This window comes from Citrobacter sp. wls716 (genome assembly GCF_005280975.1).
Classification (GTDB): domain Bacteria; phylum Pseudomonadota; class Gammaproteobacteria; order Enterobacterales; family Enterobacteriaceae; genus Citrobacter; species Citrobacter youngae.
Genome location: NZ_SZWX01000021.1, coordinates 1 through 230,686, shown reverse-complemented (window position 1 = coordinate 230,686; position 230,686 = coordinate 1). Strand labels below are relative to the sequence as shown.

The following is a 230,686-nucleotide window of genomic DNA, read 5'->3' as shown; positions in this document are numbered from 1 at the left end:
AATGCGCCGCGCTCGGCACGGGGGCGGGTAACGGTCATAGTCATCTCTGAATGCTGGGATAGTTACTCGCAGTGTTGTGCAAAATGTATGGATAATCAAATCGTTTTCACACACTTATCTTTTCAGGTGTAAAATCACTTTCCTGTCGGAAGTTAATTGCATTTCCTGCTGGCGATACAAATAATTACACATTCACTTAGTAGCCGGAATTGAGGGTATCTTATGCAGCATTCTGTTTCAGTAACCTGTTGTGCGCTGTTGGTTAGCAGCATTTCATTATCCTGGGCTGCTGATGTTCCCAGCGGGACGGTACTGGCAGAAAAGCAAGAACTGGTGCGTCACATAAAAGATGAGCCAGCGTCACTCGATCCGGCAAAAGCCGTTGGGCTTCCAGAAATTCAGGTTATTCGCGATTTATTCGAAGGGCTGGTCAACCAGAATGAAAAGGGTGAGATTATTCCCGGTGTCGCCACACAGTGGAAGAGTAATGATAACCGTATCTGGACGTTTACGTTGCGCAATAATGCGCAATGGGCCGATGGCACGCCGGTAACGGCACAGGATTTTGTCTACAGTTGGCAGCGTCTGGTTGACCCGAAAACACTATCGCCGTTTGCCTGGTTTGCCGCGCTAGCAGGGATCAACAATGCCCAGGCGATCATCGATGGCAAAGCCGCGCCCGATAAGTTAGGTGTCAGCGCGGTGGATGCGCATACCTTCAAAGTGCAGTTGGACAAACCGCTACCCTGGTTTGCCAACCTGACAGCGAGCTTTGCGTTTTATCCTGTCCAAAAAACCAATGTCGAAAGCGGTAAAGAGTGGACGAAGCCAGGCAACCTTATCGGTAACGGTGCCTATGTGCTGAAAGACCGTGTGGTTAACGAGAAACTGGAAGTTGTGCCGAATACACATTATTGGGACAACGCCAAAACGGTGCTGCAAAAAGTGACTTTCCTGCCGATTAACCAGGAGTCTGCTGCGACCAAACGCTATCTTGCTGGCGATATTGATATTACTGAGTCCTTCCCGAAAAATATGTATCAGAAGCTATTGAAGGATATTCCGGGCCAGGTGTATACGCCGCCGCAGCTTGGTACTTATTACTATGCATTTAACACGCAAAAAGGGCCGACTGCCGATTCACGCGTGCGTCTGGCGCTCAGTATGACTATCGATCGTCGTCTGATGGCGGAGAAAGTATTAGGAACTGGCGAAAAACCCGCCTGGCACTTTACGCCGGATGTGACGGCAGGATTTATCCCGGAACCTTCTCCGTTTGAACAAATGAGTCAGGAAGAGCTTAACGCCCAGGCGAAAACGCTGCTGCGTGCCGCGGGATATGGTCCGCAGAAACCGCTTAAACTCACGCTGTTGTACAACACCTCTGAAAACCATCAGAAGATTGCTATCGCAGTCGCGTCGATGTGGAAGAAAAATCTTGGCGTGGATGTGAGGCTACAGAACCAGGAGTGGAAAACCTATATTGATAGTCGTAATACCGGCAACTTTGATGTTATCCGTGCCTCCTGGGTGGGCGACTACAATGAGCCTTCTACGTTCCTGTCATTATTAACATCGACCCATACGGGCAATATCTCCCGCTTTAATAATCCGGCATACGATAAAGTGTTGACCCAGGCTACTCTGGAAAATACAGAGAAAGCGCGGAATGCTGATTATAACGCTGCGGAGAAAATTCTGATGGAACAGGCACCTATTGCGCCGATTTATCAGTACACCAACGGACGTTTAATTAAACCGTGGCTGAAAGGGTATCCGATTACCAACCCAGAGGATGTGGCATACAGTCGCACTATGTATATTGTTAAGCACTAATTGCGTACGTCCTCCTGTTAACCTTCGTTAACCACTTCAAAACCAGAACTGGCGCTGACTTCAGCGCCAGCATCTCCAGATAATCAGTATCAACCTCATTAAAAATAATGATAAAAATATATCTAATGAATTATTCATACTGCAGATTTCGATTTATACCGTCATTTAAACTTAATGAAATGGTATTCTTCAATAAAGAACACTGTCGGTGCTTGTCGAAATAAGGTTTAATAATTAGAGTGGTGGTGCAAAATATGAAACGGGACTGAAAGCAACGGGGCAATAAGCTTGTGCATTGTGGATAAACAAAATATTGTCGAAACCCAACAAAGAACGTCCAGCTATATTAACCTGCATAATCTGATGTTATATTTGAAGAAAAAACAGCCGTGCAACCCTGGCGACAGTACTTAAGGACCGTTAACTGGCGAGCAAGGTATTCGAAACTGCCGGGGGGCATGGCCCTGATATGGACGATGATTGCCATAATCTCAATGAATTAATGTTTATTAATATTATGTCATGTGTTTATGTATGTGGTTAGATTTTAGTCTGATTAAGCTACTGATGGTATCTGGCCAGGTTATCAGATTGTGACTATGGTTATTTGCAGTGTAAAAACCAATATGGATTGCATGTGGCTTAGAATTAACTTTGTTGGTACTTTGCAAGAAATTCCCACTACCTACAGTGACGCCATTACCTGTTGAATCATCGGGATTTTCTCCAGATAAGCCTTATGTAATCGGCATAGTAACCTGACCAGAGCCCAGTTATCGTAACGTTAGTATCCGTGCCAGACACATACTTAAACCTGTTTCTTCTCTGCGCGGGCATCTATTTCCTGGTGTTTCAAGGGACTACTAAACAGCAGGGAAAAGCTGTATATTTCGCAGGGTTGACATGCTCTGACTTGTAAGTGCAGTTACTAGCTTATAAACAAAGGATTATGAATGTTTTTGATTACTATTTGTTACGCACTTTTCGCTTTGTGTCTTTTTGCAACATTTTATGTCTTGATGACGTACGAAAAACCGGGAAAATTGCACAACTGGGAAATTATAGTATTAATAATTATTTCTACATTCTGGCTTCCTGAGCTGATTATTCTGGTTTTCTCTTTTGCGCTTCTGGGACCAATGCTTTTGGGGATCAGGCATCTGCGCCGGCAGAGTGTTTCCGCCTGAATCATTGGTACCTTAACCTCGTACTGCACGAGGGGTTACGGCCAAATCTGGCCTGTGAACAGTGGGGACCGACCGGAAGATTGTTAGCGATGAATGTGACTCGCTACAGGGTTATTCTCATTATTGACGTCGAAATACCAACTCTGTACAAACGATTCCCGGCATCTGAACGATAAATTTGTGGCGTGCAGGAGTTTCAATTTTAATTGTCCGGGTGTCGTTTTCTGGCGCACAGCGGAGAGAACGCAGGTAGCGGTTATCTACGGTGTTGATGTTGCAACGATGTATAAAAATTACCTACAGGGTGAGCATAAACATCATAGTGAGTCATCTATATTTCTTGAACAGTGTTGAAGTATGGGCAGATACCGTCTCTCTGAATTGTTAATGATTTTGGGTTTATGTGAAAATAATGATTATTGTATTGCTGTGGATTTTTAATCAATTTGTTGGGAGTTAGTATGAAAGATATCCATAGTGATTTTCCCTTGCAGTGTTTAATCTGGGTATCTGACGCAACGTAGTTTGGCTCCCTAATTTTTACATTCTTGCCTGTACGTCTTACGCCCTGTCATATCAATTTTGTAACTGGCACGAAACCATCGTCTGCAATGTCCTCGGCTTCTTTCCCCTCCAACATCCGGCCTCATCCATTCGCGAGCGGCCTCTGGTGGCAGCACCATAGGTCACGGTGAATGAAGCTTAGTTGAATACCTTCCGCTGTTTACCTTCGTTAACAACATCAAAAAAACAAAGCTGGCGTGGATTTCTCCAACAGTATCTCCTGGCGTTCAACCTGCTGCACATCCACCGTTACTTTGCTTCAGTACGTCACTACAAAAGTTATTTATTGGATGAATACGCTATTTGTTTAACAACCATTGAAATAGACAGATACACAATATTTTTTGGCTGAGACAACTCTTCGTTGAGGCAACTCCATTTCACGTAGGGTAAAAATAAAAAATATTATGAAACAAATACTTATATTGAAAGATGAAGACTTGCTGGCACGAGGTAACGATCGCTACGTCTTCCAGCATCCACAGGATAGTAAACTGCTGGTCAAAATCGTGATTCCAGGCATTGCGAAATATAAAAGCAAGCTACGTGAGGTCTTTCGGGACATCAAAGAATGTAAGTTGAGTCACCAAACCGACGCATTTTATATGCAAAAAATTGAAGGACTTGTTGAAACAAATAAAGGAATAGGGCAACTCACGGTTAAGGAATGTGATGAGCATGGTCACATCGCGCAAACTCTTTATCAGCTTGCCCTGAACAAAGAACTTGATGCCTGCAAATTGCAGAAGTTGAATGTTTTTTTAGCGTGGTTTGTCAGTACCGGTGTCATTATTAACTCCCTGCATTGTAAAAACATCGTCTACGCCTGGGATGCCACGCGTCAGGAATATTGTTTCAAAGTCATTGATGGTTTTGGTGACAAAACGTTTTTTCAGCTCAGTAAGTTTTCAGCGGCAATACGCGATAAAAATAAAGTCAAATGTCTCAAGCGGATGCTACGGGATCTGAACCACCTGCAACATACGTAATCCGCAGAAATTGTTGACGATATGGCGTGGGAACGCGGCTACCGTAATATCGCCGTGTCAAATGCCTGTAGCGAGTGGTTATCCTGGAAAGCGGCAACCCGGCCACATGAAGACACTATAACAGAGAAGATCATACGTCCGGGGGCTGATGCTCCCGACAAATTAACATCGAATCATCCTCGCTCAACGGTTCTTTCGTTAAATTACAAAATCCCTGACCATTTACTTTTTGGTGGAACCGACAGCTCTGGCACAGACCAAATCCCGGCACATTACTGGTGCGCTGAATGCCCCGCAGAAGTTCGAAGAGTAGCTCCTTGAGTAAACCCGCGCGTTCACCCATCGCAGATTCGCCCGTCATCAAAAATGAGGGGGGAAGCAGGGCATCCAGCAAATTTTTGGCCGACTCGGTGAGCTGCAGATGAACGCTACGCTTATCCCTGGCATCCTGCGTGCGTACCACCAGTCCTTTTGATTCCAACAACTTTAGCGATTGTGACACCGTTCCTTTGGTGAGACCGAGGTAGTCCGTCACGGCGAGAGGCGTATTGGAGTAGCGGTTACAGCGTGCGAGATACATCAACGCACTGAGCTGTACTGGCTGAAGATCCGCCAGTAAAGGATGCTGGCGAAACCACATCCGCGTCAGACCAGACAGTCGGTCCAGTACGTCAAAAAGCGACATATCATGCATAACAAAATCCTCCTCGGCATATAGTATCGACTAAAAACTATATTGACAAAGCATAAAACTGGCGTAGCATAAATTGTAGTATCGATTCGATACTACAATTTAAAGGAGAGGTATCATGACCAAAGCCCGTTTTTATCATGCTGGTTGCCCGGTTTGCGTTTCCGCAGAAGAAACACTGCTACAGTATCTGTCCCCGGATGTGGAAATCGAGGTTATTCATTTGGGAGAACAACCCGATCACGTTGCAGAGGCGGAGCGAATCGGAGTGAAGTCTGTTCCCGCTCTGGTAATCGACGGTAATGTGCTGCATATCAACTTTGGCGCACCTATCGAAGCGCTGAAATAGCGTCGCATGTTCGGGAAGTCGCGTGAGCTATTTCCCGAACCGGCGTGGACATAGGGAAGGGGGGATTTATGTGTGCGGCAGAAAAGTACCATCCTGTCGATTGCGATCTGCATGACTATCTGGAGATTGCCTGTCTTTATCACTATTTGCTGCGCATTGAACTGACCACTGGGGAACACTTTGATGCCAGGGCCGTGACGACATGCACCACAGCAGACAAAGAGGAATTCTTGCTTGTGGAGTGCCATGAACACCATCATAGAATTCGCCTGGACTATCTGTCAGCCATTACCCCATTGACGGCTGGCGCCACTTTTAGCACCGTGATATTCCGTTGAATTTACACGTAAAAAGACTGCGCCACCGTTATACTGTGTAAATGCGGATGTCATGCGCCTGAAAAGCGGTGCCGTACTGTTTGCTGATGTTTTCCTCCACGACAATGACATCAATGTTACTGCTGGCGGTGACAACATAACGTGCGACGGCAGGGATCTTATCCGCCGTCAGTGCGACGATAGTTTCGTTACACTGCTTAATTACCGCTTTTTTAAACTCACAATCGGCGTAATCAAACCCGGTTAATCCGGACTCCGGTGCCATCGCACAACCACCAATAAAACCTTGATCAAATAAAATATCCTGTACCTGGGCAATGGCTGTCGGACCTACGCACCCACCGGACGATCGCTGCACTGGCCCACCTAACATGATGACCTCGAATAGCGGTTTTTTCAGCAATACGGCGGCAATATCAGGTGAATTTGTCACGACGGTTAATGCCAGCTCAGCGGGAAGGGCTTCAGCCATTGCCAGGTTGGTTGTTCCTGTGTCGATAAAAATACAGCTTCCGGATTTCACTAGCCGGGCACATCTTTGCGCGATGCTGCTCTTTTTCGCGGTATTAATATTCTTGCGTACTGTGATGTCAGTTGACTCTGGTAGTGAAATGACAGCCCCGCCATAGACTTTCTTGCAAACACCTTCTTTACACAACTCATGTAAATCGCGGCGGATCGTATGTTCTGACACCCCCAAACGGACGGCCAGTTCAGTACAGATCACTCTGCCGTTTTCCTGCAGGATCTGATAGATAAGCGCCTGGCGTTGATCCGGGAATGCAGCGTAATCGAGCATGAGAACTCCATAAAAATAAATATCGAGCAATAACGTGCATAATCCTGCATTATAATGCAGGATGTCAATATCCCTTAACGGGGGCGTACCGTTCAGAGTAAACGATAAGAGGATCGCGATGAAAATTGCACACATGGCTTTATGGACCCGGGATCTTGAACGACAAGCCCGATTCTGGGTGTCGTTTTTTGATGGTGTGATAAACGAAAAATACTGCAGCAAAACCAATCCCGGGTTTGAATCTTATTTCGTCAACATTGGTGAGGACATTGCGATTGAGTTAATGACCAAACCGGGACTGACCCACCCTGTACCTGACAATAACACTTCAGGATGGGTGCATCTGGCTCTCTCTGTTGGTGGCGCGGGGCATGTTGATGCTCTGGCTATACGCGCAAAAGAACAGGGCATCCTGGTCTCCGGACCACGAACCACCGGTGACGGGTATTACGAGGCCGTCATTCAGGACCCCGACGGTAATTTAATCGAGATTGTAGCGTAATACGTAGATCAGGCCGGATGACAAAATTGCCCGCGCAGGATCTGTAGTTCAGTAATACCTCGGGTTATTTGTTGGGTGGCCAGACCGAGTGTTGCGGCAGCCTCTCTGAACTTCAGCGTTTCGGCTGCCGTAAAAAATATCTTTCATGTGTCGAGTTTATCCAGCATATGAGTCGCTGGCCCGTGAAATTGGATGCACCGCAAGTGGATGTGACGGACAGCGCTGTACTGCCACATTGTGAATAGCGCTATTCATGACTTGTCTTCATAGGTTTGTCCTTATTTAACCCTCTAATCGTCGATACGCTGAGCCTCTATAATTTTTGCGTTTTCAGCATTCGGCGGCAGAGACTGTCGCCTCCCCGGAGAATCGAACATGTCAAATCATTTGAATGCCAGACAACTGGCAGTTGTCCCCATTGCAGCATTCACTGCCACAGGACAGCCAGATAAGCTGGAGGCAGCGCTTAATGCAGGGTTAGCTGTTGACTGGAACAGCCTGCTGGCGGGGAGCCAAACGCAAACCCAACTGGTTGGACAGCCGGTTAGCGGTCCGCTGTTTGATTTTGCCCCTGCCATTGATACCTGGCTTAAAGCACATCTGTTTGGCGATATTTTTCAGCGCGATGTGCTGGACTGGCCGACTCGTGAACTGGCAACCGTCTCTGCGTTAGCCGTACTGGGCGGCGTGAACAGCCAACTGAAAAGTCACTTCGCGATCAGCCTGAATGTTGGGTTCCGCCCTGAGCAACTTATCGCGTTTACTGCGCTACTTAAGCAGCACTGTGGTGCTGAGATTGCAGAAAATGCCCGTGCAGTTCTTGATGAATGTATTTAAGGAATTCCGTTAGCTAATACCCCAGCAGGAGTCATGATGAACGAACAATTTGATGGCAACAGCGTCTTCCCCCGGGGAGAGAAAAATGAAGCCTATGCGAAGTACTTCACCGGGACCAGCTATCTGACCATGCTTTCAATGGAAGGAGTGGTGATTGGTAACGTTGCATTTGAACCTGGCTGCCGTAATTTTTGGCACATTCATCATCAGGGCGGTCAAATTCTGCTGGTGACTGGCGGCAGAGGCTGGTACCAGGCGTGGAATCAACCTGCGCGAGAACTGAAAACGGGTGATGTGGTTCATATTCCGGCGGGAATGAAACACTGGCACGGAGCTGCACGTGATAGCTGGTTTGCCCATATTGCGGTAGAAATCCCGGTAGCAGGCGCATCGAATGAATGGCTGGAGCCGGTCGCTGACGCCGAGTACAACCTGTTGCCCTGAGCTATGCTGGTTGAGGTGCACTTTATCTCTGAGGAGATCGAAATAGCCATGAACGTGAAGGGTTATGCCGCGCTGGCGGTGAAAGAAGATCTGGTCCCGCACAGTTTTGTTCGTCGTGAAGGTGCCGGAAGGAATCGACTTACGTGGTGCTGCACCGTTGTTGTGTGCCGGTATCACCACATGGTCGCCGTTGCGTCACTGGCAGGTTGGGCAGGGGAGTAAAGTCGCTGTTGTTGGGTTGGGTGGCCTGGGACACATGGCGATCAAGAGCATTGGGGGCTGATGTTACGTTATTCACGCGGTCGCCAGGCAAAGAAGCTGATGCCAGACGCCCGGGGGCAGTGATGTTGTGCTTTCAGCAGACAGCGAACAGATGAAAGACGCGGGTATCCGCGTCTTGATTTTGGTTAGTGGGCAGAAGGTTGTGCCTCGGCGTTATCCATATACAACGTCTGACTGGGGAACGCAAAGTCAGCACCGTTTTCCTGAACTATTGTAATAATTCTCAAGTACACATCTTGTTGTACAGCAAGCCACTCCTGCCACACGGTGGTTTTCGTGAAGCAATACACCATGATATTCAGCGATGAATCGGCAAATTCATTAAAATAGACCAGCAGGGTTTGTTTTTGATCTATTCCGGGATGATTTTGCAACATTTTTCTGACCGACTCGACAACTGCGCCAATTTTATCAGCATCTTCATAACGTAACCCGATCACCGTTTTGATTCGTCGATTACTCATCCGCCCCGGGTTTTCTACACTGATGGAAGAGAAAATTGAGTTCGGCACGTATAACGGACGGTGGTCGAAGGTGTTTATTTTGGTCATTCTCCAGCCGATTTCCGTTACCGTACCTTCGATATTTCGGTCCGGAGAGCGGATCCAGTCACCGATGCTAAACGGCCTGTCGAAGTAGAGCATAATGCCAGAGAAAAAATTGCTCAGGATATCTTTACCTGCCATACCGACAGCGATACCGCCGATGCCGCCGAACGTTAACAGCCCTGACAGGCTCATGCCAAAATGCTCACCGTACAGCAAGATGATGGCGACGACGATTGTAATCTTAATGATGCGTGACATGATCCTCGCACTGGTGATATCTCTGCCCTTACTAATCTGCGTTTTTTCAAACTGGTTGATGACCAGAAAGAGTTTTATCGTCAGGATCAACGCAATCAACGAGGCACAGATAAAGTCGACCACGCTTGGGGAGATAAATTTCAGCTTATAACTATCGATGACGTTATTCGCAATAGTGCCAAACGTACCAATGATAATGGCATAAACAAAAAACTGTGCTGCGTGGAATATGAATCCTTTGCAGTGTTTTTCACTACGATGAAACCACACGCTCATCAGGACTAACGCTGCACAGCTGCTGAGAATTACCGTTAAATTAAACGCATTATTTATAAACAGTTCAGCGATCATGATTCTCCCAGGTCACTCCGTGTTAGCTAAATATCATCTGACATCCTTCATCAGCGGATATTTTACCCAGTTCAGGCTGTCAGAACATTCATCAAAAGGAGAGCGAAATAATACAATCAGCGTTATTTTCAGGCGAATAGTGCGCATGTCAAGTTTGAGTGTGGCGTATGTAGCAGACAGTGAGTTGATGTCATGGTATTGTTGCTGCAAAGTAACACGGTATTCATCTGCATAAGGACGATATTATGATCATGGCTAAGCTGAAGACAGCGAAGGGACGGAAGTTTCTGTTATGTCTGCTTGGGGTATTTATTATTGCGGCATCGGTTGTGACGCGCGCGACGATTGGTGGTGTCATTGAACAGTATGACATTCCGCTTTCCGACTGGACAGCTTCGATGTATGCCATTCAATCCGCAATGATTTGCGTCTACAGTATGGTTTTTACTATTTTGCTGGCTATTCCGCTCGGTATCTATTTCCTCGGAGGCGAGGAGCAGCACTAAGAACATGTCATGCCGGATGACATCGCCATCCGGCATTTTGCTACAGGGTTAATCGTCTTCTTCGTCGTCCAGTTCAACCGGGGTCTGGTACTGATCCGGTTTGATAACCAGCAGGTCGCAACGCAGATGGTCGATAACCTGTTCTGCGGTATTCCCCAAAAACGCAGCTGATATGCCGGTGCGCCCAACGGTGCCGAGTACCACGATACCCGCCTGTAGATGCTCAGCTAAATCCGGGATGACCTCTTCAGGCAATCCTTTTTCAACGTGTGTAACTTTTTCATCAATACTGAATTTCTGGCGTAATGCCTTCATGGCCAGCAGATGTTGTCCACGGATGGCGTCGTTGTACACGCTGGGATCAAATTCAGGTAGCTCAATCGCAATGTTGATAGGCGTTACAGGATAGGCGCCCACCAGGTGTACTTCGGTATGGTTAACCTGTTCTGCGAGCTGCAACGTTTCTTTGACCAGTTTTTCGTTGAGTGCATTGTGATATGCCTCTTCACTGGCGAGGTTCACCGCTACCAGCGCTTTACCACCTTCCGGCCACGGCTGATCTTTGACCATCCATACCGGGCTTGGACATTTACGCAACAAATGCCAGTCAGTTGGTGTGAAAATTACGGCTTCAAGGCGATCGTGTTGGTGTGCCATTTTGAGCACCAGGTCATGCTTAGCGCTGATCACTTCCTGGATGATGGCTTCAAAGGGACGGTTGTGCCAGACCACTTTAATATCAAGCGGGATCCCTGCTTCGATATAGTATTTCGCTTGTTCACGTATCCATGCAGTTCGCTGGCTGATGACCCCCTGACGCATTGCCGTACGCTCGTCCGGCGACAGCAGGGTGGTCATCTCGTAGGAAAAGTCATAGATCGGCAAAAAGGCTTTAATTTTGCCACCAATCCGTTGATGCAAATAAACAGCTCGCCGTAATGCTGGTTGATCGTCCTGGTTTGGATCGATGACTACCAGCATGTTTTGATACATAGCCATACAGGGTCTCCTTACAACTGTCACCGCAGTTTGTATTTAAAAGAGTAACCCAATAATGTGGATTGAAACAGGGGAGAACCTCTTGCCAGATCAATAAACTGGGGAAATCTCCAGCTTTTCCCCACATCCCGCTCAATTTAAACCATTTTCCGTTGTTTCTATTGTGCTTGCGCGCTACACGGAAAAAGTTTGGACGCGTGGACGTTTCAACTGCCCGGCAATCTCTTTAAGAGTTAAGAGTGCCCGGTGAAGTTGTTCGATCTCCGGCCCACCAATGCACAGTCGGATACCTGACTGCTCGGATAACGGGTTGACCTCTGTTGATACGGGTGAGGTAACTTTGATCCCTGCCGCTAAGGCTGCTTCGTAGAACGGCTGTACGCTTTCGCGAGCCAGTGGCAACCAGAGGTGAAAGCTGGGATGCCCGGAGCGATAAAGATGCTCACCTAAAATAGAAAAGGCTAATTCATAGCGGCGAACTGTTTCGTGTTCTATCGCAGAGGTTACGGTTTCCGCAGTACCATCAAGTAACCATTGCTCCATGATCGCGCAACTTATCGGGGAAACCATCATTGCCGTTGCTCTGAGCATCGATTCAGCTCGGGAATATAGCTGTTCAGGCAGCAGAAGTCCGCCGATGCGTAACGTGGGGTTCAGTATTTTAGATAAGCTATTTACATACAAAGTGATATCCGGTGCTAATCGGGCAATTTGTGGGAGTTCAATATTACGGGTGAGTCGATAGACATCATCTTCGATAATAAATAATGCGTTTGCACGGCAAACGCGTATCAGGTCTTTTCGCCGGGCAAGACTCATTATGCGCGTCGAAGGGCTTTGTAGCAGGGGAGTGACATATACCGCACTGCGTTTGTCATCGCTGGCATCCAGCATTTTCTCCAATACTGAAACATCCATCCCTTCGTCATCCATCGGGATGCCAACCAGTCTCAGTTTTAACAGCCGTGAAAGTTGGATCAGTCCGGAATACGTTTGCGCCTCCACATAAAGTGTCCCAAAAGGTTCGCATACCGTTGATAACGCCACTGAAAGCGCATGTTGCGCTCCGCTGGTAATAATGAGTTGGCGATAATCAGCGGGCATTCCCAGCCTGTTGAACCAGCGAGCCATCAGGCGACGGTGTTCGTCATGGCCGGCTGCCGGCGCGTAAGTGTTGAACATGTCCATATCCGGACGGCGAGCGATTGCCGAAAGTGTCGCGCTGAGTGAACGCGAGCTTAGCGCAGCCGGGGGGGTATTTTGCGACAAATCGATGACGGTCTGACCACGCGAATTTGCTAGTGCTACAAACATCCCGCTTCCTTTCACACTTCTGACAAGTCCACGTTTCTCAAGGATCCCATAGGCTTTCGTTACGGTGCCAAGCCCGATACCCAATGTGTCCGCTAAATTACGGTGGGCTGGTAAGCGGGCGCCATGCTGAAGCGATCCTGAGAGGATATCTTCGGCCAGGGCCTCAACTAATTGTTCTGTTGGAGATGTCGCATTGCTGGACAGTCTTGGCTGCCAGGGAGAACGCTCACGCATCGGATCACCATAAGTGTAATGTGACACTATTTATATTTACTAATAGTGTCACGCATTCTATTCTGACGCCAGTATCAAAATGGGTCAGAACAGGCATCGGGTATGAGTGTGAAAAGTATGAGTGAAAGTATAGATGGCGCAGGATCTGCAGATGATCCGACAGCTATTGATAGTATTAGAAAAGACGTTGTCCGTGGGTTGAAAGACGGTTTTCCCGTTTTACTTGGCGTGATTCCTTTTGCTCTGGTTTTGGGGGCCCAGGCCAGCCATAAAGGACTCAATGGTTTAGCTGTTCCGCTAATGACGGGATTAAATTTCGCTGGTGGATCTGAATTTGCAGCAATACAAATCTGGACTTCACCTCCCCATATTTTTCTTATTATGGCAGTTACATTCCTGGTTAATAGCAGACATATTCTGATGGGGGCAACTCTTGTTCCGCTGTTGATGCGTTTTTCTAAGCGTAAAGTTTTACCTGCACTTTTTTTTATGACTGATGAAAGTTGGGCGTTAAGTTATAGTGATGCATATAAAAGAAGCATTAATAATGTTCCTCATTTTAGTATGCCTTATTATTTAGCCGCTTCTTTTTCTTTTTATATTATGTGGGTAGGTTGTACCACGTTAGGCGCGTTAATCGGCCCTGTGCTTGGCGATGTTCATCACTACGGTTTTGATATGGCTTTTCCCGCTGTATTCCTTGTGCTTGTCAGGGGCATGTGGAGCGGTTTTCGCAAAGCGATACCGTGGTTTGCCAGCCTGATTGTTGCGGTTGCGGTTTATCATTATGTCCCCGGTGTTTGGTATGTCATGGCAGGTCCGTTGGTGGGATTAGTGGTTGCATGGTTGCAGGGGGATAAATAATGCCAGACCAGCAAACGCTGTTCGCCATCCTCCTGATGGCTCTGACCACCTATGCGACACGTATTGCGTCGTACATGATATTGCGCAACCGGGTGTTATCTCCCAGATCGATGGCCGTTCTTAAATCATCGCCAGGATGCGTCATGCTGGCATTTATCGCACCTTATTTTGCGTCCGGAAACCCTGCCGATCTTATCGCATTAGGTTTAACACTGATCGCCGCATTACGTTTTCCTATGCCTGTCACCGTTGCTATTGGTGTGCTGACCACTGCTATCCTGCGTCATTATCTCGGCTGAGAATATTGGATTATTTACAGAAGTAAATGTCTGACCATGGAATAGTTTGGTTATTAAATTGAATCACCTCAGAGGCTTTTTATGCTACCAGGCAGGAAAGAGTTTTTAACCGTAGTTATTGTGACAGCATTAATGATGGGAATATTTATATTGAGTACACTTATAGTGTTTATATTTTAATTAAATCAGAGCAGAAGAGCCTTCTGCCAAACCATTAAATTGGGGTAATTTAGCAATTTGACAGAAGGTTAACTGAGAAGGTTACGCAACGTTACGCGTGTGGCCAGCAAGGACGGCCAGCGCGTCGCTATTCTCAATAGTGATATATTTACCTTTCACCGCCAGCATACCGCTTTTCTGGAAGCGACCCAGCAGGCGGCTAATGGTTTCAACCGTCAGGCCGAGGTAATTACCGATATCGCCACGGGTCATTGTCAGACGGAATTCGCGCGGAGAGAAGCCTCGCTGGGCAAAACGGCGGGACAAATTGTAGATAAAGGCCGCCAGGCGCTCTTCAGCATTCTTCTTCGACAACAGCAGGATCATGTCCTGGTCGCCTTTGATTTCGCCACTCATCAGACGCATCATCTGTTGACGCAGGTTCGGCATTTTACCGGACAGGTCATCCAGGGTTTCGAAAGGAATTTCGCATACCATTGACGTTTCCAGCGCCTGGGCAAAGCTTGGGTGGTGACCGCTGCCAATCGCGTCAAAACCAACCAGGTCGCCCGCTAAGTGGAAACCGGTGATTTGCTCATCGCCTTGTTCGGTAATGGTATAGCTTTTTATCGTTCCGGAACGGATAGCATAGAGTGACTTAAGCTCGTCACCTGCTTTAAAGAGCGTCTGCCCCTTTTGGATAGGCTTTTTGCGCTCGATAATGTTATCGAGCTGGTCAAGCTCATGCTCGTTAAGTGTGAACGGGATGCAAAGCTGGCTGATGCTGCAATCCTGGCAATGGATAGCACAACCGCCAGACTGAATGCGCCGTATAATTCGCTTTTCCGGGATCATAGGTCTGCTCAAGCCGTAATTGATATTTGTCAATTTTAACATCTTTTTGGTGAGCACGTAAGCCTGAGCTACTCCCAATAGAGAATAATTCAGGCATAAGCGAGTTGAATGTTTGTATCTATCTGATTAACCGCACTTTATTTGGGGATGCATTGTGTGGAAGTGTGATGAATAAGGCATTAATTGCCTGGATTCTAGAGTAACAGATAGCCTTCATGGCGCAATAACCACTCTTTTCGCTGCACGCCACCCGCATAGCCAGTCATTGTGCCATTCCGTCCAATCACGCGGTGGCACGGGACGACGATGCTGACAGGATTGGAACCATTAGCCGCACCAACGGCTCTGGCGGCACCGGGGCGCCCCAGTTGTTCAGCCAGTTGTCCATAATGCATGACCTGCCCGCAGGGGATAGAACGTAACGCTTTCCAGACCTCGCGTTGGAAAGGGGTTCCCGCTGTTGCGGTTTCAAGCGTATCTATAATGCTGAGATTTCCCGCAAAATACTCTGCCAGCTTATCGCTTAGCCCTCCGGGGTTTTTGGCAGCAATACACTGATAACCCTCGGAACGATAATGAATATCGAGTAATTGCTCCATACGATCGCGATGTTGATCCCATTCAACCGCACGCAGGCGAAATTGCTCATCACAAATTACCCACAACGGGCCTAGGGGTGTTGCAATGATGTCTTCAAGTAAGTTCAGCATCCGTTTTTCTCATTACAGGCGGGGTTACACATTATCATGTCAGTGATAGTCGTTTCTATACCCCCAAAAACGGATCTTAACTTGTGGAGGTAAAGGAATGTCGAACGGTGCGTTATTGGAAATAACCGTAAACCGTTGTCGGTATAATAGTGCGCGGTTATGATAATGACCGTCGTAAAATCGCTGGAGGATGAAACATGAACCATGATGATGCATCGCTGTTTCTTGACGCCATGGGGGATGTTCAACCACTGAAGGGATGCGCCGATGTTCACTGGCAGCCAACGCGTAATCTTCGCGCTCCGGCACGTATTGATACGCTGCAGCTGGATAACTTTCTCTCGACAGGTTTTCTGGATATCGTCCCGCTGAGCGTTCCGCTGGAGTTTCGTCGTGAAGGGTTACAGCATGGCGTGACTGACAAGCTGCGCACCGGGAAATATCCGCAACAAGCAAGCCTTAATCTTGTGCGACAGCCCGTTGAAACCTGCCGCCAGATGCTATTTAGCTTTATTTTACAGGCGCAGCAGGATGGGTTGCGCAACGTCCTGGTGATTCACGGTAAGGGGCGTGATGATAACTCCCATGCCAACATCGTTCGTAGCTACGTCGCGCGTTGGTTAACGGAGTTTGATGATGTGCAGGCTTTCTGCACCGCACTGCCGCATCATGGCGGCAGCGGGGCATGTTATGTGGCGTTACGTAAAACGGCGCTGGCGAAACAGGAGAACTGGGAACGCCACGCTAAACGTAGTCGCTAGACAGGGTAGTCATCAGGCAGCCAGCACTCTGTTTCTGCCTTCATTTTTGGCTTTGTACAATGCGTCGTCCACGCGTTTAAATAACTCATCAATACTTTCATTGGCTTCGTGTCGCGCCACACCAATACTGACAGTAAAGCGGGGAAGGCCAGGGAGGCTTACCTTGGCTACCGTCGCGCGTATTACTTCAGCGAGATTAAGTGCTGCATCTAAAGACGTGCGTGGCAAAAGCAGTACAAACTCTTCTCCCCCCCAACGAAAAACCAGATCGTCTTTTCTTGCACAGGATTCCAGGGTGCGTGCCAACGCGCAAAGTACATCATCCCCTTTTAAATGCCCGAAAAGATCGTTGATGCTTTTAAACCGGTCGGTGTCGATTAGCAGCAAACTGTAATCCTGCGTTAACGATGTTGTGTGTGTCTGCGCTGGCTCAGTTATCTGATAAAAATGCCGCCGGTTGAGTAATCCGGTTAACGCGTCATGCAAGGCGGCGCGTTCCAGTTCCAGTTCCAGACGTTTTTGCTCGGTAATATCGTGAACAATGCACAGCATCAGCTTATTGCCGTAGATTTCGATAGGACCGGCATAGGTTTGTACGTGACGGGTGCTTCCATCGGCAAGTCTGTGGACAAAATGTAAGGGCTTATGGCCACCAGGAAGATGCGCAATTTTATGCATTATCGGCAATATATGGCGCCCCAGCATATTGATTTCCCAGGTATGCTTCTGACACATCACGTCATGATCATAGCCATAGAAATTCAGGGCACTGAGATTTGCATCCACAATCAATCCGTCGCGTGACGGATCAATAAGCAACATGGGTGCTGAGTTAGTCTGGAAAAAACGGGCATAGAATCCTTGTTTTTTCCGCTGATAGGTGGCAGAGCGGCTGGCTTTCAGACCTTGCGCTGTCGGTGTTTCAATGCCTTCATAGAGGATAACATCACCTATATCCTGAAGCGTCCTGATGGACAAACGACAGGCCAGCGCGATTTCCTCGCTTTCGCGGTAAACCGTGAGGATCTCCACAATGTCATGATGATTTCGCAAATCACTAAGATACATAGGTAAATCATTTTGTGCGTGCGTGGAGAATGTGCCTTTTCTGAGAGGGGGGAAACACGGGGCCTGCATCAGTTCCCGTGCAACGGTATTGGCGAACACCAGTTCTTCGGTATGTGGCGAAACGATCCAGACCGGAATGGTTAATAAATCCAGTGAATGCAGCTCGTTTATGCTCATCGATAATCCCGTTATCTTCATATGCTGTGTTGCCGGTTTATTGGCGAATTTTTTTAATTATGCAATCTCACAATGTTATTGATTGTCGGTGAGACAAGGGTTGTACCGTTGGTTTTACTTTTGTGGCGTTTTCAGTTTGTATCAAGTCATAGATTTTATGTGCTGGCAGCGGTTTCGCATACAGGAAGCCTTGCAGCACACCGCAGCCCATCTGGGTTAACAGCGTTTCCTGCTCCTGGGTCTCTATACCCTCTGCCACAACGCGCATATTCATAGAGTGCGCTATGTCTATAATAGTAGACACGATTTTTGTATTTTTGCTGTTCTCACTAATATCTTTGACAAATATTCTGTCGATTTTTAATTCTCGTGCCGGAAGTGATTTCAGCATCAATATATTTGAATAACCGGTGCCAAAATCATCAATAGAAACGGTGATCCCCAAATCGGCAAACGCGTTCAGGACTTCTACGCTGCGTTTTAAATTTTTAAGTGCCGTACTTTCAGTCAGTTCCAGCGTGAGATTTGCTGGTGAAAGCTGATATTGTGCCAGGGCGTTGCAGACTATATCGACAATATCAGGTTGTTCAAACTGGGCTGGTGACAGATTAACGGCAAGGGTCCACTCCGTGTGGCCTTGTGACTTCCATTGATATAACTGACTGCATGCCTGCTGGAGAACCCAGGTGCCGACAGGAATAATCAGGCCTGTTTCTTCAAGTGCGGGCAGGAATTCAGCCGGCAGCAGAATGCCGCGTTCAGGATGGTGCCAGCGTAACAACGCCTCAAAACCCGTCAGAGAGCGATCCCCGGCGGTGTATTTAGGTTGATACCATAATTCAAATTGATTCCGCTCAAGCGCTTGCGACAGTTCCTGCAAGAACGTTGGCGGCGTATCGGCGATAGCCTCCATCTCTGGGGTATAAATCGCCCAGCCGTTTCTGCCAGCCTGTTTGACATGATACATCGCAGTATCGGCTTTAACTTTTAGCTCATGTAACGTTGAGCCGTGTTCGGGATAAAGACTGCTTCCCGCGCTTAACGAAACGCGAATGGTATGTCCAAACAGTGTAAAAGGTTCTTTGACGGCGCTGGCAATACGGGTCATCAGCACTGAAATTGCTTCCCGGTTGCTGTTTGGCACCAGCAGGATAAATTCATCACCACCCAGCCTCGCCAGCGTCATGGTGTCCTCAAGGCAGTTGTATATGCGTTGTGTGCTGGAGATAAGCAACTGATCGCCAATGTGATGGCCCCAGGTGTCGTTTACGATTTTGAATCGATCAAGGTCGATAAAGACCAGGGCGAAGTGTTGTTGATGCAGTTTGGAATGACGCAGGCAGGTCTGTAAGCAGACGTCTATTTGCGTTCGATTGGCAAGGCCGGTCAGCGCATCGAAGTGGACCTGGTGCTCAAGCTGGCAGTTCAGTTGATGCAGATTATCGGCCAGTCTTGAGGTGCGTAGCTGAGAATCCACCATCGAAATGACCAGCATAATACCCAGAATCACCAGCGTGACGGCGCAGACCCAGATAGAGAGTTCCAGCGTGCTCAGTCCATCATGCGCAGTGTGGCCGAAATGCGTGAAGGTGGCCGCCCCCATCCCGGTGTAATGCATTGAGGCGATCGCCAGCGCCATTACCAGAGCGGCAATAAGTCGGTTTATTAATGCGCGTCGGGTATTTTGCCGCAAATGAAAAGCTAACCACAGGCCGATCCCTGACGCGATAATGGCAATGACCACGGAAAGCAAAATAAGTGAGAACTGCCAGCGGATAGCAACATGTTCAACGATAGCGACCATGCCAACGTAGTGCATGGTCACAACACCGGTGCTTAATAGGCTTGTTGCAACAATAAGCCGCCTGGTCGAAAGCGTTTGACCTGATATCGCAATATTGATGGCAAGCGTCGCGGAAATGAGTGCGATCAAAAAAGAAAATGCCGTGAGTGAAAAGTGATAATTAATTGGCATACTCATTTTCATGGCCAGCATGCCAATAAAATGCATCGACCAGATCCCCATCCCCAGCGTTGCCCCGCCAGATAAACGCCAGAAAGTCGATTCCCGACGACTAGAGATCGCCACTTTCCCTGCGCTATCGAGGGCAATAAACGAAGCAATGAATGCGACAACAAAGGAAATCCCAATCAGTACAGGGTCCCATGACACGTGCAACATCTTACTACCCATCGATAAAAAAACGTGATGATAAATCTAGCAGATTCTGTCCAGTTAACCTGGTAAAACCAGGCGCGTTCTTAGTTTCCTGTCAGCAGTATTAGTCTGAGCCGCTATAACGGTGGAGTATGTGATGTTTGCTTATGAAAACATTCACCGAGTTTATGATTTGGCGTATTTTTGTTCGCATTGTGCACTGGGTGACAATAGTCTGGCAACTGGCGTGAACGCCAGCTTATGCGGGATAAATAACCAGACTAATGTAAACTGGTGGTGTGATAGTGTGCTTTAAGTGAAAAGGCGGCATGCTCTCATTGAAAGTGGAACTTTCGGTATCGCGGAATGGCAATCTGCATTGCAGGTGCTATAAAAAATAATACTCCGCGTTATTCTTTGGCAGGCAGGATTAAAATGTTAAATAATATAAGCGTCAGGACGTTTATTACTTTATTTCTGGTATGTACCGTAGTGGCCCTCAATATCGTAGAGGTAATATTATCTGCAGGGTTTAATGTCATTATTGGCACTGATGTGGTTTGTACTATTTCACTATTATATTTATGGTGGTATATGACAAAATATCTCGTCGTGCCGATTAATACGGTAAAAGAAAGCATTGAAGAGGTGACTGCAGGGAATCTGGCAATGAGTATTCCTGAGTTCGGTAATAATTGTGCTGGCAGACTTATTCCGGGAATTAACAGTCTGGCGAGTAATATTTCCACGTTAGTCAGTGAGATCAGATCCTCTTCGCGGACCGTGATGACGCTTTCTGAACAACTCGCGGAGCGTAGCGCTGAACTGTCAGTAAAAACGGAACAGCAGTCTGGCGCGTTAATGCAAACAGCTGCGAATATGGATGAGATAGCGGTTAGTACGCGCAATAATGCAGACAATACGCACATGGCGAGCGCCCAGGCAAATATTGCGACACAATCTGCTCGCCAGGGGGGCGATTTAATGGTGCAGGTCGCCACCAATATGCGCTCGATCACCGACTGCGCTCAGCAGATGACTGAAATTATCGCGTTAATAGATGGTATTGCATTCCAGACGAATATTCTGGCATTGAATGCGGCGGTTGAGGCGGCGAGGGCTGGTGAACATGGCAAAGGTTTTTCTGTCGTTGCAGGTGAAGTGAGAATATTGGCACATCGTAGCGCAGAAGCGGCAAAAAGTATTAAACGGCTTATCGATGAAACGCATCACAATGTCCAGCAGGGTGCGGCGGTTGTACGTGAAGCCGAAAAAAACATGCAGGATATTGTGGGTGGTGCAGGGCAATTAAATCAGCTGATGGCGGAGATATTAACAACCACACGGGAACAGGAAAACGGGATCACCAGAATTACCCAGGCTCTTGCCGAACTGGAAAACGTGACGCAAAGTAATGTCAGCATGGTCGATGAGTTATCTGATTCGTCCGGTATCCTGAAAAGTCAGGTGAATGATCTTCTGTCACGTACACATAAATTTCGCTTAAGTAAAAATATATCTGTCGAAACAACCACGATCTTGCATCGAGATTCTCCTGTCTCCGGACTACATCAACGGGTTAAATGCAGTTCTTCATATTAAGATTCAACATCTGCTCGCCACAGCGCCGAACCCGTCGGCGCTTTTTATTTTCTTGAACACTTTTATGAATCATTTCAGCATAATGGGACAATGCGATATTGCTTAACATATACTGAAGACTAGACTAACGAAAAGTTTGAATGTTTATGGAGGCGCTGTGGAAGCCATTAAGGGAACCGAAGTTAATGTGCCGGATGCCGTGTTTGCCTGGCTGCTGGATGGTCGCGGTGGCGTGAAACCGCTGGAAGACAACGATGTTATCGACAGTGCGCATCCGTGCTGGCTGCATCTTAATTACACCCATTCTGATAGCGCGCAATGGCTGGCGACAACGCCTCTGCTTCCTAATAATGTGCGTGATGCACTGGCGGGAGAAAGTACTCGCCCGCGCGTAAGCCGGGTCGGGGAAGGGACGCTGATTACGTTACGCTGTATTAATGGCAGCACCGACGAACGCCCTGACCAGCTTGTCGCCATGCGCTTATATATGGATGAACGCCTGATTGTCTCAACACGTCAGCGTAAAGTGCTGGCACTGGATGATGTGGTAAGTGACTTGCAGGAAGGGACGGGACCGTCTGACTGTGGTAGCTGGCTTGTGGATGTTTGTGATGCCTTAACCGATCATGCCAGTGAGTTTATCGAACAATTGCATGACAAAATTATCGATCTGGAAGACAACCTGCTGGATCAGCAGATCCCGCCTCGCGGTTTTCTGGCATTGCTGCGCAAACAACTGATAGTCATGCGGCGCTATATGGCCCCTCAGCGCGATGTTTATGCGCGCCTGGCCAGTGAACGTTTACCGTGGATGACTGACGATCACCGACGTCGGATGCAGGATATCGCCGACAGATTGGGAAGAGGGTTGGATGAGATCGACGCATGCATCGCCCGGACCGGCATTATGGCGGATGAAATTGCTCAGGTTATGCAGGAATCTCTGGCGCGAAGAACCTATACCATGTCGTTGATGGCAATGGTTTTTCTGCCCAGCACATTTTTAACCGGACTGTTTGGCGTCAATCTCGGGGGGATTCCCGGTGGCGGCTGGCAGTTTGGTTTTTCGCTATTCTGTATACTGTTAGTTGTCCTGATTGGTGGTGTTACTTTATGGTTGCATCGTAGTAAATGGTTGTAACAACTACGTTTTTTATTGACTTTCGTGAGTGAAAACGGCGAAGTTTTTGAGCGAGGTCAATAAACCATCTACCTATTCGGGGCAATATCTCTCTCGCAGGTGAATGCAACGTCAAGCGATGGGCGTTGCGCTCCATATTGTCTTACTTCCTTTTTTGAATTACTGCATAGCACAATTGATTCGTACGACGCCGACTTAGATTAGTCGGCTTTTTTTTGCCTGTAGGAAACCAGCGTCTACCCTAAAAGGGTCAGCCTGACTCACTGGAGGGTAATATGACCTGCTTATTCGCCCCGTTGCAGTTGCAACGTCCCCATTCCGATACTGTTCCCACCGACCCGGTTCCGATTCCCGACTCCATACCTCGTCCGCAACCTATGCCGGACCCGTCACCGGATGAAGAGCCGATTAAATTGTCGCATCACGGGCGCAGATCTGCGAGGATACGCGCCTGCTGAATGTGAGTTTTTACCGCGAGATTAAATTGTGACCGCTTTTTCAACCCTGAATGTTTTGCCTGCCGCCCAACTCGAGAATCTTAATGAGCTGGGTTATCTTGAAATGACGCCTGTTCAGGCCGCTGCGTTGCCGGCAATCCTGGCAGGAAAAGATGTTCGTGTGCAGGCAAAAACCGGCAGTGGCAAAACGGCCGCGTTTGGTCTTGGCCTGTTACAACACATTGATGCTGCGCTGTTTCAGACTCAGTCGCTGGTGCTGTGCCCAACCCGCGAACTGGCTGACCAGGTCGCCGGTGAATTGCGTCGTTTGGCGCGTTTTCTGCCAAATACCAAAATTTTGACGCTGTGCGGTGGCCAGCCCTTTGGCGCACAGCGTGATTCTCTGCAACATGCCCCACATATTATTGTTGCCACGCCGGGACGTTTACTCGACCACCTGCAAAAAGGCACCGTCTCCCTTGATGCGTTGAATACGCTGGTGATGGATGAAGCCGACCGCATGCTGGATATGGGATTTAGTGATGCAATTGATGACGTAATCCGCTTTGCACCAGCGTCCCGTCAGACATTGCTGTTTTCCGCAACCTGGCCGGAAGCAATTGCCGCGATCAGTGGTCGCGTGCAAAACAATCCGTTAACGATTGAGATTGATACAGTCGATGCGTTGCCAGCGATTGAACAACAATTCTTTGAAATCTCCTCACACGGCAAAATTCCGCTGTTGCAAAAATTACTTAGCCAGCATCAGCCGGCATCATGTGTGGTTTTCTGTAACACCAAAAAAGATTGTCAGGCTGTTTGTGATGCACTGAACGCAGCCGGGCAAAGCGCATTATCGCTTCATGGCGATCTTGAGCAACGCGATCGGGACCAGACGCTCGTGCGTTTTGCCAACGGCAGTGCCCGTGTTCTGGTTGCCACCGATGTGGCGGCGCGTGGCCTGGATATTAAATCGCTCGAGCTGGTGGTTAACTTTGAACTGGCATGGGATCCGGAAGTTCATGTACACCGTATTGGACGTACTGCCCGTGCGGGTAACAGTGGCCTGGCGATTAGCTTCTGTGCGCCGGAAGAAGCGCAACGTGCCAATATTTTGTCCGAGATGCTGCAACTGAAGCTGAACTGGCTACCCGCACCGGGTAATGGTTCAATTCTGCCGCTGGAGGCTGAGATGGCGACACTGTGCATCGATGGCGGTAAAAAAGCTAAAATGCGGCCTGGTGATGTATTAGGGGCGTTGACCGGAGATATTGGTCTGGACGGGGCAGATATCGGCAAGATTGCCGTTCATCCGGCGCATGTCTACGTGGCCGTTCGCCAGTCTGTGGCACATAAAGCGTGGAAGCAACTGCAGAACGGTAAGATCAAAGGTAAGAACTGCCGGGTTCGTTTATTAAAATAAATGCCCGTAGGAATGCCTGATGGCGTTCCGCTTATCAGGCCTACTGGTACTGACGTAATACCTTGTCCAGTAGGCCGGATACGGCATCCTCTCTATTACTTCACTTCCACCACGTTCAGACGCAACTCATCTAACTGGTTTTCATCTTCTTCCGGCTGCCAGCCTGCTGGTTGCAGTGGGATCTCTTCACGATCGAATGCCAGATCACCGCCATCTACCACTTCTGAGCCGTGTTTGATGCCTTTAAAATCGAACAGATTAATATCGCTCAGGTGAGAAGGCACCACATTCTGCATCGCACTGAACATCGTTTCAATACGACCTGGATAGCGCTTGTCCCAGTCACGCAGCATATCAGCGATCACCTGACGTTGCAGGTTAGGCTGTGAACCACACAGGTTGCACGGAATAATCGGGAAACCTTTCGCTTCAGAGAAGCGCTCGATATCTTTTTCGCGGCAATAGGCCAGCGGACGGATCACAATATGCTTACCATCATCGCTCATCAGCTTCGGCGGCATGCCTTTCATTTTCCCGCCGTAGAACATATTTAAAAACAGCGTTTGCAGGATGTCGTCGCGATGGTGTCCGAGCGCAATTTTGGTGGCGCCTAATTCGGTTGCCGTGCGGTACAAAATGCCGCGGCGCAGACGAGAACAGAGAGAGCAGGTCGTTTTGCCTTCAGGAATTTTATCTTTGACGATCCCGTAGGTATTTTCTTCGACAATTTTATACTCAACACCCAGTTGTTCCAGATACTCCGGCAGGATGTGCTCCGGGAAGCCCGGTTGTTTTTGATCCAAATTTACGGCGACCAAAGAAAAACTGATTGGGGCGCTTTGCTGCAAATTCCGCAGGATTTCCAGCATGGTGTAGCTATCTTTCCCACCGGAAAGACACACCATAATGCGATCGCCGTCTTCGATCATATTGAAATCGGCAATAGCTTCACCTACGTTACGACGCAGGCGTTTCTGTAATTTGTTCAGGTTGTATTGTTCTTTCTTACTAATATCTTGATTTTGCGACATTTAATAGAGGCTCAATTCGTAGTGTGGCATCAGAAGAGTATGCATCACGCCGGATAGTCCGGCAAAAAAAGTCTGATATAAAAACTGTGGCGTGTATGGTACGGATAAGCGGGAAAAATGTCAGCACATTTAGGTCAGGAATCGCGGGGTAAAAGAGAGGAAACAAAAAAGCCCGCAACGGTGTGCGGGCCAGACAGCTTAGCGAACCACCAGAACTGAACACTCCGCGTGACGCACCACGGCTGCGGCGTTAGAGCCCAGCAGATAAGTGGTGATGTCCGGTCGGTGTGACGCAATAATGACCATGTCTGCAGGTAATTTCCTGGCTATCTCCAGGATTTTATCTTTTGGTGCACCTTCAGCAACGTGAACATGCACTCTGTCCGTTGGGATATTGAACTTCTTGATAATCTCTTCCAGTTGAGATTTTGCTTCGGCTTTCAGATCGTCCATGGCCGGTAACTCTGCCGAGTAGGCCAGTCCCAGAGAAGCGTAATAGGGCAGTGACGGAATAACGGTCAGAAAATGGACCTGCGCATCGTCAATTTTTGCCTCTGCTTCAACATGGGCAATAACGCGTTGAGTTAATTCTGAGTCTGAAATATCGATGGGTACAAGAATCGTTCTGTTCATAAAACCTCCTGTTTAAGTATCCATCTAAAGCTTACCGCGTAATGGCACTTTATGTACAATGACAAAGATCACATTTTGGCATCACTTTATTTTGATTTCAGGAAATTTCCCTTTTATAACCCCATCATAAAATCGGCCCTTAGAGACCACGCTAAGGAAATCACGAAAAATACGCGCCGGGACATGCTGATACTGCAATGTAGTGAGTTGATGAAAGCGAATTTCCAGTGTGCGAGAGGATTCGTCATAGCCGACGGATGCAATACGGGATGATTTAACGGGGTGATGATTCATTGCAGGTATCCTCTACTACAGGTATTAATGCAAGATATCATCTATCAAAGGTGTATTTTAACGCAACAGATATAATGTTTTGATCTGGATAAAACAGAATTGCGATAACAGAAAGGAAAGCCCGCTGTTGCCAGCGGGCTATCAGAGACAGATTAGAACTGGTAAACCATACCCAGTGCTACAACGTCATCGGTAGAGATGTCGTTCTGGGTGTAGAAGCTTTTATCTTCATCCAGCAGGTTGATTTTGTAATCAACATAGGTAGAGAAGTTTTTGTTGAAGTAGTAAGTAGCGCCTACGGATGCATATTTCACCAGATCCTGGTCGCCGTCAGATCCATTTACGCCCAGATCTTTACCTTTAGACATCAGGAAAGACACTTCCGGACGCAGACCGAAGTCGAACTGGTACTGTGCAGTGACTTCGAAGTTCTGAGTTTTGTTGGCAACAGTATATTTGCTACCTTTTGAGCCGCCATACGGAGTCATATTGCGGGTTTCGGAGTACATGGTTGCCAGATAGATGTTGTTCGCGTCGTATTTCAGACCGGCAGTCCACGCATCCGCTTTGTCGCCGCCAGCAGTGGATTGATTTACCTGCTCGTTGGTACGATCGGAAGAGGTATATGCTGCACCGAAGCTTACGCCCATACCCAGATCGTAGGTAGAGGAGATACCGAAGCCGTCACCGTTGGAGTTCTTCACATTACGGTCACCACTATTATTGGTGCCTTCCTGCCCGTTTTGACTTTCGTTCGCGCCCTGATACTGCAGCGCAACGTTCAGACCGTCAACCAGACCGAAGAAGTCGGTGTTACGGTAGGTCGCTACGCCGTTAGCACGACCGGTCATGAAGTTATCAGCCTTGGTATAGGAGTCGCCACCGAATTCTGGCAGCATATCGGTCCAGCCTTCTACGTCGTACAGTACACCGTAGTTACGACCGTAGTCGAATGAACCGTAGTCGCCAACTTTAATACCGGCGAAGGCCAGACGAGTCCAGGAATCACCTTTATCGCCGCTTTCAGTACCGTTAGCCTGAACCTGATATTCCCACTGGCCATAACCGGTGATCATATCGTTAACCTGAGTTTCACCTTTGAAGCCCATACGCATATAAGTCTGATCGCCATCGCTGTTGGCGTCGTCGGAGAAGTAATGCAGGCCGTCTACTTTGCCATAGAGATCTAATTTGTTGCCGTCTTTATTATAAACTTCAGCAGCGTGAGCAGCGCCTGCAGCCAGCAGGGCAGGAATTACAAGTGCCAATACTTTTCTGTTCATTGAAATAATCCTTTAGTTTTTTTATTAACCTGTGACTACCCGTGTAGGGAGTAAAAGCATGCTAAAGGAGAAGTTCCGTAAAGAGATAAATATGAATTGTTACGCCTTAAGTAAAACCTTAAATAAATAATTCTGCTGAAATGGTGATAATTATCATGAATGTTTTGTTGTGAAAATATATAAAATAAAAATTATACAAGTGAATCTCATTGCGTTATTCTGCGCGGGTTATATGCCTTTATTGTCACGACTTAATTTATTGTCGTTGGTATGTTGGCAGGAATGCTCACTACTCAGCGAATAAATTGACAAGCCCGAACAATTGTTCGGGCTTTTTTTTGACTCATGGTTAATACCTGACAGAGCGTATTAATCAGTGCTGCTCTTTTCTGCTTTTCCTGCCAATTGCGCCAGGAAATCGTAGCGTTTTTGCAAGTCAGCCGTTGCGTCTTTCCACAGTTGCTCCGCAACCTCGGGTTGTTGAGCATTCAGGCGGCGGAAGCGCTGCTCGTTCATCAATGTCTCAGCCAGCGCGTCTGACGGTGGGCGAGAGTCCAGCGCCAGTGGTAGTTTACCTTCGTCTGCACGACGCGGATCAAAGCGGTACAGTGGCCAGAACCCGGTAGCGGTGAGCTGGCGCATCTGATCGTGGCTTAGCGCAAGATCGTAACCGTGCTCCTCACATGGGCTATAGGCGATAATCAGCGACGGACCTGGATAGGCTTCCGCTTCCTGAATCGCTTTCACCGTCTGGTTTAGCTGTGCGCCCAGAGAGATCTGTGCAACATACACGTGCCCGTACATCATCATACTGACGCCAAGATCTTTACGCGCCTTGCGCTTACCGTGCTCGCCAAATTTGGTGACGGCCCCGAGCGGCGTGGCTTTCGACGCTTGTCCACCCGTGTTGGAGTAACATTGAGTATCCAGCACCAGAATATTGACGTTCTCGGTCAGGCTCAGGACGTGATCCAGGCCGCCAAAGCCAATATCGTAAGCCCAGCCGTCGCCGCCAATCAGCCAGATGGATTTTTCGACCAGCGCGTCGGCATCGGTTAACAGCTGCTGTGCGCCTTCGACATCTTTCAGGTGCTGGCGCAGCGCGGCAACTTGCTCACGACGGACTTCTGGTGTTGCCTCCGCGTGCAGGGCGTCATTCAGCTCAGCCGGGATTTTATCGGCAAACTGTTCCAGTAAACGCATGACGCGCACACGATGCTGATCCACCGTCAGACGGAAGCCCAGACCGAACTCGGCGTTATCCTCAAACAGTGAGTTCGCCCATGCAGGTCCACGGCCATTGGCATCGGTGGTATACGGCGTTGAGGGCAGGTTACCGCCATAAATTGATGAACAGCCGGTCGCATTGGCGATCAGCATACGATCGCCGTACAGCTGCGTAAGCAGTTTGATATACGGCGTTTCACCACAGCCAGAGCAGGCGCCGGAATATTCAAACAGCGGCGTTATCAACTGCGAGGTACGAATATCAATACGTTCCAGTTTAGTGCGATCAATCTCCGGCAGATTGAGGAAGAAGTCGTAGTTAACTTTTTCTTCTTCAACATGCTCAAGGCGCGACATCATATTGATGGCCTTGATCTCCGGATTTTGCCTGTCTTTCGCAGGGCACACTTCGACGCACAGATTACAACCGGTGCAATCTTCAGGTGCAACCTGCAGGACATATTTTTGACCGCGCATATCGCGTGATTTCACATCCAACGAATGCAGGCTGGCAGGCGCGTTTTCCATCGCTTCTGGTGAAACCACTTTGGCGCGGATTGCCGAGTGCGGACAGGCGGCAACGCAATGATTACACTGGGTACACAGATCTTCTTTCCAGATTGGGATCTCTTCGGCAATATTGCGTTTTTCCCAGCGCGTGGTACCCATCGGCCAGGTACCGTCCGGCGGTAACGCTGAAACGGGCAGGGCATCGCCGAGTCCGGCGAGCATCGCTGCGGTGACGGTTTTCACGAAATCAGGCGCGGCATCGGAAACTACCGGCGGACGGTTGGCGCTGTGTGGATCAACCGGTTGCAGTGCCACTTCGGCAACGGATTCACGTGCCAGCGCCAGCGCCTGCCAGTTACGTTCCACCAGATCCTGACCTTTATTGCTGTAGCTTTTCGCAATCGCACCCTGTAATTCAATCAGCGCGCTGTCACCAGGTAAGATTTGCGTCAGATGGAAGAATGCCATCTGCATCACGGTGTTAATACGCGCAGCCAGACCACACTCGCGCGCGATTTTGGCCGCATTAATCACATAGAAACGGGCTTTCTTCTGATTCAGGACCGCCTGAACTTCCTGCGGCAAACGCGCCCAGACTTCATCCACGCTGTACGGGGTATTGAGCAGGAAAATACCGCCAGGCTTCAGACGCTCGGCCATTTGATATTTATCGATAAACTGCAACTGATGGCAGCCGACAAAATCAGCCTGCGATACCAGATACGCGGAACGGACAGGCTTCTCACTGACGCGCAGGTGAGAAACGGTCAGGCCACCTGCTTTTTTCGAGTCATAGACGAAATAGCCCTGCGCGTACCACGGCGTGGAGTTACCGATAATCTTGATATTGTTTTTGGTGGCCGACACGCTACCGTCACTGCCCAGACCGTAGAACAGCGCTTCGAGCTTCGCGGTACCGGGCAGGGTGTTTTCTGGCAGAGGTAGCGACAAATTGGTGACGTCGTCATAAATACCGACCGTAAAACGTGATTTGGGCTTAGCGCTGCTCAGTTCAGTAAAGACCGCCATGACGCAGTCCGGGCCAAACTCTTTAGAAGAAAGCCCGTAACGTCCGCCAATCACGCGCGGTAGGGTTTCCCGCTCACCGCAGTTAAAGGCTTCTGCCAACGCGGTCATTACATCCAGATACAACGGTTCTGCCTGGGCGCCAGGCTCTTTGGTGCGATCCAGAACGGCAACGCTACGCGCCGTTTCTGGTAATACTTGCAGTAAATGTCTGGCGGAGAAGGGGCGGAACAGTCGAACTTTCAGGACGCCAACTTTCTCTCCACGAGCAAGTAACTCGTCGACGACTTCTTCGCAGGTACCAATCGCAGAACCCATCAAGATAATGACGCGTTCTGCCTGCGGATGACCGTAATATTCAAAGGGTTGATACTGGCGGCCCGTCGCCGCGGCGAAGTCGTTCATCGCCTGTTCGACGTTTTCGTAAACCGCGTTGTACCAGGGGTTTGTCGCTTCGCGCGACTGGAAGTAGGTATCCGGGTTCGCAGATGTACCGCGAATAACCGGATGCTCTGGATTAAGCGCGCGGGCGCGGTGAGCATCGATTTCCGCCTGCGGCATCAGTCCGAGGATCGTGTCATCGGCTAGCGGCACAATTTTATTGATTTCATGCGAAGTACGGAAACCATCAAAGAAATGAATAAAAGGCACCCGACTTTTCAGGGTGGCGATTTGTGAAATCAGTGCGAAATCCTGTGCTTCCTGGACGCTGCTGGCGCAGAGCATCGCACAACCCGTCTGGCGCACCGCCATTACGTCGGAATGGTCACCGAAGATAGACAGCGCATGAGTAGCAATCGTACGCGCGGCAACGTGCAGCACAAATGGCGTCAACTGACCGGCCAGTTTGTACAGCGTTGGGATCATTAGCAACAGGCCCTGCGATGAGGTAAACGACGTAGAGAGCGCGCCGGTCTGCAACGCGCCGTGAACGGTCGCGATCGCACCGCCTTCCGACTGCATTTCAACGACGCGAGGGGTATCCCCCCACACGTTTTTAAGCCCGTTCCCGGCCCAGGCGTCTGCCTGTTCCGCCATCGTCGAACTTGGTGTAATCGGGTAGATGGCGATAACTTCGCTGGTACGAAATGCGACCGAAGCAACCGCACCATTACCGTCAATTGTTTGCATACTGACACCCTTACATTGCGCAAAAAGAGGGATCCGCGTAACCGCGGCGAATCCTGTAGTTATATCTTTCTATTCTAGCAAAAGCGCTAAAGACAGATTTTCGCTTTTGTGTCCTGGGAATAAGCAGAATGAATGGTTTGATCAAAGGAGGAGCCAAAAAATTGCCAGAAAATGTAAACAGCACGCATAAATGCGCATTTTGCCTCTCGACGGCAGTGTTTCCGCTGCCTATTATTTATGGCTGTGTCGTTTGGTTAATATTCAGAGGGGAGTAAGATGCGCGCAGCGTTTTGGGTAGGGTGTGCCGCGTTATTATTATCGGCTTGCAGCAGTGAACCTGTTCAGCAGGCAACCGCCGCACACGTTGCACCGGGCATGAAGGCCGCAATGTCCAGCTCCGGAGAAGCCAACTGTGCCATGATTGGCGGTTCGCTATCCGTTGCCCGTCAACTGGATGGTTCTGCTATCGGGATGTGTGCATTACCTAACGGCAAACGCTGTAGTGAGCAGTCGCTTGCCGCCGGAAGCTGTGGGAATTATTGAGCCACTGCTTTTACTACATTAAATCTGCCAGTTTAAACGTCAACGTTTGTTCTGCTGTAGCCAGCGTTAACTGGTCAGCAGTCAGATCAACCTGTGCGCCTTGCTTAAACATCTCGCTGACGATACCGTCGAGCGCGTTAAGCTGTGGATCGGCGCACATCATGCGCGTCATTGCCATGTCTTTCACTTTTAATTCACCGTCGGACAGCTTGCCCTGACCGTGGAACTGATTACACATTTTTCCCGACACCGTCATATTTTCACCGAAACTTAATTCAGGTGGGGTATTGGCGACGGTTACCGGCTTGCCATTGACGCTCTGTAAAACAAAACGGTGGTGCTGTAACTGTTCGCGATTGACGGAAATTTTTCCATTGCTCACACAGCCAGCCATAAGCATGCTGAGCGCAATCAGCGTGACAATTTTCTTCATTAACTTTCTCTACGTTCGTGGCGGAATTGAATTCATGATGGTAATGATATCGCCAGATTTATCATCGAGGGTTATCTGAAAATGCTCCCCCGGAGGCGGGGGAGCGGAATGATTAGAAGAGGGCGTTCGGGCAGGTTTCGCCTTTGGCGATTTGAGCCAGATTCTGCAAGGTTGTTTCAGAAATGCTGGTCAACGCTTCGGCAGTCAGGAATGCCTGATGCCCGGTGAACAGGACGTTATGACAGGCTGACAAACGACGGAACACATCATCCTGAATCACATCATTGGACTTATCTTCAAAGAACAGGTCGCGTTCATTTTCGTACACGTCCATCCCCAGGGAACCGATCTTCTGGTTTTTCAGCGCGTCGATTGCTGCCTGAGAATCGATCAACGCCCCGCGGCTGGTGTTGATAACCATCACGCCATTTTTCATTTGCTCAAAAGCTTCGTGATTGAGCAGATGATAATTTTCTGGTGTTAACGGGCAGTGCAGGGAAATAACATCAGACTCCGCAAACAGTGTTTTAAGATCGACATATTCAACGCCTAACTCCAGCGCAGCAGCGCTTGGGTAGGGATCAAACGCCAGCAGGCGCATACCAAACCCTTTCAGGATCCGCAGTGCAGCAACACCGATTTTACCTGTACCAATCACCCCAGCCGTTTTGCCATACATGGTAAAGCCGGTCAGCCCCTCAAGAGAGAAGTTGGCGTCACGCGTACGCTGATAAGCACGATGGATACGGCGGTTCAGCGTCATCATCATACCGATTGCATGTTCGGCGACGGCTTCAGGTGAATAGGCAGGAACACGTACAACCTGCAAGCCCAACTCTTTCGCAGCGTCCAGATCGACGTTATTGAACCCGGCGCAGCGCAGCGCGATGTATTTCACACCGTGCTTTTTCAGTTCTTCCAGAACAGGGCGGCTGCCATCGTCGTTGACGAAAATGCACACGGCTTGACAACCATGGGCGGTTTTCGCTGTTTTTTCCGTCAACAGAAAGTCAAAGAATTCAAGTTCAAAACCAAAAGCCTCGTTAACCTGCTGCAGATACTTCTTGTCGTACTGTTTTGTACTATAGATGGCGAGTTTCATAAGACTTTCTCCAGTGATTTTGACGTCACATTAATTCAGTTCAAATTATTTTACAAAATCTAAAAAGTTATTGGTAGTCATAGATATAATGAATAATTCTAGAGTATCTCTTCTTAATGTGGGCACATTGCTGGATTTAAACCACTTTACTCAGCATAGGGTGATGGCGGCATCGTATAATTCGCCGACGGTCATGCCGTCCGCAAGATGTTTTTCCGTTACCGGCGAGTACTCGACCAGGTCAGGCAGGCCGTACTTAATGCGACGGTTTGAGCTGCTCTTGCCCGGCGTCAACGGGTGATAGCACCAGCGCCGCTGGTGAGATCCAGCTCGGCATAAACGCGTGCGGTGAGCTGTCTTTCTGCTTCTTTGACTTTATTCAACGTTGCCTGATGGGCTAACGTGGGCAGGCAAAATGCCGTGAGCAGAGGGATGAGGGACAGACGAAAGTGGCACAGTCATATTCTTCCTTGGGGGATGTCTTAACATAACTAGATATATAGCAAATACATAAGGTTAAATGTAGTTCGACACATGAGTGTTAGCTTTTACCTGGTCGTTCCTGGTTATGGACATTCGTACTGATAGTAGACTCTTGTCTCCAGGAGTCTACTATCGCCGAACAGGGTATACTTGTGTTATTCAGAATGTTTGAATTCATTATTTATTCATTCATTGATTTTCCAGTATTGCCCAGCTTCAATGTAGCTTAGCCCGATGCGTTGGGATGCTCGCTTGTTATCATTAATAAGATAAAAAATATCTGAAAGCACAGAACGTTCTTCGCTTGGGTAACTATGGCCTATAAAGCTAGTATCAACATTAGTTGCGTCAATCGATTCTATTCCAGGATAATAAATCAAACCAGTAGACGAATCACCCGCTCGCGGATAACGGTGTATCGTCTGGGATGCGGCTAACGCCTTATCTGTTGATGAAGCATATAAAGTAACAGGTTCTCCTTGTGCCACCAGTGCAGGGGCAATGTCTCGTTTGAAAACATCGGCATCTATGTCAGGAGCAGTTAGAATGACCTCTTTTATGCGATTTCGATAATCTGTATTTGTATTCAATACATCAATAACCGCCCGCGATAAAATTCTATTACCCATGCTGTGGGCTATCAGGTAAATATTTTTTGAATCGGATTTCTCAAGAAAATCGATAAGGAAATGTTTTAGGTTGGTTTGTGTCCACTCAGCATTTTGCTCATCGATGGTATAAGCAGAAGTTCTGGCCTGTGAAGGCCAGCTATAAAAAACAGGGACCATATCGATGTTTAATCATAGTATATTTGAGCTGTTTTTCTGGCTGCCTCGGCGAATGAGACATTATACCCATGAACGAAAATGAAGGTCTTTTTCTCTGGTATATTGCTTACTGTGGATACAAGGTAATTGAAAAAAACATTTTTAGCTAAAGGCGTTACACCAAGTAAGGCCACGTGTTTTTTGGGATCTTCTTTGAACTCAAGCTTTAAAAATGAAGGTTGTTCAGTTACTCCTATAATGTGGTGTCGAGGAATGCTAACTTCACAGAGTCCATAGGAGATTGAGGCTCGATTGATTCCATATGATTGGTTGGGTGGTGCGCCGCTGTTATAATTTCTATCGGTGGCATACAAAACCTTGACAATGGCATAATCTGGTTTTTGAGCTAATATATTTATTTCATTGCTGCTAGATGCCATACTGGTAACACCTGTGTTGGACATGCCGCAACCATTTAGTATGGCTATAAAAATACTGAACACTATGTATTTTAATATTTTCATTTTGCTTGACCTTGCTTTAAACTTGGTTAGAGTGTCTTTCCTTTATTGATTTTTTCTGAATGTTACCAACTAAAATTAATCGGGGTAATTAAGATTTACGTATTTCCGTAGGGAATGGCATTAATAAAATGGTTTTAATTTGGACTGGCAGGATAGTAATATTTTATTAGTGACTGTTTATTAGATGACGCATGTGGTTAGCCAAAGGGCATCAGACTTCTGATTGATACCGCGCTAGTAATTACTACGAACCTCCTACCGAATACTCACTGTTTCTGACTCATATTTTCAGGAAGCAACCCGCATGGTTTCTGCTATCGGTTGACCAAACGCTCTTCACCGTGAGGGAGACAATATGTTTGGACTTGAAACGCTTGATATATTAATTGGGATAATGACTGTGTATTTCATGTTTGGGATAGCATGTACCGCGATTGTTGAAGCTATTTCTGCGTGGACCCGTATTCGTAGTCAAAATCTTGACGTGGCGCTGAGCGAGTTCCTTTCAGGCGATCTGTCTCAAAATCAGCAATTTATTACTCAGTTTTTTGAACATCCGTTAATTCAGTCCCTAAGTAAAGGAAACCAGGGGCGTCCTTCCTATATTCCCCCAGACATTGTCGCGCAAGTCGTGGAGGCGTTAGTTGTCAGCAAAAGTGCGATGGCAACGCTCTCCGCTGGAGTGAATGCCATGCCGGGAAATGCCAAAAATAATCGGATCAAAGGCATCCTCGAAACAGTGGTGGCGCAGACGGGCAATAACGCGGCCACGTTTCGCAACGCGGTTGCAAAACAGTTTGATGCGGTAATGGATCGCGCCTCGGGTTGGTATAAACGAAAAATGCAGACCATCACGTTGATTGTCGCCACCGTTCTGGTTCTTGGGGGGAATATTGACACCCTCAACCTTGCGACTGTGCTGGCCTCCAATCCTGATGTTCGAGAAAAAATGGTGGCGATCGCGCAGCAGGAAGTCAATGAGGCGAAAAATCAGGCTCAGGACAAGGAGCGCATCGCGACAGCTAAAGGCAAATATAACCACGCGATTGCCGTTATGCAGTCTGCAGGCTTCGAACTGGGCTGGAAAGGATGGCCGCAAGGGGGGGCTGAATGGCTGGCAAAAGTGGTGGGCCTGCTGGTGACTATTTTCGCCGTCTCACTCGGCGGACCTTTCTGGTTCGATATTCTTCAACGGGTTATGCAGGTCCGTTCAACTGGCCCAAAACCAGCAGCACCGGGTAAATCCGACAGTCCGAAAAGTAAGTGAAGTGTAACGGTTAACTATCGACAGAGAGGGCATCATGATACTTACACCCGCACAGAAAAGTCTCTGTGAACGAGTTTTGAATGCGTTTGAAACCGGCTCGGCCGAAGGCGATTACTCGGCTATCGCGATATTCCATGATGGTCCTCACGGGATCAGGCAGATCACTTACGGTCGTTCACAAACTACGGAATACAGCAAATTGCAGGATCTGGTGACCCGCTACGTTAATGCAAATGGGCGATTCAGCGCCGATCTTGCTCCGTTTGTTGCAAAGATAGGCAATATCGCACTGGTTGACAATGAACCGTTTAAGGACTTATTACGACGAGCAGGGCGCGATGATCCGATAATGAAATCGGTACAGGATCGGTTCTTTGATGAGCGCTACTATTTGCCTGCGCTGAAATGGGCACAGGACTTTGGTTTTAAAGATGCGCTCTCATTTCTGGTCATCTATGACTCATTTGTTCATAGCGGCACTATTTTGACGTTCTTGCGCGCCCAGTTTCGTGAGGTGCCTCCAGCCAGTGGCGGTGATGAACACACCTGGATTTCCCAGTATGTTGAAGTGAGAAATTCATGGTTAGCCAACCATAGCAACCCCGAACTTCATCCTACCGTTTATCGTACAAAATGTTTGCGATTTGAAATAGATCGCGGCAACTGGGATCTTTCGCAGGTCCCCATTAACGCTAACGGTATACCCGTCGGGCCCTTACCTGATATATCAATCACTCAGACATCGATACCTCCGGTGGAACAACCCAGCGTTCCGTATTTTGGTGAGGAAGCACCCGTTTCTGGTTTTGCGGATAACGCCGCGTCGATCGCCGCTGACGAGTGGCATTTTTTTGGCGAGCAGCGCTACAACCGCAATGGTGGCCTTCTTCATTCCGGGCACAAAGAGGGTGAGGATGGCTGGTGGCAACGTGTTGGCCTGTATTGGGCAAAAATCGGGCGGGACGATCTGGACGGGCGAGATCATGACTGGCCGTGGTCGGCGGCGTTCATTTCATGGGCCATACGTCAGGCTGGCGCGGGGGAGCGTTTTTCCTACTCTGCTTCGCATGCGACGTACATCAGCAAATCGATCCGCGACAGAAATCAGGGTAATGCTAAAGCGTTGTACTGGGGATACAGGCTGAATGAGCGTAAACCGCAGGTGGGGGATTTGGTTTGTTGGGACAGAGACCCCGACAAAGTCGTTGATTACGATCATCAGCATCTGGGCAACTACAGCAGTCACACCGACTTAGTTGTTTCCGTAGGCACTAATGAGATTGAAATTATTGGCGGTAATGTTGGTAATTCGGTGACACGACGCCCGTTGGCGCTCACCGCCGACGGATTCCTTGCCAGCGATGTACAAGGAGGGGAAACGCTGTTTGCCATCATGGGGTATCGCGGAGAGTGAAAAATGAAACGATCTAATATAGTGCTTAAATACGCTGCCCCGCTAATGTTTTGCACTTTCCTTTTACTGAGTGGGTGTGCCTTATTCGTTTCACACTACGATGCAGGCGCGTACCAGAACTTCACAAATTTAAAGGCGTTCCACCTTAAATTTCTCGAAGATAATACAGCTAAACCCGGGAATACCTTTGATGAAACTAAGGTAAAGGCTACTTGCGATACCGGGGACCTCAAGTTCCGTGAGGCGACGGAATATGCTGCAGGCAAACATGATGACTCACGTGTACGGGCTATTCATTATCTCGATAATGTCTTTGAGAGTGATTGCCGAATGGCGATGAAGGATAAAAAGTTATTTAGCGTCGTCTATGCGGATGAAAAAACCGATGTAGTTAAGTTGAACTACGATCTGGCCATTCGGGGAGAAAGTTCCCGTGTGGGGTCTGTTGTAAAATAGGGGATGAAAAATGTCAGATATTGATGATGCCATGAATGCGATTAAAAATGAGGTTGCTGAATCCATTAAAGAACAACTGAAAGCGCTCTTGCTCTCGGCAGCAAAAGATACGAATGAGGTAATAAACGATACCGGTAAGAAAATTGCGTACTGGCTGCGTCTTCGTGGGCAGGGAAAACTGAGTGACAGTGAACTGGAGGCGTTGCTCTACGCCAGAGATCAACTGCTGCGACAATATAAAAACACGGTGGAAATTGCAGCAAGAGCTCAGGTTGAGAAGATTGCTATTTCGCTGGTTAATATTGTGCTCGACAAATTATTGGGCATTGCCTTTCACCAGAAATGAGGCACGGCATAGGGCTAATAGGGCGAAAAAATGGTCGGTTTTCTGCGCCACTGACGGATGTGGTATAGGGTATCTCACTGAGAGACCACTATTTTTTATTACCCACAACCTATAAATATTACATATATTTCAATGGTATCTATTCTTAAGGTGGGCATGTTTAGCTAAACATGCCACAATACTGGCCTAAACCGGCTTAAATTTTCGCTAAATCAGGATATTAACTACCCATGAAGGGTAAATATAAAGCCGTTCTGGCACTCCTCTTATTATTGATTCTCGTGCCGCTGACGTTGGTCATGACGCTTGGCCTGTGGGTTCCCACGCTGGTGGGCGTCTGGTTGCCTGTCGGCACGCGTATTGCGCTGGATGAGAGCCCACGGCTGACACGGCATGGGCTGCATATCCCGGAACTTCGCTATCTGGTCGATGATTGCCCGCTAGCGCGCATTACTCAGGCAGAGCTCTCTCACCCCAGCCGCTGGTTGCTTAATGTTGGGACAATTGAGCTCGACTCGGCTTGCCTGGCCAAATTGCCGCAGGCAGAACCCTCGCCGGTAGCGCCAAAAACGCTGGCTGAATGGCAATCAATGCTACCCAATACCTGGATTAACATCGACAACGTTATTCTCTCTCCATGGCAGGAGTGGCAGGGGAAACTGTCGCTCTCGCTAACGCCCTCTACCCAGCAGCTGCGCTACCAGGGTGAAAAAGTTAAATTTCAGGGGCGTCTGCACGGACAGAATCTGACGGTAAATGAGCTGGATGTTGCAGCATTTGAAGGGCAGCCGCCGATAAAACTGGTCGGTGAATTTACCATGCCGCTGGTTCCTGATGGACTACCAGTGAGCGGGCATGCGGTTGCTACTCTGAGCTTGCCGCAGGAGCCAACGCTGGTTGACGCCGAACTTGAGTGGCAAGAAAACAGCGGACAACTGATCGTCATGGCACGGGATGCGGCCGATCCGCTTCTCGATCTGCCATGGGAAATAACGCGTCAGCAACTGACTATCAGTGACGGTCGCTGGAACTGGCCTTATCAGGGGTTCCCGTTAAGTGGGCGTCTGGGGGTGAAAGTTGAAAACTGGCAGGCCGGTCTGGAAAATGCCGTGTTGAGTGGGCGTCTGAACATTCTGACGCAAGGCGATGCCGGTAAAGGAAACGCCGTATTAACGTTAGGGCCAGGTAGGCTCGGTGTGGATAGTAGCGATATGCCGTTACAGTTGATCGGTGAGGCGAAACAGGATGACCTGATCTTTTACGCGAAGTTACCCGCCAGACTTACCGGAAGCCTGATCGATCCGCAGCTCGCTTTCGAGCCAGGGGCATTGCTGCGTTCCCGTGGGCGAGTCATCGACTCACTCGATATTGACGAAATTCGCTGGCCATTGGCTGGCGTTAAAGTGACACAGCGCGGTGTGGATGGGCGTCTGCAGGCCATTTTACGAGCGCATGAGAACCAGATGGGTGACTTTGAGTTACACCTTGATGGTCTGGCCAATGATTTTCTTCCTGATGCCGGTCGTTGGCAGTGGCGGTATTGGGGCAAAGGCAGTTTTACACCGATGCATGCGCTTTGGGATGTCGCGGGCAAAGGGGAGTGGCACGACAACACCCTGAGACTTTTCGACCTCTCGACCGGGTTTGACCAACTGCAATATGGCACCATGAAGGTGGAAAACCCGCGTCTGGTGATGGATGCGCCGATTGTGTGGGTCCGTGATGCCGAAAAACCGACGTTTAGCGGTGCGCTTTCGCTCGATGCCGGAAATACGCTCTTTAGCGGGGGCAGCGTCTTACCTCCTTCAACGCTGAAGTTCAGTGTTGAAGGGACTGATCCGACGATTTTCCAGTTCAAAGGTCAACTTCATGCCGGAGCAATTGGTCCTGTACAGTTGAATGGGCGCTGGGATGGGATCCGCCTGCGTGGCCAGGCCTGGTGGCCAAAACAATCACTCACCGTTTTCCAGCCATTGGTACCACCGGACTGGAAAATGAATCTGCGCGAAGGTGAACTTTATGCGCAGGTGGCGTTCTCCGCCGCGCCGGAGCAGGGCTTTGAGGCGGGGGGGCACGGCGTACTGAAAGGGGGTAGTGCCTGGATGCCTGATAACCAAATTAACGGTGTCGATTTTGTGCTGCCGTTTCGTTTTAGCGAAGGCGTATGGCAACTGGGTACGCGGGGGCCGGTGTCATTACGTATTGCGGAAGTTGTGAATCAGGTTGCTGCGACAAACATCACCGCCGATCTGCAGGGCGGGTATCCCTGGAGTGAAGACAATCCGTTGCTGTTAAGCGATGTCAGCGCCGAACTACTGGGTGGCAAAGTGGTTATGCAACAACTGCGGATGCCGCAGCACGATCCGGCATTGTTACGGGTGCAGAATATCTCCTCCAGCGAACTCATCAGTGCGGTAAATCCGAAGCAGTTTGCTATGTCGGGTCCGGTCAGCGGTGCGTTACCGTTATGGCTGAATAACGAAAAGTGGATCATCAAAGACGGATGGTTGACCAACCCAGGACCAATGACGTTGCGTATTGATAAAGACACGGCGGATGCCGTTGTCAAAGATAATATGGCAGCCGGTGCGGCCATTAACTGGCTGCGTTATATGGAAATAAGTCATTCCTGGACGAAAATAAATCTGGATAACCTCGGTGTTTTAACCATGCAGGCAACGGTGACTGGCAACAGTCGGGTGGATGGCAAAGTGGGAACGGTTAATTTGAATTACACCCACGAGGAAAACGTCTTTACGCTATGGCGCAGTTTGCGTTTTGGCGACAATTTACAGGCATGGCTTGAACAAAATGCAGCGCTGCCAGAAACCCATTGCCCGGAAGGCAAGGAATGTGAGGAACAACAATGAAAACGATAGCTGCCATGCTGGGACTGCTTGCGTCATCTCTGCTGGCGGGGTGTACCCCCAGAATCGAAGTGGCTGCGCCTAAAGAGCCCATCACTATCAATATGAACGTCAAAATCGAGCACGAGATCCATATCAAAGTGGATAAAGACGTCGAGAGTTTACTGAAATCGCGCAGCGATCTGTTCTGAGGTCACGATGAAAAAACAGCTTGTAGCGATCCTGGTGGCGTTAAGTTTTTTGAGCGGCAACGTATGGGCATTGACGCTGAATGAAGCCAGAACGCAGGGACGGGTAGGTGAGACGCTTAACGGCTATCTTGTAGCGCTGAAAACGGATGCTGAAACGCAGGCGCTGGTGAATGAGATTAATAAAGCGCGCAGCGCCAGCTATCAGCAACTGGCTGAGAGTAACAACATTCCGCCAGATGAAGTGGCGAAAATGGCCGGACAAAAGCTGGTTGCTCGCGCCAAACCCGGCGAGTATGTACAGGGCATAAATGGGAAATGGTTAAGGAAATAATAATTCATTTCTGAGCAGGAGCTGACAAGTATTGCATTCACATGAATTATTCATCGATATCGCAATAGTTGCCACACTGCATGATATCGATGTTGATATAGTTCCCCTCCGGTAGCGTCCTGGGGTGAAATCATGTGGCTTTTCAAGTGGTATGTCTGGAATCGTTGGGTATTCAAGCTGTTAAGCCGGGATGTCGCGGAGCCGGAACAATTTTTACAGCATTGCTGGGAAGAGAATCTGGCGAAGTGCAGGGATTACGCAACCATCTGGCGTGATATTAATCGCATTCACGGGAAGCAGGCAAAGAAGTAAAAACCCTCCCACCGGATGGTGAGAGGGTCAATCATCAGGCAGCGACGACGCTGTCGATTGCCGCTTTTGCATCGGATTGTGCTTTAGATGCCACTTCCGGACCGTAAGCAATGCCTTCCGCGAAGACGACGTTCACGTCGGTGATACCGATAAAGCCCAGGAACACATTCAGATACGGGGTGATCAGGTCGGTCGGCGTATCTTTATGGATACCACCACGGCTGGTCAGCACGATCGCACGTTTTCCGGTTACCAGACCTTCCGGGCCTTTCTCGGTGTAACGGAAGGTCACGCCAGCACGGGCAATCAGGTCGAAGTAGTTTTTCAGTTGCGTTGGGATGTTGAAGTTATACATCGGCGCGGCGATAACAATCACATCATGCGCTTTCAGCTCAGCGATCAGTTCATCGGACAGCGCGAGCGCTTCTTGCTGGCGTGGCGTCAGCGGCGTATCGCTCGGGCGCATCGCACCCACCAGCTCGCCATCCAGCACTGGAACAGGATTTGCAGCCAGGTCACGGACGGTGATTTCATCAGCGGAGTGCTTTTCACGCCACTGTTCAACAAAATAATCAGACAACTGACCAGACTGAGAGTACCCTGCCAGAATACTGGATTTAAGAACTAATACCTTGCTCATGGGTGTTTCCTTTTATGTGTTTGAAGGGGATGTGCCCCGTTGCTTGTTGACACTTTATTCACAATCCTGCCGCAGTGATAGCGCAATATATCGAATCCTATGTTCGAAATTATTGAACAACACATGAAAAGCGCCGATGTGGTACTCTATACCTATCATCTACAAGAGATTTAACCCGGCAGAGCACTGCCCTCTAACGCTATGACAGAACAACAAAAATTAACCTTCAACATGCTGCAGCAACAGCTGGACTCACTGATGCTGCGCGACAGACAGCGTTTTGCCCGCCGCCTGCACGGCGTGAAGAAGGTTAAAAATCCTGATGCACAACAGGCCATTTACCAGGAGATGGCGAAAGAGATCGCGCAGGCAGCAGGTAAAGTCGTGCTGCGCGAAGCGGCGCGTCCGGAGATTACCTATCCGGAAAACCTGCCCGTCAGCCAGAAAAAGCAGGATATTCTGGACGCCATTCGCGACCATCAGGTGGTGATTGTGGCTGGTGAGACCGGTTCGGGGAAAACCACCCAGTTACCGAAAATCTGTATGGAGCTGGGGCGTGGGGTGAAAGGGCTGATTGGCCATACTCAACCGCGCCGTCTGGCGGCGCGCACCGTGGCGAACCGTATTGCGGAAGAGTTGCAAACCGAGCCGGGCGGCTGTATCGGTTATAAAGTGCGTTTCAGCGATCATGTCAGTGACAACACCATGGTTAAGCTGATGACTGACGGTATCCTGCTGGCGGAAATTCAGCAGGATCGGCTGCTGATGCAGTACGACACCATCATCATCGATGAAGCGCATGAACGCAGTCTGAATATCGATTTTCTGCTCGGCTATTTGAAAGAACTCCTGCCGCGTCGTCCGGATCTCAAAATTATTATCACTTCGGCGACCATCGACCCGGAGCGTTTTTCAAAGCATTTCAATAACGCGCCGATTATCGAAGTCTCCGGTCGAACTTACCCGGTGGAAGTGCGTTATCGCCCGATTGTTGAAGATGCAGATGACACCGAGCGTGACCAACTGCAGGCAATTTTTGATGCCGTAGATGAGTTAGGCCGTGAAAGTCAGGGCGACATTCTGATCTTCATGAGCGGCGAACGTGAAATTCGCGATACTGCGGATGCGCTGAATAAGCTGGATTTGCGCCATACCGAAGTGCTACCTCTCTATGCGCGTCTTTCTAACAGCGAGCAGAACCGCGTATTCCAGTCGCACAGCGGCCGCCGTATCGTGCTGGCTACCAACGTGGCGGAAACTTCGCTAACCGTGCCGGGGATCAAATATGTAATTGACCCGGGCACTGCGCGTATCAGCCGCTACAGTTACCGCACCAAAGTTCAGCGCTTGCCGATTGAACCGGTGTCACAGGCTTCTGCCAACCAGCGTAAAGGCCGCTGCGGTCGTGTTTCTGAAGGGATCTGTATTCGTCTGTATTCCGAAGACGATTTCCTGTCGCGCCCGGAGTTTACCGACCCGGAGATCCTGCGTACCAACCTGGCATCCGTTATTTTGCAGATGACTGCGTTGGGGCTGGGCGATATCGCGGCGTTCCCGTTTGTTGAAGCACCGGATAAACGCAATATTCAGGACGGGGTACGCCTGCTCGAAGAGCTGGGGGCGATAACCACCGACGAACAGGCAACCGCTTACAAGTTAACGCCGTTGGGCCGTCAGCTGTCGCAACTGCCGGTGGATCCGCGTCTGGCGCGCATGGTGCTGGAAGCGCAAAAACATGGCTGCGTACGTGAAGCGATGATCATTACCTCGGCGCTGTCCATTCAGGACCCGCGCGAGCGTCCAATGGACAAGCAACAGGCTTCTGACGAGAAACACCGCCGCTTCCACGACAAAGAGTCTGATTTCCTCGCGTTTGTGAACCTGTGGAACTATCTTGGCGAGCAGCAAAAAGCGCTGTCGTCAAACCAGTTCCGTCGCCAGTGCAAACTTGATTTTCTAAACTACCTGCGCGTGCGAGAGTGGCAGGATATCTACACGCAACTGCGCCAGGTAGTGAAAGAGTTGGGTATTCCGGTTAATAGCGAACCTGCTGAGTATCGGGAAATTCACGTTGCGCTGTTGACCGGGTTACTCTCGCATATCGGGATGAAAGATGCCGATAAACAGGAATTTACCGGCGCGCGTAACGCCCGCTTCTCGATCTTCCCCGGCTCTGGGTTGTTTAAAAAACCACCGAAATGGACGATGGTTGCTGAGCTGGTGGAAACCAGCCGCCTGTGGGGACGTATTGCCGCACGTATCGATCCCGAGTGGGTGGAGCCGGTTGCCCAGCATCTGATCAAACGTTCATACAGTGAACCGCACTGGGAACGCGCGCAGGGTGCTGTAATGGCGACAGAAAAGGTCACCGTTTACGGCTTACCGATTGTGGCCGCCCGTAAGGTGAACTACAGCCAGATCGATCCAGTCCTGTCGCGTGAACTGTTCATCCGCCATGCGTTGGTGGAAGGCGACTGGCAAACTCGCCATGCGTTTTTCCGTGACAACCTCAAGCTGCGTGCGGAAGTGGAAGAGTTGGAGCACAAATCACGCCGTCGCGACATTCTGGTCGATGATGAGACGCTGTTTGAGTTTTACGACCAGCGCATCAGCCATGATGTGGTTTCTGCCCGCCACTTTGACAGCTGGTGGAAGAAGGTTAGCCGCGAGACACCGGATCTGCTCAACTTTGAAAAGAGCATGCTCATCAAAGAGGGCGCGGAGAAAATCAGCAAGCTGGATTACCCGAACTTCTGGCATCAGGGCAATCTCAAACTGCGCCTGAGCTATCAGTTTGAACCCGGCGCTGATGCGGATGGTGTGACCGTGCATATTCCGCTGCCGCTGCTTAACCAGATCGAAGAGAGCGGTTTTGAATGGCAAATTCCGGGGCTGCGCCGTGAACTGGTGATCGCCCTGATTAAATCACTGCCAAAACCGGTACGGCGTAACTTTGTGCCGGCACCGAACTATGCGGAAGCGTTTTTAGGTCGTGTGACGCCGCTGGAACTGCCGCTGCTGGATTCGCTGGAGCGTGAACTGCGCCGCATGACCGGCGTCACCGTTGACCGTGACGACTGGCACTGGGATCAGGTGCCCGATCACCTAAAAATCACCTTCCGGGTCGTGGATGATAAGAACAGGAAGCTGCAGGAAGGGCGTTCGCTGCAGGATTTGAAAGATGCGCTGAAGGGTAAAGTTCAGGAAACGCTGTCTGCGGTGGCGGATGACGGTATTGAACAGAGCGGATTGCACATCTGGAGCTTCGGCCAGTTGCCGGAAAGTTACGAGCAAAAACGCGGCAACTATAAAGTCAAAGCGTGGCCTGCGCTGGTGGATGAGCGTGACAGCGTTGCTATCAAACTGTTTGATAATCCGCTGGAGCAACAGCAGGCGATGTGGTGCGGTTTACGCCGCCTGTTGTTGCTGAATATTCCATCACCTATCAAATATTTACACGAGAAACTGCCCAACAAAGCGAAGCTGGGGCTGTATTTTAACCCGTATGGCAAAGTGCTGGATTTGATTGACGACTGTATCTCCTGCGGTGTGGATAGACTTATCGACGCTAACGGCGGCCCGGTGTGGACGGAAGAGGGCTTTGCGGCGTTGCACGAAAAAGTGCGGGCCGAGCTGAATGACACAGTGGTCGATATTGCGAAGCAGGTCGAACAGATCCTGACGGCGGTATTTAATATCAACAAACGTCTGAAAGGGCGTGTGGATATGACCATGGCGCTGGGACTTTCGGATATCAAAGCGCAAATGAGCGGGCTGGTGTACCGTGGATTTGTCACCGGCAATGGATTCAAACGCCTGGGCGATACGTTGCGTTATTTGCAGGCCATTGAAAAACGGCTGGAGAAACTGGCGATTGATCCACATCGCGATCGGGCGCAGATGCTGAAAGTAGATAGTGTGCAGCAGGCCTGGCAGCAGTGGTTCAATAAACTGCCGCCCGCGCGGCGTGAAGATGATGATGTCAAAGAGATCCGCTGGATGATAGAAGAGCTGCGAGTCAGCTATTTTGCCCAGCAGCTTGGCACACCATATCCGATCTCCGATAAACGTATTCTGCAGGCGATGGAGCAGATTACGGGGTGACGCGATGCTGGACTGTAGGGCGGATAAGGCATAGCCGCCATCCGGCATCTGTACCCGGTAAAGAATAAACACCAGGAGTTATGAGTATGAGTCAGTTCCCGATACTTTCCGCAGCCACCCTTGCGGCGATAAATACCGTAGGGCGATGGTTGGCGCAGAATGATTTTATGGAGAACATCACCGTTCAGTCAGACTGCGTGATTCTGGCGGGCAACGCGGTTATTCCGACCATCGACGCCGCCTGTCGGATCGCGAAAGAACAACAGGTTCCCTTATTGATTAGCGGTGGCATCGGTCATTCTACGCGCTTTCTGTATGACGCGATTGCAGAGCATCCTCGCTATAACATCATCCGCACCAGCGGACGAGCAGAAGCTGCGATCCTGGCTGATATTGCGCACCAGTTCTGGCAAATTCCGGGTGAGACGATTTGGGTGGAAGACCAGTCAACAAACTGCGGTGAGAATGCACGCTTTAGCTGTGCCTTACTGAACCAGGCGACAGAAAATATTCACACGGTCATTGTGGTGCAGGACCCTACAATGCAACGCCGCACGATGGCGACGTTTCAGCGTGTAACCCGTGATTTTCTGCAGGCGCCGCGCTGGTTGAGTTTTCCCGGTTTTATCCCTGAGTTGACTCTACAGAACGGTGGTGTGGATTTCGCGCCAACTGCGGAGGGGCTGTGGTCTGTGGATCGCTATCTTTCACTGATTACCGGCGAATTGCCGAGACTGCGCGATGATGCAACCGGCTATGGCCCTCGTGGTCGTGATTTTATCGCCCATGTTGATATTCCGCAGAATGTTGAGGATGCATGGTTGCATCTGCAAAACGATACGGCGCTGACTGACCTGCTGGCGAGCCGATCGCTGTAATCTTTGCTGCCCGTTTGTCGGCATTTTGCCGCAAACGGGCATAAATCCTGCCTGTTTTTTCCCTCCGCCATGACATTACCAGATGCTTTTATGAAGCGGCTCACAGAACGACAATTCCAGCAGTAATGCGTCATGCATGATTGGTATTAATTAACAATAGTTTTACTTGTTAAAAACAAATCAATCACAGGAGAAGCGCATGTCAGTACCCGTACAACATCCTATGTATATCGATGGGCAGTTTGTGACCTGGCACGATGACGCCTGGATTGATGTCGTCAATCCGGCCACGGAAGAGATTATCTCGCGTATTCCCGATGGACGCGCTGAAGATGCGCGTAAAGCAATCGATGCCGCACAGCGTGCTCAGCCGCAATGGGAAGCCCTGCCTGCTATTGAACGGGCGAACTGGTTACGCAAAATTTCTGCGGGCATCCGTCAGCGAGCCGCTGAAATCAGTGCGTTGATTGTGGCGGAAGGTGGAAAAATACAGCAACTGGCCGAGGTCGAAGTCTCATTTACCGCCGACTATATCGATTACATGGCTGAGTGGGCGCGTCGCTATGAAGGCGAGATCCTGCAAAGCGATCGCCCGGGTGAGAATATCCTGCTGTTTAAGCGTGCACTGGGCGTGACGACGGGCATTCTGCCGTGGAACTTCCCGTTTTTCCTGATTGCCCGCAAACTGGCTCCCGCCTTGCTGACGGGGAATACCATTGTCATTAAGCCGAGTGAATTCACACCGAATAACGCCATCGCCTTTGCCAAAATTGTTGATGACATTGGTTTACCGCGCGGAGTCTTTAACCTGGTGCTTGGACGCGGTGAAACGGTCGGTCAGGAACTTGCCGGGAATCCCAAAGTGGCGATGGTGAGCATGACCGGCAGCGTTGTGGCGGGCGAGAAAATCATGGCTGCGGCAGCGAAAAATATCACTAAGGTATGTCTGGAGCTGGGCGGCAAAGCGCCGGCAATCGTCATGGACGATGCTGACCTTGAGCTGGCAGTGAAGGCTATTGTTGACTCGCGGGTGATCAATACCGGTCAGGTGTGCAACTGTGCCGAACGCGTGTATGTCCAGAAAGGTATCTATGACCAGTTTGTGAATCGTCTGGGAGAGGCAATGAAAGCCGTGCAGTTTGGCAATCCGGCCGAGCGTAATGACATCGCGATGGGGCCGCTCATTAATGCGGCTGCGCTGGCACGTGTGGAACAGAAAGTGGCGCGCGCAGTGCAGGAAGGGGCCAGAGTGGTTCTGGGCGGTAAAGCCGTTGCCGGCAAAGGTTATTACTACCCGCCGACGTTACTGTTAGACGTGCGCCAGGAGATGGCGATTATGCACGAGGAGACGTTTGGTCCGGTGCTGCCGGTGGTGGCGTTTGATACGCTGGAACAGGCGTTGACAATGGCCAATGACAGCGACTACGGTCTGACCTCATCGATCTATACGCAGAATCTGAATACGGCAATGAAGGCGATTAAGGGGCTGAAGTTTGGCGAAACCTATATTAATCGAGAAAACTTCGAGGCGATGCAGGGCTTCCACGCTGGCTGGCGTAAGTCCGGGATTGGCGGGGCTGATGGTAAACATGGTCTGAACGAATACCTGCAAACGCAGGTGGTTTATCTGCAGTCCTGATACTGATACGCCGGGTATAAGCCGGGTGTTCCTGTGAGCCACCCGGCACAATCATCACACTTTTGTGGCTATCCAGTTCATCATCATTTCCGGCCACACGGCCAGCGGTAACCCTTGAGTATCCCGAATACCGAAGCCGTGTTTGCCGCGTTCAAACAGATGCATTTCAACAGGAACCCCCTGTGCGCGAAGTGCATTAAAAAATGCCAGACTGTTTTCGACTTTCACCGCCGGATCGTCAATGGCATGCAGCAGGAATGTTGGCGGCGTCGTGTTCTCAACCCGTTCTTCAAGTGAATAGCGGTGCAGGTCCTTTTCTTCGGGGGTCGTGCCAACTAATTCAAGGCGAGAGCCTGGGTGAGCAATATTCTCACGCAGGCTAATCACCGGATAGACCAGCGCCATGAACGCGGGGCGGGCGGGTTGTTCGTCTACGCTATCGAGGGGCGTATAAACCGATTCAGCAAAACGTGTTCCCAGGCTGGCTGCCACATGACCGCCGGAGGAAAAGCCCAGTATACCGATACGATAAGGATCGATTCCCCATTCATGTGCGTTAGCCCGAATGTAGCGCATAGCGCGTTGGGCATCGGCCAACGGTGCGTTTGACGCTTCCTCGTGACCATCCCCCGGCAAGCGATAGGTCATGACAAACAGAGTATAACCGCGGGCATTAAAAAAGGGCGCCAGCGCACTACCTTCTTTGTCCAGCACTACGCGTCGATAAGAGCCGCCGGGGGTGACAAGTATTCCCACACCATTCGGTTTTGCGGGGGCGTAGACGGTGATTTCTGGGGCACGAATACCGGTTACCGCACGATCGTAATGAGAGGTTCCCGTATGTCTGGGTTCGGGGGTAAATACCGCATCGCTGTTTTTTGCTCCGGGGGCTTCACCCATTGGCCAGACTGAGACGGTGGCGGCGTGGGCAACGGCTTGCGCGATCATAGTTTCTAACGTTTCTCGACTCAGTGCTTCCATTACTGTGCTCCCTTTGTGGCAAAGGTTAGCTATAGCACACTTAATGGGTTGAAAACGGGGAGAGACTCACAACGTATTGAATTAGCGGGAAATGAAACGAGGCGGAGGCGATCCTCCGCCATAACACTAAAGCGTGATAAATTTATCCAACGTACGGATAAGTTGGGTGACAAAACCGTACTCGTTATCGTACCAGGCCACGGTTTTTACCAGTTGCAGATCGCCCACTTCGGTGATCTCGGTTTGTGTTGCATCAAATACTGAACCGAAATGTGAGCCAATGACATCTGACGAGACAATTTCTTCGTCGGTATAGCCGAATGATGCATTGTTCAGCGTTGCCTTTTTCAGCGCGTCGTTAACCTCTTCCGCAGTGACTTTTTTACCCAGAATCGACACCAGTTCCGTAACGGATCCGGTTTTTACCGGAACACGCTGGGCGTGACCTTTTAATTTCCCGCTCAGGGCCGGGATCACCAGACCAATCGCCTTCGCCGCACCGGTGGTATGAGGAATGATATTTTCTGCTGCCGCGCGTGAGGCGCGCAGATCTTTCCCGCGAGGGCCATCAACCAGTGATTGCGTTCCGGTGTAAGCATGGATAGTGGTCATGGTGCCAAGCTGAATACCGAAGCTGTCATGCAGCGCTTTTGCCATCGGCGCCAGGCAGTTGGTGGTGCACGACGCGACAGAGATAATCCGATCGCTGGCATCCATCGTGTCGTCGTTGACGTTAAAGACAATGGTTTTCATATCCCCAGCCGGGGCGGATATCAGCACTTTTTTGGCCCCGGCATCCAGGTGCGCGTTGGCTTTTTCTGTTGAGGTATAAAAACCGGTGCATTCGATGATGATCTCTGCGCCAGTCGTTTTCCACGGAATATTTTTGGCCTCTTTTTCGGCGTAAACGGCAATTTTTTTACCATCGACAATCAGTGCGTCCTCGGTAAAGTCGACGCTCCAGGGAAACGGGCCGTAGTTTGAATCGTGTTTTAACAGATAAGCGAGGATTTTCGGTGAGGTGAGGTCATTGATAGCGACGACCTCCACGCTGCTTTTGACCTCCAGTAGCCGACGCAATACCAGACGACCGATACGACCAAAACCGTTAATGCCAATTTTATTCATGGTTTTCTCCTGTCAGGATGAGACGGTACGACATATTTTCCCTACCAGGCATAGTCCAGTCAGGCATCCGCGGCAATAGCTGTTTTTGCGGTTAAACGTAACTGACTGAAAATGGGTGAACAAAACTTAATGAATTTTTAACAAAAGCCCGTTATGTTGACGCATTATTGTTTTGATTCGAGAAGTGTTATGGGGAAGAAGTATTCTGGCCTGCAAATTGGCATTCACTGGCTGGTCTTTTTGTTGGTCATTGTGGCCTACAGTGCCATGGAGTTTCGCGGATTTTTCCCGCGCAGCTATCGTCCCGGGTTCAACATGGTGCATGTTTCCTGTGGTATCACGATTTTAGCGTTGATGGTGGCGCGTCTGCTGGTCAGACTTAAGTATCCGGCACCACCGATTGAACCAAAACCGAAGCCGATGATGATTGGCATGGCGCATCTGGGGCATCTGGTTATCTATTTGCTGTTTATTGCGCTGCCGATTATTGGCCTGGTGATGATGTATAACCGGGGAAATCCGTGGGTTGCATTCGGCATTGTTATGCCACATGCGGCAGAAGCCAATTTTGAACTGGCCGATATGCTGAAATCATGGCACGAAACGCTGGCAAACCTGGGTTATTTTGTCATTGGCCTGCATGCCGCCGCGGCTCTGCTACATCACTATTTCTGGAAGGATAATACGTTGTTGCGCATGATGCCGCGAAAACGCTCCTGAGGTAATGCCCCGCAAATGTGGGGCATTTTTTTAGCCGATTATTTTTCCAGACATCATAAAAGCTTATCGACAAGATGGTTAAACAACGCTCAATTCGCCACACTTGTCACTTGATCGCTGTCCTTATTAAAACTACTGTATATAAATACAGTTAATGAGAGGCAGATTATTATGTTGTTTTTCCAGCCTGCGGAACGCCGCGAAGTTAAACACTTTCCGCTATTTAGCGATCTTGTGCCTTGCGGTTTTCCATCTCCGGCGCAGGACTACGTTGAGAAACGTATCGACCTCAATGACCTGCTGGTACGGCATCCCAGCGCAACCTATTTTGTTAAATCATCTGGCGACTCCATGAGGGGCGCGGGGATCGGCGAGGGCGATTTGCTGATTGTCGACAGCGCCAGAAAGCCTGCCCATGGAGATATCGTTATTGCCGCTATTGAGGGCGAATTCACCGTTAAACGTCTGCAATTACACCCAGTTATCATGCTGAAGCCAGAGAACAGCACCTACGCGCCGATCATGATTAGCAGCGAGGACACGCTGGATATATTTGGTGTGGTGACATTTATCGTTAAAGCCGTGGGCTGATTATGTTTGCCCTGGTGGATGTTAATTCATTTTATGCCAGCTGTGAGTCGGCATTCCGGCCCGATCTGAAGGGCAAACCCGTTGTCGTTCTTTCAAATAACGATGGCTGTGTCATTGCCTGTAGCACGGAGGCAAAAGCGCTTGGCGTTAATATGGGCGCACCGTATTTCAAACAGAAAGATCTGTTCAGGCGCTATGGCGTGTTCTGTTTTAGTTCGAACTACGAATTGTATGCGGATATGAGCAGCAGGGTGATGTCGATTCTGGAGGAGTTGTCGCCGCGCGTGGAGATGTACAGTATTGATGAAGCCTTTTGCGATTTAACGGGCGTGCGAAACTGCCGGGACCTTACGGATTTTGGTCGGGAAATCAGAGCAACCATTTTACAGAAAACACGCCTCAAGGTTGGGGTTGGTATCGCCCAGACCAAAACCCTGGCCAAGCTGGCTAACCATGCTGCCAAAAAGTGGCAGGAACAGACTGGCGGGGTGGTGGATCTCTCGAATATTGAGCGTCAGCGTAAGCTGATGACTGCGCTCCCGGTTGATGAAGTCTGGGGTGTTGGACGCCGTATCAGTAAAAAACTGGACGCTATGGGCATTAAAACGGTCTGCGACCTGGCAGATACCGATATTCGCTTTATCCGCAAACATTTCAACGTTGTGCTTGAGCGCACTGTGCGGGAATTGCGCGGTGAACCTTGCCTGGAGCTGGATGAGTTTGCGCCAGTTAAGCAGGAAATTATCTGCTCAAGATCGTTTGGTGAAAAACTCACGGATTACAACGCGATGAGAGAGGCAATTTGTACCTATGCTTCACGTGCTGCGGAAAAGCTGCGCAGAGAGCACCAGTTCTGCCGGTTTATCTCTACGTTTATCAAAACCAGCCCATTTTCCCTGAATGAACCGTATTACGGTAACAGCGCATCGATAAAACTGCTGACACCAACCCAGGATAGTCGGGAAATCATTGCAGCAGCAACGCGCAGCCTGGATGCCATCTGGCGAGCGGGGCTGCGTTATCAGAAAGCGGGCGTTATGCTGGGGGATTTTTTTAGCTCTGGCGTTGCTCAGCTGAATCTTTTTGATGACAACCGCCCACGGCGTAACAGCGATAAACTGATGGGCGTGCTGGATACGCTTAATGCTGAAAAGGGGAAAGGAACGCTCTATTTTGCCGGGCAAGGGATACAGCAACCGTGGGCGATGAAGCGAGACATGCTTTCGCCGCGTTATACCACGAGATACAGTGATTTGCTGCGCGTGGGGTAGGGGTTGTTCATTATTGAATGGAGGGCCTTTTTATTCGCTTGATAATCAGGTCTCGCAGCGCGGCAGCATATCACTTGGTAATTGAGAGAATAAGACCGCTGAATAACAGCGGTCTTATTGATTTTATTTAGACTCTAATTCTGGTGCTTTTTCTTCAGTAAGTTCAACCTCACGATACCAGCGAGGATGGTGTTTCTTCGCCCAGCGTCGACTTACTTTCCCTTCGATCATACCTTTAATTGAACCTTTTACCCAAAACGCCATGTACATATGGATCAGAATGGCGTGGATCAGCACAATGGCTGCTGTCGCGTGGATTAACAAACTCCAACGAACAATGTTAATTGAGAAATAATGGGCAAAGTAGGGCCTCCAGATAATAACGCCGGTAATCAGTAATACCAGAATCAGGCTCATGATGCTCCAGAACATCATTTTCTGTCCGGCGTTGTATTTCCCCACATCAGCGACTTTATGTTCATTCCCCTTCAGTACCTCAACGATGCCCTTAATCCAGGGAAGATCCTGTTTATCGGGAATATTGTGGTGTACAAAACGGACGAACATAAACATCAGCACGATGAAAATCATCACCCCGAAAAACGGATGTAGAATTCGCCCCATTTGCGGTGTACCGAAAGTTTCGGTGAGCCATTGCAACGTCGGGAAGAACAGCGCAATACCGGAAAGCGACACCAGGAAGAAGCTTATTACCACCGTCCAGTGACAAGCACGGTCGATGAATTTGGTGCGCAGAATCATTTTGCTTTTACTCATGACCGTTCTCCTCTTCATCATCATCCGTCTCTTTGTTTGGGCCGACTCCAACATAGTGGTAAATCAGCCCGGCAAAGGTGGCGATAAATCCGGCGGCGGAGAGTGGTTTTAAAATCCCCTTCCAGAGGTTCACTGGTGCGGCGATTTTGGGCTCATCCGGCAGATTGTGGTACAGCGATGGTTGATCCGCGTGATGAAGTACATACATCACGTGGGTGCCGCCGACCCCTTGCGGGTTGTAGATGCCCGCATTGGCATAGCCGCGTTTTTTCAACTGCGCCACGCGAGTTTCCGCTACATTGAGCATCTCTTTTTTGGTGCCAAACTGGATAGCGCCGGTCGGGCAAGTTTTCACGCAGGCTGGTTCCTGGCCTACACTCACCCGGTCAACGCACAACGTACATTTGTAGACCCGGTTATCTTCGGGATTAAGTCGCGGAATATTGAACGGGCAGCCAGCAATGCAGTAGCCACAGCCAATACAGTGCTCGGACTGAAAGTCGACAATCCCGTTGGCATACTGAATGATTGCTCCAGCGGATGGACAGGCTTTCAAACAGCCGGGATCGGCGCAGTGCATGCAGCCGTCTTTGCGGATCAGCCATTCCAGCTTGTCGTTCTGGGTGGTTTCGCTAAAGCGCATCACCGTCCAGGACTTAGCGCTGAGATCGGTCGGGTTGTCGTAGACGCCGTTGCAGTAGCCCACTTCATCGCGAATATCGTTCCACTCTGAGCAGGCGACCTGACAGCCTTTACAGCCAATACAGGTAGTGACATCAATTAATTTTGCCACTTCTGCACGGTAATCCCGCGCCTGGGGCGGCGGCGTGATGCTGTTCGTCGCCGAGCGTTTAATAATATCTTGTGATTGCATAGCCATGAGTTCCCTTCCTTACGCTCGCTCGATGTTGACCAGAAACGCTTTATACTCCGGTGTTTGCGAGTTCGCGTCACCCACCGATGGCGTTAACGTATTGGCGAGGAACCCTTTGCGTGTGGCGCCTTCAAAGCCCCAGTGACAAGGGATACCGATAGTATCGACCTGCTTACCATCGATCGTCAGCGTTTGCAGACGTTTGGTGACCACCGCCTTCGCTTTGATAAAGCCGCGTTTCGACATCACTTTCACCGTATCACCTGCCGCAATGCCTTTTTTGCTCGCCAGCGCCTCACCGATTTCGATGAATTGATCGGGTTGAGCGATGGCGTTGAGCAGCGCATGTTTGGTCCAGTGGCGGAACAGTTCGGTAATGGAGTAAGTGGTGGCGACGTACGGAAAGGCATCCGCTTTACCCATATTGGCGATATCGTCATGGTAGATACGCGCAACCGGGCTGGATACAACATCCGGGTGCAGTGGGTTGGTACCAATAGGCGACTCAATGGGTTCGTAATGTTCCGGGAATGGCCCGTCGTTCATTTTGTCGATGGAGAACAGGCGCGCTACGCCTTCCGGGTTCATGATAAACGGACCAACGTTGCTGCCCGGCGCGGCCTGGCCGTAGTCGGCTACGTCCATACCGGCCCATTTTTTGCCATCCCAATGCAGCAGGACACGTTTGGGATCCCACGGTTTTCCTGATGGGTCGGCCGAAGCGCGATTGTAGAGAATACGGCGGTTGGCAGGCCATGACCACGCCCAGCCTGGTGTGCAGCCCAGACCATACGGATCGCTGTTGTCGCGATTGGCCATCTGGTTGCCTTGTTCTGTCCAGCTTCCGCAGTAGACCCAGCAGAAACTGCTGGTCGAGCCATCATCGCGCAACTGTGCAAAACTGCTGAGCTGCTGGCCTTTTTTGGCTATAAGCTGGCCTTTGTCATCATAAAGGTCTTCAAGCGCCTGACCATTTGCTTCACGCGCAATCTCTTCTGGGTGTGGGTCGTATGGATCTTTATAATTCCAGGCAATATTCAACAAGGGTTGCGGATTCGCTCCACCTTCCTGCTGATACAGCTCGCGTAGGCGCATAAACAGGCGCCCAAGGATCTTCCCGTCATGTAAGGCTTCACCTGGTGGTTCTGCCGCAGCCCAGTGCCACTGTAACCAACGCCCGGAGTTAGCGATTGAACCATTTTCTTCAGCAAAGCAGGAAGAGGGCAGACGGAAAACTTCGGTCTGAATATCTGCCGGGTTTACATCGTTCATCTCGCCATGATTTTGCCAAAAATTGGACGACTCAGTGACCAGCGGATCGATAACCACCATATATTTCAGTTTTGAAAGCGCGCGAGTTGATTTGTTTTTATCTGGAAACGCCGCCAGCGGATTGAAGCCCTGAACGATGTAACCATTAATCTTCCCTTCGAGCATCAATTCAGCCTGGGTCATTACGTCATACAGGCGATCCCATTTAGGTAGCCAGTCGTAGCCCCAGTTATTTTCCACTGTTGCATTGTCGCCCCAGAAACTTTTCATCATGCTAACAAAGAACTTCGGCGTATTTTGCCAGTAATTGACCTCATTCACGCCTAGCGCAGGCGGCGTGATTTGCGAAATATAGGTCTGGTAGTCTGGCTGTTTTTCCGACGGCAGCGGCATATAGCCCGGCAGGTTCGTCGACAACAAGCCAAGATCGGTATAGCCCTGAATATTGGAGTGGCCACGTAAGGCGTTAACGCCACCGCCCGCCATGCCTATATTGCCCAGTAGCAACTGGAGCATAGCGGCGGCGCGGATAATCTGTGCCCCGGCGGAGTGGTGTGTCCACCCCAGCGCATACAGGATAGTGGCGGTGCGGTCCGGCACGCTGGTGCTGGCGAGAATTTCGCAGATACGATTGAAATCTGCCACTGAGGTCCCACACAACCGGTTAACCATTTCTGGCGTATAGCGGTCGACGTGGGCTTTCAGCAAATTCCACACGCAGCGTGGATGAGACAATGTCTCATCACGCAGGGCATTACCCTGTTCGTCAAGCTGATAGAACCAGCTCGATTTATCGTACTGGCGTTTTTTGTCGTCATAGCCACTGAACAAGCCGTCGTCGAACTGATAGTCATCACGTATTATAAGGCTGGCGTTAGTGTAGTGGCGCACATAGTCGTGCTGCACCTGGTTGTTTTCCAGCAGATAACGGATTACACCGAGCAGGAATGCGGTGTCGGAACCTGCGCGTATTGGCGCATACAGATCGGCGACCGCGGCGCTACGGTTAAAGCGCGGGTCGACTACCACTACGGTGGCGTCGTTTTTAGTTTGCGCTTCGACCACCCATTTAAAGCCTACCGGATGTGCCTCAGCGGCATTGCCGCCCATAATAAGCACTACGTTGGCATTTTTAATATCGACCCAGTTGTTGGTCATTGCACCGCGCCCAAAGGTCGGAGCCAGCGCTGACACGGTTGGCCCGTGACACAGGCGTGCCTGGCAGTCGATGGCCACCATCCCGAGGCTACGGGTGAATTTACCGTCCAGAATCCCGGTTTCATTGCTTGCCGCTGAGGAACATAGCATGCCCGTAGTGGACCACCGGTTGACGGTAACGCCCTGGGCATTTTTCTCAATAAAGTTGGCATCACGATCATCTTTCATGAGTCGGGCAATACGATTGATCGCATCATCCCAGCTAATGCGCTGCCATTTATCCGAACCCGGTGCACGATATTCGGGATACTGCAGACGGGTTTCACTATGAATGTAATCCAGCACGCCAGCGCCTTTAGGGCACAACGATCCACGGCTCACCGGATGATCCGGATCGCCTTCAATATGGTAGATACTTTCTTTGACGTTTTTGGCTGTATCGCCAAGGCTGTACATCAGCATGCCGCAGCCTACTGAGCAGTACGTACAGTTATTACGTGTCTCTTTTGCTTTTAAGAGTTTGTATTGACGGGTTTCCGCGTGAACGGAAAAAGATGATAAGAATCCGAGAGATGCAACAGTTGTTCCTGCCATACCGCCCGCGCAGATTCGAAAGAACTGCCTCCGGCTGAGCTCCATTTTTTTCTCCAGCTTAAACTTAAGACATGAAAAAGTATGGTTATTGTAAGGTTAAATTGTTTTATAAACCATTAACTTTTAGTGGTTATTGACGTGAGAGGGTATTAGTGCTGTAAGCTTGGGGGTATGGATTGGTAAAAATTGATCATGTCAGGTTGGTTGCCGGTACGCACGGCGAACTGAATCTTTTTGACGACAACCTCCCGCGGCATAACAGCGATAAACTGATGGAGATATCTGGATACGCTTAATGCTGAAAAGGGTAAAGGAATGCTCTACTTTGCCGGATAAGGGATACAGCAACCGTGGGCGATGAAGAGAGACATGCGTTCACCATGTTATACAACGATTTGTTGCGAGTAGTTTGATAGCCAAACCGAAAGACAAGGAGTTCATTCCACTCAACCGAACTTATCCATAGTCTATATTTTGACCTTTCCAGACGGTCAAACAAAAATTATAGATTCCTGAACATATAGGCATATAAATAACAAGGCTATAAAGGTCGTGATTTCTACAACACAGGACTTCTGGATATGATGGATAAACTATACCAATATGTTTCAACGAAAGAAAACGTGGGAATAAATCTTTGTCGCATTTCTATTGCCATTGTATTTATGTGGATAGGATTGTTGAAGTTCATTCCCTATGAAGCAGATAGCATTGTTCCTTTTGTAGCTAATAGCCCATTTATGTCTTTCTTTTATAATGATCCGAGTAATTATACTCAGTTTATGAACCATGAGGGCGAATTAATAGAGGCTAACCGCGCATGGCATCATACGAATAATACTTATGGGTACTCTACCGGACTTGGTATTGTTGAAGTCATTTTTTCATTATTAATTCTTGCTCATTATGTATCACCAAAAATCGGCTTTTGGGGGGCAACACTTGCCTTCTTAACTCCTTTTGTCACTTTGACATTCCTGATATTTACACCAGAAACATGGGTAAGTGGCCAGGATGCTCATACCGGATTTCCCTATCTTTCTGGTGCCGGGCGACTGGTTTTAAAAGACATGCTAATGATGGCTGCGGGTCTTATTGCGATGGTGCATTCGGCCAAATGTATTCTTGCACATAATCAGCATGAGAGAGATTATACCGGCAAAGTATCCGCTGGTCTTAGATAGCTTTCCAGACTATCGTTAAATTAAGGATATTGTGATGCTTCGATCTATAAAAAATATATTTATTACAGCTGCACTGTATCTGCTTATGACGGTAACCAGTCATGCTGCCAACACCGGGAATACCATGATCAAAACGTATAGTACTTATAATTACCAGCAGACCAGTGAGCATCTTATAGCTGCCATTGAGAGTAATAATCTTGTTTTGTTTGGAGAATTTGATCATGCGAAAGAGGCTAAAAATGCCGGACTAACTGCGGCAATTCAACCCTTAAAAAATCTGGAAAAATTAGTTCAGAAAGCCATTCAGTGACCTGGCGACCAGGTCTCATCTGACGAGGTCTGGTCGTCACCCCCTCATTAAATAGATGTTATTTTTTTACAATTACATAAAAATTCTGATAGTATACCCCCCTATAGTATCTGGAGGGCGTATGCCGCATTCACCTGAAGATAAGAAACGCATTCTCACCCGTGTACGCCGTATTCGCGGCCAGGTTGATGCGCTTGAGCGCGCGCTGGAGTCCGGCGAGCCGTGTCTGGCGATCCTGCAACAAATTGCCGCTGTGCGCGGCGCATCCAATGGCCTGATGGGCGAAATGGTTGAGATCCACCTGAAAGATGAACTGGTCAGCGGGGAGACTACCCCAGACCAGCGTGCTGTGCGCATGGCTGAAATCGGCCATCTTCTGCGCGCTTATCTAAAATAACACCATCACCTCGCAATAATGGGAAGAGACAAATGAAATCACGCGCAGCAGTTGCATTCGGCCCCGGTCAGCCGTTAAAAATTGTCGAGATCGACGTCGCACCGCCAAAGAAAGGTGAAGTGCTGGTTAAAATTACCCACACAGGCGTGTGCCATACTGACGCTTTTACGCTCTCTGGCGACGATCCGGAAGGAGTGTTTCCGGCGGTACTCGGCCATGAAGGCGGGGGTATCGTGGTTGAAGTGGGTGAGGGCGTCACCAGCCTGAAACCGGGCGATCATGTGATCCCGCTGTACACCGCAGAGTGCGGCGAGTGCAAGTTCTGTAAATCGGGTAAAACTAACTTGTGTCAGGCCGTGCGTGCGACACAGGGCAAAGGTCTGATGCCGGATGGCACAACGCGCTTCTCGTATAACGGCGAGCCGATTTATCACTATATGGGCACCAGTACCTTCAGTGAATACACCGTTTGCGCAGAGATCTCGCTGGCGAAGGTTAACCCGCAGGCTCCACTGGATAAAGTGTGTCTGCTGGGCTGTGGCGTAACCACCGGGATCGGAGCGGTCCATAACACCGCGAAAGTGAAAGAAGGCGATACCGTGGCCGTATTTGGTCTGGGCGGTATTGGCCTGGCGGTGATTCAGGGCGCGGTACAGGCGAAAGCCGGGCGTATTCTGGCCGTTGATACTAATCCGGAAAAATTCAAGCTGGCGGGTGAAATGGGCGCGACCGATTTCATCAACCCGAACGATTACGATAAGCCGGTGCAGGACGTGATTGTTGAGCTCACCGACGGTGGCGTGGACTTTAGCTTTGAGTGTATCGGCAACGTTAACGTGATGCGTGCGGCGCTGGAGTGTTGCCATAAAGGGTGGGGTGAAAGCATCATCATTGGCGTGGCGGGTGCTGGTCAGGAGATCAAAACACGTCCGTTCCAGTTAGTAACCGGGCGCGTGTGGCGCGGTTCCGCGTTTGGCGGTGTAAAAGGGCGCACCCAGTTGCCGGGTATGGTCGAAGAAGCAATGAGCGGAAAAATTCAGTTAGATCCGTTTATTACGCATCGCCTGCCGCTGGAGCAGATCAACGACGCGTTTGATTTAATGCATCAGGGTAAATCCATCCGTACCGTTATCCATTTTGGTGATAACTGATTCATTGGCCAGCGGATTTCACCGCTGGCACTTTCCTGAATTTCTTTGAATGATGTTGTGAAAGTGTGACGAATCCGGCGCTTTTCACGGTAAGTAAACTTCCCGGATTGCCGATGACTATCTAACGGGCGTGTTTTCACGCATAAACCCTACAAGAGAGTCGACGGTCATGGACAACACTACATCGATGCAAGCCCAGCATAAACTGGGCTTTCTGCATCAAATCCGGCTGGTTCCGCTGTTTTCCTCCATTCTCGGTGGCATCCTTCTGCTGTTCGCCTTAAGTTCCGGGCTGGCAGGTTATTTTCTTATGCAGGCCGATCGCGATCAGCGCGATGTAACCGATGAGATTCAGGTTCGGATGGGGTTATCTAACAGCTCTAACCACTTACGCACCGCGCGTATCAACATGATCCATGCTGGTGCGGCGAGCCGTATTGCTGAAATGGATGACATGAAGGCCAATATTGCCGAGGCAGAAAAACGTATTAAGCAATCGCAGGACGGTTTTAATACCTATATGGCGCGTGCGGTGAAAACCACTGACGGAGAGGCGTTAGACGCTGAACTGAGCGCCAATTTCAAAGCCTATATCGACGGCTTACAGCCTATGCTGAAGTACGCTAAAAACGGTATGTTCGAGGCGATCATCAACCATGAAAATGAACAGGCCAGACCGCTGGACTCTGCTTACAACAAGGTGTTGTTAAAGGCGATCGATATTCGTACCGCCAGGGCGAATCAGTTAAGCGAACAGGCGCACCAACGTACACAGCTTGGCATGGCCTTTATGCTGGGCGCATTCGTTCTTGCGCTGGCGCTGACCGTGATGACGTTCATTGTTTTGCGCCGTACCGTTATTCATCCTTTGTTACGTGCGGCCCAGCGTATTGAGCAAATTTCAGCGGGCGATCTGACGATGCCGGAGGAACCAACCGGGCGCAGCGAAATTGGTCGCCTGAGCCGTCATCTGCAAACAATGCAACGATCGCTTGGGAAAACGGTGGGCACGGTACGTCAGGGGGCGGAAGAAATCTACCGTGGTACCAGTGAGATTTCTGCGGGCAATACCGATCTTTCTTCACGAACTGAACAACAGGCCGCGGCGATTGAACAAACGGCGGCCAGCATGGAAGAACTGACGGCTACGGTGAAGCAAAACGCCGACAACGCACATCATGCGAGCACGCTGGCGGAAGATGCTTCCGGCAAGGCCAGCCGGGGCGGTCAGATGGTCTCTGGCGTGGTTAAAACCATGGGGAATATCTCAACAAGTTCGAAGAAAATCTCCGAAATTACCGCCGTTATAAACAGCATTGCCTTCCAGACCAATATCCTGGCGCTGAACGCAGCGGTCGAAGCGGCGCGGGCAGGCGAGCAGGGGAGAGGGTTTGCCGTCGTAGCCAGTGAGGTACGTACGTTAGCAAGCCGCAGCGCCCAGGCGGCAAAAGAGATAGAAGGGTTGATCAGCGAATCAGTCCGACTGATTGACCAGGGATCCGGAGAAGTGGTCGCGGCAGGCAATACGATGACGGATATTGTCGATGCGGTAAAACGTGTCACCGACATTATGCTGGAAATTGCGGCGGCCTCTGATGAACAAAGCCGGGGTATCGTCCAGGTAAGCCAGGCGATTTCAGAGATGGATAAGGTCACGCAGCAAAACGCCTCACTGGTTGAAGAAGCATCGGCCGCTGCGGCCTCTCTTGAAGAGCAGGCCGCACGCTTAACGGAAGCCGTCGGCACATTCCGTTTAACCGGGACAAGCGCAATTAAACGCGTTACACCTGCCGTTAATCCATCGGTTTCACTGCCAAAATCAAACACGGTAAATACGGATAACTGGGAAACATTCTGACAGGTCAGTCATCCGGTAATACGATTCTTTGTATTACCGGATTTCTTATTTATTTGTACGTCGCGCTGAGGGTGCCTACGGCGGTGAAGGCTCCGGGGGTGTAGTCGTCACAGGTACTGTTGTTGCTGGCGGAGGTACATGTGAGTAATCCGGCCATGGTGATATCTTTCGCCGTTACGATGGAACCAAAGTCGATGGACACTGAAGAATTTGTGTCATTCGCCGACAGATATTGCCGGGACGATCCCTCGTAAGAAACCGCCACTCCCCGTCCGCCCGCTGCTGAGGTGCCTGTCGTGGTATTGGCGAGAATAGACAACCCGCTATTATCATAAGCCGCTTTGGTCGACGTCAGTTTAAGGGTAACCCCTGAAGCATTAACGCAGTTGCTATTTTCCAGGGTGAAGGTTTTTCGTGGTTTGTCATTACCCACATCGCCAAAGTCGATGGTGGTGGGGGAAACGGATAGGTTACAGGTTGGCGCGGCGAATTTTACGGTGAATGAAGACGCGTTTACTGTGGCGACAATCTGTTGACTGGTTACATTTCCATCCCCTGCTTTAAACCTGCCTACTTCACCATTTATGACCGGATGCGCTTCACCATTCCCTATTGAGGAAACCACCCCACGTTGCCAAACTTCGATGTATAATCCAACAGGAAAATCTAAATCCGCAGCATTGTCGATTTCGCGTGTCCAACTCGTATTAGACGGAATATAAGCTGTATAATTAGCATTAATAGAATTGGCTATGTAAATGTTATAATATATTCCGGGTATGCTCGTTGGAAAAAAAACTCTATTGTAGCTATATTTTGTACTACCGCTGGTACTGGTATAACTATCTGATTGCGTACCGCTTGTTACTGTGGTCATTCCATAAAAATCAGAACCATCATTACCAGCATTACAGACTAAGTTACCATACTTTCCTGCACTTAATGTCCCCAATAGCACGGGTGTTGTACTGGATGGGTTATAACTATTAACGACTAACGTTCCCGCGCTCACCGTGCTGGTATTAATTGTTTCAAAATAACACTCCTTGGCCTGCACCTGATATGAATAAATTCCGCTCAGCAATAATGCCACAAAAGAAATTGATCGTGAAATCATCGTACTCATATTAACCTGCCATTTATCCATTATTTGTAGCTCACGCTGATTTGCACCTGACTTAATACTCCACCTGGAGTGACCGGTTTTGATGAATCTATTTTCTGGAAGCGGGCGCGCAGGATAGGAAGGACCTTATTGTCATCGGTACCAATATAGTTACTATCGATAATAACTTCGGAAGTATTGTCTTTATTTAAAACATTTTTTCCGTCAAAAAAAGCGACAACGCCAACATTACCTGCTGCGGTTGTTGATTTAACTCGCCCTGTTGGCCCTGCATATTCATTAGGGAAGATCTGGTTACCGGTTAGCTGCGCCTTTTGCGGTTTGATGCTCATTACCAGAGATTTGGCAACGGACCCTGAGTCGCAGCTCAGAGTAAGCATTTGCCCTGCTAAGGTTACGTTTCCCTGCGCAGTGGCAGATAAATCCGCCCATGCGCCACCCGCAGAGAATTCGCTTGCGTCCAGGTCACCTAAATCCATATCAGAAGCGGCAATATAACAGCTACCGGTAACCAGCTCCGCCTTAACCGTTAATACATTTGTATTGGTACTGATTGCGGCCCATAGCGGTGTGGATATCAGCAATAAGACTGTTGGGATAAATTTCATGGTGGCTCCTACTGATAGGTGGTAGTGAACGTCAACGAACCGTTGAAGGTGCCACTTGTCGCAGAGGTTGCATAAGACGTCGGACGCAGAGATAAGACCAGATTCAGGGCTTTATTGGTGCGCTCAGTCGAGGTCCAGTCAAGCGGAGTACTACTATTGAGAACCAACAGAGAGTTTGGGGAGCCAGAACGATACAAAACCGCTGCTGCCCCGTTATCCCCACCCTTGAGTTCGGTTGGATAACCGCTGTAGACAGATGAGGCCTTAATTCCCGTTTTCATCCAGGTCACTGTCTGGTTTGTACTGGAGCCGATCGTGCAGTTGCTGTACTGCAACGAAAAATCTTTCAGCGTGTTAGCGCCCTGAGCCTCAAGTTCTGCGCGGGTTAATACACCAAAATCGATGGTTTGGTTCACCGCTTTGCTTGAACCAACAACAATATTGACGGTGCAGGTCATAGCAAGCAAATTGGCCTTAAAGTTAACCACGACATCCGCCGCAAAGAGATGCGGGCTGCATAATAGAAAAGAAACAAGCATTACCTGGCGCATAAGCTACTTTCCGGCTCCTGGCATCTGGCAAACTAACGTCTCCAGATGAATTGATTTTCCGATCATCGCGGGCGCGTCAGGGATCTGGTAGGTCACATCGCAGTAGCTTGCCGCGTCGCTCCCCCAAATAACCTTCAGGCTGCCACGTTGTTCGATCCCGCGTAAAAAGGCGCGGCCCGCCTGACCCATTGCGCCAACGGATTTTCCCTGCTCATTGAGAATGTTCGCGCCCAATGGAATGAAACTGTTATCACTACGTCTGAGCGTGACAAACACCGATTGACCTTGCTGGGTGGCGAAGGTGACTTTCACCACGGCACCATCGCGCGGAACCACGGCGGCGGAGGTATTTTTCACTTCGACGTCCGCCTTGATGGTGCTGAGATCCAGTCCGACGGTATTCTCGGCATAAGGTGAAAGACTGGTGGCAACTGCGTATCCGGCACTGTCAATCTCACCATACCCATTGGTGGTGGTCGCGCCATCTGCACCTTGCGCTTCAATAAGGGCTATGGCGCTTTGTGCGTTGACATTACCCGGTAAGAGCGTCAATCCACCGCTGTGTAACAGCACACCGCCGTTATTGTTTAGGGAATACTGCTGGTTATGATTTTTATCGACTGTAGCGGAAACGCTGGTCGATCCATGCGCGCCGTTATAAGTGGAATATCCGCTGACGGAATAGGTGTCTTCTCCCTGGCTGGCCTGGTTAGCGGTGGTGCTGAGGCTGTAGTTCCATTTATTGTTGCTACTGTTGCCGCTGGCCGTACTGGTGAAACCGTTGTTGCCGCTAAAGTCGCTATTGGCGCTGAGGTTCAGACTGGAGAATGCTGGTTGATCGTTTTGAGCGTTGCTACCAAAAGGAATACTCAACCCAACGTACAGGCTGTCATCTTCATCGCCCCATTCGTTATAACTGCGCTGCAGCGAGATATTCCACGAGATGGAGCGGAAAGTATTGCTGTAGCCCAGCGAATACTGAGACGTTTTGTCTGAGCTACCCCAGTAACTCGTCCAGGTGCCGCTGAGATAAAATGAACCGTAATCTTCACCGTTAAGGTTGATCGGTTGATTGACGTTAGCCTGAAGCTCATTCTTGGAATGGCTGTAGCTGTTGCGATACGCATCGTTACGGTTAGTATCGTGATCGTCGCTATAACTATCGATGCTATTTTGCAAAGAGATGACGTCATTAAGCGAGAGGTAATCTTTGGTGCTGTATCGATAGGCGCTAAAGCTGAAATTGGTCTGTGTTGCGTCCAGCACATTACTGTAGCTTACACGGTAACTCTGCCCCTGCAGAGCGCCAATATCTTCAAGTGAAGCGCGAGAGTGGATAACATCGACTGCGATAGCACCAAGACGCGTATTCATCGCCAGACCCAGCATCCCCGCCAGATAGTCTTCTTCCATTGATTGTATGCCGCCATACAGCGTGAAAATATCGCTCAGTCCATAATTACCGTTAGTGGTGAGCACCCAGGGAGAATCGCTGTTGCCATCGTTGTCTAATGTCCCAACGGCAAAATCCCAGTCAACTTCACCTTTGGTCATTAACTGAGCAACAGAGGCGTACGGTACGGTGAATAACCGTTTTGACCCATCAGCTTCTTCCACGGTAACGTCAAGGTCAGCGCCGTTGATTGCCACATAATAATCTTTCAGGGCAAAAGGACCTGGGGGAACGGTGGTTTCATAGATGATGCGAGACTGCTGTCGTACGGTAATTTTGGCATTACTGTTAGCCACGCCGTTGATGACGGGAACGTAGCGACCGTCATGTGGATCCATACGTTTGTCGTTATACAGATGTATGCCTTTAATGCCGATACTATCCAGTACTTCGCTGCGAGAGGTGACCTGACCCAGTTCCATTTGTGCCCGGATAGGGGGTAAATCGCGTGCCAAATAGAGGTCGTAGTTGTCCCAGGTCGTGCTATCGTCTTTTGCCCAGTTCAGCGCGCCGCTGGAACGTAACCGCCATGCTCCCAAATTGAGACCATAGCCGAGCCCCAGATAACCACTGTCAGAAGCGCTACCGTCGTTTTCACTGTGATAGCCGCTGAAGCTCCAGTTCAGTATTGCAGCAGGAATACCGGCATCCCAACGTGCGGGGTTGACATAACCCGCAGGGTGGCTGACGAGAAACAGCTGCGGAATTGTGAGCATCAGGATCTGTGAATTAGGATCGTAACTCACGCTGGATGAGGGGTAATAATCCGCCAGTATATAGCATTGCGATTCACCTTCGTCCGCATCTGCCGTGGGGAGTTTGCTTACATCAACGTTTGCTTCATCGAGCACCTCACGAGTCAGGCAGGGAGACGCGTTCGGGGTGTGGTTGTCAATAAACTGGATCTTTGCAGTTTGCTGTTGCTCACCGTTAATCCAAACGGAGACGGTATAAATACCGGGTTTCACCGGGTTGCCGCGCGCATATTGTGACACGTCGATTGTCGATTTTTTACCTGCATTGCTGAAGATAAAGTCATCGTTGAACTCAATGTAATTATCGTCAGCAAATCCTGTCTGACAAATAGTCAGTAATACCCATACTGAGGTCGCTAACCGGTGTTTTGACATCGACATAGAGCAATCCTTGCACGTGTTCTTTATTTATCCGTTACGTCAACGTTAGCCCCGTAATCATTGACGGCTGTCCATGAAACGGATTCTAGCCGAGGAGTGGTGAGCGTTTTCACTTCATAGCTGGCGCTGGAAAAAGGGGCGACCATGTCGGGCTCAATTTTGTATTTTTTCCCTCCGGAAGTGATGTTAGCGCCAACAAGCGAAACAAAATAAGGAGAGTCATTTTTCGCCGTCGCCCAAACTTGTTTACCTTGGTTAGCAAGGCTCCATTTCAGATGTTGGATTGCGTCATCCGCCGAACCTGGAAGGGATGCCGGGCGATAAAATACTTTGATGCGGGTTTTCAGCGCGATCTGCAGTTGATTCGATTTAGCGGCATCTTTATTTTTGCCGGGGATTTCAAGTGCATTAAACCAATACACGCTTTCACGATCGGTAGGTAACGGTTGACCGTCCCAGTTTAAGCGTACGGTCAATCCCTGTTTAGGATCGACCCGACTTACCGGGGGGGAGGCGATAAAAGGGACGTTTAAGGTTTGCGGATCAACATCTTCATGACCATCGTCTAACCAGGACTGGACTAATAAAGGTTGTTGCCCCTGATTCACCATTTTAATGAGCGCCTCTTTCGCGTCGGAAGGGTAAATGACACGGGTAGCGTTAATCACTATGCTGGCGACTGACGAATAGCTAAAAGAGATAGTGGTAGAAAATATAATTATTCTGAATGTATTTTGTAGATTCATATCATTTATATCTTGGTTAAATAGCTGCAACCTTGAATTAAAAGTTGCAGCAGAGTTATTAACTATTCTTGACCTTACACAGCTTGTTAGGGGTAGGTTGTTACAAAGGTGGTATTCGCTTTCACTACACCAACGGTCGGCGTGCCAGAACCTGAATAGATATAACCGACGGTGTAATTAAATTCTGCACCGTTGGTGGTATCGTAAGTGGCTTCAGATTGCGGTGTGGCTGATGTAAAATCGATAATAGTACTGGTTGCGGTATCTTCTACCTGGAAACCCGCATCTTTATCTCCTGTTGCAGCGTTTAACAATGCTTTGCTGGTGCTGTTGTAATTACCGGTTGTTGAAAATTGGCCTTTTACTTTACCGCCTGCTGGTTCAGTGGCGCAGTTCTTAACGGTGATCTGAAATTTGGTTTTCATCGCAGGACTGCTGACAGCCGCTTGCATCGCAGAAACGGTGATGTCTGGCAGTTTGACTTCTTTGGAAGCAGAAATACCATCAATACTGACATCACAGGTTGATGATGTAATGTTTCCTGCAAAGTCAATGTTTGCAGAGTCAGAACCAGCCGCCTGGGCCTGAAAAGCAGCCCCTGCGATCAGAAGCGCTGCTGCACTTAAACAATTAACAAATTTCACGTTATTTTCCTTAATAACAAATTAAATAGCGAAGACATTATATATCCCGAGATTCTGACTGGATAGCAGGTGAAGTTGTAGTTGGTTTTTTTTAAGATTTAGATTAGGGGCAATAGCTAATTATTTAATGTAATATGGTATTAAATTAATTAGATTGATTTTTTATTCCTCATTGAATTCTAAAAGAAAATTTATAGATGTACGTTTGTGTAGAGAATTTCATCCGCCATTATTCGACAGAGATATCATCAATAATAAGCATTGCTTAATTTACTTGTAAGGAAAAATACGCTTTTAGCTGTGTTTTATGACGGTTTTACCGTCCATATATTGAACATTTACATGGGGTGGGCCTGCCGGTAATAACAGACCCAATCATCAATACGATTAAACAGGTACTGTTTTGCGTATTGCGGCGATAAGGATCTGGGCGGCCTGAGAGAGTTGCACATCGACACGAGTAAGAATACCGATGGGTTCACCCGCACCGTGGGTGGGAATTGGCAATGACACCAGCGTTGCCTGGCGCAGATCTTCTCTAACCGCGCCTGAAGGGACAAACCACACATAGTCGTAATCAACTGTCAGTTGACGGGAGAGCGATGCTGACAGCGTTTCAATACAACCCGGCGGCATTTTACAGCCCTGACTTTGCAACAATGCCTCAGCATGCTGGCGAGGGGCGGTTCCTTTCGGCGAAACCACCACTGGCCACTCAATCACCCGGCTCAGTGTGATGGTTTCCTGTAACAATGGATGGTTAGGACGCACGACCAGTTTGAGTGATTCCAGAAATAACAGTTCGTAGTTCAGACCGACCATCAATTCCGGATCGGCCATACGGCCAATACCGAGGTCGATCTCCCCGGATTTTAAACCGGCCAGTATCATGGGATTACTCATGGTGGCAACTTGCAGAGTAGTCTCCATTTGCTGCTTATGGAACGGACCGATTACCGCCGGAAGAATACCCAACGCAGCTGTTGGCAAGGCACCAATACGCACGACATCATTCTGAGATTCTTCACGATGATTTAATGCCTGCCCGGCAGTGTTGAGTGCATCAAGCACTCTTACCGCATGGGTAAGAAACTGCTCGCCGGGCAACGTTAATTGTGCACCAAGGCGACCGCGTTCAAAGAGTCGGGTTCCGGTCAGTTGCTCCAGTTCGTTCAGTGTTTTGGAGAGGGCTGGTTGACTCAGGTTAAGGGTTTCGGCCGCACGTCCCAACGTTCCCTGTTGGGCAACGGCGACAAAAGTATGAAGATGGCGCAAGCGAATGCGCTGATTGAACAGAACATTTTTTTCCATAAGCGATGTTAAAAACAGAGCCGTATTGGTGACAAGTGAAGTTGTTTGTTTTTGATAACTTGATAGCAAAATATTATTAACATTTAACGCGTTTTACTTACAACTGATTTATTTTGCTTATGTTTTGTACAGCATGACCGCGTAGTGGGATCATGGAAGGGAATGTAGCCAGTCGTTATACTCGGACAATTGTTCGCTTTTTAATCATCCATCATCACAAGGCACTGACCATGATCCATGTAATAGGGCACCTTAACCCCGATAGCGATGCCATTTGCACCGCGGCAATGACAGCTCGCTGGCTTACGTTACGCGGCCAGCAGGCGACGGCATGGCGTCTGGGCGAACCGAACCGCGAAACGCAATTTATCTTTGCGCATGCAGGACTGGACATGCCCGAACGACTCACGTTTCCGCTGACCGATCAGGATGTTTGGGTGGTAGATTTCACCGAACCGACACAGGGGCCGGAATCGCTGTCTGAGAGCAATGTCGTTGGTATCATCGACCATCATCGACTCGGCGGATTAGTGACTCGTCTTCCTCCAGAGGTCTGGGTCAAACCTGTTGGCAGCAGTGCGACGTTGTTGTGGCAACTGATGGCGGATGACGAGCGCAGTCAGCTGTCGACTGCGGAGGCTTTTTTGCTACTGGGGGCTATTTTAAGTGACACTGTCACGCTTCGCTCGCCGACTACTACACCGGATGACAGCCAGGCGGTGGGGGCTCTGGCCCAAAAAACGGGTGTGGATCTGGACGCTTTTAGCCGTGATCTGTTGTCGGCCAAAACCAGCGTCGAAGACATGAGTGCCCGTGAGCTGCTGCATAAAGACATTAAAACGTTCACCATTCATGGGCATAAAGTCTGCGTGGCGCAACTCGAGCTGTATGCATTGCGCCAGGTTGACGGTATGCTGGACGATCTCCGCGAGGAGATGACCCGTTATGCTGAGGAAAATCAGGCTGCGCTGGTGGTACTGATGCTGACGGACATCAATCTTGGCGATACCAGCCTGTGGTTCGCTGGATCTGAGTTGTCAGAGTTACCGCAACCCTGCAAGGTCGAAGGCATGCTCAGTCGTAAAAAACAGATGTTGCCATGGCTGGAACGTCAGTTAAAACCGCGTCAGTAAGCTTCAGTTCACTGCCTTTGTGGGTGGGGGGAATTTATGCGGGATCACAGTTTGTAAATTCTTCCCACCGGACTCAGCGGCGTTTTCTACACTCCAGGTAATATTCACTGGAGGCATGACATTATGGCGAACACCATCACGGCTGATGAGATTCGGGAACAATTTTCGCAGGCAATGTCAGCAATGTACCAGCAGGAAGTCCCGCAGTATGGCACGTTGCTGGAACTTGTCGCTGATGTGAATCTGGCGGTACTGGAAAATAATCCGACGCTGCATGAAAAACTGGCCAATGCGGATGAACTGGCACGGCTCAATGTTGAACGCCATGGGGCAATTCGGGTCGGTACTGCGCAGGAGTTGTCTACACTGCGGCGGATGTTTGCCATTATGGGGATGTATCCGGTTAGCTATTACGATCTCTCCCAGGCCGGCGTCCCAGTCCATTCCACGGCGTTTCGTCCCATCGACGATGCTTCGCTTTCGCGCAACCCGTTCCGGGTATTTACCTCGTTATTACGCCTCGAATTAATCGAGAACGCGGTGTTGCGCCAGCAGGCAGCGGAGATCCTTGCAAAGCGTGATATTTTCACGCGTCGTTGTCACGAACTGCTGGATGAGTTTGATGCACAGGGTAGTTTCACACCCGCACAAGCTCAGGAATTTGTGCATGAGGCACTGGAAACATTCCGTTGGCATCAACACGCCACCGTAGATGAACAAACGTATCATGCCTTGCATAACGAGCATCGACTGATTGCCGATGTGGTGTGCTTCCCTGGTTGTCATATCAACCATCTGACGCCGCGTACCTTGGATATCGATCGGGTGCAGTCGATGATGCCGGAGTGCGGTATTGCACCGAAAATTCTCATTGAAGGCCCACCACGGCGCGAGGTGCCTATCTTGCTGCGCCAGACCAGCTTTAAGGCGCTGGAAGAACCGGTGTTGTTTGCCGGCGAAATGCGTGGAACTCACACAGCTCGTTTTGGCGAAATCGAGCAACGTGGTGTGGCGCTGACGCCAAAGGGCCGGGCGTTGTATGACGAACTGTTGAGTAAAGCGGGGACGGGGAAAGATAACCTGACGCACCAGTTGCATCTTCAGGACGTGTTTAAGGCGTTCCCGGACAGCGAGTTTCTGTTGCGCCAGCAAGGGCTTGCCTGGTTCCGTTATCGCCTGACGCCGTCGGGCGAGGCGCATCGGCAGGCTATCCGTCCGGATGACGACCCGCAGCCGCTCATTGAGCGAGGGTGGCTGGTTGCGCAACCCATCACCTACGAGGATTTTTTGCCCGTGAGCGCCGCAGGGATTTTCCAGTCTAATCTGGGTAATGAAACGCAGGCGCGCAGCCACGGTAATTCCAGCCGCGATGCCTTTGAACAGGCGCTGGGCTGTGCAGTATATGATGAGTTTGCGTTGTATCAGGAGGCAGAAGAACGTAGTAAACGGCGGTGTGGTTTACTTTAACTGAATTTACACGGGATTCGGCCTGTTCTCATCGACATAAAATATTTTCGATTTTGTACAGATAATCGTCGACCAACAATTGGATTATTAATGAATTTTGTCTAGAGTGAGCGGTCAGAAATGTGCACTCTCTTGCCGCAGATTTTGACCGGCGCGGGACCATTTACACGACCAGAAGGACTCACTTTCAGGCATGAATCGCAGACGATTTATTAAAGGTTCAATGGCAGTGGCCGCCGTGTGCGGAACCAGTGGTATTGCATCACTCTTTTCCCGCGCCGCCTATGCGGCAGAGTCTGACATTGCAGACGGAAAAACCGTACGTTTTGATTTTTCCGTTCTGCAATCGATGGCCCATGATTTAGCACAGAAACCCTGGGGCGGCGCGCCGCGCGCATTGCCGGATACGCTGGCTAAACTGACGCCGCAGGCTTACAACAGTATTCAGTACGACGCAGAACAGTCACTGTGGAACAACGTTGAAAATCGTCAACTTGACGCGCAGTTCTTCCATGTGGGAATGGGCTTCCGTCGCCGCGTACGCATGTACTCGGTTGATGACAGTACGCATATGGCGCGTGAGATCCACTTCCGCCCGGAGCTTTTCAAGTACAACGATGCCGGTGTGGATACCAAACAGCTGGAAGGGCAAACCGATCTCGGTTTCGCCGGTTTCCGCGTGTTCAAAGCGCCTGAACTGGCTCGTCGCGATGTCGTGTCTTTCCTCGGTGCCAGCTATTTTCGCGCCGTAGATGACACCTATCAGTACGGTTTGTCGGCCCGCGGTCTGGCGGTTGATACGTATACCGACAGCAAAGAAGAGTTCCCGGACTTCACCGCATTCTGGTTCGAAACGGTTAAACCGGGCGCCACTTCATTTACTGTTTATGCACTGCTCGATAGCCCAAGCGTGACCGGCGCGTTTAAGTTTGTGATCCACTGTGAGAAAACGCAGGTGATCATGGATGTACAGAATCATGTCTATGCACGTAAAGACATCAAGCAACTCGGTATTGCGCCGATGACCAGCATGTTCAGCTGTGGTAACAATGAACGCCGGATGTGTGACACCATTCACCCGCAAATTCATGACTCCGACCGTCTGGCGATGTGGCGAGGCAATGGCGAGTGGATCTGCCGTCCGCTGAATAACCCGCAAAAACTGCAGTTTAATGCCTATACCGATAACAACCCGCGCGGATTTGGCCTGCTGCAGTTGGATCGTGACTTCTCCCACTATCAGGACATTATGGGTTGGTACAACAAGCGCCCCAGCCTGTGGGTCGAGCCACGTAACCAGTGGGGCAAGGGAACCATTGGCTTAATGGAGATCCCGACGACTGGTGAAACGCTGGATAACGTCGTCTGCTTCTGGCAGCCGGAGAAGAAGATCAAAGCCGGCGATGAACTGGAATTCAAATATCGCCTGTACTGGAGCGCTCAGCCGCCGGTGCGCTCTCCGCTGGCGCGCGTGATGGCGACCCGTACAGGTATGGGCGGCTTCCCGGAAGGATGGGCGCCGGGCGAGCACTACCCGGAAAAATGGGCACGACGTTTTGCCGTTGATTTCGTTGGTGGAGATTTAAAAGCCGCCGCGCCGAAAGGTATTGAACCGGTAATTACGCTTTCGAGTGGTGAAGCGAAACAGATTGAGATCCTCTACGTTGAACCTATCGACGGCTACCGCATTCAGTTTGACTGGTATCCGACTTCTGACTCAACCGATCCGGTAGATATGCGTATGTTCCTGCGTTGTCAGGGCGACGCCATCAGTGAAACCTGGCTGTATCAGTACTTCCCGCCAGCGCCGGATAAACGTCAGTACGTTGACGACCGCGAAATGCGTTGATCCTCACCGTTATGGCTCTCCTGACGGGGAGCCATGTTCGTCATTTTCTTAAAAAATTCTGTACACTATTTACTCGATCCTGCTCGCATTTTTCCCTGACTCAAACCGATAAGCTGAAGGTGTGTATTTCTTATACACGTTCTTGTCCACTAACAGGGAGAAAGTATGTTTCCAGAATACAGAGACCTTATTTCCCGACTGAAATCCGAGAATCCTCGTTTTCTGTCCTTATTCGAAAAACACAACAGCCTTGATCATGAGATTTCCAGACTGGAAGGTTCGGATGGTCGGGGATACAGTTTGGACATTGTTCGTCTTAAGAAACAGAAACTTCACCTGAAGGAAGATTTGCTCAAGATTTTGCAAAGAGAGAGTGTCAGTGAGAGCTAAATAGTACTGTGCTCACTGTGTAAAAGGGCTTCCAGCGAGAAAAGGAAGCCCTTCCTGTTTTAGGCGTTAATCGACCATCACGCGTTTGTTTGTCGCCCCCCATAGGATCGACATTTCAGTGAACAGCGCGCCGCTAATTTCTTCGACTTCTTCTGCGTTCACCTGCGCATTTCCCTGTTTACCGAATAACACCACTTCATCGCCGGAGGCAACCTGCGGTAGATCGGTCACATCAACAATCACGGTATTCATGGATGTTTTACCCAGTACAGGAACCCGCTGGCCGTGGATCAATACGTGCCCCACGTTACTGAACACGCGACGATAGCCATCAGCATAACCCGTCGGAATATTGGCAAGAACGGAATTACGTTTAAGGGTATAGGTTCTGTCATAGCCGACGGTATTTCCTTTAGGGTAATGGTTTACCGACGCGATTGCGGATTTAAACGTCATGACGCGTTTGTATTCGGTGCTGGCAATGGTATCGCCATAAAAAATACCGCCAACACGCACCATGTCGAGCCAGGATTCAGGAACGGTCAGGGTGGCGAACGTATTCGCGACATGCAGGGTGACATCTTCGCGCTTAAGCCCGGTAATTTTGAGTACCTGGGCCGATTGCGTATTGAAACGGGCCAGATCGCGTTTAACCACCGCCGCATCTTCTTCCGGGAAATGTGACATGATGCCAACAATTTTCAGACCGGGTAACGTGGAAATGGCGCGGGCCTCTTCCAGACCTGCCGCGGTGCTGACTTCCAGACCGTTTCGTGACATACCGCCAGAGTTCAGGGCCAGATGGATACGAATCGTTTTCCCTTTCTCCTGGGCAATTGCACTCAGACGTTTAGCCATATCCAGATTGCCAATCAGCTCTTCGGTATCAAAATCCGCCGCCTGGCGCATCTCTTTTTCCGTCGCGTTGCGAACGCGCATCAGCTGCGATGTATAGCCTGACTGACGAACAATGCTAATCTCCTCGTTGCTGGCGATGCCAATACACTGCACACCGTTTTGCATCATCACCGGCGTAACCAGTGAGAGATCGTGGCCATACGCATCGCCTTTAAGAATGGCGCACATCCGGGTTTTGTCTCCCAGCAGCTGCTGAACCTTATGAATGTTATATTCCAGCGCGCTACGGGAAATTTCCAGCGTGGTATTATCTACAACCGGTTGTTTGTTAACGGCAAAGGGGACAGGACCCGCTTGCGTGGTGGGGACGGGTTGGTGACAGGCGGTAATCAGTAAAAGCGGAATAAGTGCTAAACGACCCAAAGGTGCTGCCATGCTTGCTCCTTAGCAATAGAATGAAAGTGTTGTTGTCATCATTACGGCCTATCCAGGCATGGGATAACCGGACATCCAGAGTAACGGCTTCCGCGCCAGAGATTGTTTCTAAGTTATTGCTGTTACAGCATAAAAATATGACATCCACGGCGCTAAGCAGATTAATATCGGCTACTGCCAGTCAGAAATCCCCCGTTTACAATCGCCAAGGAGATAAACATGCCAGAAATTATTACCGTCAGTGACACGCTGGAACTGCGGGCAGTAGAAGAACAACACGTCACGCCTTTGCATCGACTGGTGCTCAAAAATAAAGTGTGGCTCCAGCGGTCGCTGAATTGGCCGCAGCTTGTCGAATCTGAGGACGATACGCGTAAGAATGTGCAGGGGAATATGATGTTGCACCAGCGTGGCTACGCCAAAATGTTCCTTATCTTCAAACAAGGTGAAGTGGTTGGCGTTATTTCATTTAACCAAATAGAACCGCTGAATAAAGCGGCTTACATTGGCTACTGGTTGGATGAAGTTCATCAGGGACAGGGTATTATGTCCCGGTCGCTACAGGCACTGATTCATCATTATGCTCAGCGTGGCGAGATCCGTCGGTTCATTATTAAATGCCGCGTCGATAACCTGGAAAGTAACCAGGTGGCGCTGCGCAACGGTTTTCAGCTGGAAGGGTGTTTAAAGCAGGCAGAGTTTCTCAATGATGGTTATCATGATGTGAATCTCTATGCCCGTATCATTGATAGCGTTTCAGAATAAACCGGCGAGGGGGGTGCGCGTAATACGCTGTTCGCCGTTGATCACTTTTGGCCCGCGCAGATGGATTGCATCACCATCAAAGGCTTCAACGTGGGCCTGACCGGTTATCTCAATATGATGCTCGATCAGCACTTCACCCAGAATACAGGCGTGGCCTTCAATCAGGATGTGTCCATCCAGCAAGAGTGGCCCGCCGCGTAATTTTGCATGCCCCCCGACCAGCACATGGTGTTTCAGGATACAGTTACCTTCAACCACCGCATGCTCAGCCACCTGGGAGCTATAGCGCAGGGTCGGTATCGCATCTTCATCGGTACCAGCGATGATGCGGGCGTTGCCGTATACCTTCGCACAATCGCAGATCCAAACGTTATTTTCCTCATTACCCTCGATGCGGGCACAATCAAAAACCTCGGCGCGATGTTCAATAAAAGCGTAGTCAATGGTTGCATCGCCATAGATCTGCACCTGATGCACAATGCGTGAATGGTTTACGGTTGCGCGATCATATATTTGTAGGGGCTGGTCACTTTCACGGGTTAACCCTTTGGCGGCGATGACTTCGGAGCCTCCCAGAACACGTGCATCGCCCGACAAAAAACATTCGCCACGTACAACAGAATTTTGAATGGTGACGTTGTCACGTATTTGCGCGCCATGGCTAATTTCAGCCCGATCTATCCATACGGCACCGCCAATCTGTGCGCCATCTCTGACCACGCTGGCCTGCGTAATGCGAGCATTTCCAGAAATGGTTGCCCCCGCAAATGCCATCGCGTTCTCATCGTAAATCCAGCAATCGCCACTTTGCGATAGCACGCTTTCATCATCAATCCAGCCACCGAGCGTACCGGCTTTAACATCATTAAAATCAATGAGTGCAATTATCTGGCGTAGTAATACGCTCTTTTTATTGCCATTATCCTGGTAACTAAAGGCGCGAGGTTCATCGCCCAGACGATATTTGGTCATAGCTCATTTCCATGTTGCGCACCTTAGTTAAACGTAGCAAAGTTTTCCGCACTGGCTAAATTCGTGGAAATTCCATAAAATGCATTTCAAATATACTTTAAAAAATAAACAAAATGAGTAAGAACAAGCAAAGTGAGCGAGTCCTCAATCTTCCGGCCGGTTATTTTGGCATGGTACTGGGCATCATCGGGATGGGGTTCGCGTGGCGATATGCCAGCCAGGTATGGCCTGTAAGCCACTGGATTGGCGACGGTTTAGTGATCCTTGCGATGGTCATCTGGGGATTGTTGACGCTGGCCTTTATTAGTCGTTTACTGCGTTTTCCTCATAGCGTACTGGCGGAAATTCGTCATCCGGTGATGAGCAGTTTTGTCAGTCTGTTTCCGGCCACAACGATGCTGGTCGCGATTGGTTTTGTCCCGTGGTATCGACCGCTGGCGCTTGGCTTGTTCAGCATTGGGGTCGTTATCCAACTGGCGTACGCGGCCTGGCAAACGGCAGGATTATGGCGCGGAGATCACCCAGAAGAAGCCACCACACCGGGGCTGTATTTGCCGACTGTCGCCAATAACTTTATTAGCGCAATGGCATGTGGTGCGCTGGGTTTCAACGACGCAGGACTGGTGTTTTTGGGCGCAGGGGTATTTTCCTGGCTCAGCCTCGAGCCGGTGATCCTGCAGCGTTTACGCAGTTGCGGCGAGCTGCCAACGGCATTACGTACCTCGCTTGGCATTCAGCTGGCGCCTGCGCTGGTCGCCTGCAGCGCCTGGCTTAGCGTCAACGGCGGCGAGGGCGATACGTTGGCCAAAATGCTGTTTGGCTATGGTCTGCTGCAGCTGCTGTTTATGCTACGCCTCATGCCGTGGTATCTGTCTCAGCCGTTTAATGCGTCTTTCTGGAGCTTCTCGTTCGGCGTGTCGGCCCTGGCGACAACGGGGCTGCATCTGGGACACGGCAGCGAATCAGGATTTTTTCATATGCTGTCGATCCCTCTGTTTATTTTTACCAATGTTATCATTGCATTATTACTGGTACGTACGTTTGCATTGTTGATGCAGGGGAAACTGCTCATCCGCACGGAGCGTGCTGCATTACTGAAATCTGAGGATAAATAATGACCCTTTGCGACGAAAACTACTTTACTGAGAAATACGATCTAACCCGTACGCATTCCGATGTCGTTGAAGCGGCGAAAATTGTTAAGCCAGGCAAAACGTTAGACCTGGGCTGCGGTAACGGTCGAAACAGCCTGTACCTTGCGGCAAACGGCTATGATGTGACAGCATGGGATAAAAATCCCATGAGCATCGCTAACCTTGAGCGTATCAAAGCAGCCGAAGGGTTGACTAATCTGCAGGCAAGCGTCGCGGACCTTAATGCGTTGAGTTTTGATGGTGAATACGACTTTATCCTGTCTACCGTAGTGCTGATGTTCCTCGAAGCGAAAACCATTCCGGGGCTTATCGAAAATATGCAACGTTGCACGAAACAGGGTGGATATAACTTAATCGTTGCGGCGATGGATACCGATGATTTCCCGTGCACAGTTGGCTTCCCGTTCGCGTTTAAAGCGGGGGAATTACGCAACTATTACCGCGGATGGGAGCTGCTGAAATATAACGAAGACGTGGGGGAACTGCATCGTACAGACGAAAACGGCAATCGCATTAAACTGCGTTTTGCGACTATGCTGGCCCGCAAAATCGGCTGATGGCCCACGCTCTGCGTTCAGCATTTTTTGTGCTGAGCGCAAAAATAAAATTGTGCGGCGCTTACCATTTTTCGCACATCCAAAATGATTTCCTTTTGCTATTATTTCAGATGCATATCTGCAAATACTAAGGGATCGTTCCATGCGTGCTCAAACTTTATTTAAAGTTGCAGTGCTTACGGGTTTACTGGCGTTATCAGGCTGTGCGTCAAAAATCACGCAGCCAGATAAATATTCAGGTTTTTTAAAAGATTACTCTGGCCTGAAGGAAACGAAATCGGCAACAGGACAGCCTGTGCTGCGTTGGGTTGATCCCAACTTCAATGAGTCCAAATATGACAGTATTGTGTATAACCCGATAACCTATTATCCGATTCCTAAACCAACGACTCAGGTTGGGCAACAGGTGTTGGATAAACTGTTGAGCTATACCAATACGCAAATGAAAACCGCCATTAGTAAACGTAAACCCCTGGTGACGACCCCCGGCCCGCGCAGCCTGATTTTCCGTGGCGCGATTACCGGTGTCGCAACCAGCAAGGAAGGGCTGCAGTTCTATGAAGTCGTTCCGGTTGCGTTACTCGTAGCGGGGACACAAATGGCGACAGGTCACCGCACCATGGATACTCACCTCTATTTTGAAGGTGAATTGATCGATGCGGCAACCAATAAGCCGGTGATTAAAGTGGTACGTCAGGGTGAAGGCAAGGACCTGAACAACGAAAGTACGCCGATGGCGTTCGAAACGTTGAAGAAAGTTGTTGATGACATGGCGACAGACGCCTCCATGTTTGATGTCAACAAAAAACAGTAATGCAGAGCGCACCATCTTTGGATGGTGCGCTTTTTTTATGCCGTCCGACGACGGTACAGCAGTTTCCCCACTAACGCCTCCGGGCGTGCAAACATCACCAGATTACCCAGCAAAATCAGCACTAATCCGGCAATTGCGTTAACCTGCCAGACGTATCCTTCATACAATGTTGACAGCGTCAGCGCGACCAACGGGAAAAGTAACGTACTGTAGGCGGCCTTACTCGGACCGATGCGTCCTACCAGTGTGAAATAGGCGCCGAAAGCAATCACCGAGCCAAAAATAGCCAGATATAACAGCGCGCTAAGATAGCTGAACGTCCACTGCGGCGTGAAGTTGTCCTCGCGCACCAGTGCAATGATGGCAATTAGCAAGGTACCGTACAGCATGGCCCAGCTGTTGGTAGTCATCACTTCAAGCCCTTTTTTCTGATGGCGCAGGCTGATCATATTGCCCAGGGAAAAACCAAACGTTCCCAGAGCGCTTAAACCAATACCCAACAGCAGCGTATGATTCAGGCCGCTATTGACCAAATCCTGCCAGAACAGGGTGATGATACCCGTCAACCCCAGCGCCGCGGCGAAATAAAAGCGTATCGGTGGTTTTTGACCAAAAAATACAAAACTATTCACCGCATTGAACAGCACGGCCATCGAGAAAATTACCGACTCCAGACCGGTATTAATCCACGCTGCGGCCGTGTAAAAACACCAGAAATTGAAGCAAAAAACACACCCGCCCTGTAACAGACAAAACAGGTGGTCGCGTCCGGAGAGCTTACGCAATTTGCCGCTGAACAGCAGGAGAAGGATCATCACCGAACTGGCGACCGCAAAGCGCCAAAAGATAGAGACCGGGGCAGCTACCGGACCTTGCTGCAGGTAAATGGCAATCCATGTCGTTCCCCATATCACGACTACCAGGCAGTACAACAATGCGTTCATACATCTCTCTCATTTTTGTATTTAAGCGCACACAGTGTCATGGCTGGCCGGGGCTGGCTTTCATCTGATTGCGGCAGACTTGCAAAATCTTGCGCTTTTTTTCTCGCGAAAGTGAAAAGGAGGCTGTTAACAACATGTAGCTGATATAGACTGAAAGCCTGCTAACTTATTTTGAATGTGATGGTATGTCTCAGCCCTATGGCGCCTTTGAAAACTTACGCAAACATAATGCCGTGCTGCATGAGTCGGTTGCGTTACATTCGGGGATCCAACTGGCGGCGTGGTCGAACAAGCGCGACACCATCACTCAGTATTGCGATCACCACACGCTCAGTTTATATATCGCGGATGGCTACGAAAGCTATCACAAGACGGCAGGGGGCTGGAAAAACGGCGGGGGCCCGGATCGCTTCTGCCTGATGCCGAAAGAGAGCGAATCCAGTTGGGATATTCGTGACGATCTTTCCTTTGTACATCTTTATTGTACCGACGCGCATCTGCGGGAAGTGGGTGAGAAAGTTTGGGACAAAAGCCCTTACAGCTTCACGCTGGACGAACATACGTTCGGCAGCGATCCGGGGATCACGGCGGTTTATCGCCAGTTTTTACTGGGTAATGACTGGCAGCAACCGGCTAATCATCTAACGCTCAGCGCGGCATCTTCGCTGTTGCTGACGCATCTGATTCAACATTACAGCAACGTTCAATGGCGGCCGCCGGTGGTAACCGGTGGGCTTGCGCCAGCCACATTGCGCAATGTGCTGGCCTATATTGACGCACATCTGGCCTACCCAATGACCCTCAGCGATTTGGCAGGCGAAGCGGCACTAAGCGATTTCCACTTTGCCAGAATGTTTCGCCAGTCGATGAATATGGCCCCGCATCAGTATGTTATGCAGCGTCGTATGGCGCTGGCGCAGCAACTGGTCCGTTATTCTTCACGTAGCTTGTCGGATATCGCGATGGCTTGTGGATTCAGTTCAGCAAGCCATTTTAGCAATCGGTTTAAGCAGATGACGGGCAAGACGCCAACGCAATTACGTGCGTCGTGATAATCTCAGCGTGGCATAACATATCCCTCCGGCGATTAATCCCCAGAAAGCAGAGCCAATCCCCATTAAGGTCAAACCACTGGCAGTAACCAGAAAGGTGACGATGGCAGCATCTCGTTCCGTTTCATGAAGCAATGCCTGATACAGACTACCGCTAATCGTACCGAGCAAAGCAAGGCCAGCCAGCATCTGGATCCAGCTTACGGGCAGGGCCGCCATCAGTCCTGTGACCGAACCACCAAATACACCAGCCAGAAGATAGAAAACGCCTGCCGATGCGGCGGCGAGCCAACGTCGTTTGGCATCAGGATGTGCTTCGGGACTTTGGCAAATTGCCGCGGTTATGGCGGCAATACAAATAGAGTAAACGCCAAAAGGCGAAAACAGCAGCGCTAACAGACCAGTGAAGACAATCAGCGGTGAAACGGGCAAGGAATAACCTGACGCTTTCATGGTGGCAATGCCAGGAGCATTTTGTGATGCCATGGTAACCAGGAAGAACGGCAATGCGATGCTTATACTGTGTGCAAGAGAAAAGTGGGGGGTGATGAATTCAGGCATCACCGGAGATAAATTAATGTTGTAAGTGACAATGTCAGCTTTTAGCAGTGCGATGGCGGTACCCACCAGCATGGCAGCAATGACGGCGTACCTGGGCGCGACAACTTTTAACACCAGCCACGCCAGCAGCATGCTGCCGCACAGCAGAAGCTCATTATTAAGACTATTAAATGCCTGCAAACCAAAACGCAGCAGGATCCCAGCCAGCATTGCCGACGCCAGTGAGTGTGGGATTATTTGCATCAGACGTGCAAACAACCCCGTCACACCACACAGGACTATCAGCGCGTTAGCAACAATAAAAACGCCGATAGCATCCTGAATGGTCACGCCTTGCAGACCCGTAACCAGCAGCGCAGCACCGGGCGTAGACCAGGCGGTCAGGATGGGAGCACGATACCACACTGACAATGCCAGCGTGCTCACGCCCATCGCGATTCCCAGTGCGGTCATCCAGCCCGCAATCTGCCCGGTCGTTGCGCCTGCGGCAACCGCCGCTTGCCAGATGATGGCTGCTGAACTGGCATAGCCGACCAGCACGGCAACAAAACCCGATAAAACGGTGGGCAAAGGGATTAATAATGTGCGCATAGCGACTCCGCGTGCGTTATAACGGTCATTCACTGTAGCACTGTGCGTTATAGCGTACAAGTGATAAGCTGATGGACAGAAACAGGAGATAGAGGAAGGCGACAATGGACAATTTAACCCACTATCTGGCTACCACGCTCCGGACATTACGTCACCAGCGGGAATGGAGTCTGTCGCGTCTGGCAGAAGAAACGGGTGTCTCCAAAGCCATGTTGGGGCAGATAGAACGCAATGAATCCAGCCCAACAGTGGCGACGCTATGGAAAATTGCCACCGGACTGAACGTGCCGTTTTCGACGTTTATTTCACCACCAGAGTCAGAAGGCACAGCGACTTTTGATCCCCAACAGCAGGCAATGGTAGTGACACCGCTGTTTCCATGGGACCCACAACTCTGTTTTGACCATTTTTCAATATTGCTGGCACCGGGGGCGTTGAGTGAATCTACACCGCATGAAACCGGTGTGATTGAGCACGTAGTGGTGATTAGTGGCCTGCTGGATATGTGCATTGACGGACAGTGGCGAACCATCAAATCGGGTGAGGGTGTCCGTTTTGCGGGTGATACTGCACATAGTTACCGTAACAGCAGCGAACAGACGGTTCACTTTCATTCCCTGATCCATTACCCACGCGGTTAATCGGGAAAACTATTCCGAAATGTCGCGCTTCTGACTACAATAGCCGCCATTTTTACCGCTTGTGGATGGTAACAACTGTATGCGCCAGCAACCTCATCACCTTGAATTGTTAAGCCCGGCCCGGGATACCGCCATTGCGCGTGAAGCCATTTTGCACGGTGCTGACGCCGTTTACATTGGCGGACCGGGTTTTGGCGCGCGTCATAACGCCAGTAACAGCCTGAAAGACATCGCTGAACTGGTGCCATTCGCTCATCGATATGGGGCGAAAATCTTTGTGACGTTGAACACGATTTTGCATGATGATGAGCTGGAACCTGCTCAGCGGTTAATTACCGATTTGTATCAGACTGGCGTTGATGCGCTGATTGTGCAGGATATGGGGATTCTGGAACTGGATATCCCACCGATTGAACTACATGCCAGCACCCAGTGTGATATTCGCAGCGTCGAGAAGGCGAAGTTTCTTTCTGATGTCGGATTCACGCAGATTGTACTGGCGCGCGAACTGAGTCTTGAGCAGATTCACGCGATTCATCAGGTGACGGACGCGACGATCGAGTTTTTCATCCACGGTGCGTTATGCGTTGCTTATTCAGGCCAGTGCTATATCTCTCATGCGCAAACCGGGCGCAGCGCTAACCGCGGCGACTGTTCACAAGCCTGCCGACTACCGTATACCCTGAAAGACGATCAGGGCCGGGTGGTGTCGTATGAAAAACACCTGCTGTCGATGAAAGATAACGATCAGACCGCCAACCTCGGTGCGTTGATTGATGCCGGAGTACGTTCCTTCAAAATTGAAGGGCGCTACAAAGACATGAGCTATGTGAAAAACATCACTGCACATTACCGGCAGATGCTGGATGCCATCATCGAAGAACGCGGCGATCTGGCTCGTTCATCTGCAGGTCGCACTGAGCATTTCTTCACGCCATCTACGGAGAAAACCTTCCACCGCGGTAGCACTGACTATTTTGTAAATGCCCGTAAAGGCGACATTGGTGCATTCGACTCACCTAAATTCATTGGCTTGCCAGTGGGTGAAGTCCTGAAGGTGGCGAAGGATTATCTTGATGTCGACGTGACGGAACCGCTGGCAAACGGGGATGGCCTGAACGTGTTAATCAAGCGTGAGGTCGTGGGATTTCGCGCTAATACCGTTGAAAAAACCGGGCACAATCGTTATCGGGTGTGGCCGAATGAAATGCCTGCCGATCTGCACAAAGTTCGTGCTAACCATCCGCTGAATCGCAACCTTGATCATAACTGGCAACAGGCGCTGACCAAAACCTCCAGCGAACGCCGTGTCGCGGTTGATATTGAATTGAGCGGCTGGCAGGAAGAGTTGATCCTGACACTGACCAGTGAAGACGGCGTGAGTATCACCCATACGCTGGATGGTCAGTTTGAGGAAGCGAACAATGCGGAAAAAGCGTTGAGTAACCTACAGGACGGACTGGCAAAACTTGGGCAGACGATGTACTACGCCCGCAATATTCAGGTGAATCTGCCGGGTGCGCTGTTTGTACCGAATGGTCAACTCAACCAACTGCGCCGTGAAGCCATCGACATGCTGGATGCCGCGCGTCTGGAAAACTACCAGCGTGGCAGTCGTAAACCTGTTGCCCAGCCGGCACCGGTCTATCCACAGACGCATCTGAGTTTTCTGGCTAACGTCTATAACCATAAAGCGCGTGAGTTTTACCACCGTTATGGCGTCCAGTTGATTGATGCAGCCTATGAAGCGCATGAAGAAAAGGGCGATGTTCCGGTGATGATTACCAAGCACTGCCTGCGTTTTGCATTCAATCTGTGTCCGAAACAGGCGAAAGGGAATATCAAGAGCTGGAAAGCCACGCCGATGCAATTGGTAAATGGCGATGAAGTGCTGACGCTGAAATTTGATTGCCGACCGTGCGAAATGCACGTGATCGGCAAGATGAAACATCACATACTGAAGATGCCATTGCCGGGCAGCGTAGTGGCTTCCGTCAGCCCCGAAGACCTGATGAAGACGCTGCCGAAGCGTAAAGGCTGACGGTTAACTCATATGGATATCGGGTTTGCGTGATTTCTGCCAGTGGTGGTGCTCGCGAAGATCGGCGGCGGATTCTTCCGCCGTTACTCGCAGCTCATCACTGTCGGCCGTGTGTCGTAATAGGTGATCGGCATCCTGCACCTGAAGATATTCATGTCCCTGATTAGTAGCGAAAAGCTGACCCGAAAAAAGCGCGCTAGCCAGCAATAACACCGTTAACCCTTTCTTAAACATCATGCACCCTCTGGTACGTTAGCTGCGGAATTGGCGATAATTTCGTCAGGTGACTATTCAATATTTTAATCGGGTTAATGGCAATCTCTGTTTTGCCAATTCGATGTTTTTTACATTTTTGTTTAGTCAACGTTAGGATTTGTTAAAACCGGGAAGCGCAGCGCGACCCGGTTGTTACCGGGGGGGGGGAAATCAGGACTTAAATCCCGCCGCCGTCATCAGTAAGCGAAAGAATGAACCGACGGCCGCCAGGGCCAGCACGCTGCCGCCCCAGAGAATGATCAGCCACATCAGACGTTTCCAGATTGATTGTTCCATTAATGATACCCCTCACCATGTTGAACTTTGCCGCGGAAAACGTAGTAGCTCCAGAAGGTGTACACCAGGATTATCGGGATAATCAGCAGTGCGCCCACCAACATAAAGCCCTGACTTTGCGCCGGAGCCGCCGCCTGCCAAAGGGTAATAGACGGTGGAATGATGTGTGGCCAGATACTAATCCCCAACCCGCTGAAACCGAGAAAAATTAAACCCAGCGTCAATATAAATGGCGGGGCATGGCTATGCTGCTGGCCCAGAGAACGCCACAGCCACAGGCTCATTAGCGCAACCAGCAGCGGCACCGGCATCAGGAGCCACAGATTTGGCAGGCTAAACCAACGATCGGCAATGGCACTGTGCGCCAGCGGCGTCCACAGGCTGATAATGGCAATGACAGCCAACATCGCCAGCAGCAGTTTTTTTGCCACACTGCGCATTTTATCCTGTAGCGGGTTTTCGCTTTTCATCACCAGCCATGTTGCCCCCAGCAGGGCGTAGGCCACCACCAGTCCCAGCCCGCAAAACAGCGTGAAAGGCGTTAACCAGTCAAACGGACCGCCGCTGTAGCTGCGGCCAGTGACGGAAAATCCGTTGAGGACCGCGCCCACGACCACTCCCTGGGTAAACGTGGCAAGAATTGAACCGCCCAGAAAGGCTTTATCCCAGAATGGTCGATGCGCCGGCGTGGCCTTGAAGCGAAACTCAAAGGCAACGCCACGAAAAATCAGGCCAATCAGCATCAGGGTGAGTGGGATCGTCAGTGCATCGACAATGACTGCATAGGCCAGAGGAAATGCGCCAAACAATCCTGCACCGCCCAGCACCAGCCAGGTTTCATTCCCATCCCATACCGGTGCGACGCTGTTGACCATCACGTCGCGGTCATCAGCGTCCTGAATAGCGGGAAATAAAATACCGATCCCGAGATCAAAGCCGTCCATCACGATATACATCAGCGTGGCGAACACGATAATAACGAACCAGATAACTGATAAATCAATACCCATTAGCGATGTGCCTCAGCTTGAGAATCGAGGACGGCAGCGGAAAGCGGCCGTGCGGGTGTGCCAGCTGGCGGGAGGGTCGGATCATCTTCCTGTGGTCCTTTACGGATCAGGCGAATCATGTAGCTATAACCCACACCGAAGACCGAGCTGTAAACCACAAAGAAAGCCAGCAGGCTGATGCTCATATGCAAATCACCATGTGCGGAAACCGCATCCGCTGTGCGTTGCAAACCGTAAACCACCCACGGCTGACGGCCAACTTCAGTGGTCACCCAGCCAGCAAGGATGGCAATCAGACCGGAAGGGCCCATCCACAAGGCAAAGCGCAAGAAAGCGCGCGAGGTGTATAAACGCTGCTTATAACGTAACCACAAGGCAAACGCACCCAACAGGATCATCAGCATGCCTAGCCCCGCCATAATGCGAAACGACCAGAACACCATGGTGGAGTTGGGCCTGTCTTCTTTAGGAAACTCTTTCAGGGCCGGGACCTGTTTATCCAGACTATGGGTCAGGATCAGACTGCCCAGCGCCGGAATTTCCAGCCCATAGTGGGTGCGCTCCTGCTCCATATCCGGCCAGCCGAACAGTAGCAACGGAGTCGGTTCGCCGGGCGGATTTTCCCAGTGTCCTTCAATCGCGGCAATTTTTGCCGGCTGGTGCTTCAGCGTATTCAACCCGTGCATATCGCCAATCAATGCCTGCAGCGGGGCGACGATCAGCGTCATCCACAGCGCCATCGAAAACATGGCGCGAATAGCCGGAGTGTTATTCCCGCGTAATAAATGCCATGCCCCTGACGCTGCGACAAATAGCGCACTGCTCAGGAAGGCGGCAACGGACATATGCAACAAACGATATGGGAATGACGGGTTGAAAATAACGGCGAACCAGTCGACGGGAACAACCTGTCCATTGACGATTTCATAGCCCTGTGGAGTCTGCATCCAGCTGTTGGAGGCCAGTATCCAGAAGGTAGAAATAATTGTCCCCAGCGCAACCATGCAAGTTGCAAAGAAGTGCAGGCCTGGCCCCACACGGTTCCAGCCAAACAGCATTACGCCGAGGAAGCCTGCTTCGAGGAAGAAGGCGGTTAACACTTCATAGGTCAGCAGCGGCCCGGTGATGCTCCCGGCAAACTCAGAAAAACCGCTCCAGTTAGTGCCGAACTGATAAGCCATCACCAGCCCGGACACTACGCCCATACCAAAGTTTACGGCGAAGATTTTCGACCAGAAATGATACAGCGAACGCCAGGTCGGATTTTTGGTTTTCAACCAGAGACCTTCCAGTACCGCCAGATAGCTGGCAAGACCGATAGTAATGGCCGGAAAAATGATGTGAAAGGACACCGTAAACGCGAACTGGATCCTCGCCAGGTGAAACGCGTCAAGACCGAACATGCTTAACTCCGCAGGCAAAATTGATTTGGCGCAATTCTAAGCCCCTGGCGAAATGTGGGGCAGAAACAGAACAGTTCTTTTTAACCATAACAGTTGTGCTGCCGTTATAGGTCGCACGATCTGATATGCAATCTGGTCCCGCATTTGAATTTTACTTCGACGATAATGAGTTTATCCCGTGGTCTGCGGTGATTGACGGTGCTGATGACTATGTGAACATCACCTGTTTATTCGCCTTAAAGCACACCCCGAAAATTGATGCTGTACAGATAGCTGCCCGGGCCTCAGGCAAAGAGCTTTCGCTAACGATGTTGTAAAACTGTTAACTATAACAGTTCTGAAAAAATCGTTATTTATGTAGACTGATATATACAGAGGTTGTCACCGATACCGAATATCAGGACGAAAAATGAAGAAATACCAGCGACTGGCGGAGCAAATTCGCGATCAAATCGCGTCTGGCGTATGGCAACCAGGCGATCGGTTGCCCTCTTTGCGCGAGCAGGTGGCAAGCAGCGGGATGAGTTTTATGACCGTGGGGCATGCCTACCAACTGCTGGAAAGTCAGGGGCGGATCATCGCCCGGCCCCAGTCGGGCTATTATGTTGCCGCGCGCCCCGAACGCGAAGCCGCCGTGCCGCAGGTACAGGTCATGCGCGATGAGGCCGTGGATATCAACACCTACATCTTTGACATGCTGCAGGCCAGTCGTGATGCTTCCGTGATGCCGTTTGCATCCGCTTTCCCCGATCCACGCTTATTTCCGCTTCAGCAGCTTAATCGCTCGCTGGCTCAGGTGAGTAAAACGGCTACCGCCATGAGTGTTATCGAAAACCTGCCGCCAGGAAATGATGAACTGCGTCATGCTATTGCCCGTCGATATGCGCAACAGGGAATGACCCTTTCCCCGGATGAAATTGTGATCACCACTGGCGCACTTGAAGCGCTTAACCTGAGCCTGCAGGCGGTCACTGAGCCGGGGGATTGGGTGATTGTCGAAAATCCGTGTTTTTACGGCGCATTACAGGCTCTGGAGCGATTGCGCCTGAAGGCGTTGTCCGTTGCCACCGACGTGAAGGACGGAATCGACCTTGTCGCACTGGAGCAGGCCCTACAGGAGTACCCGGTCAAAGCCTGCTGGCTGATGACCAACAGCCAAAATCCGTTGGGTTTTACACTTAGCGCACGGAAAAAAGCCCATCTGGTCGCATTACTGGAAAAATACAATGTGATGCTGATTGAAGATGATGTTTACAGCGAACTCTATTTTGGCCGGGAGAAACCACTGCCGGCTAAAGCGTGGGATCGAGGAGACAGGGTGTTGCACTGTTCATCTTTCTCGAAATGTCTGGTCCCCGGATTTCGCATCGGTTGGGTTGCTGCCGGGAAACATGCCCGTCGTATTCAGCGACTCCAGTTGATGAGCACCTTATCCACCAGTTCCCCAATGCAGCTTGCGTTGGTGGACTACCTGTCGACCCGGCGTTATGACGCGCATTTGCGACGGCTGCGTCGTCAGTTGGCGGAACGCAAACAGCAGGCCTGGCAAACGTTGCTGCGTCATCTTCCGGCAGAGGTCAAAATACACCATAACGACAGCGGCTATTTTCTGTGGCTCGAACTGCCAGAACCGCTGGATGCGGGAGAACTCAGCACCCAGGCGCTGGCGCACCACATCAGCATCGCACCAGGTAAGATGTTTTCAACCTCGGGGACATGGTCACGTTTCTTTCGTTTTAATACCGCATGGCACTGGGGTGAACGCGAAGAACAGGCGGTTAAACAGCTTGGAAAATTAATTCGCGAGATGATGAAATAAAACTGAATGTGCTATTCAATATAAAAGAATAGCGCATTCTTATTTTAGAAATAGTGAATGTTAAACCCTGATGTTATTTATATCAGGTGCCACCATACGAAATATCAATAGTTCTTCCTGGTGCCACCCTGGCACTTAACTCCTTGTCTATACTCCAGAAGATTAAATTACTTTGCTATAACCCGTGGCGTAATGAGCGTTAGCTCACAACCTGATTAAATTTCCTTGCGCCAGCAGGAACGCTTTCAACACCCCGACTATTTTTAGGAAAGGACATATATTTACGGCAAGGCTGCCGCTCAATATTTTTTCGACAGGAGTAAGACGTTATGAGCAAGCAATTTGCCCTCAGTAGCTTGTGTGCACTCAGTATGACGCTGATGACAGCCCATGCAGCCGAACCCCCAACATCATTAGATAAACCGGAAGGGCGCCTGGATATTATTGCCTGGCCAGGTTATATCGAACGCGGACAAACCGATAAACAATATGACTGGGTTTCGCAGTTTGAGAAGGAAACCGGTTGTGCCGTCAATGTTAAAACAGCGGCCACATCAGACGAAATGGTGAGCCTGATGGCGAAAGGCGGCTATGACCTGGTGACGGCTTCTGGTGATGCTTCACTGCGTCTGATTATGGGCAAACGTGTCCAGCCTATAAATCCTGCGCTTATCCCAAACTGGAAAACTATCGATCCGCGCGTGGTCAAAGGGGAATGGTTTAACGTCGGTGGGAAAGTTTACGGCACTCCTTATCAATGGGGTCCCAACTTGCTGATGTATAACACCAAAACCTTCCCAACGCCGCCAGATAGTTGGAAAGTGGTGTTCGTCGAGCAAAAACTTGAGGACGGAAAAAGCAATAAAGGACGAGTCCAGGCGTACGATGGCCCGATCTATATCGCCGATGCGGCGCTGTTCGTCAAAGCCACTCAACCGCAGTTGGGTATCACCGATCCCTATCAGCTCACCGAGAAACAGTATCAGGCGGTCATCAAAGTCCTGAGCGATCAGCACGCACTGATTCATCGCTACTGGCATGACACCACTGTGCAAATGAGTGACTTCAAAAACGAAGGTGTGGTGGCATCAAGCGCCTGGCCCTATCAGGCTAACGCCCTGAAAGCAGAAGGCCAGCCAATCGCCACGGTTTTCCCGAAAGAGGGCGTCACCGGTTGGGCTGACACCACCATGCTGCATAGCGAAGCAAAACATCCTGTTTGTGCTTACAAATGGATGAACTGGTCATTAACCCCGAAAGTTCAGGGCGACGTCGCAGCCTGGTTTGGATCTCTGCCGGTAGTCCCTGAAGGTTGTAAAGCCAGCCCGCTGCTGGGCGAAAAAGGCTGTGAAACCAACGGCTATAGCTATTTCGACAAAATTGCTTTCTGGAAAACGCCAATCGCAGAAGGTGGAAAATTCGTTCCTTACAGTCGCTGGACGCAGGATTACATCGCCATTATGGGCGGTCGTTAATTCCGCTGGGGGTTTTATGACGTACGCAGTGGAGTTTCATAATGTCTCGCGTCTGTACGGGGATGTTCGTGCAGTTGATGGGGTAAGTATTGCAATTAATGATGGTGAGTTTTTCTCTATGCTGGGGCCATCCGGCTCCGGCAAAACGACCTGTCTGCGCATGATTGCAGGGTTTGAGCAGCTTTCGGGCGGTTCAATTAAAATTTTTGGTAAGCAAGCCAGTGAATTACCGCCCTGGGAACGGGACGTCAATACGGTATTTCAGGATTACGCACTATTCCCGCATATGTCGATTCTCGACAACGTGGCTTATGGGCTGATGGTGAAAGGCATTGATAAAAAGCAGCGTCATGCCAGGGCACGCGAAGCGTTAGATAAGGTTGCGCTCGGCTTTGTCTATGAGCGCAAGCCATCACAACTCTCTGGTGGACAGCGTCAGCGTGTAGCGATTGCCCGTGCGTTGGTCAATGAGCCTCGCGTCCTGCTGTTGGATGAGCCACTTGGCGCGTTGGATCTCAAGCTACGCGAACAGATGCAACTGGAGCTGAAAAAACTCCAGCAGTCTCTCGGTATCACCTTTATTTTTGTCACCCACGATCAGGGTGAGGCGCTGTCGATGTCCGATCGTGTGGCGGTATTTAACAATGGTCGTATCGAGCAAGTGGATTCACCGCGAGAACTCTACATGCGTCCGCGCACGCCGTTTGTGGCGAGTTTTGTAGGTACGTCAAACGTCTTTGACGAAGCGATGTCGGCAAACGTCTGTGGCTTACAGGGGATGTTCTCGCTGCGCCCGGAACACATTCGGTTAAATGATATGGCGGGCGAGGTTCAGGCTCGGGGTGTCATTCAGGCGGTGCAGTACCAGGGGGCGGCGACGCGTTTTGAACTGAAACTTGCCGGTGGTGAAAAGTTGCTGGTGAGCCAGGCGAACCTGACGGGAGAAATGCTGCCGTCGGCGCTGTCGCCGGGTCAGCAGGTGATGGCATCGTGGTCACGGGATGTCATGGTTCCGCTGGTAGAGGAGAGGTGAATGGCTATGAACGTCATACATTCGCCAGCACAGTCGACAAAGCTGAACCGTATCTCGGGGTTCTTCTGGCGTAATCCAGGGCTTGGGCTGTTTTTGCTACTGCTCGGGCCGCTGATGTGGTTTGGCATCGTCTACTTTGGATCGTTGCTGACGCTGTTGTGGCAAGGTTTTTACACCTTCGACGATTTCACTATGTCGGTGACGCCAGACCTGACGCTGGCGAATCTGCAGGCGCTGTTTAACCCGGCTAATTACGACATCATTGTGCGAACGTTGACAATGGCGGTGGCGGTGACGATTGCCAGCGCCATTCTGGCGTTCCCGATGGCATGGTATATGGCGCGCTATACCAGTGGCAAAATGAAAGCCTTTTTTTACATTGCCGTCATGTTGCCGATGTGGGCGAGCTATATCGTCAAAGCCTATGCGTGGACGCTGCTGTTAGCGAAAGACGGTGTGGCGCAGTGGTTTCTAACCCATCTCGGGCTGGAGCCACTGTTGACCGCTTTCCTCACCTTGCCGGCTGTCGGCGGTAATACGCTGTCAACATCGGGATTAGGGCGCTTTTTGGTTTTTGTCTACATCTGGCTTCCCTTTATGATCCTGCCGGTTCAGGCTGCTCTGGAACGGCTTCCGCCCTCGCTTTTGCAGGCATCGGCCGATCTGGGCGCGCGTCCTCGTCAAACCTTCCGCTATGTGGTTTTCCCGCTGGCAATACCCGGTATAGCCGCCGGTTCTATCTTTACTTTTTCACTGACGCTGGGTGACTTTATTGTGCCGCAACTGGTGGGACCGCCGGGATATTTCATCGGCAACATGGTGTATTCGCAACAAGGGGCCATCGGCAATATGCCAATGGCGGCGGCATTCACTCTGGTGCCCATTGTCTTAATTGCACTGTATCTGGCGTTCGTGAAGCGTCTGGGAGCTTTCGATGCACTCTGAACGCGCACCCTGGTTACTCAAACTGGCAGCATGGGGAGGGGTTCTTTTTCTGCACTTTCCCATCCTCATCATCGGCACCTATGCTTTTAATACAGAGGAGGCTGCTTTTAGTTTTCCGCCTCAGGGACTGACATTGCGTTGGTTTAGCGTGGCGGCGCAGCGTAGCGATATTCTTGAGTCAGTGACGTTGTCACTTAAAATCGCCGCGTTGTCGACAGCAATCGCTCTGGTACTGGGTACGCTGGCGGCGGCTGCGCTGTGGCGCAGGGACTTTTTCGGTAAAAGCGCAATATCGCTGTTGCTGCTGTTGCCGATTGCGCTGCCGGGCATTATTACCGGCCTGGCACTGCTGACGGCATTTAAGACCATCAACCTGGAACCGGGTTTTCTCACGATCGTGGTGGGTCATGCGACGTTTTGCGTGGTGGTTGTCTTTAACAACGTCGTGGCGCGTTTTCGCCGTACCTCATGGAGTCTGGTTGAAGCGTCTATGGATCTTGGCGCCAACGGCTGGCAAACCTTTCGTTATGTCGTGCTGCCCAATCTGGCATCAGCACTGCTGGCGGGGGGCATGCTGGCGTTTGCCTTGTCGTTTGATGAAATCATCGTGACAACGTTCACCGCCGGACATGAAAGAACACTTCCGCTGTGGCTGCTCAATCAACTGGGTCGCCCACGAGATGTGCCTGTTACCAACGTTGTGGCATTGCTGGTAATGCTGGTAACAACACTGCCAATTTTAGGGGCCTGGTGGCTAACGCGTGAAGGCGACACCGTCGCCGGAAACGGTAAATAAACGACGATATGGGAAATTGCTATGCAACATCAATTACTGATTAACGGTGAGCTGGTCAGCGGTGAAGGTGAAAAGCAACCAGTTTATAACCCTGCCACTGGTGAACTTATTCTGGAGATTGCTGAGGCGTCATCCGCGCAGGTTGATGCCGCAGTGCGCGCGGCAGACAATGCGTTTGCCTCCTGGGGCCAAACCACGCCGAAAGTGCGTTCGGAGCTGTTGTTAAAGCTGGCGGACACCATTGCAGATAATGCACAGACCTTCGCTGAGCTGGAATCGCTTAACTGCGGTAAACCACTACATTGTGTGCTTAATGATGAAATTCCGGCCATCGTGGACGTTTTCCGTTTCTTCGCGGGGGCTGCGCGCACCCTGCAAGGACAGGCCGCCGGGGAGTATCTGGAAGGGCATACCTCCATGATTCGTCGCGATCCGCTGGGTGTGGTGGCCTCCATCGCGCCGTGGAACTACCCGCTGATGATGGCGGCATGGAAGCTGGCTCCAGCGCTGGCCGCCGGTAACTGTGTGGTGATTAAACCATCAGAAATTACCCCGCTGACGGCGCTTAAACTGGCCGAATATGCGAAAGATATTTACCCGGCTGGCGTTATCAACGTCCTGTTTGGTCGTGGTAAAACAGTGGGCGATCCGCTGACCGGCCATGAAAAAGTACGTATGGTTTCACTGACCGGCTCCATTGTGACCGGGGAACATATTATCCAGCATACTGCGCCTTCGATTAAACGCACGCATATGGAACTGGGCGGGAAAGCCCCGGTGATTATTTTTGATGATGCGGACCTTGATGCGGTGGTCAGTGGTGTACGGACCTTTGGGTATTACAACGCCGGACAGGATTGCACTGCTGCCTGTCGAATCTACGCGCAAAAAGGCATCTATGATGCGTTGGTCGAAAAGCTCGGCGCTGCAGTTGCCAGCCTGAAAATCGGCTCACCGAATGATGAAACGACAGAACTGGGACCGTTAAGCTCACAGGCGCATCTTGACAGGGTAGCTAAAGCGGTCGATGACGCGAAAGCGCTCGGACACATTAAGGTCATCACCGGCGGCAAAAAAGTGGAGGGTTCAGGCTACTATTTTGCGCCAACGTTGCTGGCGGGCGCGAAACAGGAAGATGCTATCGTGCAGCGTGAGGTCTTTGGCCCGGTGGTCAGTGTTACCGTCTTTGAAGATGAAGATCAGGTCCTGGCGTGGGCCAATGATTCGAAGTATGGACTGGCCTCGTCAGTCTGGACGCGGGATGTTGGTCGCGCGCACCGACTGAGTGCCCGCCTGCAGTATGGTTGCACCTGGGTCAATACGCACTTCACGCTGGTTAGCGAGATGCCCCACGGCGGGCAAAAACAGTCTGGGTATGGCAAGGATATGTCGGTTTACGGGCTGGAAGATTACACGATTGTTCGCCATGTCATGATCAAGCATGAGTAATATCTTAAGCGCGAGCGGTAAATGGGGCACGGATAGCTAAATATTGGTAAACGTGTGTCTATACTATTCGCGCCACTGGCCTCGTCGCCATCGGACGGCGGTAAGTTGGAAATATCCGCGAGGTCAGGCTAATTTGCACACCATCAGGCCCCGGCACAATGTCGGGGCCTGATTATTTAGGTGATTGTTCTAACGACGGCACAGGCTACATAGCCAGGCGATGAACGCACAGATAGTCAGAACCAATCCCAGTTGCTGCACGATACCCGCTAACCCTAACATCATTCCCAGTAACAGGTAGTAGCATAATCCGAACAGAGCACCTGCGGCCCCGGCCTGTTCACGATAGTGATGCAGAGCCTGACTCAACACATTGGGGATCGCGATGCCATAGGCAACAACAACCCCAACCACTGGCAACAGAATCCAGACTGAATGCTGTAGCCACCATGCCGCGAGACCAGACAGCAGAGCTAAAGCACAGGCATGGCGCACCAGATATCCCGATGACAAGCCGATCGTTAACAGCTTGCGATTCAGCAGGCTGCCTGACAGTGACGCGAGGGCAAGCAAGGATCCCGTCCAGCCAAATGCCCTGGAACTCCATCCTAACTGTCCGAAAAGAAACGGGGCCAGGCTGTAGTAGCTGAATAGCATAGTATTCAACAGAGCAACCAGCATGGCATTTTTCCACAGTGTACTGTCCCTCACCATCCGGGAGACCAGTCCCGTTAATTGTGGTCTGCGCGTAGTCTCCGGCCGTGTTTCCGGCAATAAGGCTGCGGTTAACATCAGTAGCAGTATCGCCAGCAATACCAGCGCAGTAAAAACGCCCGTATGGCCGTAAAGACTGACTAACCAACCTCCGCTCACCAGACCAAAAACCGGGCTGATTGCCAGTGCTGCGCCCATAATGGAAAAAATGCGGGACAGTGTTGTTGATTCATAACTGTCCCTCAACATAGTCTGCACCACAACAGACCCGGCGGCCGCGCCAATGGCTGATACCATACGGGCCAGCAGCAAGACGCTGAAATCAGTGGCAATAACCGCCATTACGGAACCCGCTCCGTAACAGAGAAGTCCAGCTACCATTGCCCACCGTCGTCCAATGCAGTCGCTAAGCCAGCCCCATAGCGCAACCCCCACGGCAAAGGCGACAAAATAAACGGAAAGTGTTTGAGCAGCACGTTCACTGCTTATTTGAAAAAACGTGGCGATATTTGGCAACGCCGGGCTGTAAATGGTTTCCACCAGTTGTGGAAACATAATCAGTAATGTGAGAAGCCACAAGGGCGGTCGATGGGTCATATTCATGGCAATATCCAAGAAGCAAAAAACTTGGGGGGATTATTGCTGAATAGAAAATGTCTTATTACCATTATCAGGACTTTATATATCAAATATCGGACAGATGATGAAAATTGCGCCTGATGATGTCTTCGACCCGGATGGTTTTAAGGAAACAGTAGTGGGTATTGCCTCTGATATGGGCGTACATGATTCAGGTCGGCACAGTCATCTTCGCCATCAGTTACTCTTTTCGGCGGCGGGGTGTATCACCATTGAACTGGAAAATACCCTGTGTCTGCTTCCGCCTCGCCGTGCGGTCTGGATCCCCGCGGGTACGGTTCACCGGGCCATCATGCGCGGGGTGATGGCTTATCGGTCATTATATTTTTCAACCATTCTGCCGCCGTTATCCGCATTGCCGCTACAGGTTGTCGAAGTGAACCCGCTCTTTTTTGAAGTCATAGAACGGATGGCATTCTGGCCCTGGCAAATGACAGAAACGCAGCAGGCCAGCCTCATCACTGTTTTTTGTGAGGAAATCAGGGCCGCACGCCGTGAAAACTGGACGTTGCAGTTTCCCTCTGATGTCCGCCTGAATCTGTGGCTGGAAGGGGTTCGAATGGGGACGTTACCGCCCCGACTGAATCAGTTGTCCCGCCTGGTCGGTGCCTGCGAACGGACAATCAGCCGCATCTTTATCAGGGATACAGGGATGAATTATCAGACCTGGCGGCAGCAATTCAGGCTGTTAAAAGCGATGGAGATGTTGGCGGAGGGTGACTCAATCAGCCAGGTGGCGCAACAGCTGGAATTTGTTAGCGACAGTGCTTTTATCGTGTTTTTTCGGCAGTTTACAGGTACGACACCGACCCGCTATCACGGGGAAATAATGCCGCAGAAGGATTAGGGGTGTTACATATTAAGGATAATTTACCGGGCAGTGGCGGAGTGGGAAGATCGTTTACTAATGGCAGAGAGAAGATTTTCTCTCTGCCAGCAGGCGCTGCAATTCATCAAAAAGAGTCACATCAAGCAAACCAGCCGAACCTTACGGAGATCAGGCTGAAAAGTCCTACAGCAGCAAATATATTTATCAGCACCACGGTCTTACTGGAAACATTCATTTTTGCCACCTTTCGTTTTTACCCCTTTGGGTATAGTACGGCTTATAGCTATCCGCAATAGTACGAAATCTGAACATATTGAAAGTGGGCTGTTATTTAGGCGGTTTTCTTAAATAAACGAATAAAACTTGATGTGGGTCATAAAAGAGAGCATATTGCGCGCGATTTTCTCTTCTGGCCTGGATGCCCTAAATGTCTCTATACCAAAAAATGTTGTTTTTTTATGCGGTAATGGCTGCAATTGCGGCCATTACCACCTGGTTTCTGTCACGTGATAAAAAACGTATTCGCTTTCTGAGCGCGGTATTAGTCGGGGCGACATGGCCGATGAGCTTTCCCGTCGCACTCCTGTTTTCTCTTTTCTGATGGCGTTGTCAATGCCGTTTCAGGGGCCCAGCAGAGCGACTAATCGCAGTCTGTCGTCTTTGGTTACGTCCAGGGGATGCTGGTATCCCACGTTTTCATTCGCACGGGTGTACAACGCAACCAGCCAGTCGTAAACGTGTCGGCTTGCACCGTGCTGCGGCTGCTCATCCAATTGAGTCAGGCGCGACATCGGTTGTTGTACTGGCGCACTGAAAATAGCCGCACCCTTGAGGATCCTGCTGGCAGGGCGTTGTTCCTCTGCAACGTTGGCGTAGCCGAGCCAGGTAATAAAATCACCGATATCGGCGTGTAACTGCGCCCCGCAGACATTCTCTCGCTGCATAATCTGCTGAAGGCGTTGAGGCATCTCCAGTCGATAGCTGGTAGTGATAAGAATGTCGGCTACCTGTCTAAGCGTTCGCGGATCAAGCCGCAATCGGCGCGCATTATTGTCATCACGACACCACTGACGCACATGGTTGATCCACATTTTGTGCGCCTGGTATCCGGTCTCTTTGCTTTCGGATGCATGCGACGGTTCCCGGACGTCGGCAAACAGGTCAATCTCTTCATTAAAGAGTCCACTGACTTGTTCTTCACGTGGCTGCTGGATACGCAGCAACGACTCAAAGCAGCGCATCGGTGGTAGTAACCCCTCCAGGAGTTCACCATGCTTTGCTGCCTGGGCCTGAAGCTGGCGGATCACTGTCTCGCTGGAGTCTGGCACGCTTTCGCTGTCGTTAAGCCAGCTCATCAGCGCCTCACGAACACGCTGTTGATGCTGTTCATGCAGGGACGTTAATCGCGACTGGCGTTGTTGAGCGGATGTCGCTTGCGACAGCCATTCAGCAAGGCGCAACAGGCTGTGTTTATCCAGTGCCTGCAATGTTCCCCAGCGCAACCCGGGCTTGCCCATTAATTGCTGCACGGCCTCATCAAGGTTTTGCTGTGTGCTAAAACGAGCATCTTGTGGCGTAATGGCCCACACAACCCCCGGTAATGCCGCATCGTGTACGGGTTGGGTATCGTTGGCCCAGCTCATCAGCTTACGCGTGATGGCCGGTGTCTGCGAGCGTGAAGACACTGCGTTGCAGATCAGCAGGACATCGGGTTGCAGATGCTGGCGGTAATGTTCCAACATCCAGCCTAATTTGGCCCGCCACAGCGGGTTGGGGTGGGCATCCGGTGCGAGGGGAATATCGAGCAGGTCGACGTTTTCCAACACCGAGTCTTCGACAGTCAGCACCAGTTCACGCGTCAGCAGCGCCAGCGATTCCAGCGACAGACTGACCGCGTTAAGCAACTGATGGTTTGCAACAGGATGAACCACCACATCGCTTTGCGCGTCATTCCCGGTTAATGCGACCTGGGTCAGGAAGCTTTCGGCGGGCAAGCCAAAATGATCGACCAACAAACTCAGCGGTGCGGCTAGCTCGTGCGCCTGTCCGGTTTGTTGCAAAGTATGCGCTAATGCCAGCCATTGCTGTGTTAACTCTGGTTGTTCTCCCCACAACAGCGCCCAGGCGTGAGCGCGGGTGGTTAGATCCAGCGCCGGCAGCAATGTAGCAAATTGATGCCATAGTGCATCATCAATTTGCTGCTGGTTTGCAGGAACACAAGAGCGCCAAAAACGGCCGATGGCGGCTACGTCATGTGCCGTGATGCCCTGAACCGGATGACGTTGACGCAGCGTTTGCCATTTTTCTAACCGGGCTTCAATAATCGATTTTTCAACCTGGCGGCTGTCAGGCATTGCGCAAAACTGTGTGATAAACAGCTGTACCAGTTCCGCTTCACTCAGTAGGTGCAGACGCAGGGGCCACTCGCTATCAACGGGATTGTCTTCACGCGTAAAGCGGATCGCCATATTGGTCGGCGCATGGCCCGGATTGATATGCGAAAAATAATCAAAACTGCGATCCGGTGTAGCAATATTCAATTTCCCACTGGTGTTGCTGCACAGTGCGGACAACAGATGTGCTTTTGCTGGCTGTGAATGACCGTACAGACCCACACAGCCACGCGCTGAAAACGCCGTATTCAGCGCAGACTCAGTAACCGCGGCGATGGTGAGCTGAGCGAGCAGGGAATCCGCTTCATCATCAAGACGCGCTGCGCGCTGGCGTGTGTCATTCACCCATTCGATGGCGGCTTGTGCTGTGTTAAACATCTTACTCATTTCAGGTACACACTCCCGCTATCAATCCAGTAATGGCTGCCGCTATGGCGACGATCTGCCAGTGTATTCAGTTTTAACGTTAGGGCATTGGCGGCAACGGGCGTGCCATCCTGTAGCCAGGCATCACTGAGAACGAAAAATTCCGGCCCTGTCTCTTTGCTGCCGCCGCGCAGTTGCAGCCGTACATTTAATACGCCGTCACCGGCAATCGTTTTTGCCAGCTCAGCAGAATTGATGCTCAGCGTATACAGCGGGGTGGCTGGCCAGCGGCTGTTTGCTAACTGGCGAAAGCCCAGCGTCACGTTGCCGCGCAGCGGGAAGTGCAGACGGGTATCCAGTTTTGCTCCAGGTTTATCCAGATCGATGTCGTGATACCAGATATTCTCATCGCGCAACGTATTGACCGTATTATCCAGTACGCCTAGGTAGCGGACCGTCGAGTACGCGCCGATATCCGCAGCTTTAAAATTAAAGCGCGGCAGGCGTAAATCCAGCGCCAGGCTACACAGCATCGCGCCAACGGCAGCGGTAGATTTTGGATTGCCGATACGCCCTTGCTGGCTGAACGGATACCACTCATGTACGCGATAGCTGTCCATCCAGATCATGCGGTTGACCGGAACGGGTTGCAGATGGCGGATTAGCGCCTGAACCCCCGGCAAACAGGCGGGTCTGCCAGTGACTAACAAAATATCGCAACGATAGTGGGAAATCGCTTCGCAAACGGCGTGCAGAGGGGATGTCAGGGTAAATTGCCCTGCCAGCAGCGCTTCTTGCAACTGCCTGAACTGTACCTGCAACGGAACGCTCAGCACATCAAAAGCCGGTGAACCAGACGGTAAAGCATGATCGATAGCCTGCTGGATATAGTTCATCACATTGCGTGTCGGGCGCTGAGAAAGCAGTTCGCCAAAGGTGGCGTGCAACCCCGCTACGGTATCGTTAATATCGCTTTGCTCCCAGGCACTGAGCACCGCATGACCCAGTGGCATAAAGAGTTGCAACGCGGTTTGTTGTCGCAAAATAGCCTGAGTATCGATTCTCCCGGAATCACCAAACAGTGTGGCCAGCAGCGCGGCGGCATCGGTCACGCCAGCTTGTTGTAAGCGGGTTTGCAGGGCGGGCAGTATGCAGCGTTGTATGACATCCAACAACATGTCGTCCCCGGCGACTTTGAAGCCTTCACGGAACAGCAGATGCGGGGTGATTTTGACATTCGCCCCAACGCCGTCATCCAGTTGATAATGGACCACGGCCATATCCGTCGTGCCGCCGCCAATATCGATGGAGGCGACGCGCAGTGCACGACCTTTAACTTCACCGGGTTCTGGCTGGCGGTCCGGACGGGCGAGGGCGTTAAAGAACGATTCTGTGTGCCCGTCATAGTGTGAAATCGCTTCGTTATACAGCCAAACCAACTGTCCGCAGCTGGCCTCATCCCACTCCATCTGGATCTCAGGTACGGGAACAACGCTCTTTTCTTGCTGTTTGCGGGTGGTGAAATCTTCGTCCTGCGGGTGCCAGCCCATTGCTTTCCAGACCAGCGCAATGGCTTCAAACATACGCAGACGGAAGATCTCTCGCTCCTGTTTTGGCATGGCTGACGGCAGAGTGAGGATCAGCGTGCGCAACTGGCGTGGAGAGGCCGGGAACCCGAGACGCAGCCGTGTCGCTACGCTGTTAATTTGTCCCAGCGCCTGGGCCAGAATCTCGCACAACATATGCGTCATCAGCGTGCTGCGGCTGTATTGTGGTGAGAACACCGGCAGCCGGTCATCTTGCGGCAGGCTGAACAGCGGCTGACCGTCATCGTTCATCAGATTCATCAGCGGGAAGGCGGTAGCCAGCGGCTCGCGCTGCGTTTTACTGTTCATCTGGCTAAAGCGCCAGTCGTGTAAAACGGGGGTTTCATCCCATAAGTACCGGCGTGGGCTGGAGATCCCACTACTGCCTTCCGTTCCCATACGCTGCATCGCCAGCTTACGGGCTTCATCCCCAACGCGGACAATCGACGGCCAGATAAAGGCATCATCGCGGCCACTCTCAACGGAGAAATGTTGCTTACCAAAGCGCGCCTCGGAAAACTCCAGTCGGCTGGTGAACAGGGGATCGTTGAGGAACTGTGGTTCACTTAATGAACGCACCTGCAATTCAGCCGTCTGACGCAAACCGTCATTGGCATCGCCATGATCTTCAATCAACACGCCGCAGGTATGGGTATTGCCAATATCCAGAATCAGATCGACAGGAATCGCGGGCGTGCTGAGCGTATGGGTCACCAGCTTCACTTCCGGGACGGAAAGTTGTTCGCCTAACAGGGTCAACAAATTCAGCCAGTGCGCCTGGTATTCAAAGTTGCGTAGAGCTTGTTGGATCTCCTGCTCTGAACGGTTTTCTTGCTGTGTGACGTGCTGCAAAAAGGACTCGCGTAGCCAGCCATCAATCCACGTCTGGTCGAGGAAATCTGCGATCTCATTATCGTGCCAGGCCAGCGCAAATCGCGTGCCATTCAGCAGATCGTTCTCATTGGGCGTCAATGCTGCCGGGGCTTCAGTCAACTGACTGTCCAGCGCCACCGTGACACGGTGAGTATTGCCGGCACTGTCCGGCTGTGCGAGTTTTCGCACCTGGACGCGCGCCCAGTTATCCGGGCCTTCAACAAATGTGCGGGGCGGGTTAAAACGCAGGAACGGCAGCGGCAACCAGACACCGTCAAGTACGTCCAGAGAATAATGCAGCGTCTGCGTGCTTTCCGGTTTCACTACTTCGGGTTGGCCACCGGTATTACCCGGCAGGGTATAGCGTCCCGACGCCAGATCAAAATCCAGACGCAGTAGCGGACCGTTTGCCGTTTTGCGAACAAAACGACCGTGGTGCGCAGATTCCTGTGGTGTCAGCCCAAAATCCAGAAATTGCACACCGCTATTGGCGATGAGCGTTACGCTCTGTTTGTAATCACACAGATTCACCAACATAAAATCAGGCACCTATCTTTTTGATCGTCAAAGGGATTTCCGCGTGTTCGTCATAACGTGCGGTACAAGCTGCGACGTCGTTTGTTCCTGCTTTGCAGGTGATTTCAGGCATTGGGTAACGCGAACCGTCCGTGCAACGGGCATTCCCGCGACTCTTAATCATTAATTCGCCCGATTGATGCAGACCAGAGAAAATTTCGGCGCGGCAAACGATATTGTCGCCATGCACGACGCGCGCAGTGCCCTTATTGGCCTGGATCTGATAGCGCAGCGATGGGGCTTTACCGCTGACCGGATCTTTTATATCGACCAGCACACGCCAGTTGCCGTTAAGAAAACGTGTTGTACCTGCCTTCATCTGGTTGGCATCCATTACCAGCGCATCTTTCGGGATGGCGGCTATCACCACCGGTCCTTCTACGGGCTTCTCTTTTTTCACTGGTGGAATAACGTCAGCCCGATGCAGCGGCAGCGAAGGTGTTAGTTCAGGCAGCGGTTTACTGTCTACCTTTGCAACGTCAATGGAGGCAACCGCAGGTGCGGGAGATTCCGTGTGTTGTTTCCACAATAGCGGCCCTGCAATGGCGGCAATCACTGCAGCAGCAACGGGCAGGGTCCACAGCGGCAGGCGTCGCGTAGGCTTACGCTGTACTGGCGGCGGCGCAATCTCTGGCTCACTTACAATGACAGGGGGTTGTGGTTCGGGTTCAGCGGGTTTCGGTAGCTCAATAGCTGTTGTCAGCAGCGGGGTACCGGCCTCGGCGAAAGTGATTTCCGCCGGGATTTCTTCGACTTCCGGCTCCGGTTCAGGTGCCAATACAACCGGGGGAACGTCGGTATGACGCAGGCAATCGAGTACATCGTCACGGGTGTTTTCATTCAGATTGACGAAGCCCCAGAACGTAATGACGGGCTTGCCATCAACCAGGAACACGTGGTTCTCACCTGGAAACTGGATGGCTTTGTCGAGAAGTGAACCAAACAGTTGCAGAGAAGTTTTACCCGATTGCAGGCTTTTCCGGCTCAGTGCCGCGGCATTCTCCAGCGTACTGGACAGATAGCGCAGAGCCCGAAAACGCGCATCTTCATCAGCGGCTTTCCACGCGACAGCCTTTCCTTCAACCGGGGAATACCAGTCCACCCGATCGCCACTGTCGTTAACTTGTGGTATTGCCAGACAATCCGCCATCGCCTGTTGTTTACGCAGACGAAGCGTTTCACGAATTTGTAGTGCTGAATCAAACACGGCCTGACCACCGCCACCCACGGCCTGATAGTCATCCAAATTGCCGCTGCGCAAGAGAGTTTTTGCCACGTAATTGCCCCTTAGACTTCTTCACACATCTACTTTACGGGGAATAAAAGTAAGCAAACGTTGGAAGAGAGGCAAAAAGGGGCGAATTTTCATGGCATAGAGTATTGGGAAAAATCTTGACGTTTTGAAAAAGACTTAAGGTAAATTATTTCACCTGCGATGATGAATTAATCAGCGAAACCTGCCAGATTAGAATAACCTGATAGAGATTTGTTATTAGTGCGTATTTGCCAGCTATGCTCTGATAGACGAGTAAATAATAAAAGAAGAAGGCTTATAACCATGATTGCAAGGAAAACGCTGCTCGCGCTGGCACTCAGCGCCGTCTTACCAACAGGCGCTGCATATGCCGCCAGTACTGATACCATCGTTTACTGTTCTGAAGCATCCCCGGAATCATTTAACCCCCAAATAGCCAGTTCAGGTCCGTCGTTTGTCGCCAGTTCACAGGTGTTGTACAACCGATTGATCAACTTCGATCCGGTCAAAAATACTCCGGTCCCGTCTCTGGCAACGGAGTGGACAATTTCCCCCGACGGCAAGACCTACACATTTACCCTGCGTCAGGGCGTGAAGTTCAATAGTAATAAGTTCTTTAAACCTACCCGTGATTTCAATGCTGATGACGTCGTTTTCTCAGTATTACGCCAGAAAGATGCCGATCATCCGTACCATAAGGTTTCACAGGGTAGCTATGAATATTTCAACGATGTTGGCCTGGACAAACTGATCAAAGAGGTTAAGAAGGTTGATGATTATCACGTTCAGTTTGTTCTGAACGAACCCAACGCTGCATTTCTTGCTGACTGGGGGATGGATTTTGCCTCTATTCTTTCGGCTGAATATGCCGACGAGATGCTGAAAAAAGGCACGCCGGAAAACGTCGATAACTGGCCGATTGGTACCGGGCCTTATGTCTTGCAACAGTACAAGCAGGATTCACAAATCCGCTATCTGGCCAACCCGAACTACTGGGATGGTGAAGTTCCAACGAAACATCTGATTTTCTCCATCACACCAAACGTACAGACGCGACTGGCGAAACTGCAAACCAACGAATGCCAGATTATTCCCGCGCCAGCACCGGTGCAGTTTGATGAAATCAAAAAGAACAAAGATCTGACGCTGCATTCGGTTGAAGCGCTGAACGTCGGTTATCTGGCGTTTAATACGGAGAAAAAACCGTTTGATAACGTACTTGTGCGCCAGGCGCTGAACTATGCGACAGATAAAAAAGCCATTATTAACGCGGTCTTTTTAGGTTCCGGAACGGTGGCGAAATCGCCAATCCCGCCGAATATGATGGGCTTCAATAAAGACCTGAAAGATTACGCTTACGACCCGCAGAAAGCGAAAGAGCTGCTGAGGAAAGCGGGGCTGGAAAACGGTTTTGAAGCGACACTGTGGTCTATGCCGGTGCAACGCCCCTATAACCCGAACTCTCGTCGTATTGCTGAGATGATTCAAAGCGACTGGGCAAAAGTTGGTGTGAAGGCGAAAATCGTCTCCTGGGAATGGGGGGAATATCTCTCCGGGATGCGTAAAGGCGAGCACGATACTGCGTTGTTTGGCTGGATGTCAGATAACGGTGACCCGGATAACTTTGCCGATGTTCTGCTGGGTTGTGACAGCATTAAAACCGGATCAAACGCCGCGCGCTGGTGTGATAAAGAGTATAATTCGCTGGTTCAAAAGGCGAAACTGGTGAGCAAACCGCAAGAGCGCGCCGCACTTTACCAGCAGTCGCAGGAAATTTTCTATCAGCAGGCCCCGTGGATTGCGCTGGCGAATGGCAAAACCTTCTATGCCACACGCAGCAATGTCAGCGGATACAGCGTTAGCCTGATGGGCAGTGATTTTTCAAAGGCGAAATTAAATTAATGAGTTAAGGAGGGAGTATGTCGCATCTGGATGAGGTCAGCGCACGTGTTGATGCCGCCATTGAAGAGAGCGTCATTACGCATATGAATGAATTGCTGATTGAGTTGAGCGATGATGTTGCGTTGAGCCGGGAAGATCGTTACACCCAGCAACAACGTTTGCGTACGGCAATTGCACATCATGGGCGCCAGCATAAAGAAGATATGGAAGCGCGTCGTGAGCAGTTGACCAAAGGCGGCTCTATTCTTTGATATTTCCTTGCCGGATGACGGTGTTCACACCTTATCCGGCGTTCTGTAGGCCTGATAAGCAAAGCGCCATCAGGCAATTAAAACGAACGTCTTGCCACCAGCCAGGCACCCACAACCAGCAATATCGCACCGCATACCGGACCCACCAGCGCGCGAAGCGGTACACCCTGGCTACGCAGAATATCCAGCACCAGACCGCCAATAAGCTGGCTGGCGACCAGCACCGCGATGGTGGTGGCAGCGCCTACGTTTTGGTATCCGCTGATACTGGCAAAAACAAAGAACGATCCCAGTAAACCCGGGATTAATGTCCACCAGCGCACGCTGGAAACCAGTTCGCCAAATCCCGCCGCACCTTGTTTAAACCACAGTATGCTGACAAACAAGACGATCCCGACCAGTGAGTTAAGCAACATAGCAATAAGGATTGTCGAGGACATCTGGGTAATGCGTACCATCAAAGTGTTTTGCACCACCAGACCAATACCTGCGGCAATCAGAAAGGAGAGGGTCAGCGTCTGGTTCATCCACGCGCATCCGGTTCGCTGCGGTCGTCTAACTGTAGCTGCATAAAAGTCAGATCCAGCCAACGACCAAATTTAGTCCCGACCTGGGGCATCTGCGCGGTAATATTGAAACCCAGCGTGCTATGCAGGTGGAGCGATGCCTGATTGTGCGACTCAATTCCTGCCACCATGACATGCTTGCCACACGCGCGCGCTTCTTCAATGAGTCTGCTGAGCAGCCTGCGCCCCAGTCCTTTTCCCTGATGTTCCGGGTGCACGTACACTGAATGTTCGACGGTATGACGGAAACCGTCAAAGTTGCGCCAGTCGCCAAAAGAGGCGTACCCCGTGACGACGCCATTCTCTTCACTTACCAGTACCGGATACCCCATCAGTTGGCGAGCCTCATACCAGGAGATGCGGTTTTCGGCATCGACCGTTTGATCGTTCCAGATAGCGGCCGTATGCAGTACGGCGTGATTGTAGATTTCTGCGATGGCGGCGCAGTCGTCTTTGCTGGCAAATCGAATTGACATGTTGAACCTCAGGGGTTGTTCACTATAGTATTACAATATGAATACTATTGAAGACAGCATAAATCAACGGATCAGTGCAAGAATTCGCATTGAGCGGGAATCTCGCGGCTGGTCGCTGACGGAACTTGCCGAACGAGCAGGGGTCTCGCGGGCGATGATCCATAAAATAGAACGTGGAGAGAGCAGTCCAACGGCGACGCTACTGGGACGGCTTTCCGGTGCGTTTGGTATCAGCATGTCGACGCTGATTGCCCGAGCCGAAATGCAGGAGGGTAAACTGCTGCGTTTCGCCGACCAGCCGGTCTGGCACGATCCGCAAAGCCACTATTTGCGCCGTCACGTATCTCCGCGCAGCGATCTGCCTATCGATCTGGTGCAAATCGAATTACCGGCCGGCAGTGATATCCCGATGCCCGCCTCTTCCTACGTGCAGGCCCGACAGCTTCTCTGGTTGCAGCAGGGCGAATTGGTGTTTGTGGAAGGTGATACACGCCATGAAATGAAAGCCGGGGACTGCCTGGAGCTGGGGCCGCCAAATGACTGTCGGTTTATCAATGAAACCGCGCAGTCCTGCGTTTATCTGGTTGTGCGGTTAAACCACGCTGGCAATTAATGTGAAAGCATCACAGAGAAAGCGCGTCTACTATTGATGGATTCATGCCAAAAGCTGAGGAGAACATCAATGGGTCAACAAATGCAACGCAATCGTCGCTGGGTTCTGGCGTCACGCCCGCATGGCGCACCGGTGCCCGGTAACTTCCGTCTGGAAGAAGAGGCCATCACCCCCCCCGGTGACGGAGAGGTGTTACTGCGTAACGTCTACCTCTCACTCGATCCCTATATGCGTGGGCGTATGAGTGACGAACCGTCTTATTCGCCCCCGGTTGAGATTGGCGCAGTGATGGTGGGCGGCACGGTCAGTCGGGTCGAGGCATCGAATCATTCGGATTTTAAACCCGGTGAATGGGTGTTGAGCTATAGCGGCTGGCAGGACTTCGCCATCTCAAAGGGTTCTGATTTGGTAAAGTTAGGCGATCATCCTGAGCATCCTTCCTGGGCGCTTGGTCTGCTGGGTATGCCGGGCTTTACGGCGTATATGGGGCTGCTGGATATTGGCCAGCCCAAAGCCGGTGAGACACTGGTTGTTGCTGCGGCAACCGGACCTGTTGGCGCAACCGTGGGCCAGATCGGTAAACTGAAGGGCTGTCGGGTCGTTGGGGTAGCTGGTGGGGCAGAGAAATGTCGCCATGCTACTGACGTGTTGGGCTTTGATATTTGCCTCGATCATCATGCCCCCGATTTCGCACTCCAACTGGCACAAGCCTGTCCGCAGGGTATCGATATCTATTATGAAAACGTCGGCGGTAAAGTTTTTGATGCCGTTTTGCCGTTACTCAACACCTCCGCGCGTATTCCGCTGTGTGGTCTGGTGAGTGGTTATAACGCCACATCACTGCCGACGGGCCCAGACCGTTTACCGCTGCTTATGGCCACGTTACTGAAAAAACGTATTCGCTTGCAGGGCTTTATCATTGGTCAGGATTATGGTCACCGCATTCATGAATTTCAGCGAGAAATGGGGCGCTGGGTCCAGGAAGGCAAGATCCACTATCGCGAGCAGGTCACTGAGGGGCTGGAAAATGCACCGGAGACGTTTATCGGTCTGCTGACCGGTAAAAACTTTGGCAAGGTCGTAATTCGGCTTGCTGAAGAGTGATTCGGAGGGGTTAAAGACGGTAACAGCCGGATGGCGTCAACGCCGCCATCCGGCAAGCGTTGTAGAGCCAATCTGTCTGAATATTGATTTCGCCGCAAGCGAGTATTCATGGAGAAAATAAGCAGGTTTTCACCGAATGTGAATAAACACTCCACTTTGCGATAAATAATGATTACTATTCTCATTCTTAAAAAGGCAAAACCATGATTTTGCTCATTGAAGCTATGTGAAGCAGTAACAACTGAATTTATCAAAGGGAGTCGTCATGTCTTTACGTCATCTGTTTTCACCGCGCCTGCGTGGTTCTTTACTGTTAGGTTCACTGCTGGTTGCATCATCATTTAGCACGCAGGCTGCGGAAGAACTGCTGCGCAAAGGCGTAGGTAAAGGCGCCTACGAAATGGCGTACAGCCAGCAGGAAAACGCACTGTGGCTGGCCACCTCGCAGAGTCGTAAGCTGGATAAAGGTGGGATAGTTTACCGTCTTGATCCGGTGACGCTTGAAGTGACTCAGGTTATTCATAACGATCTCAAACCGTTTGGCGCGACCATCAATAACGCGACGCAAACGCTGTGGTTTGGTAATACCGTGAATAGCGCGGTGACGGCGATTGATGCGAAAACCGGTGAGGTGAAAGGGCGTCTGGTACTGGATGCGCGTAAACGTTCTGAAGATGTCCGTCCGCTGCAGCCTCGTGAACTGGTCGCCGATGATGCCACCAACAAGGTATACATCAGCGGAATTGGTAAGGAGAGCGTGATTTGGGTGGTGGACGGTGAGACTGTCAAACTTCAGGACACGATTCAAAATACCGGTAAAATGAGCACTGCACTGGCCGTCGACAGCAAGGCTAAACGCCTGTATACCGCCAATGCCGATGGCGAATTCATTACCATCGATACCGCCTCCAACAAAATTCTCAGCCGCAAAAAACTGCTGGACGATGGCAAAGAGCACTTCTTCATTAACCTGAGCCTGGATACGGCAGGTCATCGTGCGTTTGTCACTGACTCTAAAGCAGCGGAAGTGCTGGTTATCGATACCCGTAACGGCAACGTGCTGGCAAAAGTTGCCGCGCCGGAATCCCTGGCCGTACTGTTCAACCCGGTGCGTAACGAAGCTTACGTGACCCACCGTCAGGCCGGTAAAGTCAGCGTGATCGACGCGAAAAGCTATAAAGTGGTTAAAACCTTCGATACCCCGACGTTCCCAAACAGCCTGGCGCTCTCCGCCGATGGTAAAACCCTGTACGTTAGCGTGAAACAGAAATCCACACGCGAGCAGGAAGCGACTCAACCGGACGATGTTATTCGTATCGCCCTGTAATTATTCGGAGGGGGCAACCCCTCCTGTCATTTCTCTATACTCCACGATACGCCTCGTTACACCCCATCGGTAGCCTGACAAACTTCAGAGACTTACACTACGCCCTCAACGGCTAACTGAATAACACGGGAATACCATGAAAAAGCCATTAATCTGTCTTTGTGCGGGCGTAATGCTGTTTACGCTGGCAGGGTGCACCACCGATTACGTCATGACGACGAAAAGCGGACAAACGATTACCACCCAGGGCAAACCAAAACTGGATAAAGATACGGGAATGACCAGCTATACCGATCAGGACGGGAATGCGCGGGAAATTAACAGCAATGATGTTGCTCAGCTAATTGAAGCAAACTAAGTCGCTCAAACGGGTAGGCCAGAAATCTGACCTACCTTAAAGCGTTACGGCGCGGTACGGTGGATTTCCGCGACGCGTTTACGTACACCAAACCAGCCAACGACCAGCAGAATGGCAATCAGCGGTAATGAGGCGATAGTGTAAGTCCCGTTCGGATAGTCAAACGCCATCAGCACCAGCACAGCCAGTAAAAAAAACAGTGTTAACCAGGACGTAAACGGCGCACCTGGCAGTTTGAAGTGAACGTCTGCCGCTTTACCATCTTTAATGGCCCGACGCAGACGCATCTGGCACACCATAATGAATGCCCACGATGCAATGATGCCCAGCGAGGCAAAGTTAAGCACGATCTCGAATACCTGCGAAGGCACCAGATAGTTGAGGAAAACCCCGACGACGTACACGACAAGCGTGGCAAGTATGCCAGCATAAGGTACGTGTTGACGGCTCATTTTGGCCATAAATTTGGGCGCGGAACCGCCCATCGACATTGAGCGCAAAATACGACCAGTGCAATACAAACCCGAGTTGAGGCTGGAAAGCGCAGCGGTAAGCACCACGATATTCATAATACTGCCAATATAGGGAACGCCGAGTTTGGAAAAGAAGGTAACAAACGGGCTTTGACCTGCCTGATAGGCATTCCAGGGCAGCAGCATGACCAGTAACACCACTGAACCCACATAGAACAGGCCAATTCGCCAGATAACGCTGTTAATCGCTTTTGGCACCATCGTTTGCGGATCTTTGCACTCACCCGCCGCAGTGCCTACCAGTTCAATGGAAGCAAATGCAAAGACGACGCCCTGTACCAGTACCAGCGCTGGCAGCAGGCCATGCGGGAAAAAACCACCGTTGTCGGTGATCAGATGAAAACCCGTGGCGTTACCATCGAGCGGTTTTCCCGTGCCTAAAAAGACAGTCCCGACGACCAGGAAGATAACGATAGCCAGCACTTTGACCAGTGCAAACCAGAACTCCATCTCCGCAAACCACTTTACGCCGATCATGTTCATGGTGCCGACAATGGCCAATGCGCCGAGGGCAAACACCCATTGCGGTACGTCACCAAATGCGCCCCAGTAGTGCATATACAAGGCCACGGCCGTGATATCCACGATTCCGGTCATCGCCCAGTTGATGAAGTACATCCAGCCAGCCACATAGGCCGCTTTCTCACCTAAAAATTCGCGGGCATAAGAGACAAAGCTGCCGCTGGAAGGGCGGTGTAAAACCAGTTCACCGAGTGCCCGCAGAATGAAGAATGAAAAAATACCGCAGACCAGATAGACCAGTGCTAAAGCGGGGCCGGCCATTTGCAAACGTGCGCCAGCCCCTAAAAATAACCCGGTACCAATAGCACCGCCAATGGCGATCATTTGTACCTGCCGGTTACCCATCGCTTTGTGATACCCCTCTTCGTGAGCATTCAACCAGCGTCGTTTCGCCGCGTGTTGTTCCGCGGCTTGCGTGTTGTGTGTGTTCATTACGTTTCCTGTTAACCTGACTAATTTACAAAATCCTTTTTGCCGCAGCAGTTGCGGCGAAAACAGCGTTTACGAAACCCTTCATTGTGTTACCGCGGGAAACTGTCGGCCGAGCATCCTACATTCAATTGAGAAGTGACGCAAAGCCTGGACACGGGGAAATGGGGTTTTTCTGTGGCCTGAATCGACGGGATGTGGACTCGATTCAGTAAAAATAGAGGCGGTGGGAAAATGCGAAGGAATGCGCTCATCCTGATCGTCAGCAGAATGAGCGCTGTTTGCCTTATACCGACACGCCAAAGACCTGCACGGCCTGCTGCAATCGCGATGAGCGCTGCGTTAAATCGGCAGTTGCGTCAGTGACACGCTCCACCATCTCGGCATTATTGTGCGTCATGGTACCAACACGCGAAATGGAATCATTAATCAGATCCAACGCCTGGGTTTGCTCCCGCGTTGCCAGACTAATGTCTTTAATCATCATCGACATCTGTAACACATCGCTGATCATTCCGGTGAGATGCGTTTCTGTTTGTTCAACCATTTTTACGCCGGTATTGACGTTAGCGACGTTCTTCTCGATAAGCTGTTTAATCTCTTTTGCCGCTGATGCAGAGTGTTGCGCAAGATTGCGCACCTCCGCGGCCACGACGGCAAAACCGCGCCCGGATTCTCCGGCACGCGCCGCCTCAACGGCCGCGTTGAGCGCCAGAATATTAGTCTGGAAGGCAATGCTATCAATTACGCCAATGATATCGACAATCTGACCATTATCACGAGAGATCGCCTGCATCATGGCGATAGTTTGTTTCATAATATCGCCGCCTTCAGCGGCATTGGTGCTGGTTTGGTCGGCCATCGTCATGGTATGTGCCGCCGTTTCTGCAGTTTGCTGCACTGCACTACCAATTTCTTCAATGGCGGCAGCGGTTTGCTGAAGGTCTGCGGATGTTTCTTCAGAACGCGTATGCAGCGCGATACCTTCTTTAGAAACGCGTTGGCTGATGGCCTGAATTCCGGATATTTGCGTACTAACGTCATCAACCAGTGAATTTAGATTAAGTCCGGATTGATTAACTAGTCGCATTAACATGCCGATTTCATCTACGCGATTTAAATGGCAGTTATCGGGTTTTCGTCCGGATACGACTTTCTTCATTTGAGTCAATAGTGTATTAACTGGCTGACAAATTTGGCACTTAAGGTAAATGGCAAATAACAGAAATAACGCCAGTAAACCGCCGGATTGAATAAAATGATTTACGGGAGCGAAGATTAATAACAAAGAGAGCAGGGCAACGACTCCCAAAGCATAATTGACGCGTTGACTAATGCTCAACCATTTAAACATTGAAGTCCATGCCAATATGCCACGGCGAATGATAATACCCTTAAAAAGACGGAACCCGCTAAGTTGTTGATTATTTATTTTTTCATACAACTGCTCACTCTGAGATATTTCGTCTCGCGAAGGAACAGTACGCACTGAGATGTAACCCGTTAACTTTTCATTGTGCCAAACGGGCGTGACGTTGGCACGTACCCAGTAGTGGTCACCGTTTTTACGCCGGTTTTTCACCATTCCCGTCCAGCTGTCACCTTGCTGCAACGTGTACCACATGTCAGCAAACGCGGCTGGCGGCATATCCGGATGGCGAATAATATTATGTGGTTCACCCATTAATTGACTTTCGTTAAAACCACTGGCATCGATAAACGCGGAGTTTGCATAGGTAATATGACTCTCTTTATCTGTCGTCGATAGCAGCGTCGTTTTACCGTTAAGTGTGTGCTCAATTTGTGTAACGGGCATGTTACTTTTCATAAAGGCCCCATGATGGTATGTATAATTCATACAAAGATCCCCGTAATAATGCCTGGGGATATTAAAAAGCTGTTTTAAACCATTTTAATAAGAAACGCTGCATTCTCTACTAATCATCAGTTCTGTGAAAGTATTTAAAATAAAAAAATTAATGCGTGGAACCTATGTCTCTTTCATAAAAATGAAACAATCAATACAAGCGCATAACACAGACAGGTGTTTAGTCTGACTTAAATTAAATTCATTACTGAACGCATGCGTAAAAATAAATCAAACGGAAAAGGATGTTGTCGTCTTTCCAGTATCAATAAAAAACCTATTATATTTTGTAGTATGCAAATACAAGCCATTTTTTCTGCAGAGTGCCGCGTCCAAAACCGGAAGTTTGGTTCCTGTTGGTATGAACGTTATCCCTGATCGCTGCGGGGTTGGTTATCTGTTTTTTAGCTGAGCAAATGTAAATTAAATGTTTCTATATGGTTATTTTATAATTTAATAATACTGACATGTTAACAAATATAGGCCTGCAACATGTCATACCGCCTGAGTATTCTGGATAAAAGCCCCATCGGAGAAGGTGAAACTGCCGCAACCGCACTGACCCGTACGCTGCGCCTGGCACAACGCGCAGAAGAGTGGGGGTACCATCGTTTCTGGATCGCGGAACACCATAATACGCCACAGCTTGCCAGTCCATCGCCGGAGCTGGTGATCGCCTGGATACTGGGACAAACCCAGCGCATTCGCGTGGGTTCCGGCGGCGTCATGCTGCAACACTATAGCCCCTACAAAGTTGCGGAAAACTTTAATCTTCTGGCCTCACTGGCGCCGGGACGTGTCGATCTTGGGATTGGAAAAGCGCCAGGCGGCTTACCGCTGTCAACACAGGCACTGCAGTTGGGTCTTCATCAGGAAGAAAAAGGCAGTTTTGCCGACCAGCTTGCTCAACTGAACGCCTGGCTGGCGCTGACCGGGACAGAAAGCGGGCAGACAGTATTCCCGACACCGCTCCCGCCTGCGCCGCCGCAAAGATTTGTGCTGGGCGCGAGCGTAGAAAGTGCACGCCTGGCGGCAGAGTCTGACTGGAACTTTATTTTCGCGGCGCACCTGAACGGCGATAAAGCGTTACTGCATGAGGTGCTGAGCTTCTGGCAGGCCAACAGTTCACGTCCAACGATTGTCGCCGTACAGGTTATTGTGGCTGACAGCAGTGATATGGCTGCGCAACTGGCGGAAGATGTACAAATCTGGGGCGTCGAGTTGGAGGATGGGCAACGTGTCACCGTCGCCAGCGAAGAGCAGGCGCTGGCTTTCGCCGCGCAGGCGGGCAGCGCACCGCGAACAATCGCCCGGCGTGAGCAGGCGTTACTGCACGGGAGTGCCCAGGAGGTGGTGGCAACACTGCGCTCATTGCAGGTGCAATACGGTATTGATGAATTCATTATCGATACGCCGGTGGCCGAAGGTCAGGCGCGCCTGACATCGTTACGCCTGCTGGCGCAAGCCCATAGCACGATGGAGGTTGTCTGATGTCATTAGCCTCACAGCTTATTGACTGGCGTCGCGAGCTACATCAGCACCCGGAGCTATCCCTCCAGGAAGTGGCGACAACCGCGCGTATTCGTGACTGGTTGCATGCTGCAGATGTCACTTTATTGCCATTCAATTTGAAAACCGGAGTGGTTGCCGAAATCGGTCAGGGAGAAGATGTCATCGCTCTGCGGGCGGATATCGATGCGTTACCGATAGAAGAAAACACCGATGTGCCGTTTCGCTCTGTCACGCCGGGGGTGATGCATGCCTGCGGGCATGACGTCCATACCAGCGTCATGCTTGGTGCAGCACTGCTGCTTAAGCAGGAGGAAAACACACTACCCGGACGCGTGCGTATTTTGTTTCAGCCGGCAGAAGAAAATTTTGGTGGAGCTAAAACGCTGATCCGCGCCGGAGCGCTGCAAAACGTAGCGGCTATTTTCGGTATGCACAATGAGCCCGGTTTGCCGGTGGGCGAATTTGCCACACGCGGCGGTGCGTTCTATGCCAATGTCGATCGCTTTGTGCTGCGTATTACCGGAAAAGGTGCGCATGCGGCACGCCCACACGAGGGAAAAGATGCCATCCTCCTCGCCAGTCAACTGGTGACGGTATTACAAAGTGTCGCCAGCCGTGAGGTCAATACGCTGGATTCGGTGGTGCTTAGCGTCACCCGAATTCAGGGGGGAAATACATGGAACGTACTACCGGAATCCGTTGAGCTGGAAGGGACGCTTCGGACACATCGCGCAGAGGTGCAACAACAGGTTAAATCGCGGGTCAGTGATATTGTCGCTGGGTTTGCCCACGCCTTTGGCGCACAGATCGATGTTATCTGGCACGCGGGGCCCACGGCCCTGGTCAATGACGCGCACTGGGCCGATATTGCGACCAAAGTAGCCAGACAATCCGGTTACACAACGCATCATGCCGACCTGCATATGGGCGGGGAGGATTTTGCCGTTTATTTGCAAAATACACCTGGTGCGTTTGTTAGCATCGGTAGCGCCAGTGAATACGGATTACATCATCCGGGATTTAATCCGGATGAACGGTTAATTGAACCTGCCGCACACTACTTTGCACATTTAGCAAAAACGGCATTCGCACACCTTTAATTTACCTGTTGGGTAGGGGTTACTATGGCTGAAAATCGGCAATTACGTCTGGGCACTATTTTGCATGGCGCCTCTGGGAATATGTCAGCATGGCGCCATCCGGCTGCTCAGGCCGATGCCAGTATTAATTTTGATTTTGTCAAAGAGACGGCGCTTATTGCGGAGAAAGGGAAGCTGGATTTTATTTTTGTCGCTGACGGTCTGTATATTAATGAAAAATCTATTCCACATTTCTTAAATCGCTTTGAGCCGCTGACGGTATTATCTGCGCTGGCAAGCATCACCCGTCATCTTGGTCTGGTGGGCACGGTTTCAACCTCTTATAGCGAGCCGTTTACTACTGCGCGACAGTTTGCCAGTCTGGACCATCTTAGTCAGGGCAGGGCCGGATGGAATGTGGTGACATCCCCGCTGGAAGGTTCGGCTAAAAACTATTCTCGCGCTCAGCATCCTGAGCATGCCCAGCGTTATCGTATTGCCGATGAATATTTACAGGTAGTGAAAGGACTGTGGGATTCCTGGGAAGACGATGCTTTTACCCGTGATAAAACAAGCGGGGAATTTTTTAATCCTCATAAACTGCACACGCTAAACCATCATGGAGATTATTTCCAGGTCGCCGGGCCATTAAATATTGGGCGTACGCCGCAAGGCCGTCCGATTATTTTTCAGGCCGGCGCATCACACGATGGGAAAAAATTAGCGGCGCAGCATGCGGACGCTATTTTCACCCATCAGGAATCGCTGTCTGAAGCCAAAGCATTTTATCAGGATGTCAAAAGTCGGCTTGAAGCTGTCGGACGTCATGTCGATGAGCTGCATATTTTCCAGGGCGTCAGCATTATTGTTGGCGACAGTGACGCTGACGTAGAGCAACAGTACCAGGCGACCGCTGCACTGGTGTCGATTACCGACGCGCTGAATTACCTGGGACGCTATTTTGAACATCACGATTTTAGCCAGTACCCGCTGGACGCACCGTTCCCGGATCTTGGCCCCCTCGGGGAAAACAGTTTTCGCAGTACCACTGACGAGATCAAGCGCAATGCGCGGGAACGGGGATTAACCCTGCGTCAGGTGGCGCTGGAAGCTGCCAGTCCACGTCCACGTTTTAGCGGAACGCCGGCACAGGTTGCTGATGGTCTGCAGCAGTGGTTCGAGGAGAAAGCCGCCGACGGTTTCATCATTCAGGGGGGAACGCCAGATACCTTCCCACGGTTTGTCGAACAGGTTATTCCCGTGCTTCAGGCGCGCGGTTTATTTCGCCACGACTACCCCGGCACGACGCTGCGCGCAAGTCTGGGGCTGGCAACACCTGCAAATCAATTCACACAATAAGAGAAAAACGCTATGCAGAAAAAATCACTACTTCTTGCGCTGTCACTGACTTTCAGCGCGACAGTCTGGGCAAATGACGTCACCATCAACGGTACTGGCGTAAGTCTGGAAGCTAATAAAACACCGATTAACACGGCCAAAAATCCACAGGCGATCGCGCAGTTACCCGCCAACCTGCATCTGGCTGTACCAGGTAAATTCACGGTCGCTATCGCCGGACTGAGCCAGCCGCCGCTGACTGTATTTGCCGATGATAATAAAACGCTCATCGGCAGTGAGGCAGATATCGCTCGCCTGGTTGCCGATAGCCTGGGGCTGGAGCTGAATGTCGTACCCACGTCATGGGAAGACTGGCCGCTGGGCGTAGCTTCCGGCAAATATGATGCCGCGATCAGCAATATTACCGTCACCAAAGCACGCAAAGAAAAATTCGATTTTGCGACGTATCGGAAAGATTCCCTTGGCTTTTACGTCAAAACCGGCAGCAAGCTAAAGAAAATAGAGCAGGCGGAAGATATTGCCGGTCTGCGTATCATCGTCGGCTCAGGGACGAACCAGGAAGCCATTCTGTTGGCGTGGAACGAAGAGAATCTGAAGAAAGGATTAAAACCGTTTACGCCGGTGTATACCAAAGATGATGCTGCTCAGACGTTAGCTCTACAGTCAGGTCGTGCAGATGCTTACTTTGGTCCGAATGTCATTGGGGCCTGGAAAGCTGCCCTCAACGGCAAAACGCAACTGGTGGGCAGCGTTGATGGCGGTTGGCCAAAAGCCGCACATATTGCCGTCACGCTGAAAAAAGATAGCGGTCTGGTGCTGCCGGTGCAAACAGCTCTCAACGGTGTGATCGGCAATGGCGACTATGACAAGGTGCTGAACCGCTGGGGGGAAGGGGTAGAACGTATCCCACAATCTGAAGTTAACCCGGCCGGTTTAGGCGACTAAGGAGGTCAATGTGAGCGATCAATTCCGCGTTGTCTCGCCCGAAGCCATTGAGCTACAGCCGATCCTCAGCGGACTGTTTGGTGAGTACGCCGCCCGCTATGGTGATTATTTTTCTCGTGATGCTGAAGTGGAGCTAACCGAATGGTATCTGGCTCCACAGGGGATCTTTGTGGTGCTGGAGCGCAACGGCGAAATTATCGCCACCGGGGCTTATAAACCCTATGACAAAGACACCGCTGAAATTAAGCGTATCTGGACTAAAAGCAACCTGCGTAAGCAGGGGCTGGCAGCGTACGTGGTGCAGGAACTGGAGCGCCGGGCATTACTGGCGGGCTATAGCCGTATCTATCTGACCACGGGCTTTCGCCAGCCAGAGGCCGTCCGACTTTATTTGAGTCAGGGATACGATCCACAGTTCGATACCACACGTAACCCAGAAGAGTACAGCCAGCCGCCCTTTGATGGGAGGCTGCGCTTCACCAAACTGTTGACTATCGCAGGTCAGGCCAAAATTGCCTGAGGAGAGAAGATGAAAACGACTGCAACCATCAAAGTCGTCCCGGCACGTTATCCGATGCGCACCGTAGGGGCGATTATTGCCCTGTTTGTGCTGGCGGCGATTATTCAGTCTGTCGCGTTTAATCCGCGCTGGGAATGGGGTGTGTTTGCCCGCTGGTTCTTCGACCCGGTTATCTTGTCTGGACTTGGGCAAACGCTGTTGTTGACGCTCATTGGGACATTACTGAGCGTGGTATTTGGTGGGTTGCTGGCGCTGGCCAGACTCTCATCATCCTGGCTGCTAAACAGCCTGGCGTGGGGATACATCTGGTTGTTTCGTTCACTCCCGTTGATTGTGGTGTTGATCATTTTGTACAACTTCTCCTATTTGTACGACACGCTGGCGATCGGCATACCCTTCACTGCTATCCAGTGGGGCAGCTTTGAGACTATTAATGTCCTTGGACAGTTTTCCACTGCAGTTGTTGGCCTGACGCTGGTGCAAAGTGCTTATACCGCAGAAATTATTCGCGGCGGGTTTCTTGGGGTTGATCATGGTCAGTACGAAGCCGCAGCCGCGCTGGGATTACCTGCCTGGCGCCGCACGCTGCGCATAATCCTGCCACAGGCGTTACGCACCATTTTGCCCGCCGGGTTCAATGAAATTATCAGCCTGGCGAAAGGTACGGCGATGGTTTATGTGCTGGCGATGCCGGAACTGTTCTACACCATCCAGATGATCTACAACCGCACCCAGGAAGTGATTCCGCTGCTGATGGTTGGAGCCGTGTGGTATCTGGTGATCACCAGCGTTTTGTCATTAATTCAGCATCTGGTTGAACGCGCGCTGGCACGCAGTGAAAGACGATCCGCTATTAACACCGCCAGGGTGAGTCGCTCGGCTAAACGTCGTCGCCTGGTTCCACAGCAGGAGGCTATCCATGTCCCACTCGCCTGAAGGTCATATTTCCATTACCGGCGTCAGCAAATATTTTGGTCGCCATAAGGCGCTGGATAACGTATCGCTGGAGATCCCACCCGGTACGGTCACGGTCATTCTCGGGCCTTCCGGTTCAGGTAAATCAACGCTATTGCGGGCGATTAATCATCTGGAGCGTGTCGATGAGGGGTTTATTCAGATTGACGGTGATTATATTGGCTATCGCCTTCAGGGAGACCGGTTGTATGAACTAAAAGAGGCAGAAATCCTGCGCCAGCGCATTAATGTGGGCTACGTATTTCAGAACTTTAACCTGTTCCCGCATTTAACGGTGCTGGAGAACCTGATTGAAGCGCCAATAGCCCACGGGCTGGCATCGCGTAAAGCCGCTACCGAACGGGCATTAACTCTGCTTGATGCGGTTGGGCTGCGAAATAAAGCCGATGCCTGGTCGCGTCACTTGTCTGGCGGACAGCAGCAGCGAATCGCCATTGCCCGCGCGCTGGCGTTAAATCCGCGCGTGATGCTGTTTGATGAGCCGACGTCCGCACTCGATCCTGAACTGGTGGGCGAAGTGCTGGATGTGATTAAGTCACTGGCACAGTCGGGAACCACGCTGGTGGTGGTGACGCATGAAATCGGTTTTGCCCGGGAGGTGGCCGATCAGGTGGTATTTATGGTTGACGGCAAAATCGTCGAGCAGGGTAGCAGCGAACAGGTGCTAAATTATCCGCGCCACACGCGCACGCAGCAGTTTTTGTCGAAAGTTCTGTAAATACGCGGAAAAAATGTTGCGGCACAAGGCTGTGCCGCACAGCGATTACAGGGTAACGACGATTTTGCCTACCTGACCGTTGGCCTCCATATACTGGTGGGCCTTAGCGATGTCATCAAACGCAAAGGTTTTATCAATCAGTGGCTTGAGTTGCCCCGATTGCAATCCTTCAAAGATGAAACGTTTAGCTCGTGCCAGTTTTTCAGCATCAGTGGTGATTTCGAAAAGCTCATAGCCGCGAAAGGTCAGATGACGGCCAAGGATCTCAATCACCGGGATCGACAGATCGCGACCGTCCAGCGAACCGTACTGGAAAAATAACCCTCCGGCGGGCATTACCTGGGCTATTTTCGCCACACCGGGGCCGCCGACCGGGTCGAAGACCACGCGGGTACCTTTGCCATCGGTTATACGATTAATTTCCACGACCAGATCCTGCTCCTGACTGGCGATAACCTCTGCCGCGCCAAGTTGTAGAAGCTGGGCGCGCTTCTCACTGGTGCGCGTCATCGCAATCGGTTTTGCCCCGAGCATATTGGCAATCTGTATCGCTGCCAGCCCGACACTGCTGGACGCAGCATTGATCAGCACGTTATCGCCAGGCCCGATATTGGCATATTCGACCAGCGCGCCAAAAGCCGTCACATACATCATCCAACTGGCGGCGGCCTCGGCAAAGCTCAGGTTTTCAGGATGTTTGACGACCGCATGAACAGGCGCATTGACGATTTCGCCATACATACCGTACTCATGAAAGCTGAATGCCGGAATGACGCTCACGCTATCGCCTGGTGCGAACTCGTGCACATTGTCACCGACGGCTTCAACAATGCCGGAGGCTTCATAGCCCAGGCGAGCAGGAAAATTGGGTTGGTAAATATATTGTCCGGTACGGTACATAATTTCCGCCCGGTTAATACCTATTGCGCGAACGCGGATCTGAACATCGTTTGCAAGCGGAGCCGGGGTCTGAATATCCTGAATATTCAGCACATCAGCGCCACCTGTTTGATTGAAAACCACGACTTTAGACATAGCGGACCTCGGTAAATTGTTCTGACTTGAGTCCGCACAATGTATCGGTTCCGGTGGGGGCGAAAAACCGCCGTTATGGAACTTCACTATTACTCAGATTGTAATAATCCCTGCAGGCGCGGTTTTTGCTCGTTAAAAAGCGCACACAGCCAGTCAATAAACACCCGCACGCGCGGGGCAAGATGACGTCTGTCCGGGTAGAGCACGGAAACGGGTTTAGCTTCCCCCGCATAGTCACCCAGCACCTCAACGAGCTGGCCCGACTCGAGGTAGGGTGCCAGTACGGCGTGAACCCCGTGTATGATCCCCAATCCTGATAAACAACCTGTTAGCAGAATGTCGGAGTTGTCTACGCTCATTCGGCTTGCTGGTATGATAGATACCGTTTTCCCTTCGTTGATGAAGGACCACTCCAGCGCGTCACGATGACGTTCGCTAAAGAAGTTGAGTGCCTGATGCTGAGCCAAATCATCCGGTGTCTGTGGGATGCCCCGTATAGCCAGATAATCTGCGGACGCACAGGTCACCATTTTTACCTCGCCAAGTCGTCGGGATATCAGCGAGGAGTCCTGCAACTCGCCAATGCGGATCATGCAGTCGATCCCCTCCGCAAGCAGATCAATTTTGCGGTCAGTGGAGGTGAGTACAATCTCAATGTCCGGATAGCGTGACTGAAAGTTGCTTAGCGCAGGGACTATAATCGAGTGAGCCAACGACAGTGGAGCATTGATCCTGAGCTTTCCACGTGGAGGCCGTGTCGGTGAGAAAGAGGCCATGATGTCATCCACGTCACCAAGCAGTACTTTGGTTCGTTGGTAAAATGCGTCACCTTCTTCGGTCAGGGTAACCTTCCGCGTCGTTCGGTTCAGGAGTTTCGTCCCCAGATCGTCCTCAAGATGCTGAATTGCTTTGGTCACCGCGGGGCGGTGCAGGTGCAGCACATCGGCAGCTTTGGCGAATCCCCCTTGCTCCACGACCTGCACAAAAATGCTCATGTATTCAAACATACTGGAACGCATCTCTTACTCTCCTGGTGTTCGCTCTGGCACGGATATTGTTATTATGAGAGTAATAATGATGACTGCATAGACACGCGAATGCTGCTCTACACTTAGGGTTTTAACATTGAGGGTTGCAGCATGATGAAAGTCTATGGGGTACCGGGCTGGGGATCGGCCATCAGTGAAGTGATGCTCACACTGGCGGAGATCCCTTACACGTTTATTAATGTGGACGGCTTTGACAGTGACGGGGCTTCGCGGGAGTTGCTAAAAAAAATGAATCCACTGTGTCAGATTCCAACGCTCAGGCTGGAAAATGGCAGTGTGATGACGGAAACGGCGGCTATTGCGCTGATGATTCTTGATCGCAGGCCCGATCTGGCCCCGCCTGTCGGACATGTGGAACGTCAACAATTTCAGCGCCTGCTGATATGGCTGGTGGCAAATGTCTATCCCACGTTTACTTATGCTGATTATCCCGAACGCTGGACGCCAGATGCTCCGGCGCAGTTGAAAAAGAACTGTATTGAGTACCGTAAATCGCTTTATATGTGGCTGAACGACCAGCTAAGCGCCGAACCGTACGCGTTTGGCGATCAGCTCACGTTGCTGGACGTTTATATTGCCGTTATGCGCACCTGGGGGCCTGGACATGACTGGTTCCAGGATAATACGCCTAATATTAGCGCCATCGCGGACGCGGTTTGTCAAATCCCGCGGCTGCGTACTGTCCTGAAAAGCAATAAGATTATTTGAATAAAAAAACGCTGTTCCGCAGGAGTGCAATTCCCGGAACAGCGGGCGAACTATCATCGCCATAAGTTTAAATTACGCAGCAGAAGGCGTCAGCGTAATACGATCCAACGGACCCACGATAAACAGATAAGAAATCAGGCCAATCAGCCCCATCGAACCGACGTACAGAATGGCGTAATCAAAAGACTGGGTATTCGCCAGAATGACGCCGATCACCAGTGGCGTAATGATACTTGCCATATTGCCGCACATATTGAATACGCCGCCTGCAATGCCAAGCACTTCTTTTGGCGAGGTATCGCTGAGAACGCACCATCCCAGATTGCCAAAGCCTTTGGCGAAAAACGCCAGGCTCATCGCGGCGATAACCACAAACTCTGATGAGGTGTAATTCGCGATAACGATGACGCAGGAAAGTAGCATTCCACAGATCACCGGCAGCTTACGGGCAATCGTCAAGCTGTAGCCGCGTTTTAGTAGCCAGTCGGAGAACACGCCGCCTAATAATCCACCGATAAAACCGGCAATGGCAGGGATACTGGCGACAAATCCCACTTTGAGGATCGACATTCCTTTCGCCTGATACAGATAGGTAGGAAACCAGGTCAGGAAGAACCAGGTAATTGACGTCACGCAGAACTGTCCGATATAAACGCCAATCATCATGCGATTGACGCAGACGCTCTTAATTTGCGTAAAGATAATTTTCTGCGGCTCTTTTTTATTGCCCAGCGACGGTTCGCCACCGCCTTCCCGGATATAGTCAATTTCCTGTTGGTTTACCTTCGGATGATGCATGGGATCCCTGACTTTGACCAGCCAGAAGATGCCAAGAATAACGCCAATAGCCCCGATATAATAAAAAACAAAGTGCCAGCTCAGATTATGCAAAATAATCGTCATGAGCGGCGTAATAATCCCTAGCGAGATATATTGCGCGGCCTGATAAACTGAGGTGACAAAGCCTCGTTCGTTATTCGGAAACCACTGCACGCTTAATCGGCTGTTGGCCGGAAAGGCCGGAGCTTCAATGGCACCCATCAGTAATCGTAAGATAATCAATACGACAAGCGGGCTGGCGTACAGATAAATGGTGCCCTGGAACATGGTCACCAGCGACCAGCCAATCAGGGCGCAGCCGTATACCAGACGAGAACCATAGCGATCCAGTAGCCAGCCGCCGGGCAGTTGCATAATGACATAAGAAATACCGAAAGCAGAAAAGGCCAGCCCCATTGCTTCAGGATCAAAACCTAATTCTTTGCTCATTATTGGAGCCACCACGGATAACGTCGCGCGATCGGCGTAATTAAATACGGTAGCAAGAAACAGAAATATCAAAATGCCGTAACGCACTTTTGTGCGCTTTATTATTGTGTTCATCACCCACTCCTTTCATAAGGTTGAGAGCGTTTCTGTAGGGAAGAGGGCGGGTATTACTTACCCGCCAAATAAATTAAGGATGTTTACCAAACTCGCAGGTTAATTGTGTCCAGCGGCGCGCTTGTTCGCTGATGCTGAACCCCAGACCGTGACGGTCAGATATCCACATCCGCCCATCGCGCAGCTCAAGTTGTTCATTAAATAGCGGATTCAGCCATTCGAAATGTTCCAGCCATGGCTCAAGCGGATAAGCGGCGGACAAATGCAGGTGAACTTCCATGGCGAAGTGGGGTGCCAGTTTTCGTCCGTGTTTTGCCGCCAGATCCATAATTTTAAGGAACGGTGAAATCCCGCCCACACGCGGCGCATCGGGTTGGACAAAATCGCTGGCATTGCCGAGGATCAGCTGTTCATGTTCGCGGAAGCTGGTCAACATCTCACCGGTAGCAATCGGGGTATCCAGCGCGGCAGCCAGTTGGGCGTGACCTTCAACATCGTAGGCATCCAGCGGCTCTTCAATCCAGATCAGATTGAACTGCTCCATTTTACGTCCCATACGGATGGCGGTTTCCCGGTCCCACTGCTGATTGGCATCGACCATCAGCGGGAAATCATCACCCAGCGCTTCACGCACCGCGGTTAAGCGGCGAATATCTTCGGCGCAGTTTGGTTGACCGACCTTGAGTTTGATGCCGCCAATACCGTTTTCACGGGAAATAACCACGTTTTTAAGCACCTGATCCAGCGGCGTATGCAGGAATCCGCCGGAGGTGTTGTAGCATTGTACGGAGTCACGATGCGCGCCAAGCAGTTTTGCCAGCGGCAATCCTGCACGCTTGGCCTTCATATCCCATAAAGCGATATCGATAGGGGAGATGGCCTGAACCGCCATGCCGCTGCGCCCGACGGAAGCGCCAGCCCACAACAGCTTGGTATAGATCTTGTCAATATCGTTTGGATCTTCACCTAACAGGTTATCGGCAATTTCTTTGGCATGCGCGTAGATCCCCTGACCGCCAGCACGCTTGGAGTAACTAAATCCCACGCCTTCAAACCCGTCGCGACTGCGGATCTCGGCGATGATTATGGCGACTTCGGTTAGTGGTTTCTGACGACCAGTCAGCACTTTGGCATCGCTTACCGGTGTTGCCAGGGGAAGGAAAGCGAGGGATAGCTTAACCCATTCGATACGGTCGCCGGTTTCTGCCGCGGTTTTTGCATTGGCCGATTTGGCATAGGTTACGGCATCGGAATTAGCACTTAAAGATATCTTATTCTCTCCTGGTGATTAATAAATGATTGCGCTATCATTTTTAATGTTAGCGCAATCACTTCACCAGCGAATTGATTGCGATTTGAACAATTGCTCACAAATACGAAGATAAAAGGGCGATAACTTGTATGCAGCATCACATTCCAATACTTTATGGGGAAATGCACAAATCTTTATGATATCGCTATCATTTTGCTCAGGGATGACTATCTAAGCTGCTGTTTTCCCAGTGTTATCACAGAGCCATGCTAGCAATAGCCGAAATCATGATGAATAATGCCAGGATAAATCAGCGATTTTTGACAAGGGCATCGACAGTGAAAAACGCCAGACCTCCGCGAGCACCCACGCTGGAAGATGTGGCCCGTACCGCGGGATTGTCCCCCATGACGGTGAGCAGGGCGCTAAATACTCCGCAGTTGGTGCGCCCGAAAACGGTGGAAAAAGTGATGCAGGCGGTACGCGCCACCGGCTACATTCCCAACGCGATGGCCGGGGGGCTGGCGTCGCGTCGCAGCAAGCTTATCGCCGTGGTTGTTCCGCAAATTAACAACAATATGTTTGTCGATACCATTCAGTCATTAAGCGATGAACTGGCTGAACGCGGATACCACATCTTGCTCTGCGTATCAGGTTACACGCCGCAAACTGAGGCAGAGCTGGTGGCGACGCTGCTTTCTCGCCGCCCGGATGGCGTCGTGCTCACCGGTATCCATCATACCGCCGAGCTGAAAAAGGTGGTTCTTAATGCGGCCATTCCGGTTGTGGAGATCTGGGATTTAACCCCAACGCCCATCGATATGCTGGTCGGTTTTTCGCATGAAAAAGTTGGCCAGGCGGTGGCAGACTATTTGCTGAAAAAAGGTTATCGCCGTCCGGGGTTGTTATGGACCGCCGATCGCCGGGCAGGCCAGCGTAAACAAGGGCTGTGCGATGCGCTGAGTCGTCATGGTATTACGGCTGACGCACAGGTGGACGTCCCACTTCCGGCCTCTCTGGCATTGGGACGCACTGGATTGACGCAGCTATTGGCGGATCGCGAGTTTGATGTCATTGTCTGTAGCTCAGATACCTTAGCCCAGGGGGCGATTATGGAAGCCGAAAGCCGTGGTTTACGCGTGCCGCAGGAGCTAGCTGTAATCGGTTTTGGCGATCTTGATTTTGCCGCCAGTAACCGGCCTGCCATCACCACAGTTAGCGTCGACCGACGGGCCATTGGACAACGCGCCGCCTCTCTGCTTGCCGATCGTATCGAACAAATTCCACGTGAAGACGATATTATTGATGTCGGATTTCACCTGGTTGAACGAGAGTCCGCATAAGTTACCTGCATCCCAAAACAATAAGGAATCTGCTATGCCGCACGTCGATATCAAATGCTTTCCTCGCGCCCTTACCAACGAACAAAAAACCGCGCTGGCGGCGGATATTACCGAGGTCATTATTCGTCATTTGCAAAGCAAAGACAGCTCGGTCAGCGTGGCGCTGAATGAAATTGAGCCCGAGGCGTGGCAGGGCGTGTGGAATGCGGAAATCGCACCGCAGATGGACACATTGATTAAAAAACCCGGCTACAGCATGTGAACGAGAACGGGCGATTATTGCGCCCGTATTATTCAGCCGCTGTTATGCGTTTCCCGCTGGTGACAAACGTTCCGGCGCCAAGGTGGTGCAAGGTATTGAGTTTGCCATCATCAAACTGCCAGCGTCCTTGCACAAATACCCGCTCATCGGCAGCGGCAGAAACCACTTCGCCAAACAAGGTATCATATTTGTCCTGAGCCGCTGTGGCAGGAAGCAGGCGGCATTCCATCCAGGCGAGACACTTGGCTTCTATTAGCGGTAATCCCAATACCGGGCCGTTGACCACCGGAATACCGTAGCAGTTGAACTTATCTTCTATTCGACCGGAAACACTCCCCACGGCATAGGTCCAGTTGGTCGCGGCAACCCCTGGAATAACAATACCAAATTGCCCGCTACGCTCGATCAGTTCGCGTGACCAGGCGGTCTTGTCGACAACAATGGCCACCCTCGGCGGATCAAATTCCACGGGCATTGACCACGCGGCCGCCATCACATTACGCCGTTCTGTATTCGCGTCACGACTGGTTATCAAAATGGTGGGGCCGTGATTAAGCAGTCGGCTGGCGTGTTGTAATTCAACCGGACGAAAATGACTCATAGTGACTCCTCGGCAGAATAAAAATGACATCACAATAAACATAGATAGTAACGGGATTAGCGATTTTGTCGCCTCACCGGGGTGAACAGCGCACAAAAGCGACGGCGTAAAATTAAAAATGCGTTATAAGTACAACATTCAACAAACAGGAATCCCGTATGACGCCTTTTTTAAACGCTTATTTTGCCCGTATTGGCTGGTCAGATGCGCCCAACGCCGACATTGAAACGTTGAGAGCGCTACACTTACTGCATAACGGTGCCATACCCTTTGAAAATCTTGATGTGCTGCTGCCGCGTGAAATGCAGCTTGACGATCTGTCCCTTGAAGAGAAGTTGGTCACTGCCCGCCGCGGTGGCTATTGCTTTGAACAAAATGGTGTATTTGAACGGGCGCTACGCGACATCGGTTTTACCGTACGCAGTTTACTGGGACGCGTGGTATTGGCTAATCCGTCAAGTCTGCCGCCGCGTACACATCGCCTGTTACTGGTTGAATTACAGGGTGAACAGTGGATCGCTGACGTTGGCTTCGGCGGACAAACGCTGACGGCTCCCATTCGTCTGCAGGCTGATCTTGAACAGCAAACGCCGCACGGCGACTATCGGTTGATTCAGGAGGGGGAAGACTGGATATTGCAGTTCCGCCATCATGATCACTGGCAGTCAATGTACCGATTCGATCTGGTGGTGCAACATCACAGCGATTATCTGATGGGTAACTTCTGGTCCGCGCACTGGCCGCAGTCGCATTTCCGCCACCATCTGCTGATGTGTCGTCATTTACCTGACGGCGGCAAGCTGACGTTGACCAATTTCCACTTTACCCATTATCAGGACGGTCACGCGATAGAGCAGATTAATCTGCCTGACGTCGCCAGCCTGTATACGCTGTTGCAGGAACGGTTTGGACTGGGCGTGGATGACGTGAAGCATGGGTTTACCCTGGATGAGCTGGCGACAGTCATGGCGGCGTTTGATACACATCCGGAGGCGGGAAAATAGGGGCATCAGAATTAATGCCGGATGCGGCGTAATCGCCTTATCCGGCCTACCTGAAGATTTAAAAATCGATCGCCCATTCGGCGTGAAACAGGATCACAGCAGAGCCGGAAATCGTTACTTTCTCTGGCTGGTTATCACGGATAGTCACTGTCACATCAACAATACCGTCACGCCCGAGCGCGCGACCCTGGTGGCCCTGAACATGCAACGTTTTGCCATCATGGGCCATCAGGTTATGGTGTACCAGCCACGCGCCCATTGGACCATTCGCGTTGCCGGTGACCGGATCTTCCACAATACCAATAGCTGGCGAGAACATGCGGCCATCGGTGGCGTTTTCGTCCTTGCGAATTTGAAAAGGGAAGAACCCGTTACAGCCAATTTGCTGGCTGATAGCGGTCAGGGCAGGCAAATCAGGGGAAAGGGCGTCGATGTCCACCTCAGGCTTCAGCGCAATCATCACTTTAGAGTGTCCGGTGGTGGCAACCTGAATGGGTAATCCGGGCAACATATCGTCTTCGCTCAGGTGCAGCGCATCGATTATTGCGGCACGTACAGCACCTTCCAGCGGAGCTTCGAATCCAGGTACGCCTTGTTCAAGACTGATGCGATAGTCATTGTCACTCGCTTCAATATCGATCCGATGACGACCGGCGAGCGAGGTTTGCCAGACGGTGCTGTTGCCCAGACCCAGCACCTTGGCCCGCACGTGATGTGCGGCGACGGTAGCATGCCCACAGATAGGAACTTCGACCGTCGGCGTGAAATAACGAATGCGAACATCGCTGTCGTCACTGGTCAGCAGGAATGCGGTTTCCGAATGACGTAGCTCGCGAGCAATGAGCTGCATCTGCGCTTCGCTCAATCCGTCAGCATGCAACACCACTCCCGCTGAATTGCCGCGAAAGGGTACTGAGGTGAAGGCATCGACGTGATAAACCTGTGGTTTCATTAGCGTTCTCCCTGGGATGGAGAAGCATCATAACGTACAAAAAGCGGGATAGCGATGCTGCCCGGTAAGCGCACGCGCTACCGGGCAGCAGAGGAAATTAGCGACGCGAACGCACTATCTGATAACGGCGGGTAAAGTACTCAAACGGCGCACTCCACACGTGAACCAGGCGGGTGAACGGGAACAGCAGGAAAATGGTCATCCCCAGCACCAGATGCACACGGAAAACCCACGCCACGCCATCCAGATGCGCAGATGCACCGCCCTGGAAGGTCACCACCGACTGCGCCCAACCGACCAGTTTTAGCATTTCACTGCCGTCAGGATGCTGTGCAGAGAACGGGATAGTGGTTAAACCGAGGATGCATTGAATCAGCAGAACGCAGAGGATCAGAATATCTGCGGTTGAGGAGGTTGCGCGAATGCGCGGGTTAGTCAGCCTGCGCACCAGCAGGCCAGCGCCACCCACCAGCGTTAGCACGCCACAAAGCCCGCCGGCAATCATCGCCATCTGCTGTTTTACCGCAATCGGCAGGAACCAGGCGTACATCCAGTGCGGCGTTAACATGCCAAACAGGTGACCGAAAAAGATCCCCAGAATGCCGATGTGGAACAGGTTTGACCACAACACCATACCGCGTTTGTCCAGCATCTGGCTGGAAGAGGCGCGCCATGTGTATTGCCCGTAGTCGTAGCGTAGCCAACTGCCGAGGATAAACACCGTACCGCACAGGTACGGATAGATATCGTAAAAAAAGACGTTCAGGTACTGTATCATTTCGGGCCTCCCGCGCTGACGTCGACATACTGAGGTGCCACGTCCTGGCTAAAGCGTCGTTGATAGTTTTGTAACGGTGAACTGTCACAGGCGGTGGCGTTATCCTCAATAAACTTCACCTGTTCCTCTTCCCAGACTGCATCCAGTGCCTGTCGGGTATCGTCGCGCGTTTCCGCGCCAACCTGCTTAGTGACACTGTCACTTGAAAGAGGGCTTCCGGCAAGCTGCAACAGGGCATCAAACAGTTGATACCACGGCGTATCGCGCTGTTTTAAGCGCCCGCCAAGCAACGCCAGAATCGGTGCGACGTTCTGCAGTCCTTCTTTGGCCTCCGCTTCCGGTAGCACGCTTAAGTACTCAAGATATAACGGCAGGTGATCCGGCAGTTCGCGACAGTTTAGCTGCAGCCCGACCTTTTCATACTGCGCTAACAGATCGACCATCGCCTGACCACGGTCGCGGGACTCGGCGTGCACGTGTTCAAACAACAGCAGAGAGGTGGCCCGGCCCCGGTCAAAGATTTCGCACCATTCAGCTTGTTTATCCAGTAACGGCGCATTGAGCAGTTCCTGGCTAAAATCGCTCAGCATTGGAGCATCGCTGGCCACAAGCGCCAGCGCGTCGTCTTTACACTCCCATAGCAGCTCGTCGGGGTATTCCATCAGCAGACCGATAACCTTGAGGATTTGCATTATTGACCCTCCGCTTTATCGCGTACTTCGGTGATATCGATAGCGTCAATGCGGCTACTGTTAAACAGATTGAACTTAGTGTCCGAGCCGTGACAGCCGTCGCCGAAGGTAAAGCCGCAGCCGTTTTTCTCCGGGAAGGCATCACGCGCCATTTCACGATGGCTGGTTGGGATCACAAAGCGGTCTTCATAGTTGGCGATGGCCAGATAGCGGTACATCTCCTCAACCTGTTCAACGCTCAGACCCACTTCCTCAATCGCGCGAGTATCCGTAACACCTTCTACGGTTTGCGAACGCATATAGTGGCGCATCGCCATCATCCGTTTCAGGGCGCGCAGTACCGGGCCGGTATCGCCCGCGCTAAGCATATTGGCGAGGTACTGTACCGGAATGCGCAGCGACTCAACCGCAGGCAAAATGTTGCCATTGTGCGGCAGTCCGCCCGCGTCGGCGACTGACTGAATCGGTGACAACGGCGGCACGTACCAGACCATCGGCAGGGTGCGGTATTCCGGATGCAGTGGTAGCGCCAGCTTCCAGTCCATCGCCATTTTGTAAACCGGTGAACGTTGGGCCGCTTCGATGACGTTGTGCGGAATACCCTGTTTAAGCGCTTCTTCAATCACCGCCGGATCGTGCGGGTTAAGGAACACATCGCACTGACGCTCGTAGAGATCGGTTTCATGCTCGGTGCTCGCTGCTTCCTCGATACGGTCGGCGTCGTACAGCAATACCCCGAGATAACGGATACGCCCAACGCAGGTTTCTGAACACACCGTCGGCTGGCCGGACTCAATACGCGGGTAGCAGAAAATACACTTCTCTGACTTACCGCTCTTCCAGTTAAAGTAGATTTTTTTGTACGGACAGCCACTGATGCACAAGCGCCAACCGCGACATTTGTCCTGGTCGATCAGCACAATGCCGTCTTCTTCACGCTTATAAATAGCACCGCTCGGGCAGGTGGCGACACAGCTTGGGTTCAGGCAGTGTTCGCACAGGCGCGGTAAATACATCATGAAGGTGTTTTCAAACTGACCGTACATCTCCTTTTGCATCTTCTCAAAGTTACGGTCGCGGGCCCGTTTTGAGAATTCACCGCCAAGCAGTTCTTCCCAGTTGGGGCCCCAGATAATCTTGTCCATCCGTTTCCCATCAATCAGCGAGCGCGGACGCGCGGTGGGCTGATTCTTGCTCTCCGGCGCGCTATGCAGATGCTGATAATCGTAGGTAAACGGTTCATAGTAATCATCGATTTGCGGGATCACCGGATTGGCGAAAATTTTGGTGATCACGCCCATCTTGCCGCCGAGGCGCGGTCTGATCTTGCCGTTGACATCGCGAACCCAGCCGCCTTGCCACTCTTCCTGATCTTCCCAGTTTTTTGGATAACCAATGCCCGGTTTAGTCTCGACGTTGTTAAACCACGCATATTCCATCCCTTCACGCCCGGTCCAGACGTTTTTACAGGTGACGGAGCAGGTGTGGCAGCCGATGCACTTATCCAGATTCAGAACCATGCCTACCTGTGAGCGTATTTTCATTTTTTCGCCTCCTGTACCTGATCGCGACCTTCATCATCCAGCCAGTTAATGTTTTTCATTTTTCTAATCATGATGAACTCATCGCGGTTAGAGCCGACCGTCCCGTAATAGTTGAAGCTGTATGCCAGTTGCGCATAGCCGCCGATCATGTGCGTGGGTTTCGGGCAGACGCGGGTGACCGAGTTATGGATCCCGCCACGCATCCCGGTGACTTCGGAGCCAGGGATATTCATGATTCGCTCCTGGGCGTGATACATCATGGTCATTCCCGGCGGCACGCGTTGACTCACCACTGCACGCGCGGTGAGCGCGCCGTTGGCATTGAAAGCTTCGATCCAGTCGTTGTCTTCAATACCTAACTCCTTAGCATCAGTTTCACTGATCCAGACAATCGGCCCGCCACGCGACAGCGTCAGCATCAGCAGGTTTTCACTGTAGGTAGAGTGGATGCCCCATTTCTGGTGCGGCGTCAGGAAGTTGAGGGCTTTTTCCGGGAAGCCGTTAGGCGGAACCTCTCGCATTTCACTGACGCTGCGGGTATCGATAGGCGGACGATACGCCACCAGACTTTCACCGAAGGCGCGCATCCACGCGTGATCCTGATACAGCTGTTGGCGACCGGACAGAGTGCGCCATGGGATCAGTTCGTGGACGTTGGTATAGCCTGCGTTATAGGAGACATGTTCGCTTTCAAGGCCGGACCAGGTCGGGCTGGAGATGATTTTGCGCGGCTGCGCCTGGATATCGCGAAAACGAATCTTTTCGTCTTCTTTGTTCAACGCCAGATGCGTATGGTCGCGACCGGTCATCGCCCCCAGCGCTTCCCACGCCTTCACCGCCACCTGACCGTTGGTTTCCGGTGCCAGGGCGAGGATCACCTCAGAGGCATCCAGCGCGGTATCAATCAGCGGTCGGCCTTTTGCCGGGCCTTCGCGTTTGGTGTAGTTCAGCTTACCGAGGAAATCGACCTCCGCCTGGGTATTCCACGCAATGCCTTTCCCGCCGTTGCCGAGTTTGTCCATGAGTGGTCCGAGCGAAGTGAAACGTTCCCAGGTGGCGGGGTAGTCACGTTCCACAACGGCAATATTCGGCGCTGTTTTACCCGGCAGGAGATCGCATTCGCCTTTGCGCCAGTCCAGAATGTCAAACGGCTGCGCCAGCTCTGCCGGGGAGTCGTGTTGCAGCGGTTGCAATACAACATCCGTCTCTTGCCCAAGGTGCCCCACACATACCTCGGAGAACACTTTGGCGATGCCTTTATAAATTTCCCAGTCGCTTTTTGACTCCCAGGCAGGATCGACTGCAGCCGACAGCGGGTGAATAAACGGATGCATATCCGAGGTATTCATATCGTCTTTTTCATACCAGGTGGCGGTAGGTAACACGATATCGGAGAACAGACACGTACTGGACATACGGAAGTCGAGCGTCACCAGCAGATCGAGCTTGCCTTCAATCGCCGCCGACTGCCATTCAACCTCTTCAGGTTTAATACCGTCGCTTGAACCGAGCGCTTCTCCCTGGATCCCGCTTTCGGTACCCAGCAGATATTTGAGCATGTATTCATGCCCTTTACCGGAGGAGCCGAGCAGGTTAGAGCGCCAGACGAACAGGTTGCGTGGATGGTTTTTGCCGCTATCCGGCTGCTCGCAGGCAAAACGAATATCACCCGATTTCAGCGCTTGCGCGGTGTATTCCACCGGAGACATTCCCGCTTGTTCTGCCTTTGCCTTGACAGTCAGTGGGTTGAGATTTAGCTGCGGCGCGGACGGCAGCCAGCCCATTCGTTCAGCACGTACGTTAAAGTCAATCAAATGTCCGCTAAACTTCGACGCATCGGCCAGCGGAGAGAGGAGTTCTTGCGCGGTGAGTTTTTCATAACGCCACTGACTGGAGTGGTTGTAGAAAAACGAGGTGCTGTTCATCTGACGCGGTGGGCGGTTCCAGTCCAGCGCAAAGGCCAGCGGCAACCAGCCGGTTTGCGGACGCAGTTTCTCCTGACCCACATAGTGCGCCCAGCCGCCGCCGCTTTGTCCCACGCAACCACAGAACACGAGGATGTTAATCATCCCGCGGTAGTTCATGTCCATGTGATACCAGTGGTTAACGCCAGCCCCGAGGATGATCATCGAACGGCCATGCGTTTTGTGCGCGGTATCGGCAAACTCACGGGCGATTTGTTCGATATGACGGCGTGGCACGCCGGTAATTTGCTCACCCCAGGCCGGGGTGTAGGCTTTTACTTCGCTGTAATCTTGTGCGCTATGAACATCATCCAGACCACGGTCGAGGCCGTAATTCGCCAGCACCAGATCATAGACGCTCACCACCGGACAAACGCTGCCATCTGCGAGGGTGAGACGTTTTACCGGCAATTGTCGAATCAGCACCGGCTCCTGCTTCACGCTGCGAAAATGTGGGTTTTCGTTGCCGCCGAAATAGGGGAATGCCACGCCGGTCACGTCATCATGCTGACCAAGCAGCGAGAGGGAAAGCTCTGTTTCAGCGCCAGCCGCCAGCGATTCGAGATTCCATTTGCCTTTTTCGCCCCAGCGAAAACCAATCGAACCGTTCGGGACAACCAGTTCGCCTGCGCGGTTGAAAGCCACCGTTTTCCACTCCGGATTGTTGCTTTCGCCCAGGCCATCAACCAGGTCTGAAGCGCGCATCATGCGTCCAGGTACGTAGCTGCCATCTTCGCGGGCATCCAGCAGCACCAGCATTGGCATGTCGGTATAGCGGCGACAGTAATTGAGGAAGTAATCGCTGGGATTATCGAGGTGGAACTCTTTCAGGATGACGTGGCCCATTGCCATCGCCAGCGCGCTGTCAGTACCTTGTTTGGGTGCCAGCCACTGGTCACAGAGTTTGGCGACTTCCGAGTAATCCGGCGTAATGGCAATCGTCTTGGTGCCTTTGTAGCGTACTTCCGTGAAGAAGTGGGCGTCCGGGGTACGGGTCTGTGGCACGTTAGACCCCCAGGCGATGATATAGCTGGAGTTATACCAGTCGGCTGACTCCGGAACGTCGGTCTGCTCACCCCAGGTCATGGGTGACGCAGGCGGTAAATCGCAGTACCAGTCATAGAAGCTCAGGCAGGTTCCGCCCAGAAGTGAGAGATAGCGCGTACCCGCCGCGTAGGAAACCATCGACATGGCGGGAATGGGCGAGAATCCGGCCACGCGGTCCGGGCCATAGGTTTTTACCGTCCAGACGTTGGCAGCAGCAATCAGTTGATTAAGCTCTTTCCAGTTGGAACGGATAAACCCGCCGCGCCCGCGCACCTGTTTGTAGCTCTGGCACTTCTGCGGGTCGTTCATGATCGATTCCCAGGCAAGCACCGGATCGGGCTGGCGGGACAGGGCGTCACGCCACAGCTCGATGAGACGTTTACGCACCAGCGGATATTTCAGGCGGTTGGCGCTGTACAGATACCAGGAATAGCTGGCACCACGCGGGCAGCCGCGTGGCTCATGATTTGGCAAGTCAGGACGGGTTCGCGGGTAGTCAGTTTGCTGTGTTTCCCAGGTCACCAGTCCGTTTTTAACGTAGATTTTCCAGCTGCATGAGCCGGTACAGTTCACGCCGTGGGTAGAGCGCACAATTTTGTCGAACTGCCAGCGCTGACGATAGCTGTCTTCCCAGTCCCGGTTGGTGTGCATCACTTGCCCGTGCCCCTCGGCAAATGTCTCACCCTTTTGTTTAAAGTAGCGAAAGCGATCTAACAGTTTACTCATGACATAACTCCTGCTTCGAATAACGTTGCCTGCACAGGCCAAAAGATGACTATTTTTTTTGTGATTTCCGGCCGTATACCAGCCAGGTCACCAGTACGCAGACGATGTAGAACACAAGGAATATTTTCATTGCACCTACCGGAGACCCGGTCAGCGCCAGCGATGAACCAAACGCTTTCGGGATAAAGAAGCCCCCGACAGCGCCAATTGCGGAGATAAAACCCAGTGCGGCTGCGGTATCGGTTACCGCCTCACGCTGGGCCTGTTCTTCAGTACCACCGTGCAGCTTCACCCGGTAAATGGTGATTTTGCGAAAGATCACCGCAATCATCTGGAAGGTCGAACCGCTGCCCAGTCCTGCGGTCAGGAACAAGCCCATAAACACCAGATAGAAGGCAACAAAACTTCCTTCTCCGGAGCCGGGAAGGGTAAGAAACAGCAGGGCACTAAACAGCGCCATAAAGATGAAGTTGATTAACGTGACGCGCACGCCGCCGAACTTGTCAGAGATCACGCCGCCAGCTGAACGCGCAAGCGCGCCGATGAACGGGCCGAAGAACGCCAGTTGCAGAATATTCACGTCAGGGAATTGTGTTTTCGCCAGCATGGCAAAGCCGGCCGAGAAACCGATAAATGAACCGAAGGTGGCGAGATACAGCAGGCTTAGCAGCCACAGATGAAAGCGTTTGAGGACCGGTAGTTGAGAGGCGATTGAGGCCTTCGAACTGGCGATGTCATTCATTCCCACGCCCGCAGCCAGCGTTGAGAGCAGCAGCAGCGGAACCCAAATCCATGCGGCGTTTGCCAGTGACAGTAAAGAACCGTCAGGCTGCGGCACGCCTTGTACCCCTAAAAAGGTAAATAGGGGCAGGAAAATGACTAACGGCGCGATTAACTGCATCACGCTGACACCAAGGTTACCGAGCCCGCCGTTAACACCTAGCGCACTGCCTTGCTTCGCTTTCGGGAAGAAAAAGCTGATATTACCCATGCTGGAGGCAAAGTTAGCGCCAGCAAAACCACACATCAGCGCAATAATAATAAATACGCCAAACGGAGTAGCGGTATTTTGCACGGCAAATCCGAGCCAAAGGCAGGGAATGACCAGAATAATGGTGCTAAAAATGGTCCAACGGCGTCCACCAAATATAGGTACCATAAAGGAGTAGGGGACTCGCAATATTGCGCCTGAAAGAGAAGGCAATGCGGTTAATAAAAACAGTTGGTCGGTGGTGAAATTAAAACCAATTTTATTCAAATTGACGGCCACAGCACTGAACAACATCCAGACACAGAACGCCAGCAACAGACAACTCACTGATATCCATAGGTTTCTTCGGGCAATGTGCTTACCTTTATTTTCCCAAAAGGCAGGATTTTCGGGTTTCCAGTCAGTTAAAAGATAACGATTATTTTTCTCATTTGATGCTGACATATTATTCTCCATGCACATGCCGTTCATGAAAAAGAAATAAACGCATACAGCGCCGCGCGAGTTCTTTTAGAAACTATTGAAAAGTTTTGGGAATATTGACTGAAAGAATAGATAAAAAAGCGCAATAACGCGGCGCGTCAGAGGAATAACACGTTGCTTAAGTGTTACTAATTGTAAATTGAAAAGGTGTATTGTTAATTCATGTATAACATCAAATAAATAACTCCAGCGTTATCATGCGATCCAGGTGGCGCTCGAACGCTGGATCGGCCATTTCCTCAATGCCTAATACATAGATACCATCCAGACCGCATACCAACGCAATTAAACGCCAGGCCACATCGGCGGCATCTGGGGTGGATGAAAACTCACCGGCCTTCTGTCCCTGAGTGATAATATTCGCGGTTTCCTCGTGCCACATCCGCATGGTCAGCAGGTAAGCGCTTTTGATTTCCGGATCTTTATCCGCCAGAACCTGTGCTTCACGCCACAGTTTTATATAGGGTTCGAACCCACCGTCTTCACTTCCCAACATGGCATGGAGTCGTTCACGGTAAGTTGCGTTTTCACTGACCAGTTCGGCATCGAGAAGGGTGCGAATCAGGCGGACAAAGGCCTGGGATTTAAGCTCACCGGCAGACGTAAAATGATGATGCAGTTGCCCGGTCGCTACCTGAGCCTCTGTGGCAATACGTCTAACCGTCATGGCGGAAAATCCTTCTTCAAGCGCCACGCGCATTGCCGCCTGCAGGATCACTTCCCGACGTTCATCCCGATTCATATAGCTCATGCTTCCTCCCTATATTCACATTATTGCCAGTTTAACAAAAAGTTGGACATACGTTCAATTTTCCGTAGGATCGCTAAAGCTGGACGTGTGTCCAGTTTCAGTTTTGTAGGGAGTTTTATGTTTCGTCAGTGGTTAACGTTAGTGATTATTGTGCTGGTCTACATCCCTGTTGCGATTGATGCAACGGTGCTGCACGTTGCCGCGCCCACGCTGAGTATGACGCTGGGTGCCAGTGGTAACGAGCTGCTGTGGATCATTGATATCTATTCTCTGGTAATGGCCGGTATGGTGTTACCGATGGGGGCGTTGGGCGATCGCATCGGTTTTAAGCGCTTGCTGATACTGGGGGGGGGGCTATTTGGTCTGGCTTCGCTGGCTGCCGCGTTTGCTCACAGTGCCGGCTGGCTAATCGCAACCCGGGCCGTGTTGGCTATTGGTGCGGCGATGATCGTTCCGGCGACGCTGGCAGGTATTCGCGCCACCTTTGCCGAACAACGTCATCGTAATATGGCACTCGGCGTTTGGGCTGCCGTCGGTTCAGGCGGTGCAGCATTTGGTCCCTTAGTCGGTGGTATGTTGCTGGAGCATTTCTACTGGGGCTCAGTGTTCTTAATCAATGTGCCCATTGTTCTGGTGGTGATGACATTGACCGCACGTTACGTGCCGTGCCAGACTGGACGCCGCGATCAGTCGTTAAATTTTGGCCATGCGATTATGTTGATCGTGGCGATTTTACTGCTGGTTTACAGTGCTAAAACGGCGCTAAAAGGGCATATGGCGACCGGGGTTATCGTATTGACGCTGTTAACAGGAGCAGTGCTGCTGTGGAAATTTGTTCGTATTCAGCTCGCGGCCTCACGTCCGATGATTGATATGCGGTTGTTCACCCATCGCATTATCTTAAGCGGCGTGGTAATGGCGATGACTGCGATGATCACCCTGGTGGGATTTGAGCTGTTGATGGCCCAGGAATTACAGTTTGTTCACGGTTTAACGCCGTATCAGGCGGGACTGTTTATGCTACCCGTCATGCTGGCGAGTGGCTTCAGCGGCCCGATTGCCGGTATGTTGGTTTCACGGCTGGGATTGCGCTGCGTGGCAACGGCAGGTATGGCGTTGAGTGCGGTCAGTTTCTACGGTCTGGCAATGACGGATTTCAGCACTCAGCAGATCCAGGCCTGGATATTAATGGCGTTACTGGGGTTCAGTGCCGCCAGTGCGCTACTGGCCTCAACGGCGGCCATTATGGCGGCAGCCCCGGCTGAAAAAGCCGCTGCGGCGGGGGCTATCGAAACCATGGCCTATGAATTGGGGGCCGGTCTTGGGATCGCGATTTTTGGTCTCTTGCTAAGCCGTAGTTTTTCCGCATCGATTCTACCGCCTGCCGGCCTCAGTGCGCAGGATCTGGAACGTGCTTCATCGTCAATGGGTGAAGCGGTGCAATTAGCACATTCTCTTTCGCCGTCTCTTAGCGACGCGTTGCTTGCAGCTGCCAGAGAAGCATTTACCTGGTCGCACAGCGTGGCATTGAGCAGCGCTGGCAGCATGCTTATCGTATTAGCGGTAGGGATGTGGTTCAGCCTGGCAAAAGTGAACCATCAATAACTAGTGAGCTAAATGACAGGGGTAATCCATCGCTTCGACTTCTTTTCCACTCAGGCGAGCGTATTGCCCCGTCAACCGCCAGAACGCAGGCTGTGTTTCGGTATAGATTTCAGCCGCCAGAATCAGACGGCGGCGATCCACCTCATTCAGCTCCAGCAATGTCCACGGAATAAAGTAGCGGTCGCTATCGGTCAGCGTAAACCACAAGGGGCATCCACAGCCGGAACAGAAGAAACGTTCTCCGCGCGTTGATGAGGGAAAGTGCGAAGGTTCTGCTGAATCAGGGGAAAGTAGTGGATGACCGCTGGCTTCCAGATACATGGCGACACCACCGGACCATTTCTGGCACAGCGTGCAGTGGCAGGCATAGACATCAAGCATTTCGACGTTTACGGTAAAATGACTCTGTCCGCAAAGACAACGACCAGTGAACGTCTGCACGGCATACTCCTTATGACCGAGTCTACATCAAGAGAAAAAGCCAGCCCTGGATGGACTGGCTTTGTATTCAACTTACAACAAAATTAGAACTGGTAGTTCAGACCAACTGCCACGATGTTGTCAGTGCTAACACGTGCGTCAGAAGTGAATTTGTTGTCGTCCAGCAGGTTGATTTTGTAATCAACGAAGGTAGACATGTTTTTGTTGAAGTAGTAGGTCGCACCCAGATCAACGTATTCAACCAGATCCTGGTCGCCGTAAACACCCAGATCTTTACCTTTGGATTTCAGGTAAGCGATGGACGGACGCAGACCGAAGTCGAACTGGTACTGAGCAACAACTTCAAAGTTCTGCGCTTTGTTAGCAATACCGTCTACTTTACCGAACGTGGTCATGTTGCGGGTTTCAGAGTAGGTAGTTGCCAGGTAGATGTTGTTCGCATCATATTTCAGGCCAGCAGCCCATACTTCTGCGTTTTTACCGGAAGCGTAGAATTCGTTGTTGCCATTACGCATCTGGTCATCAGTACGGTCAGATTTCGCATAGGTTGCACCGATGCCGAAGCCTTCGTATTCATAAGTAGAAGACAGACCGAAACCGTCACCGTTCGCTTCAACGTCGCTGCTACGGTCGTTTTTGCCCTGATACTGAGCAGCAAAGTTCAGACCTTCAACCAGACCGAAGAAGTCAGTGTTACGGTAAGTTGCCACGCCGGTAGCACGCTGAGTCATGAAGACGTCAGTCTGGGTCCAGGTATCACCGCCGAATTCCGGCAGGACGTCAGTCCATGCGCCGATGTCGTAGGCTACGCCGTAGTTACGACCGTAGTCGAAAGAACCGTATTCAGCGAATTTCAGGCCAGCGAATGCCAGACGGGTTTTGTCTGCTTCGGAACCTTGATCTTCAGAACGGTTGCCTTTGAATTCATATTCCCACTGGCCGAAACCAACCAGTTGGTCGTTGATCTGAGTTTCGCCTTTGAAGCCCAGACGCGCGTAAGTTTTGTCACCATCGCTGCTGGTATCGTCAGAGAAGTAATGCTGAGCGTGAACTTTACCGTACAGATCCAGTTTGTTACCGTCTTTGTTATAAATCTCAGCTGCGTTTACCGCACCCGCTGCCAACAGGGTAGTCACTGCCACTGCAACTAATTTAAGTTTCATTCTAAATAATCCTTATAATTTTTTCTTGGTGTGTTTCCTAAACCATTGCTAAACGAGGCCGTTCACCAATGACGAACTATTTTTAAATGACGATGTGGTATTAGTTCAATAATAAGTTTCATAATATTGCGGAATATTTGAATTTGTGTGATCTAGATCTACATAATACAGCTGATTATATTAATATTAATATGTGACCTTTTGTTGGGATATATTTTCGGCGGGGACTATTGTGCTGGTTATGGTTTACTAATCGTTAGTAACCTATGTAAAATATATACAACCAGAGGGTTATAGGTAAACATATAATATTTTCGGCTGTTGATTAATTACCAGTTACTTAACATTTAATTAAACAAATAAAAACATAATACACAAGCGAAATGTACAATTATTATCCGTTAACTGACCAGAGTGTAGCCGGGTTCTATCTCTATGCCAGAAACCCGGCCTGATTTCTATATCCGACGTGTTGCCAGCCAGCACAGTAGTGAGCCAGCACAGACCATCAGTGCGCCTTGCCAGAACGAGAACGACAGCGGGGCGCTGAGCAATACAGCAGCCAGGGCAGAAGAAAGCACTGGGGTGAAATAAGACCCTACTGCCATGACAGTGACATTTCCGTGTAAAATTCCGATATTCCAGGCCGCATAGGCAAATCCTAGCGTTAATGCAGCCGTGAACATCTTAATGGTCACCGGTGTGCTGAAAACCATTTCTGGCTGTGGCGTCATAAAATAGTAGGCCCACAAACTTGCCGCCGTCAGTAAAACAAAAACGGTGATACCGTTAAACCCTTTCGCAAATTTATTAGTGACAGTGCAATACGTTGCCCAGATAAAAGCGCCCAAGAATGCGAGAAAATAACTCAGCGGGCTACTGGCAATGTTGCTGATAATTTCACCTGGATTTAGACCGTTCTCGCCACCTAAAACCCAGCAGACTCCGGTCAATGCGAGAATTAATCCTGGAATAATCATCCAGTTTGTTTTTTGACCATTAAATAATATAGCAAACAAAATCGTCAGACTTGGCCAGAGATAATTGACCATTCCTACTTCTATTGCCTGGTGTCGGGTAGCGGCATAACCTAATGCCAACGCCAGGCAAATTTCATAGCTGACAAAAAGCACGCTACCGGCGATTAAATAACGAACAGGTATTTTTCTAATATTTGGAAATCCGACGGTAAATATCAGCAGCAGGCCGCTTAGCGAGAAGATCATCGCTGCGCCGCCCGCTGGCCCGAGACCTTCGCTTACCCCACGAATCAACCCCACCATCGTGCTCCACAGCACAATGGCGATGAGCCCGATTAACGTTGCTTTTTGTTTTGTCATGCTGTTTGTCTGTCCGTCGTCCTGGCAAAAATGAAGCTGAAATTTATAGCACTTTTACGTCAGCACGGGCTAACTAATTAGCTTTTAGCTAACCCCTTGTGGGTACACAGGTTACACAAACTGCACTATTTAGTAGCGGAACCGTTTCGTTATTGATTTGACGCAAAAAAAATATGGATATAGCTGTTAGTTTCGTCGCGAAGTTGTACATGTCATCTTTCAGACTGCCGCGCTGGCGCAAGGTGAAAGATGTCTTGTACGAACCCCTGTAAAAAAGAGGAAAGCAATGGACGTCAGCCGCAGACAATTCTTTAAAATCTGCGCGGGCGGTATGGCGGGAACAACAGTGGCCGCACTGGGTTTTGCACCCAAAATGGCACTGGCTCAGGCGCGAAACTACAAACTGTTACGCGCAAAAGAGATCCGAAACACCTGCACATACTGTTCCGTAGGTTGCGGGCTATTAATGTATAGCCTTGGTGATGGAGCAAAAAACGCCAAAGAGTCGATTTATCATATCGAAGGGGATCCGGATCATCCGGTGAGCCGTGGGGCACTTTGTCCTAAGGGAGCAGGATTACTGGATTACGTGCACAGCGAAAGCCGTTTACGCTACCCGGAATATCGCGCTCCCGGTTCCGACAAATGGCAACGCATCAGTTGGGATGAAGCTTTCTCCCGCATCGCAAAACTGATGAAAGCAGACCGTGACGCCAACTTTATTGAGAAGAATGAGCAGGGCGTGACGGTAAACCGCTGGCTTTCAACCGGGATGCTGTGTGCATCTGCGGCGAGTAATGAAACCGGCATGCTGACGCAAAAATTCGTGCGCTCACTCGGCATGCTGGCGGTAGACAACCAGGCACGCGTCTGACACGGACCAACGGTAGCAAGTCTTGCTCCAACATTTGGTCGCGGTGCGATGACCAACCACTGGGTTGATATCAAAAATGCTAACGTCGTAATGGTGATGGGCGGTAACGCCGCTGAAGCACATCCGGTGGGATTCCGCTGGGCGATGGAAGCTAAAAACAACAATGATGCTACGCTGATTGTTGTCGATCCCCGTTTTACACGTACAGCGTCGGTGGCGGATATCTATGCGCCGATTCGCTCCGGCACGGACATTACGTTCCTTTCCGGCGTATTGCTGTATCTGATTGAAAATAACAAAATCAATGCTGAATACGTTAAGCACTACACCAACGCCAGCCTGCTGGTGCGGGATGATTTTGCTTTTGAAGACGGTTTGTTCAGCGGTTACGACGCCAAAAAACGTCAATATGATAAGTCGTCCTGGAACTACCAGTTCGATGAAAATGGCTACGCAAAACGCGATGAAACCTTAAGCCATCCCCGTTGCGTGTGGAACCTGCTCAAACAGCACGTTTCCCGTTATACGCCGGATGTGGTGGAAAACATCTGCGGTACGCCGAAAGCCGACTTCCTGAAAGTGTGTGAAGTTCTGGCCTCCACCAGTGCTGCCGATCGTACCACGACCTTCCTGTACGCGCTGGGCTGGACACAACATACCGTTGGGGCGCAGAACATCCGCACCATGGCGATGATCCAGTTGCTGCTCGGTAACATGGGGATGGCTGGTGGCGGCGTAAACGCATTACGCGGTCACTCCAACATTCAGGGCTTAACCGACTTGGGTCTGTTATCAACCAGCCTGCCCGGTTATCTGACGCTGCCGTCAGAAAAGCAGACTGATCTGCAAACCTATCTGGCCGCCAATACACCCAAAGCGACGCTGGCCTCCCAGGTGAACTACTGGGGCAACTATCCGAAGTTCTTCGTCAGTTTGATGAAATCTTTCTACGGCGATGCGGCACAGAAAGAAAACGACTGGGGCTTTGAATGGCTGCCGAAGTGGGATCAGTCCTACGACGTCATCAAATATTTCAACATGATGGATAGCGGGAAAGTTACCGGCTACATCTGTCAGGGCTTTAACCCAGTTGCGTCCTTCCCGGACAAAAACAAAGTAGTACAGAGCCTCAGCAAACTGAAGTATCTGGTGGTTATTGATCCGCTGGTCACAGAAACGTCCACATTCTGGCAAAACCACGGCGAATCCAACGATGTCGATCCGGCGTCGATTCAGACTGAAGTTTTCCGTCTGCCATCCACCTGCTTTGCAGAAGAAGACGGCTCGATTGCTAACTCTGGCCGTTGGCTGCAGTGGCACTGGAAAGGTCAGGATGCACCAGGTGAAGCGCGTAATGACGGCGAAATTCTGGCCGGTATTTACCATCGTCTGCGCGACATGTATCGCACCGAAGGCGGTAAAGCTGTAGAGCCTGTGCTGAAAATGAGCTGGAACTATAAGGTGCCGGACGAACCGCATTCCGAGGAAGTGGCCAAAGAGAACAACGGCTATGCGCTGGAAGATCTCTATGATGCGAATGGCGTGCTGGTGGCGAAAAAAGGTCAGTTGCTCAACAGCTTTGCGCTCCTGCGTGACGACGGTACAACGTCATCCTCCTGCTGGATTTATACCGGTAGCTGGACCGAGCAGGGCAACCAGATGGCTAACCGCGATAACGCCGACCCATCAGGTCTGGGTAATACGCTGGGTTGGGCATGGGCATGGCCACTGAACCGTAGAGTACTGTACAACCGCGCTTCGGCAGACCCGCAGGGTAAACCGTGGGATCCGAAACGGATGTTGATCCAGTGGAACGGTACTAAGTGGACCGGAAACGATATCCCTGACTTCAACAACGCCGCACCGGGTAGTGGCACCAATCCGTTTATCATGCAGCCGGAAGGGCTGGGGCGTCTGTTTGCTATCGATAAGCTGGCGGAAGGGCCGTTCCCGGAACACTACGAGCCGATGGAAACGCCGCTGGGTACGAACCCGCTGCACCCGAACGTGATCTCCAACCCGGCAGCGCGTCTGTACGAAGCGGATGCCTTGCGTATGGGGACGAAGCAGGACTTCCCATACGTCGGAACCACCTATCGTCTGACCGAGCATTTCCACACCTGGACCAAACACGCACTGTTAAATGCGATTGCCCAGCCAGAGCAGTTTGTGGAAATCAGCGAAACGCTGGCGTCAGCAAAAGGTATCGGCAACGGCGACTACGTGAAAGTCAGCAGCAAGCGTGGATTTATTCGCGCAGTTGCGGTGGTCACCCGTCGTCTGCAAACCCTGAACGTCAACGGTCAGAAGGTTGAAACCGTAGGGATCCCGATCCACTGGGGCTTTGAAGGAGTCGCGCGTAAAGGATTTATTGCCAACACCCTGACGCCGAACGTCGGTGATGCAAACTCGCAAACGCCGGAATACAAAGCGTTTTTAGTTAACATCGAGAAGGCGTAAGGGGGCGAATATATGTCTATGGAAACGCAGGACATCATCAAAAGGTCCGCAACAAACTCCATCACGCCGCCACCTCAGGCCCGTGATTACAAAGCCGAAGTCGCAAAGTTGATCGACGTTTCCACCTGTATAGGCTGTAAAGCCTGTCAGGTGGCCTGCTCAGAGTGGAACGATATCCGCGATGAAGTGGGTCATTGCGTCGGGGTGTATGACAACCCCGCCGATCTCAGCGCCAAGTCCTGGACGGTGATGCGGTTTACCGAAACCGAACAGAACGGCAAGCTGGAATGGTTGATTCGTAAAGACGGCTGTATGCACTGTGAAGATCCGGGCTGCCTGAAGGCATGCCCGTCTGCCGGAGCAATCATCCAGTACGCGAACGGGATTGTTGATTTCCAGTCAGAGCATTGCATTGGTTGCGGGTACTGTATTGCCGGGTGTCCATTTAATATTCCGCGCCTCAATAAAGAGGATAACCGCGTGTATAAATGTACGCTGTGTGTGGATCGCGTCAGCGTCGGGCAGGAACCTGCCTGCGTGAAGACCTGTCCGACCGGGGCAATACATTTCGGCACCAAGCAGGAAATGCTGGAAATGGGCGAGCAGCGTGTGGCAAAACTGAAAGCACGTGGTTATGAACATGCCGGTCTCTACAACCCGGAAGGTGTGGGAGGCACGCACGTCATGTACGTTCTGCATCATGCCAACCAGCCGGAGCTGTATCACGGTCTGCCGAAAGAGCCTAAGATCGATACCTCTATCAATCTGTGGAAAGGGGCTCTGAAACCGCTGGCTGCTGCCGGATTTATCGCTACCTTCGCCGGGCTGATTTACCACTACATTGGCATCGGCCCGAATAAGGAAGTGGACGACGACGAGGAGGATCATCATGAGTAAGTCGAAAATGATTGTGCGCACGAAGTTTATCGACCGCGCCTGTCACTGGACGGTGGTGATCTGCTTCTTCCTGGTGGCGCTGTCGGGGATTTCGTTCTTCTTCCCGACCCTACAATGGCTGACGCAAACCTTCGGTACGCCGCAGATGGGGCGTATTCTGCACCCCTTCTTTGGTTTGCTGATCTTCGTTGCGCTGATGTTCATGTTTGTGCGCTTTGTGCACCACAACATCCCGGATAAGAAAGACATCCCGTGGCTGAAAAACATTGTGGAAGTGCTGAAGGGCAATGAACACAAAGTGGCGGATGTGGGCAAATACAACGCCGGACAGAAAATGATGTTCTGGTCGATCATGAGCATGATTTTTGTGCTGCTGGTCACGGGCGTTATTATCTGGCGTCCATACTTTGCGCAGTATTTCCCGATGCAGGTAGTGCGTTACAGCCTGCTGATCCACGCTGCGGCGGGCATTATTCTGATGCACGCTATCCTCATTCATATGTATATGGCATTTTGGGTGAAAGGATCAATTAAAGGCATGGTTGAAGGGAAAGTGAGCCGTCGCTGGGCGAAGAAGCATCACCCGCGCTGGTATCGCGATGTTGAAAAGCTGGAAGCAAAGAAAGAGAGTGAAGAAGGGGTTAAGTAAACCTGACGCTTTCTGACAACAATGGCGCTGCGGATGTAGCGCCATTTTTTTGCCAAAAAAACGTCATGTTTCTGTCATTTGGTAAACGTAAGGTGTTGTCTTTCCAATAAGAGAAGAGTTAAAAGACAATGCATCTGGTGAAAAAACTACTCGCAGTCAGCGTGTTTCTCTGTGCGTCCGCTCAGGCGCAGAATATCCTCGAATTTCCGCAACCGGAGAATAACCCGGAAGAGTTTTATGCCGTGACTGAAATCCCGGCAGGCGGGATCATAAAATATGAAACCGACGCCAAAACCGGCTTTATCGTTGCCGATCGCTTCCAGTCAATGCCGGTTGCCTATCCGGCAAACTACGGCTCATTGACCCAGTCCCTGGCAGGTGACGGTGACCCGCTGGATGTGATTTTCTATACCCGGGCACCGCTGGCCCCGGGAACGCTGATCAAGTTGCGCGCGATTGGCGTGCTGAAGATGATTGATGGCGGGGAAAAGGACGATAAAATTGTCGCCGTGCCGGCCAGCAAAATTGACCCCACCTATGACGACATCAAAGAGTTGAGCGATTTGCCAAAGATCGAAGTGCAACGACTGGAGTCGTTTTTCCGCGTGTACAAAGAGTTGCCCGAAGGGCGTAAGAAGGTCGAATTAAACGGTTTCAACGACGCAGCTACGGCAAAGCAAGAGATCAAACAGGCCTGGGATGCCTGGAAAGAAAAACAGCCGAAACAGTAAATGAAATGCCGGATGGCGTTAGCGTATCCGGCATTCACTTTTATCACTGCGCTGCCAGCTTACGCAGGCGTGAAATATCCACGTTTTTTTTGGCCTCTGCCAGGCTCCAGGCATTTTGCAGGTTTAACCACATTTCGGGTGAACTGCCAATCACCACGGAGAGTTTAATCGCCATCTCAGGCGTTAGTGCCGCTTTCCCGGTTAATAGCCGACTTGCCGTTGAAGGTGCAATCTCCATCGCTCTGGCAAACTCGCGCAGGCTGACAGTGAGTTCGTCCAGCGCTTCCTGAATGATATCCCCTGGACGGGGATGATTTGCCATCTTCATCAATGATGTCCTCGTAGTCCAGTATGTACGCGTCGCCATTGACGAATTCAAACGTAATACGCCAGTTACCTGAAACAGAAATTGCCCATCTGCCGTCACGCTCGCCCACCAAAGGATGTAGCTGATAACCGGGCATATTGATATCTGTAACCTTGTTTGCTGCATCAATAACGGCAAGTCTATGTCGTAATCGTCGGACATGTTTTGCCATAACGCCTGATGTTCGTCCATGAAGAAACAAATCGCGCAATCCCTTGTGTCTGAAGTTCATGATCATCCGTATCATCCTTGTTCCTTCAAGAGGAACACTACCATTAATGTTCCTTTAAGCGCAACACCAGGATTGCGCTATTCAAAATTGTGCGGCGAATGCGCAGAAAGAGAAAGGGAGAAGGGGCATATCTGGAAAGCGCCATGCAAGAATTGCCGGATGGCAGGCCTACACGCGCATTTTGCTAATGTAGGCCGGATAGGCTTGCGCCATCCGGCATAGAGATTACTCCAGTTGTGAGTTCAGGCGCTCAATCTCTTTACGCCATTGCGCCTGCAACAGCGGCTTTTGATGTTTCGGCTTGCGGGCGAGATCGTCGGCCAGACGTTGCTCCAGCTCGAGGAGTTGTTCCAGCAATTCATCGCTGTCACCGCGTATTTCGGCCCTCGCTTCGACCACCGTTTGGGGAACGCTCATCTCCTCAGACGTTTCCCGAATACGATCGTTGATCGCGTCCAGATCGTGCCATTCGCTAAGTTCGCCATTATCGATAAACCAGAACCTATTACAGCTTTGGCTGATAAGCTGACGGTCATGGCTGACCAGCAGCACGCCGCCGCTGAAACTTTGTAGCGTCTGCGCCAGCGCTTCTTTACCTTCCATATCCAGATGGTTGGTTGGTTCATCGAGCATCAGCAGGCTGTAGCGCGCAAGCGTAAGCCCCACAAACAGCAGCCGGGAGCGCTCTCCGCCGCTTAATGTACTGACCCTCTGCCCATGACGAATCCACGGGAAGCCCGCGCTAATCAGCGCCATCTTGCGAACATCAGGCTGCGGAGCAAACGGTTCGAGCGCATCAAACAACGTGACGTCATCTGTGAGCTGGTGTAGCGTCTGATCGTAATACCCCAGTGTGACGCGAGAGTGCAACATCAGTGAACGCGATGCCATTTGCGACTGATATTGCTGCCAGATAAGCCGTAGCAGCGATGATTTCCCGCAACCATTGCGCCCAACAATTGCCACCCGGTCGCCACTTTTTATCCTGATCCCGGCGATGGAAAATAACGTCGCGGCGTCAGGGGCAGGTGCGACCGACAGGTTTGTCATTTCCAGCAGACGGTCGGCACGCAGGGCATCACCCTGCAATGTTAGTGTCCACTGACTTCCTGCGGTCACTTCCGTCTGAACATCCTTCAGGCGCTGCACCTGCTTTTCCATCTGCTTTGCTTTGCGGGACAAATCTTCGTTGTCATAGACACGCCCCCAGGTTGCCAGCCGTTTGCTGCTGGCGGTAACCCGGTCTATCTCTTTTTGCTCAGCCTTGTGGCGCAGAGCATCGCTGACGTCTCTTTCTGCCAGCGCCTGACGTGCCGCGCTACAGGGCAGATCAAAGGCATGGAGAGTGCGATCGCGCAGGATCCACGTTCCGTGAGTCACCGCGTCCAGCAACTGCGGGTCGTGGGAAACCACCACAAAACTGCCAGACCAGTTCTGTAAGAACTGCTCCAGCCATAGCAATGTCGGCAAATCCAGGTGGTTGCCAGGTTCGTCCAGTAGCATCAGGTCAGGATTACGCATCAGCGCCCGCGCTAATAGCAAGCGTGTGTGCTGGCCACCGCTCAACGTTTGCGCTGTCAGAGATAAATTCTCTGGCGTGAAACCCATTTTGGCAAGCAACGCTTCAACCCGCCATTGTTGAGCCGCACGCTCATGCTCAGGAAGTTGAGCGAGAACGGCTTCCTGCAGCGTAAGAGGCAGTATATCGTCAGGTAGATGTTGTTCTACACGCGCGAGATGGCAGTGATTCGCTTGCGCGATTGCTCCGCTGGTGGGCGAAATCGTGCCATCGAGCAGTTTTAACAGCGTGCTTTTGCCGCAGCCGTTGTAACCGATAAGCCCGATGCGGTCGTCTTTTTTGAGGGTAAATGAGAGATCGTCGAACAGAGTGCCGAATGCCGTATCAACGTGTAAGGATTGTGCGGTTAGTAATGTGCTCATTGTTGCTTACTCAAGAGTTACAGGCGTGAAAACGCCTCGTCAAACATCGCTGACGATAACCCGGTAAGCCCGAGAGAAGGGGATTTAGAAGTTAGCTTCGCTCAAGCAGAAGTTATCGCAGCACGATACCGATAACGCTTGAGCACTGGCGATCGCCAAAAGCATGTGAAACGATAAAACGTTCACAGTACAGCATAAGTATCCTCCTTTTATTTTTCAGAGTGTTGATCGGTAGTGAAAGTGTAATCGCAAGTTATACTTTCGCGCAAACTTTGCACGCCCGGCAGCAGTGTGCCGCCGGGCAAACCGTCAGATAGAAGTACGACGGTAGTCGCGATATTCCGCCTGCCAGAAATTCTCGTCGATTGCCTGTTGCAGCGCTTCAGCGGAGGTTTTCACCGCCACGCCTTGCTGCTGGGCCATTTTACCGACGGCAAAGGCAATTGCGCGGGAAACGGTCTGAATATCTTTCAGTTCCGGTAACACCAGTCCTTCACCGTTCAGCACCAGCGGTGAGTACTGCGCCAGCGTTTCGCTGGCCGACATCAGCATTTCATCGGTGATGCGTTTGGCGCCAGAGGCTATCACGCCAAGGCCGATACCCGGGAAGATGTACGCGTTATTACACTGGGCAATCGGGTAGATTTTATCTTTCCAGGCGACCGGGGCGAACGGGCTGCCGGTGGCAACCAGCGCGTTACCTTCGGTCCAGGCGATAATATCCTGTGGCGTGGCTTCAACGCGTGAGGTCGGGTTAGACAGCGGCATGACGATCGGACGCGGACAATGCTTGTGCATTTCGCGAATGATCTCTTCGGTAAACAGCCCCGTCTGCCCGGACACGCCGATCAGGATGTCTGGCTTGACGTTGCGAACGACATCGAGCAGTGACAGCACATCTTCCTGCGTATCCCAGTGCTGCAGATTTTCGCGTTTTTGCACCAGTTTGGTCTGGAAAGAGAGCAGGTTGGGCATTTTATCGGTTAACAGGCCGAAGCGATCGACCATGAACACGCGTTGACGCGCGGCTTCTTCGCTTAAACCTTCACGCTGGATTTGCGCGATGATCTGCTCGGCAATCCCGCAACCGGCGGAACCCGCCCCAAGGAAAACAATGTTCTGCTCGCTCAACTGGCTGCCGGCTGCACGGCTGGCCGCAATCAGCGTACCGACGGTAACCGCTGCGGTGCCCTGAATATCGTCGTTGAATGAGCAAATTTCATCGCGATAACGGGTCAGGAGCGGCATGGCGTTTTTCTGCGCGAAATCTTCAAACTGCAACAGCACGTCAGGCCAGCGATGCTTCACGGCCTGGATGAATTCATCAACAAATTCGTAGTATTCATCATCAGTAATGCGCGGATTACGCCACCCCATGTACAGCGGATCGTTCAGCAATTGCTGGTTGTTGGTCCCGACGTCAAGTACCACCGGCAGAGTGTAAGCCGGACTAATCCCGCCACACGCGGTATACAGCGACAGCTTACCGATTGGAATACCCATCCCGCCGATCCCCTGATCGCCAAGACCAAGGATGCGTTCACCGTCGGTGACAACGATGACTTTGATATTGTGGTTCGGGACGTTTTGCAGAATATCGTCCATGTTGTGACGGTTCTGATACGAGATAAACACGCCGCGGGCGCGACGATAGATCTCAGAGAAACGCTCACAGGCCGCGCCTACCGTTGGGGTGTAGATAACCGGCATCATCTCATCAAGATGATTATGCACCAGTCGATAGAACAGGGTTTCGTTGGTATCCTGGATGTTGCGCAGGTAAATATGTTTATCGATTTCGGTTTTGAATCCCTGATATTGGATCCAGGCACGTTCAGCCTGTTCTTCAATCGTCTCGACCACTTCCGGCAGTAACCCCAGCAGGTTGAAGTTACGGCGTTCTTCCACACTGAAAGCGCTCCCTTTATTCAGTAAAGGGAATTCCAGCAGTACCGGGCCAGCGTAAGGGATGTAAAGGGAACGCAGTTTTTTAGTTTCGTTTTCCATGTCACTCACTCTTTTTTGAATAACCGTCCCTGGCACTCTTTATGATCGTATAGGGCCTGTCCGCCAGGGAAACGGGCGAAGTATAAAGCATTGTGAATGGGTTAAGGGGTTTTATAAGCAAAAACACCACTGCGGTTGCAATGGTGTTTATCTCGTTAATCAGTATGTCGTGCGGGAAACTATTTGCTGTCAGCGCGGCGTTTTCTTCCGGTAGGATTGTTGACCACGCTGTATTTGTCGCCTTCGGTCACGACTTTACGTTGATTGGAGATTTTGTGGTCCAGTCCAAGAATATGACGGGCCTGACGGTTCGATTTCATTCTAACTCCTTAATCCTGTTACTGGTTTCAAGGGCGAGCCCGCGTAAGAACGGACGAAATACAACCTGACAAAAAGCCGATGAGTAAACTAACGGCTCTCTGGATGGTCGGTCATTTTATCTGAAAGGTCAATGCTTAAGCAGGAAATGCAGAACTTTCCATTATGGTCATGCATTTTCCCATGAGGCCTATACTTGTTACTCCGATGACAACACAGGAGAGCGGTAATGACTATCCATAAGAAAGGTCAGGCCCACTGGGAAGGCGACATTAAACGCGGTAAAGGGACCGTGTCGACCGAAAGTGGCGTACTTAACCAGCAACTGTATGGATTTAATACACGTTTTGAAGGCGTCAAAGGCACTAACCCTGAAGAGTTGATTGGCGCAGCACATGCTGCCTGCTTCTCGATGGCACTGTCGTTGATGCTGGGCGAAGCAGGTTTTACGCCAGATGCCATTGATACGACTGCCGATGTTTCTCTGGATAAGGTGGATGCCGGTTTTGCTATCACCAAAGTGGCGTTACACAGCCAGGTGAGCGTTCCGGGGATAGACGCCGCTACGTTTGACGGCATTATTCAGAAAGCGAAAGCCGGATGCCCGGTGTCGCAGGTTCTGAAAGCGGAAATTACGCTGGATTATCAATTGAAATCTTAGTAATGGCGTGCCGGATGCGACCACGTCTTATCCGGCACCCGAGGGTATTACTGCGCCACCCAGCCGCCATCCATATTCCACGCTACGCCGCGCACCTGCGCTGCGCCGTCTGAGCACAGAAATAGCGCCAGCTCACCCAACTGTTCCGGCGTGACAAATTCGCGTGACGGCTGCTTTTCCGCCAGCAGAGCGTCACGCGCCGCAGCGGGCTCTACACCATCAGCAATACGTTTGTCGATCTGCTGTTGGACCAGCGGGGTCAACACCCAGCCGGGACACAGTGCATTGCAGGTGATTCCCGTCTGCGCGGTTTCAAGCGCAATGGTTTTGGTTAAACCCACCACGCCATGCTTCGCTGCCACATAAGCAGATTTGTCTTTTGAGGCCACCAGACCGTGAACAGAGGCGATATTGATGATGCGTCCCCAGTTACGCGTACGCATGCCGGGAAGCGCCAGGCGCGTGGTATGAAAAACAGAAGAGAGGTTAATGGCGATAATCGCGTTCCACTTATCAACCGGAAAAGTCTCTACCGGTGAAACGTGCTGGATCCCGGCATTGTTGACCAGAATATCCACACCACCGAATTCGCTTTCGGCATAACGCATCATGTCGGCAATTTGCGCTTCATCGCTTAAGTCCGCGCCATGGTAGCCTGGCGTTTTGCCATATTGCGCAACGGCATCTTTGGCGGCATTGACATCACCAAATCCGTTGAGGATCAGCGTCGCGCCCGCCTGCGCCAGTGCCTGCGCGATGCCTAATCCGATACCGCTGGTAGAGCCGGTAACCAGGGCAACTTTTCCCGTTAAGTTCATGATGATTCTCCTTAAACAATTCCGGTGGTGTAGAAAACGCCGATCACAAACAGCACGGCCAGGCTTTTGATTACGGTGATGGCAAAAATCCCGCCGTACGCCTGACGATGGCTGAGGCCGGTAATCGCCAGCAGGGTAATGACCGCGCCGTTATGTGGCAGAGTGTCCATGCCGCCGCTTGCCATCGATGCGACGCGGTGGAAGACTTCAAGTGGAATATTGGCGGCATGGGCGGCAGCAATGAACGTATCTGACATCGCCGCGAGCGCAATACTCATCCCGCCGGATGCCGAGCCGGTGATCCCGGCAAGCGTGGTAATGCTGATCGCTTCATTGAGCAACGGATCGGGAATCGCAGCCAGCGCTTTTGACAACACCAGAAATCCCGGCAGGGCGGCGATCACTGCGCCAAAACCGTATTCTGATGCGGTATTCATTGCGGCCAGGATAGCGCCGCCAACCGCCGTTCGGCTGCCTTCCGCCAGGCGACCTTTGATATTGCGATAGCCGAACACCACCACCAGCAGGATCCCCGATATCAATGCCGCTTCTACCGCCCAAATAGCCGTAATTTTCCCCACTTCAGTGGTAATAGGTTTGGCAAGCCCCGGGAGTTCCAATTGATGCGTTGCGCCATACCACTGCGGGATCCAGCGGGTAAACAGCAGGTTAAACACACCCACCAGGATCAGCGGAGAAATAGCAATAATCGGGTTTGGCAGGTTAATGTTATCCGGCGTCTCCGGCTCGTTTAACAGCTCAGTGCCATAGCCTTCATTTTTAGCCTGCGCTTTCCGACGCTGGCGCTCGAGGTACATCAGGCCAACAAAGATAATAAAGAGCGAGCCAATCAGCCCCAGCCACGGCGCGGCCCAGGCGTTAGTCCCAAAGAAGCTGGTTGGAATGATGTTCTGGATCTGCGGCGTCCCCGGCAGGGCATCCATCGTGAAAGAGAATGCCCCCAGCGCCACGGTTGCCGGGATCAGGCGCTTCGGAATATTACTTTGACGGAACAGTTCAGCCGCGAACGGATACACCGCAAAGGCCACTACGAACAGCGACACACCGCCGTAGGTCAGGAGAGCACATACCAGCACAATCACCGGAATGGCGTGACGACGTCCGAGAATGTTGATGGCAGCAGCAACGATTGAACGGGAAAAACCGGATAACTCGATTAACTTGCCAAACACCGCTCCCAGCAGGAACACCGGGAAGTAAAGCTTTACAAAACCGACCATTTTTTCCATAAACAGACCGGTGAAGGCGGGGCCGACGGCGCTCGGTTCCGTAAGCAGAACAGCACCTAATGCCGCGATGGGGGCAAACAGGATAACGCTGTATCCGCGATAGGCTGCCAGCATCAGCAAGCCCAGCGCTGCCAGGGCGATTAATACACTCATCATGACTCCTTATTATTATAGTGGGGTACAGAAAGAGACGTTATGGCTTCAGGGCAAAGCGCAGTTGATGTTCACGGCGTTGCTGGATGTATTCCTTGCGCGAATCATCCCAGCGATAAAACCCCTGACCACTGCGCAAGCCGGTGTCGCCGTTGGCAACCTTGTCAGCAACAAGTGACATCATGTCGCTGCCGCTGGCCAGCTCCGGGAGCAGATGGCGGCAAATATCCTGCACCGTAGACAGCCCGGTCATATCTGCCGCTTCCAGCGGACCAACCATCGCATAGCGACGCCCGAGGGAGGCGCGCATCACCTGATCCACCACTTCCGCGCTGGCGATCCCGCTTTTGACGATATGTAGCGCTTCACGCAGCAGTGCGAATTGCAAACGGTTACCGACAAACCCCGGTGCGGCGCGATCGAGCACCACCGCTTCCAGTTGCATCGAGAGCAACAAACGTTGCAACTCGCTGAGATATTCCGGTTTCGTTGCTGAACCCGGCACAATTTCAACCAGCGGAATAAAGTGGGGGGGATGCCAGAAATGGGCGATCAGCAACCGTTCGGGGTGGGTGAGTTTTTCTGCCAGCGCATCCGGCGGCAGGCCACTGGTATTACTGGCGATCACCGCATCTGGGGCGATTAATGCTTCCAGTTGTGCATACAGTGCGTGTTTGAGCTCGAGTCGTTCCGGGATCGCTTCAATCAGTAATTGCGCGGTGGCGATATCCTGCAGCGAAGTCGTACCGTGCAAGCGACTCAGAACCGACGCTTTTTCCTCTGCGTGAAACTGGTCAGTCGCGATCAGCTCATCGAGAATGCTCCCGGCAACGGCGTTAATTTCAGCAATCCGGTCGCTATCGGTATCAAATAGCCAGATATTATGGCCAAAACGGGCAAAGTGAGTGGCAATGCCGACGCCCATTAAACCCGCGCCCAGGACGCTAAAGTGATTATTTTGCATGCTGTTCTCCTGTTGAACGCTCTACCGCCAGCGCAACGCCCTGACCGCCGCCTACGCACAGCGTAGCCAGCCCTTTGGTCGCGTTACTGCGCGCCATTTCATGTAACAGGGTCACCAGAATGCGGCAGCCAGAGGCGCCAATCGGATGACCCAGCGCAATCGCACCGCCGTTTACGTTCACCCGGTCGCTGTCCCAGTTCAGGGATTCGCCAACCGCCAGCGCCTGTGCGGCGAAGGCTTCGTTGGCTTCAATGAGATCGACATCATTCAACGTCCAGCCCGCTCGCTTCAGGCACTGGAGTGACGCCTCTACCGGCCCAATGCCCATAATGGCCGGGTCGACACCGGAAACGGCGTAACCCGCCACCCGGGCAAGAACCGGCAGCTTAAGTTCTGTTGCTTTGGCGGCGCTCATCAGCATCACCGCCGCCGCGCCGTCGTTGATTGATGAGGCGTTCCCGGCGGTCACTGTGCCATTACCAGGACGAAAAGCCGGTTTCAGTTGTGCCAGTTTCTCCGCCTGAGTATCCGGGCGCGATTGTTCATCACGCTCAACCAAACGTGGTGGTTTTTTCCCTTGTGGAACGCTGACCGGCGTGATTTCTGCATTGAATCGACCGGCTTCAATTGCCGCCGCGGCTTTCTGCTGAGACTGCAGCGCAAAGGCATCCTGCTGCTCGCGACTGATAACGAATTTATCCGCCAGATTTTCCGCAGTAATACCCATGTGGTAGTCGTTAAACGCATCCCACAACCCGTCGTGTACCACGCTGTCTTTCAGACTGGCATGCCCCAGACGCAGACCCGAGCGTGCGCCGTCGAGAAAATAGGGCGCATTGCTCATGCTTTCCTGGCCTCCGGCAATGATGATGTCCGCATCACCGCAGCGGATAGCCTGCACCGCCTGTTGCACCGCTTTCAGACCTGAACCACATACCAGATTGATGGTTAGCGCAGGGACCGTCACCGGCAAGCCAGCCCGTAATGCTGTCTGTCTGGCCGGATTCTGGCCGCTGCCCGCCGTCAGAACCTGCCCCAGGATCACCTCGTCAATTTGCTCCGGCGCGACGGTGGTTTTTTCCAACAGAGAGCGGATCACCACTGCCCCCAGTTCCACGGCACTGAGCGGTGCCAGCGCCCCGTGGAAACTGCCAATGGGTGTACGCGTTGCGGCGACAATCACAACATCCTGCATGGTCAGCTCCTCAGCTAAATTGCATTTCGGGGACGTTTTCGGGAACGATCAGCTTGCCGACTGTTCTGGCGACAATCTCATCCACGCTGATGCCCGGCGCACGTTCGCGCAGAATGAACGCGCCATCGGCGATCTCCAGCAACGCCAGGTCGGTAAGCACGCGTTTAATGCAGGCCACGCCGGTTAATGGCAGGGTGCAGGCGGGGAGCAGCTTGGACTCACCGTTTTTGGACGCATGCGTCATCACCACAATGATGTTTTCAGCCCCGGCCACCAGGTCCATCGCGCCACCCATGCCTTTCACCATTTTTCCGGGGATCATCCATGAGGCGATATTGCCGTTAACATCCACTTCAAACGCGCCGAGCACCGTCAGGTCAACGTGACCGCCGCGGATCATGGCGAAAGATTGCGCCGAGTCGAAGATCGCCGCGCCTTTGCGCGCCGTCACGGTCTGTTTACCGGCGTTGATCATGTCAGCATCAATTTCGTCTTCGATCGGAAACGGGCCCATCCCCAGCAGACCGTTCTCCGACTGGAGCATCACGTCCATCCCATCGGGAATATAATTGGCCACTAAAGTTGGAATACCGATCCCAAGGTTGACGTAATAACCGTCGCGCAGTTCCCGGGCGACACGCATCGCCATTTGTTCACGTGTTAACATGTCAGGCTCCTTTCTGGCGCAGGGTGCGTTGTTCAATGCGTTTTTCAAACTGCCCCTGAATGATGCGGTTTACGAAAATTCCCGGGGTATGAATTGCGGCGGGGTCCAGCTCGCCGGGAGGGACAATTTCTTCGACTTCCACGACGGTAATACGCCCGGCGGCGGCCATCAGTGGATTAAAATTCTGTGCGGTGTGGCGATAAATAACGTTGCCGTACCAGTCGGCTTTCCAGCCTTTGACCAGCGCAAAATCACCGGTAATCGCCTGTTCCATAATGTAAGGACGGCCGTCAAATTCACGTACCTCTTTGCCTTCGGCAACGGGTGTACCGTATCCTGTGGCGGTGAAAAACGCCGGGATCCCTGCGCCGCCGGCACGTAACTGCTCAGCCAGCGTGCCCTGTGGGGTCAGAATGGCTTCCAGTTCACCGCTCAGTACCTGCTTTTCAAACAGCGCATTTTCGCCAACATAGGACGCTACCACTTTACGTACCTGACGTGTTTCCAGCAGCACACCGAGGCCAAAACCATCCACGCCGCAGTTGTTTGAAACGACGGTCAGTCCCTGAACCTCCCGACGGCGTACTTCGGCAATCAGGTTTTCAGGAATACCGCATAAGCCAAAACCGCCCGCCAGCAGCGTCATATTGTCGGTCAGCCCTGCCAGCGCCTCTTGATACGTGGCGACACGTTTATCCAGTCCAGCCATACACTTGTCCCTCCAGTTGTCCTTGCCGACATCATTGGGGGTGAAAAATGATTTGTTAATTTTAAATTTGTGACTCACTCATTGGGTTTTTTTATCAATTTAATGTTAATTAAAGGTATTCAATAGGTTAAAGGAATGCGAAATGGGAATGAGCATCAAACAGTTACGCGCGTTTTTAGCGGTAGCTCACACTCTGAATTTTGCTCATGCCAGTGAAAGACTGAATATGTCGCAGCCCGCATTAAGCCTGGCGATTAAAGGACTTGAGGACTCGCTGGGCGGGGCGTTACTGTTGAGAACCACCCGCAAAGTGACCCTGACGCAGGAAGGAGAAACGCTGCTGAATATGGGGCGACAACTGCTGGCGGACTGGGAGAATACGGAAGAAGCAATGCGCCAGCGCTTTACACTGCAACGCGGTAAAATCTCCATTGCTGCCATGCCTTCGTTTGCGGCTAACGTCCTGCCACAGGTACTGAAAACCTTTCGGGATTGCTATTCCGGTATTAACGTGACGGTTCACGATGTGATCAACGAACAGGTCATTGAAATGGTGAGTGAAGGGCGGGTGGAGATGGGGATCGCCTTCGAGCCTGATTATTCAGGGCAACTGCACTTCACGCCGCTCGGTGTCGATCGTTTTGTGGCGATCGTCCCGCCAACATCCAGGCTGGCGGGGCGAGAGCGTATTGCGTGGCGCGAACTGCTGACGCTGGATTTTATTACGCTGCAACGCCCATCTGCCGTGCGCCTGATGCTGGAAGAACAACTGGTGCAAAGCGGACATACGCTGGACGTGGCGCTGGAAAGCCATCAACTGGTGACCGTTGGCCGTATGGTGGCAAACGGATTAGGCGGCAGCGCAGTTCCCGCACTGTGTCGAACACAAATGACGGAACTTGGCGCAACCTGTATAGAGCTTGACGGTCCCGTGATCCAGCGGCGGATCGGCGTGCTGCGTTCGGCACACCATAAATTATCAACCGCGTCGGGAATGCTGGTGGACGCGCTGAAAAAGGCGTATCTCGCCTGAAAATGCGCAGTCAGAAGATGTCAATGGCCCGCCAACAACGAACTTCGCGTCCGGTTTCATTTTTCAGTAATGTCTGTTTTTTTTCACATCCGTGGGTTGCCAGCGGGCATCTGTCGCGGAAAAAACAGCCTTGCGGTAGCGTCCTGTTGCCGGGGAGTTCGGTTTTACGCAGGACCAGGTCTTCAGCCAGCGGCGTACCCGTTTTAGGCACCGAATCCAGCAACAGACGGGTGTAAGGATGCGCCGGATGCGAGAGAACCTGTTGCGCATCGCCCAGCTCAACAATTTGCCCAAGGTACATCACCGCCACGCGGTCGCTCATATGCCGCACGACCGATACGTTATGCGATATCAGCACAAAAGTCAGATTCCGGCGTGCCTGCAATGCAACCAGCAGATTGAGGATTTGCGCCTGTACCGAAATATCCAGTGCCGACGTCGGCTCATCAAGGACGATCACATCCGGCTCCGATGACAGCGCGCGGGCGATGGCAATACGCTGACGCTGTCCGCCAGAAAAGGCATGCGGCAGGCGATCGAGGTATTCCGGACGAATCCCTACCTGGTGAGCCAAATCCTCGGCCAGGGCGCGGCGTTCGCGTTCAGGGCTACGCTTTTGGATCCATACCGGTTCAGTGATTATTCGCCATACCGGCAAGCGCGGATCCAGGGATGAAAGCGGGTCCTGAAAGACCATTTGCATACCGTTGTGTTGCTTGCCACCGCCGCAAGAATAGTGCCCCTGGCTCGGTTTGAGCATCCCCATCAGCAGTTGTGCCAGCGTACTTTTACCGCAGCCGGATTCGCCAACAATCCCCAGCGTTTCCCCCTGGCGGATTTGTAAATCCAGACCGTTGAGTGCATGCACCCGCTCTGTTACTTTGCCGAGCCAGTTTTTTCGCGCGGGGAAGTTAATATGAACATCCTGCAGGTCCAGTAAAATATCAGACATGTGTCGTCTCCAGTTGTGGGTACCAGCAGGCGGATTGTTGATCCGCACCGCCCTGGCTGCATAAATCAGGTGTTTCTTCACAGCGAGGCCCCGCGGCAAAGCAGCGATCGCGGAACGCACATCCGACGGGTAAACAGGTTAAATTCGGTACGGTACCCGGAATCGCGGGGAGCAAAGCACGCGGTTCACCGTGCTCAGGCGCACACTTCAGGAGGCCAATAGAGTAGGGATGTGTGGGGTGCTGAATAACGGTTTGCGTCGGGCCGCTTTCAATCACGCTCCCGGCATACATAACGTATAACCGGTCACACAATTGCGAGACGACGGCCATATCATGGCTGATAAACAACACGGCGGTACCGCTGGCCCGCGCTTTACGCTTCAGTAAGCGCAGCACCTGAAGCTGTACCGTGACATCCAGCGCGGTGGTGGGTTCATCGGCAATGATCAGGTCTGGCTCACAGGAAAACGCGAGCGCAATCATCACGCGCTGACGCATCCCCCCAGAAAGCTCAAACGGGAAGCGGGACATTACTTCCGGGGCATCCGGGATTTGCATTTCTTCCAGTAACGCAATGGCTTTCTGCCGGGCATCCGTGCGGCTCAATGCCTGATGGTGACGGATGACCTCCACCATTTGCTGGCCGATTCGTCGTGTTGGATTCAACGCCGTCATCGGCTCCTGGAAAATCATCGCCACGCGCTGGCCGCGCCACTGGCGCATTTGTTTTTCGCTGGCAGTTAAAACATCTTCACCCAACAGCGTAACGCGCCCCTGATGGATACGATAGCTTCCTTCGGGTAACAGACGCATGGCGAGCATGGCCGTGACGGATTTCCCTGAGCCAGACTCACCAACCACGCCGACAATTTCACCCCGGTTGATATGCAGCGACACATGATTCAGCGCATGCACATCCGCTTTATAACCGGGGAAGCTCAGATGTAAATTCTCGATCTCCAGGACAGGTTGTGTCATGACTGTTTTCCTCCGGCTTTCGGATCCAGCAGATCGCGAATACCATCACCAAAGAGATTAAAGCCCACGGCGGTAATCAGAATGGCGGCACCAGGAAATGCGCAATACCACCACTGGTCAAGCACGTAGTTTCTACCAATCGCCACCATTGCGCCCCATTCAGCGCTGGGTTGTTGGGCGCCGAGGCCAATAAATCCGAGCGTGGCGGCCATCAGGATCGCACTGCCAATATCCAGTGATGCCTGCACAATCAGCGGGGGAAGTGAATTGCGTAAAATATGCCAGCTGATCAGATGCCAGCGTGATGCGCCATAGGTTCGCGCGGCCTGTACATAAGTAAACTGACGAACGACCAACGTTTGACCGCGGGCGAGGCGTACATAGAAAGGAATACGCACAATCGCAATCGCCAGCATGGCGTTGAACAGGCTTGGCCCTAATGCAGCGGCCAGTGCCATTGTCAGTACCAGCGAAGGAATGGACAGCATAACATCCATCATACGCATGATGATCGCATCGGCACGTCCGCCCATCACGCCAGACAGGCATCCCAACAGCGAGCCCAGCCCGCCAGCGATACCCACCACCACCAGACCGGCGACAATTGACTGCTGACTTCCGACCAGGACGCGGCTGAACAGATCACGACCCACTTCATCGGTGCCAAACCAGTGGCTGGCCGACGGTGGCAACAGGCGAGCGGTCAGATCGATGGCGTTAGGATCGTAAGGGGTGATCCACGGAGAGAGCACCATTAACAGTAGCATCAGTACAATAATGACGCCGCCAATCAGCGTCAGCGGGCTGCTTTTCATCATCCAGAACAATTTGGCCCAGTCCGTGCGACGGCGGGCGGTCTGCGGGGCCGCTGGCGTTTCTTGTGTGAGCATCATTGTGCGCCTCCACGTCCAATTCGAGGATCTACCCACAGATAGAGCAAATCCACCACCAGGTTAACCAGCACATAGGCGAAGGAGACCACCACGGCAAATCCCATCACGGCCGGGAAATCAAGCGCCTGAATAGAGGTCACAACCCAGGCGCCCATGCCCGGCCAGGCAAAGACCGTTTCGGTCAGTACCGCGCCATAGAGCAGATCGCCCAGGGCCAGACCCAGCACGGTTATTGACGGAATCAACGCATTCGGCAGTGCATAACACAAAATGATGTACCAACCCGGTAAACCACTGGCACGCGCGGTGCGGATATAATCTTCGCCCAGTTGTTCCAGCATGGCGGAGCGAATCTGTCGGGCAACGATCCCTAAGTGCACAAAGGCCAGCGTTAGCGACGGCAGGATCAGGTGCTGAAGCGCATTGAAAAAGACTTCGGCGTTGCCTTCCAGTAGCGCATCAACCAGATAGAAACCGGTGACGTGCGTGGGGGGATCGAGCCAGTCATCAAGCCGTCCGCCGCCGGGTAAAATCTGCAAATGGCCATAAAACAGCACGATAACGCCGAGGCCCAACCAGAATGCCGGGGTCGAAATACCGGTGATCGCCATCAGGCGGACGAGGTGGTCGAGCCAACGGTTGCGCCAGACAGCAGACAGAATACCCAGCGGGATACCGATGATCAGCGCCAGCAGCAGAGAGCAGAAGGCCAATTCAAGAGTGGCAGGGAAGAATACGCGCAGTTCATCCAGCACCGGACGGCCGGTGCGAATGGATGTGCCTAAATCACCCTGAAAAATATCGCTGACGTAACGGAAAAACTGAATATACAGCGGCTGATTCAGTCCCAGCTGTTGGCGAATATTTTCGACAATTTCATCACTGGCGCGATCGCCGGCCAGCAGTCGTGCAGGGTCGCCCGGGATCAGGTGTGAAATAATAAAAGTGATTACACAGACACCGGCAACCACCAGGATAAGTCCCCAGCATCGCTGGCGTAAAATGCTCCAGAAGGTCATTGGCTTCCCCTTGCGGAGCCAAATCGGCTCCGCATTAATGTGGTTTATTTACTCATGGTGGCGATATTGAAGACCTGTTCCAGCATGGGGTTGAAGACAAAACCTTTGACGTCTTTATTCATCGCCAGCTGGTAGTTTTTCTGGAATAAATAGACGTAAGCCGCTTCATCAATGACGATGGTTTGCGCCTGCTGGTAATCATTGGTTCTGGCGACCTGGTCGGTGGTGGCCAGCGCGCTGCGCAGCAACTTATCGACCTCACTGTTTTCATAGAATGAACGGTTACCCGGCAAGCCTTTCTTATCCGACTCGAACCAGTAGTTCATGAACATGTACGGGTCAGCAAAGTCCGGGCTCCAGTTACCGATGGCAATGTCATAGTCACCTTTACCGACGCGATCGCGCATGGTGGCATTCGCCAGTTTTTCCAGTTTCACCTTAATACCTAACTTGCCGAGGCTGGCCTGAGTGGAGAGCGCAATTGGCTCCCAGTTAGGATCGTTATCGGAATACAGGAAGCTCAGGGTTTCGGGTTTGTTGGCAACGTTACCTAATGCTTCTTTTGCTTTCGCTTCATCAAAGCTGTACTGCATGGCCTTGTCATCAAAACCCCACATCCCCTCAGGAATAGGGCCACGCATCTGCTTGCCGTTACCGCTGAGGATCCCATTTACCATGCCTTTATAATCGGTGGCCCACGAGATGGCGCGGCGCAAATCCACCTGATTGAGCGGCGCTTTACTGTTATTCAGATACAGATAGGTCACGCGCAACGAGGGATAATCCGCCACGTTGACTTTACCTTCCTGTTTTAAGGCAGCAAGCTGGTCAACAGGAAGCGCATCGGCAATGTCGATATCGCCACGGGACAGTTGCAAACGACGGGAAGCGCTTTCTCCGATGATCTTGACCGATACGCGTTTAAACGTGGGTTTAGGGCCGGAATAATGTGGGTTGGGTACCAGTACCAGTTGTTGTCCTTTTTGCCAGCTCTTCAACATGAAGGGACCAGACCCGGCCGTATTTTGTGCCAGAAATCCACGGGCATCATCAGCGGCATGCTCTTTTAAGATCGCCGGGTTGATAATTGAGGCACCGTCATTTGCCAGCGTATATAAGAACGGCGCGAATGGTTGGCTAAGGGTAAATTTCACCGTGTTGTTGTCGATGGCATCAACTTTCAGATCTTTCGGAAATGCCTCAGCCGGCCCTTGACCGATCTTGAGCAAGCGCTCAAAAGATTGTTTTACTGCATCAGCGGTCACTGGCGTGCCGTCGGCGAATTTTGCATCGCTTTTCAGGGTAAAGATCCATTCTTTTTGGTCATCAGACGCTTTCCAGCCGCTGGCCAAATCACCTTCAACTTCCGTGGAACCTTTGCCGCCCTCTGTTTTGTACTGAACCAAACGCTGATATGAGGGATAGGTCACCGTCCAGTCGTTGTTATCGATTGTTACAGCGGGGTCGAGCGTTTGTGGATCGGCGGCTTTACCGATAACCAGCATATCTTTAGGGACGGCGGCCTGTGCAGCAGGCAAAGCGACCGCCAGCGCAACGGCTAACAGAGCGGGGCGAAAAAACGAGGTTAACGCAGGTGTAGTCTTCATAACCAGGCTCCAGAATTAAAGGGGATGTTGTGTTGTTATAGACGTGACAGTGTAACAAGTTATTTGATCGTCAAGCAGCGGGTAACGCGCGGCATTTGGCAGTTCGAAATGCCACCACTCGCTGTTGATGCCGACAAAACCGCCGCCGAACATGATGGCATTGAGCAGCAGTCGATTACGCTGCGCAGCCGGAGGAACTGAAGGGTGCCAGGCATGGGAACGGTCATGCATTTCATCAAAACCAGCCCCCATATCGAGCACATTACCGCGAGCATCCATCAGCGTGACGTCAATGGCCGTACCCCGGCTGTGATTCGAACCGATCGCCACATCCACCACATACTGCGGATCCGGACAGGCATTCCACAGTATCGCCTGCGCCTGCTGTGGGCGGTATGCGTCATACACCACCAATGACAAACCCGCCAACTGCGCGATGCTGATGCTTTTAGCCAGTGCAGTGACGGCCTCGGAATGCAGCAGGCAGCGCGCTTCCTGGTAGATGGGCGCACCGGTAATGTTATCGGCTGTAGCGTATTTCAGGTCGATATGCAGTGACGGGAAAATCACCGACAAATCGACCAGTTCTGGGGTATCTGACATAGCACGTTTCCTGTTTATTGTTCGAATTGACCAAATTGTTGTTGTAACTGGCGGTTAGTTTGCAGGCGTCCTGCGAGGGAGTCGCCCAGTTGCGCCACCACCGCGGAGAGTAATAAGTTGAACAGGCAACTTACCGGAGCAAGTGAATCCCAGAAGTGCCCGGTATCCGTTTTCACCTGAAGTAAATCAATGGCATAGTCTCTGGCCCAGGGGCACCATACATCCGTGATTAACGCGAGAGGAATGCCGCGCTCACTGGCAACGCGGCAATATTGTCGGGATGTCGCCGAGTAAGCGCGCGTATCGGTGATCACGACATAAGGTTGATTAAATCCCGAGTTCAGCGACTCAACCCAGCTACCGGAAAGCCCTTCGGAGTAACTCACTTTCGGGCGCAGATATTCCAGATGGCTAAAAAAGGCGTTAGCGATCCCGCGGGTGGACTGGATCCCAAGGATATAAACGGCTTCTGCCTGCGCCAATTGCTGCGCAATACGTAAAAATGTCTCGCTTTGCGCCAGTTGGTAGACGTGGGTGATAGCGTCAATCTCCAGCAACAGCGACTGTTGTGCGCGGTCAGGTAGATTTTGCTGCTGGTGCCAGGAGTCCAGGCGCTCGTTCATTCCCCAGGGCTGATAGGGAATAGCCGGTATTTCACGCAGGCTGGCTTTCGCATCTTCCAGGTTACGAAACCCGAGTTTACGCAGGTAGCGCCCGACGGTAATGCCACTGGTTCCTGCTGCTTTCGCGATGCCGTCTGCCGTTTCAAAAGGGATCTGTGCAGCGTGCGCTAACAACCAACCGGCAACGCGCTTTTCGCTGGGCGTTAGCTGGCTAAAGGTCCTTTCTATGCGGGCAAATAACTCAGGTTTTGATGTCATTACCATCTCGCTGTTAGTTGTTTGTCAGATACCGCGTCACTGTTACCGGATTAACAATGCAGGACGCGTGCCAGGTCGGCGACAGCGCTGCGTCGGGGTTCTTTGTTAAAAAACATCAATTTTCATTAACCAATGATCAACATTTGTGCAGCGTAGTTCAGTTTTGGTGCAAAGGTAGGGTAAGTGAGGGATGAATCTGCTGATTTCGTCGTAACGATCACATTGTGTGCAACATTTCTTATCAGACATCAGAATCAGTAATGTGAAATATAAATTTCAGCCATATCGATGGCCGTAATATTTATTCTTCTGACGGTGGGAGTATTATTTTTTGCGAACTACATTAACGGTTTAAAGCGCAAGTGTAGATATTATCTGGATTATAAATGGAGTACTACAATGAATAAATTCTCCCTTTCTAGAGCAGGCATCCTGGTCGCAGCGCTGTTAACCAGTGTAAGCGTCAATGCAGCAACTGATAACGCTAAAACTGAAGTCACTCCGAAAGGCATGAGCTGCCAGGAGTTTATTGATTTGAACCCGCAAACTATGGCTCCGGTTGCTTTCTGGGTGCTGAATGAAGATGAAGACTTCAAAGGCGGCGACTTCGTTGACTATAACGAAACCATCACTACAGCTGTGCCTCTGACCGTTGAACTTTGCAAAAAACATCCGCAAAGTGAATTAAGTAAAATAAAAGAAGAAATCAAAAAAGAATTATCTAAATAAGATTATCCATGTATTAAAACCCAGCCTGAGTGCTGGGTTTTGCTATATGTGACAACGTCACTTATTTATTTCGTAAGACTTAAGAAAACGTTATAAAGATATAAACTCCTGTGCCGATACTGGGTAAAAGTTAGCCTTTTGCAGAAGGAGTTTGTATGGCCTGGTATCCTACTCGTATTTCAACGCGGTTAACCATTGGCGGCATCCTGCTGCTTGCGGTGACCACCCTTGTTATTGTTGCAATTATGCTCTGGCGTGGTCAGCCACGCGTCGTCGAAATCAATACCGCTCTGATAGAAGAAACAGGGCAAGGTTTAACCCGTCAACTGAGTACTGTGCTATCCCGAATCGAGGGCGAAACCGTCAGTCTGTCACGACTGGCCGAAGTACTGCCTAATGATGAGTCTTTGTATCAAAGCGTGGTTCCACACCTGATTGGCGAAGACAGCCACTCAATTATTACCGGCGGCGGGATCTGGCCAGAGCCAAACGCGTTTACCCCGGGAGTAGATAAACGTAGCTTTTTCTGGGCGCGCAATGCTGAGGGCAAGCTTGATTTTTCGAATGATTATAATGCCGAAGGATCTGCCGGTTATCACAATGAAAGTTGGTATCAGCATGCCAAAGGTCACTCACAGAACAGTTGCCTGTGGTCTGATGTTTACCAGGATGCCAGTTCCGGCGTGAACATGGTGACGTGCAGTATTCCGTATCAATTAGCCGGCAAGTTTGCCGGTGTGGCCACCACCGATATTCGTCTGGATAACGTAGCGACCTTTATGCAGCAGCAAGGCAACAGCACCGGCGGCTACGCATTTGTGGTTGATAAACAGGGGCAGATCCTCTATTTCCCCCAGGCCGATCAGACAAAATACAAAACCTTTAGCGATCTGGCGCAAAGCGCACACTGGCTGGCTCCGGTAGAAGCCGGGCTGAAATCGCTGCGCGCGACTGATGGCGTGAAAACCATCACGCTGGAAAGCGATAACGTACTGAATGCTCCGTCACGCGTAATGTTGTTCCCGATGGCTGATACTGGCTGGGTCGTAGGGCTGGTGACACCGGAAACGCGCATCGTTGGCCTCGCCAAAGTCATGATGCAGGATGTGCTGGAAGTGCTGATCCCGATTATGACCGTATTGCTGGTAGGATCATGGCTGGTGGTGCGTCGCTTGATCTCTCGTCTCGATGATACACGTCGCGCACTCGATGATATCGCACAGGGTGAAGGCGATCTTACCCGACGTCTGGATGTTAGAGGTAAAGATGAGATTTCAGATATCGCGGAAGCCTTTAACCTGTTCGTCGATAAAATTTCCGCCATTCTGATCACCGTCAGAAGCAGTAGCGTGGTGGTAGCCAATAACGCCGTCAGCCTGGCCGACAGTAACATGGAGCTTTCTTCACGGGTAACTCAGCAGGCGGCTGCGCTGGAAGAGAGCTCGGCCGCGATGGAACAATTAAATGCGACCGTTCATCAAAATGCGAGCAACACGCAACTGGCAGATGAACTTTCCGACAACACTGCGCAAACGGCGAATCGCTGTGGCGACGTGATGCAAGGTGTGATCTCGACAATGGATAACGTCAGTGCCTCGTCCGGTAGAATGGTGGAAATTGTAGCCGTCATCGACAGTATTGCATTCCAGACCAATATCCTGGCGCTGAATGCCGCCGTTGAAGCCGCCAGAGCAGGGGATGCAGGCAGAGGATTTGCGGTTGTTGCCTCTGAAGTTCGTACCCTGGCACAGCGCAGTGCCACTGCAGCCCAGGAAATCAAAGCGTTGATTGATGAGTCCGTTTCGCATGTTGGCAGCAGCAGCCAGCAAATCCACAATGCAGGTGAGCGCCTGGAAGAGCTGGTCAACAACGTGCGTCAGGTTAGCCAACTGATGGGGGAAATCCGTGTCGCGGGTGACGAGCAACGTAAGGGCGTTTCCGAAGTCACGCTCGCCGTCACCGAAATGGACAGCACCGTGCAGCAAAACGCATCGTTGATTGATGATGCCGCCACGCGAACCCAGGTACTGAAAGAAGAGGCGGAACAATTAGCGCTACTGGTTTCCTCCTTCAAATTGCCGGAGCCTTCAGCGGCCTGACCCCCACGTAAAGTATCCGGGGGCATCGTCTGCACCCGGATAACTCCAGGCTACACTTAACGTAGTTAACACGTCGGGAGCCGGAGTATGGCTGAGTTTGTCGTAGCGATGCTGGTGCACACACCGGTGTGGGTGTATGTCTTGTTGGTCTTCCTGTTATTTCGGGGGATTAAAGCCAGGATACCCGCTACCGTTACGCTGGAAAAGCTGGCACTGATCCCGGCGCTCTTTCTTTTTTGGGATATTTACGATTTAGCCACTTACCGCGATCAGTCCATCAGTACGTATCTGCAGTGGATGGTTGGTATTATTAGCGGCGCGATAGTGGGCTATATGTTGATAAACCCCAGTCGTCTGACACGCAGTAGCGCACCACGCAGCATTCATCGCCCGGCAGATTACTCTGCATTACCGTTCATGATGTTGGCTTTTGGCATCAAATATGTACAAGGTGTATTGAATGCTATCGCTCCCGATATTTTACGCCAGCCGGTAATGAGCGCGTTGGCAATTATTACCGGTGGCGTGCTCGCCGGGGTGTTTATCGGGAAATTTATCCGCTACGTCAGCGTTTATCTCCGGTCACCAGCCCCCGGCAATACTTAGCGTCCCCAACGGTCACGAATATAGGTCACGGCTTCCTGGGTTTGCGGTTGGTTAAGATAGTCCTCTCGAAACAAGATAGTGCCATTAATATTCGGTTCAGACTCGTTCAGATCGAGTTGTTTTTTAAGCTCCGGCACACCGCCTTGTATCGTCCAGTCCGGTTCTTTTCGCGACGGCTCACCCACTTTATACAGCGCCACGCCAATATACAGGCGGGTATTGGTGGATTTCACCACGCCAGCCCACCATTTTGCCAGTACATCATAACGCGCCGCATCACGGGCGAAAGGCCAGTACAGCTGTGGTGCGATGTAATCCAACAGACCTAATTGCACCCAGCGCCGGGTATCGGCATACGATTCATCATACGCTGCCGCACCACGGGTGTCGGAGCCTGCCGGATCGTGGGAGCGATTACGCCACACGCCTGCAGGACTGACGCCAAACTCCACGTCAGGCTTAAGCTTTTTGATGGTCTGTGAAACCTGTTCGATCAGCCGTTGCGTGTTATGACGTCGCCAGTCCGCTTTTGAATCAAAACCCTGGCCATACCGTCTGAAAGTCTGGCTGTCGTTAAGCGCCGAACCCGGCGATTCGGTATAGAAGTAGTCGTCAAACTGCACGCCATCCACCGGATAATTCTCAACGACTTCCGCCACGATGCTGGTTATCCAGTCGCGCACGTCAGGAATACCCGGGTCCAGTACAAAACGGTCACCCGATGTACGGATCCAGTCCCGATGCAGAACATAAACGCTGGACGGGTTCTGCGACAGCGTGCGGTTTAATTCTGCGACCGTTGAAGGCTTCGTATTAACGGAGACACGGTAGGGGTTAAACCAGGCATGAACTTTCATCCCGCGTTTGTGCGCCTCATCGAGCATAAATTGCAACGGATCGTAACCAGGATCCTGGCCGATGGTGCCGGTCAGAGTGTCTGACCAGGGGAGAATTTTGGATTGCCACAGCGCAGTGCCGTCCGGTTTCACCTGGAAAAAAACGGTATTGATCCCAAGACGTTTCAGATTATCCAGCTTATCCGTCAGCGCTTTTTGCTGCTGGCTGATGCGGATGGCGCGCGAACTGATGTTTACGGATGAGACTGGCGGCCAGTCCAGACGGGAAACCGTTGCCAGCCAGATACCACGAACCGGTTCTTTGCTCTGTTGCGGCGTTGTGACCGAGGGGTGAGGGCTAACCTTCGGCCCTGGCGGTTGTGAAGAGCAACTGCCAAGTAACAACATACTGCCAACCAGTGCAGCGAACCATTTCACGTTGGTTAACGGTAGCGAGTTGTGGGAACGGGCGAGCAGAGTCGCCAGTTTTTTCTGATAATGACCTGAAAAAAAACCGGATGCTGACATCGAATTTTGCTCTTATTTTTTCTTGTTGCGGCTGTTAGCCCAGGGATCAATAGCAGGAGCAGTGGGTTCTGGTGCAACGTCATACAGAGAATCAAGATACAGTGCTTCAACTTCTGCTCGCGCCCACGGCGTACGACGCAGAAACTTCAAACTGGATTTAACGCTCGGTTCATTTTTAAAACAGTTGATGTTTATCCGTTGGCCAAGTTCAGCCCAACCATAACGATTAACCAGGGCATTGACCTGCATTTCAAGCGTCACGCCATGTAAGGGGTCTTTAGAAATGTGAGCATTCATATGAAGTCCAGTTCGGTGGTTCCAGATTTTGTCAGTTGCACGAGCGCAAGGTTACAAGAAAGCAAGGCGACCAGCAATGGTATAAACCGGCATAGCACGGTGAATGAGTACCAGGCCAGCAATGTGCGCGCAGTACTTGAAACAGGCGAAAGAGAAGGGTGAAGTGACTATTCCCGACGGCCTGGCTAATGATGTCTGTACGCAAGGTCATAGTTTTGGAAAATGGCTGCTTAATGATGTTGTATTGCGCATTTCTAACTTAGCTGATCAAGTGGGTATCAAGGCCATCATGGTGCATGCCATTGATGACAAGGCCCGGGCCTTTTATGAATATTTTGTAATGGGGGGAACCCGTAGAGGGTTATGAGTCAGGTACGCATTGATTTGATTTAACATAATATACATTATGCGCACTTAGATAGAGAGAAGTGAAATCTGCCATACTGGGTTCATCCATTGTGCTGGTCATTGATAACGCCTGACAGCGTTGTTCCTGGATTCAGGCTGTTCACCGACTACCATTCAAACCATATACTTTACGCATACGTCAAATCGCTGACGTTGCAATTGCTCACTCAGTCCTTTTCGCGTACAACCACAAGGTACGACACAAACCTGTGCCCTGGAATTTCACAGCAACGGACCCTACAGCACAATGCAAAGAACTATCCATGTTCATCAAAATGACAACGCTATCTTACGCGTCGCGTTTCTATTGGTTCTTTCATTCACACTGACCGGTTGTGCGTTGACCCGCGTCTCTGCCAGCTCACATGACAAAGACGTCGATGAGCTAAATGTTATTGGCTTGAATCTGGATGCTGCAAGGCAAAAAGCAATCGTGGATGGTTTTGTGTGCAGTAAGGATGCAAACCTCAATCAGGTACAAACCGAAAGTGGCAGTCATAAATGGTTACAAACGGAATGCAGTAAAAAAAGCCTGGAACTGTTCTGCCCACAAATGCGGTTTATAGTATTCAATGTTGACCCCGATACAAATAAAGTTGTTGATGTGGGGAAATATATTAATCAGCATACTTGTTTCTGAATATGACATCGGCACCAGTAGGGCCTATGTCATATCGATATCCCCCTTCTGTCTCCACTTCTATTCAAGAGTACCGGATTGTATTGATCCTATGAAAATAATATAATACCTGCATATTTTTAATGATAATCGTTACTGTTTAGCAGACAACCGACTGCCAAATAAAGATTAGCCTAACCTAAAGTTTTATTTACATTAATCATGTGGAGTTATGATGAATGATTTAAATCGTTTTTACTTTGACTTACCACAATGGCTAGGTAAGAGTGAAGGCATTCATCGACAATTTATTGGTAACTTTATATCTTGTCTCCATGATGAACAATTACAAGTAGTACTGAATCCAGGTACGAAGCTACACATAAAATTGAAGCCTTAGAAGATTTCGATGCGATATTTTTGAATGATACACACAGTACCATGTCTGTTTTCCAGGAGAAGTTGATAGCATATTTATTATCTGAATATTGGATTCAATTTGATGACATTGAGTCTATTAAGGAAAAAATAAAATACTGCATAAGCCTCTATGAGAGCAACTACGGTGATGACTTTATCGACAACCATAATAATGGTGAATGTTATGTCAGAAGTTTTTTGAATGCCCAAAGAGAGATCGCGATCCTGAAGAGAAAGCAAAAGAAGTATAAGAAAGATTATGAATTATTATCTTTTGTAATACGATTTGTCCTATTTTTACCCTTTAAAGCTACACTTACTATGCTGGGAAGGAACAAGAATCATTGATTCTGAGGGCGTGATGGAAATTGCTGGCTCAGAATCATACTATTTCATCGCATACAGGATACAGAAACATGGCTGACTGGAACCCTTCGCTCTATCTGCAATATGAAACCGAACGTTCGCGACCCGCAGCTGAATTACTCAGCAGAGTCGCGCTGGAGAATGTCCGCTCAGTCGTCGATCTCGGCTGCGGCCCGGGTAACAGCACCGTATTGCTACATCAACGTTGGCCATCAGCGCAAATATCAGGCGTGGATTCTTCGCCGGCAATGCTGAGCGAAGCGCGTAACGCGTTGCCTGGCTGTCATTTTATCGAAGCGGATATTAGCGCATTTCAGACAGAAGAGCCCGTAGATCTGTTGTATGCAAACGCATCTTTGCAATGGGTTCCCGATCACTATCAGCTGTTCCCCCACCTGGTCTCTCTGCTGGGGAAAGATGGCGTATTGGCTGTACAAATGCCGGATAACTGGCTGGAGCCAACGCATGTTCTGATGCGTGAAGTTGCCTATGAACTGGGTTACCCCGATCGCGGCCGTGCGCCTCTTCCCGGAGTGCATGCGTACTATGATATTTTGACTGACATGGGTTGCGATGTTGATATCTGGCGTACAACCTACTATCACGTTATGGATTCACACCAGTCAATTATCGACTGGGTGAGTTCGACGGGGTTGCGTCCCTGGTTGCAGGACCTGAGTGAAAGCGAACAACATCGCTATCTGGCGCGTTATCATGCATTGCTGCAGGAGCAATATCCACTGCAAGAGAATGGGAAAATACTGCTGGCGTTTCCGCGGTTGTTTATCGTTGCTAAACACAATTCTTAAGCACTGACCTCCTGGTATCAGCCTCTTTATACCAGGGGCTGATAATTATTGTGAATTCCCCATGCGCGCCCTCGCCTTTTTACGATGAGGATCTAGTGATGAAGCCAGTCATCTGCTAGTGTCTGAGAACGTTTACTGACGGGGGGTTGTCATGTCTAAAATCTACATTGGCGGTTGTCTGTGTGGCTCTGTTCGCTTTACCGCGACGAGCCCTAATAATTCGCATACCTGCTCGTGCGATATTTGCCGCAAGCATACCGGTGCACCAACCGTCGTCTGGATTGAATTTAATGCTGAAAATGTAGAATGGACGGGAAAAGCGGGTAAACCGACTACCTGGCGTTCTTCAGAAACATCCAGTCGCGCTTTTTGCCCTCAATGCGGAAGTTCAGTTGGTGCCATTGATGATGCTCCGGTAATAGCGCTATTAGCGGGCGTTTTTGATGATCCCAATGATGAAGATCTGGCCCCCGAGTTTCATTCATTTACCGATATGCAGCCTGCGTGGTGGCAAAGAGAATTCGGCTAAAACCGCACTCACCGGCGCATCAAGTCTTACCTATTCCTTCCGTGAAACAATAAGAGCTGGTCGTGTTACCAGCTCTACCGGATGCTATGTCAGCTGGTAATGCTTATCTGGCATATGTTTCGCCGGCACAACGGTTTCATCATTCATCTGCAGCAAATCGATTTCAATCGCATTACAAATCGCATCGAGTGGCAGATCATTATTCTCTGTACCAAACGGATCTTCGAGTTCTTCGGCAAGCGTATCGAGCGAGATAAAAGTATAGGAAATAAGCACCGAGATGAACGGTGTCATATAGTGTAAATCCACCACTAACGCGAACGGCAGCATGATGCAAAACAGATATACCGTGCGATGCAGGATTAAGGTGTAAGCAAACGGAACGGGTGTGTTCGCGATACGCTCACAACCTGCCAGCACTGCTGACATATCATTTAACCTGTTGTTTAAACTGTGAAATAATATATCAGATAGCTGCCCATTTCGCCTGCGAACGGCCAGCCACTCCCCCATCATCAGCAGAATGCGGTTGGCCGGTGATTGAGCCGCAAAAACGGTCTGTAAATCGCTCTCGCTGAGATATTTCGCCAGGGGTTCCGCCTGCGGTTGTCGACGTAAAGTCATACGCAGGCAATGGGCAAATGCGATTTGCAAACGAACGAACTGTCCCAGTTCAGCATCGTCTGGTAAGGTCGTTTTCACCTCACGCAGAAGCGAACGGGAAGCAATCATCAACTGCCCCCATAAATGTCGGGCTTCAACATAGCGCGAATAACAGGCGTTGTTACGAAAGCCTAAGAAGATTGCAATTGCGACACCAAGAATGCTGAACGGTGCCAAAGTAAATTTGATACCCAGCATCGTATACCATGGCAGCATGATGATAACGGCAATGGAGAGCAGGAAATTCAGCAGCAAGCGTGAAAAGATTTTGGATAATACTGAGCCATGCCAGACGAATATCAGGCGTAGCCAGTGTTGTTGGGGGCGAACGATCATGGTTATCTTCGGAAAATGTGAAAGCCGGGACATTAAACGTGATCGCGATCAATGTTGCAAGCTTATAGCAACATTATCTAAACATCTTTTCCTGCTGACCATAGTGGGCATTGAAGCTTCAGCTGTGCTCCATTTTTAGAAGTTATATTGTATGTTGTAACTAAATAAGGACGATAAAAAAACCCGGTCTGAACCGGGTTAACGTATTAGCACAGTGGCTTAACCGCTTCGCGCATGCCTTTCGCCAGGATAGAATCCAGGTCGGCAGAAACCTGTTCGACCAGCCCGGGAACCTGTGTCAGATCCTGTTCCCAGTGATCTTTTACGGCCAATACCGCGTTGACCAGCGCTTCGGTAGTAATCTGGCGGTCACGATGCTGAGCCCACAACACCTGGAAACGCTCCATCCAATGCGCATCATCCTGAACCGGATAAGATTCACCGTTACGCTCACCACGGTAGAAAGCAATCAAGGCTGCCAGGGCAAATGTCAGACGCAGCGGCAGTTGGCCGCTGGCCTTCTGCCCTGCCAACAACTGCGGCAGAATACGGGTGCGGAATTTGGTCATGCCATTAAGCGCAATCGACAATAGTTGATGCTTAATGTACGGGTTGCAGAATCGGCCGGTCACCGCGCTGGCAAATGAAGCCAATTCATCACGCGGCAGATCCAGCACCGGAATAATCTCTTCATAGATAGCTTTCTCAACGAAGGCGCGAATCTCAGCATCATTCATTGCCTCACCCACGGTATCAAGCCCTGCCTGCCAGGCGACCGGTACCAGGGCTGTGTGCGCACCGTTGAGAATGGCGACTTTACGCTCTTTATACGGCTTGATGTCATCAACAATCAGAACATTCAACGGGTATTTATCGAGGCGAAGTTCAGTGGCTAATGATTTTGGCCCCTGAATAACAAACAGATAAAAGTGTTCTGCGGTATCAAGAAACGCATCATGATAACCCAGTTCAGCTTCAAGCTTCGCAACTTCGTCACGTGGGTAACCGGTAACAATACGGTCCACCAGCGTAGAACAAAATGCGTTTGCCTGGTCCAGCCACTGTACGAATGCTTCCGGCAACGCCCATTCCTGAGCATAACGCAAAACCAGTTCATGCAGCGCTTCACCATTGTAATCAATCAGCTCGCAAGGAATGATAATCCAGCCTTTATCAAGCGCACCGTTGAAATGGCTATAGCGTTCGAACAGCAGTCGGGTCAGTTTTGCCGGATAACTCACAGCCGGCGCATCATCAAACTTATCACCCGCGTGGTAGCTAATACCCGCTTCCGTGGTGTTAGAGAAAACAAAACGCATTTCAGGATTATGCGCCAGCTTCAGGAACTCATCGTATTCTCTATAGACGCTGATTTCGCGGTTAACCGAACGAATTAAACGGGCATCGCTGACGGCCTCGCCCTTTTCATTCAAACCACGAATGATGGTGGTATAGAGACCATCCTGGGTACTCAGTGACGGCGGAAAAGTACTTTCGATAGGACGAACAATGACCACACCAGCGTTCAGATCGGTATGTTCATTCAGCAGATCAACTTGCCAGTCAACAAAGGCGCGCAGGAAGTTTCCTTCACCAAACTGAATAATGCGTTCAGGATAGTGAGCACCGGGAAAATCGCGACGATTTAGTGTTTGCACAATGGGTTCCCTTTTTGATTAGTCATACAACCTGATTGAATTGGTCCAATAGGTTAGCAAACTTTAATACAATGAAACCCTGTTTTGATCAATCCCCGGTGACAAATTAGAGCGTTTTATAAAAAAGTGTGGTCCCGGCCACTGTTCCATCAGGCATTTTTGCATAGTCAGGGATTCCCCCTGCTTTTTGCCATCCACAATTGTGGTAGAACAACTCGGCGGCGCTGCCTGTAGACGTATCAAGAACCAGGAGGGTTTTCCCTTCATGATGGGCGCAAATTTCCAGTGCATTCATCAATTCCCGGGCTATCCCGCACCGCCGTGCAGAGGTATGAACCAGGAGTTTGGCAACGTCTGCACGATGAGGCTGGTTTTCGGGTTGATCAATAATGAGCTGAACGGTCCCAACAAGGGTCCCTTGCGCATTTTCAGCCCCCAGAACAATGCGTTCTCCACAAGAGACACTTTGTGCAACACGCGTCCAAAAAGGCCGCGACTTATCGCGGTTAAAAGGGAGCATAAAACTGACAGATGCGCCATCGTTCACGCACTGTTCAAGGACATCACTAAGCTCGTCGATTCTCGACAGGATCTGTTCCGCGCTCAGTATAAAGCAGGGGGTGTGGGTAGCCATTTAGTCTCCTTAGATTGACCCCTTCATACTGCAATTAACAATTACATAACACAAGGAGTCGAATCATAGGATTATGTTATCTATGGCTTATTCATTTGCAGCACTAACCAGTGGTAGATAACAGTGACAACGTAACGTTGCTGTTGCTCGCTCAACGGTTGCCCCTGAGGTATATCATGCCATTTGGCCAGACATCCCCTACAGCAGGTCGCCGTGGCATGTTGAGCGATAAACACCGGATGTCCACGCATCGGCGTTTGCTTTCCGTCATTGGTCGGGAGCGCGGGAGCCAGGCGCTTAGCAATAAAATCGGCCGCATGTTGTTCAATGACCGGCGCACCTTTTTCCAGACAATATTGTCTTTCTTTCTGACCGAGACGAAACCGCGATCGAAAAGTCGATTTCGCCAGTCGGGCAAAAAGCGAGTCGAGCGTGTTCATCAGTAAACCGAGCGCCCTAACTGTTGAGTTAATTGTTCCAGTACCGCAATACCCGCCAGCGAGTTCCCTGCGGGATCCAGTTCCGGACTCCAGACCGCAATCGCCATCTCATGCGGCACGATCGCCACAATACCACCACCGACACCCGATTTCGCCGGCAAACCTACCCGCCAGGCAAACTCCCCGGCATTTTGATACATACCGCTGGTCGCCATTAGCGCGTTAATCTGCCGCGCCTGCATCGGCGTGACCACGGGCTCCGCAAGATGAAAGGCATGCCCCTGATTCGCCAGAAAGACGAACGTGCGCGCCAGCTCCACACAGCTCATTTTCAGCGCGCAGTAGTGAAAATAATTTTGCAGAACGGTCGTCACATCGTGATGAAAATTACCAAAGGACTTCATCAGCCAGGCAATTGCCGCGTTGCGGGCTGAGTGCTCAAACTCAGAGCGTGCCACCGTCGTATCATAAGCAATATCTGAAACGCCACTTAATGCACGTACCACTTCCAGCATTCGTTGCCGTGGCGCACTCAGGCGACCTTGCAGCATATCGCAAACCACCAATGCCCCGGCATTGATAAAGGGATTACGCGGTATACCCTGCTCCATTTCCAGCTGCACCAGCGAGTTAAACGGGTGACCGGAAGGATCTTTGCCAACACGTTGCCAGATCTCGTCTTCCTGGTAATGACGCATTGCGACAACCAGGCTAAGCACCTTTGAAATCGACTGAATAGAAAAACGTTCTTGCGCATCCCCCGCCTGATAGTGCTGACCATCAACGGTGCAAATGGCAATACCCAGTTTTGAGCCATCGACAGAGGCTAATGCAGGAATATAATCGGCAACTTTTCCCTGACCAATCAGCGGACGAACCTGCTGCACAATGGTCTCTAAAATTGAATTGTCCATGGCCCTGGCCACAACATGCTCCTTGCTCGCAGGTATGAAAGGCCTGCGAGTATAACAGAGCTGAATACACAGCGTCAGGCCGGAAGACGGAATCTGGCAACGGCCTGCATAAGCTGATGAGATTCATGATGTAACTGTAAGGAGGAATCAGACGCAGCGTTCACCAGATCGCTGGTCTGTCGGGCTTCGTTATTCAGAGCCTGAAGCTGACTGGTCAACTCGTGAATACGGGTTCCTTGATTCATCGTCGCAGCAGAAATATCATTCAGTAAGGCGCCAAGATTTTCCACCAGCGATATAACCTGCTGTAAGTTGTCATCCAGTCCGTTCACCGCATGAAATCCTTCGTCAATACCCGCTAAGGAATGATGAATCAGCGCCTGAATATTCTGCGTGGACTGACTGCTTTTTCTCGCCAACAACCCAACTTCTTTTGCAACAACCGCAAATCCACGCCCTTGTTCACCAGCATGCGCAGCTTCAATCGCCGCATTTAACGCCAGAATATTGGTCTGAAACGCGATGCTGTCAATCAGTGAGATGATCCCGCGCATCTCTGATGAACGGGCAACAATTGCCTGCATCGACGCATTTACCGTTGCCATCATCCGGTTGCCACCCGCAGCAATATCCCGCGCCTGCACGGCGCGTTGATTCGCCAGTTGAGCAAACCCACTGTTATCCTCGACATGTGTTTCCAGAAACGAAATATGTGATGTCACCGTATTTAGCTCATCGCTCTGTTTCGCGGATTGCTGATATAACTGTTTATTGCTTTGCGTAAGCTGAGTGATATTTCCCACCATTGAGGTCGTAGCGTCATTCACCTGTTGCACCAGAATCCGTAGCCCCTGCTGCATCGCGTCGATACGTGAGCTCAGTTGTGTCACTTCACGATTAAACTGGCTCACCTGGGGGGCTGGACGGGAAAGATCGCCAGCCGCTAACACATCAATATGATCGATCAGTCGTCTCAGTGGCGCGATTACCCAGCGGGACATACTGCGCCAGACCAGTACCGCAATCACCACCAGCACAAGAGGAATAAATAAAAAGAGGTGCTGTAAACGTTCAAGACTGGTCAACAGCTGCTCTCGCCCTTTTTCCGTCTGCTGGAAACTGTCTTGCTGAAAACGTGCATAATTTTCATTAAAGTCTGTCTGAAACGCCTGAACAGGCACGGCAAAAAACGCATCAATGCTATTGGATTGCATTAATCCATCGGCCTGCTCCTGAATACCGCTATAAAAACGCTGATAGCTCTCCATCAAGTCGGGAGGCTGATGCGGATCCATTGCAAGCCAGGCATCCCATGCCGTTTTTGACTGCGTTAACGCATGCTGGGCCTCTTCCATTAACGGGCGCCAGCTCCCTTCCGAGCCGGTAGCCGCATCCTGCATAAAGTAAACGCCAGCACGATTAAGTAAGTCGCTGGCAGATAACAACGCCACCCTTGCTTCATCGATCTTCGACTGTTGCAAAAGCACCTGCTGATTATGCTGTTCATTAATCTGCGCGTCCCTGACAGAGGCTGAGAGCATAAGCGAGGATGCAATCTGCAAAACAGAGAACAGTGCAATAATACAAATGATACCGGTTAACAGACCAAACTGACGGGGAGTCAGGCGACGAAAAATTTGCGTTATGTTCATATTACTCTTCTGTATCAAAGCGTTAGGCGCGAGTGTACGCAGAGTAAATGACAAATTTATTGCAGAAATAAGACGGGTGCCCCTGCAGAGGCACCCGGGCTATCAGAGACGGTTTTTCCAGACGGTTTGCACATTGCAAAACTCATGCAGACCAAAGTGAGAAAGCTCACGACCAAAACCGCTTTTCTTCACGCCGCCAAAAGCAACGCGAGCATCACTGGCACTGTAACCATTAATAAACACGCCACCACACTCCAGACGGGCCGCCATAGTTTGCGCCAGTGCCTCATCCGCGGTAAACAACGTCGCCGACAAGCCGAACTCGCTGTCATTAGCCAGTGCTAATGCGTGCTCAGCATCCTTCGCGACGGTAATCGCCGCAACCGGGCCAAACAGCTCTTGACGAAACGCCGTCATTTCCGGCGTAACATCACCCAGTACCGTCACGGCATAGTAATTACCCTGACCAGCTATTTTTTCCCCACCGAGGAGTAAGCGCGCCCCTTGAGCCAGTGAATCTTCAACCTGCTGATGCAGTTCATCCCGCAGATCAAAACGTGCCATTGGGCCGAGATCGTTCTCTTCATTTAGCGGATCGCCCATTTTCAGTGCACTGGCTGCCGCAACAAAACGGTGGGTGAATTCTGCCGCAATCCCTTCTTCAATAATAAAGCGTTTCGCTGCGGCACAAACCTGCCCGGTATTCTGATAACGCCCTGCCACTGCGGCTTTAACCGCTAAATCAAGGTCTGCATCATTAAGCACGATAAACGGATCGGAACCGCCTAACTCAAGCACGCATTTCTTCAGCGCTGCACCAGCCTGAGCGCCAATCGCAGCACCAGCACGAACGCTGCCCGTCACCGTTACCGCCGCGATACGCGGGTCATTGATCATCTGACTCACCCCGGCGTTATCGGCATTCACCCAGCCATATACCCCAGCGGGTATTTCCGCATCGGTAAAGACCTGGGCGATAATCGCGGCACAACCAGTGACATTCGGTGCATGCTTTAACAGATAGCCATTTCCGGCCAGCAAAATCGGCACGGCGCCGCGCATAACCTGCCAGAGCGGAAAGTTCCACGGCATGATCGCCAGAATAGTCCCCAGGGGACGGTACTCAATCACGGCCTGATGATTCTCAACCTGCGTGGCTTCGGTACTGAGCATCGCTGGCCCATGTTCGGCGTACCAGTCACATAATGCCGCAGACTTTGCCACTTCCGCACGTGCCTGCCTGACGGGCTTACCCATTTCACGCGAGATACACTGCGCCATCTCTTCGGCGCGTTCACGCAGCACTTGTCCGACCCGGCGCAACATCTGTGCGCGATGGGTGACGGTCGTGTGTTTCCATGCGTTGAATCCAGTCGCCGCCAGATTCAGCGCGTGGGTAATCTCATCGGCGCTGGCCCACGGCATTGCCGTCAGCATTTCGCCACAGGTCGGGTCAACGGAAATAGCATGTGTTGCTGCTGTGATGGTCATAAGTGCCTCTCTTTCTCGCAAGGTATGGTTATATCATGCGCAGGTTTACTCTTTCTGAAAAATGAATAATATTAACCATACCATTCACGAACAGAGAAAATTATGGACCTGACGCAACTTGAAATGTTCAATGCCGTCGCAGAGACCGGCAGCATCACGCAGGCTGCGGCGAAGGTGCATCGCGTGCCGTCCAATCTCACCACGCGTATTCGCCAGCTTGAAGCGGACCTTGGCGTCGATCTGTTTATTCGTGAAAATCAACGTCTGCGGCTTTCTCCCTCCGGGCACAATTTTTTGCGTTACAGCCAGCGGATCCTGGCGCTGGTAGAAGAAGCGAGGATGGTGGTCGCAGGTGATGAACCACAGGGATTGTTCTCTCTGGGATCGCTGGAAAGTACAGCCGCCGTGCGTATTCCGGCCACACTTGCCGAATATAATCAGCGCTACCCTAAAATCCAGTTTGCACTGGCAACAGGACCGTCCGGTACCATGCTGGACGGTGTGCTCGACGGTACGCTGAACGCCGCTTTTGCTGATGGCCCTATTACCCATCCAGGTCTTGAAGGAATGCCGGTGTACCGTGAAGAGATGATGATTGTCACCCCACATGGCCACCCCCCCATCAAACGGGCCAGCGATGTGAATGGTTACAATATCTATGCCTTTCGCGCCAACTGTTCCTATCGCCGCCACTTTGAAAGCTGGTTTCACGCCGATCGCGCCATGCCAGGCACGATCCATGAAATGGAGTCCTACCACGGCATGCTGGCCTGTGTGATTGCCGGCGCGGGAATCGCGCTGATTCCACGTTCTATGCTGGAAAGCATGCCAGGCCACCATCAGGTCAATGCCTGGCCGCTGAGTGAAAACTGGCGTTGGTTAAATACGTGGCTGGTCTGGCGTCGGGGGGCGATGACGCGACAGCTGGAAGCATTTATTGAGGTACTGGAACCTCAGCTGTCGCAAAATGCAGATTAACTGGCGAACGTCAGATGGCAAGGCAGTTGCTCAAGCTGCTGCCGCACCTCTTCATTGAGTCGCGCATCAGTCACGATATCCGTCAACGCACCCAGATGTGTGACGTTGAAAAGTGACCATGCACCGTATTTTGAACTGTCTGCCAGCAGTACGCGACGTTTGGCGTTTGCAATCAGGTCGCGCTTCAGACCGGCCTTTTCTTCCGTCGGTGCGGTGATCCCGCGGGTCAGATCCCAGCCGTTACAGCTTAGAAACGCGATATCCGGCCACACGTTTTGCAGCAGTTTACGCCCGTGCTCGCCGATACAGGACTGGCTGGAGTCATCAATACGCCCGCCAATGATCGTCACTTCAATTTGCTTGAACTCAGAAAGAAATAGCGCAATGTGCAGATCGCTGGTGATGACGCGCAACGGCAGATGGGTAAGCTGGCGCGCCAGTTCAATCATCGTCGTTCCCGCATCCAGGATAATGGCGTCCCCGGCTTTCACCAGGCTTGCCGCCGCGCAGGCAATAGCCTGTTTTTCCATCAGGCTGCGCTGCATTTTTTCATGTGTGGTTGGTTGTGAAGGGATAAACCGGTTAAGCGTCACGCCGCCGTGAGTACGGCTGATAACACCTTCCTGATCGAGTTTAATCAGGTCGCGGCGAATGGTCGCCGGAGAGGCCTGAGTCACAGCGACAAGCTGTTCAACTGTCGCCAGATTATGCCCTTTCAGATAATCCATAATCTGTTCTAACCGATTATATCCCTTCATTTTAATCCCGCGTAATTTGCATTGCTAACTGGATGGACACGGCCATGCTCTCAGACTTGGCTTTACCTGTCCAGGCAATATCAAACGCCGTGCCATGGTCTGCAGAAGTGCGAATAAATGGCAATCCGGCGGTGATATTCACCCCATCATAGAATCCCAGCAATTTTAGCGGAATATGGCCCTGATCGTGATACATTGCCACCACCATGTCATACATACCTTCGTGGCACTGCATAAAGACAGTATCTGGTGGACATGGTCCCGTAACATTCAACCCTCTCGCTTGCATTGCCTGCACCGCGGGTCCGACAATCGTTATCTCTTCCTCGCCAAACAGGCCATTTTCGCCGGCATGGGGGTTGACGCCTGCGACCGCAATACGTGGATTATCAAACCCGACACGACGCAGGAAATCATCTGCGACCTGAATGACTGTTTTTACACGCTGTTCACTGAGCGTATCAAGGAATTTACGTAGTGCAATATGTGTGGTGACATGAATCACTTTAAGCTGTTCGGTATACAGCACCATCGCATAGTCTTTGCTGTTGGTCAGTTGTGCCAGCAGTTCGGTATGGCCGGGATAATGATGTCCCGCCATGTGCAGTGCTTCTTTATTCAGCGGCGCAGTGGCAATGGCCTTAACTTCACCACTTAGCGCCAGTGCTGTAGCGCGTTTAATACAGCGATAGGCCAAATCACCCGCCTGCGCTTGCACCACCCCCGGTTCAAGCGCCGCAGGATCGGCAAGGGGTTCGTCAATCACGTTGATAACACCGGGGGCGAATTGCGCCTGGGTTACGTTATCGATCACCCGGAGTTCCGCTGGCGGCGTGACATTTAATGACTGGATACGACGCAGCGTTTGGGCACATCCCACAACCACAACCGGCGCGCCAGACAGCTCTCCCTCCACCAGCGATTTAATAATAATCTCAGGTCCAATACCTGCTGGGTCGCCCATAGTTACTGCAATAATGTTATTCACTCATGTTCTCCTCGATAAAATTTAAAACCTGACGCAACGTCGTTTCGTCACCGAATCCCCCTGCCTTTGTCATAACCGGGCGTTGCCAGTCGCCACCGACAAAATGACCGTACGGCACACACTGGGCCACACGGTCAGTAATACGAAATCCTGTTGCCTTAAGGGCGTCTGCAACCGCCATCGCCACATCACCACCAGAGAGATACAGCGCGCCTGGCGATACCTCCTGCAAAACCTGCCGGATAAGCTGTCCAAGAAACTGGCAGATTTTTTCACCGAGCTGAGCGCGATTCATCCCCATACGCACGCACAGCTGCGGAATATGATGGCGTGCTTCACTGTCGGGACTTGTGTGAACAATACAGTGTCTACCAGAGGAGAGGATCCTAACTATGCGCTGCGCGTACTCTGTCGAGCTACCGCTGAAGATATTTTCGATATCAATGAATACAGTCCCCACCTGCGGGTCTTGGTACACAGCGGCAATCTGTTGTTGAGCGATTTCACTCATTGAACCCACTACCGCCAGTAAACACTGTGAGGACGGTGTCCGGACATGGCGGGCCAGCGCGTCACAGATCCCGGCAGACCCCACCAGCAGCGGCAGCTCATCCTGCATCAGCGCATCAGTAACAATCGCATCAAGGTCAGCGTCAGTCCGGGCATCCACAACCCAAATCTGCGGCGTCTCAACAGCAGGCTCGCGCAGGTGCTGCATGTAGTCATTCAGTGACATCGCCCGACACGCAATGGTGGTTTGCGCCTGTATCACCTCACAAATATCGGCACTCATCACCGGTGTTTTCGGATCGCTGGCAAATTCGGTCTGCGTTACCGGAATACCGTTAACGAGGCACTGCCCATGCTCGGTGGTTCGCCCGACTGAGGGACAAGCCAGTGCCACGATGGCCCGCTTTTTACCTGTAATCCGCATTAACGCGTCCAGTTCGGCCCCCGGGTTTCCGCGCAATGTTGAATCTATTTTCTTCAGCCACTGCGTCTGAGGACCAGCCTGACTCGTCAGAGCCAGCTCACTTACTCTGGCGGCGGCCTGCTCTGCCTCCAGCGCACGACTATCCGTGTTGATGACCAGCACATCTGCATCATCGGCACAGGGCAATGTGAAAGCGACATTTACCGTCATTCCCGTCAGCGCCAGACTCACCCCCGCATCATTTCCCCCCGTAAAGTCATCAGCAATGACAAGGATCTGGGGTCTTACAACATGTCTACTCATCCATGCTCCGGGTTGTTGTATGTTGATAATGATTATATTCAATCACATTTGATTAAATGTGAGCAAGCTCAAGTTATTCATCTCCGAGATAAATTATAAATTTAGCCCATGATGCAATCGTTCCTTAATCTCAGTGAGCGAATTCAATCACTCGAACAACAGGAGAATGCTGTGGCAACAATCAATAGCACCGTCATTAGCGGTTCGAATGCTATCCCCGCACTGGAGCCGTTACTGGCAGGTAAACGCCAGCTGTTACTGGTGACGGATAGCAATATTGTCGGACTGGGCGCGGTAACACAGATCCGCAACTTACTGACCAACGATGGACGTCATGTGGCTCTGATTGACAATGTGCCTGCAGAACCCGGGCATCACGATGTCAGCGCACTATTAAAAAACGTACAAGGTCTCAACGTAGAAATGGTGATCGGTATCGGCGGTGGTAGCGTACTGGATGTGGCGAAACTGCTCTCCGTCTTATGCCATCCTGAATCTCCGACGCTTGATGCCATGCTGGCGGGAGAAAAACCGCTGCAACGCGTTGCTTCTGTGCTGATCCCCGCCACAGCAGGTACGGGTTCTGAAGCGACTCCCAATGCGATTCTGGCGATCCCGGAACAAAACACCAAGGTCGGCATCATTTCTCCGGTGCTATTACCGGATTACGTGGCCCTGTTGCCAGAACTCACCACCAGCATGCCGGCGCATATTGCCTCGTCCACTGGCATCGACGCGCTATGTCATCTGATCGAATGCTTTACCGCTACCGTCGCCAATCCGGTAAGTGATAACGCTTCGCTCATTGGCCTGCGTAAGCTACTCAACCATATCGAAATCTCCGTCAATGAGCCGGAAAATCTGCTGGCCAAACTGGAGATGCTGTGGGCATCGTATTACGGCGGTGTGGCGATTAATCATGCTGGTACTCACCTGGTCCACGCGCTCTCTTACCCGCTCGGCGGTCGATACCATCTCCCACATGGCGTCGCTAACGCCATTCTGTTAGCACCCTGCATGAAAGTGATTCGCCCATTTGTGGTCGACAAGTTTGCCCTGGTGTGGGATCTGCTGCCTGACGCTGACTCAACACTCAGTGCCGAAGAAAAATCCCGCGCCCTGGTGGAGTACTTCGCCACACTCGTGAAACGACTGAACCTGCCCGATAACCTGGCAACGCTTGGTGTACCGTCTACTGATATTCCCGCACTGGCCGATGCCGCACTGAACGTAAAACGCCTGATGAATAATGCTCCCTGCGAGGTGAGTCATGAGGATATTCAGGCCATTTATCAAACTCTGTTTCCAGAACTGAATACCAAAGGAGTGAATCATGAGTAAGAAAATCTGTGGTGTACTGACGGCAATCGTTACCCCGTTCGACCACGACGGCGGGCTTAACCTTAAAGAACTGAGAAACCAGGTAAACCGCCAGTTAAATGCCGGAAACGGTATTTTCTGCGGCGGCACAAACGGTGAGTTTTTTGTGCTCAACGAGGAAGAAAAAATAGCAGTGACCCGCACCTGCGTTGAGGAAGTTGCTGGGCGGGCGAACGTAGTGGCGCATATTGGTGAAATCTCTACCCGTGAAACCATTCGTCTGGGCAAGCAAATAGAAAAACTGGGCGTCGATGCCGTATCGGTGATTACCCCGTATTTTGTTCCGCTCAAACAGCAGGAACTGATAGCTCACTATACCGCGATTGCCGACGCGCTATCGGTACCGGTATTTCTCTACAACATTCCGGCACGTACGGGAAATACCATTGAACCGGAAACAGCCAGAGTGCTGGCGGCACACCCGAACATTATCGGGATCAAAGACAGTGCCGGCAGTTATGAAAGTCTTAGCAGCTTCCTGGATGCAGTTAAAGATATCGAGGGATTTGATGTGCTGAATGGTCCAGATTCACTCATTCATCAGGGATTTGTTGATGGCTGTTCAGCCTGTATTTCCGGTTTGGCGAACGTAGCGCCAAAAGAAATTAACGCTATCTGGGCGCGATTCAAGGCCGGTGATGTTGTCGGATCGCATGAAGCACAGGAAAGCGTCACAGGTTTGCGAACCGAGCTCTATAAAGTTGCGTTCTCGCCCGCCGCAGTCAAAAAAGCATTGCAAATCATGGGGCATGAGGTAGGCGCAAGCCGTTACGCTGTCACGTTTGATGCTCATCAGGAACGCCAGATCCAGCAAATTATCAATAACTATTTACGATAGACACTTTTACAGCGGCGGCAACGCCGCTTAACTAACAGGATTGTATTATGAAAGTCATCTGTACATCACCTTCATTTGCCAAATACGATCAGCAACCGATCAAACTGCTTAACGACGCCGGACTTGAGTTAATCATGCTACCTGCAGATGCCGGTTTAGAAGCGCTTGCACCTCATCTGGAACAGACAGTGGCAATGATCGTCGCTTTTACCGATGTTAATGCCGGACTAATAGCTGCGGCACCGAATCTGAAAATCGTCTGCAAACACGGCGTGGGCGTCGATAATATCGACCTCAATGCCACGCGTGAAAAAGGTATTTTTGTTACCAATGTGCCGGATGCCAATAAGCATGCCGTCGCAGACTTTGCGTTTTCCCTGATCCTTAACTGTGCGCGTCAACTCCCCTACGCGATTGAACAAACCCGCGCGGGAAACTGGCCACGGATCTTCGCCTCCGATATATATGGAAAAACGATTGGCATTATTGGGTTAGGTAACATCGGTAAACAGGTTGCACTGCGAGCCCGCGGCTTTAATATGCGCGTGCTGGCTCACGACGCATGGCAGGATGCACAGTTCGCCGCAGATAATCACATTGAATACGTTTCGCTCGATGAACTAACAGAACAAAGTGATTTCATCACGTTACACACTCCGCTGACGCCTGAAACCAAAGATCTCTTTGATTTAGCACAGATGAAAAAAATGAAGAGCACTAGTTATCTCATAAACGTTTCACGCGGTGGTGTCGTTAATGAAGAGGATCTCTTTCTGGCTCTCACGCAGGGTGTCATTAAGGGCGCTGCCGCCGATGTCTTTTTACAAGAGCCGTGCAATTCACACCCCTTATTTGCGCTCGATAATTTCATCCCTACGGCACATATTGCAGGATATACCGAGGGTGCGATCAGCAATATAGGCGAGCAATGTGTTTATAACATCATTGAACATGTCATTCATCAGCGTAAGCCTAAAAATATAATGAACGAATTATAACATTGTGGAGATAACCCTACCCTTTCCACAATAATAAAAATGAACATCTACCATGGGCCAGATATATGAATAATTTTGCAGAAAAATCCCGAATTCGTTGGTGGATTGCGGGATTAATGTGGCTTGCTATTGCAATTAACTATATTGACCGGACGGTATTATCTGCTGCTGCACCTCACCTCATTGATGAGCTAAAACTCGATCCTGAAATGATGGGGTTTATCATGGCGGCGTTCTTCTGGTCATATTCTTTACTGCAAATACCGGCAGGTTGGTTTGCAGACCGTTTTGGTCAGAAAAAAGGTCTGGGTTTTGCCGTCGCGTGGTGGTCAATCGCCACCTCAATGATGGGTTTAGCCACTGGATTTAAATCTCTACTCGCATTGAGACTCGCTCTGGGCGTCGGTGAAGCCGCCGCCTATCCAAGCAATGCAGGGATCGCTGCGCGCTGGTTCCCGGATCGGGAGCGGGCCACCGTCTCAGGATTGTTTGACAGTGCCTCTAAATTTGGTGGTGCCGTCGCGATGCCGCTTATTGTCTGGATGATCTACCAGTTTGACTGGCGGATGACATTTCTGATTATTGGTGGTGTAGGCATTTTTTGGGTCATTGCTTGGTATTTTATTTATACAGAAAACCCGGAGGACCACAAAAGGATCAGTACAAGCGAAATTAAACATATTCGCGAAGGGCAAAAGCAAAAACACGGCGACAAATCCGTATTACCGATGCGTTGGTATAAACTGTTGCGCTACCGTAACATTTGGGCAATGTGTATCGGTTTCTTTACCATCAACTATACATCCTATTTCTTTATTACCTGGCTACCCACTTATCTGGTAAAAGACAAAGGAATGGATTTTATCAAAATGGGGATGGTTGCCGCCCTGCCATTATTATGTGGGATGGTGATCGAAGTCTTTGCCGGCTGGGCCTCTGACCGTATGGTACATAAGCGGATCCTGTCGCTGACTGCCACAAGAAAATTATTCCTGACAATCGGTCTGTTAATGGCTTTATGTATTGGTTTTGCCCCTTTTACTGATTCCGTGTTTATGACCGTGTTTTTACTGTGTGTGGCGAAATCAGGCACCACGGTTGCCGCCTCGCAGGTCTGGGCACTACCGGGTGACGTTGCGCCTAAAAACAGCGTATCGATTGTTGCAGGGTTACAGAATACTGTCTCCAATATGGGAGGCGCGGTAGGACCAATTATTACCGGAGCCATTGTTGCAGCCACTGGCTCCTTTACCTGGGCGCTGGTGTTCTCTGCCGCACTGGTGGTTCTGGGAATTTTGAACTATCTGTTTTTGATGGGTAAAGTTGAGCCAATCATCGACAGTGAGCATGAAGCGTTGTGCATGAAAGAAGCGCAGCTGCACTAAACTCGCTCAGGTAACGGTATTCTCCGGTCAGTCAGTAGTACTGACCGGCTTTATTTTCTCTCGTAATGCACCGCATTATCATCCGCAAAACAGCGTGATCTTAATCACGAAATGATTGTATTTTCACCAGTAAACGTTTTAAGATCGCCACCTCTCCTTTTTGCAGCTAACCCGATTTATACATATGACAACAAACACTGTTTCCCGCAAGGTCGCGTGGCTACGGGTAGTTACGCTTGCTATTGCCGGTTTTATTTTCAATACCACTGAGTTTGTCCCGGTCGGGTTGCTGTCCGACATTGCGCAAAGTTTTAATATGCAGACCGCGCAGGTTGGGATCATGTTGACGATCTACGCCTGGGTGGTGGCCCTGATGTCGCTGCCCTTCATGCTGCTCACCAGCCAGGTAGAACGCCGCAAGCTGCTGATCTGCCTGTTTGTCGTGTTTATCGCCAGCCACGTACTCTCTTTCCTGGCATGGAATTTTACCGTGCTGGTGATTAGCCGTATTGGTATTGCTTTCGCACACGCCATTTTCTGGTCGATCACTGCATCGCTGGCGATACGCCTTGCTCCGGCCGGGAAACGCGCGCAGGCACTCAGCCTGATTGCGACCGGCACCGCGCTGGCGATGGTATTAGGCCTGCCTATCGGACGCATCGTCGGCCAGTATTTTGGCTGGCGCACCACCTTCTTCGCCATCGGTATGGGCGCGCTAATTACCCTGCTTTGCCTGATTAAGCTTCTGCCCAAATTACCCAGTGAGCATTCCGGTTCATTAAAAAGCCTGCCGGTGTTATTCCGCCGTCCGGCGTTAATGAGCCTGTATCTGCTGACGGTGATTGTGGTCACCGCGCATTATACGGCTTATAGCTATATCGAACCCTTTGTGCAGACTGTCGCCGGGCTGAGCGCTAACTTTGCCACTGTGCTGCTTCTGGTTCTCGGTGGCGCGGGTATTATTGGCAGCGTAATTTTTGGCAAGCTGGGTAATCAGTATGCCTCGGTGTTGATAAGCGCGGCTATCGCCCTGTTGACCCTGTGCCTGGTGCTGCTATTGCCTGCTGCTGATAGCGAAATGCACCTGGCTGTCCTGAGTATTTTCTGGGGCATTGCCATTATGGTGATCGGCCTGGGAATGCAGGTGAAAGTACTGGCACTGGCTCCGGATGCCACTGACGTCGCAATGGCGCTGTTCTCCGGTATCTTTAATATTGGTATTGGCGCGGGAGCGCTGGTGGGGAATCAGGTAAGTCTGCACTGGTCGATGTCGACGATTGGTTACGTCGGTGCACTTCCTGCCGTTGCCGCGCTGATCTGGTCAGTGATTATCTTCCGCAAATGGCCGGTAACGCTGGAAGAACAACCACAGCAGCAATAAGAAAAAGGCCCGGTAGATATACCGGGCCCGTTGTTTAATGGTAGGTTTGGATGATTTCCAGCACGCCGTTAATAATAAACTGTACACCCATACACACCAGCAGGAAGCCCATCAGACGGGAAATAGCTTCGATCCCGCCTTTCCCCACCAGCCGCATAATTCCGCCAGAACTGCGCAGACATCCCCACAAGATAATCCCGACGACGGCAAAAATAATGGGCGGCGCAACCATGATCACCCAGTCCGGGAATTCGGAACCGTGCCGCACGGTAGAGGCCGAACTGATGATCATTGCAATCGTCCCCGGGCCAGCAGTACTCGGCATGGCCAGCGGAACAAAGGCAATATTGGCCGTCGGTTCGTCCTCCAGTTCTTCGGATTTGCTTCTCGCTTCCGGAGAATCATGCGCTTTCTGCTGAGGGAACAGCATACGAAAGCCGATAAACGCAACGATTAACCCGCCCGCAATACGCAACCCGGGAATCGAAATCCCAAACGTATTCATTACCACCTGCCCGGCGTAGTACGCGACCATCATAATGGCAAATACATAGACAGACGCCATTAATGACTGACGGTTACGCTCTGCGCTGTTCATGTTGCCAGCAAGGCCGAGAAACAGCGCCACGGTGGTTAACGGGTTTGCCAGCGGTAACAGGACTACCAGCCCCAGTCCTATTGCTTTAAACAAGTCCATCATAATGTCATCTTTCCTGTGCGTTTTTCGTCAACGGCAAGTATAAGGGCAAACTCCAGGGTTAAGCCATGTTGTCGATGTAAGGATTCATTAGTTCTCTTTACGCATAAACCCTACGGATCAGAACGTTAAAAACGCGCTATGCGTAGCGCGTTCCTGATGTTTTAGCAAAACGTGGCATGCGGCCACTCATTCATTTGACTTATATTTGCCTAAGCAATAATATCAGCCGTGACTAACTACTTGCCAGGGCAACCATTGTGAAAAGCACCAGTGATCTGTTCAATGAAATCATCCCACTGGGTCGTTTGATCTACATGGTTAATCAGAAAAAAGATCGTTTATTAAACGACTATTTGTCACCGCTGGATATCACGGCATCGCAGTTTAAGGTGCTCTGCTCCATCCGTTGTGCGGTGTGCATTACCCCTGTCGAATTGAAAAAAGTGCTGTCTGTCGATCTTGGCGCCCTGACGCGGATGCTGGACAGACTGGCCTGTAAAGGCTGGATAGAAAGGCTTCCGAATCCACATGACAAGCGCGGTGTACTGGTGAAACTCACCGAGCACGGCGCTGCAATTTGCGAGCAGTGTCATCAATTAGTAGGGCAAGACCTGCACCAGGAACTAACAAAAAACTTAACGGCGGAAGAAGTAGCAACACTTGAGCATTTGCTTAAGAGGATCCTGCCGTAAACAGAAAGAGGTATGACGATGTCCAGACGCAATACTGACACAATCACTATTCATAGCATTTTGGACTGGATCGAAAATAACCTTGAATCGCCACTCTCGCTGGAAAAAGTGTCTGAGCGTTCAGGTTACTCCAAATGGCACCTGCAGCGGATGTTCAAAAAAGAAACCGGCCATTCATTAGGTCAATACATCCGTAGCCGCAAAATGACTGAAATAGCGCAAAAATTGAAAGAGAGTAACGAACCGATCCTCTATCTTGCAGAGCGTTACGGTTTTGAGTCTCAGCAAACGCTGACCCGGACCTTCAAGAACTATTTTGATGTACCGCCGCATAAATATCGGGTGACGAATATGCATGGCGAATCCCGGTATTTGCTCCCGCTCAATCAATGCAATTGCTAATCGCCAGTTAACGACGTAACCGAGGAAATCATGAAACTTCTGTCTTATGCGATGCTGGCCCTGCTGCTTGTTGCGTCGGGCCAGAGCATGGCGGAACAGACCCCACAACCGACAACGCAAAATAATCGCGACGCGATGATTATGCCCCCTGCGCACGATCAGTCCCCGTTCGATTTTAATCATATGGGTGCCGGCAGCGATAAATCCGATGAGTTAGGCGTGCCTTATTACAATATGCACAGCCTGTAATTATTTAGCCCCGTCACTGCGGGGCTTTTTTTTTAACCCTTCACCTGCACAATCTTGCGCAAGCGAAAACCGAACACGTTGATATACAACCCCGCCATGATCAACAACGCACCAAGCAGTTGCAGCCCGGTTAACGTTTCATCCAGCAGCACAGCGGCACTGGCCAACCCTACCACGGGTACCAGCAACGACAATGGCGCAACACGCCAGGTTTCATAGCGCCCCAGCAGAGAACCCCAAATGCCATAGCCCACGATGGTCGCCACAAAGGCCAGATACACCAGGGACAGGATGGTAGTCATATCGATCGCCACAAGGCTCTGCACGATTTGCGCTGGGCCATCAAGCAATGCCGATGCCAGAAAAAACGGTACGACAGGAATTAATGCGCTCCACACCACCAGCGACATGACCGCTGGACGCGAAGTATGCTGCATAATTTTCTTGTTAAAGATATTGCCGCAGGCCCAGCTCAGTGCCGCCGCCAGCGTCAGCATAAAGCCAAGCATACCAACATGTTGTCCATTGAGGCTCGCCTCAATCAATACCAGCACACCGAACACCGCCAGCGCGATACCGACCAGTTGCTTCCCCTGTAAACGCTCGCCAAAGGCGAACGCGCCCAGCACGATAGTGAAAAAAGCTTGCGCCTGTAAAACCAGCGATGCCAGACCGGCAGGCATCCCAAACTTGATGGCGCTAAACAGAAAAGCGAACTGACCGAAGCTGATGGTCAGGCCATAGCCAAGTAACAGCGAGAGCGGGATCTTCGGGCGGGCAACAAAAAAGATTGCGGGAAACGCCACCAGTAAAAAGCGCAAGCCTGCCAGCATCAACGGCGGCATATTGTGTAGTCCCACCTTAATGACAACAAAGTTCAGCCCCCAAACTACGACAACCAGTAACGCCAGCAACCCATCTTTACGCGACATACCACCGCCCCTGCAAATATTAAATTTTTGTAAACAAGTTAAGGTAACGGAAATCGTTGTACCGTAACAGATCATTAATTCAGGTAGGCCACACAGGGCATTTTCAGACAACTTATTGAGTGTACATCACACTTTTAGCATGCTATTTGTTTCTGATATCTAAAAAAAACATAACAACATGCATTGTCGGGCAGAAAAATGAATATCTCACTGAGAAGGTCCACTCTCGCGTTACTCGCGTCATCTTTGTTATTAACCATTGGACGCGGAGCCACGCTACCATTCATGACGATTTACCTCAGTCGTCAGTATGGCCTGGGTGTCGATCTGATCGGTTATGCAATGACAGTAGCACTGACTATTGGCGTCGTTTTCAGTCTTGGATTCGGCATCCTGGCCGATAAATTTGAAAAAAAACGCTTTATGCTACTGGCGATCGCGGGCTTTGCTTGCGGCTTTATAGCGATTCCTCTGGTGCATAACGTGGTGGTGGTGGTTCTGCTCTTCGCGCTGATCAACTGTGCCTACTCCGTGTTTGCCACCGTGCTGAAAGCCTGGTTTGCCGATAACCTCTCAGCCACCACTAAAACAAAGATTTTCTCACTTAACTACACCGTGCTGAACATCGGCTGGACCGTTGGCCCGCCGTTAGGCACGCTACTGGTCATGCAAAGCATTAACCTGCCGTTCTGGTTGGCGGCCATATGTTCAGCCTTCCCGCTGGTGTTTATCCAGACATGGGTAAAACGCTCCGCAATCCCCTCTGAAGGTTTGAACGCGACAGTATGGTCACCCTCAGTTTTGCTGCGCGATAAAGCATTATGCTGGTTTACGTTGTCTGCGTTTCTGGCCTCGTTTGTCGGTGGTGCATTTGCATCCTGTATTTCTCAGTACGTGATGGTGGTTGCCGATGGTGATTTTGCTGAGAAAGTGGTGGCGGTCGTCCTGCCCGTCAACGCAGCAATTGTGGTATCGCTGCAATATGCTGTCGGACGCAGACTGACGTCTGCAAACATCCGCCCGCTGATGGCTGCGGGTACACTTTTTTTTGTTATCGGTCTGGTCGGTTTTACCTTCTCTGGCAACAGCCTGCTGTTCTGGGGGATTTCAGCCGCCTTTTTCACCATTGGCGAGGTCATCTACGCGCCGGGTGAATACATGCTGATCGACAACATCGCACCGGCAGGTATGAAAGCCAGTTACTTTTCCGCCCAGTCACTGGGCTGGCTTGGCGCGGCGGTAAACCCATTAGTCAGCGGGGTCATCCTGACCACACTGCCCCCATGGTCGCTGTTTGTCGCACTAATGGTGGCGATTGTCCTGGCCTGGGCGTTAATGATAAAAGGCATACGCGCCAAACCCTGGAGCCAGCCGGCAGTCTGCTGAAAATTACTGCGACAGTGCCAAAACGGCACTGTCGCCTGATTCAGATGGCAACCAACCCACGCACACCTTCTGCTGCCATATTTTCACCTGATCCACGTTGAATAATGCTGCCTCGCGACATTAACAGGTATTCGTCTGCAAGCTGTTCGGCAAAGTCATAAAACTGCTCCACCAGCAATATAGCCATATCACCACGATGGGCCAGTTGGCTGATAACCAGGCCAATCTCTTTTATCACCGAAGGCTGGATCCCCTCTGTTGGCTCATCGAGGATCAACAACTGCGGGCGACTGGCCAGCGCCCGGCCAATAGCTAACTGTTGCTGTTGCCCACCCGACAAATCACCACCCCGCCGGTATTTCATCTCCTGTAATACCGGAAACAACGCATAAATTTCATCCGGTACACGTTTTGCCTCTTGCGCTGAAAACCGGGAGAGTCCCAGCAACAGATTCTCTTCAACCGTCAGGCGAGGAAAAATATCGCGGCCCTGCGGCACATACGCTACCCCCGCCAGCACCCGCTGATGTGGCTTACGGAGAGTAATGTTTTTACCCTGCCAGATAACACTGCCGCTGCGGGTTGGAATCAGCCCCATCAGGCACTTCAGCAGTGTTGTTTTACCAACCCCATTACGCCCCAGCAGACATGTTACTTCACCGATACGCGCCTCAAAACTCACGCCGCGCAGGATATGGCTGCCGCCATAGTATTGATTTAGTTCATTTACCTGTAGCATCAGCACTCCTTAGCGTCCGAGATACACTTCAATCACCTGCTCATTGGCCTGAACATCGCGCAGGCTCCCCTCGGCCAGTACCCGCCCCTGGTGCAATACCGTGACGTGATCAGCAATGCTCTCAACAAACCCCATATCGTGCTCAACCACCATCAGAGAATGTTTTCCGGCAAGCTGGCGAAACAGTTCAGCGGTGTATTCCGTCTCAGCATCCGTCATCCCGGCAGCTGGCTCATCCAGTAGCAACAAATGCGGCTCCTGCACCAGCAACATACCAATCTCCAGAAATTGTTTCTGTCCATGGGAAAGGCGTCCGGCACGACGGGCGCGTTCGTTACTCAGTCGCAACAGCGTCAACATGTCATCAATGCGATCCCGCTGTTCTCCCGATAAACACGCCCGTAATGACCCCCAAACGGATTTATCATTTTTCATCGCCAACTCGAGGTTCTCTTCCACCGTCAACGCTTCAAAAACGGTCGGTTTCTGAAATTTGCGACCAATGCCCTGGCGAGCAATGGCGATGGCGTCGAGTGATGTTAAATCAATGGATTGATCGTAAATCGCCCGCCCACTTTGCGGCTTCGTTTTACCGGTGATGACATCCATCAACGTGGTTTTTCCCGCGCCATTGGGTCCAATAACGCAGCGTAACTCGCCAACCCCAATATTGAGCGTCAAATCCGTTAGCGCCTGGAAACCATCAAAGTTAACGTTTATTTTTTCCAGTTGGAGCACCGGATCTGTTTGATTGCGAAAACGATCGCCCGGCATCTGGCGGGTAAAAAGCCCTTCATCTGGCTGCATTATTTGTCTCCCTTGCGAAACAGACCAATTACGCCTCGAGGCAAAAACAGCGTAACGCCAATAAAAATCAGGCCGAGAAACAGTTGCCAGTATTCAGGCATGATGACGGTAAACCAACTTTTAGCGCCGTTCACGAGCACCGCGCCAAACACCGGGCCAATCAACGTACCGCGCCCACCCAGTGCGACCCAAATCGCGGCTTCAATTGAGTTGGTGGGTGACATTTCACTGGGGTTAATGATCCCCACCTGCGGAACATACAGCGCCCCCGCCAGCCCGCACAGGACGGCCGAGAGTGTCCATACCAGTAGTTTGAAACCCTTTGGGTCATACCCGCAGAACATCAACCGATTTTCAGCGTCGCGAACGGCTGTCAAAATACGGCCAAATTTACTGCGAGCCAGCGCCCATCCGAGCCACAGCGCCAGAATCAGCAGCACAACGGTCGCCAGGAACAACGCGATACGTGTCGTGGTCGCCGTCACCGAAAATCCCAGAATGGTGGTAAAACCGGTAAATCCGTTATTGCCGCCAAACCCGGTTTCGTTACGGAAGAACAACAGCATGCCGGCAAAGGTCAGCGCCTGCGTCATGATGGAGAAATAGACCCCTTTGATTTTTGAACGGAAGGCAAACCAGCCAAACACCAACGCCAGCAAGCCAGGCACCATAACAACCAATATCATCGCCCAAAGAAAATGCTGCGTTCCCCACCAGAACCACGGAAGTTCAGTCCACGACAGGAACGACATAAAAGCTGGCACCCCTTCACCAGATGCCTGGCGCATCAGGTACATCCCCATCGCATAACCGCCCAGCGCAAAGAAAATACCGTGGCCCAGCGACAGCATTCCGGCATATCCCCACACCAGATCCAGGGCAACTGCCACAATGGCATAACAGAGAATTTTCCCAACCAGTGTCAGTGTCCAGACAGATATCGCCAGCGGATGATCCGTAGGCAGCAGCGCGAGAAATGGCAGAATAATCAGTGCCAGCAGTAAAGCCAGCCCCAGCACACAGGTAATACGCGGCGCTTTGCGCGCCAGCGTTAATGTCATTGGCATCGTCATCAGTCAATGACCCTCCCTTTTAGCGCAAACAGCCCCTGCGGACGTTTTTGAATAAACAGAATAATCAGCACCAGAATCATAATTTTGCCGAGGACGGCCCCAACCTGCGGTTCGAGAATTTTGTTGAAAATCCCCAAACCAAACGCCGCCGCGACGCTCCCGGCAAGCTGTCCAACGCCACCCAGCACCACCACCAAAAATGAATCAATGATGTAGCTTTGCCCCAGTTCTGGTCCAACGTTGCCCAACTGCGATAGCGCCACGCCCCCAAGTCCGGCAATGCCGGAGCCGAGACCAAATGCCAACATATCCACGCGCCCCGTGGGAACGCCGCAGCAATCTGCCATGCTGCGGTTTTGTGTCACTGCACGCACGCGCATACCCAGACGGGTTTTATTCAGCAACAACCAGGTGAAGGACAGCACCAGAATGGCAAATCCCAGCACCACAATCCGGTTCCACGGCAAAATCAGATTGGCATAGACCTGAATACCGCCCGACAGCCATGCCGGGTTAGCTACCTCAAGGTTTTGCGCACCAAAGGTCATGCGCACCAACTGGATCAGCATCAGGCTAATCCCCCAGGTTGCCAGTAGCGTTTCAAGTGGGCGTCCGTACAAATGGCGGATCACTGTGCGTTCCAGCAGCATTCCCATAGCGGCGGTCAGCAGGAAGGCAACCGGCAGCGCAATCAGCGGATAAAAGGCTAACCACTGCGGGAAAAACTGGCTCATCAGCTGTTGCACTATCCAGGTACAATAAGCACCAAGCATCAGCATTTCACCGTGCGCCATATTAATGACGCCGAGTAGTCCGTAGGTGATGGCCAGCCCCAGCGCCGCCAGCAATAAAATAGACCCGAGCGATAATCCCATAAACGCCTGGCCAAGCAACTCTCCAACCTTCATTCGATGTTCAATGGTATTCAGGCTTTCGCTGGCGGCAGCGCGTACACGCGCATCGGGTTCATGGTCCAGCTGGGTGAAAGGCTGTAATCGTGCTTGTGTTTCAGGATCATTGGATGCGCCCAGCAATTCGATGGCCCGGCACCTGACATCGGGCGAACTACTGTTCAGTTGCAGGTTTGCCAGAGCAGCCGCCAGGGCGGATTTCACGCCAGCATCCGTCTCCTGCAGCAGCCTTTGCTGCAAAAATGGCAGCATCACTGGCAGTGCTTCACGTTGTAATGTTCGGGCAGCAGTCATTCTAAAAGTGACATTGTCACTTAATAACTGATGAACAGACAATGTGCCAGCCACCAGGTTACGCAGGCGGTTAGTCAGGCGGATTTTTTTTAATTCACCACTGGGTGTGCTGGCCGCCCCCAGAGATTGCACACGCGAACCGTTCATCGTGAATGCATTTTTAACGTCGTCGGTCAGCAGGTTTTCGCCACTCAGGGCATTAAGCAAAGGTAAACGCTGAACATCGGGGTTAATCGCCCATTGTTCCAGTAATGTCGCCTGCTGTGTCCGACTGGCCGCGGCGAAGGTATCGGCATCTGTTGCCTGCGCTATCCACGGCAAAAGCCACGTCAGCAACAACACGCCACGAATAAAGCGCATGGCTTTCATGATAGCGTTCTCCAAAATTGGGCCCTCCCACAGGAGGGCGTAAGATCAGTTGCTGGCGGTTTTGACGGGCTGCTCAGATTTTTTATCATTCCCGGCGATATACGGACTCCACGGTTGGGCACGGACCGGGGCATCCGTTTGCCATACCACGTTAAACTGACCGTTACTTTCAATTTCGCCAATCATGACGGGTTTATGCAGGTGATGGTTCGTTGCATCCATTGTCAGCGTAAAGCCAGAAGGTGCAGAGAATGATTGCCCCGCCATGGCCGCACGGACTTTATCGACATCCGTCGTTCCGGCTTTTTCAACCGCCTGCGCCCACATGTGCAGGCCAACATACGTGGCTTCCATCGGATCGTTCGTGACCACCGAATCAGCATTCGGCAGTTTGTGCGCTTTCGCATAGGCGCGGTAATCAGCGATAAATTGCTTATTGGTGGCATTATCAACGGATTCAAAATAGTTCCAGGCCGCAAGATTGCCTACCAGGGGTTTGGTATCAATACCGCGCAACTCCTCTTCTCCAACAGAGAACGCAACAACCGGAACATCGGTCGCTTTCAGACCCTGGTTTGCCAGCTCTTTATAGAACGGAACGTTAGAGTCGCCATTAATGGTTGATACCACCGCCGTTTTTCCCCCGGCGGAGAATTTTTTGATGCTGGCGACGATGGTCTGGTAATCGCTGTGGCCAAACGGGGTATAAACCTCTTCAATGTCTTTATCCGCAATGCCTTTTGAATGCAGCCAGGCACGGAGAATTTTGTTAGTTGTTCGCGGATAGACGTAATCGGTGCCCAGCAGGAAGAAACGTTTTGCACTGCCACCGTCTTCACTCATCAGATACTCAACCGCGGGAATGGCCTGCTGATTGGGCGCAGCGCCGGTATAGAAAACGTTAGGTGACATCTCTTCACCTTCATATTGCACGGGATAAAACAACAGGCCGTTTAACTCTTCAAATACCGGCAGTACAGATTTGCGCGAAACCGATGTCCAGCAACCGAAAACCACCGCCACTTTGTCCTGGCTTAGCAGCTGACGGGCTTTTTCGGCAAACAGCGGCCAGTTTGACGCCGGATCAACCACTACCGGCTCCAGTTTTTTCCCCAGTACACCGCCTTTGGCGTTGATCTCATCAATGGTCATCAACGCCACATCCTTCAGCGGTGTTTCAGAAATAGCCATTGTCCCGGACAACGAATGCATGATGCCAACTTTAATGGTGTCGGCAGCCTGAACGCTAAAACTCATCCCCATAGCCACAACAGAGGCCGAAAGAGCAAAGGCTTTTAATAATGTACGACGCTGCATAGTTTCACTCCTGAAAGTAGACTTGCTGAAAGCTCCGGTGCAGCCGGAAAGGCAAAACGGTGCAAATTAAGGGTGTTCAGAAGGAATAAGGCAAAAACAGTGCCAGATATGAAAAAGGCATATAATTCAATAAATTATAAATACCATCAATGAAATGCAGATAAAAAGAATGCGTCGCCATGACGGCAAGAGAGAAGAATTGAACCACCATGACACAGTGTTGCATTATAAACGTGCAACATCTTGTGCCCGGACAACCCGGTAGCTGCAGCGGATTACAAGATAAAATTATGATTATTTGCAGATGGGTGCGCCTGTTTCGTCACGATTATTTATTTTCTTCGACGAGAAAAAGCCAAAACCTTACATTTCAGACGAAATATTCACACAGTTCACTCTTTGTTTAAGTTCGAATTGCTACTATAGTCATTAACGAGGTGAAATTAAGGTAAGAGAGGAAACTCAATAGATAAAGGAGCATTTACTATGCTGGGTAATATGAATATTTTTATGGCTGTTCTGGGAATTATTTTATTTTCCGGTTTCCTGGCCGCGTATTTTAGCCACAGATGGGATGATTGATGAACGGAGATAATCCTGCACCGAACCGGCCCCTTGTCGCATAACTGCACAAGGGGCCATTTTTTTACCTGCTTCCCTTCCCTGAATCATTTCTCAGAATTACAGATAAAAAAAACCGCCGGAGAAACCAGCGGTAAATGCTTGCATGGATAGATTTGTGTTTTGCTTTATACGTTATCTGGCAATTCCCTGCGAAGATAACGAATAGTCGGCTAACATATCATCGACAACCACAATGGAAGTTAAACGAAACGTAACTACAGCCGGTCTACACTGATAAAATTCACGCTCTGACGCGCGGTGTCAGTTGATCATTAGTGCCAACTAGCGTGATTTTCTCTTTTTCATCCATAAACATGCAGCGATTCCTGCCGGTTTGTTTCCCTTCATACATGGCTCTGTCAGCACGTCCAAGACCGTTGTCCAGCGTTTCACCCTGTTGAACTCTGGTAATGCCAGCCGTTACCGTTATGCCGATTTCGCCTTCTGGATAAGGGATTTTTTTCTGGCCAATCAGATGACAAAGACGCAACCCTGCCTGGCATGCCTGCTCGTCCGTTTTGGTTCGGATGATGACAATAAACTCCTCACCACCATAGCGATAAGCAACCTCATCGTATCGAGTCCATGCTAATAAATTTGACGCCAGACTGCGCAACACCATGTCACCAACCAGATGTCCGTAGGTATCATTAACATGTTTAAAACGGTCGATATCCAGCAACAATATGTACAGGTTAAGCGGCTCAGCATCGAGTAACTGCTGGTCAAACGACTCATCAAGCATTCTTCTGCCAGGCAAACCTGTTAACACATCAATATTACTGCGGATAGTCAGTAAATATATTTTGTAGTCCATGACCGCAGACGTAAATCCCAGTAACGCATCCTGGAAACTGTCGAAATGCCATGAATGGCTACGCTCTTCCACGATTGCCAATAGCAATTCCTTGCCTAACAAATGCATTTTCTCATGTGTCGCGTGAATATTGCTGACATAACTGCATTCATCATCATCGTGCTGTGGATGGTCTTTGAGCCACTGCCCAAATTGACAAACAGTGTGAGAGTCATCGCCCGAAATATCAGGCTGAGTAACATCTGATGACACCACACAGCGGAACATTTTCACTAGCCACTTATAATGAGCATCAATTGATTTGTTAAGTTCGATTAAAATTACATCTATTTCCTGCGTTCTTCTGATCATCACGGTTTCCTTCCCTGTATGAACATTTAGACATGGGCATTTTAGCGCCAAAAAGGAAAACTTATGTAAATTTTTTAATAGTAATTAATATTAAGGAAAGAAAACAAAGATTACTTCGCATGATAATAAATTAACTTGAAATTAAAATAATCATGATAATCAATGCGATAGATTTTATTCTATTTTTCTTTTTTATATTTAATGGAACCGAACATCCATGAGTTAAATCTCAAAAATAACGATAATATTAACCGCATGAAATGTGATATTTGAGAACGATTTCCTCAATGAACGGCTTCGTGGTAAAGAATCTGCCCGCCCATACCTGAAATCAGCTTATCTACCCGAATATAATCCTTATAGAAAAAAGAGGGAGCATCATCCCAGTGACAGAGCGCGATTTCACGCTTCAGATATGTGTCATAGTAGATAAGTTGCATATCGTTTTGGGGAAGATATTCCCTCATAGATATATCATTTCAATCTTAATGTGTACCGACTGATAAATTTATATGGCACACCGTGACACGTACCTTTGGGAATCAAGGATCGGCGTTAATAGAAGCTATACGTTGATGTATGAAGCGCCCCATTGAACTCACAGCACAAAGCGGACAATCTAACTGAGCCAAAGATCCACGGTGAGCGAACAGCGGAAGTTCGCAGATGATTTTACTTCTGATGAAGGCGCTTCTTAAATCGTTGTGTGTTAAACAACGGTGTGTAAGTCAGTTCATCACTTTCACCTTACCTTCTCATCTATCAATCCGTTTTTATTAAAGAAATTTCTCATTCTGCCGATTCAACATTAGGAGCTGTATATATGGCGGGGTCGTGTATGCCGCCAACAGCAACAGACGCTAGATGCGCGGTATAGTTTTAAGTTGGGCGATCGCGCAATGTGTTGAAAGGATATGCAGTCTACCTGCCTGCCGCAACCCAACTGAGTAAAACGAATTAACTTCAAAGGATTCTGCATGTCTGCTGTTATTGAGACCTCCGGACAGGTCTACAAGAAAATCTCACAAGAAGTTGGACGCATTCTCGATAATCTTACTAAGCCTGTAACCGACACTGCGCTAAAGAAAGCCAACGACCAGGCCCGTCTTCAACTTGAAAGTTTCCAGACACGGTTAAATGAAGCCATCGAAAGCTTGAGCGCGAATGCAGAGTGGGAGACGTTTACTATCGCCTTCTATGGCGAAACAAACGCCGGAAAATCAACAGTTATTGAGGCACTGCGCATCCTGCTTAAGGAAGAATCTAAACTCGCCAGACAAGATGCTTTTCGCAGGTATCAGCAACAACATAATCTCTCGCCTGAGATTCTTGAAAACAGCGACCGGCTGTTGAAAGACAATGAGACCCGGACCGAGGCCCTTAGCCGGGCTTTAGCAGAATTACGAGGAAGTTATGCTGCGCGGGAAGCTGAACTTGAGAAAGAATTGTCGCTACTGAGCACGCTTATCGAAGATCAGAAAAAGCATTGGTCCGCAATACGTCGACTGATAGCCCTATACATTCTGTCCCCAGAGCAAAAGCAACAACAACAGCTGAGGAAGCGACAGCTGGCATTGGACGCTGAAATTAGTCAGGCAACACAACCCTTAACAAGCCAGCAAGCGGAATGCGACAGAGAGCGGCAGACGATTATAGAGCTAAGGGCAAGAATGGAGAACCAACTTGGCGAACTAAGCGCGCTGGCGGATGGTGAAATCATCGGCACTGGTCTGTCAGACTTCACTCTGGACGCCACTCTTTATCCTTTCGAAGCCCATGGCCAGCGTTTTGCTCTACTGGATATTCCTGGTATTGAAGGTAAAGAGAGCAAGGTGCTCGAACAAATTAAGCGAGCGGTCGAGAAAGCGCATGCGGTGTTTTATGTAACCAGCAAAGCAACTGCGCCGCAGAAAGGTGATGAAGAAAATCCCGGAACACTGGAGAAAATTAAATCACACCTTAATGCACAGACCGAGGTCTGGACATTGTTTAATAAGCGTGTGACAAATGCGATGGGTCTTAGCAAACCTTTGGTGGATCAAGATGAAGCGCAGAGTATCAAGGATCTTAATGAAAAAATGCGCGAACAACTGGGTGACAACTATCGAGATACGCTGGTTGTCAGTGCCATGCCAGGGTTTCTCAGTGTGGCTGAACATTTGGTGCCTGGTGGGTCGCACATTAAAAGCCGCGATAAATTTCTAAAATCCTTTACCAGAGAACAGTTACTTGAGAAAACGGGCGTTGCGGAACTTGCGCGCGTATTAACACAGCAGCTCGTGACCGACAGCAAAGAAAAAATTACCCGCTCAAATACCCAAAAAACTCGTATTGTGCTGGATGATATTGCTGCACAAGTGACTACGCTGCAACAGGACACCTATGCCGGGCTTGCCAGTCAGTTCAGTGATAAAAAAGACAGTGCGCATAAGCAGCTTGACCTTGCTCTGAAGTCACTGTACCAGCGACTGATTGACCGAGCTGATGAGGGAATTAGCCAGTTCCGTAATCAGGCACGGGAACAAGTTTATCAGGCCATTGACGGTGACATTAGCACCGACCGTTTTAAAAGTGAGCTGGAGTCTGCCATCAGCAGGGAGCACGGTAAGCTTGAAAAATCCCTCCCAGAAGCACTGAAAAAAGAGCTCGAACGTTTTCAGCTTGAGACTAGCGACATCATTGAGCAATTCCAGCAGCACGCTCACGAAATACTCGACACCTTCGCAAGCCTGCAAAAACATCAGTTCAGTAATGAGTTTCCACTCACCATTGATATTGATAATGGCATCAAGGTCTCAGGGCTATTGGCATCGCTTGCAGGAGGTGCGCTGTTATTTTGGAACCCCGCGGGGTGGCTAGTCCTTGCCCCTGCACTCGCAAGCCTTGCCTTTGCGGCTTACAAGGCGGTGCGCAGCTTTTTCAGCTCCAACTACAAAATGTCGCAACAGAAGCAGTCAACTGACAAAAATCTCAGCAATGTGGCCTCTCATATGAATGACACAATCTTAGAAGGTATCGAAAAGGCCTTCCCTGAATTGAAGAAGAAAATAGCCGAACTCAAAGTAATGTTGGAAGCACCGGTACAGCAGGTATCGAGCATAAATGAGATTTTGACTCAGGCGGCCGCAGCGTTGCGCCTGTTATCTAATGAAATTGATTTTTCTGGAGCTAAGTAATGGAAAAAACGCTTGAGGCTTTTAAAGCGCAACAGTTACGCAATATTTACATTTTGGATGAACTGACTGCATTTCTCGAACAGGGAGAAAAGGTCGGTGTCCCGGTCGATGTGCAACTTATTCATAAAATTGAGGCGGCCAAAGAGAATGCTGCGAATGGGAAATTAAAAATCGCTCTGATCGGTGGTTTTTCCGAAGGTAAAACCTCCATTGCAGCGGCATGGATGGGGCGTCTGGATAAAGCCAGCATGAACATCAGCCATCAGGAGTCATCCAACGAAGTCAAAGTGTACGACGTGGGTTCTGATTTTGTTCTGATCGATACGCCTGGGCTGTTTGGTTTTAAAGAGCAGTTCAATGAGGACACCCGAGTCGTCGAAAAATACAAGGACATGACAAAAAAGTATATCAGCGAGGCACATCTGATCCTCTACGTAATGAACTCCACCAACCCGATTAAAGAAAGCCACAAGGCCGACCTTGAATGGTTGTTCCGCACACTGAACTTGCTCGATCGAACGGTGTTTGTGCTTAGCCGTTTTGATGAGGTAGCGGACGTAGAGGACGAAGAGGATTACACGTCCAATATGCTGGTGAAACGCCAAAATGTGAGTTCTCGTCTTAGTGACCTGATTGCGCTGACCCAGCAGGAACGTGATGCGCTCAGTATTGTTGCTGTTGCGGCCAACCCCTTTGATATGGGAACGGAATATTGGCTGGAGAACCCTGAGAAATTCCTGGCCCTGTCCCACATCGTCGAATTGCAGGATGCGACGAGTTACAAAATCGAGCGCAGCGGCGGTGCACTGGCACTGTGTGAAGAGACGAAAAAGAGCGTAATAAAGGATATTTTGTTCCGGAAACTTCCTGAGGCGATCGCTAACGATGATCGTATTAAGAAGGAGGTTGAAGGTCTTGCATCGATGCATACCCGGATCTCTAAAGAGCTACTCATGATGCAACGCGACATCACTGACGCCCGCATCAGTTTGAAAACCTTCGTTACTGATTACTTCAAAGATTTGATTTTGAGGGCCAAAGGCCTAAGTCTCGAAACCTATGTGGAATTTTTCGAGAACGAAATAGGCGAAAAAGGCATCGTGATTAATACCCGTCTCGAAAACGAGTTTGACCGTCGTGTCCAGTCCGTTAACAATGCTATCCGGAAAATGCATCTGGGCTACAGTGCGGAGATTAATCATTACAACGGCAATATTGCAGCCATGGGTAAGCAAGGGCTGAATTACATCGTTAAGAGTAATTTCATCAACAGTACAACCGTGATTGCGGCGCGTGATGGCGTGGTAACGGTTGGCAAAATGGCCGGATTAGAACTGGGAAAATTTCTGAAATTTAAGCCCTGGGGTGCCATAAAATTTGCAAAAGGCATGAACGGCGCGCTGGTATTTGTCGGCGTTGCGCTTGAACTCTGGGATACCTATAACCAAGCGAAGCGTGAAGAAGAGTTCAAGAAAATGATTGAAACCATGGTGGGAAATTTTAATCAGCAGCGCGAGGGGTTAATTAATTCGCTGGAAGAGAATGATTTTGACCGTAAGCATTTTACCGGCTTCGCACAGATGCAGGACGAAATGATCAACCTTGAGACAACGATGCAGGCGATCCGCGAGCGACAATCCCTTTTTTCCCGCTGGCGCGCGGATGTGGAAGCGATTGACGCTGAATACACGCGTGCGAATGACTGAGTCTGGAAGAAACCTGGATGGGGCACGGAGGGTTGTAATATGCTTGGCCCAGATACGTTTTCAAATGTTGCCTTGAAGATGGCGCAGGCCTTATTTCTTTAACTTTTAAAGTTCTAAATGGATCTTGGCCTTCGCCCTCGCCTTTAGCACAATAGGCACCTAAGAGTTAGCCGTGGAAGCTGGAGTGCTCTCTGCCACGGCTTGAATTCCTCGTGCGATTAATCTTTATAAGTGAAGCAGCGTTGAGTTCTTCAGGCTGACTCAACTTAACGCAAGTGGCAGTCGCTAACAACATTCGCTTCTGGCACAGAGCGGGCGAAGGTACTCCCCCCAGAAAATTTTGCAGAATTTAAGGATTCATTTTAGGGATGAATTTTGGGCAAGAAAAAATCACGCTAAAAACCGGGCATCGCGCCCGGTTCAATTTTTTGGCAGACAATGCCTTAGGCGCTCAAACCACGATGTTTGAGCATTGGCTCCATTTTTGGATCTCGGCCGCTCCATTGGCAATAAAGCTCAGCTAAGTCAGTGCTGTTACCACGGGACAAAATCGCTTCGCGGAATTTCTGCCCGTTTTCACGGGTCAATCCGCCCTGCTCTACAAACCACTGATAGCCGTCATCGGCCAACATTTGCGTCCATAAATAGGCATAATACCCTGCGGCATAGCCACCACCGAAGATATGGGCAAAATAGCTGCTGCGATAACGCGGCGGTACAGCCTGCAGATCCAATCCTTCCGCAGCCAGGGCCTGCTGCTCAAATTCATCAACTGACAGCGATGACACACACTGCTCCAGGCTGTGCCAGCGCATATCCAGCAATGCAGCACTGAGAAGCTCCGTCATATCATAGCCTTTGTTAAACAAGCTGGCCCGTTGCATCTTCTCCAGCAATGGCTGGGGCATTTTTTCACCCGTTTCAACATGGCGAGCATAACGCGCGAAAACCTGCGGATCACTCGCCCAGTGTTCGTTTATCTGCGACGGGAATTCGACGAAATCACGCGGGGTATTCGTGCCCGACAGCGTCGCATACCGTTGGCTGGCAAACAGACCATGTAACGTGTGTCCGAACTCATGGAACAACGTGATGACATCATCCCACAGCAGCAAGGCGGGTTGGCCCTGAGCAGGTTTCTGATAATTGCAGACGTTGTAAATTACCGGCCTGGTTTCATTTTGCAGAGATTGCTCAACAAAATTTCCCATCCAGGCACCACCGCTTTTTGATTCACGGGCAAAGAAATCACCATAAAATAGCGCCAGTCCTACGCCATCATGATCGAAAATCTCCCAAACCCGTACATCCGGATGATAAACAGGGATGTCAAAGCGCTCGATGAATTTAATGCCAAATAGCTGGTTTGCTGTCCAGAAAACACCTTCATTCAGCACCGTATCCAGGGCAAAGTAAGGTTTAAGCAGAGCTTCATCAAGAGCATATTTTTCACGACGCACCTGCTCGGCATAAAATGCCCAGTCCCAGGCCTCAACCTCGAATTGTCCCTGTTGCTGATTAATCGCTTTCTGAATTTCAGCCTGCTCATTCAGCGCGCGTTGACGTGCTGCGGGCACGATCGCCCGCATAAAAGAAAGTGCCGCTTCTGGCGTTTTCGCCATCTGGTCGGCAATTTTCCAGGCAGCAAAATTCGCAAAACCCAGTAATGTTGCCTGCTCTCTGCGGATCTCCACCAGCCGTTTAATGATAGCGCGAGTATCGTTGGCATCATTTTTTTCCGCCCGCGTCCATGCCTGGGTAAACAGGTTTTCTCGTGTCTGTCGATCGCGTAACGCAGCAAGTGCCGGTTGTTGTGTGGTGTTCAATAGTGGGATAACCCAGCGAACCTCAAGTCCTTTGTCGCTGGCGGCTTGCGCCGCAACGGCAATTTCTTCTGCGCTGAGTCCGTCAAGCTGCCGGACATCATCCACGATCAGTGCACCCGCTTTGTTCGCCGCCAGCAGACGCTGATTGAACTGGCTGGTTAACGTCGCCGACTCCGTATTTAGCGCTTTCAGGCGTGCTTTATCGGCATCATTAAGACATGCACCAGCCAACACAAAGCGTTGGTGAACCACCTCCAACAGACGCAATGATTCACCTTCCAGCGCCAGCGAAGAGCGTTGCTGCCAGACGGCATCTATACGCGCAAAAAGTGCGTCATTGAGATAGATATCATTGGCCAGCGCGGCCAGTTCGGCGGAGAACTCCTCGTCAAGACGCTGCAGCTCATCGTTGGTATGCGCTGCCGTCATCGCAAAGAAAACGCTGGTGACGCGCGTCAACAACGCCCCACTTTGCTCAAGCGCCAGCAACGTATTTGTGAAATCAGGAGCCTGTTGGTTTTGCACAATCGCCGCTATTTCAGCGCGCTTTTGTTTCACACCTTCATCAAACGCGGGCCGATAATGGCAATCTTCAATCTGATCAAATTGCGGTGCCTGGTAAGGTAATGTGCTGTGGTGCAAAAAAGGATTTGTTAACGACATCTTTTCCTCCTGAAAACGATTTGTTTACTAGAGTAGGCCTCCCAGGATTTGACCGCAATCTCGTTAAGCAGGAATAGCTCTGAACAGAAATGACGTGCTATGGTAGTACTACATAAAAAGCGTTGAGGAACAGTGAGATGATCGTTTTAGTAACCGGAGCAACAGCAGGTTTTGGTGAGTGCATTACGCGTCGTTTTATTGAGAATGGGCATAAAGTTATTGCCACCGGACGCCGCCAGGAACGTCTGCAGGAACTGAAAGATGAACTGGGTAATAATCTGTATATCGCCCAGCTTGACGTACGCAATCGCGCATCCATTGAAGAGATGCTGGACGCCCTGCCTGCCGAATGGCGCAATATCGATATCCTGGTCAACAATGCCGGTCTGGCGCTGGGTCTTGAGCCAGCCCACAAAGCGAATGTCGATGACTGGGAAACCATGATCGATACCAACAACAAAGGCCTGATTTATATGACTCGTGCCGTTCTGCCTGGCATGGTCGAGCGTAACCGCGGACACATAATTAATATCGGCTCTACCGCCGGTAGCTGGCCGTACGCTGGCGGGAACGTTTATGGTGCAACCAAAGCGTTTGTTCGTCAGTTTAGTCTGAACCTGCGTACAGACTTACACGGCACGGCGATCCGCGTTACCGACATTGAACCCGGACTGGTTGGCGGTACCGAGTTCTCTAATGTGCGTTTCAAAGGCGACGATGATAAAGCAGGTAAAACCTACGAAAATACCACTGCACTGACTCCGCAAGATGTCACTGAAGCTGTATGGTGGGTTGCTTCGTTACCGGCTCATGTCAACATCAATACCCTTGAGATGATGCCAGTCACCCAGTCTTTTGCCGGGCTTAGCGTGCATCGAAGCTAAATGAGATACCCGGCCTTGTGCCGGGTATAGAAAGCGCTCGATAAGTGATAAAATAGCCGGGTTAACTCTCTAATAAGTAAGAATGAATGACCGTAGAAACGCAGCTCAACCCTACACAGCCGGTAAATCAACAGATTTACCGTATTCTTCGCAGCGATATCGTGCATTGTCTGATTGCACCTGGTACGCCATTGTCGGAGAAAGAGGTTTCCGTACGCTTTAACGTGTCTCGCCAGCCGGTACGAGAAGCATTCATCAAACTGGCAGAAAACGGTTTGATTCAGATCCGTCCACAACGTGGCAGTTACGTGAATAAGATCTCGCTGTCGCAGGTGCAAAATGGCTGTTTTGTACGTCAGGCCATTGAGTGTGCCGTAGCCCGCCGCGCCGCCTCGATGATCACCGATAACCAGTGCTATCAACTGGAACAGAATCTGCACCAGCAACGCATTGCCATCGACCGTAAGCAGCTCAACGATTTCTTCCAGCTTGATGATGAGTTTCATCAGAAGCTGGCATTAATCGCTGATTGCCAGCTTGCCTGGGACACCGTCGAGAATATTAAAGCCACGATTGACCGTGTGCGCTATATGAGTCTGGATCATGTCTCCCCACCTGAAATGCTACTTCGTCAGCACCATGATATCTTTGCAGCGCTGGTAAAACATGATGGCGATGCCGTCGAGCATGCAATGATGCTGCATCTACAGGAAATTAGCGAATCTGTTCAGCTTATTCGTCAGGAAAATAGCGACTGGTTTAGCGAAGACTAATACGTAGCTCACCTCTCACTGAGGTGAGTTTCCCCGAACAATTCCCTCTCTTGCATATCCCGATAAAAAAAGCTGTGATTTTGATCGAAAACAAAAAAAATCATTAACGAGAAGCGTATTTATATTGCGCCCGTTACGTGGGACTAAAAGCCCACGGGCTTTGACGGTAAGTTGGAAAGGAGAAAACACCATGAAAACATACGATCGTAACCGCAACGCAATCACCACTGGCAGCCGTGTCATGATTAGTGACACCGGACTCACCGGCCGTATTACAGCCATTGACACCGATGGCCTGACCGCTGAGCAAATCCGCCGCGGTAAAACAGTGGAAATCGAAGGATGTGAAGGCAAATATGCCCCCCTCGAACTGATTCGTTTAGGCATGAACTAATTGGTGTGAATGCCAAAAACAATGCGCCATCTGGCTGTCGTTAAAGCCGGATGGCGACATAAAGCGTTATCTTACTGACAGTAATTTCGCAGCATATTTTGCAACCGTTGCCTTCGCGCCTTCCGCCAGCAAAGTCAGGTACGCTTCTGTAACCCGCTTTTTAAACCGTTCAACCTGTGGCAGTTCGTCACCAAAAATAGCGTCAATAGCCAATAGCGCCTGCACACGATCTTCACCTTCGTGACTGTTCTGTACCGCTTTCTGGATCACTGGCAGCAGCGGATCGCTAATTTCAATGGCTTGTCCCTGTTCATCCACGCCCCCGACATAGCGCATCCAACCCGCCACACCGAGTGCAAGCAGATCAAAACCACTGCCGTGCACGATATGCCAACGCACAGAGTCAAGCATACGTTGCGGCAGTTTCTGACTACCGTCCATTGCAATCTGCCAGGTACGGTGGCGCAACGCCGGGTTGCTATAGCGGTCAATCAGTAAGTCGGCATAATGCTGAAGATCCACCCCTTTCACTTTTAATGTTGGCGCTTGCTCCTGCAGCATCAACGCGCGGGCGGCGACACGATAGTTCTCATCACCCATGCAGTCGTTGATGTGTTGATATCCTGCCAGGTAGCCGAGGTAAGCAAGGAAAGAGTGGCTGCCGTTAAGCATACGCAACTTCATCTCTTCGAACGGGATAACATCTGCCACCAGTTCAGCCCCGGCTTTTTCCCACTCTGGACGCCCTGCGACAAAGTTATCTTCAATGACCCACTGACGGAACGGTTCGCATGCCACACCCGCCGGATCGCGTACCCCGGTAAGTTGTTCAATTTTGTCCAGCGTATCTGCGGTTACCGCCGGGACAATACGGTCAACCATTGTTGACGGGAACGTCACATGTTGTTCGATCCATGCAGCCAGCTCAGCATCCACCGCGCGGGCATACGCAGTGACAACATTGCGCATCACATGGCCGTTTTCAGGCATGTTGTCGCAGGACATCACGGTAAACGCACCTAAACCTGCGGCTTTACGGCGTGCAAGTGCTTCAACCACCACACCCGGTGCCGTCTTCGGCTGTTTTGGGTTTTGCAGGTCGGCGACAATCATCGGGTTATCCAGCATCAATTGCCCGGTAGCCGGAGAATGGCAATACCCCTTCTCAGTTATGGTCAGGGAAACGATCGCCACCTGCGGTTCGCACAGCGCAGCCAGTACAGCTTCCAGACCATCAACCTGCGCATGCAACGCCTTTTTAACCACGCCAACAACTCTTGCGGTCCAGGCATCCGCAGACATTTCCGCAACGGTGTACAGGTTATCTTGCTGTTTCAAATCAGCAATCTGCTGCTCTCCACCAATCAGGTTTACTTCGCAGTATCCCCAGTCACTATTGTGATCTGCTGCCAGGATGTCAGCGTATACCCCCTGGTGTGCACGGTGGAAAGCACCGAACCCCAGATGAACAATACGCGGAACCAGTTTTGTACGATCGTAGCCAGGAAGTGCAGCCTTTGCCGCTAAGAGCTTGTTTTGCATTGTATGACCTACTTATCAATGAAATCAGGACTGTCTCAGAGTAACGCCTGTATGGTTGTATGTTTTGATTTGCATTAAACTTTCTATGATTGGTATGACATCATTTAAAGCTGTGTAATAGCATGATCAGGCCATCAGTTCAGACCTGACCATACCCTGTCCGTACTAGCCAGCCTGAGTGGCTCCAGCACGAACCGTCTCGGTTTTGCTCACTTCCGCAGCATCTTCCAGGACACTCAAATCACGGTCTTTCACTTCAGGCATTAGCAATGCTGAAACCAAACCAATCAGCGAGTAAGCCATAACCATCACCAGAATCGGCCACCAGGAATTTGTCATGTTGCAGAAAATACCGGCCAGAACAGGACCAAAACCAACGGCCACCAATCCACCGACCTCTTTTGAAATTGCCATTCGGGTGAAGCGATTACGCGCACCGAACATTTCAGCCATTGTGATATTTTCGAGTGCGAACAATCCCAGCACCGCAAAATTATGAATAACAATCAGCGCTGTCATAATGACGCCGGGGCTATACGTTTTATCTACAACAATCGATAACATGGGATAAGCAAGAATAATTGCAGATATATTCAGAATTATATATGGTAAACGGCGACCAAATTTATCTGACAACCACCCTAGTAAGGGTATTGTAATAAAACCAAGCACAGAACTAATCATTAAGGCATCTGTCGGTATTGATTTATCAAACAACAATGTTTGCACCAAATATCCGGCGAGGAAAGTCTGAATTAGACCTGAGTTACCCGCCTGTCCAAAACGTAAGCCGGTTGCCAACCAGAAAGATTTACTGGTAAACATTGCACCCAGCGTATTTTCTGACGGGTTATTCAATGCAGGTGCGTTTTCCTCATTATTAACTTTCTCAAATACTGGACTTTCTTTGAGATTCATTCGCAACCAGATGGCGAAAACCATAACCACTACACTCGCCAGAAACGGAATTCGCCAACCCCAGGCTAACAATTCCTCACGATCAAGGGCAAAGAACATCACGGCCCAGATTGCAGTAGCACTTAATGTGCCGCAGTTAGTTCCCATTGCAACAAGAGAGGAAATGATACCGCGCTTTCCTTTTGGTGCGTACTCAGCGAGCATTGTACCAGCCCCAGAGATTTCGGCCCCTGCACCGAGACCCTGCACAATACGCAGCGTCACCAGTAATACGGGCGCAAAGATACCGATTTGTGCATACGTTGGCAGTACGCCTATTAATGTTGTACAGATCCCCATCATGGTAATGGTAATAAACAGCACCTTTTTACGTCCAATGCTGTCGCCCATTTTGCCAAATATAAATGCTCCAACGATACGAGCAATATATCCCGCACCGTAGGTACCCATTGCCAGAATGAGTGCCATCGCGGCAGATTGCTCCGGGAAAAATATTTCATGAAATACCAGCGCGGCACCCAATGAATATAATTGGAAATCCATAAATTCGAGAGCTGTCCCTAACCACCCTGAAACGGCTGCTCTCACCAGATCTTTCGTTGACCTTTCGTGTTTTTCTTGATTCATATTGGCTATCTCTAAGAGGTAAGATGCGTACCACTTGCTCGCAGTTATTAATATTATTCAGTGAATGTGAGTAAAACTTTGCAGCAGTGCTGCTGATCTTTCTCAAACAATTCAATTGCGTCGGTAACGTGGTGATAGTCAAAAGTATGGGTAATAAGTTTATTGGGGTCGATAAGTCCTTTGACCAACCAATCAATAACAACCGGGAATTTATTTGCATTTAATCTTGAAGAATAGATTGAAAGCTCTTTCCCTGTAATACCTTGCTGCACAATCTGGCAAGGCTCGCTGGAGAATCCCATTAAAACTATACGCGCAGCCGGTGATGCCAGCGTGATAGCCTCCTGTAAAATGGATGGATGACAAGCCGCATCCACGATAATCGTAGGTTTCAGTGTCTTCTCAGCAAGAAAATCCTGCAATGATTGCTGCCCATTATTGACTGTCCAGTCAGCACCGCACTGTTTTGCCATCGTCAAACGTTCGTCAATTCTGTCTGCAATCACTACCGTTTTTACTTTATAGACATGTTTGAGTGCCTGAACAGTCGTGAGCCCCATAGGGCCTGCCCCGTAAATCAGTGCGATATCGTTCTCTGTTGGTTTAACTTGTCCGGTCACGTTTGCGGCGATGGTAAAAGGTTCGACCATAACGGCATGCTCATCGGGCACGGTATCGGGGATCGTCCAGGCATTTTTCGCCGGCACGACAGCGTACTCGCTGAAACCGCCATCCCGATGCACGCCCAGCACCACCAGCGATGTGCAAACGTTAGGTTTACCAATCGAACAGGGATAACAATGTCCACAACTGATAACCGGATCAACGGACACACGTTCACCTATACGCGAACGTTCAACCCCTTCACCTACAGCATCAATTACACCAAAGAATTCATGGCCAATAACTCGCGGATATTTCGCAAATGGATTATGTCCACGATAAATATGGCTGTCTGAACCGCAAATCCCCGCCAGTTTTACTTTTACCCGGACCTCTCCTGCTGAGGGTTCTGGTACTGGTCGCTGTGCGATAACAAGCGTATTCGGTTTTTCAATCACAATACTATTCATAACAAATCACTCCTTACCAGTTCCATAGCGTGCCATCTTCAAGACGGGCGACCGGCAGATATGCGGGATCGTACGGATATTTCGCTGCAAGTTTTTCGTCAAACTCAATACCGAGCCCTGGTTTGTCACCTGGATGCATGTAGCCGTTATCAAAGGTCCAGTTATGCGGGAACACTTCCAACATCTGTTCTGAGTACCCCATATATTCCTGCACCCCGAAATTGGGTACCCACAGATCGAAATGCAGCGCAGCGGCCATGCAGACTGGCGACAAATCGGAAGGTCCATGAGAACCCGTGCGTACCTGATAAAGTGAGGCAAAATCAGCAATACGACGCATACCGGTGATACCGCCTGCGTGGGTAATAGTGGTGCGAATATAGTCGATCAGCTGTTCTTCAATAAGCTGCTTGCAGTCCCAGATACTGTTGAACACTTCCCCTACCGCAATCGGCGTGACCGTATGCTGGCGAATCAGGCGGAAGCACTCTTGGTTTTCAGCGGGGGTAGGGTCTTCCATCCAGAACAAACGGTATTGTTCAATGCTCTTACCAAAACGAGCCGCTTCAATTGGCGTCAGACGGTGATGCATGTCATGCAGAAGATGTTCATCAAAACCAAATTTGTTGCGGACGGCTTCAAACAATTTCGGTGTGAAATCGAGATATTTCTCCGTCGACCACAGTTGTTCTTCCGGCCACTGGCCTTTGGTCGCAGGTTCGTAGGCCAGGCCTTTACCTTTAGACATTCCGTAGGTGGTCTTCATTCCCGGTACACCACACTGCACACGGATCGCTTTAAACCCCATCTCTTTATGACGCGCGTAATCCTCCAGCACATCATCAATGGAATGACCCGTTGTGTGACAGTACACCATGACGCCTTCGCGTGATGCGCCCCCCAGCAACTGGTACAACGGCATATTCGCCGCCTTCGCTTTGATATCCCACAGGGCCATATCCACCGCAGAAATCGCCGACATCGTTACCGGGCCGCGGCGCCAGTAAGCCCCCTTGTAGAAAAACTGCCAGATATCCTCAATTCGATGCGCATCACGTCCAATTAGCTGTGGACACACATGATCTTTCAGGTAGGACGCCACGGATAATTCACGCCCGTTCAGCGTGGCATCCCCTAATCCAGTGATCCCATCGTCTGTCGTGATTTTCAGCGTGACAAAATTACGTCCTGGACAGGTAACAAAAACTTCAGCCCCGACAATCTTCATTTTTTAATCCTTACATCTCTTCTTGTGATGCAGGAAATTTACCCAACTGAACTACTACCATACAAGTATGAAAATCAAAAAAACGCTCACTGATCACAAAAAAGGCGCTATGCGCGCCCCCATCCGGCAACGATGATCAACATCCCGCACAGTGCTACTAACGCGCCGGACCAGTCGTACAGGCTCAGTTTTACGCCATCGACAATGCGTAACCAGAGCAGTGCAGTCACCACGTAGACACCACCATACGCGGCATATACCCGCCCGCTCGCCGCCGGATGTAGCGTCAGCAACCAGACGAACAGCGCTAATGACACCCCAGCAGGAACCAGCAACCAGGCCGTCGCCCCACGCTTAAGCCAGAGCCAGGGTAAAAAGCAGCCAATGATTTCGCATAACGCGGTGACGAAGAAAAGTAATGTTGTCTTAAGCATTGAAGTAATTCAGTTACCTTCGGTTTAACCATGATACGACAGAATATGTCCAACGTATCCATATGCGCCCAGTGGGTATGCCCTGGCGCAGGAATAGTGTAGAATTTAACCCTGTTTTATCGTTTTTTTTCCCTTTCTCATTAAAGGAATTCGCCATGAAAATTACACTGACCAAACGCCTGTGTCTGACGGCCATGCTGACGCTGGCGGCGGCCGTGTACACCTCTTCCGTATTTGCTGAAACCAGTAAACTGGTCATAGAGTCCGGGGACAGTGCGCAAAGTCGTCAACAGGCTGCAATGGAAAAGGAACAGTGGAACGATACGCGTCAGTTGCGTCAGAAAGTCAACAAGCGTACAGAGAAAGAGTGGGACAAAGCCGACGCTGCTTTTGATAGCCGTGATAAATGCGAACAAAGCGCGAACCTGAATGCGTATTGGGAGCCTAACACCCTGCGTTGTCTCGATCGCCGCACTGGCCGCACCGTTGCCCCATAATCATTGTGCTCACTAGAAGATATTGAAAGGATACGATATGGCAAGCGCCCTCAGTGTAAAGCTGCGCCCGCTGGAGCGTGAAGATTTACGTTTCGTCCATCAGCTTGATAACAACGCCAGCGTCATGCGCTACTGGTTTGAAGAACCTTACGAAGCGTTTGTTGAGCTGTCAGACCTGTATGACAAACACATTCACGACCAAAGTGAACGCCGTTTTGTGGTCGAGTGTGACGGTGAGAAAGCCGGGCTGGTGGAGCTGGTTGAAATAAACCATGTGCACCGCCGGGCTGAATTTCAGATCATCATTTCCCCGGATTACCAGGGCAAAGGTCTGGCAACGCGCGCGGCAAAGCTGGCGATGGATTACGGTTTTACCGTGCTTAATTTATATAAGCTGTATCTGATCGTTGATAAAGAGAACGAAAAAGCCATTCACATCTACCGCAAACTTGGCTTTATGGTCGAAGGTGAATTGATTCATGAGTTCTTTATTAACGGCCAATATCGTAACACCATTCGCATGTGTATCTTCCAACAGCAATATCTGGCCAATCACAAAACACCGGGTTCCAACCTGTTACAACCTACCGCTCAGTAAAAACGGTTAGTAGTAATCAATGGTGTTTTCAATCGAGTAATGATGCTCAACTGCCGGCTTTACGCTTTCGTCAACGATAACCAGCTGGCAGTTGACCGGATTAACATACGAATCATACTCACAGGTTTGTTTGACGTTACCTAAAGGATGATCGTTCAGCATGCTTACTGCCGTGTAATCCAGTTTTTTCAATGGATCGGCTGACGGTTTAGCCTCAACCTGCAGCGTATTGTCCTTACTGACGGTGGTTTTGCCGAGCGGGTAGCCTTCCGCATCATACCGGTACTGCACCTTCATTTCTTTTCCCGTGGCGGACACAACAAAACCGTTATCGTCGGTATCCCACACTACGCCCGCAGAAGGCAGTTCCGCCAGTTGGCATTTCCCCTGTAAACGGATCCGTTTTTCCATCGTTTCGGCATCCCGATAGAAGTTCGCATCCAGCACTAACGCCATACCCGTATTATTTTCGACATCATGCAATTCCAGCGTATCAAAACAGCCTTCCTGCGAGAGCGTACCTGTGACGCGCTTAGTCACTTCGCCTTTGTCGTTGAGCAGTGTCTGACTAAAATCTTTCACCGGGCCGCGCAGCGGATCAAAATCAAATTCATTGGAGAAGCTGGCCATTTCCGGCGTAAAGGACACCAGCCCTTTGGCGTTATCACACCCAACCAACACGATACACAGGAAACCTAACAGGGTCTGTTTCTTCACATTTTTCACCGGGATAAGAAGATAATTCTCAATCATATTAGCAAATACAGTTATTTACACCAGAAATGCTAATCTTAGTTTATGTCGATCACGAAAGGAGTTGATGATGAAATACATAGCAGGAATTGCCGCGAGCTTATTACTGGTCGCTTCCCCGCAGATCCTGGCGGCACCCGCGTCATGTGAGCGCGTGAAGAGTGATATCGAGCAGCGCATTATTAATAATGGTGTCGCGGAATCCAGTTTCACGTTGAATATTGTTCCTAATGACCAGGCCGATCAGCCTGATTCACTGGTGGTCGGTCATTGTGCCAATGATACGCACAAGATCCTCTATACCCGAACTAACAGCGGTAACGCACCCGCAAACAGTAGCCCTTCTCAGGACGGTCACGTGGCTGAACCGCAATAAATTTTTACCCTCCGTTCGCGGAGGGTCACTCCTGTTTGATATGCATTAATAAGATTTACCTATAAATAGGTAGACTCTACTTCATTGTTAGCAAGCTAGTTATTTCGTTATAAAACAATGTATATAACGATAATTACAATGGAGTGGGTTATGTCTGAAGATGAGCAATATGGAGGTATTAGCCGCAGGACGTTAGTGAAATCCTCGGCTATAGGTTCACTGGCACTTGCTGCCGGAGGCCTGTCACTACCCTTTGGTATTCGTGCCGCTGCTGCTGCCGTACAGCAATCAGTGCAACCTGTTGAAGATAAAGCTGTCTGGAGTTCCTGTACGGTTAACTGCGGCAGCCGTTGCCTTTTACGTCTGCATGTGAAAGATGATGCAGTCTACTGGGTTGAATCTGACACGACCGGCGATGATACCTACGGTAACCACCAGGTTCGCGCCTGCTTGCGTGGTCGTTCGATTCGCCGTCGTATGAACCACCCTGACCGCCTCAAATACCCGATGAAACGCGTTGGCAAACGCGGTGAAGGTAAATTTGAGCGTATCAGTTGGGATGAAGCGCTGGATACCGTAGCCGGAAATCTGAAACGTATTTTGCATGATTACGGTAATGAAGCCGTTCACGTTCTTTACGGTACCGGTGTGGATGGCGGTAATATCACGAACTCCAACGTCCCCTACCGTTTGATGAATTCCTGTGGTGGCTATTTAAGCCGTTACGGGAGTTACAGCACCGCACAAATCAGCGCCGCCATGGGATATATGTTCGGTGCTAACGACGGTAACAGCCCCGACGATATCGCCAACACAAAGCTGGTTGTGATGTTTGGTAATAACCCAGCCGAAACGCGTATGAGCGGCGGTGGCGTAACCTGGTATGTCGAGCAGGCACGTGAGCGGTCAAATGCCAGAATGATCGTTATCGATCCACGCTACAATGACACCGCCGCAGGTCGTGAAGATGAATGGCTGCCTATTCGCCCAGGGACGGATGCTGCACTGGCCGCCGCAATCGGCTGGGTGCTGATCACAGAAGATCTGATTGATAAACCTTTCCTTGATAAATACTGCGTCGGCTACGATGAAACCACTCTCCCCGCCAGCGCACCGCGTAATGCGCACTACAAGGCCTATATATTAGGTGACGGCCCGGACGGAATTGCCAAAACACCGCAATGGGCATCTCAGATTACCAGCATCCCAGCAGACAAAATCATCCAGTTAGCGCGTGAAATCGGTTCGGCAAAACCGGCTTACATCTGCCAGGGCTGGGGACCACAACGCCATTCCAACGGTGAACAGACAGCCCGAGCAATCACCATGCTCTCTGTTTTAACAGGAAACGTGGGAATTAACGGCGGTAACTCCGGTATGCGTGAAGGGACGTGGGATCTGGGCGTTGAATGGTTCTCCATGTTAGAGAACCCGGTCAAAACACAGATATCGGTGTTCACCTGGACGGATGCTATCGATCATGGCGCAGAAATGACAGCCACCCGCGACGGTGTCCGTGGCAAAGATAAACTGGATGTGCCTATCAAGTTTATCTGGTGCTATGCCAGTAACACGCTCATCAACCAGCATGGCAATATTGCTCATACTCATGACGTTTTACAGGATGACAGTAAGTGCGAAATGATTGTCGGCATTGAGCACTTTATGACCGCATCGGCGAAGTACTGCGACATCCTGCTGCCGGATCTGATGCCTACTGAACAGGAAGATCTCATCTCACATGAGTCCGCCGGGAATATGGGCTATGTGATCCTCGGACAACCCGCTACCTCACCTAAATTTGAACGAAAACCCATCTACTGGATGTTAAGTGAAGTCGCTAAACGCCTGGGCCCGGACGTCTATCAAAAATTCACGGAAGGCCGCACCCAACACGAGTGGGTGAAATATCTGCATGCCAAAACCAAAGAACGTAACCCGGAAATGCCGGATTACGAAGAGATGAAAACGACCGGTATTTTCAAGAAAAAATGCCCGGAAGAACACTATGTTGCCTTCCGTTCATTCCGCGAAGATCCTGCGGCAAACCCGTTGAAAACGCCATCAGGGAAAATTGAGATTTACTCTGAAAGACTGGCCACCATTGCCGAGACATGGGAACTCAAGCAAGACGAGATTGTGCATCCGCTACCGGCTTATGCGCCAGGCTTTGACGGCTGGGACGACCCCAAACGCAAAACGTACCCGCTACAGCTCACCGGGTTCCACTATAAGGCGCGAACTCACTCAAGCTACGGCAACATTGATGTTTTACAACAGGCATGCCCGCAGGAAATCTGGATTAACCCCGTCGATGCTCGTTCACGTGGCATTCATCACGGCGATACGGTACGAGTGTTTAACAGCAATGGTCAGATGCTGATCGCCGCAAAAGTTACACCGCGTATTTTGCCCGGCGTGACAGCCATCGGCCAAGGCGCATGGCTCAATGCTGATATGTTTGGTGACCAGATCGATCACGGTGGTTCTATTAACATTCTCACGTCACATCGTCCTTCTCCGTTAGCGAAGGGGAATCCATCCCACAGTAATCTCGTTCAGGTTGAAAAGGCGTAAGGTGTAACCCATGACGACTCAATACGGATTTTTTATCGACTCCGCCCGTTGCACCGGTTGCAAAACTTGCGAACTG

Annotated in this window: 210 protein-coding genes and 9 pseudogenes (1 of these 219 cut by a window edge); 108 read left to right on the top strand and 111 right to left on the bottom strand. The window is 50.9% G+C overall.

The features are described from left to right. Positions 1-38, bottom strand: partial view of a murein tripeptide amidase MpaA gene (mpaA, locus tag FDX24_RS03755; protein ID WP_061067991.1) — the beginning only. The gene continues 670 nt to the left of window position 1, outside the view; 38 of the gene's 708 nt are visible here — the first part of the coding sequence; it begins with the start codon at positions 36-38; its stop codon lies beyond the left edge, outside the window. Positions 39-222: 184 nt separating this feature from the next. On the opposite strand from mpaA, the gene mppA reads away from it, so the two are divergent. Beyond that, on the top strand, positions 223-1,836 hold the full coding sequence (gene mppA / locus FDX24_RS03750) for a murein tripeptide ABC transporter substrate-binding protein MppA (RefSeq protein WP_061067990.1): 1,614 nt from the start codon (positions 223-225) through the stop codon (positions 1,834-1,836). Positions 1,837-3,597: 1,761 nt separating this feature from the next. On the opposite strand, the pseudogene FDX24_RS23625 reads toward mppA, so the two are convergent. After that, a pseudogene (locus tag FDX24_RS23625) lies at positions 3,598-3,709 on the bottom strand (SOS response-associated peptidase); the annotation flags it as partial. Between the two features lie 285 nt (positions 3,710-3,994). Between FDX24_RS23625 and FDX24_RS03735 the strand changes: the two are divergent. Continuing rightward, entirely contained in the window at positions 3,995-4,576 is a 582-nt protein-coding gene (locus FDX24_RS03735; protein WP_137363856.1) for a YrbL family protein, read from the top strand. Positions 4,577-4,706: 130 nt separating this feature from the next. Here the strand turns inward: FDX24_RS03735 and FDX24_RS03730 are convergent, their stop codons facing one another. Then, the gene (locus FDX24_RS03730) at positions 4,707-5,270 is read right to left on the bottom strand and encodes a MarR family winged helix-turn-helix transcriptional regulator (protein ID WP_048211529.1); all 564 of its coding nucleotides are present in this window, start codon (positions 5,268-5,270) and stop codon (positions 4,707-4,709) included. Between the two features lie 115 nt (positions 5,271-5,385). Here FDX24_RS03730 and FDX24_RS03725 point away from each other — a divergent pair, with 115 nt between their 5' ends. Continuing rightward, a complete protein-coding gene (locus FDX24_RS03725; RefSeq protein ID WP_048211530.1) occupies positions 5,386-5,616 on the top strand; it encodes a glutaredoxin domain-containing protein in 231 nt (76 codons plus the stop codon). Between the two features lie 68 nt (positions 5,617-5,684). Further along, positions 5,685-5,954: a Rho-binding antiterminator gene (locus FDX24_RS03720; RefSeq protein WP_040231149.1), complete on the top strand. Its 270-nt coding sequence runs from the start codon at positions 5,685-5,687 to the stop codon at positions 5,952-5,954. 28 nt (positions 5,955-5,982) lie between these two features. On the opposite strand, the gene FDX24_RS03715 is transcribed toward FDX24_RS03720, so the two are convergent. Continuing rightward, the gene (locus FDX24_RS03715) at positions 5,983-6,753 is read right to left on the bottom strand and encodes a DeoR/GlpR family DNA-binding transcription regulator (RefSeq protein ID WP_137363855.1); all 771 of its coding nucleotides are present in this window, start codon (positions 6,751-6,753) and stop codon (positions 5,983-5,985) included. Positions 6,754-6,871: 118 nt separating this feature from the next. On the opposite strand from FDX24_RS03715, the gene FDX24_RS03710 reads away from it, so the two are divergent. The 4 genes and pseudogenes from FDX24_RS03710 to FDX24_RS23610 form a co-directional block, all read left to right on the top strand. Beyond that, on the top strand, positions 6,872-7,255 hold the full coding sequence (locus FDX24_RS03710; protein WP_048211533.1) for a VOC family protein: 384 nt from the start codon (positions 6,872-6,874) through the stop codon (positions 7,253-7,255). Between the two features lie 375 nt (positions 7,256-7,630). Further along, a complete protein-coding gene (locus FDX24_RS23620) occupies positions 7,631-8,092 on the top strand; it encodes a carboxymuconolactone decarboxylase family protein (protein WP_121584702.1) in 462 nt (153 codons plus the stop codon). A gap of 36 nt (positions 8,093-8,128) precedes the next feature. Continuing rightward, positions 8,129-8,536, top strand: coding sequence for a cupin domain-containing protein (locus FDX24_RS23615; RefSeq protein ID WP_048211535.1), 408 nt, complete (start codon positions 8,129-8,131; stop codon positions 8,534-8,536). A gap of 109 nt (positions 8,537-8,645) precedes the next feature. Continuing rightward, a pseudogene (locus FDX24_RS23610) lies at positions 8,646-8,921 on the top strand (NAD(P)-dependent alcohol dehydrogenase); the annotation flags it as partial. A gap of 22 nt (positions 8,922-8,943) precedes the next feature. On the opposite strand, the gene FDX24_RS03690 reads toward FDX24_RS23610, so the two are convergent. Next, complete coding sequence (locus tag FDX24_RS03690) at positions 8,944-9,975, bottom strand: mechanosensitive ion channel family protein (RefSeq protein WP_137363854.1); 1,032 nt, start codon at positions 9,973-9,975, stop codon at positions 8,944-8,946. Between the two features lie 245 nt (positions 9,976-10,220). Here FDX24_RS03690 and FDX24_RS03685 point away from each other — a divergent pair, with 245 nt between their 5' ends. Continuing rightward, positions 10,221-10,481, top strand: a complete 261-nt coding sequence (locus FDX24_RS03685) for a DUF2534 family protein (protein ID WP_003020403.1) — start codon at positions 10,221-10,223, stop codon at positions 10,479-10,481. A 48-nt stretch (positions 10,482-10,529) separates the two neighbouring features. Here FDX24_RS03685 and uspE read toward each other — a convergent pair whose 3' ends face one another. Then, the gene (uspE, locus tag FDX24_RS03680; RefSeq protein ID WP_005126626.1) at positions 10,530-11,480 is read right to left on the bottom strand and encodes a universal stress protein UspE; all 951 of its coding nucleotides are present in this window, start codon (positions 11,478-11,480) and stop codon (positions 10,530-10,532) included. A 174-nt stretch (positions 11,481-11,654) separates the two neighbouring features. Further along, positions 11,655-13,028: a PLP-dependent aminotransferase family protein gene (locus FDX24_RS03675; protein WP_115601991.1), complete on the bottom strand. Its 1,374-nt coding sequence runs from the start codon at positions 13,026-13,028 to the stop codon at positions 11,655-11,657. Positions 13,029-13,130: 102 nt separating this feature from the next. On the opposite strand from FDX24_RS03675, the gene FDX24_RS03670 reads away from it, so the two are divergent. Together FDX24_RS03670 and FDX24_RS03665 are read left to right on the top strand one after the other, a co-directional pair. Then, the gene (locus FDX24_RS03670) at positions 13,131-13,892 is read left to right on the top strand and encodes an AzlC family ABC transporter permease (protein WP_172742926.1); all 762 of its coding nucleotides are present in this window, start codon (positions 13,131-13,133) and stop codon (positions 13,890-13,892) included. Continuing rightward, the gene (locus FDX24_RS03665) at positions 13,892-14,191 is read left to right on the top strand and encodes an AzlD family protein (RefSeq protein ID WP_115643352.1); all 300 of its coding nucleotides are present in this window, start codon (positions 13,892-13,894) and stop codon (positions 14,189-14,191) included. The genes FDX24_RS03670 and FDX24_RS03665 overlap by 1 nt, the downstream gene beginning before the upstream one ends. A 261-nt stretch (positions 14,192-14,452) precedes the next feature. Here FDX24_RS03665 and fnr read toward each other — a convergent pair whose 3' ends face one another. After that, positions 14,453-15,205: a fumarate/nitrate reduction transcriptional regulator Fnr gene (fnr, locus tag FDX24_RS03660; protein ID WP_003020397.1), complete on the bottom strand. Its 753-nt coding sequence runs from the start codon at positions 15,203-15,205 to the stop codon at positions 14,453-14,455. Between the two features lie 194 nt (positions 15,206-15,399). Continuing rightward, entirely contained in the window at positions 15,400-15,915 is a 516-nt protein-coding gene (gene ogt, locus FDX24_RS03655) for a methylated-DNA--[protein]-cysteine S-methyltransferase (protein WP_137363853.1), read from the bottom strand. Positions 15,916-16,112: 197 nt separating this feature from the next. Here ogt and smrA point away from each other — a divergent pair, with 197 nt between their 5' ends. Further along, positions 16,113-16,676 (top strand): DNA endonuclease SmrA, encoded by a 564-nt coding sequence (gene smrA, locus FDX24_RS03650; protein ID WP_048211543.1) that lies wholly within the window; start codon positions 16,113-16,115, stop codon positions 16,674-16,676. Positions 16,677-16,688: 12 nt separating this feature from the next. On the opposite strand, the gene FDX24_RS03645 is transcribed toward smrA, so the two are convergent. Next, positions 16,689-17,921 (bottom strand): sensor domain-containing diguanylate cyclase, encoded by a 1,233-nt coding sequence (locus FDX24_RS03645; protein ID WP_048211544.1) that lies wholly within the window; start codon positions 17,919-17,921, stop codon positions 16,689-16,691. A 67-nt stretch (positions 17,922-17,988) separates the two neighbouring features. After that, the gene (locus tag FDX24_RS03640; protein ID WP_137363852.1) at positions 17,989-20,103 is read right to left on the bottom strand and encodes a bifunctional diguanylate cyclase/phosphodiesterase; all 2,115 of its coding nucleotides are present in this window, start codon (positions 20,101-20,103) and stop codon (positions 17,989-17,991) included. 411 nt (positions 20,104-20,514) lie between these two features. On the opposite strand from FDX24_RS03640, the gene FDX24_RS03635 reads away from it, so the two are divergent. From FDX24_RS03635 to dbpA, 4 genes and pseudogenes are all read left to right on the top strand, one after another. Next, on the top strand, positions 20,515-21,681 hold the full coding sequence (locus FDX24_RS03635; protein WP_249932624.1) for a methyl-accepting chemotaxis protein: 1,167 nt from the start codon (positions 20,515-20,517) through the stop codon (positions 21,679-21,681). A gap of 157 nt (positions 21,682-21,838) precedes the next feature. Beyond that, on the top strand, positions 21,839-22,822 hold the full coding sequence (gene zntB / locus FDX24_RS03630) for a zinc transporter ZntB (RefSeq protein ID WP_061067982.1): 984 nt from the start codon (positions 21,839-21,841) through the stop codon (positions 22,820-22,822). Positions 22,823-23,151: 329 nt separating this feature from the next. Then, positions 23,152-23,280 (top strand): annotated as a pseudogene (locus FDX24_RS23800) (hypothetical protein); the annotation flags it as partial. Between the two features lie 28 nt (positions 23,281-23,308). After that, positions 23,309-24,682 carry an ATP-dependent RNA helicase DbpA gene (dbpA, locus tag FDX24_RS03620; protein WP_061067981.1) on the top strand — a complete coding sequence of 458 codons (1,374 nt, stop codon included), beginning with the start codon at positions 23,309-23,311 and terminating at the stop codon, positions 24,680-24,682. Between the two features lie 95 nt (positions 24,683-24,777). Here dbpA and ttcA read toward each other — a convergent pair whose 3' ends face one another. The 5 genes from ttcA to nifJ all read right to left on the bottom strand — a co-directional run bounded on the left by ttcA (position 24,778) and on the right by nifJ (position 31,817). Continuing rightward, complete coding sequence (ttcA, locus tag FDX24_RS03615) at positions 24,778-25,713, bottom strand: tRNA 2-thiocytidine(32) synthetase TtcA (RefSeq protein WP_048211549.1); 936 nt, start codon at positions 25,711-25,713, stop codon at positions 24,778-24,780. Between the two features lie 198 nt (positions 25,714-25,911). Continuing rightward, on the bottom strand, positions 25,912-26,346 hold the full coding sequence (uspF, locus tag FDX24_RS03610; protein ID WP_005126652.1) for a universal stress protein UspF: 435 nt from the start codon (positions 26,344-26,346) through the stop codon (positions 25,912-25,914). Positions 26,347-26,427: 81 nt separating this feature from the next. Next, complete coding sequence (locus FDX24_RS03605; protein ID WP_071887345.1) at positions 26,428-26,640, bottom strand: KTSC domain-containing protein; 213 nt, start codon at positions 26,638-26,640, stop codon at positions 26,428-26,430. A gap of 152 nt (positions 26,641-26,792) precedes the next feature. Further along, a complete protein-coding gene (ompC, locus tag FDX24_RS03600; RefSeq protein WP_137363851.1) occupies positions 26,793-27,923 on the bottom strand; it encodes a porin OmpC in 1,131 nt (376 codons plus the stop codon). Between the two features lie 369 nt (positions 27,924-28,292). Then, positions 28,293-31,817 carry a pyruvate:ferredoxin (flavodoxin) oxidoreductase gene (nifJ, locus tag FDX24_RS03595; RefSeq protein ID WP_137363850.1) on the bottom strand — a complete coding sequence of 1,175 codons (3,525 nt, stop codon included), beginning with the start codon at positions 31,815-31,817 and terminating at the stop codon, positions 28,293-28,295. Positions 31,818-32,093: 276 nt separating this feature from the next. Here nifJ and FDX24_RS03585 point away from each other — a divergent pair, with 276 nt between their 5' ends. Next, complete coding sequence (locus tag FDX24_RS03585; RefSeq protein ID WP_003020360.1) at positions 32,094-32,360, top strand: DUF333 domain-containing protein; 267 nt, start codon at positions 32,094-32,096, stop codon at positions 32,358-32,360. 13 nt (positions 32,361-32,373) lie between these two features. On the opposite strand, the gene hslJ is transcribed toward FDX24_RS03585, so the two are convergent. From hslJ to FDX24_RS23520, 5 genes and pseudogenes are all read right to left on the bottom strand, one after another. Beyond that, entirely contained in the window at positions 32,374-32,793 is a 420-nt protein-coding gene (hslJ, locus tag FDX24_RS03580) for a heat shock protein HslJ (RefSeq protein WP_061067973.1), read from the bottom strand. A 112-nt stretch (positions 32,794-32,905) separates the two neighbouring features. Beyond that, complete coding sequence (locus FDX24_RS03575) at positions 32,906-33,895, bottom strand: 2-hydroxyacid dehydrogenase (RefSeq protein ID WP_137363849.1); 990 nt, start codon at positions 33,893-33,895, stop codon at positions 32,906-32,908. A gap of 156 nt (positions 33,896-34,051) precedes the next feature. Further along, positions 34,052-34,353 (bottom strand): annotated as a pseudogene (locus FDX24_RS23605) (class A beta-lactamase LEN-27); the annotation flags it as partial. A gap of 210 nt (positions 34,354-34,563) precedes the next feature. Then, positions 34,564-35,166 (bottom strand): alpha/beta hydrolase, encoded by a 603-nt coding sequence (locus FDX24_RS23525; protein ID WP_212732644.1) that lies wholly within the window; start codon positions 35,164-35,166, stop codon positions 34,564-34,566. Between the two features lie 8 nt (positions 35,167-35,174). Beyond that, positions 35,175-35,585 (bottom strand): alpha/beta hydrolase, encoded by a 411-nt coding sequence (locus FDX24_RS23520; RefSeq protein ID WP_212732643.1) that lies wholly within the window; start codon positions 35,583-35,585, stop codon positions 35,175-35,177. A gap of 493 nt (positions 35,586-36,078) precedes the next feature. On the opposite strand from FDX24_RS23520, the gene FDX24_RS03560 reads away from it, so the two are divergent. The 8 genes from FDX24_RS03560 to FDX24_RS03525 all read left to right on the top strand — a co-directional run bounded on the left by FDX24_RS03560 (position 36,079) and on the right by FDX24_RS03525 (position 42,853). Continuing rightward, positions 36,079-36,936 (top strand): hypothetical protein, encoded by an 858-nt coding sequence (locus FDX24_RS03560; protein WP_124021175.1) that lies wholly within the window; start codon positions 36,079-36,081, stop codon positions 36,934-36,936. A gap of 34 nt (positions 36,937-36,970) precedes the next feature. Beyond that, a complete protein-coding gene (locus FDX24_RS03555) occupies positions 36,971-38,350 on the top strand; it encodes a DUF2272 domain-containing protein (protein ID WP_137363848.1) in 1,380 nt (459 codons plus the stop codon). 3 nt (positions 38,351-38,353) lie between these two features. Further along, on the top strand, positions 38,354-38,806 hold the full coding sequence (locus FDX24_RS03550; protein ID WP_048211556.1) for a hypothetical protein: 453 nt from the start codon (positions 38,354-38,356) through the stop codon (positions 38,804-38,806). A gap of 10 nt (positions 38,807-38,816) precedes the next feature. After that, positions 38,817-39,152 carry a hypothetical protein gene (locus FDX24_RS03545; protein ID WP_048211557.1) on the top strand — a complete coding sequence of 112 codons (336 nt, stop codon included), beginning with the start codon at positions 38,817-38,819 and terminating at the stop codon, positions 39,150-39,152. Between the two features lie 230 nt (positions 39,153-39,382). Further along, on the top strand, positions 39,383-42,022 hold the full coding sequence (locus FDX24_RS03540; protein ID WP_137363847.1) for a YdbH family protein: 2,640 nt from the start codon (positions 39,383-39,385) through the stop codon (positions 42,020-42,022). After that, positions 42,019-42,210: a YnbE family lipoprotein gene (locus FDX24_RS03535; RefSeq protein ID WP_045442846.1), complete on the top strand. Its 192-nt coding sequence runs from the start codon at positions 42,019-42,021 to the stop codon at positions 42,208-42,210. Before FDX24_RS03540 ends, FDX24_RS03535 begins: the two co-directional genes overlap by 4 nt. 7 nt (positions 42,211-42,217) lie before the next feature. Then, positions 42,218-42,541 (top strand): YdbL family protein, encoded by a 324-nt coding sequence (locus FDX24_RS03530; RefSeq protein WP_061067968.1) that lies wholly within the window; start codon positions 42,218-42,220, stop codon positions 42,539-42,541. Between the two features lie 132 nt (positions 42,542-42,673). Then, positions 42,674-42,853: a hypothetical protein gene (locus tag FDX24_RS03525; RefSeq protein WP_048211566.1), complete on the top strand. Its 180-nt coding sequence runs from the start codon at positions 42,674-42,676 to the stop codon at positions 42,851-42,853. A 34-nt stretch (positions 42,854-42,887) separates the two neighbouring features. Here FDX24_RS03525 and azoR read toward each other — a convergent pair whose 3' ends face one another. Beyond that, positions 42,888-43,493: an FMN-dependent NADH-azoreductase gene (gene azoR, locus FDX24_RS03520; RefSeq protein ID WP_005126702.1), complete on the bottom strand. Its 606-nt coding sequence runs from the start codon at positions 43,491-43,493 to the stop codon at positions 42,888-42,890. 201 nt (positions 43,494-43,694) lie between these two features. Between azoR and hrpA the strand changes: the two genes are divergently transcribed. The 3 genes from hrpA (at position 43,695) to aldA (ending at position 50,114) form a co-directional block, all read left to right on the top strand. Further along, positions 43,695-47,597 carry an ATP-dependent RNA helicase HrpA gene (hrpA, locus tag FDX24_RS03515; protein WP_115602003.1) on the top strand — a complete coding sequence of 1,301 codons (3,903 nt, stop codon included), beginning with the start codon at positions 43,695-43,697 and terminating at the stop codon, positions 47,595-47,597. Positions 47,598-47,677: 80 nt separating this feature from the next. Then, positions 47,678-48,475 (top strand): YdcF family protein, encoded by a 798-nt coding sequence (locus FDX24_RS03510; protein ID WP_170927359.1) that lies wholly within the window; start codon positions 47,678-47,680, stop codon positions 48,473-48,475. Positions 48,476-48,674: 199 nt separating this feature from the next. Beyond that, a complete protein-coding gene (gene aldA / locus FDX24_RS03505; protein ID WP_061067966.1) occupies positions 48,675-50,114 on the top strand; it encodes an aldehyde dehydrogenase in 1,440 nt (479 codons plus the stop codon). Positions 50,115-50,168: 54 nt separating this feature from the next. Here the strand turns inward: aldA and FDX24_RS03500 are convergent, their stop codons facing one another. Together FDX24_RS03500 and gap are read right to left on the bottom strand one after the other, a co-directional pair. After that, complete coding sequence (locus FDX24_RS03500) at positions 50,169-51,095, bottom strand: alpha/beta hydrolase (RefSeq protein WP_137363846.1); 927 nt, start codon at positions 51,093-51,095, stop codon at positions 50,169-50,171. 126 nt (positions 51,096-51,221) lie between these two features. Then, positions 51,222-52,223, bottom strand: coding sequence for a type I glyceraldehyde-3-phosphate dehydrogenase (gene gap / locus FDX24_RS03495; protein ID WP_086523686.1), 1,002 nt, complete (start codon positions 52,221-52,223; stop codon positions 51,222-51,224). Between the two features lie 189 nt (positions 52,224-52,412). Here gap and cybB point away from each other — a divergent pair, with 189 nt between their 5' ends. The 3 genes from cybB (at position 52,413) to FDX24_RS03480 (ending at position 54,805) form a co-directional block, all read left to right on the top strand. Further along, positions 52,413-52,943 (top strand): cytochrome b561, encoded by a 531-nt coding sequence (cybB, locus tag FDX24_RS03490; protein WP_048211572.1) that lies wholly within the window; start codon positions 52,413-52,415, stop codon positions 52,941-52,943. Positions 52,944-53,114: 171 nt separating this feature from the next. Then, the gene (locus tag FDX24_RS03485) at positions 53,115-53,534 is read left to right on the top strand and encodes a translesion error-prone DNA polymerase V autoproteolytic subunit (RefSeq protein ID WP_101743031.1); all 420 of its coding nucleotides are present in this window, start codon (positions 53,115-53,117) and stop codon (positions 53,532-53,534) included. 2 nt (positions 53,535-53,536) lie between these two features. After that, a complete protein-coding gene (locus FDX24_RS03480; RefSeq protein ID WP_137363845.1) occupies positions 53,537-54,805 on the top strand; it encodes a Y-family DNA polymerase in 1,269 nt (422 codons plus the stop codon). A gap of 123 nt (positions 54,806-54,928) precedes the next feature. On the opposite strand, the gene fdnI (FDX24_RS03475) is transcribed toward FDX24_RS03480, so the two are convergent. Genes fdnI (FDX24_RS03475) through fdnG (FDX24_RS03465) form a run of 3 tightly spaced genes read right to left on the bottom strand, consistent with a single transcriptional unit; the run spans position 54,929 to position 59,525 of the window. Then, positions 54,929-55,582 (bottom strand): formate dehydrogenase-N subunit gamma, encoded by a 654-nt coding sequence (gene fdnI, locus FDX24_RS03475; protein WP_003020312.1) that lies wholly within the window; start codon positions 55,580-55,582, stop codon positions 54,929-54,931. Continuing rightward, positions 55,575-56,462, bottom strand: coding sequence for a formate dehydrogenase subunit beta (gene fdxH / locus FDX24_RS03470; RefSeq protein WP_003020306.1), 888 nt, complete (start codon positions 56,460-56,462; stop codon positions 55,575-55,577). Before fdxH ends, fdnI (FDX24_RS03475) begins: the two co-directional genes overlap by 8 nt. Positions 56,463-56,474: 12 nt before the next feature. Further along, the gene (gene fdnG, locus FDX24_RS03465) at positions 56,475-59,525 is read right to left on the bottom strand and encodes a formate dehydrogenase-N subunit alpha (protein ID WP_124021179.1); all 3,051 of its coding nucleotides are present in this window, start codon (positions 59,523-59,525) and stop codon (positions 56,475-56,477) included. Positions 59,526-59,816: 291 nt separating this feature from the next. Between fdnG (FDX24_RS03465) and FDX24_RS23795 the strand changes: the two are divergent. The 6 genes and pseudogenes from FDX24_RS23795 to FDX24_RS03430 form a co-directional block, all read left to right on the top strand. Further along, positions 59,817-59,888 (top strand): annotated as a pseudogene (locus FDX24_RS23795) (DUF4113 domain-containing protein); the annotation flags it as partial. A 176-nt stretch (positions 59,889-60,064) separates the two neighbouring features. Continuing rightward, the gene (gene rclC, locus FDX24_RS03450; RefSeq protein ID WP_252362811.1) at positions 60,065-60,664 is read left to right on the top strand and encodes a reactive chlorine resistance membrane protein RclC; all 600 of its coding nucleotides are present in this window, start codon (positions 60,065-60,067) and stop codon (positions 60,662-60,664) included. A 34-nt stretch (positions 60,665-60,698) separates the two neighbouring features. Further along, positions 60,699-60,977, top strand: coding sequence for a hypothetical protein (locus FDX24_RS03445; RefSeq protein ID WP_053065219.1), 279 nt, complete (start codon positions 60,699-60,701; stop codon positions 60,975-60,977). 121 nt (positions 60,978-61,098) lie between these two features. Then, positions 61,099-61,374 carry a metal/formaldehyde-sensitive transcriptional repressor gene (locus FDX24_RS03440; RefSeq protein WP_003833178.1) on the top strand — a complete coding sequence of 92 codons (276 nt, stop codon included), beginning with the start codon at positions 61,099-61,101 and terminating at the stop codon, positions 61,372-61,374. Between the two features lie 32 nt (positions 61,375-61,406). Then, a complete protein-coding gene (locus tag FDX24_RS03435; protein WP_048211575.1) occupies positions 61,407-62,525 on the top strand; it encodes an S-(hydroxymethyl)glutathione dehydrogenase/class III alcohol dehydrogenase in 1,119 nt (372 codons plus the stop codon). 169 nt (positions 62,526-62,694) lie between these two features. Continuing rightward, positions 62,695-64,383 (top strand): methyl-accepting chemotaxis protein, encoded by a 1,689-nt coding sequence (locus FDX24_RS03430; protein ID WP_061067959.1) that lies wholly within the window; start codon positions 62,695-62,697, stop codon positions 64,381-64,383. A gap of 49 nt (positions 64,384-64,432) precedes the next feature. Here the strand turns inward: FDX24_RS03430 and FDX24_RS03425 are convergent, their stop codons facing one another. From FDX24_RS03425 to FDX24_RS03395, 7 genes are all read right to left on the bottom strand, one after another. After that, the gene (locus FDX24_RS03425) at positions 64,433-65,509 is read right to left on the bottom strand and encodes a pilus assembly protein FimA (protein WP_252362804.1); all 1,077 of its coding nucleotides are present in this window, start codon (positions 65,507-65,509) and stop codon (positions 64,433-64,435) included. 20 nt (positions 65,510-65,529) lie between these two features. Then, a complete protein-coding gene (locus tag FDX24_RS03420; protein ID WP_137363842.1) occupies positions 65,530-66,117 on the bottom strand; it encodes a fimbrial protein in 588 nt (195 codons plus the stop codon). Positions 66,118-66,125: 8 nt separating this feature from the next. Next, a complete protein-coding gene (locus FDX24_RS03415) occupies positions 66,126-66,605 on the bottom strand; it encodes a fimbrial protein (RefSeq protein ID WP_225807909.1) in 480 nt (159 codons plus the stop codon). Positions 66,606-66,671: 66 nt separating this feature from the next. After that, the gene (locus tag FDX24_RS03410) at positions 66,672-69,257 is read right to left on the bottom strand and encodes an outer membrane usher protein (RefSeq protein WP_137363841.1); all 2,586 of its coding nucleotides are present in this window, start codon (positions 69,255-69,257) and stop codon (positions 66,672-66,674) included. A 23-nt stretch (positions 69,258-69,280) separates the two neighbouring features. After that, positions 69,281-70,003, bottom strand: a complete 723-nt coding sequence (locus FDX24_RS03405; RefSeq protein ID WP_115643366.1) for a fimbria/pilus periplasmic chaperone — start codon at positions 70,001-70,003, stop codon at positions 69,281-69,283. An 86-nt stretch (positions 70,004-70,089) separates the two neighbouring features. Beyond that, positions 70,090-70,647: a fimbrial protein gene (locus tag FDX24_RS03400; protein ID WP_137363840.1), complete on the bottom strand. Its 558-nt coding sequence runs from the start codon at positions 70,645-70,647 to the stop codon at positions 70,090-70,092. 387 nt (positions 70,648-71,034) lie between these two features. Continuing rightward, positions 71,035-71,958: a LysR substrate-binding domain-containing protein gene (locus tag FDX24_RS03395; protein ID WP_048211583.1), complete on the bottom strand. Its 924-nt coding sequence runs from the start codon at positions 71,956-71,958 to the stop codon at positions 71,035-71,037. Positions 71,959-72,188: 230 nt separating this feature from the next. Between FDX24_RS03395 and FDX24_RS03390 the strand changes: the two genes are divergently transcribed. The 4 genes from FDX24_RS03390 (at position 72,189) to FDX24_RS03375 (ending at position 76,797) form a co-directional block, all read left to right on the top strand. Continuing rightward, positions 72,189-73,091, top strand: a complete 903-nt coding sequence (locus FDX24_RS03390; protein WP_137363839.1) for a manganese-dependent inorganic pyrophosphatase — start codon at positions 72,189-72,191, stop codon at positions 73,089-73,091. A 123-nt stretch (positions 73,092-73,214) separates the two neighbouring features. Beyond that, complete coding sequence (locus FDX24_RS03385; protein WP_048211585.1) at positions 73,215-74,558, top strand: VOC family protein; 1,344 nt, start codon at positions 73,215-73,217, stop codon at positions 74,556-74,558. Positions 74,559-74,751: 193 nt separating this feature from the next. Further along, a complete protein-coding gene (locus FDX24_RS03380; protein ID WP_048211586.1) occupies positions 74,752-76,407 on the top strand; it encodes a glucan biosynthesis protein D in 1,656 nt (551 codons plus the stop codon). A gap of 165 nt (positions 76,408-76,572) precedes the next feature. After that, on the top strand, positions 76,573-76,797 hold the full coding sequence (locus FDX24_RS03375; protein ID WP_003020276.1) for a YdcH family protein: 225 nt from the start codon (positions 76,573-76,575) through the stop codon (positions 76,795-76,797). 66 nt (positions 76,798-76,863) lie between these two features. Here the strand turns inward: FDX24_RS03375 and alr are convergent, their stop codons facing one another. Further along, the gene (gene alr, locus FDX24_RS03370) at positions 76,864-78,090 is read right to left on the bottom strand and encodes an alanine racemase (RefSeq protein ID WP_137363838.1); all 1,227 of its coding nucleotides are present in this window, start codon (positions 78,088-78,090) and stop codon (positions 76,864-76,866) included. A 219-nt stretch (positions 78,091-78,309) separates the two neighbouring features. On the opposite strand from alr, the gene rimL reads away from it, so the two are divergent. Beyond that, the gene (gene rimL / locus FDX24_RS03365; protein ID WP_061067951.1) at positions 78,310-78,855 is read left to right on the top strand and encodes a 50S ribosomal protein L7/L12-serine acetyltransferase; all 546 of its coding nucleotides are present in this window, start codon (positions 78,310-78,312) and stop codon (positions 78,853-78,855) included. On the opposite strand, the gene ydcK is transcribed toward rimL, so the two are convergent. Beyond that, positions 78,847-79,827: a YdcK family protein gene (ydcK, locus tag FDX24_RS03360; protein ID WP_137363837.1), complete on the bottom strand. Its 981-nt coding sequence runs from the start codon at positions 79,825-79,827 to the stop codon at positions 78,847-78,849. The two genes, rimL and ydcK, sit on opposite strands and share 9 nt — an antisense overlap. Before the next feature lie 113 nt (positions 79,828-79,940). Between ydcK and tehA the strand changes: the two genes are divergently transcribed. The 3 genes from tehA to FDX24_RS03345 all read left to right on the top strand — a co-directional run bounded on the left by tehA (position 79,941) and on the right by FDX24_RS03345 (position 82,352). Further along, entirely contained in the window at positions 79,941-80,942 is a 1,002-nt protein-coding gene (tehA, locus tag FDX24_RS03355) for a dicarboxylate transporter/tellurite-resistance protein TehA (RefSeq protein ID WP_137363836.1), read from the top strand. Next, positions 80,942-81,538, top strand: coding sequence for a tellurite resistance methyltransferase TehB (tehB, locus tag FDX24_RS03350; RefSeq protein ID WP_061067948.1), 597 nt, complete (start codon positions 80,942-80,944; stop codon positions 81,536-81,538). Before tehA ends, tehB begins: the two co-directional genes overlap by 1 nt. Before the next feature lie 142 nt (positions 81,539-81,680). Next, positions 81,681-82,352 (top strand): DUF3313 domain-containing protein, encoded by a 672-nt coding sequence (locus FDX24_RS03345; protein ID WP_048211592.1) that lies wholly within the window; start codon positions 81,681-81,683, stop codon positions 82,350-82,352. A 35-nt stretch (positions 82,353-82,387) separates the two neighbouring features. Here FDX24_RS03345 and FDX24_RS03340 read toward each other — a convergent pair whose 3' ends face one another. Then, the gene (locus FDX24_RS03340) at positions 82,388-83,296 is read right to left on the bottom strand and encodes a DMT family transporter (protein ID WP_061067947.1); all 909 of its coding nucleotides are present in this window, start codon (positions 83,294-83,296) and stop codon (positions 82,388-82,390) included. Positions 83,297-83,481: 185 nt separating this feature from the next. Between FDX24_RS03340 and FDX24_RS03335 the strand changes: the two genes are divergently transcribed. After that, positions 83,482-84,348: a helix-turn-helix domain-containing protein gene (locus FDX24_RS03335; protein WP_137363835.1), complete on the top strand. Its 867-nt coding sequence runs from the start codon at positions 83,482-83,484 to the stop codon at positions 84,346-84,348. Here the strand turns inward: FDX24_RS03335 and FDX24_RS03330 are convergent. After that, the gene (locus FDX24_RS03330) at positions 84,334-85,500 is read right to left on the bottom strand and encodes a benzoate/H(+) symporter BenE family transporter (RefSeq protein ID WP_137363834.1); all 1,167 of its coding nucleotides are present in this window, start codon (positions 85,498-85,500) and stop codon (positions 84,334-84,336) included. The genes FDX24_RS03335 and FDX24_RS03330 overlap by 15 nt on opposite strands. 104 nt (positions 85,501-85,604) lie before the next feature. On the opposite strand from FDX24_RS03330, the gene FDX24_RS03325 reads away from it, so the two are divergent. After that, positions 85,605-86,141, top strand: coding sequence for a helix-turn-helix domain-containing protein (locus FDX24_RS03325; RefSeq protein ID WP_061067944.1), 537 nt, complete (start codon positions 85,605-85,607; stop codon positions 86,139-86,141). 79 nt (positions 86,142-86,220) lie between these two features. After that, positions 86,221-88,182, top strand: a complete 1,962-nt coding sequence (locus FDX24_RS03320; RefSeq protein ID WP_137363833.1) for a U32 family peptidase — start codon at positions 86,221-86,223, stop codon at positions 88,180-88,182. Positions 88,183-88,185: 3 nt separating this feature from the next. Here the strand turns inward: FDX24_RS03320 and FDX24_RS03315 are convergent, their stop codons facing one another. The 4 genes from FDX24_RS03315 to FDX24_RS03300 form a co-directional block, all read right to left on the bottom strand. Then, positions 88,186-88,416: a DUF2554 family protein gene (locus tag FDX24_RS03315; RefSeq protein ID WP_048211598.1), complete on the bottom strand. Its 231-nt coding sequence runs from the start codon at positions 88,414-88,416 to the stop codon at positions 88,186-88,188. Positions 88,417-88,608: 192 nt separating this feature from the next. Then, entirely contained in the window at positions 88,609-88,734 is a 126-nt protein-coding gene (locus FDX24_RS03310; protein ID WP_071887343.1) for a DUF2474 domain-containing protein, read from the bottom strand. Then, positions 88,734-89,744 (bottom strand): cytochrome d ubiquinol oxidase subunit II, encoded by a 1,011-nt coding sequence (gene cydB / locus FDX24_RS03305; protein ID WP_137363832.1) that lies wholly within the window; start codon positions 89,742-89,744, stop codon positions 88,734-88,736. Before cydB ends, FDX24_RS03310 begins: the two co-directional genes overlap by 1 nt. Continuing rightward, complete coding sequence (locus FDX24_RS03300) at positions 89,744-91,147, bottom strand: cytochrome ubiquinol oxidase subunit I (protein ID WP_115602017.1); 1,404 nt, start codon at positions 91,145-91,147, stop codon at positions 89,744-89,746. Before FDX24_RS03300 ends, cydB begins: the two co-directional genes overlap by 1 nt. Positions 91,148-91,272: 125 nt before the next feature. Between FDX24_RS03300 and FDX24_RS03295 the strand changes: the two genes are divergently transcribed. From FDX24_RS03295 to patD, 7 genes are all read left to right on the top strand, one after another. Then, positions 91,273-91,464, top strand: a complete 192-nt coding sequence (locus FDX24_RS03295) for a hypothetical protein (RefSeq protein ID WP_226814003.1) — start codon at positions 91,273-91,275, stop codon at positions 91,462-91,464. Positions 91,465-91,556: 92 nt separating this feature from the next. Further along, positions 91,557-92,966 (top strand): PLP-dependent aminotransferase family protein, encoded by a 1,410-nt coding sequence (locus FDX24_RS03290; RefSeq protein WP_061067941.1) that lies wholly within the window; start codon positions 91,557-91,559, stop codon positions 92,964-92,966. 329 nt (positions 92,967-93,295) lie between these two features. Then, positions 93,296-94,441 carry a putative ABC transporter substrate-binding protein YdcS gene (ydcS, locus tag FDX24_RS03285; protein ID WP_048211602.1) on the top strand — a complete coding sequence of 382 codons (1,146 nt, stop codon included), beginning with the start codon at positions 93,296-93,298 and terminating at the stop codon, positions 94,439-94,441. Positions 94,442-94,457: 16 nt separating this feature from the next. After that, complete coding sequence (locus tag FDX24_RS03280; RefSeq protein WP_048211603.1) at positions 94,458-95,474, top strand: ABC transporter ATP-binding protein; 1,017 nt, start codon at positions 94,458-94,460, stop codon at positions 95,472-95,474. Then, a complete protein-coding gene (locus tag FDX24_RS03275; protein WP_101742159.1) occupies positions 95,475-96,419 on the top strand; it encodes an ABC transporter permease in 945 nt (314 codons plus the stop codon). Continuing rightward, complete coding sequence (locus FDX24_RS03270) at positions 96,409-97,215, top strand: ABC transporter permease (RefSeq protein ID WP_005126751.1); 807 nt, start codon at positions 96,409-96,411, stop codon at positions 97,213-97,215. The genes FDX24_RS03275 and FDX24_RS03270 overlap by 11 nt, the downstream gene beginning before the upstream one ends. A gap of 21 nt (positions 97,216-97,236) precedes the next feature. Further along, positions 97,237-98,664, top strand: coding sequence for an aminobutyraldehyde dehydrogenase (gene patD, locus FDX24_RS03265; RefSeq protein WP_137363831.1), 1,428 nt, complete (start codon positions 97,237-97,239; stop codon positions 98,662-98,664). A gap of 189 nt (positions 98,665-98,853) precedes the next feature. On the opposite strand, the gene FDX24_RS03260 is transcribed toward patD, so the two are convergent. Continuing rightward, positions 98,854-99,981: a multidrug effflux MFS transporter gene (locus FDX24_RS03260; protein ID WP_137345999.1), complete on the bottom strand. Its 1,128-nt coding sequence runs from the start codon at positions 99,979-99,981 to the stop codon at positions 98,854-98,856. A gap of 100 nt (positions 99,982-100,081) precedes the next feature. Between FDX24_RS03260 and FDX24_RS03255 the strand changes: the two genes are divergently transcribed. Further along, complete coding sequence (locus FDX24_RS03255; protein ID WP_137363983.1) at positions 100,082-100,864, top strand: helix-turn-helix domain-containing protein; 783 nt, start codon at positions 100,082-100,084, stop codon at positions 100,862-100,864. A 121-nt stretch (positions 100,865-100,985) separates the two neighbouring features. Here the strand turns inward: FDX24_RS03255 and yncL are convergent, their stop codons facing one another. Continuing rightward, positions 100,986-101,081 (bottom strand): stress response membrane protein YncL, encoded by a 96-nt coding sequence (yncL, locus tag FDX24_RS03250; protein WP_071828932.1) that lies wholly within the window; start codon positions 101,079-101,081, stop codon positions 100,986-100,988. A gap of 192 nt (positions 101,082-101,273) precedes the next feature. On the opposite strand from yncL, the gene FDX24_RS03245 reads away from it, so the two are divergent. Beyond that, entirely contained in the window at positions 101,274-101,447 is a 174-nt protein-coding gene (locus tag FDX24_RS03245; protein ID WP_075551376.1) for a GhoT/OrtT family toxin, read from the top strand. 19 nt (positions 101,448-101,466) lie between these two features. On the opposite strand, the gene FDX24_RS03240 is transcribed toward FDX24_RS03245, so the two are convergent. Genes FDX24_RS03240 through FDX24_RS03230 form a run of 3 tightly spaced genes read right to left on the bottom strand, consistent with a single transcriptional unit; the run spans position 101,467 to position 107,916 of the window. After that, positions 101,467-103,626, bottom strand: a complete 2,160-nt coding sequence (locus tag FDX24_RS03240) for a virulence factor SrfC family protein (RefSeq protein WP_137363830.1) — start codon at positions 103,624-103,626, stop codon at positions 101,467-101,469. Further along, positions 103,623-106,601, bottom strand: a complete 2,979-nt coding sequence (locus FDX24_RS03235) for a virulence factor SrfB (RefSeq protein ID WP_137363829.1) — start codon at positions 106,599-106,601, stop codon at positions 103,623-103,625. The genes FDX24_RS03240 and FDX24_RS03235 overlap by 4 nt, the downstream gene beginning before the upstream one ends. A 4-nt stretch (positions 106,602-106,605) precedes the next feature. Beyond that, positions 106,606-107,916 (bottom strand): SrfA family protein, encoded by a 1,311-nt coding sequence (locus FDX24_RS03230; RefSeq protein ID WP_137363828.1) that lies wholly within the window; start codon positions 107,914-107,916, stop codon positions 106,606-106,608. 282 nt (positions 107,917-108,198) lie between these two features. Here FDX24_RS03230 and FDX24_RS03225 point away from each other — a divergent pair, with 282 nt between their 5' ends. Continuing rightward, a complete protein-coding gene (locus FDX24_RS03225) occupies positions 108,199-109,797 on the top strand; it encodes an ABC transporter substrate-binding protein (RefSeq protein WP_137363827.1) in 1,599 nt (532 codons plus the stop codon). A gap of 17 nt (positions 109,798-109,814) precedes the next feature. Further along, complete coding sequence (locus FDX24_RS03220; RefSeq protein WP_048211611.1) at positions 109,815-110,048, top strand: YdcY family protein; 234 nt, start codon at positions 109,815-109,817, stop codon at positions 110,046-110,048. A 77-nt stretch (positions 110,049-110,125) separates the two neighbouring features. On the opposite strand, the gene FDX24_RS03215 is transcribed toward FDX24_RS03220, so the two are convergent. Next, the gene (locus FDX24_RS03215) at positions 110,126-110,575 is read right to left on the bottom strand and encodes a DMT family transporter (protein ID WP_137363826.1); all 450 of its coding nucleotides are present in this window, start codon (positions 110,573-110,575) and stop codon (positions 110,126-110,128) included. Further along, the gene (gene mddA / locus FDX24_RS03210) at positions 110,572-111,090 is read right to left on the bottom strand and encodes an L-methionine sulfoximine/L-methionine sulfone acetyltransferase (RefSeq protein WP_048211613.1); all 519 of its coding nucleotides are present in this window, start codon (positions 111,088-111,090) and stop codon (positions 110,572-110,574) included. The genes FDX24_RS03215 and mddA overlap by 4 nt, the downstream gene beginning before the upstream one ends. 37 nt (positions 111,091-111,127) lie before the next feature. Here mddA and FDX24_RS03205 point away from each other — a divergent pair, with 37 nt between their 5' ends. The 4 genes from FDX24_RS03205 (at position 111,128) to FDX24_RS03190 (ending at position 114,492) form a co-directional block, all read left to right on the top strand. Next, entirely contained in the window at positions 111,128-111,703 is a 576-nt protein-coding gene (locus FDX24_RS03205; protein WP_048211614.1) for an XRE family transcriptional regulator, read from the top strand. 69 nt (positions 111,704-111,772) lie between these two features. After that, complete coding sequence (locus FDX24_RS03200; RefSeq protein ID WP_101742165.1) at positions 111,773-112,807, top strand: NADP-dependent oxidoreductase; 1,035 nt, start codon at positions 111,773-111,775, stop codon at positions 112,805-112,807. A gap of 265 nt (positions 112,808-113,072) precedes the next feature. After that, complete coding sequence (locus tag FDX24_RS03195; protein ID WP_048211616.1) at positions 113,073-114,134, top strand: YncE family protein; 1,062 nt, start codon at positions 113,073-113,075, stop codon at positions 114,132-114,134. 136 nt (positions 114,135-114,270) lie between these two features. Further along, complete coding sequence (locus tag FDX24_RS03190; RefSeq protein WP_043016274.1) at positions 114,271-114,492, top strand: YgdI/YgdR family lipoprotein; 222 nt, start codon at positions 114,271-114,273, stop codon at positions 114,490-114,492. A 44-nt stretch (positions 114,493-114,536) separates the two neighbouring features. Here the strand turns inward: FDX24_RS03190 and ansP are convergent, their stop codons facing one another. Together ansP and FDX24_RS03180 are read right to left on the bottom strand one after the other, a co-directional pair. Beyond that, positions 114,537-115,979, bottom strand: a complete 1,443-nt coding sequence (gene ansP, locus FDX24_RS03185; RefSeq protein ID WP_137363825.1) for an L-asparagine permease — start codon at positions 115,977-115,979, stop codon at positions 114,537-114,539. Positions 115,980-116,262: 283 nt separating this feature from the next. Next, complete coding sequence (locus FDX24_RS03180) at positions 116,263-117,804, bottom strand: PAS domain-containing methyl-accepting chemotaxis protein (protein WP_137363824.1); 1,542 nt, start codon at positions 117,802-117,804, stop codon at positions 116,263-116,265. A 531-nt stretch (positions 117,805-118,335) separates the two neighbouring features. Here FDX24_RS03180 and FDX24_RS03175 point away from each other — a divergent pair. The 6 genes and pseudogenes from FDX24_RS03175 to FDX24_RS03145 all read left to right on the top strand — a co-directional run bounded on the left by FDX24_RS03175 (position 118,336) and on the right by FDX24_RS03145 (position 124,951). Then, the gene (locus FDX24_RS03175) at positions 118,336-119,334 is read left to right on the top strand and encodes an MsnO8 family LLM class oxidoreductase (protein ID WP_061067930.1); all 999 of its coding nucleotides are present in this window, start codon (positions 118,336-118,338) and stop codon (positions 119,332-119,334) included. Then, complete coding sequence (locus FDX24_RS03170) at positions 119,334-120,455, top strand: amidohydrolase (RefSeq protein ID WP_061067929.1); 1,122 nt, start codon at positions 119,334-119,336, stop codon at positions 120,453-120,455. Before FDX24_RS03175 ends, FDX24_RS03170 begins: the two co-directional genes overlap by 1 nt. A 24-nt stretch (positions 120,456-120,479) precedes the next feature. Then, positions 120,480-122,738, top strand: a pseudogene (locus FDX24_RS23385) (NtaA/DmoA family FMN-dependent monooxygenase). 10 nt (positions 122,739-122,748) lie between these two features. Beyond that, positions 122,749-123,258, top strand: a complete 510-nt coding sequence (locus FDX24_RS03155) for a GNAT family N-acetyltransferase (protein WP_048211623.1) — start codon at positions 122,749-122,751, stop codon at positions 123,256-123,258. A gap of 9 nt (positions 123,259-123,267) precedes the next feature. Beyond that, positions 123,268-124,194, top strand: coding sequence for an amino acid ABC transporter permease (locus FDX24_RS03150; RefSeq protein WP_061067925.1), 927 nt, complete (start codon positions 123,268-123,270; stop codon positions 124,192-124,194). Next, a complete protein-coding gene (locus FDX24_RS03145; RefSeq protein ID WP_061067924.1) occupies positions 124,178-124,951 on the top strand; it encodes an amino acid ABC transporter ATP-binding protein in 774 nt (257 codons plus the stop codon). Before FDX24_RS03150 ends, FDX24_RS03145 begins: the two co-directional genes overlap by 17 nt. Before the next feature lie 45 nt (positions 124,952-124,996). Here FDX24_RS03145 and FDX24_RS03140 read toward each other — a convergent pair whose 3' ends face one another. Beyond that, the gene (locus FDX24_RS03140; RefSeq protein ID WP_048211626.1) at positions 124,997-125,986 is read right to left on the bottom strand and encodes a zinc-dependent alcohol dehydrogenase family protein; all 990 of its coding nucleotides are present in this window, start codon (positions 125,984-125,986) and stop codon (positions 124,997-124,999) included. A gap of 89 nt (positions 125,987-126,075) precedes the next feature. Then, on the bottom strand, positions 126,076-127,005 hold the full coding sequence (locus tag FDX24_RS03135; protein ID WP_121584662.1) for a LysR family transcriptional regulator: 930 nt from the start codon (positions 127,003-127,005) through the stop codon (positions 126,076-126,078). A gap of 120 nt (positions 127,006-127,125) precedes the next feature. Here FDX24_RS03135 and FDX24_RS03130 point away from each other — a divergent pair, with 120 nt between their 5' ends. Further along, entirely contained in the window at positions 127,126-127,743 is a 618-nt protein-coding gene (locus FDX24_RS03130) for a glutathione S-transferase family protein (protein ID WP_137363823.1), read from the top strand. Between the two features lie 72 nt (positions 127,744-127,815). On the opposite strand, the gene FDX24_RS03125 is transcribed toward FDX24_RS03130, so the two are convergent. Both FDX24_RS03125 and FDX24_RS03120 read right to left on the bottom strand, forming a co-directional pair. Continuing rightward, the gene (locus FDX24_RS03125) at positions 127,816-129,126 is read right to left on the bottom strand and encodes an MFS transporter (RefSeq protein WP_137363822.1); all 1,311 of its coding nucleotides are present in this window, start codon (positions 129,124-129,126) and stop codon (positions 127,816-127,818) included. Between the two features lie 73 nt (positions 129,127-129,199). Then, complete coding sequence (locus FDX24_RS03120; protein ID WP_137363821.1) at positions 129,200-130,396, bottom strand: L-talarate/galactarate dehydratase; 1,197 nt, start codon at positions 130,394-130,396, stop codon at positions 129,200-129,202. A 272-nt stretch (positions 130,397-130,668) separates the two neighbouring features. On the opposite strand from FDX24_RS03120, the gene FDX24_RS03115 reads away from it, so the two are divergent. Continuing rightward, positions 130,669-131,721, top strand: a complete 1,053-nt coding sequence (locus FDX24_RS03115) for a LacI family DNA-binding transcriptional regulator (protein ID WP_371414763.1) — start codon at positions 130,669-130,671, stop codon at positions 131,719-131,721. A gap of 34 nt (positions 131,722-131,755) precedes the next feature. Next, positions 131,756-131,983 carry a tautomerase PptA gene (pptA, locus tag FDX24_RS03110; RefSeq protein ID WP_061067919.1) on the top strand — a complete coding sequence of 76 codons (228 nt, stop codon included), beginning with the start codon at positions 131,756-131,758 and terminating at the stop codon, positions 131,981-131,983. A gap of 28 nt (positions 131,984-132,011) precedes the next feature. Here the strand turns inward: pptA and FDX24_RS03105 are convergent, their stop codons facing one another. Further along, positions 132,012-132,584, bottom strand: coding sequence for a flavin reductase family protein (locus FDX24_RS03105; protein ID WP_005126787.1), 573 nt, complete (start codon positions 132,582-132,584; stop codon positions 132,012-132,014). Between the two features lie 158 nt (positions 132,585-132,742). On the opposite strand from FDX24_RS03105, the gene nhoA reads away from it, so the two are divergent. Further along, the gene (gene nhoA, locus FDX24_RS03100) at positions 132,743-133,588 is read left to right on the top strand and encodes an N-hydroxyarylamine O-acetyltransferase (RefSeq protein WP_137363819.1); all 846 of its coding nucleotides are present in this window, start codon (positions 132,743-132,745) and stop codon (positions 133,586-133,588) included. A gap of 58 nt (positions 133,589-133,646) precedes the next feature. Here nhoA and FDX24_RS03095 read toward each other — a convergent pair whose 3' ends face one another. The 7 genes from FDX24_RS03095 to FDX24_RS03065 all read right to left on the bottom strand — a co-directional run bounded on the left by FDX24_RS03095 (position 133,647) and on the right by FDX24_RS03065 (position 143,516). Beyond that, positions 133,647-134,540 (bottom strand): PhzF family isomerase, encoded by an 894-nt coding sequence (locus FDX24_RS03095; protein ID WP_137363818.1) that lies wholly within the window; start codon positions 134,538-134,540, stop codon positions 133,647-133,649. A gap of 97 nt (positions 134,541-134,637) precedes the next feature. Beyond that, a complete protein-coding gene (narI, locus tag FDX24_RS03090) occupies positions 134,638-135,318 on the bottom strand; it encodes a respiratory nitrate reductase subunit gamma (protein WP_137363817.1) in 681 nt (226 codons plus the stop codon). After that, positions 135,315-136,010 (bottom strand): nitrate reductase molybdenum cofactor assembly chaperone, encoded by a 696-nt coding sequence (gene narW / locus FDX24_RS03085; protein ID WP_003836210.1) that lies wholly within the window; start codon positions 136,008-136,010, stop codon positions 135,315-135,317. The genes narI and narW overlap by 4 nt, the downstream gene beginning before the upstream one ends. Beyond that, positions 136,010-137,554, bottom strand: coding sequence for a nitrate reductase subunit beta (gene narH / locus FDX24_RS03080; protein ID WP_061067913.1), 1,545 nt, complete (start codon positions 137,552-137,554; stop codon positions 136,010-136,012). The genes narW and narH overlap by 1 nt, the downstream gene beginning before the upstream one ends. After that, entirely contained in the window at positions 137,551-141,291 is a 3,741-nt protein-coding gene (locus FDX24_RS03075; RefSeq protein WP_137363816.1) for a nitrate reductase subunit alpha, read from the bottom strand. The genes narH and FDX24_RS03075 overlap by 4 nt, the downstream gene beginning before the upstream one ends. 49 nt (positions 141,292-141,340) lie before the next feature. After that, positions 141,341-142,726, bottom strand: a complete 1,386-nt coding sequence (locus FDX24_RS03070) for a NarK family nitrate/nitrite MFS transporter (protein WP_115643395.1) — start codon at positions 142,724-142,726, stop codon at positions 141,341-141,343. A 211-nt stretch (positions 142,727-142,937) separates the two neighbouring features. Further along, entirely contained in the window at positions 142,938-143,516 is a 579-nt protein-coding gene (locus FDX24_RS03065) for a TetR family transcriptional regulator (protein ID WP_048211640.1), read from the bottom strand. A gap of 117 nt (positions 143,517-143,633) precedes the next feature. Between FDX24_RS03065 and FDX24_RS03060 the strand changes: the two genes are divergently transcribed. Next, entirely contained in the window at positions 143,634-145,121 is a 1,488-nt protein-coding gene (locus tag FDX24_RS03060; protein WP_137363815.1) for an MFS transporter, read from the top strand. On the opposite strand, the gene FDX24_RS03055 is transcribed toward FDX24_RS03060, so the two are convergent. The 3 genes from FDX24_RS03055 to yddG all read right to left on the bottom strand — a co-directional run bounded on the left by FDX24_RS03055 (position 145,122) and on the right by yddG (position 148,065). After that, positions 145,122-145,502: a GFA family protein gene (locus tag FDX24_RS03055; protein ID WP_086523677.1), complete on the bottom strand. Its 381-nt coding sequence runs from the start codon at positions 145,500-145,502 to the stop codon at positions 145,122-145,124. Positions 145,503-145,645: 143 nt separating this feature from the next. Next, complete coding sequence (ompD, locus tag FDX24_RS03050) at positions 145,646-146,725, bottom strand: porin OmpD (protein WP_048211642.1); 1,080 nt, start codon at positions 146,723-146,725, stop codon at positions 145,646-145,648. Positions 146,726-147,183: 458 nt separating this feature from the next. After that, positions 147,184-148,065 (bottom strand): aromatic amino acid efflux DMT transporter YddG, encoded by an 882-nt coding sequence (yddG, locus tag FDX24_RS03045; protein ID WP_048211643.1) that lies wholly within the window; start codon positions 148,063-148,065, stop codon positions 147,184-147,186. A 286-nt stretch (positions 148,066-148,351) separates the two neighbouring features. Between yddG and fdnG (FDX24_RS03040) the strand changes: the two genes are divergently transcribed. From fdnG (FDX24_RS03040) to FDX24_RS03025, 4 genes are all read left to right on the top strand, one after another. Continuing rightward, entirely contained in the window at positions 148,352-151,399 is a 3,048-nt protein-coding gene (fdnG, locus tag FDX24_RS03040) for a formate dehydrogenase-N subunit alpha (RefSeq protein ID WP_105242173.1), read from the top strand. 12 nt (positions 151,400-151,411) lie between these two features. Further along, positions 151,412-152,296, top strand: coding sequence for a formate dehydrogenase N subunit beta (gene fdnH, locus FDX24_RS03035; protein ID WP_048211646.1), 885 nt, complete (start codon positions 151,412-151,414; stop codon positions 152,294-152,296). After that, the gene (fdnI, locus tag FDX24_RS03030) at positions 152,289-152,945 is read left to right on the top strand and encodes a formate dehydrogenase-N subunit gamma (protein ID WP_048211647.1); all 657 of its coding nucleotides are present in this window, start codon (positions 152,289-152,291) and stop codon (positions 152,943-152,945) included. Before fdnH ends, fdnI (FDX24_RS03030) begins: the two co-directional genes overlap by 8 nt. 128 nt (positions 152,946-153,073) lie before the next feature. After that, on the top strand, positions 153,074-153,676 hold the full coding sequence (locus tag FDX24_RS03025; RefSeq protein ID WP_061067907.1) for an inorganic diphosphatase: 603 nt from the start codon (positions 153,074-153,076) through the stop codon (positions 153,674-153,676). A 43-nt stretch (positions 153,677-153,719) separates the two neighbouring features. On the opposite strand, the gene FDX24_RS03020 is transcribed toward FDX24_RS03025, so the two are convergent. The 5 genes and pseudogenes from FDX24_RS03020 to sra all read right to left on the bottom strand — a co-directional run bounded on the left by FDX24_RS03020 (position 153,720) and on the right by sra (position 158,543). Continuing rightward, positions 153,720-154,004: a HigA family addiction module antitoxin gene (locus FDX24_RS03020; protein ID WP_048211649.1), complete on the bottom strand. Its 285-nt coding sequence runs from the start codon at positions 154,002-154,004 to the stop codon at positions 153,720-153,722. A 7-nt stretch (positions 154,005-154,011) separates the two neighbouring features. Then, a pseudogene (locus tag FDX24_RS03015) lies at positions 154,012-154,281 on the bottom strand (type II toxin-antitoxin system RelE/ParE family toxin); the annotation flags it as partial. A gap of 219 nt (positions 154,282-154,500) precedes the next feature. Further along, positions 154,501-156,216, bottom strand: a complete 1,716-nt coding sequence (locus FDX24_RS03010; RefSeq protein ID WP_137363814.1) for an ABC-F family ATP-binding cassette domain-containing protein — start codon at positions 156,214-156,216, stop codon at positions 154,501-154,503. A gap of 309 nt (positions 156,217-156,525) precedes the next feature. After that, positions 156,526-158,223, bottom strand: coding sequence for a malate dehydrogenase (maeA, locus tag FDX24_RS03005; protein ID WP_137363813.1), 1,698 nt, complete (start codon positions 158,221-158,223; stop codon positions 156,526-156,528). Positions 158,224-158,402: 179 nt separating this feature from the next. Continuing rightward, on the bottom strand, positions 158,403-158,543 hold the full coding sequence (sra, locus tag FDX24_RS03000) for a stationary-phase-induced ribosome-associated protein (RefSeq protein ID WP_137363812.1): 141 nt from the start codon (positions 158,541-158,543) through the stop codon (positions 158,403-158,405). A 227-nt stretch (positions 158,544-158,770) separates the two neighbouring features. Between sra and FDX24_RS02995 the strand changes: the two genes are divergently transcribed. Beyond that, positions 158,771-159,202, top strand: coding sequence for an OsmC family protein (locus FDX24_RS02995; protein WP_137363811.1), 432 nt, complete (start codon positions 158,771-158,773; stop codon positions 159,200-159,202). 47 nt (positions 159,203-159,249) lie between these two features. Here FDX24_RS02995 and FDX24_RS02990 read toward each other — a convergent pair whose 3' ends face one another. From FDX24_RS02990 to FDX24_RS02965, 6 genes are read right to left on the bottom strand one after another with little or no spacing between them, the layout of a single operon-like run. After that, entirely contained in the window at positions 159,250-160,020 is a 771-nt protein-coding gene (locus FDX24_RS02990) for a 3-hydroxybutyrate dehydrogenase (protein WP_137363810.1), read from the bottom strand. Positions 160,021-160,031: 11 nt separating this feature from the next. Beyond that, positions 160,032-161,426 carry a GntP family permease gene (locus FDX24_RS02985; RefSeq protein WP_197081310.1) on the bottom strand — a complete coding sequence of 465 codons (1,395 nt, stop codon included), beginning with the start codon at positions 161,424-161,426 and terminating at the stop codon, positions 160,032-160,034. 37 nt (positions 161,427-161,463) lie between these two features. Beyond that, positions 161,464-162,387: a 3-hydroxyacyl-CoA dehydrogenase family protein gene (locus FDX24_RS02980; protein WP_137363809.1), complete on the bottom strand. Its 924-nt coding sequence runs from the start codon at positions 162,385-162,387 to the stop codon at positions 161,464-161,466. After that, positions 162,377-163,582: an acetyl-CoA C-acetyltransferase gene (locus FDX24_RS02975; RefSeq protein WP_137363808.1), complete on the bottom strand. Its 1,206-nt coding sequence runs from the start codon at positions 163,580-163,582 to the stop codon at positions 162,377-162,379. The genes FDX24_RS02980 and FDX24_RS02975 overlap by 11 nt, the downstream gene beginning before the upstream one ends. 10 nt (positions 163,583-163,592) lie before the next feature. Continuing rightward, positions 163,593-164,249, bottom strand: a complete 657-nt coding sequence (locus FDX24_RS02970) for a CoA transferase subunit B (protein ID WP_137363807.1) — start codon at positions 164,247-164,249, stop codon at positions 163,593-163,595. 1 nt (position 164,250) lies between these two features. After that, positions 164,251-164,958 carry a CoA transferase subunit A gene (locus FDX24_RS02965; protein ID WP_048211658.1) on the bottom strand — a complete coding sequence of 236 codons (708 nt, stop codon included), beginning with the start codon at positions 164,956-164,958 and terminating at the stop codon, positions 164,251-164,253. Positions 164,959-165,100: 142 nt separating this feature from the next. On the opposite strand from FDX24_RS02965, the gene FDX24_RS02960 reads away from it, so the two are divergent. After that, positions 165,101-165,991, top strand: coding sequence for a LysR family transcriptional regulator (locus FDX24_RS02960; protein WP_061067901.1), 891 nt, complete (start codon positions 165,101-165,103; stop codon positions 165,989-165,991). 10 nt (positions 165,992-166,001) lie between these two features. On the opposite strand, the gene FDX24_RS02955 is transcribed toward FDX24_RS02960, so the two are convergent. From FDX24_RS02955 to FDX24_RS02925, 7 genes are read right to left on the bottom strand one after another with little or no spacing between them, the layout of a single operon-like run. Then, positions 166,002-166,943 (bottom strand): ABC transporter ATP-binding protein, encoded by a 942-nt coding sequence (locus FDX24_RS02955; RefSeq protein WP_137363806.1) that lies wholly within the window; start codon positions 166,941-166,943, stop codon positions 166,002-166,004. Next, positions 166,936-167,922: an ABC transporter ATP-binding protein gene (locus tag FDX24_RS02950; protein ID WP_048211661.1), complete on the bottom strand. Its 987-nt coding sequence runs from the start codon at positions 167,920-167,922 to the stop codon at positions 166,936-166,938. The genes FDX24_RS02955 and FDX24_RS02950 overlap by 8 nt, the downstream gene beginning before the upstream one ends. Continuing rightward, entirely contained in the window at positions 167,919-168,815 is an 897-nt protein-coding gene (gene ddpC, locus FDX24_RS02945) for a D,D-dipeptide ABC transporter permease (protein ID WP_137363805.1), read from the bottom strand. The genes FDX24_RS02950 and ddpC overlap by 4 nt, the downstream gene beginning before the upstream one ends. Further along, a complete protein-coding gene (locus FDX24_RS02940; RefSeq protein ID WP_061067898.1) occupies positions 168,812-169,834 on the bottom strand; it encodes an ABC transporter permease in 1,023 nt (340 codons plus the stop codon). Before FDX24_RS02940 ends, ddpC begins: the two co-directional genes overlap by 4 nt. Before the next feature lie 44 nt (positions 169,835-169,878). Then, positions 169,879-171,441, bottom strand: coding sequence for an ABC transporter substrate-binding protein (locus FDX24_RS02935; RefSeq protein WP_048211664.1), 1,563 nt, complete (start codon positions 171,439-171,441; stop codon positions 169,879-169,881). Between the two features lie 15 nt (positions 171,442-171,456). Continuing rightward, on the bottom strand, positions 171,457-172,044 hold the full coding sequence (gene ddpX, locus FDX24_RS02930; RefSeq protein ID WP_124022075.1) for a D-alanyl-D-alanine dipeptidase: 588 nt from the start codon (positions 172,042-172,044) through the stop codon (positions 171,457-171,459). A gap of 14 nt (positions 172,045-172,058) precedes the next feature. Continuing rightward, positions 172,059-172,925, bottom strand: a complete 867-nt coding sequence (locus tag FDX24_RS02925) for a MurR/RpiR family transcriptional regulator (protein ID WP_048211666.1) — start codon at positions 172,923-172,925, stop codon at positions 172,059-172,061. Between the two features lie 399 nt (positions 172,926-173,324). Here FDX24_RS02925 and hdeB point away from each other — a divergent pair, with 399 nt between their 5' ends. The 3 genes from hdeB to FDX24_RS02910 all read left to right on the top strand — a co-directional run bounded on the left by hdeB (position 173,325) and on the right by FDX24_RS02910 (position 176,359). Beyond that, complete coding sequence (gene hdeB, locus FDX24_RS02920) at positions 173,325-173,654, top strand: acid-activated periplasmic chaperone HdeB (RefSeq protein ID WP_137363804.1); 330 nt, start codon at positions 173,325-173,327, stop codon at positions 173,652-173,654. 155 nt (positions 173,655-173,809) lie between these two features. Next, entirely contained in the window at positions 173,810-175,753 is a 1,944-nt protein-coding gene (locus FDX24_RS02915) for a methyl-accepting chemotaxis protein (protein WP_061067896.1), read from the top strand. A gap of 87 nt (positions 175,754-175,840) precedes the next feature. Continuing rightward, positions 175,841-176,359 (top strand): hypothetical protein, encoded by a 519-nt coding sequence (locus tag FDX24_RS02910; protein WP_137363803.1) that lies wholly within the window; start codon positions 175,841-175,843, stop codon positions 176,357-176,359. Here the strand turns inward: FDX24_RS02910 and FDX24_RS02905 are convergent. Further along, complete coding sequence (locus FDX24_RS02905) at positions 176,356-177,723, bottom strand: glycoside hydrolase family 10 protein (protein WP_137363802.1); 1,368 nt, start codon at positions 177,721-177,723, stop codon at positions 176,356-176,358. The two genes, FDX24_RS02910 and FDX24_RS02905, sit on opposite strands and share 4 nt — an antisense overlap. Before the next feature lie 12 nt (positions 177,724-177,735). Next, on the bottom strand, positions 177,736-178,020 hold the full coding sequence (locus FDX24_RS02900; protein ID WP_048211670.1) for a VF530 family DNA-binding protein: 285 nt from the start codon (positions 178,018-178,020) through the stop codon (positions 177,736-177,738). Between the two features lie 181 nt (positions 178,021-178,201). On the opposite strand from FDX24_RS02900, the pseudogene FDX24_RS02895 reads away from it, so the two are divergent. From FDX24_RS02895 to FDX24_RS02880, 4 genes and pseudogenes are all read left to right on the top strand, one after another. Beyond that, positions 178,202-178,387: pseudogene (locus tag FDX24_RS02895) on the top strand (hypothetical protein); the annotation flags it as partial. 288 nt (positions 178,388-178,675) lie between these two features. Next, a complete protein-coding gene (locus tag FDX24_RS02890) occupies positions 178,676-179,068 on the top strand; it encodes a hypothetical protein (protein WP_116360092.1) in 393 nt (130 codons plus the stop codon). 815 nt (positions 179,069-179,883) lie between these two features. Continuing rightward, positions 179,884-180,642: a trans-aconitate 2-methyltransferase gene (gene tam, locus FDX24_RS02885; protein ID WP_137363801.1), complete on the top strand. Its 759-nt coding sequence runs from the start codon at positions 179,884-179,886 to the stop codon at positions 180,640-180,642. Between the two features lie 151 nt (positions 180,643-180,793). Continuing rightward, the gene (locus FDX24_RS02880) at positions 180,794-181,171 is read left to right on the top strand and encodes a GFA family protein (RefSeq protein WP_048211675.1); all 378 of its coding nucleotides are present in this window, start codon (positions 180,794-180,796) and stop codon (positions 181,169-181,171) included. 84 nt (positions 181,172-181,255) lie between these two features. Here the strand turns inward: FDX24_RS02880 and FDX24_RS02875 are convergent, their stop codons facing one another. The 7 genes from FDX24_RS02875 to sad form a co-directional block, all read right to left on the bottom strand. Further along, a complete protein-coding gene (locus FDX24_RS02875) occupies positions 181,256-182,170 on the bottom strand; it encodes a bestrophin family protein (protein WP_061067892.1) in 915 nt (304 codons plus the stop codon). Between the two features lie 206 nt (positions 182,171-182,376). Continuing rightward, positions 182,377-183,828, bottom strand: a complete 1,452-nt coding sequence (locus FDX24_RS02870) for a tagaturonate reductase (RefSeq protein ID WP_137363800.1) — start codon at positions 183,826-183,828, stop codon at positions 182,377-182,379. A 106-nt stretch (positions 183,829-183,934) separates the two neighbouring features. Continuing rightward, positions 183,935-184,462: a GNAT family N-acetyltransferase gene (locus FDX24_RS02865; protein ID WP_137363799.1), complete on the bottom strand. Its 528-nt coding sequence runs from the start codon at positions 184,460-184,462 to the stop codon at positions 183,935-183,937. 80 nt (positions 184,463-184,542) lie between these two features. Then, positions 184,543-184,902, bottom strand: coding sequence for a DUF4186 domain-containing protein (locus FDX24_RS02860; RefSeq protein WP_048211679.1), 360 nt, complete (start codon positions 184,900-184,902; stop codon positions 184,543-184,545). Next, positions 184,902-185,828 (bottom strand): glutaminase B, encoded by a 927-nt coding sequence (glsB, locus tag FDX24_RS02855; RefSeq protein WP_048211680.1) that lies wholly within the window; start codon positions 185,826-185,828, stop codon positions 184,902-184,904. The genes FDX24_RS02860 and glsB overlap by 1 nt, the downstream gene beginning before the upstream one ends. A gap of 62 nt (positions 185,829-185,890) precedes the next feature. Then, positions 185,891-187,468 (bottom strand): methyl-accepting chemotaxis protein, encoded by a 1,578-nt coding sequence (locus tag FDX24_RS02850; RefSeq protein WP_048211681.1) that lies wholly within the window; start codon positions 187,466-187,468, stop codon positions 185,891-185,893. A 102-nt stretch (positions 187,469-187,570) separates the two neighbouring features. Then, entirely contained in the window at positions 187,571-188,959 is a 1,389-nt protein-coding gene (gene sad, locus FDX24_RS02845; RefSeq protein ID WP_137363798.1) for a succinate-semialdehyde dehydrogenase, read from the bottom strand. A gap of 102 nt (positions 188,960-189,061) precedes the next feature. Here sad and FDX24_RS02840 point away from each other — a divergent pair, with 102 nt between their 5' ends. Further along, positions 189,062-189,937 (top strand): LysR family transcriptional regulator, encoded by an 876-nt coding sequence (locus FDX24_RS02840; protein WP_061067887.1) that lies wholly within the window; start codon positions 189,062-189,064, stop codon positions 189,935-189,937. On the opposite strand, the gene FDX24_RS02835 is transcribed toward FDX24_RS02840, so the two are convergent. Genes FDX24_RS02835 through FDX24_RS02825 form a run of 3 tightly spaced genes read right to left on the bottom strand, consistent with a single transcriptional unit; the run spans position 189,934 to position 192,920 of the window. Next, positions 189,934-190,695 carry a DeoR/GlpR family DNA-binding transcription regulator gene (locus FDX24_RS02835; RefSeq protein ID WP_137363797.1) on the bottom strand — a complete coding sequence of 254 codons (762 nt, stop codon included), beginning with the start codon at positions 190,693-190,695 and terminating at the stop codon, positions 189,934-189,936. The genes FDX24_RS02840 and FDX24_RS02835 overlap by 4 nt on opposite strands. A gap of 1 nt (position 190,696) precedes the next feature. After that, positions 190,697-191,683, bottom strand: coding sequence for a D-threonate 4-phosphate dehydrogenase (locus FDX24_RS02830; protein ID WP_121584635.1), 987 nt, complete (start codon positions 191,681-191,683; stop codon positions 190,697-190,699). Next, entirely contained in the window at positions 191,676-192,920 is a 1,245-nt protein-coding gene (locus FDX24_RS02825; protein ID WP_137363796.1) for a four-carbon acid sugar kinase family protein, read from the bottom strand. The genes FDX24_RS02830 and FDX24_RS02825 overlap by 8 nt, the downstream gene beginning before the upstream one ends. 171 nt (positions 192,921-193,091) lie before the next feature. Here FDX24_RS02825 and FDX24_RS02820 point away from each other — a divergent pair, with 171 nt between their 5' ends. The 5 genes from FDX24_RS02820 to FDX24_RS02800 all read left to right on the top strand — a co-directional run bounded on the left by FDX24_RS02820 (position 193,092) and on the right by FDX24_RS02800 (position 198,902). Continuing rightward, positions 193,092-194,261, top strand: a complete 1,170-nt coding sequence (locus FDX24_RS02820; RefSeq protein WP_048211687.1) for an iron-containing alcohol dehydrogenase — start codon at positions 193,092-193,094, stop codon at positions 194,259-194,261. Continuing rightward, positions 194,254-195,138 carry a dihydrodipicolinate synthase family protein gene (locus FDX24_RS02815; RefSeq protein WP_061067885.1) on the top strand — a complete coding sequence of 295 codons (885 nt, stop codon included), beginning with the start codon at positions 194,254-194,256 and terminating at the stop codon, positions 195,136-195,138. The genes FDX24_RS02820 and FDX24_RS02815 overlap by 8 nt, the downstream gene beginning before the upstream one ends. A gap of 47 nt (positions 195,139-195,185) precedes the next feature. Then, entirely contained in the window at positions 195,186-196,136 is a 951-nt protein-coding gene (locus FDX24_RS02810) for a phosphoglycerate dehydrogenase (RefSeq protein WP_137363795.1), read from the top strand. 65 nt (positions 196,137-196,201) lie between these two features. Then, positions 196,202-197,521 (top strand): MFS transporter, encoded by a 1,320-nt coding sequence (locus FDX24_RS02805; RefSeq protein ID WP_048211690.1) that lies wholly within the window; start codon positions 196,202-196,204, stop codon positions 197,519-197,521. Between the two features lie 184 nt (positions 197,522-197,705). Continuing rightward, positions 197,706-198,902: a sugar transporter gene (locus FDX24_RS02800; RefSeq protein WP_048211691.1), complete on the top strand. Its 1,197-nt coding sequence runs from the start codon at positions 197,706-197,708 to the stop codon at positions 198,900-198,902. A 34-nt stretch (positions 198,903-198,936) separates the two neighbouring features. Here the strand turns inward: FDX24_RS02800 and FDX24_RS02795 are convergent, their stop codons facing one another. Further along, positions 198,937-199,602, bottom strand: a complete 666-nt coding sequence (locus tag FDX24_RS02795) for a MarC family NAAT transporter (RefSeq protein WP_048211692.1) — start codon at positions 199,600-199,602, stop codon at positions 198,937-198,939. A 257-nt stretch (positions 199,603-199,859) separates the two neighbouring features. On the opposite strand from FDX24_RS02795, the gene marR reads away from it, so the two are divergent. The 3 genes from marR to marB are packed head-to-tail and all read left to right on the top strand — an operon-like array spanning position 199,860 to position 200,945. Next, positions 199,860-200,294, top strand: a complete 435-nt coding sequence (gene marR, locus FDX24_RS02790; protein ID WP_048211693.1) for a multiple antibiotic resistance transcriptional regulator MarR — start codon at positions 199,860-199,862, stop codon at positions 200,292-200,294. A gap of 18 nt (positions 200,295-200,312) precedes the next feature. Continuing rightward, positions 200,313-200,696 (top strand): MDR efflux pump AcrAB transcriptional activator MarA, encoded by a 384-nt coding sequence (gene marA / locus FDX24_RS02785; protein WP_140168326.1) that lies wholly within the window; start codon positions 200,313-200,315, stop codon positions 200,694-200,696. Between the two features lie 30 nt (positions 200,697-200,726). Next, on the top strand, positions 200,727-200,945 hold the full coding sequence (gene marB / locus FDX24_RS02780; RefSeq protein ID WP_048211695.1) for a multiple antibiotic resistance protein MarB: 219 nt from the start codon (positions 200,727-200,729) through the stop codon (positions 200,943-200,945). Positions 200,946-200,977: 32 nt separating this feature from the next. Here marB and eamA read toward each other — a convergent pair whose 3' ends face one another. Next, positions 200,978-201,877 carry an O-acetylserine/cysteine exporter gene (gene eamA, locus FDX24_RS02775; RefSeq protein ID WP_101743072.1) on the bottom strand — a complete coding sequence of 300 codons (900 nt, stop codon included), beginning with the start codon at positions 201,875-201,877 and terminating at the stop codon, positions 200,978-200,980. Between the two features lie 198 nt (positions 201,878-202,075). Here eamA and ydeE point away from each other — a divergent pair, with 198 nt between their 5' ends. Next, positions 202,076-203,263, top strand: a complete 1,188-nt coding sequence (gene ydeE, locus FDX24_RS02770) for an efflux MFS transporter YdeE (RefSeq protein WP_137363794.1) — start codon at positions 202,076-202,078, stop codon at positions 203,261-203,263. Positions 203,264-203,303: 40 nt separating this feature from the next. Here ydeE and urtE read toward each other — a convergent pair whose 3' ends face one another. From urtE to urtA, 5 genes are read right to left on the bottom strand one after another with little or no spacing between them, the layout of a single operon-like run. Continuing rightward, on the bottom strand, positions 203,304-204,002 hold the full coding sequence (urtE, locus tag FDX24_RS02765; protein ID WP_137363793.1) for an urea ABC transporter ATP-binding subunit UrtE: 699 nt from the start codon (positions 204,000-204,002) through the stop codon (positions 203,304-203,306). Positions 204,003-204,011: 9 nt separating this feature from the next. After that, positions 204,012-204,809 (bottom strand): urea ABC transporter ATP-binding protein UrtD, encoded by a 798-nt coding sequence (gene urtD / locus FDX24_RS02760; RefSeq protein ID WP_040231114.1) that lies wholly within the window; start codon positions 204,807-204,809, stop codon positions 204,012-204,014. After that, a complete protein-coding gene (gene urtC / locus FDX24_RS02755) occupies positions 204,809-205,882 on the bottom strand; it encodes an urea ABC transporter permease subunit UrtC (protein WP_124022066.1) in 1,074 nt (357 codons plus the stop codon). Before urtC ends, urtD begins: the two co-directional genes overlap by 1 nt. Next, complete coding sequence (urtB, locus tag FDX24_RS02750; protein WP_137363982.1) at positions 205,882-207,456, bottom strand: urea ABC transporter permease subunit UrtB; 1,575 nt, start codon at positions 207,454-207,456, stop codon at positions 205,882-205,884. Before urtB ends, urtC begins: the two co-directional genes overlap by 1 nt. Positions 207,457-207,501: 45 nt before the next feature. After that, positions 207,502-208,773, bottom strand: coding sequence for an urea ABC transporter substrate-binding protein (gene urtA / locus FDX24_RS02745; protein WP_048211701.1), 1,272 nt, complete (start codon positions 208,771-208,773; stop codon positions 207,502-207,504). Positions 208,774-209,259: 486 nt separating this feature from the next. Between urtA and mgtS the strand changes: the two genes are divergently transcribed. Beyond that, on the top strand, positions 209,260-209,355 hold the full coding sequence (gene mgtS, locus FDX24_RS02740; RefSeq protein ID WP_003032406.1) for a protein MgtS: 96 nt from the start codon (positions 209,260-209,262) through the stop codon (positions 209,353-209,355). A 283-nt stretch (positions 209,356-209,638) separates the two neighbouring features. On the opposite strand, the gene FDX24_RS02735 is transcribed toward mgtS, so the two are convergent. After that, complete coding sequence (locus tag FDX24_RS02735) at positions 209,639-210,565, bottom strand: diguanylate cyclase (RefSeq protein WP_137363792.1); 927 nt, start codon at positions 210,563-210,565, stop codon at positions 209,639-209,641. A gap of 977 nt (positions 210,566-211,542) precedes the next feature. Between FDX24_RS02735 and FDX24_RS02730 the strand changes: the two genes are divergently transcribed. After that, positions 211,543-213,741, top strand: a complete 2,199-nt coding sequence (locus FDX24_RS02730) for a hypothetical protein (RefSeq protein WP_137363791.1) — start codon at positions 211,543-211,545, stop codon at positions 213,739-213,741. Further along, complete coding sequence (locus FDX24_RS02725; protein ID WP_137363790.1) at positions 213,741-215,447, top strand: LeoA/HP0731 family dynamin-like GTPase; 1,707 nt, start codon at positions 213,741-213,743, stop codon at positions 215,445-215,447. Before FDX24_RS02730 ends, FDX24_RS02725 begins: the two co-directional genes overlap by 1 nt. A gap of 443 nt (positions 215,448-215,890) precedes the next feature. On the opposite strand, the gene dcp is transcribed toward FDX24_RS02725, so the two are convergent. Next, on the bottom strand, positions 215,891-217,936 hold the full coding sequence (gene dcp / locus FDX24_RS02720) for a peptidyl-dipeptidase Dcp (protein WP_137363789.1): 2,046 nt from the start codon (positions 217,934-217,936) through the stop codon (positions 215,891-215,893). A 137-nt stretch (positions 217,937-218,073) separates the two neighbouring features. On the opposite strand from dcp, the gene ydfG reads away from it, so the two are divergent. The 3 genes from ydfG to ydfZ all read left to right on the top strand — a co-directional run bounded on the left by ydfG (position 218,074) and on the right by ydfZ (position 219,987). Then, positions 218,074-218,820, top strand: a complete 747-nt coding sequence (gene ydfG / locus FDX24_RS02715; RefSeq protein WP_048211705.1) for a bifunctional NADP-dependent 3-hydroxy acid dehydrogenase/3-hydroxypropionate dehydrogenase YdfG — start codon at positions 218,074-218,076, stop codon at positions 218,818-218,820. Positions 218,821-218,906: 86 nt separating this feature from the next. Next, positions 218,907-219,593, top strand: a complete 687-nt coding sequence (locus FDX24_RS02710) for a GntR family transcriptional regulator (protein ID WP_048211706.1) — start codon at positions 218,907-218,909, stop codon at positions 219,591-219,593. Between the two features lie 190 nt (positions 219,594-219,783). Next, complete coding sequence (gene ydfZ, locus FDX24_RS02705; protein WP_003032393.1) at positions 219,784-219,987, top strand: putative selenium delivery protein YdfZ; 204 nt, start codon at positions 219,784-219,786, stop codon at positions 219,985-219,987. A 66-nt stretch (positions 219,988-220,053) separates the two neighbouring features. Here the strand turns inward: ydfZ and FDX24_RS02700 are convergent, their stop codons facing one another. The 5 genes from FDX24_RS02700 to FDX24_RS02680 all read right to left on the bottom strand — a co-directional run bounded on the left by FDX24_RS02700 (position 220,054) and on the right by FDX24_RS02680 (position 225,809). Beyond that, a complete protein-coding gene (locus FDX24_RS02700) occupies positions 220,054-221,529 on the bottom strand; it encodes a mannitol dehydrogenase family protein (RefSeq protein ID WP_061067875.1) in 1,476 nt (491 codons plus the stop codon). 165 nt (positions 221,530-221,694) lie between these two features. Continuing rightward, positions 221,695-223,074: an MFS transporter gene (locus tag FDX24_RS02695; protein WP_137363788.1), complete on the bottom strand. Its 1,380-nt coding sequence runs from the start codon at positions 223,072-223,074 to the stop codon at positions 221,695-221,697. Between the two features lie 53 nt (positions 223,075-223,127). After that, on the bottom strand, positions 223,128-224,147 hold the full coding sequence (locus FDX24_RS02690; RefSeq protein WP_061067874.1) for a Zn-dependent oxidoreductase: 1,020 nt from the start codon (positions 224,145-224,147) through the stop codon (positions 223,128-223,130). Between the two features lie 13 nt (positions 224,148-224,160). Next, the gene (gene rspA, locus FDX24_RS02685; RefSeq protein WP_048211709.1) at positions 224,161-225,375 is read right to left on the bottom strand and encodes a starvation-sensing protein RspA; all 1,215 of its coding nucleotides are present in this window, start codon (positions 225,373-225,375) and stop codon (positions 224,161-224,163) included. Between the two features lie 107 nt (positions 225,376-225,482). Beyond that, entirely contained in the window at positions 225,483-225,809 is a 327-nt protein-coding gene (locus tag FDX24_RS02680; protein WP_005121149.1) for a YnfA family protein, read from the bottom strand. 155 nt (positions 225,810-225,964) lie between these two features. On the opposite strand from FDX24_RS02680, the gene FDX24_RS02675 reads away from it, so the two are divergent. Both FDX24_RS02675 and speG read left to right on the top strand, forming a co-directional pair. Next, entirely contained in the window at positions 225,965-226,306 is a 342-nt protein-coding gene (locus FDX24_RS02675; protein ID WP_048211710.1) for a DUF1283 family protein, read from the top strand. Between the two features lie 37 nt (positions 226,307-226,343). Next, positions 226,344-226,904, top strand: coding sequence for a spermidine N1-acetyltransferase (gene speG / locus FDX24_RS02670; protein ID WP_137363787.1), 561 nt, complete (start codon positions 226,344-226,346; stop codon positions 226,902-226,904). Between the two features lie 6 nt (positions 226,905-226,910). On the opposite strand, the gene FDX24_RS02665 is transcribed toward speG, so the two are convergent. Next, a complete protein-coding gene (locus FDX24_RS02665; protein ID WP_137363786.1) occupies positions 226,911-227,621 on the bottom strand; it encodes a YnfC family lipoprotein in 711 nt (236 codons plus the stop codon). Positions 227,622-227,724: 103 nt separating this feature from the next. Between FDX24_RS02665 and FDX24_RS02660 the strand changes: the two genes are divergently transcribed. The 3 genes and pseudogenes from FDX24_RS02660 to FDX24_RS02650 all read left to right on the top strand — a co-directional run. Beyond that, on the top strand, positions 227,725-228,033 hold the full coding sequence (locus FDX24_RS02660) for a DUF1161 domain-containing protein (protein WP_086523673.1): 309 nt from the start codon (positions 227,725-227,727) through the stop codon (positions 228,031-228,033). 138 nt (positions 228,034-228,171) lie between these two features. Continuing rightward, complete coding sequence (gene ynfF, locus FDX24_RS02655) at positions 228,172-230,610, top strand: selenate/tellurate reductase subunit YnfF (RefSeq protein ID WP_137363785.1); 2,439 nt, start codon at positions 228,172-228,174, stop codon at positions 230,608-230,610. A gap of 10 nt (positions 230,611-230,620) precedes the next feature. Continuing rightward, positions 230,621-230,686: pseudogene (locus FDX24_RS02650) on the top strand (dimethyl sulfoxide reductase subunit B); the annotation flags it as partial.

Coding starts and splice junctions, on each gene's coding strand:
- mppA (WP_061067990.1), top strand. CDS start 223: ATGCAGCATTCTGTTTCAGTAACCTGTTGTGCGCTGTTGGTTAGCAGC.
- FDX24_RS03735 (WP_137363856.1), top strand. CDS start 3,995: ATGAAACAAATACTTATATTGAAAGATGAAGACTTGCTGGCACGAGGT.
- FDX24_RS03730 (WP_048211529.1), bottom strand. CDS start 5,270: ATGCATGATATGTCGCTTTTTGACGTACTGGACCGACTGTCTGGTCTG.
- FDX24_RS03725 (WP_048211530.1), top strand. CDS start 5,386: ATGACCAAAGCCCGTTTTTATCATGCTGGTTGCCCGGTTTGCGTTTCC.
- FDX24_RS03720 (WP_040231149.1), top strand. CDS start 5,685: ATGTGTGCGGCAGAAAAGTACCATCCTGTCGATTGCGATCTGCATGAC.
- FDX24_RS03715 (WP_137363855.1), bottom strand. CDS start 6,753: ATGCTCGATTACGCTGCATTCCCGGATCAACGCCAGGCGCTTATCTAT.
- FDX24_RS03710 (WP_048211533.1), top strand. CDS start 6,872: ATGAAAATTGCACACATGGCTTTATGGACCCGGGATCTTGAACGACAA.
- FDX24_RS23620 (WP_121584702.1), top strand. CDS start 7,631: ATGTCAAATCATTTGAATGCCAGACAACTGGCAGTTGTCCCCATTGCA.
- FDX24_RS23615 (WP_048211535.1), top strand. CDS start 8,129: ATGAACGAACAATTTGATGGCAACAGCGTCTTCCCCCGGGGAGAGAAA.
- FDX24_RS03690 (WP_137363854.1), bottom strand. CDS start 9,975: ATGATCGCTGAACTGTTTATAAATAATGCGTTTAATTTAACGGTAATT.
- FDX24_RS03685 (WP_003020403.1), top strand. CDS start 10,221: ATGATCATGGCTAAGCTGAAGACAGCGAAGGGACGGAAGTTTCTGTTA.
- uspE (WP_005126626.1), bottom strand. CDS start 11,480: ATGGCTATGTATCAAAACATGCTGGTAGTCATCGATCCAAACCAGGAC.
- FDX24_RS03675 (WP_115601991.1), bottom strand. CDS start 13,028: ATGCGTGAGCGTTCTCCCTGGCAGCCAAGACTGTCCAGCAATGCGACA.
- FDX24_RS03670 (WP_172742926.1), top strand. CDS start 13,131: ATGAGTGTGAAAAGTATGAGTGAAAGTATAGATGGCGCAGGATCTGCA.
- FDX24_RS03665 (WP_115643352.1), top strand. CDS start 13,892: ATGCCAGACCAGCAAACGCTGTTCGCCATCCTCCTGATGGCTCTGACC.
- fnr (WP_003020397.1), bottom strand. CDS start 15,205: ATGATCCCGGAAAAGCGAATTATACGGCGCATTCAGTCTGGCGGTTGT.
- ogt (WP_137363853.1), bottom strand. CDS start 15,915: ATGCTGAACTTACTTGAAGACATCATTGCAACACCCCTAGGCCCGTTG.
- smrA (WP_048211543.1), top strand. CDS start 16,113: ATGAACCATGATGATGCATCGCTGTTTCTTGACGCCATGGGGGATGTT.
- FDX24_RS03645 (WP_048211544.1), bottom strand. CDS start 17,921: ATGAGCATAAACGAGCTGCATTCACTGGATTTATTAACCATTCCGGTC.
- FDX24_RS03640 (WP_137363852.1), bottom strand. CDS start 20,103: ATGTTGCACGTGTCATGGGACCCTGTACTGATTGGGATTTCCTTTGTT.
- FDX24_RS03635 (WP_249932624.1), top strand. CDS start 20,515: ATGTTAAATAATATAAGCGTCAGGACGTTTATTACTTTATTTCTGGTA.
- ttcA (WP_048211549.1), bottom strand. CDS start 25,713: ATGTCGCAAAATCAAGATATTAGTAAGAAAGAACAATACAACCTGAAC.
- uspF (WP_005126652.1), bottom strand. CDS start 26,346: ATGAACAGAACGATTCTTGTACCCATCGATATTTCAGACTCAGAATTA.
- FDX24_RS03605 (WP_071887345.1), bottom strand. CDS start 26,640: ATGAATCATCACCCCGTTAAATCATCCCGTATTGCATCCGTCGGCTAT.
- ompC (WP_137363851.1), bottom strand. CDS start 27,923: ATGAACAGAAAAGTATTGGCACTTGTAATTCCTGCCCTGCTGGCTGCA.
- nifJ (WP_137363850.1), bottom strand. CDS start 31,817: ATGCAAACAATTGACGGTAATGGTGCGGTTGCTTCGGTCGCATTTCGT.
- FDX24_RS03585 (WP_003020360.1), top strand. CDS start 32,094: ATGCGCGCAGCGTTTTGGGTAGGGTGTGCCGCGTTATTATTATCGGCT.
- hslJ (WP_061067973.1), bottom strand. CDS start 32,793: ATGAAGAAAATTGTCACGCTGATTGCGCTCAGCATGCTTATGGCTGGC.
- FDX24_RS03575 (WP_137363849.1), bottom strand. CDS start 33,895: ATGAAACTCGCCATCTATAGTACAAAACAGTACGACAAGAAGTATCTG.
- FDX24_RS23525 (WP_212732644.1), bottom strand. CDS start 35,166: ATGGTCCCTGTTTTTTATAGCTGGCCTTCACAGGCCAGAACTTCTGCT.
- FDX24_RS23520 (WP_212732643.1), bottom strand. CDS start 35,585: ATGGCATCTAGCAGCAATGAAATAAATATATTAGCTCAAAAACCAGAT.
- FDX24_RS03560 (WP_124021175.1), top strand. CDS start 36,079: ATGTTTGGGATAGCATGTACCGCGATTGTTGAAGCTATTTCTGCGTGG.
- FDX24_RS03555 (WP_137363848.1), top strand. CDS start 36,971: ATGATACTTACACCCGCACAGAAAAGTCTCTGTGAACGAGTTTTGAAT.
- FDX24_RS03550 (WP_048211556.1), top strand. CDS start 38,354: ATGAAACGATCTAATATAGTGCTTAAATACGCTGCCCCGCTAATGTTT.
- FDX24_RS03545 (WP_048211557.1), top strand. CDS start 38,817: ATGTCAGATATTGATGATGCCATGAATGCGATTAAAAATGAGGTTGCT.
- FDX24_RS03540 (WP_137363847.1), top strand. CDS start 39,383: ATGAAGGGTAAATATAAAGCCGTTCTGGCACTCCTCTTATTATTGATT.
- FDX24_RS03535 (WP_045442846.1), top strand. CDS start 42,019: ATGAAAACGATAGCTGCCATGCTGGGACTGCTTGCGTCATCTCTGCTG.
- FDX24_RS03530 (WP_061067968.1), top strand. CDS start 42,218: ATGAAAAAACAGCTTGTAGCGATCCTGGTGGCGTTAAGTTTTTTGAGC.
- FDX24_RS03525 (WP_048211566.1), top strand. CDS start 42,674: ATGTGGCTTTTCAAGTGGTATGTCTGGAATCGTTGGGTATTCAAGCTG.
- azoR (WP_005126702.1), bottom strand. CDS start 43,493: ATGAGCAAGGTATTAGTTCTTAAATCCAGTATTCTGGCAGGGTACTCT.
- hrpA (WP_115602003.1), top strand. CDS start 43,695: ATGACAGAACAACAAAAATTAACCTTCAACATGCTGCAGCAACAGCTG.
- FDX24_RS03510 (WP_170927359.1), top strand. CDS start 47,678: ATGAGTATGAGTCAGTTCCCGATACTTTCCGCAGCCACCCTTGCGGCG.
- aldA (WP_061067966.1), top strand. CDS start 48,675: ATGTCAGTACCCGTACAACATCCTATGTATATCGATGGGCAGTTTGTG.
- FDX24_RS03500 (WP_137363846.1), bottom strand. CDS start 51,095: ATGGAAGCACTGAGTCGAGAAACGTTAGAAACTATGATCGCGCAAGCC.
- gap (WP_086523686.1), bottom strand. CDS start 52,223: ATGAATAAAATTGGCATTAACGGTTTTGGTCGTATCGGTCGTCTGGTA.
- cybB (WP_048211572.1), top strand. CDS start 52,413: ATGGGGAAGAAGTATTCTGGCCTGCAAATTGGCATTCACTGGCTGGTC.
- FDX24_RS03485 (WP_101743031.1), top strand. CDS start 53,115: ATGTTGTTTTTCCAGCCTGCGGAACGCCGCGAAGTTAAACACTTTCCG.
- FDX24_RS03480 (WP_137363845.1), top strand. CDS start 53,537: ATGTTTGCCCTGGTGGATGTTAATTCATTTTATGCCAGCTGTGAGTCG.
- fdnI (WP_003020312.1), bottom strand. CDS start 55,582: ATGAGTAAAAGCAAAATGATTCTGCGCACCAAATTCATCGACCGTGCT.
- fdxH (WP_003020306.1), bottom strand. CDS start 56,462: ATGGCTATGCAATCACAAGATATTATTAAACGCTCGGCGACGAACAGC.
- fdnG (WP_124021179.1), bottom strand. CDS start 59,525: ATGGAGCTCAGCCGGAGGCAGTTCTTTCGAATCTGCGCGGGCGGTATG.
- rclC (WP_252362811.1), top strand. CDS start 60,065: ATGGATAAACTATACCAATATGTTTCAACGAAAGAAAACGTGGGAATA.
- FDX24_RS03445 (WP_053065219.1), top strand. CDS start 60,699: ATGCTTCGATCTATAAAAAATATATTTATTACAGCTGCACTGTATCTG.
- FDX24_RS03440 (WP_003833178.1), top strand. CDS start 61,099: ATGCCGCATTCACCTGAAGATAAGAAACGCATTCTCACCCGTGTACGC.
- FDX24_RS03435 (WP_048211575.1), top strand. CDS start 61,407: ATGAAATCACGCGCAGCAGTTGCATTCGGCCCCGGTCAGCCGTTAAAA.
- FDX24_RS03430 (WP_061067959.1), top strand. CDS start 62,695: ATGGACAACACTACATCGATGCAAGCCCAGCATAAACTGGGCTTTCTG.
- FDX24_RS03425 (WP_252362804.1), bottom strand. CDS start 65,509: ATGAGTACGATGATTTCACGATCAATTTCTTTTGTGGCATTATTGCTG.
- FDX24_RS03420 (WP_137363842.1), bottom strand. CDS start 66,117: ATGAAATTTATCCCAACAGTCTTATTGCTGATATCCACACCGCTATGG.
- FDX24_RS03410 (WP_137363841.1), bottom strand. CDS start 69,257: ATGTCGATGTCAAAACACCGGTTAGCGACCTCAGTATGGGTATTACTG.
- FDX24_RS03405 (WP_115643366.1), bottom strand. CDS start 70,003: ATGAATCTACAAAATACATTCAGAATAATTATATTTTCTACCACTATC.
- FDX24_RS03395 (WP_048211583.1), bottom strand. CDS start 71,958: ATGGAAAAAAATGTTCTGTTCAATCAGCGCATTCGCTTGCGCCATCTT.
- FDX24_RS03390 (WP_137363839.1), top strand. CDS start 72,189: ATGATCCATGTAATAGGGCACCTTAACCCCGATAGCGATGCCATTTGC.
- FDX24_RS03385 (WP_048211585.1), top strand. CDS start 73,215: ATGGCGAACACCATCACGGCTGATGAGATTCGGGAACAATTTTCGCAG.
- FDX24_RS03380 (WP_048211586.1), top strand. CDS start 74,752: ATGAATCGCAGACGATTTATTAAAGGTTCAATGGCAGTGGCCGCCGTG.
- FDX24_RS03375 (WP_003020276.1), top strand. CDS start 76,573: ATGTTTCCAGAATACAGAGACCTTATTTCCCGACTGAAATCCGAGAAT.
- alr (WP_137363838.1), bottom strand. CDS start 78,090: ATGGCAGCACCTTTGGGTCGTTTAGCACTTATTCCGCTTTTACTGATT.
- rimL (WP_061067951.1), top strand. CDS start 78,310: ATGCCAGAAATTATTACCGTCAGTGACACGCTGGAACTGCGGGCAGTA.
- ydcK (WP_137363837.1), bottom strand. CDS start 79,827: ATGACCAAATATCGTCTGGGCGATGAACCTCGCGCCTTTAGTTACCAG.
- tehA (WP_137363836.1), top strand. CDS start 79,941: ATGAGTAAGAACAAGCAAAGTGAGCGAGTCCTCAATCTTCCGGCCGGT.
- tehB (WP_061067948.1), top strand. CDS start 80,942: ATGACCCTTTGCGACGAAAACTACTTTACTGAGAAATACGATCTAACC.
- FDX24_RS03345 (WP_048211592.1), top strand. CDS start 81,681: ATGCGTGCTCAAACTTTATTTAAAGTTGCAGTGCTTACGGGTTTACTG.
- FDX24_RS03340 (WP_061067947.1), bottom strand. CDS start 83,296: ATGAACGCATTGTTGTACTGCCTGGTAGTCGTGATATGGGGAACGACA.
- FDX24_RS03335 (WP_137363835.1), top strand. CDS start 83,482: ATGTCTCAGCCCTATGGCGCCTTTGAAAACTTACGCAAACATAATGCC.
- FDX24_RS03330 (WP_137363834.1), bottom strand. CDS start 85,500: ATGCGCACATTATTAATCCCTTTGCCCACCGTTTTATCGGGTTTTGTT.
- FDX24_RS03325 (WP_061067944.1), top strand. CDS start 85,605: ATGGACAATTTAACCCACTATCTGGCTACCACGCTCCGGACATTACGT.
- FDX24_RS03320 (WP_137363833.1), top strand. CDS start 86,221: ATGCGCCAGCAACCTCATCACCTTGAATTGTTAAGCCCGGCCCGGGAT.
- FDX24_RS03315 (WP_048211598.1), bottom strand. CDS start 88,416: ATGTTTAAGAAAGGGTTAACGGTGTTATTGCTGGCTAGCGCGCTTTTT.
- FDX24_RS03310 (WP_071887343.1), bottom strand. CDS start 88,734: ATGGAACAATCAATCTGGAAACGTCTGATGTGGCTGATCATTCTCTGG.
- cydB (WP_137363832.1), bottom strand. CDS start 89,744: ATGGGTATTGATTTATCAGTTATCTGGTTCGTTATTATCGTGTTCGCC.
- FDX24_RS03300 (WP_115602017.1), bottom strand. CDS start 91,147: ATGTTCGGTCTTGACGCGTTTCACCTGGCGAGGATCCAGTTCGCGTTT.
- FDX24_RS03295 (WP_226814003.1), top strand. CDS start 91,273: ATGCAATCTGGTCCCGCATTTGAATTTTACTTCGACGATAATGAGTTT.
- FDX24_RS03290 (WP_061067941.1), top strand. CDS start 91,557: ATGAAGAAATACCAGCGACTGGCGGAGCAAATTCGCGATCAAATCGCG.
- ydcS (WP_048211602.1), top strand. CDS start 93,296: ATGAGCAAGCAATTTGCCCTCAGTAGCTTGTGTGCACTCAGTATGACG.
- FDX24_RS03280 (WP_048211603.1), top strand. CDS start 94,458: ATGACGTACGCAGTGGAGTTTCATAATGTCTCGCGTCTGTACGGGGAT.
- FDX24_RS03275 (WP_101742159.1), top strand. CDS start 95,475: ATGGCTATGAACGTCATACATTCGCCAGCACAGTCGACAAAGCTGAAC.
- FDX24_RS03270 (WP_005126751.1), top strand. CDS start 96,409: ATGCACTCTGAACGCGCACCCTGGTTACTCAAACTGGCAGCATGGGGA.
- patD (WP_137363831.1), top strand. CDS start 97,237: ATGCAACATCAATTACTGATTAACGGTGAGCTGGTCAGCGGTGAAGGT.
- FDX24_RS03260 (WP_137345999.1), bottom strand. CDS start 99,981: ATGAATATGACCCATCGACCGCCCTTGTGGCTTCTCACATTACTGATT.
- FDX24_RS03255 (WP_137363983.1), top strand. CDS start 100,082: ATGAAAATTGCGCCTGATGATGTCTTCGACCCGGATGGTTTTAAGGAA.
- yncL (WP_071828932.1), bottom strand. CDS start 101,081: ATGAATGTTTCCAGTAAGACCGTGGTGCTGATAAATATATTTGCTGCT.
- FDX24_RS03245 (WP_075551376.1), top strand. CDS start 101,274: ATGTCTCTATACCAAAAAATGTTGTTTTTTTATGCGGTAATGGCTGCA.
- FDX24_RS03240 (WP_137363830.1), bottom strand. CDS start 103,626: ATGAGTAAGATGTTTAACACAGCACAAGCCGCCATCGAATGGGTGAAT.
- FDX24_RS03235 (WP_137363829.1), bottom strand. CDS start 106,601: ATGTTGGTGAATCTGTGTGATTACAAACAGAGCGTAACGCTCATCGCC.
- FDX24_RS03225 (WP_137363827.1), top strand. CDS start 108,199: ATGATTGCAAGGAAAACGCTGCTCGCGCTGGCACTCAGCGCCGTCTTA.
- FDX24_RS03220 (WP_048211611.1), top strand. CDS start 109,815: ATGTCGCATCTGGATGAGGTCAGCGCACGTGTTGATGCCGCCATTGAA.
- FDX24_RS03215 (WP_137363826.1), bottom strand. CDS start 110,575: ATGAACCAGACGCTGACCCTCTCCTTTCTGATTGCCGCAGGTATTGGT.
- mddA (WP_048211613.1), bottom strand. CDS start 111,090: ATGTCAATTCGATTTGCCAGCAAAGACGACTGCGCCGCCATCGCAGAA.
- FDX24_RS03205 (WP_048211614.1), top strand. CDS start 111,128: ATGAATACTATTGAAGACAGCATAAATCAACGGATCAGTGCAAGAATT.
- FDX24_RS03200 (WP_101742165.1), top strand. CDS start 111,773: ATGGGTCAACAAATGCAACGCAATCGTCGCTGGGTTCTGGCGTCACGC.
- FDX24_RS03195 (WP_048211616.1), top strand. CDS start 113,073: ATGTCTTTACGTCATCTGTTTTCACCGCGCCTGCGTGGTTCTTTACTG.
- FDX24_RS03190 (WP_043016274.1), top strand. CDS start 114,271: ATGAAAAAGCCATTAATCTGTCTTTGTGCGGGCGTAATGCTGTTTACG.
- ansP (WP_137363825.1), bottom strand. CDS start 115,979: ATGAACACACACAACACGCAAGCCGCGGAACAACACGCGGCGAAACGA.
- FDX24_RS03180 (WP_137363824.1), bottom strand. CDS start 117,804: ATGAAAAGTAACATGCCCGTTACACAAATTGAGCACACACTTAACGGT.
- FDX24_RS03175 (WP_061067930.1), top strand. CDS start 118,336: ATGTCATACCGCCTGAGTATTCTGGATAAAAGCCCCATCGGAGAAGGT.
- FDX24_RS03170 (WP_061067929.1), top strand. CDS start 119,334: ATGTCATTAGCCTCACAGCTTATTGACTGGCGTCGCGAGCTACATCAG.
- FDX24_RS03150 (WP_061067925.1), top strand. CDS start 123,268: ATGAAAACGACTGCAACCATCAAAGTCGTCCCGGCACGTTATCCGATG.
- FDX24_RS03145 (WP_061067924.1), top strand. CDS start 124,178: ATGTCCCACTCGCCTGAAGGTCATATTTCCATTACCGGCGTCAGCAAA.
- FDX24_RS03140 (WP_048211626.1), bottom strand. CDS start 125,986: ATGTCTAAAGTCGTGGTTTTCAATCAAACAGGTGGCGCTGATGTGCTG.
- FDX24_RS03135 (WP_121584662.1), bottom strand. CDS start 127,005: ATGCGTTCCAGTATGTTTGAATACATGAGCATTTTTGTGCAGGTCGTG.
- FDX24_RS03130 (WP_137363823.1), top strand. CDS start 127,126: ATGATGAAAGTCTATGGGGTACCGGGCTGGGGATCGGCCATCAGTGAA.
- FDX24_RS03125 (WP_137363822.1), bottom strand. CDS start 129,126: ATGAACACAATAATAAAGCGCACAAAAGTGCGTTACGGCATTTTGATA.
- FDX24_RS03115 (WP_371414763.1), top strand. CDS start 130,669: ATGAATAATGCCAGGATAAATCAGCGATTTTTGACAAGGGCATCGACA.
- pptA (WP_061067919.1), top strand. CDS start 131,756: ATGCCGCACGTCGATATCAAATGCTTTCCTCGCGCCCTTACCAACGAA.
- FDX24_RS03105 (WP_005126787.1), bottom strand. CDS start 132,584: ATGAGTCATTTTCGTCCGGTTGAATTACAACACGCCAGCCGACTGCTT.
- nhoA (WP_137363819.1), top strand. CDS start 132,743: ATGACGCCTTTTTTAAACGCTTATTTTGCCCGTATTGGCTGGTCAGAT.
- FDX24_RS03095 (WP_137363818.1), bottom strand. CDS start 134,540: ATGAAACCACAGGTTTATCACGTCGATGCCTTCACCTCAGTACCCTTT.
- narI (WP_137363817.1), bottom strand. CDS start 135,318: ATGATACAGTACCTGAACGTCTTTTTTTACGATATCTATCCGTACCTG.
- narW (WP_003836210.1), bottom strand. CDS start 136,010: ATGCAAATCCTCAAGGTTATCGGTCTGCTGATGGAATACCCCGACGAG.
- narH (WP_061067913.1), bottom strand. CDS start 137,554: ATGAAAATACGCTCACAGGTAGGCATGGTTCTGAATCTGGATAAGTGC.
- FDX24_RS03075 (WP_137363816.1), bottom strand. CDS start 141,291: ATGAGTAAACTGTTAGATCGCTTTCGCTACTTTAAACAAAAGGGTGAG.
- FDX24_RS03070 (WP_115643395.1), bottom strand. CDS start 142,726: ATGTCAGCATCAAATGAGAAAAATAATCGTTATCTTTTAACTGACTGG.
- FDX24_RS03065 (WP_048211640.1), bottom strand. CDS start 143,516: ATGAGCTATATGAATCGGGATGAACGTCGGGAAGTGATCCTGCAGGCG.
- FDX24_RS03060 (WP_137363815.1), top strand. CDS start 143,634: ATGTTTCGTCAGTGGTTAACGTTAGTGATTATTGTGCTGGTCTACATC.
- FDX24_RS03055 (WP_086523677.1), bottom strand. CDS start 145,502: ATGCTTGATGTCTATGCCTGCCACTGCACGCTGTGCCAGAAATGGTCC.
- ompD (WP_048211642.1), bottom strand. CDS start 146,725: ATGAAACTTAAATTAGTTGCAGTGGCAGTGACTACCCTGTTGGCAGCG.
- yddG (WP_048211643.1), bottom strand. CDS start 148,065: ATGACAAAACAAAAAGCAACGTTAATCGGGCTCATCGCCATTGTGCTG.
- fdnH (WP_048211646.1), top strand. CDS start 151,412: ATGTCTATGGAAACGCAGGACATCATCAAAAGGTCCGCAACAAACTCC.
- fdnI (WP_048211647.1), top strand. CDS start 152,289: ATGAGTAAGTCGAAAATGATTGTGCGCACGAAGTTTATCGACCGCGCC.
- FDX24_RS03025 (WP_061067907.1), top strand. CDS start 153,074: ATGCATCTGGTGAAAAAACTACTCGCAGTCAGCGTGTTTCTCTGTGCG.
- FDX24_RS03020 (WP_048211649.1), bottom strand. CDS start 154,004: ATGAAGATGGCAAATCATCCCCGTCCAGGGGATATCATTCAGGAAGCG.
- FDX24_RS03010 (WP_137363814.1), bottom strand. CDS start 156,216: ATGAGCACATTACTAACCGCACAATCCTTACACGTTGATACGGCATTC.
- maeA (WP_137363813.1), bottom strand. CDS start 158,223: ATGGAAAACGAAACTAAAAAACTGCGTTCCCTTTACATCCCTTACGCT.
- sra (WP_137363812.1), bottom strand. CDS start 158,543: ATGAAATCGAACCGTCAGGCCCGTCATATTCTTGGACTGGACCACAAA.
- FDX24_RS02995 (WP_137363811.1), top strand. CDS start 158,771: ATGACTATCCATAAGAAAGGTCAGGCCCACTGGGAAGGCGACATTAAA.
- FDX24_RS02990 (WP_137363810.1), bottom strand. CDS start 160,020: ATGAACTTAACGGGAAAAGTTGCCCTGGTTACCGGCTCTACCAGCGGT.
- FDX24_RS02985 (WP_197081310.1), bottom strand. CDS start 161,426: ATGATGAGTGTATTAATCGCCCTGGCAGCGCTGGGCTTGCTGATGCTG.
- FDX24_RS02980 (WP_137363809.1), bottom strand. CDS start 162,387: ATGCAAAATAATCACTTTAGCGTCCTGGGCGCGGGTTTAATGGGCGTC.
- FDX24_RS02975 (WP_137363808.1), bottom strand. CDS start 163,582: ATGCAGGATGTTGTGATTGTCGCCGCAACGCGTACACCCATTGGCAGT.
- FDX24_RS02970 (WP_137363807.1), bottom strand. CDS start 164,249: ATGTTAACACGTGAACAAATGGCGATGCGTGTCGCCCGGGAACTGCGC.
- FDX24_RS02965 (WP_048211658.1), bottom strand. CDS start 164,958: ATGGCTGGACTGGATAAACGTGTCGCCACGTATCAAGAGGCGCTGGCA.
- FDX24_RS02960 (WP_061067901.1), top strand. CDS start 165,101: ATGGGAATGAGCATCAAACAGTTACGCGCGTTTTTAGCGGTAGCTCAC.
- FDX24_RS02955 (WP_137363806.1), bottom strand. CDS start 166,943: ATGTCTGATATTTTACTGGACCTGCAGGATGTTCATATTAACTTCCCC.
- FDX24_RS02950 (WP_048211661.1), bottom strand. CDS start 167,922: ATGACACAACCTGTCCTGGAGATCGAGAATTTACATCTGAGCTTCCCC.
- ddpC (WP_137363805.1), bottom strand. CDS start 168,815: ATGATGCTCACACAAGAAACGCCAGCGGCCCCGCAGACCGCCCGCCGT.
- FDX24_RS02940 (WP_061067898.1), bottom strand. CDS start 169,834: ATGACCTTCTGGAGCATTTTACGCCAGCGATGCTGGGGACTTATCCTG.
- FDX24_RS02935 (WP_048211664.1), bottom strand. CDS start 171,441: ATGAAGACTACACCTGCGTTAACCTCGTTTTTTCGCCCCGCTCTGTTA.
- ddpX (WP_124022075.1), bottom strand. CDS start 172,044: ATGTCAGATACCCCAGAACTGGTCGATTTGTCGGTGATTTTCCCGTCA.
- FDX24_RS02925 (WP_048211666.1), bottom strand. CDS start 172,925: ATGACATCAAAACCTGAGTTATTTGCCCGCATAGAAAGGACCTTTAGC.
- hdeB (WP_137363804.1), top strand. CDS start 173,325: ATGAATAAATTCTCCCTTTCTAGAGCAGGCATCCTGGTCGCAGCGCTG.
- FDX24_RS02915 (WP_061067896.1), top strand. CDS start 173,810: ATGGCCTGGTATCCTACTCGTATTTCAACGCGGTTAACCATTGGCGGC.
- FDX24_RS02910 (WP_137363803.1), top strand. CDS start 175,841: ATGGCTGAGTTTGTCGTAGCGATGCTGGTGCACACACCGGTGTGGGTG.
- FDX24_RS02905 (WP_137363802.1), bottom strand. CDS start 177,723: ATGTCAGCATCCGGTTTTTTTTCAGGTCATTATCAGAAAAAACTGGCG.
- FDX24_RS02900 (WP_048211670.1), bottom strand. CDS start 178,020: ATGAATGCTCACATTTCTAAAGACCCCTTACATGGCGTGACGCTTGAA.
- FDX24_RS02890 (WP_116360092.1), top strand. CDS start 178,676: ATGCAAAGAACTATCCATGTTCATCAAAATGACAACGCTATCTTACGC.
- tam (WP_137363801.1), top strand. CDS start 179,884: ATGGCTGACTGGAACCCTTCGCTCTATCTGCAATATGAAACCGAACGT.
- FDX24_RS02880 (WP_048211675.1), top strand. CDS start 180,794: ATGTCTAAAATCTACATTGGCGGTTGTCTGTGTGGCTCTGTTCGCTTT.
- FDX24_RS02875 (WP_061067892.1), bottom strand. CDS start 182,170: ATGATCGTTCGCCCCCAACAACACTGGCTACGCCTGATATTCGTCTGG.
- FDX24_RS02865 (WP_137363799.1), bottom strand. CDS start 184,462: ATGGCTACCCACACCCCCTGCTTTATACTGAGCGCGGAACAGATCCTG.
- FDX24_RS02860 (WP_048211679.1), bottom strand. CDS start 184,902: ATGAACACGCTCGACTCGCTTTTTGCCCGACTGGCGAAATCGACTTTT.
- FDX24_RS02850 (WP_048211681.1), bottom strand. CDS start 187,468: ATGAACATAACGCAAATTTTTCGTCGCCTGACTCCCCGTCAGTTTGGT.
- sad (WP_137363798.1), bottom strand. CDS start 188,959: ATGACCATCACAGCAGCAACACATGCTATTTCCGTTGACCCGACCTGT.
- FDX24_RS02840 (WP_061067887.1), top strand. CDS start 189,062: ATGGACCTGACGCAACTTGAAATGTTCAATGCCGTCGCAGAGACCGGC.
- FDX24_RS02835 (WP_137363797.1), bottom strand. CDS start 190,695: ATGAAGGGATATAATCGGTTAGAACAGATTATGGATTATCTGAAAGGG.
- FDX24_RS02825 (WP_137363796.1), bottom strand. CDS start 192,920: ATGAGTAGACATGTTGTAAGACCCCAGATCCTTGTCATTGCTGATGAC.
- FDX24_RS02815 (WP_061067885.1), top strand. CDS start 194,254: ATGAGTAAGAAAATCTGTGGTGTACTGACGGCAATCGTTACCCCGTTC.
- FDX24_RS02810 (WP_137363795.1), top strand. CDS start 195,186: ATGAAAGTCATCTGTACATCACCTTCATTTGCCAAATACGATCAGCAA.
- FDX24_RS02805 (WP_048211690.1), top strand. CDS start 196,202: ATGAATAATTTTGCAGAAAAATCCCGAATTCGTTGGTGGATTGCGGGA.
- FDX24_RS02800 (WP_048211691.1), top strand. CDS start 197,706: ATGACAACAAACACTGTTTCCCGCAAGGTCGCGTGGCTACGGGTAGTT.
- FDX24_RS02795 (WP_048211692.1), bottom strand. CDS start 199,602: ATGATGGACTTGTTTAAAGCAATAGGACTGGGGCTGGTAGTCCTGTTA.
- marA (WP_140168326.1), top strand. CDS start 200,313: ATGTCCAGACGCAATACTGACACAATCACTATTCATAGCATTTTGGAC.
- marB (WP_048211695.1), top strand. CDS start 200,727: ATGAAACTTCTGTCTTATGCGATGCTGGCCCTGCTGCTTGTTGCGTCG.
- eamA (WP_101743072.1), bottom strand. CDS start 201,877: ATGTCGCGTAAAGATGGGTTGCTGGCGTTACTGGTTGTCGTAGTTTGG.
- ydeE (WP_137363794.1), top strand. CDS start 202,076: ATGAATATCTCACTGAGAAGGTCCACTCTCGCGTTACTCGCGTCATCT.
- urtE (WP_137363793.1), bottom strand. CDS start 204,002: ATGCTACAGGTAAATGAACTAAATCAATACTATGGCGGCAGCCATATC.
- urtD (WP_040231114.1), bottom strand. CDS start 204,809: ATGCAGCCAGATGAAGGGCTTTTTACCCGCCAGATGCCGGGCGATCGT.
- urtC (WP_124022066.1), bottom strand. CDS start 205,882: ATGACGATGCCAATGACATTAACGCTGGCGCGCAAAGCGCCGCGTATT.
- urtB (WP_137363982.1), bottom strand. CDS start 207,456: ATGAAAGCCATGCGCTTTATTCGTGGCGTGTTGTTGCTGACGTGGCTT.
- urtA (WP_048211701.1), bottom strand. CDS start 208,773: ATGCAGCGTCGTACATTATTAAAAGCCTTTGCTCTTTCGGCCTCTGTT.
- mgtS (WP_003032406.1), top strand. CDS start 209,260: ATGCTGGGTAATATGAATATTTTTATGGCTGTTCTGGGAATTATTTTA.
- FDX24_RS02735 (WP_137363792.1), bottom strand. CDS start 210,565: ATGATCAGAAGAACGCAGGAAATAGATGTAATTTTAATCGAACTTAAC.
- FDX24_RS02730 (WP_137363791.1), top strand. CDS start 211,543: ATGTCTGCTGTTATTGAGACCTCCGGACAGGTCTACAAGAAAATCTCA.
- FDX24_RS02725 (WP_137363790.1), top strand. CDS start 213,741: ATGGAAAAAACGCTTGAGGCTTTTAAAGCGCAACAGTTACGCAATATT.
- dcp (WP_137363789.1), bottom strand. CDS start 217,936: ATGTCGTTAACAAATCCTTTTTTGCACCACAGCACATTACCTTACCAG.
- ydfG (WP_048211705.1), top strand. CDS start 218,074: ATGATCGTTTTAGTAACCGGAGCAACAGCAGGTTTTGGTGAGTGCATT.
- FDX24_RS02710 (WP_048211706.1), top strand. CDS start 218,907: ATGACCGTAGAAACGCAGCTCAACCCTACACAGCCGGTAAATCAACAG.
- ydfZ (WP_003032393.1), top strand. CDS start 219,784: ATGAAAACATACGATCGTAACCGCAACGCAATCACCACTGGCAGCCGT.
- FDX24_RS02700 (WP_061067875.1), bottom strand. CDS start 221,529: ATGCAAAACAAGCTCTTAGCGGCAAAGGCTGCACTTCCTGGCTACGAT.
- FDX24_RS02695 (WP_137363788.1), bottom strand. CDS start 223,074: ATGAATCAAGAAAAACACGAAAGGTCAACGAAAGATCTGGTGAGAGCA.
- FDX24_RS02690 (WP_061067874.1), bottom strand. CDS start 224,147: ATGAATAGTATTGTGATTGAAAAACCGAATACGCTTGTTATCGCACAG.
- rspA (WP_048211709.1), bottom strand. CDS start 225,375: ATGAAGATTGTCGGGGCTGAAGTTTTTGTTACCTGTCCAGGACGTAAT.
- FDX24_RS02680 (WP_005121149.1), bottom strand. CDS start 225,809: ATGCTTAAGACAACATTACTTTTCTTCGTCACCGCGTTATGCGAAATC.
- FDX24_RS02675 (WP_048211710.1), top strand. CDS start 225,965: ATGAAAATTACACTGACCAAACGCCTGTGTCTGACGGCCATGCTGACG.
- speG (WP_137363787.1), top strand. CDS start 226,344: ATGGCAAGCGCCCTCAGTGTAAAGCTGCGCCCGCTGGAGCGTGAAGAT.
- FDX24_RS02660 (WP_086523673.1), top strand. CDS start 227,725: ATGATGAAATACATAGCAGGAATTGCCGCGAGCTTATTACTGGTCGCT.
- ynfF (WP_137363785.1), top strand. CDS start 228,172: ATGGAGTGGGTTATGTCTGAAGATGAGCAATATGGAGGTATTAGCCGC.